This window comes from Bradyrhizobium sp. cf659 (assembly GCF_900113725.1).
Lineage (GTDB): Bacteria > Pseudomonadota > Alphaproteobacteria > Rhizobiales > Xanthobacteraceae > Bradyrhizobium.
This window is the reverse complement of the sequence record NZ_FOQJ01000007.1, coordinates 56,463-287,148: the sequence shown is the minus strand read 5'-3', so window position 1 is coordinate 287,148 and position 230,686 is coordinate 56,463. Positions and strand designations below refer to the sequence as shown.

Below are 230,686 nucleotides of genomic sequence, written 5' to 3'. Positions count from 1 at the left end.
GCGACCGAGAGCGCCGTCAAGACGATGAATCTCTCCGGCTTCAGGATCCTTGCTTTCGCCACCCACGGTCTGGTCCCGGGCGAGCTCAATGGATTGACGCAGCCGGCGCTCGCCTTGTCGTCCCCGACCGTGACGGGCGAGGGCGGAGACGGCCTCCTGACCATGGAGGAGATTCTCGGCCTCAAGCTCGATGCCGACTGGGTCATCCTGTCGGCCTGTAATACCGGCGCAGGTGCCGGTGCTGGGGCCGAAGCGGCATCGGGGCTCGGCCGGGCGTTCTTCTATGCCGGAACACGGGCATTGCTGGTGACGAACTGGTCGGTGCATTCGCAATCGGCGCGGCAGCTGGTGACCGACCTGTTCAAGCGGCAGGCCGACGATCCGAAGCTGTCTCGGAGCGAAGCGCTGCGCGAGGCGATGATGGCTCTCGTCGATGGCCCCGGCTATCTCAATGGCGAAGGCAAGACCGAGTTCGCCTATGCGCATCCGCTGTTCTGGGCGCCGTACACGATCATCGGTGACGGCGGTGTACGTTGATGGCAGGTGAGGGAAGGATTGGACGGGAAATGAAACGGACCATTCTGCTTGGGCTCATTGCGGCTGGCCTGCTGTTTTCGGGAGCGACGAGAGCGGCGACACAATTGATCACGGAAGAGGAGGCCAGGCTTCCGCCTCCGAAGGGGGCGATTGCCGCGGACCGACGCGGCATCATGCGTGGTCCGAAGGTGGAATTCGTCTCGCCCGGCGCTTCCGTCAACTCGCCCTTGCGGCTGGTATTGAAGTTCGAGTCGTACGGTGGGGCGAAGATCGATCCGGAATCGGTCAAGGTGATCTTTCTGCGTACGCCGAATGTCGATCTGACCGCCCGGGTCAAGCCGTTTGTCCAGGCCGACGGCATCAACATGCAGGACGCGGAATTGCCGCCGGGCGAATACTCCGTTCGCGTCGACATCAAGGACAGTGACGGCCGGCCGGGCACGGCGATCTTCACGCTGAAGGTCGCGCCCAAGTGACGTGTCCGTACTGCCAATCCGGGAACGCGGAAGGCGCGCTGGTCTGCGCGTCCTGTGGGCGTGATATTGCCGTTCCCGCCACGCTGATCGCGGAACGGGACGATCTGCGGCGCAAGCGTGACGAGCTGCGCGGCGAGCTGAGGCAGGCCAGAGAAGAAGTCGAGGCCATCATGCGGCGCAGGAAGCCGCGCTGACGATGGAATGTCCGTACTGCGCCGAGACGATCAAGGACGAAGCCATCGCGTGCAAGCACTGTTCGCGCGATCTGCGCGTCGTGCGACCGACGCTTCTCGAGATCGACGACATCGTCGCCGACCTGGACAGGCTCAGGCGGGATCTCGATCGGGTCAACGTCCGCCTCGAGCGGTACAAGAATCCGCTGCGATATTTCGGAACGCATGCGATTCTCTATGTCGTCATTCCAGCACTGTTGCTGACGATCGCGCATGTTCTCGTGACCATCACCTTCAACCTCTCTCCGATCCCGCTTCGGATCGCGTCGATCGTGATCCCGCTGCTGTTCGGGTTCGTGGCCTATCCCCTGCACAGGGTTTCGGCGATGGGAGCGTTCGTGCTGGCGTTCCTGGCTGCGAGCGTCAGCATTCTGTCGATGCTGACGGTCACCGGAATCCACGATCGTGTCCCGATCCTGCCGGCCGTGTGGATTGAATGGCGGGAAGTGTTCGAATACGGAGCGAGCATCCTGCTGGCCTTCGTCTCCGGAAACATCCTGGGCGTCCTGATCTTCCAGGTGCTGCCGCGCGTGCTTGCTCAAGGCGGCAAGCCGAACGCGTTCGCCTTCAGGATGGCGCGCCTGCTTGGACAGCATGTCGGCGAAGAGCAATTGCGCCGCCGGGCTCGTTTGATCCAGGACCTCATGCAGACCGTGGGGCCGCTGGCCGGCATCGCCGCAACGGCCGTCGGCTCCATTTACGCCGGCCTGAAGGGCCTGCTCGGATAGTCGCGAGGATTGTGCCGGCGGTGCGACATGATTGCGGTCGCGGTACGCTTGATCGCGTTGCTTTCCTGATGGTCGCGGTGCTGAAAATGCGCTCATATGGAGCGAACGAGAACCGGAGGAAAACATGCGTCTCATCGCCATCCTGTCAGCTCTGCTTCTGCCGCTTGGCTCAGCGGTCGCCCAGGACTATCCGGCCCGGCCGATCACCATGCTGGTGCCATTCGCCGCCGGCGGACCGACCGACACCATCGCGCGCCTGACCGCGGCGGGCATGTCGAAATCGCTTGGTCAGCAGATCGTCGTCGAGAACGCTCCCGGCGCCGGCGGCACCATCGCCACGACCCGCGCCTCGCGCGCCCAGCCCGACGGATACACGCTGCTGATCCATCACGTCGGCCTGTCGACCGCCGCCACGCTGTACCGCAACCTGAACTACGACACGAAGACCGCCTTTGCGCCGATCGGGCTCGTGACCAATGCGCCGATGACCATCATCGCGCGCCCGGATTTTCCGGCCGGGACGCTGAAGGAATTGGTCGCCTACGCCCAACAGCAGGGCGACAAATTGACCTACGCCAATGCCGGGCTCGGAGCGGCATCGCATCTCTGCGGCATGCTGTTCATGGCCGCGATCCAGAAGCAGCTCACCACGGTGCCCTACAAGGGCAACGGCCCCATCATGAACGATCTTCTCGGCAAACAGATCGATCTCACCTGCGATCAGGCGACGAACACCACCGGCCCGATCACGTCCAAGCAGGTCAAGGCCTATGCGGTCACCACCAGGGAGCGGCTGAAGAGCCTGCCCGATCTGCCGACCGCCGACGAGGCGGGCCTCAAGGATTTCGAGCTCGGCGTCTGGCACGGTATCTATGCCCCCAAGGGCGCACCGCCGGCGATCGTTCAGAAGCTGGCAGCGGCGCTCCAGGCGGCCCTCAAGGATCCCACGCTGATCGCGCGGTTCAATGACATCAACACCGAACCGGTCGCGCAGGACAAGGCGACGCCGGAAGCTCTGGCGGCGGTGCTGACGAGCGAGATCGATCGCTGGGCTCCGATCATCAAGGCGGCCGGCCAGTTTGCAGACTGAGCCGTTACGGCTTGCGAAGGGACGGAGGAGGATGGCCCCGGCCGCGGCAATCGCGATCACCGGGCCTGTCGGAGTTCGCCCCGCGCGGTCAGCGTGCCGTGCCAGGCGTTTTGCGCGCGCCAGGCCGGCGCTCGGTTCGATCCGGGCTGCGCTGCTTCCTGAGCTTTGCGACAAAGTCCTTCAGCGCGTCCGCCAGCGGCACTGACGCGCGATAGGCGAGCCCGACCTCGCGCCTGACCTTGACCTCGATCTCGCGCACGACGACATCTGGATTGCCCTTCGCCACGCCCTCCGGGACGATGGCGATGCCGACGCCGGCGGCGACCAGCGCCATGGCCCAGTCCTCCGATTGCGCGATCGCCGCGGTCTGGCGCCGCTGCGCGGCGCGGCCGAAGAATTCGCTTTGCTCGCAATGGCAGCGGTCGATCATAGCAGCAGCGGCGAGATCGGCGGTCCGGAGCCTGTCCTTCAGCGTCAGCGGATGCGACGGCGGCAAGGCGGCGACATAGCGCTCGCTCCACAGCGCGACGAAATGCTCGTCCGCGCGCAGCATGTTTTTCGAGATGATCCGCGCATCGGCGCGCTCGTCGCTGCCGACGAGGCGCAGCGCGATGTCGCTGCGCGCCGTCAGCGGCTTCAGCAGCGCGATCGTCCTGGGCACGTCGAGCGTGCGCATCAGGCCGAGCGTCAGCGTGGCCCTGGTCGCCGGCTTCCTGAACAGGCTGCGCGCGGCGTCGGTCTCGTCGATGATGCGGCGGGCCAGCGCGTGAAACTGCTCGGCCGAGGCGGTGGGCGCGACGCCCTTCTTGTGCCGGATGAAAAGCGTGGTGCCGAGCTCGGCCTCCAGATTGGTGATCGCGGTGGAGATCGATGGCTGCGATACGAAGCAGGCACGCGCCGCGGCGGTCAGGTTGCGCGCGCGATAGACGGCGGCGAAGTAGCGAAGCTCGCGGATGTCCATAGGATATGCCTAGAGATATGATCAATATTCAATATTTTACCTATGGATCTGGCGATGGCAAGAACGCCCTGGTCACAACGGGCGAGGGCTTCCATGAAAATCCACCATCTCAACACCGGCACGATGTGCCCGATGGGCCGCCGCCTGGTGAACGGCACCGGCGGCCTGTTCCAGCGCGCCCGCATGGTCTGCCACTGCCTGCTGATCGAAACGCGGGACGGGCTTGCCCTGGTCGATACCGGCATCGGGCTTGGCGATATCGCAGCCCCTGACCGGCTCGGACGGCGCTGGCTGCGCCAGACCGCGCCACGGCTCGATCCGTCCGAGACGGCGGTCGAGCAGGTGAAGGCGCTCGGCTATTCGCCCGCTGACGTGCGCCACGTGCTGCTGACCCATCTCGATCGCGATCACGCCGGCGGCGTGCCCGACTTTCCCCATGCCGCGATCCACGTCCATCGCGCCGAATACGACATGGCGGTGCAGCGCAAGCCGGCGCCGCCGGAAGGGCGCTATGTCACCGGGCAGTGGAGCCATGGACCGAGCTGGACGTTCTATGGCGAAGCCGGCGAAGACTGGTTCGGTTTCAGGGGCGTGCGCGCGCTCGGCGACAGGGAAGCGGACATCCTGATGATCCCGCTCGCCGGCCATACGCTCGGCCATTGCGGCATCGCGGTCCGGTCGGGCGACACATGGCTGCTGCATGCCGGCGACAGCTATTTCCATCACGGCCAGCTCGCGGCATCCCCGCGCATGCCGCTGGTGCTCGGCTATTTCCAGCGCCGCGCCGACATGGACCGCAAGCAACGGATCGCCAACCAGGCGCGGCTGCGCGCGCTTAAGCTCGACCACGGCGGCCGCGTGAGGATCGTCAACAGCCATGATCCCGTCGACTACGAGAACTGCCGGTGCGGGACGCATTAGGATGAGCTGCGGCTCAGGGGACGATGCGAGCTATCGGGCTTCAACCACTTCGCCATCCTCCTTCACGAACCGGCCGACGGGATTGTCCAGGAGATCGACGACGGCTTCGGAGGGCCGGCACAGTCGTGTGCCCTTCGGCGTCACCACGATCGGACGGTTGATGAGAATGGGATGCGCCATCATGAAATCGAGCAGCTCGTCGTCCGTCCATTTGGGGTCGGCGAGGCCGAGCTTCTTGTAGGGCGTACCCTTCTCGCGCAGCAATGCGCGGACCGATAGTCCCATCGCCGCGATCAGTTGCTTGAGCGTTTCGCGCGACGGCGGCGTCTTGAGATATTCGATGACGGTAGGCTCGACACCGCTCTGCCGGATCATGGCGAGCGTGTTGCGCGAGGTTCCGCAATCCGGATTGTGATGGATCGTGACGCTCATGATCGGGTCTCCGCAACGGCAACCGGGCTGCGCACCTCGGCGCGCCCGAGCAGCCAGTTCATCAGCAGCATGCCGGCGATCGCCCCGCCGAGCTCCGCGAGAATGAACCCGGGAAGATCGACGGGCCGAATGCCGGAAAAGGTGTTCGTCAGCGACCGCGCAATTGCGACCGCGGGATTTGCAAACGACGTCGATGCGGTGAACCAATATGCGGCCGTGATGTAGAGGCCGACCAGCCAGGGAACGGCCGCGCGCTGAAAGCGGATGCCGGCGAGGATGGTGGCGACCAGTCCGAAAGCGGCCACCGCTTCCGCGAACCACTGCGCTCCGCCGGTCCGCACCTTCATCGACAGGTCGATCAAGGGATGCGCGAACATCAGGTGCGCTGCGATCGTTCCGATGGCGCCGCCGGCGATCTGCGCGATGATATAAAGCGCGGCTTCGTTCGCCGGCAGCTCGCGCTTGCCGGCGAAGACCAGCGTCACCGCCGGATTGAGATGCGCGCCGGAGATCGGACCAAGCACGGTGATCAGGACAACGAGAATGGCCCCGGTCGGCAAGGTGTTGCAGAGAAGCGCAAGAGCGACGTCCTTGGTCAGCGTCTCGGCCATGATGCCGGACCCGACGACGGTGGCGACGAGAATGCCGGTGCCGAGCGCTTCGGCGGTCAGGCGCCGCGAGAGGTCGAAATTGTCCATCAGCCGGCCTTCGGCGTTGACCGTGTTGCGCCCTCGGAGCGGCCGATCTCGCGCAGCTTCGTGCCGAGGGAGAGCTTGTCGATACTCCTGAGCGGAAGGCTCACGAAGGTGTCGATCCGATTCTTGAGGTAGCGGAACGCGGTGACGAACTGCGCCTGCTTCTCCAGATCGGTGCCTTCGGCAGAGGCGGGGTCTTCGATACCCCAGTGCGCGGTCATCGGCTGTCCCGGCCAGATGGGGCAGGCTTCGCCGGCCGCATTGTCACAAACGGTGAAGACGAAATCCATCACCGGCGCATCGGGAGCGGCGAACTCCAGCCAGCTCTTCGAGCGCATCCCGTCGGCGGGATAGTCCATGCTCTCGAGCGTGCGCAGCGCCAGTGGATGCACCGTGCCTTTGGGGGTGCTGCCGGCGGAGAAGGACTGGAAGCGGCCGGCTCCGTCCTTGCGAAGGATCGACTCGGCGAGGATCGAGCGCGCCGAATTGCCGGTGCACAAGAACAGGACATTGTACACCTGGTCAGGCACGGACTTTCCCCTTTCGCTTTGGAGAGCAGCAGGCTTGAAGGCTTTCGACGACCGGCTCGCAAACTTCCGGTCGCCCGCCGCAGCAATCGCGAAGCAGGAAAACCGCAACGTCCCGAAATTCGGCGAGGTTGGCGCGATAGACGATCGAGCGGCTGTGTCGCTCTGACGTCACAAGACGCGCGCGCGTCAGAATCGTCAGATGGGCCGAAAGCGTGTTCGGTGGCACTTCCAATTGGCGCGCGAGGTCGCCGGCCGCAAGGCCGTCGGGCTCGTGTCTGACCAGCGTCCGGAAGGCTTCCAGACGAGTCGATTGGGACAGGGCCGCGAGGGCGAGAACGGCTTCTTCGGTTTCCATATGTCCAGACTTATAGAAATGACATCCGGCCGTCAATCAGGTTTCGGAACGTGCTGCGTTTGCCGTAGTATTTGCCGTAGTATGATGAGAGATCCGTCTCGACGTTGCGAACGGGGAGCCGCGATGCAAACGCAATCGATTATCACGTGTCCGGTCTGCCAGCACGCGTCGGTCGAAACCATGCCGACGGATGCCTGTCAGTTCTTCTACGATTGCAAGGGGTGCGGGACCCGGCTGAAGCCCAAGAACGGCGATTGCTGCGTCTATTGTTCCTACGGATCAGTTCCCTGTCCGCCGGTTCAGCAGAACGGAAAGTGCTGTTGAAGCCGGCCCAAGCCCCAAAGGCATGCTTGTTATTTCGAATATTCTAGAAGTACAGTTGACAGCGAGAGCCGGGCGCGCGCAATATGCTGGCCATGAAGATCGACGACGCAGCAGCACGCCTGGAAGCCCTGGGTAACCGGACACGGCTTCAGATCTATCGGGCCCTGGTCCGGGCCGGACGATCGGGCATGCCGGTCGGCCGCTTGCAGGACAAGCTGAAGATTCCGGCCTCGACGCTGTCGCATCACATCAAGTCTCTGGTCGCGGTCGGGCTCATCAGCCAGGTCCGCGAATCCACGACCCTGGTCTGTCATGCGAACTACGACTTGATGCGCGGCCTGGTCGATTTCCTGGCGGCGGAGTGCTGTGCGGACGAAGCCGGATGCAAGGGTACGCGGACGGCGGCCTGATTTTTTTGCGCAGTTATTCGAAAATTCTAGAAATATGGGATGACAAGATGGGTGACGGGAAGACGGTAGCCATCGTCGGGGCAGGGCCCGTCGGCCTCGCTGCGGCCGCGCATGTGCTGGAGCGCGGCATGTCGCCCGTCGTGCTGGAGGCCGGGCCGGAGGCTGGACATGCGATCCGCCAGTGGCAGCACGTGCAGCTGTTCTCGCCATGGGAATACAATGTCGACAAGGCCGCCGCGCGTCTGCTCGCGCCGACGGGGTGGAATTCGCCGGATCCCCAATCCTATCCGACCGGCGGCGAGCTGCTCGATCGATATCTTACGCCACTTGCGACGCGAACGCCGCTGCGTGAGGCGATCCGCATCTCCAGCCGCGTCTCGGCGATCAGCCGCGTCGGCTTCGACAAGGCCAGGACCAGGGGACGCGAGCAGGCGCCGTTCGAGATCCGCTACCAGAACGGCAGGGGTCCCGAAGTCCTGCGCGCCGACGCCGTGATCGATACGTCAGGCACCTGGTTCTCCCCCAATCCGGCCGGCTGCAACGGCTTGCCGGCGATCGGCGAGCCCGAGAGCGCTGACCGCGTCGCCTACGGCATGCCGGATGTGCGAGGCGCCGCTCGTTCCAGATATGCCGGGAAGACCGTTGCTGTCCTGGGCGCCGGTCATTCTGCCGTGGGCACGCTGATCGATCTCGTGCATCTCGCGGACGAGGTGCCGGGTACGCAACCCGTCTGGCTCTTGCGCGGCGCCGATCCTGCCAAGGCTTTCGGCGGCGGCCGCAACGACAAGCTGGCCGCACGCGGCGAGCTCGGCACCGCCTTCGCTGCGCTCGTTGCCGCCGGGAAGATCAGGATCGAGACCGAATTCGGCGTCACGCACCTTGCCGAGTTCGAAGGCCGGCTCAAGGTGACCGCCGGCTCGTGGGGTGGTGCGCGAAACGTGATCGTGGACGAACTGATCGTGTCGACGGGTTTCCGTCCCGACTTCTCGTTCCTGTCCGAGCTGCGCCTGCGGCTCGATCCTGCCATCGAGGCGCCGGTCGCCCTGGCGCCGCTGATCGATCCCAACGAGCATAGCTGCGGCACGGTGCGTCCGCACGGCGCCCGCGAGCTCGCGCATGATGAGCCGGGTTTCTACCTGGCCGGCATGAAATCGTATGGCAGGGCCCCGACCTTCCTCATGATGACGGGCTATGAGCAGGTCCGCTCGATCGTGGCCGATATCGCCGGCGACAAGCGCGCCGCGGCGAGAGTCGAGCTTGTGCTGCCCGAGACCGGCGTCTGTACGCGCGGCGGCCTCGAGACCGCTGCCGCCGCGTCGGGATGCTGCGGCGGGCCGGCGAAGGAAGAACCATCGGCCTGCTGCGCCGCCGACGAAACGGCCAAGAAGGCCGGTGCCTCAGGTTGTGGTTGTTCATGAGGCAAGTTGTTGCAGGCCATGCTACCGGCTCGCTTGCTGTCGTAATTGGTCTCGGCACCACGCAAACCATTGCGTGGGCGTCGAGCTATTATCTTCCAGCCGTTCTGGCCGCTCCGATCGCGCGGGATCTCGATCTTGCACCGACCTACGTGTTCGCCGCGCTCTCGGGGGCACTCGTCATCTCCGGGCTTCTTGGTCCGCGTGTCGGCCATGCGATCGATGGGTTTGGCGGGCGCAGCCTGCTCGCGATCTCGAACGCCGTCTTTGCAGCAGGCTTGCTGTTGCTGTCCGCTGCCCATGGCGCGGCGTTGCTGATCGCAGGGTGGATGGTGCTCGGGATTGGCATGGGCATGGGTCTTTACGAAGCGGCCTTTGCGACGCTTGCCCGCATCTACGGCACGGGCGCTCGAAAGGCGATCACGGGCATCACCTTGATCGCCGGCTTTGCGAGCACCGTTGGCTGGCCGCTCACGACCTGGCTGGATGCCGAGTACGGCTGGCGTGCGGCCTGCCAGATATGGGCGCTCATCCACGTTTGCCTCGCCTTGCCGCTCAATCTTTCGTTGCCGCGTGCCGCGCCACCCGATCAGGTGTCTCGACCGGAGGCCGGCGCGAGCTCACAGTCCGAGCGCCAGAGCGAGACCTTTGCGATGGGCGTGCTGGCCTACATGTTCGCGGCGGCAAGCTTCGTCAGCTCGGGAGTTTCGGCAATCCTGCCTTCGATGCTGGTGGCGTTCGGCGCGACGCCGGCCCAGGCTTTGCTCGCAGGAACATTGGTCGGTCCTGCCCAGGTCGGCGCGCGTCTGCTCGAAGCGGGGTGGCTCGGCCGGTTTCATCCGCTTCTTTCGGCACGGCTCGCCACCCTCATGAATCCGATCGGTGTTGTCGCGCTGATCGCAGGTGGCTCGTTCTTTGCGCCGGTCTACGCCGTGCTCTACGGTGCGGGCAACGGGATCATTACGATCGCGCGTGGCACGCTGCCGTTGGTGCTGTTTGGACCGGTTGGATTTGGGAAACGTGTCGGCATGATTTCGCTCCCGTCCCGGCTAACGGGTGCCGCCGCGCCGTTGGCACTGGGGCTGATGGTGGAGCACATCGGCCGCGGTGCGCTGTGGATCAGCGCGCTCGCCTCGGTCTCCGCGTTCTCTGCGCTTCTGCTCCTTCGTGCAGGCCCGGCAACATCGGCGCCCCTCCAGGCGGGAGGACAAAATTCGTAAGCTCGGCGGCCGCTCTCTGATTGCGGTGATGTGCATCGGCCAGGTCGGCAATCTGCTGCCGCATGTGACGCTGTCCGCGAACCTGGCGCAGCACCTGATGCCGGCGTGGGGACTCTCCGCGGCCGAAGGCGGCCTGATGGCGAGCGGCTATGCGTTCGGCTACATGCTCGCAGTGCCCGTGCTGACGACGCTGACCGACCGGATCGATGCGCGGCTCGTCCTGCTCTGGGGCTCGATCGTCAGCGGGCGCGCCACCGCGGCGTTCGGCATCTTCGCGCAAGGGTTCTGGTCGGGCACGGCGATCTGGTCTCTTGCCGGACTGGGATTTGCGGGCGCCTACATGCCCGGCCTGAAGGCCCTGACCGACCGGCTTCCCGCAGGCGACACCTCGCGGGCCGTCACGCTGTACACGTCGAGCTTCTCGGTTGGTGTCGGCCTCTCGTTCCTGGTGGCGCAACTGATCGCCGACAGGTGGGGTTGGCGGACTGCTTTCGTTGTGACCGGCTTCGGTCCGGTCGCAATGGTCGGCGCGTGTCTCCTGATCGACGAGCGGCGACCCGTGCCGAAGGCCGGGCGTCTGCTGAACTTCGCACCCGTCTTCGCCAACCGCGAGGCGCTCGGATACATCCTCGGCTATGGTGCGCACTGCTTCGAGCTCTACGGCATCCGCACCTGGCTGGTGGGGTTCTGGACCTTCGTCGTCGCCCATCAAAGCGCGCCTGCGTGGTTGAGCCCCGTCGTGTTGAGCTTCTGCTTCGCGGTGATCTCGATGCCCGCGAGCATCCTTGGCAACGAGGCCGCGCTGAAATTCGGCCGCCATCGGGCGATCACGATCGTGATGATCGCGTCGGCTTGCGTCGCGCTGATCATTGGCCTCAACGCGACGGCCCCGGCATGGGTGCTCGCACTGCTGCTGCTCGTCTATGGCCTGACCGTGCCGGCCGATTCCGGCGCGTTGACCGCGGGCATGTCGGCCGCCGCCATACCCGAACATCGCGGCGCGACGCTCGCCTTGCACTCGACGGTCGGTTTCGGCCTGTCGGCGGTTGGCGCGTGGGGGACCGGCGCTGCGCTCGACGCGGCCGGCGGCCCGCAGAGTGCGACCGGCTGGCTGCTGGCGTTCACCGTCCTCGCCGTCGGCATCGCGCTGGGGCCGCTGGCGCTGCTGTGGGCACGCGTGCGGCAGTCCCCGAGCCGCAGCGCGAGATGACGCTGCGCGCTCCCGGGTGTCTCATCTGCCGGAACCGGCCGTTTGCCTCTGCCGAAGGCGGTGCTTCACCGTCCGCGCAATCGCCGCCGGTGCCTCTTCGGGGATCGCAAAACAGGAACTCGCGTTGATTTCGCACAGGACGTATGTGTCAGCGCCCGCCGCGTCGCGAGGTCCGTAGAGGAAGTCCGCGTCCCAGATCACCGGCAGCGAGGATTCATCGATGCCGAGCGTGGCCATCATCTGCGGCGTCCATTCGTCCTCCATCGATCTTCGCAGCGCCTGGAACGGCGGAGCATCGGGGCCGTGCATGATGCGCGGGCCGGGCTGCGCCTCGGGTGCATCGGGGCCTTCCGGCGGCGGCGGGATCAAGGCCTTGATCCGTTGCCGGCCAAAGCCCGCGACTTTGGCGCCGCTCATGTAGCAGCGGATCATCCCGTCGGGCAGGCGCGGTTGAAACGCCTGATCGATGATGCAGCTGCCCCAGCCGAAATAGGGTTCGCAGCGTGCAATGAAGGCATCGAGCGGCATGTCCTCCGGCAGGCTGCCGCGCGTTGCATGGAGCACGCGAACCATGGCGCCGGCCTCTGCTAGGGCCTCCACTTTCCAGACGCCTTGGCCTCCATTGCCACGATTTTGTTTCAGCACGCGCGGTCCGTCCGTCTGGAGGCGCGACGGAAACTCGGCGCGGAAGCTTGCGGCCGTGTCGTAGCGATGCGTGTCGGCGCCCCAGCCCAAATGGCGCGTTCTGTAGAGGACCTCCTTGACGCCCATCTTCAGGATGACGTCCGGGTGCGCGCTCACCCATGGCCCTCGCGCTGCGACGTCGCGGAGCAGGGGATCGAGATCAGCGCGCGTCTTGCCTTGATGGATCGGGTCGACCCAGACGAGCACGCCGTCGACCGCAAGCAATTGATTGCGGACGGCGTCGGCAAAGGTTTCGTCGTAGATGACCGGCCGGGCTTCGATGCCGACGGCGGCGAGTGCCTCGAAGATGCGGACGAAGCGGCTGTTCTGCGGTGTGGCATCCGCCCGCGCGGCGGCATCGCCGCGTGAGAGGATGGCAACGGTGGATCGGAGAGGAAGGTGTTGTTCGGTGTCCATGCGCAAGCTCCACGAAGTGCGTGCTGCGCAGAGCTTGGACCGAAGTCTCATGGGGGGTCTGCATTGCCCCCACGCGCACGACCTTACGTGAGATCGTCGTCGGCTTTCAAGACGGTTGCGCGGTTCCATGCGAAGGGCGAACGCCTCCCGGGGCCAGCGCGGCGATTTCGCGCGACGCGCAGGTTGACAGCCTGGCGTTCCGGGTTTTCTATTTCCGGCAACGGGGATGTGCGATCTCCCCGTGAGGCGTCATGCCCAAGAATCGCGTCCTGATCTTCACCAAGGGCGCCGCATGTCACCTTACCCCCGAATTCATCCGACAAATCGTTTCGGTTCATCGCTCCAGCGCGGCGCGCCGGAGCTTGTCGGCGCGCATACCGACAAGGGCGTCCCGGCGGACTTGCGCCGGGGGCGCGACCTCTCGGTCTGCGCCATTTAGAAGGGCAGCGTCGCAAAAGCGGACTTCACCTGGGGCGGGACATGACCGGGAGAACGACCATGCGAACACGGACAATCCTTCACACCGTCCTGTTTCTGGCGATCGCAGCCGGCACATCGACCACACGCGCGCTGACTCAAGATGAGTTGATCGCCAGGATCCAGGCGGCTGGCTACACGCAGGTCGGCGAGATCAAGTCGACCGCGGAGGGGACGACTGCTAAGGCGGTCAAGAACGGCAAGCCGGTGCGGCTCCTCGTCGACGGTGCCGGCCAGATCAAGGAGCAGAACTGAACTCCGGAAACCGGATTTCGCTCGAGGGAGCAGATCAATGCGAAGGACAATTTTGCTGCTGATGGGCATCGGTGCATGCTTCATCGCGACCGCTCACGCGCAGGATGTCGACTGGCAGAAGCTCGATGATGCGCTGGGCCGAAAGCCGGCCGTCACCGGCGACGTGCATCGTTATGGTTTTCCACGCACCGACCTCACGGTGACTCTCGACGGCGTCACCATCAAGCCCTCGCTGGCGCTGGGCGGCTGGGTCGCGTTCAAGCCCGCGCATGGCGGGGTCATGGCAATGGGCGATCTGGTGCTGCTCGAATCGGAAATCAACCCGGTCATGCAGAAGATGATCGAGAGCGGGCTGGAGATCACGGCTGTTCACAACCATCTGCTCGGCGCGATCCCGGCGACATTCTACATGCATGTGGCCGGGCACGGTGATCCGCTCAAGATCGCGACCGCCATCAAGACCGCGCTTGCCGAGAGCAAGACGCCTATGTCGGCGCCGGCTCCGGCGGTCCCTCCGCCTGCCGTTGATCTCGACACCGCCAAGCTCGATCAGATCATCGGCGTCAAGGGGCAGGCCAACGGCGGCGTCTATCAGTTCAACGTTCCCCGCCGCGATCCGATTACCGAGCAAGGAGTGCAGTTAAGTCCCGTCGGGCCCATGGGCGTCGCAACCGGTGTCAACTTCCAGCCGACCGGCGGCGGCAAGGCGGCCATCACCGGCGACTTCGTGCTGACCGGCGACGAGGTGAATCCCGTGATCGTGGCGCTCCGGTCCCATGGCATCGCCGTCACGGCGCTTCATAGCCACATGCTGGACGAGCAGCCGCGGCTCTTCTTCATGCACTTCTGGGCGAACGACGACGCGATCAAGCTCGCCAACGGCGTGCGTGCCGCGCTCGACAAGACGGCCAGTACCAGGATCTGATCTGGAACGAAGCCAGACTGGACCGCGCGAGACGGATCAGGATGCATCGCTTGCGCCGTCCTCGTCGGCCTGGAGGATTGTCTCCGATAGCAGCGCAGCGGCTTTCTGCAGTGGGGCTATGAACCGGTCCAGCTCGACGAAACTCACGCGTGCCACGGGAACGGAGACGCCGAGGCACGCGATCAGTTCGCGATCCTGAGACAGGATGGGAACGGCGCAGCCGACGACCCCCCGCACATATTCTTCGTTGGTTTTGGCCCAGCCGCGTTTGCGGGTCTCGTCGAGGACCTTCATCAAGCTTTCGACGTCGACGATGGTTGTCTCGGTATATTTGGTGAGAGCGAGTGCGCGGCACAGCTTCTCGCGCGCTCGTTCCGGCAATCGGCTCATGTAGATCTTGCCGGTCGATGTGCAGTGGAGCGGTGCCGCTTCGCCCGGATTGAATTGAAGCCCCTGCGGTTGCGACACGCGGACGCTGTCGACATAGGCAACGACATTGTCCCGGACGACGCCGATCTCGCATTGCTCGCCGATTTCAGCCGCGACTGCGCGGAGCACGGCGTGCCGGCGCGCGGTCCGGAAAGCCGCGCCGATAACTTTGGCCGACAGCGTGACCAGTTGGTTGCCAACCACGTAGCGCTTCGTGCCCAGGGCTTTCTGGAGAAGCCCGCGCTGCTCCAGATTCCCGATGAGACGATGCGCGGTGGGCAGCGGGAGAGCGAGCGCATTGGCGATTTCCGCGACCGAGACAGCTCTGACTTGACCCGCGACATGGCCAACGATGGCGAATGCCCGGTCGAGTGGTCCGTCGGAATTGGTTTGCTGCATCTGCCCGTCTTCGATTGGCGTTCTATCCAATTATCATTTTTCGGAATAAATACTATTGAAATATGAAAATTACTCTTGGCCACTTCGCTGGATTGCTCATATCGTTGGCGTCGCCGAAAGGTGATCAGGACTTGTGCAGTGCAGCCGCGGCCCTGCCGGGTGCGCTCATCGGGAGAGTGGGATGTCTCGCCATTACGACGTCGATGCCGTGCGGAAGGAGTTTCCGGCTGTCGAGCGCATCACCTATCTCGACTCCGGCTTCCAGACGCCGCTCGCGCGCCCGGTCAAGGCGGCGATCGATCTCTTCCTCAGCGAGGGCTTTGAGACGGCCGGCCCGAAGAGCGTGTGGCTCGACCGCGTCGAGCAGACCCGCGAGAAGCTGGCCCGGTTTCTCGGCGCATCGGCCGATGAGATCGCCTTCACCAAGAATACCTCGGAAAGCATGAACATCGCCGCCAACGCGCTGCCCCTGCGCGCCGGCGACAAGGTCCTGATGATCCACGGCGATCATCCGAACAACGCCTATGCGTTCCTCAATCTGCAGCGCAAGGGCGTGACGGTTGAATTCGTGCCGATGACGGAGGTCGTGAACGCCGAAAGCCTTCGTCCGTACATCGATGCGAGCACGCGGGCGGTCTCGATGTCGCAGGTGACCTTCCACGCCGGCCATCGCTTCGATATCGAAAGCATCGGCGCCCTCTGCCACGAGAAGGGGCTCTATTTCGTCGTCGACGTGATGCAGGCGATCGGCGTCGTGCCGATCGATGCGAAAGCCATGCGCGCGACCTTTATCGGATCGGGCAGCCACAAGGGATTGCTCGTGCCGCAGGGGCTTGGGCTCCTGTATTGGGACAAATCGAGGATCGAGCTCGAGCCCGCCTATCTCGCTGCCGCCAGCCTTGCGGAAGTTCCGGCCGATCTCATCGCCCGGCCCGACACGCTCGAGCTCGCCCCGAGCGCGCGCCGCTTCGAGCTCGGCAACTTCAATCTTCCGGCGATCCATGCGCTCGGTGCCTCCCTCGACATGATCGAAGCGCTGGGCGTGCAGAACATTCAGAACCATTGTCTCGATCTCGGCGATCATCTCATCGCGGGGCTCGACGCGCTGGACGTTCGCCTCGTCGGTCCCCGCGATCGGCAGCACCGCGCGCCGCACATCTACGTCATCGCGCTTCCTGCGGCCGAATGGCTCGGTCATTTCGAGCAGAATGGCATCCGCGTGTCGCCGGAGCGCGATGGCATTCGCGTGTCATTCGGGATGTTCAACATTTTCGCCGATGTCGATCGCCTGATCGAAATCATCAAGCGGCGCGGCGTGAAGCCGTCGTCCAGGGCCGCCTAGGCTGTTCTTCAGAGGGGAGATGCACATGACGAGTTTTGCGCGTGTATTGGGCGTTCTGTCCGGCCTTGCGGCCGTCGGCATCCTCGCTGGACCGTCGATCGCGGCCGACAGTCCCACGCTCGCCAAGATCAAGTCGAGCGGTGCCATCACCATCGGCCACCGCGAGGCCTCCATTCCGTTCTCGTATCTCGGTCCCGATCAAAAGCCGATCGGGTTTTCGCTGGACCTCTGCGCTGCAATTGTCGAGCGCGTCAAGACGGAGCTCAACCTGCCCAATCTCGCCGTCAATTACACGCCGGTGAACTCGTCCAACCGGATCCCGCTCATACAAAGCGGCACCGTCGACATCGAGTGCGGTGGCACGGCAAACGACAGGAAGCGGCAGGAGCAGGTCTCGTTCTCGGTCGCCACTTTCGTCAGCCAGCCGCGCTGGCTGGTCAAGGCGGACAGCGGCGTGAAGGTGGCCGGTGACCTCAAGGGCAAGACGATCGTCGTGACCCAGGGCTCCAATGCCGTCGGCTTCGCGCAGGGCGTGAATGCCAAGGCGCAGCTCGGCTTCAACATCGTCCAGGCGAAAGACCACGCGGAATCCTTCCTGATGCTGAATACCGGCCGCGCGGCCGCCTTCATGGAGGACGATATCCTTCTTGCCGGCCTCAAGGCCGCAGCGCCCAAACTGGATGCGCTGATCTTTCTCCCCGAGGGCTATGCCAAGATCTATTATGGCCTGATGTTCACCAAGGGCGATGCCGGCTTCAAGGCGCTCGTCGACGACGTTCTGTCGAAGCAGATGGCGTCGGGTCAGTTCGAAAAGACCTATGCGAAGTGGTTCACCCGGGCGATTCCGCCCAAGGGCGAAAACCTCGCTTTCCCGCTGACGGACGAACTCAGGGACCGGATCGCTCATCCGAGCGACGCGGTCGATTAATCGGAGCATCATACCGGGGAATTTTGTCCGCACGCTGATCCTCTCTCGCATCCGGAGCCTCGAGGTTCGCCATGTTCGCAGTGCTTCTTGAACAGACGGCGGATGGCCAGCGCTATATCGACTGGCTTCTGTCGGGCCTCGGCTGGACCCTGGCGCTGGCCTTCTTCGGCTGGTGCATTGCCTTTGCGATCGGGATCGTCGTCGGGATCGGCCGCACGGTGCAGAACCGGGCCATTGCTGCGCTTGCGCGCCTGTATGTTGAAATCTTCCGCAACATCCCCGTCCTGGCGCAGATGTTTCTCTGGTACTTCGTCCTGCCGGAGATTCTTCCCGTCACGCTCGGAAACGCCATCAAGCAGATTCCGCCGCCCTGGGGTTCATTCTTGCCGGCGCTGGTGTGCCTCGGCCTCTACACCGCGGCCCGGATCGCCGAACAGGTTCGGGCCGGGATCGAGGCCCTGCCGAGAGGGCAGATCGAGGCGGCGAGCGCACTCGGGCTCACCGGCTATCTGACCTACCGCCATATCATCGTGCCGCAGGCGCTGCGTTTGATCGTGCCGAGCCTGACCAGCGAGGTGATGGGCATCTACAAGAACACCTCGGTCGCACTGACGATCGGGCTGATGGAGCTCACGGCGCAGGCGCGCCAGATCAGCGAGGCGACGTTCCAGACCTTTACGGCTTTCGGCGCCGCGACCTTGATCTATCTCGCGCTGGCGCTGATCGCCTACCAGGCGATGGCGCTGATCGACAGGGCCGTGCGCATCCCCGGCACCGCGCGGGCGGAGGATGCGATCGAACCGAGCCTGGCGGACGACGTCCAGCACACCAGCTCGTTGCCCCCAGGGATGGAGGTCGTGAAATGAGCAGCCTCGATTTCTCGATTGTTCTGCAGGCGTGGCCCTATCTCTGGTCCGGATTGCTGTTTTCGCTCGCACTCACCGCGGTAGCCTTCGTGGTCGGCATGATCCTGGGCACCTGCTTTGCGCTGTTGCAGCACTTCGAAGTGCCCGTGATCGGCAAGGTCGTGCGCGGCTACATCGCCCTGATCCGCTCGATTCCGCTGATCCTCGTCCTGTTCTGGTTCTTCTTCCTGGTGCCGATCGTACTTGGTCATCTCGCCGGCAACGGTCGCCCGATTCCGATCGGCGCCACCTGGACGGCCTTCATCACCTTTGGTCTGTTCGAAGCGGCCTACTATTCCGAGATCATTCGCGTCGGATTGCGCGCCGTGAACCGGGGGCAGTTCGAGGCGTGCCAGGCGCTCGCCTTGTCCACCTTCGAGACCTATCGGAGCGTGATCCTGCCGCAGGTGCTCCACGTGGCGAGCCCGATCATCCTGAGCCAGACCATCATCCTGTTCCAGGACACGTCGCTGGTCTACGTGCTGTCGCTGACCGACCTGCTCGGCGCGGCCTCGAAGCTTGCGCAGCTCAACGGCCGTCTCGTCGAGATGTATCTCGTGGTCGTCGTGGTCTACCTCGCCATCAGTTCGGCGGCATCGCAAGGCGTTGCGTTGCTGCGCAAGCGCTATGCGATCGCCGGAGCACGCCGCTAGGGAATCGCACGAGACACGCTGTTTTGGGAGATGAAGATGGTTCAGGAGATCGCCGTGGATGAGATGAGCCGATGTCAGGCCATCGTCGCCGTGGAGGGCCTCGTGAAGCGGTTCGGACATTTCACGGCCCTGAATGACATCAATCTCAGCGTCACGACCGGCGAGAAGATCGTCCTGTGCGGTCCCTCGGGCTCGGGCAAGTCGACGCTGATCCGTTGCATCAACCATATCGAAAAGCATGATGCCGGCCGCATCGTCGTCGATGGCGTCGAGCTGACGGACCGAATGGCCGATATCAACAGCGTCCGCCGCGAGGTGGGCATGGTGTTCCAGAGCTTCAATCTGTTTCCGCATCTCTCCGTCGTCGAGAACTGCATGCTGGCGCCGATGAAGGTGCGTGGCCTCTCCCGCGCGGAGGCGCATGAGCGTGCGATCGGTGTATTGCGCAAGGTGCGTATCCACGATCAGGCGAACAAATATCCGGGACAGCTCTCCGGTGGCCAGCAGCAGCGCGTGGCCATCGCGCGCGCCCTCTGCATGCAGCCGAAGATCATGCTGTTCGACGAGCCGACCTCCGCGCTCGATCCGGAGATGGTCAAGGAGGTGCTCGACACCATGGTGGAGCTCGCGCGGGACGGCATGACGATGGTCTGCGTCACGCACGAGATGGGCTTTGCCCGCGAAGTCGCCGACCGGGTGGTCTTCATGGACCGCGGGTCCATCGTCGAGGAAGCCGATCCAGAGATCTTCTTCCGCGCGCCGAGGACGGAGCGGGCGAGGGATTTTCTCGGCCAGATCATCCACTAAGGCACTTACGGCCATTTGGATGGAGGTGGTCGATGACGGCCAGCATGGCCGCTACTCCGCGGCGCGGTCGTGAACGAGAGCCGGGGACGCATCCCTGCGCCTCGTCGGCCTGCGCGGAACGGCAAAGCGTGCGTAGAGCGCGGGCAGTACGACGAGCGTGAGCAGCGTTGCCGTGAGGAGGCCACCGATCACCACGGTTGCAAGCGGCTTCTGCACCTCGGCGCCGGTGCCGGTCGCGAGCGCCATCGGCACGAAGCCGAGCGAGGCGACGAGCGCAGTCATCGCGACGGGACGGAAGCGCGTCAAGGCGCCTTCGCCGATGGCGCGCTTCGGCTCCATGCCTTCGGCGATCAGCTTGCGGATCTGCGTCAGCATCACGAGCCCGTTCAGGACGGCGACGCCCGAGAGCGCGATGAAGCCAACGGCCGCGGAGATCGAGAATGGCATGCCGCGCAGCCATAGGGCCGCGATCCCGCCGGTGAGCGCGAGCGGTACGGCACTGAAGACGAGCAATGCATCGCGCACCGAGCCGAGCGCTCCGAACAGCAGCAGGTAGATCAGGGCGAAGACCGCGGGGACCACGAACACCAGCCGCTGCCGGGCGACGGCAAAGTTCTCGAACTGGCCGCCCCAGGCGAGATAGCTGCCGGGCGGTAGTCTCACTTGCTCGGTGACCTTGGTCTGCGCTTCGGCCACCAGCGAGCCGATGTCGCGGCCGCGGACCTCGGCGGTGGCGACGACGCGCCGCTTGCCGTTCTCGCGGCTGATCTGGTTATAGCCGGTGGTCTGCTCGAACGAGGCGATGGTCCGCAGCGGAATCGAGGCGGCCGGGGCGTCGGGGTTCGCGCGGGGGAGGGGGACGGGAAGTTCCTCCAGCGTCGGAATGTCGTTCCGCAAGGGGTCGGCGAGGCGCACCACGATCTTGAAGCGGCGGTCGCCCTCGAAGACGAGGCCGGCATCCGCGCCGCCGATGGCCGTCTGCATCAGGTCCTGCACGGCGGCCAGGCTGAGCCCGCGCCGCGCGATCTCGGTTTTGTCGATCTTGATCTCGAGGAAGGGGAGACCGGAGGTCTCCTCGACCTTCACGCTCTCGGCGCCGTCGATCTTGCGAACCACGTCGGCGATCTGGTCTGCGGTCCGCTGCATCAGGGCAAAATCGTCGCCGAACACCTTGACGGCCAGATCCGCGCGGACGCCCGCAATCAACTCATTGAACCGCATCTCGATCGGCTGCGAGAATCCCACCTTGTTCCCCGGCAGCTTTCCGGCCTCGGCCTCGATCTTCTTGATCAAATCATCCTTCGTCATGGCGGGATCGGGCCATTCGTCCTGCGCCTTGACGATGATATAGGTATCCGACGCGTTCGGCGGCATCGGATCGGCGGCGAGATCGGGCGTGCCGGTGCGCGAGAACACGAAGGCGACCTCGGGAAGCTTGCTGATCTGGCGCTCGATCAGCAGCTGCATGGCCTGCGACTGCGCCAGCGCGGTGCTCGGGACGCGTTTCACTTCCATGACGATGTTCTTCTCGTCCAGCGTCGGCGTGAACTCCTGGCCAAGGCGCGTGAACAATAGCGCGGCGCCGACGGAGAGCAGGACCGCAATGGCAACGATGGGCACGGGTCGCGCGATCGCACCCGAGAGCAGCGGCGCGTACCAGCGCTTCAACGTCCGGACGAGGACGTTCTCGCGCTCGTTGACCAGGCCGCCGACCGAGATGGCCACGGCGGCTGGCACGAAAGTAAGCGAGATGACGAAGGCCACGGCCAACGCGATCATCACCGTCAAGGCCATGGGTTCGAAGGTCTTGCCCTCGACGCCGGCGAAGGCGAGCAACGGCGTGTAAACCAGGATGATGATGATCTGGCCGTAGACCGATGGGCGGATCATCTCCGACGTTGAGACCTTCACGGTGTCGAGGCGCTCGTCCAGCGACAGCACGCGGCCGAGTTCGCGCTGGCGCTCGGCGAGATGACGCAGGCTGTTCTCGGCGATGATGACGGCACCGTCGACGATCAGGCCGAAGTCAAGCGCACCAAGGCTCATCAGGTTGGCGCTGATGCGCCCCTCCAGCATCCCCGTTGCAGTGACGAGCATGGTGATGGGAATGACGCAGGCCGTGACGAGCGCGGCGCGGAAGTTGCCGAGCAGCAGGAACAGCACGGCGATGACGAGCAGCGCGCCTTCGGCGAGATTCTTCGCAACGGTATGGATCGTGGCATCGACAAGCTGTGTCCGGTTGAGGACGGTGCGGGCAAAAATGCCCGGCGGCAGGGTCTTGCCGATGTCCTTGATCTTGGCGTCGGCTGCCGCGGCTACGGTCCGGCTGTTGCCGCCGATCAGCATCAGGGCGGTGCCGAGCACCACCTCGCGGCCGTCGACGCTCGCGCTGCCGGTGCGCAATTCCTTTCCGATCGAAACCTCGGCAAGGTCCCGGATCCGAACGGGAACCCCACCGCGCGTCGTCACGACGATCTGCTCGATGTCATCCAGATTTTCGACGCGGCCGGCGGCTCGCACGACGAGGCCTTCGCCGTTCTGCTCGATGTAGTTCGCCCCGCGGCTGGCATTATTCGCTTCGATGGCATCGACGACCTGCTTGAAGGTGAGGCCGTAGCCGACCAGCCTTGCCGGGTCCGGCTGCACCTGGAATTGCTTGACGAAGCCGCCGATCGCGTCCGCGCCGGCGACGCCGGGAACGGTCTTCATCTGTGGCCGGACGATCCAGTCCTGCACCGTGCGCAGGTAAACGGTGCGCTGGAAATCGTCGGTCAGCCGCTCGCCTTCCGGCGTGAGATAGCTGCCGTCGCTCTGCCATCCCGGACGTCCATCGCGAACCGGCGCGGACGCGCCGGGCTTCTCATACTCGACGGCCCACCAGTAGATTTCGCCGAGGCCTGTCGAGACTGGTCCCATCCGGACATCGACGCCGGGAGGCAGACTCGCCTTGGCTTCGTTCAGACGTTCGGTGACGAGCTGCCGCGCAAAATAGATGTTGGTGCGGTCGGCGAACACCGCCGTGATCTGCGCAAAGCCGTTGCGCGAGAACGAGCGCGTCGCCTCGAGCCCCGGCATGCCGGCGAGCGCCGTTTCGAGCGCGACGGTCACCTGCTTCTCGATCTCGACAGGTGTCAGCGCCGGCGCGGTCGCGTTGATCTGGACCTGGACGTTGGTGACATCGGGCACGGCGTCGATGGGAAGGCGCGTCAGCGACCAGAATCCGGTCGCGGCAAGGACGAGGGTCGCCAGCAGAACCAGCCATCGCCGCCGGACAGAGAATTCGACAATCCGTTCGATCATCGCTCAGTCCTCGTCGCCGGGCTTGGAGAGCTCAGCCTTGAGGGAGAAAGTGTTCGAGCTGGCAACGGTCTCGCCGGCGGAAAGTCCCGAAACAATTTCGATGACGTTGCCGTCGCGCCGCCCCGGCACGACGTTGCGCTTTTCGAAACCGTCCTTGGTGCGGACGAACACCGCCTTTCGGCCATCGACGGTCTGGACGGCGGAGAACGGAACGGCGACGGCCACGTCGCGGCGCTCGACCGCAATGCCGGCAGTCACGAATGAACCCGGTCGCCAGCGGCCGTCGGGATTGGGCAGGGAAGCCACGACGCGAGCAGAGCGCGTTTCCTTGTCGAGCAGGGGACTGACGAACACGATCTTGCCGGCTCCGGTCTCCAAGAGGCCCCTCAGCGCGATGTCGACCGACTGGCCTTCCTTCACCAGCGGCAGGTCGGTCGAGGACACAGCCAGCTCGACCCACACGCGGCTCAAGTCAACGAGGACGAACAGCTCCGTTTCGAGGCTATCGCGGCCCACAGCCGTGCCGGATTCGACCTTGCGTTCGGCGACGCGCCCCGAGATCGGTGCGCGGATGTTCTGGCTGCGCAGCGTCCCATCGGGAGCCTGCGGCAAGCCCGCGATCTCGCTGTCGGTGACTCCAAGCGCCATCAGCTTCTGGCGCGCGATGCCGAAGCGCATTTCGGTCTGGGCCGCCGCATTGCGCGATTTGATGTATTGCTGTTCGGGAACCGCGCGGCCTTCCCACAACGACTTGTCGCGCGCCGTCAGGTCCTGCTGTAGTTCGTTGGACAGCCTTGCCGAGAGGTATTCGCTCTTGGCGTCGGCGACTTCGCGGCTTTCGAGAACGCCGAGAATTTCGTCCTTGACGACGTCGTCTCCGATGTTCTTGCGCAATTCGGCGACCGTGCCGGACAGCTTGACCGAGACATGGGCGACTCGTCCCGCATCGGGCACGATCGTGCCGGGCACCGTCAACCGTCTGGCGATGGGGGCAGGGCCCGCCTCCCGCAGCTCGATCTCGGCAAGCTTGATCCGCTCGTCGTCCATGACGATCACGGCCGGCTTGGTATCGGGCTTCGCGGGCGTGGACTGCGCGAAGGCCTGCGGGGTAACGCCCGTGATGCCGAACAGGGCCGAGAGGATCGCGGCGGCCGCACGATTGGCGGGAAACATCGCAGACTCCGCGCTAGAGGTATCGCGAGATCGCCTTGAACTCGGCGAGGACGTTTTTCGTCGACTTGCCCGAGCCGCCGTTGGCGGCCGTGTCCAGGCAGTGATCGACGTGATCGTGAATCAGGGCTTTCTTGGCCTCGGAAATCGCCTTCTCGACGGCGTGGAGTTGCTGCGCGAGGTCCAGGCATGACCGGCCGTCGTCGAACATGCCGATGACCCGGCGCAGATGACCCTCGGCGCGCTTCAGCCGCTTGACGATGTCCGGGTGACTTTCGTGGATGTGCTGCGTCATGATAATCCTATCCCCTGGGAGGGGATACCTCATAACAACTGCGTCGCCAAGCCCTCGAGCCGGGCAGATTGCCGCAACGCAAGAGGGCCGCGACGCTTTCCTTTCAACCTGACTGCTGAGAGTAGCTCGCTGTGCCGTCAGCAGGCGATGCCTCGCTGTTCGCATCGTGGCTGCACGAGCGAGGCTCCGACATGAAAACACCCGCAGCGGATTGCTCCGCGCGGGTGTTACGAACTTTTCGATCTTGCCATTCTGCCAGTGTTTTGCCCGACGAGTCAAAGGCGACAAAAATGGTCTCGTGGCTGAGGTCGCGCTGCTGCTGATGGGTCGCTAAAATTAGCTAACAGTTTCAATGCCCGCGCTACTGTGCATGGGGTTGTTTTTTCAGTTTTTGTTTTGAGCGTGCCTTAACAGCCTGCTCACCGCCGTCCGCGCGGCGTCTCGGCCTTGGCTGGCGGCTCGGTCTGCGGTGCGCAGGTGGCCGCCGCAAGCGTTGCTTGCGCCTGCGGCATCAGGCCGGGCTCGGCGGCGAGGGCCTTCATCACGATCAGGCCGGTGGCAGCAGGGGAATCGATGATCAGGCGGTCGGCCGCGGTGATCTCCTCGTCCTCGGGCAGCTCGTTGTGCTGCGCTTCCGTCATCAGGTCGAGCTCGATCACCTTCTTGCCCGCGGAGCGGTCGTTGATGGCGTAATAGGCGATCTCGTTGCGGGTGTAGAACGACACCGACGTATAGGCCTGGCTCACCGGCACGGTAAGCTTGATCGGCCCGCCCGTGAGGTCGTAGCGGCAGATCGCCAGCGCAAAGGCCGGGTCCATGAACGGCATCGGCGAGGTGTTGGGATCGGCGAGGGGAAGCTGGGTGACGCCGTTGAGCTTCGTCATCGGTGTCAGCCGCGAATAGGCGTCCTGCGTCGCGATCCGCGGCAGCGCCAGCACGCTGACGAGATGGACGACGAGGCCCAGCACCACACCGGCAACGATGGTGAAGACGAGCCGGATCATGAGCAGCCCACCGTCGAAATGGTCGGCATCGGCGCATCGCGCTGGGTGCGCGTCGCAACGCCGACCGGGGTGTCGTAGAGGCGCAGCATCAGCGCGTAGCGCTCGATGCCGCCGGTCGGCAGCCAGTTGCCGGCGCGCGAGCGCGAGGCGATCCGGATTTCGAAGGTGCCGTCGGACTGCCGCACGATCTCCTGGCTGGTGAAGCCGTAGCGCTGGAGCGAATTGGCGACGAGATGGCCCTTGCGGTCGTACAGCGTCAGCGTCCAGAACCGCGCCGGCGGCGTCACGCCGGAGACGACGACGTCGCAGCGGCCGTCGAGCGCCTTCTTCTTGTCGTCGGCGGTGGCGGTGAAGGCGACGCCGTCACCGGTGCCGATCGGCAGCTCGCCGTTGCGCACGATGGTGGCGCGCGAATAGGGATCGACGTCGGCGGTGCCGGTGCGCGGGCGCGCGGTCCAGGGACCGATGGTCAGCGCGCCGATCTCGGTGCCGCGCGTCGTCGTCATCCAGGTCGCGCCGACGCCCACTACGGTCGCGAGCAGGAGGGCCGTCAATGTGGTCAGGATCAGCCGCACGGGTTTCGATCAGTTCTTGCGCGGGGCGGATGCATTCGCATTCTCTTCCGCATAGTTCTGTGGGAAGGCGAGCGCGCTCGTCGACGAGGCCGGCTTGGCAGGCTTGCCGTCATTGGCGGCCGACTTGTTCGCGGTCTTGGCCGCGTCATCCAGCAGCTTCTCGACGCGCACCAGGATGTCGGCGCCGCGCTTGGTCAGAACGGGCGGCGGACCGGGCTTGGTCTCCAGCACTTTCGGCGCGGCATTGGCCTGCGCGGCCATCGGCTGCGGCGGCAGCTTCTGGCCCATGCCGATGCCGGGAATTTCCCGGACCTCGACGCCCTGATGCGCCGCGACCATGATGTCGTGCCAGGTCTGCGCCGGCAGCGAGCCGCCGGTCATGCGGTTGGTCGGCGAATAGTCGTCATTGCCGTACCAGACCGCGCAGGTGAAATTGCCGGTGTAGCCGACGAACCAGGCATCGCGATACGCATTGGTCGTGCCGGTCTTGCCCGCGGTCGGAATGCCGTCGAGCGCGGCGCGGCGCGCGGTGCCTTCGCTGACGACGTGGCTCATCATGCCGGCCATGTCGGCGGCGATGTTCGGCGGAATGGCCTGCTTCGGCTTCGGGCCGTCGCGGTCCCAGCGCCAGACGAGGTCGCCGGCGCCGGTGCGCACTTCCAGCACCGAATGCGGCGTCACCGACTTGCCCCGGTTGGGGAAGGTCGCGTAGGCGACGGCGTGCTCGAGCACGGTGACTTCGTCCGAGCCGATCGGCAGCGACGGCGTGTCGGGCAGCGGCGCCTTGAGGCCGAAGCGGCGGGCGACCTCGACGATCTTGGCGCGGCCGATCTTGGCCGGGTTCGGCGCCTTCGGTTGCTCCTTCTGGCCGATCGCGATCGACAGCTTCACCGGCACGACGTTGATCGAGCGCGTGATCGCCTGCGTCAGCGTCACCGCGCCGGAATAGGAATGGCCATAGTTCTGCGGACACCAATTGCCGATGCAGACCGGGCCGTCGACCACGATCGAGTTCGGCGTGAAGCCGTTCAGAAGCGCGGTGGTGTAGACGTAGGGCTTGAACGAGGAGCCGGGCTGGCGGTAGGCGTCGGTGGCGCGGTTGAACTGGCTGGCGCCGTAGTCGCGGCCGCCGACCATGGCGCGAATGCCGCCGTCGAGATCGGACACGACGGTCGCGGCCTGCGTCGCGTGATAGTCGCGGCCGAACTGGCGCAGCTGGTTCTCGATCGCGTCTTCCGCGGCCTTCTGCACGTTGGCGTCCATCGCGAGGCGCACCACGAAGACGCGCTCGGTGTACGACTTCGGGAAGGTGTCGACCAGCTTGCGCATCTCGTCGAAGGCGTAGTCGAGATAGTAGTTCGGCGAAGCCTCGTCGCGGCGGTCGACGGCGAAGGCGGGGTTACGGCGGGCGCCGAACACCTGGCCCTCGGTCATGAAGCCGGCATCGACGAGGTTGTCGAGCACGACGTTGGCGCGGGCGCGCGCAGCGGGCAGGTTGATGTGCGGGGCGTATTTGGTCGGCGCCTTGAACAGGCCGGCGAGCATCGCCGCTTCCGCCAGCGTCACGTCGCGCGCGGATTTGTTGAAGTAGAAATGCGCCGCGCCGTCGACGCCGAAGGTGCCGCCGCCCATATAGGCGCGGTCCAGATAGAGCTTGAGGATCTCGTTCTTGGTCAGGCGCCATTCCAGCCAGACCGCGAGGAACGCCTCGTTGACCTTGCGCTCGATGGTGCGCTCGTTGCTCAGGAACAGGTTCTTGGCGAGCTGCTGCGTGATCGAGGAGCCGCCCTGGCGGACGCCGCCGGCTTGAGCGTTGGTGACGAGCGCGCGCGCGGTGCCGGCGATGTCGATGCCGAAATGCTCGTAGAAGCGGCGGTCTTCGGTCGCCAGCGTCGCCTTGATCAGCACGTCAGGAAAATCTTCCAGCGGGATCGAGTCGTTGTGCTTGATGCCGCGGCTGCCGATCGGGTTGCCGTAGCGGTCGAGGAAGCTCACCGCGAGATCGGACTTCTTCAGCCAGTCCTCGTCCGCGGTCTCGCGGAAGGCGGGGATGGCGAGCGTGAGCATGACGACCAGGCCGCCGAGGCCGAGGGTTGCGGCCTCCGACAGCGGCTCGATGAACACCCAGCGCTTCCACCGCCCGACATAGAAGCGGTCCATGAAGGTCGAGTAGCGCTCGTAGAGCTCGCGGATGCCCTTGGCCGAGGAGAACAGCGAGGAGTCGATGCGCGCATCGAGGTCCAGGAAGAAATTCCGGACCCTCTGCTTCCAATGCGGTGGTATGATCTGGCGCACCTAGAACCCTTGAGGCTCGGTTCGAAACCGTTCAAGCACCCGGCCGGGGCGGCATCGAGACGTCTTGAGGGAATGTTGCGGCAAACCCAAGGCGCCCGGTTCGCGTCCGAGGGGACTTGCTGTTCCTTCTAGCCGAGCAGGGCCTATAAACCAATGGTCAGGCTCACGATTTTGAACAACAGGCCTAATTGACCCCGGTTCATTACGGGCCGCTCGGAGGGGTTGCTTGCAGCATCCCAGCCGCACGCCCTAGATGGGGTCAGCCGTAGCTCTTTCGAACCCTTGTTGAGGCGCATGACCGCAGCTCCCAAACGACCTTCAGGCCAGGAAGGATTCTTCTGGAAAACCAAGACGTTGGAAGAGATGTCGGGGGACGAATGGGAGAGCCTGTGCGACGGCTGCGGCCGCTGCTGCCTGAACAAGCTCGAGGACGAGGACACCGGCGACATCTATTTCACCCATGTCGCCTGCAAGCTGCTCGATGCCGGGACCTGCGGCTGCAAGGACTACCCGAATCGTTCCGACAAGGTTCCGGACTGCGTCCGCCTGACCCCGGCCAATGTCCGCACCCTGAACTGGCTGCCGCCGAGCTGCGGCTACAAGCTCGTCGCCGAGGGGCGCGACCTCTATTGGTGGCATCCTCTGGTATCCGGTGATCCCAACACCGTGCATGAAGCCGGCGTCTCCGTGCGCGGCCGGGTCGAGGGCAGCGAGGAGGAGATCCCGGACGCGGATCTCGAGGACCACATCGTGCAATGGCCGGCCCTGCTGCCGAAACGGGCGCGCCTGAAGCGACGTCCGAAGGACTGATCCGCCGTACGGATCACGTGTTCGGGATGACCCGGCGGCGGGATGCACCCATGCGCCGCGGTGCCTGCCTGGGAAGAACTTTGCTGTCTACATTGGCCGCATAGAACGAATCCCTCGCGGCGTTGCGCCGCCCCACGGCTTCCGATCGAGATGAACAAGTTCGACCGGCAGAGCAGTTCTGCCGACATCCAGGCGTTGCCCGACGACATTGCCGAAGAGCTGTCCCGCCTTCCGAGCGAGGTCATCAGCGTCGATGACGCGCCGTCCATCGCGCCGCCGGTGCCGCTGACCTCCGACGAGGTCCGCACCATCGTGATCAGCCTGATGCTGACGATGTTCCTGGCAGCCCTCGACCAGACCATCGTCGCGACCGCACTGCCGACCATCGGGCGCCAGTTCCAGGACGTCTCGAACCTGTCCTGGGTGATCACGGCCTATCTGCTCGCCTCGACCGCGGTCGCGCCGGTGTTCGGCACGCTCAGCGACATCTACGGCCGCCGCGTCATGATCATCATCTCGCTCAGCCTGTTCGTGGCGGGCTCGGTGCTGTGCGCGATCGCGCCGAACATGCCGATGCTGATTCTCGCGCGCGGCCTCCAGGGGCTTGGCGGCGGCGGCATCATGCCTGTGGTGCAGACGGTGATCTCCGACGTCGTGAGCCCGCGCGAGCGCGGCCAGTACCAGGCCTATTTCTCCAGCGTCTGGATGGTCGGCGGCATCCTCGGCCCGGTCATCGGCGGCGTGTTCGCCGAGCATCTGCACTGGTCGATGATCTTCTGGATCAATCTGCCGCTCTCCGCCGCGGCGATCGCGATGCTGCTGCCGAAGATGAAAAAGATTCCGGTGTTCCACCGCAAGCGCAAGGTCGATTGGCTCGGCGGTGTCCTGCTGATGGCCTCCGCCGTCGTCTTCATGCTGGTGCTGACCTGGGGTGGCACGCGCTACGCCTGGCTCTCGCCGACCGTGCTTGCGATGGTGGGCGGCGCTGTCGCGCTCGCGGTCACCTTCGTCTGGCACGCGCGCCGCGCCGATGAGCCGTTCCTGCCGCTGAAGCTGCTGACGGGATCGGTGGCGCCGTTCGCGCTGACGGCTGGCGGTTGCGGGCTCGGCGCGATCACGGGCCTCACCGTGCAGCTCCCGCTTTACTACGAGTCGGTCTATCATCTCAGCGCCAGCGAGGCGGGGCTTGCGCTGATTCCGCTCGCGGCGGTCTCGACCTGCGGCGCGGCGATTGCCGGCCGCACCATGGCGCGAGCCAAGCACTACAAGCGCGTCGCCATTGTCGGGACCTCCTGGGCCGCGATTTGCGCGCTGGGCCTGACGCTCACCACCTTGCCGCTCTGGGGCCTGCTGACGCTGATGGCCGCGTTCGCGCTCGGGCTCGGCACGACCTTCCCGGTCTGCGTGGTCTCGCTGCAGAATTCGGTCGCGCGTCCGCAGGTCGGCACCATCACCGGCGCGATGAACTTCTTCCGCTCGCTGATGTCCTCGTTCACGGTCGCGGCTTTCGCCGCCATCCTGCTGATCGCGCTCGGCACCGACATTCCGCTCGCCGGTGAGCATCACGCGGCAGGCAGCATCCCTGCGATACCCGCCGACGACATGCGGCACGCGTTCCGCTACGTCTTCGGCGCCGCCACCGCGCTGATGACCACCGCCTCGCTCTGCCTGATCATGATGGAGGAGCGGCCGCTGGCAGGCCCGACCGTCGCAACGCAGGTGGAGATGGCCGAGTAGCGGCCTAGCCGCCGCGATCGGGATCATCGTCGGCATTGCCTGCGCCCGTCTTCCGCGCTTTCGCAGCAAGCTGCTGCTTGAGCTGCGCCAGCGCGTCGGCAGACCAATCACGGACATCGGTAACCGCCACCCAGGCATCGACGTAATGCTCGGGTGCGTAGACATGGCCAAAGCCCATCGGTGTGCCGTTCGCGACCGCCATGTCGAGGGCGAGCTGCAGCATCGTGACGATGGGATACCATCGCAGCTCGGGTGATACGTCGGGCCCGCGCGGCGCCTTCATCCAGGCCGGAGCCTGATAGGCGTCGCGGTAGGCAAAGAACGTGATCGCGTCACTGGCATATTGCAGATAGACGACGCGCATCGGACCCCAGGGCGCATCTGTCGGCACCGTCGGTCCGTTCTGGTTCATGAAACGCACGAAGCGGCCGTCGCGAAATTCCGGCAGCCAGGCCGGCGTCCCCGGATTGCGGTTCGCGGTGATCGAGCGCCAGATGCGGCTCTCGAACGGCACCCCGCTCCACAGCGCCCCGGCAATGGGATCGCCGATCGTCTCGAACAGCTCCGCGGATTTTTCCGAGTTCAAGGCGCCGAGGCTGAGCCCATGCAGATACAGCTTCGGCCGTCTGTCTTTCGGCAGCGTCGTCCAGTAGCCGTAGATCTCCGCGAACAGGGCGCGCGCCGCCTCCGCGCCGTATTCGGGCTGAAACATCAATGACAGCGGGCTGTTGAGATAGGAATACTGCATCGCGACGCTGGCGACGTCGCCATGGTGGAGATATTCGACCGTATCCATCGCGGCCGGATCGATCCAGCCGGTGCCGGTCGGCGTGATGACGATCAGGACCTTTCGTTCGAAGCCGTGCTGGCGCTTGAGCTCCTCGAGCGCAAGCCTGGCGCGCGCCTGCGCCGTTTCGCGGCTGGCGAGGCCCAGATAGACGCGCACGGGGTCATGCGCAGGCCCTCCCGTAACGGCGCTGATCTCCGCTGCGGTCGGACCCGAGGCAATGAATCTGCGCCCCGTGCGCCCGAGCTGCGTCCACTTCACCAGCGACGCCGGGCTTCCCGTTCGATCGGAGGCGGCCGGCTGCGGCCGCTCGGGTTCGAACAGAACATCGAGTTCGCGGAAGGAGGAGTCGAGCGCGTTGAATGCCATGCGGACCAGGACATTGCTGGCGATCGACCAGAACAGCAGGCCTGCGACGATCACGCCGATGACATTCGCGACCTTCCGCGGAATGACGCGCCTCGTGCGCGCAGCGAGGAAGCGGGCGACAAGTGCGAACAGTCGCCCCAGCACCAGCAGCACCACGAACGTGATCAGGGCGATCGCGCAGACCTTGAGCGGATGTGCGGTCTCGACCGGGGCCATCTTCATCACGGCGCGGATCGAGTTCTGCCAATCGGCGGTGCGCCACAGAAAGACGATGACAACGAGCAAGCAGACGGCCGCGACAAGCGCATTCGCAATCGATCTCGCGCGCGCCGAAGGCTCGGGCAGCTCGAGATAGTGCCAGAGCCGGCGCCACAGGATGCCGGCGAAGTAGCCGATCGCAAAGCAGCCGCCGGCAAGGACACCTTGCGTGAGGTAGCTCCGCGGGATCAGCGTCGGCGTCAGTGCGGCCGCGAAGAATAGCGCGCCCAGCACGAGGCCGACGCCGGACAGCGAGAGGAGTTGCCGCCGAATGAACCGCGCGAGACCCTTCAAGGCATCCTCCGGCTGACGCTATCCCTTGTTGCTCTCCGCAAAGCTGCTCTTGCGCGGCAGCCGGATCGTGAACTCTGTGAACTCGCCGGGCTTCGTCGCGACGTCGATCGTGCCGCCGTGCTGCTTTACCACGATGTCGTGGCTCATCGACAGCCCGAGGCCGGTGCCTTGGCCGGCCGGCTTGGTGGTGAAGAACGGATTGAACATCTTCTCCCTGACCTCGTCCGCAATGCCGGTGCCGTTGTCGCGGATGCGGATCTCGATGGTGTCGCCGCGGTCGCGCGTCGCCGCGATCACCACCGGCTCGTAACCGGACGCGCCGCCTTCGGCCTTGCGCTTGGTGACGGCGTGGAAGCCGTTCGAGATCAGGTTCAAGAGCACCCGGGTGATCTCCTGCGGAAACACTTCGGCTTGCCCGGCCGCCGGATCGAGCTCGCTCCTGAGCGTCACGTCGAACTGCGGCGCCTCGGCGCGGGCGCCGTGATAGGCGAGGTTGAGGCTCTCCTCGACCAGAGCGTTGATGTCGCTCAGCCGGTGCTCGCCGCCGCCCTCGCGCGAATGCAGCAGCATGTTCTTGACGATGGAATCGGCGCGCCGACCGTGCTGCACGACCTTCCCCAGATTGTCCTTCAGGAGCGCGGTCAGCTCGTCCACCTCGGCACGGACGTCGCCCGCGAACGGAACGGGCGCGAGCACCTCGTTCAGCTCGTCCGTCAGCTCGGCGGAGAGCGAGGCAAAATTGTTGACGAAGTTGAGCGGGTTCTTGATCTCATGCGCGATGCCGGCGGTGAGCTGGCCGAGGGATGCAAGCTTCTCGGTCTGGATCAGCCGGTCCTGCGCTGCGCGCAAATCGTCGAGCGACCTCGCGAGCTCCCGCGTGCGGTCCTGCACCTCGTTGAACAGGCGCGTGTTCTCGATGGCGATCACGGCCTGGTCGGCAAAGGTCTTGAGCAGGTTGATCGCCTTGTCCGGGAAATGACCGGCCTCAGGGCGCGTCACGGCGATGGTGCCGATCGCAGCGCCGTCGCGCAGCATCGGCACCACCAGAATGCTGCGATAGCCTCTGGTCCGCGCCAGCTCCTTCATGGCGTCCGTGAGATCGGCTTCGTTCTGCATGTCGCTGCGGAACGCATATTCCCCGCTTGCCGCCACCCGGCTGTGAATGCCCGATGCCGACAGCGGCGCCGGGAAGGAGCTGAGCAGATCGGCGTTGCCGGCCTCAACGTCGGTGGTGAAGGCAGCCAGATGCAGCATCCCGTCGATGAGGCGGGTGACGGTGGAGGAATGTCCCCCAATGAGCGCCTTGGCACTGTCGGAGATCGCCTGGAACACCGGCGTGACGTCCGCCGGCGAGGCCGCGATCACCTTCAGGATGTCGGCGGTCGCGGTCTGCCGCTCCAGCGCTTCCCTGGTCGCGTTGAACAGGCTGACATTCTTGATCGCGATCACCGCCTGGTCGGCGAAGGTCTGGAGCAACCTGACATGGTGCTCGCCGAACGCGCCGGTCTCCCGGCGCGTGGCGATGATGACGCCGATGGCTTCGCCCTCGCTCATCAGGGGCGCGAACAGCATGCTGCGGTAGCCGCGGGCGCGCGCGATGTCGCGTGCGGCCGGCTCGAGCTCGGTGTCGGGCAGTTGCGCCGCCGCACCATGGGCCACAAGCTGGTAAGGCGGAAACCGTGCGAACGGCACAGGGAACGAGGATTGGAGCACGCGATCGCCGGCCGGGTCGGTCGGCGTGAACGCCGCAAGGTGCGCGGCGCCGTCGACATAGCGCAGCACCGCCGTAGAGAAGCCACCGATCAGCCGGTTGGCATTGGCGGCGATGGCGTCGAACACCGGCTGCACGTCGGACGGCGAGGCGGCCATTACCTTCAGGATGTCGGCGGTGGCGGTCTGGTGCTCCAGCGTTTCCTTCGTCTCGCTGAACAGCCGCGCATTCTCGATTGCGATCACGGCCTGGTCGGCGAAGGTCTGGAGCAGCTGTACGAGATCGGGCGCGAACGCGCCGGGCTCGGCGCGTGTGACACTGATCATGCCGACCGCCGTGCCCCGGTTCATGAGCGGCATGAAGAGCACGCTGCGGAAGCCGCGCAGCCGCGCCAGATTGCGGTTCAGCTCCGGGACGTGCTCGGCCTCGCTGTCGGGAAACTGGATCGTCTCGCCGCCGCGAACGAGGCCAAAGGTCGGAAAATCCTCGATCCGGCGCGGGAACGATGCCTTCAACCCTTCGTCCGCGTCCGGGCTGGTCGGCGTGAACGCCACGAGGTGCAGCTCGTCGCCGATGAACTGAAGCACGGTGGCGGAGAAGCCGCCGAGCAGGCGCTTCGAGCTGGACGCGATCGCAGCGAACACCGGTCGGGCATCCGAGGGAGATGCCGCGATGGTGCGCAAGATCTCGGCACTGGCGTTTTGCCGATCGCGCAGCCGCGTGTTCTCGGCTGCAGCCGACTGCAATTGCCGTTTGAGCTCGTCGATCCCGGCGACATCGTTGGAAGGGGTGGTCATTCGCAATCCGGCTTGGTGTCGCGACGGTGCGCGGCACCAAGCCGGATTATCATATCTTCTGCGGCCGGAGCCAGCGCCCGCGGTCCTGCCGCCGAGACCCGGCCGCCTCACGTGCCCGGCCGCGACACCTCGGTCTCCTTGCTGGTGATGAACTCCAGCAGCACCGGCACGCCTTCCTTCGTCTTCTGGATGCCGCGCCTGATCGCCGGGATGATGTCCTCCGGCTTCAACACCCGCTCGCCATAGCCGCCGAAGGCGCGCGCCATCGCGGCATAGTCGCCGGAAATGTCGGTCGAGCGATATTTCTCGGTCGAGACCGGCATCACCTTCAACTCGATCGCCATCGAGAAATTGTTGAGCAGGATCGACATGATCGGGATGCGCTCGCGCACCGCGGTCTCGAAATCCATGCCGGTGAAACCGATCGCCGCATCGCCCCAGACATTGATGCAGAGCTTGTCGGGCTTTGCCAGCTTGGCACCCATCGCGAGGCCAAGGCCGTAGCCGAGTTGCGTCGTCTTGCCCCAGCCGAGATAGGAGAGGGGTTCCACCGCCTTCCAGAACGGCGAGAGCTGGTCGCGCGGGCTGCCGGCATCATGGGTGATGATGGTGTTGTTGATGTCGACGGTGTGCTGGAGGTCCCACAGCACCCGATAAGGGCTCAGCGGCGCGTCGTTGCTGGTGAGTTTCGGCATCCATTTCGCGAGCCACTCCTTGTGCGAGGCCGCGATCTCGGCGGCCACAGCGGAGGCGTCGCGATCCTTCGTGACGGTCTTGCCGATCTCCTCCAGCAGCGCATCGAGTACGAGGCCGGCATCGCCGACCAGGCCGATCCTGGCCTCGACATCCTTGTTGAGATGGTTGGGATCGAGCGTGGAATGGATGATGGTCTTGCCCTTCGGCATCGCGATACCGAAACTGGTTTCGGTGAAGGAGCAGCCGATGCCAAAGATGACGTCGGCCTCGCTGAGGAACTTCGGCACCGCGCGCGGCACCGCAAGGCCGCCGGAGCCGAGCGACAGCGGGTGTGTCTCCGGAAACGACGACTTGCCTCCCAGGCTGGTGGTGACGGGAATGGCGAGCCGCTCGGCGAGCCGTTTCAGTTGCGGCCACGCCTGCGCATAGTGCACGCCCTGGCCGGCATAGATCACCGGCCGTTTGGCGTTGACGAGCAGGGCGGCTGCTTCCTTCACATGCACGGGATCGGCGCCGTAGCGGGTGCGCAGCACCGGCGTGTAGTTCAGCGGTTCCGGCACCTCCTCGTTCCACATGTCGGAGGGGATTTCGACGATGACGGGCCCGCCGCGGCCGTTCTTGAGTTTCGTGAAGGCACGGCGGAAGATGTTGGCGACTTCCGCGGCGAGGATGATCGGCTCCGAGGACTTCGCGAACGGCTTCATCGCCTCGCTGGAATTGAAGTTCGGCTCGATGTGCGCCAGCCGGCGCTGGTAGCCCATCGGCAGCACCAGCACGGGCACGGATTCGCCAAAGCACTGCGCGACGCCGCCCATCGCGTTCTCCGCGCCCGGCCCATGCTGCATGCAGAACGCGCCGATCGTTCGTCCCGACGTCACGCGCGAGATCGCGTCCGCCATGTGGATGCCGACGCGCTCCTGCCGCACCATGACGGGACGGATCTCGGCCTTCGCCGCATGCTCGATCAGATGGTTGACTGGATAGCCGCAGAGGATCTCGATGCCCTCGCGCCTCATGATTTCCGCAATGGCGGTGCCGAGCTTCATGGCGTCTCTCTCCCTGGCGAGGCCGGTTGCTCCGGCCGATTGGGGGAGAGAGGATCAGGAATTTGGGGAAGGGTAAAGCGCGGGGCTGCGAAGGAGGCGGTAGGTCAGGTATGCAGCGCCGGCGTCCGGCCGCACGGACCCGCCAGCCATTGCGTCGGCGCTTCGGTGCCGCGGTCTCCTACTTGCAGCTTTTGCAGATCGTCAGCTTACGCTTTAACGCTTCATCTTCTTGATCGATCGATTGCTGCGCCGTATCCGGATTGGGCCTGGAGCCCTTTGCTGCGCGCGACGTCATGGGTCGCGTCGCCTGCTCCGGCGTGTCATTGTCGTCGACGGCGCTAAAGCCGTCATAGTCAGCGGCAGGATTCGGCGATTGTGGAGGTCCGCCAGTCGCTGGTGTCGACGACACCCTGTCGGACGCTGCGGGGGAGTTCTTGGCGTTCGCCCGTGGCGGCGATGCCTTGGGCGGAGCAAGCGAAACCGGCGGCGCGACCGAAGTCTGGCCTCTCGCGCTGTCGTCTGACCATGTGCCGACAAACATGAGGCTGAGAGCCAAGAGCGTCACGCTTCTCATCCGCATCCTCTCGGCAGCTCTGGTTCAACGATCGATGGCATGGCCCGCCGAGCCACGACGGCGTGCAGAGTATCAGGACTCGCATGGCCGTCAAAGCGCCGTGCCCCGGATGGTGAGCGGCCTAATCCGGGACGACCGCATCGATTCGCGGGCCCGCGATTGCCCTCCGCGCCATCCGGGCTACGCCCGACAGGCAAAACACACGATCGCCGGGCGACCGCGATCGTCGGCCTCAGATCAGCGTCCCCAAGTGGAAGCCCGCCTGTGCGACCAGCGACTGAATCACGACGTTGTCGCCGGGCCCTCCGTCCAGCACGTCGACGCCGCCGCCGCCGATCAGCACGTCGTCGCCGAGCCCGCCGAGCAGCGTATCGTTGCCCGCGCTGCCGATGAGCACGTCGTCGCCAGCGCCGCCGTCGAAAACGAGGTGCGGCCCGCCGGGGCCGACACCCGACGCCTCGATCACGTCGTCGCCGCCCAGGCCGTTGATGGTGATCGTGTCGCTGAAGTCGAAGTTCTCGATCACGACCTGGCTTGCGAGACCGTCAATCACCAGCGCGCCATTGCTGTTGATCGAAAGCGAGATGACGTCGTCCCCGCCCGTGCCGTTGATCACGATCTTGTCGGCCGCGCCGTCGCCGCCTGCGGCGCCGGGAACGCCGCCCAGATCGATCTTGACCTCCGTCACGTCGGTGCCGCTCATGTCGCCGACATTGATCGTGTCGGCGCCGCCGCGGGCATTGAACGCGATCGTCTCGACGCCGTGCGTGTCCATCGTGATCGAGGCGACGTCCCGCGTCAGCTCGGCACGCCCTCCATTCGCGAAGATGTCGACGGTTTCGGCGATGTTGGCGCCGTTGAACAGCAGCGTGTCGGTGCCGCCCTGGCCCTCGATCGTGTCGTTGTCGTCGCCCGGGTTCCAGACGAAGGTGTCGTTGCCCGCGCCCATCAGCGCGACGTCGTTTCCGTCGCCGCCATTGATCAAGTCGTCGCCCTGACTGCCACGGATGGTGTCGTTGCCAAGTCCGCCGTTGATCGTGAGTTGCAGCACGCCGGCCGCAAGCCCGCTCGCATCGATCACGTCGTCGCCGCCGAGGCCATTGAGTGTCAGTTGGTCGGTTGCGTCCATGGAGGTCAGGTTGGTGGCCGCGTGGAGGCCGAAGACGGTCACGCCGCCGGCATTGCCGGCGACGCCAAACGTGTCGGCACCCTGGGTGGCATCGACCGTGACGGTGTCGAGGGCGCCGTCCGGCGTTCCGGCCGAACCGCCGAGGTCGATGTTCACCCGCGTCACATCCGTCCCGGTCAGGTCGCCCACCACGACATGGTCGGCGCCGCCCAGCGCCTGGACATCGACATGCTCGACCCCGTGCAGGTCCATCGTGATGTTGCCGACGTCGCGCGTGAGCAGGGCGTGATCGCCGTTCGCCGTTATGATGAGGTTCTCGGCGATGTTGGCACCGGCGAACCGCAGCGTGTCGTCACCGGCGCCGCCTTCGATGGTGTCGCTGCCATCGCCCGGATTCCACTGGAACACGTCGCGGCCGGCGCCGAGCTGCACGAGGTCGTCGCCGCGGCCGCCGACGACGGAATCATTGCCATCGCCGCCGATCAGCGTGTCGTTCCCCGCGCTGCCGACGATCGTATCGTTGCCGGCGCCGCCGTCGATCGTCAGATTGATGAGCGCGGCGAGATTGCCGGTGGCGGTGATGACGTCGTCGCCGCCATTGGCATTGACCACGAGATTCTCGGTGGTGCCGATGTCCAGCGAGAACGGCGCGGGGTCGACGCGGTCGAAGCGCACGCGCGTGCCGTTGGCCGTGATGGCAAAGACCTCGCCGCCGTTGCCGCCGTTCACCTCGGCGGTGTCGATGCCTTCGCCGCCCTCCATCAGGTCACTGTCGTCGCCGGGGTTCCAGATCATGCGGTCGTTGCCGGCCTCACCGAACATCTGGTCGTTGCCGTCACCGCCGATCAGCACGTCATTGCCGGAGCCGCCGAACAGCAGATCGTTGCCGCCTTTGCCGAGCAGCGTGTCGTTGCCGGACTGCCCGAACAGCATGTCGCCGCCGGACCCGCCGGTCAGCGTATCGTTGCCGGCGCCGCCGAACAGATTCGCCGCAGGCATCGCGCCGTTGCTCTCGTCGATCGTGATGGTGTCGTTGCCGTCCTGGCCGAAGGCCTGGATCAACTTGGTGTTGGCAACCGTCGCGGGGCCGCCTTTGATCGCGACCGCGCCGCCGTTGACGACGATCGTTCCGGCCGCATTGCGGCCCAACGTGATTGTGTTGTTCTGGCCGTTGCCAAAGGTGGTGAGAATTCCGGCGGTAAAGTTTGCTGTGACAGCCATGTGCGCTTCTCGCTCGCGTCATCGTCGGAACAGACCGTATGGCAGGATCATGACGCGTTTCGCGATGCCACAGGGGGTGAACGGCAAACGACAACGGCTGTAGGCCGAGATGCAAGTTCCTGCTTGGCCGAATCCTCCGGAAGGGCTTCTGTTTGTCTTGAGAACAGCTTGATTTTCCGGAGAGCCGCCGCATTACCGGCTGATCGACCTTCACGGCCGGAAGGACGCGTTCGCCCAGCGTCAAGAACATGGTTCACAAACGGTAACCAGCCCGCCCTGCGCCGGGCCAGGCGCGGTGAACATCGAAGAAGAATTTAACGCTTGCGCCTTAACTTGCGCTCGCCATGAGTGAGCAGGTCGTGCACAGCGAGGTCCAACCGTTTTCGGCGCGTGCAGCGCTCCCCTGGCTGGTGAGCCTCGGCGTCTATGCCGTGCTGCTGATTCTTGGACAGCGGCTGCTCAATGATCCCGACAGCTATTCTCACATCGAGGTCGGGCGCTGGATCATGGCGCATGGCGCCCTGCCGGCGAGCGACCCTTTTTCCTTTTCGATGCACGGCGCGCCCTGGATCACCTTCGAATGGCTCTCGGAGATCGTCTACGCCGCGGTCTACGCGCTGTCCGGCTGGTCAGGCGTCCTCGTCGTCGCCGCGGCGGCGATCGCGCTCGCCTTTGGCCTGCTGACGTTCTTCCTGCTGCGCGAGCTTTCGCCAGCCCTGACGCTGCTCATGGTGATCGCGGCCGTCATCTTGTCGGCGCCGCATATGCTGGCGCGGCCACACGTGCTCGTGCTGCCGGTGATGGTGACTTGGGCGGCCGCCCTGGTGCGCTGCATGGATCGCGGGGGGCCTCCGCCCTACTGGGCCCTGCCGCTGCTGGTCCTGTGGGCCAATCTGCACGGCAGCGTGGTGCTGGCGCTTGGGCTGATCGGCCCGGCGGTGCTCGAGGCGCTGCTGCGTGAGGAGCGAAGCGAATGGTCGCGCGTGCTGTTGCGGTGGCTGCCATTCTCGGCGCTCGCACTCGCAGCGTCCTGCCTGACGCCCTACGGGCCCGAACCGCTGCTGATGCCGCTGACGACGCTCGGCCTCGGCCCCGCGCTCGCCTGGATCGCGGAATGGCGGCCGCAGGATTTCAGCCGCATCGGTGGCTTCGAGTTGCTGCTGCTGGGTGGTATTCTCGCGCTCTCGCGCGGCGTGACGCTGCCGCTCGTGCGGGCCCTGGTGGTGATCGGCTTGCTCCATTTCGCGCTGGCGCAGATACGCAATGCGGATCTGCTGGCCATGCTGGCGCCGCTCTACCTGGCGGCTCCGCTGGGTCGGAAGTTCGGCGGACCGACCGGGGACGATGCGGCCGGCTCGTCGCGCGGCCTGAATCTGGCTGCGTTCGCTATGTTGATCGCGGTGAGCGGGGCGGCCCTCGCGCGTGACATCCGGCCGGCTCCGATCATCACCCCTCAGGCCGCCATCGCTCAAGCCGACCTCGCCAGGACGGGGCCCGTGCTCAACGATTATTCCTTCGGCGGCTATTTGATCTTCGCCGGCATTCCCACCTTTATCGATGGTCGCGGCGAACTGTACGGGGGACCGTTCATCGACCGCTACAACCGCGCCGTAGCGCTGGTCGACCTCGGAGATTTTCTCAAGCTGCTCGATGAATACAAGATCGGCGCGACGCTGCTCGCACCGCGGACGCCGGCGGTCGCGATGCTCGACCGGCTGCCCCAGTGGCAGCGCGTCTACAGCGACGATGTCGCGGTCGTGCACAAGCGGCGAGATACGCCGCAGAGATAAGTCAAACGGTCCCGAAGGCTGCGTATTGGCCTCCGAGCGACACGCCGCTCAGGGCGCCTTCCAGGCGCCGTGCCGGCTTGGTGTCCCAGGGGAGCAGCAGGAAATGGCGCGCGCCGATCTCCCGTAAACCGTCCGCAGCCATCAACTTTCGGGTGGTGCCGGCGCTGAGCAAGACGGCGTCCCGGTCGAACTCACAGCGCGCCACGGCAAGGCGTGTCAGCGGGTTGTACGGATTGTGCTCGATCACGCAGACGAGCCCCCCGGGGCGCGTCACTCGCCGCATCTCGGCGATGAACTGCGCCCATTCGGCCGGCACGATATGGTGCATCACGCAGATGGCCGTGACCAGATCGAAGCTGGCGTCGTCGAAAGGAAAGGTGCGGCCGTCGAACTCGCGGTAGTCGACGCCGCGGTTGTCGGCGCGAGCCTGCGCCAGGCTGGCCGAAGAAACGTCGATACCGCTCAAGCGGCCGACCATGCCGTGCAGCAGGGGATGAAGGCTGCCGACACCGCAGCCGACGTCGAGCATTTCGGGCCGCTCCGCGTCCAGCCGCTGCGCGATCAGATCGCGCAGGAGATCGGCCTTGGCGCGCATGAAGAAATGATGCGGCAAGCCCGAAAAGTCGATCGATGATTGGACCACGTCACGGTAGTTGTCGTGGTAACCGTCAAAGAGTTCGGTCATGTGCGGGGTCACTCGTTGACGGCGTGGATCGCGGGCACCGCGGCTGCCGCCTCGCTGCGATCGAAGCCGGCTCGCGTCTGCACCACGTAGAGCGGGCGGCGTTTCACCTCGGCATGGATGCGGCCGACATAAAGCCCCACGATGCCCGTCATCAGCATGTTGATTCCGCACAGCAGGGACACGACGACGATCGTCGAGGACCAGCCGGTGACGAGATGACTGTCTTTGCTGAGCCACAACAGGATCACCCAGCCGCCGTAGAGGAGTGCGAATCCCGAGACCGTCAATCCGCACCAGATTGCCAGCCGCAAGGGCAGATCCGAAAAGCCAAGCGCGGCGTTCATCGCGAGCCGCACCATCTTGAACAGCGGGTATTTGGTTTCGCCCGCTGCGCGCTCGAGACGATGGAAGGTGACCTCGGTCTGCCGGAAGCCGAGCCAGGCGATCATGCCGCGGACGAAGCGGTCCTGTTCCGGCATCTGCCGAAGTGCGTCGAGCACCTTGCGGTCGATCAGGCGGAAATCGCCGACATCGGCGGGGATGCCGACAGAGGACATCCTGCCGAGAAGCCGGTAGAAGAGATGCGCGGTCGCACGCTTGAATCGGCTTTCGCCGTCACGCGACAGGCGGCGGGCGTGGACGATGTCGTTGCCTTCCTTCCATTTTGCGATCAATTGCTCGATCACTTCGGGAGGATCCTGCAAATCGGCATCCATGACGATGATCGCTTCGCCTTGCGCGGCGTCCATGCCGGCGGTGATGGCGACCTGATGGCCGAAATTGCGCGACAAGCCGATATAGCGAAAGCGCGGGTCGCGCGTGGCGAGCGCCCGCAGCACGATCGAACTGGAATCGCTGCTGCCGTCGTCGACGAAGATCGCTTCCGCGGGCCCGTCGAGCCGCGACAATACCAGGTCGAGCCGGCGCAGCAGGATCGGCAGCACGGCTTCCTCGTTGAACACGGGGATGACGAGGCTGTAGCGGATCGATTTGAAACTGGCCGCCATGCGAGAGGGTCCAACTCGGTTGCAGGGGCGGAAGTCTAATCGCCGGTGGTTAAGGTGGCCTTGCCACAACTGTTAAGGATCTAGGGCTCCGGGGCGATGCGGTGGGGGCGGACGGCCCGAGGGCGGCTGCGGCGGGGAGAGAGAGCGGAATGGTGATGCCTGATTAACCACGCTGCGCAACTGTGGCTTCGGTCTAGGACCTGCGGCGGATCTTGTAGAGAACAAATCGTTCCGAGGTGTCCAGCTCGTCCAGCAGATCCGGCAGCGGGTTGGGTGCGGGCGGTCCAAGCACATAGAGATAATCGAAATCCTGGTACCAGGTGCGGACGAACGGCGGAACGTCCGCCCGTGGCGGGCTTGTCGCAATCGCCGTCAGCAGGCCTGACGGCACCGGCCCTCCGTAGGGAATGGCAAGACGGCGCACGGCCTCGCGTGGCCGCACCGGCTGCTTGCCCGCTTCCGTGAATAAATTGGGCACGAAGGCGTTGGCATAGTGCACGGCCAGCGTCGGCGCATAGAACATTGGATAGGACGTGAGGTCGGCGAAGGGCGGGTCTCCATGGTCGCCCGTGCTGCCAACGAGGACGCGTGAGCCGCGATCGATCTTTTCGAACGACCTGATGATGGCCGCATAGTCGGCGCGGTAAGGCAGCCACACCGCGAGGACGACGGCGAGGTTGATCAGGATGATGCCGCTGATCGCAGCGAGCGCAGCCATTCTCCAGGCACGGCTGGGCAGGGACAGCGAGCAGAAGGCCGGCAGGATCAGAGCCGCGGCGGGAATCACGCGGAGGTCGACAAACGAGGTTCCGAACAGCTTCGAGGGAATGACGAGGTACAGGAGCGCAAAGCCGATCGCGAGCCAGATTCCGTCCGGCTCGAGCTTGAGCACGCCGCGTCTTGCGGCGAAAAGCAACGAGATCATCAGCGCCAGCCCGGTGATTGCCGATAGCGTCAAATTGTAGCCGTTCATGATGCGCAACGGCCAGATCGGCTTGAAGCCGAGGAACCAGCTCGTACCTTCGCTTCCGATCGAGCCTGCAGTCATATGCATGATCCCGAACAGGACGAGCGCCGGTATGGCCAGCGCGCCAAGCCGCGCGGCCGCGACCCGGTACGATATTCCGTGGTGGCGGATGCGCCAGAGCTCGTAAAGGCCCAGCGTCGCGCCGTAGATGCCGAGGGAAAAGAAATGCGCCGCATACAGCACAGCGACGAAGACCGTGTTGACGACGAAGCGCCGTGGCCATGGGCCTTCTGCCAGCATCAGGTAGACGGCGATGCCCCAGAGGGCGAGGCCCAGCCCGAACTCGAAATTCACGAAGCCCCAGCTGAACGGCAGGCAGTAGAGGAAGGCGAGCGCCGCAAAGCCGGCGAGATGGACACGTCCCTTGCGGGCCCATTCGAGCAGAAGCGCGCCCCCTACGATCAACAATTGGCTCAGGAGCAGAAACAGCCGTGTGGCGTTCTCGACGCTCATCAGCCGCGCCATCTGCGGGACCAGCAGGTCCATTCCAAGGTTGGGATAGAATGCCCAGGCCACCTCGTAATGCGGATTGGCGTTGGGAGTGCCGCTCTGGCTCAAAATATACATGCGGGCGAGGTGATTGGGATAATCGACCATCGCGGGAATAGGGGTCAGCAGCACCGGAAGAAACGAGACGGCCGCCAGCATTGCAAGGACGGCGATCGTCACCGATCGGTCCGAGCCAAGACGAGCCCGGATCGTCAAGGTCGGCCTGTCGGAAGATGCCATGTGATCGGGCCGCTGGGGTTCGAGCCTACGCTCTGCAAAGGTACAATTGCACGACACAACGTGCATAGCGCGAACATCGTAAAGATCAAACGTCACGCAGCAGCCGGGCACCGTTGCCGTATGCACAGCGCTAATGAAAAGGAAATTCCGCGATGTTCGTGTCGTTGCATTAACGGAGGCTCAATTCTACCGCGCGCGACGTTACGGCCGTGGCAACCAGGGCCGGCGGTCGGATGCACCACTGCCGCGCTACCGCCCATTGTCCTGCAATGCGCGCCGCAGCCTGCGGATGATGACGCCGCGGGCGCGGTCGTCGGCGGCGGCTGCGACCCTGTCGCTGATGTCGAGCATCAGCTCCGACATCTCGTTGTGCCAGTCGAGGCGGGTCACGGCCTCGGGCGTCAGCCGGCGGCGATGGTCGACGTCGAGCACGCGCGGCTCGGGCGCCTCGAGCTCGTAGATATCGTCGAGCACCGGCTGATAGATCTTCGCGGCCGGAAGGATGCGTTCGCCCAGCCGTTCGGCAAGACCGGCGATCGCATCCGGCTCGCCGTGGGTGAGGAACAGGCCGCGGGTGATCGGGCGGCGCGCCGCGATCCAGCCGGCGATGCCGGCGGCGTCGGCGTGTCCGGAATACTCGTCGATCATCCGGATGCGTGCTGCGACCCTGATCTCCTCACCCTGGATCCGCACGGCCTTGGCGCCGTCCTGGAGGAAGCGGCCGAGCGTGCCGTGCGCCTGGAAGCCGGAGAGGAGCACGGTCGCGCGCTCGTTCCACAGCCAGCGCTTGAGGTGATGGCGGATGCGGCCCGCGTCGCACATTCCGCTGGCGGCGATGATGATGTGAAAGCCGCTCAGGCGCATGATCGCCTTGCTCTCGGCAACCGTCTCGGTGAATTTGAGATGCGGCGAGTTGAGGAGGCGGTCGACGTCGACGCCGGGATCGAGGCTCGCGGCATGCTGGCGGAAGACTTCGGTCGCATGGATCGCGAGCGGGGAATCCAGGAAGATCGGCGCCGCCGGAATTTCGCCGCGCTCCATCAGGTGGACGATGTCGACGATCAGCTCCTGGGTCCGCTCGACCGCGAAGGCGGGGATGAGCAGGGCGCCCTTGGCCGCGGCGGCATCGCGGATCTCGCTTGCGAGATGCTGCCGGCGTTGCTCGGGCGTGGTGGCGGCCCGCACGCGGTCGCCATAGGTGGACTCGCAGATGACGTAGTCGAGATCTACCGGCGCCTGGGGATCGGGCTGGAGCAGTTTTGCTTCCGGCCCGACGTCGCCCGAGAGCAGGATGCGCAACGGGCGTTCCCGGCCGTTCTGGTCGAATTCCAGCTCGATCGAGGCGGAGCCGAGCAGGTGGCCGGCATTCCAGTAGCGCGCGCGAACGCCGGGGATCACGTCGGTCCAGTGCTCGTAGTCGACCGGGCGGAACGATTGCAGCGATGCGGTCGCGTCGGCCTGGGTGTAGATCGGCGCGACCTCCGTCCGCCGGCGCGCCGCGTTGCGCCGGTTGAGCTGCGCGACCTCCGACTCCTGGATGCTGCCGGCGTCCGGCAGCATCCAGGAGCAGAGGTCGATGCTGCCGCGCGTCGCCAGGATCGGTCCGTCAAAACCCTCGCGTATGAGCTTCGGCAGCAATCCGCTGTGGTCGATATGGGCGTGCGTCAGCAGCACCGCCTGGATGTCGGCGGGGCGGAAAGGAAAGGCGCCGTAGTTGAGTGCCTTGAGCGTCTTCTGTCCCTGGAACAGGCCGCAATCGACCAGGAAGCGCCCGGTCGCGGTCTGGAATAGGTAGCTCGAGCCGGTCACGGTGCGGGCGGCGCCGCAGAATCGAACAGTCACGCTCATGTCGTCGTCTCCGGCGGAAGTGTCGGGTTGAGCTCGCGCTTGAGGGCAGCGGCCAGAATTTCGTCGAGCGCGATCGCGTTGGTCGGATGTGGCACGCTGTCGCTCGAGCGAATGGAGCGGATGCCCGCATCGGCGAATGCGGCGATCATCGCGGGTGGAAACAGCGCGTGCGTCACGACTGAATCGACGGCGCTTGCGCCCGCCGCCTTCAACGTCCTTGCCGCGACCATCAGCGTCGTCCCGGAGGAGACGATGTCGTCGACCATCAGCGCCGGCCGGCCCGCGAGCAGGGCGGCATCGGCAAAGTCGATCTCGACGGAGCGATCGCCGCGCCGGATCTTTCGCGCGACCGTGTGCCGCAAGTCCAGCCGCTCCGCGAGATCTCGCACCCAGGGCTCGGATTCGGCGTCGGGGCCGATCACGACGGTTGCGGGATCGATGCCGGCCACGGCAAGCGCGTTCGCAATCGCCGGCATCGCGGACAGGTTCTCGGCCTCGATGCCGGGAAACACGGCGGCGATGTCGGAGGTGCGATGCAGGTGCGCATCCACGGTGATGACGCGGTCCACGATCGTCGCAACGAGGCCGCCCATGGCGCGCTGGCTGATGGCCTCGCCCGCATGAAACGCAATGTCCTGCCGCATGTAGCAGAGATAGGGCGCGACCAGCACCAGCCGCTTTGCGCCGCCGCGTCGCAGCGCCTCTGCGGCGAACAGCAGGGCGATCAGCTTGTCGTTGGGTTGGTCGAGCGCGGCATAGAGGATGGTGGTGTCAGCTGCCGGCGCGACCGTGACGCGCAGCTCGCCATCCGGGAAGCGGTGCAGGGTCATCTCGTCGCAGGCAAGCCCAAGCCGCGCCGCGAGACGCTTCGCCGCCTCGGTGCCGAACGGCAGGGTCTGGAACGCGACCGTGCTCACGACGCTGTCTTGCCCGGGAGCGCGTCGTGACCATCGACGGCGTAACCGTTCTCCGCTGCGGCGGCGGAGGCAACGAGATCATGCTCGGGCTGGTCGAAGGCGTAGACGCGGTAGAGCGGCTCGCCCTGCTCGACGCGGTCGCCGATCTTCTTGAACAGGCGGATGCCGGCACCCTTGTCGAGCGGCGCGCCGGCGGTGCGGGCGAGACGATTGAGGCGCAGGCAGTCGATCGCGGACACCGTGCCGTCATGCGCCGCCTTGACGTCGAAGCTGAGCGATCCCAGTTCGGTGCTGCATGTCGACGGGCCCTGGGCGTCGATGATCTTCTGCATCTGCTTCAGCGCCGCGCCGCTCTCGAGCAGTTCGCGCGCTCGCGCATAGCCGGCGCCGCCGCGCAGCTTCGGATCGTATTCCAAGAGATGGGCGGCGAGCCGCAGCGACTTCTCGCGCAGGTCGCGGGGCGCATCCTTGTCGTTGCCGAGCACCGCCATCACGTCATTGGCCTCGAGCACCGGCCCGATGCCGTTGCCGATCGGCTGGCGACCGTCGGTCGTGATCACTTCGACCGTGCGGCCGAACCGGTCGCCGACGAATTCGAACAGCTTGCGCAGCCGCATCGCCTCGACGGCACCGGTGACCTTCGCGGTCGGCCCGACCGGAATGTCGATCAGCAGATGCGTCGAGCCCGCCGCGATCTTCTTGGACATGATGGAGGCGACCATCTGCTCGCGGGTATCGAGGCTCAGCGGGCGCTCGACCGAGATCAGGACGTCGTCGGCCGGCGACAGGTTCACGTGGCCGCCCCAGATCAGGCAGCCGTTGCAGGCCGAGACGATCGCCTTCATCTCCTCGACGCCGACATTCACCCGCGCCAGAACCTCCATCGTGTCGGCGGTGCCGGCGGGCGAGGTGATGGCGCGCGAGGAGGTCTTGGGGATCGGCAGGCCGTGCGCGGCGACGATCGGCACCACCACCATCGAGGTGCGATTGCCGGGAATGCCGCCGATGCAGTGCTTGTCGACGACGACAGGGTCCGGCCACACCAGCTGCGTGCCGGCCTGGGCCATCGCCCCGGTGAGGGCCAGGAGTTCGTCGCTGGTGATGAAGCTCGCCGAGCCGATCAGGAAGGCGGCGATCTCCATGTCGGAGTAGCGATAATGCGCGAGGTCGTTGATGATCGCGCCGATCTCCGCCTGGCTCAGGGTTCGCCCGCGGATCTTCGCGCGCACCGCTTCAAGGCTCTCCGGCGGCGAGGCGGGCGTCACCGAGACCAGCGTGCCGACCGGTTCGGCGAAACGGCGGAATGCGGGCTCGGAGAGGCCGATCTCGTCCTGGGCCGCCAAGGTGTCGTCGTCCGTGATCAGCAGCGTCGCCAGCAGCACCTTGCCATTGAGACGGAGCTCGACGCGGCTGAAGCCGCGAAAGATCTCCGCGCGCAGCGCCTTCGATCGCCTGGAGATGACGACGACGTTCTCGCGGCCGGTATCGAGGCGGACGCGGCGGATCTTCAGTTGGGAGTGCGGGAGGTCTGGGTGCATGGACGGGCCGGCAGGGAGGAAGCTCGGCCTCCATGCTTAGCCATCGCGATCCTGGTGCTGTTGACCCAGATCATGGTCTGCCCCGCCGGCAGGCTGCGCGCCGTCGCAGGTTACCTCGGGCCGGGATATGCCGCCTACTTCGTGGCCGCGTCGATCGAGTTGAACTTGTTGTTCAGGAGCGCGCTGCCCGTGTTGTTCACGACGGTGACGATCACTAGCGCGATGCCGGCGGCAAGCAGGCAATATTCGATAGCGGTAGCTGCGCTTTCATCGGCAAGAAATGACCTGAGCAATGCCATCGTCAACTCCCGTTCATCCGTCCAACGTAGGCTGGCGCCGTTTTCGGAATGGTAAATTGATTCACTAACTTTTGCAGGGCGCGCGTCAAATTGCAGGCGGGGGCGGACCGCGACCTCAGGCCTTATATGCTGGCATTTATTGAATTAAGGTTTCGTCACCCAATTCGGGTGGATTTGACGGCGTCGTCGCTTTCAGGACTCGATTGCGCGTCCAGGAGCGGCCTTGCCGGGGCGTCTCAGCGCCGCCGCGAGGCGCCCGACCAGATAGCTCATGACGCGCGGCTGTGACTGCGCCGCGCTGTCTGCAAGGCGCTTGTCCTCGCTCGTGTCGTTCACGAGGCCGATGTAGTTCTTTCTGGCGTCCTGCTGCTGCACCGCGTGCAAACCCCGGTTCGATCGACCGCGCGACCTTGTGGTGCGCAACGGGAATCGACGGTTAATTTTGTCTTCCGTAGGATTACCTGGTGCCTCGCGGGCGGGCGCTGAAAGCGATGGCGCCGCTTAACGGATTGTTGAGGCTATGTCTCAGCAGCGCAAATGCCGCAAGGCGACGCCGCGCCAGGCGGGGCTTACTTGCGACCGACGTCCGCGTTCAGCGCCCGCAACATCGCGATGCGGGCGAACATCGTCCAGCCGCCGCCCGTCTCGGCCGCGTGGATCAGGGTCTCGATCGCGGTCTGCCAGTGGCTCGCGTGCTGCGCGTCCTCGGGCAGCTGCATGATGTGATCGGCCGCCTGTTGCAGCGTCCGCAGCTTGCGCCCGTTGCGCAACGAGATCGGATCGTCGAACGGCGCCGACCAGGGCATGTCAGGCAGGCCGACCGGCGAGGGGAGACATCACGGCGCGATCGTCAGGTGCGTGCTGCTAGCCGGCCTTCTTCGCCCGCGCCGGCGCGCGCACCGGCTTGTCGGCCTTCTTTGCAGCGTCCTTGGGGGCCGTTTTCGCCGCAGCCTCCTTGCCGCCCTTGCCTGATATCGGCAGCAGCATCTCGCGCTGGCCTTCGACGCGCTTCTTCGGCTTCTTGCCCTTGACGGCCTCCTTGGCGACCTTCGCGGCTGGAGCTGTGTCCTTCTCGCTCGCGAGGCTCTTCTTCAGCGCGTCCATCAGGTTGATGACGTTGCCGCCCGTCTTCGGCGCCGCCTTGGCCGCGATCGGGGCGCCCGCGCGCTTCTTGTTGATGAGGTCGATCAGCGCGGCCTCGTAATGGTCCTCGAACAGCTCGGGCTCGAACGCGCCGGACTTCTTCTCGACGATGTGCTTTGCAAGGTCGAGCATGTCCTTCGTCAGCTTCACGTCCTGGATGTCGTCGAAATATTCCTTCTCGCTGCGGACCTCGTAGGGGTAGCGCAGCAGCGTGCCCATCAGGCCGCTCTCGAGCGGCTCCAGCGCAATGATGTGCTCGCGATTGGTCAGCACCACGCGGCCGATCGCGACCTTGTCCATGCTGCGGATGGTCTCGCGGATCACCGCAAAGGCGTCGTGGCCGACCTTGCCGTCGGGCACGAGATAATAGGGGCGGATCAGATAGCGGTTGTCGATGTCGGCCTTCGGCACGAACTCGTCGATCTCGATCGTGTGCGTGGAGTCGAGCGCGATGTCGTCGAGCTCGTCCTTGGTGACCTCGATATAGGTGTCGGTGTCGACCTTGTAGCCCTTGACGATGTCCTCGGAGGTCACCTCGTCACCGGTCTCGGCGTCAACCTTGAGGTACTTGATCCGGTGGCCGGTCTTGCGGTTGATCTGGTTGAAGGAGACCTTCTCAGTATCCGAAGTAGCCGGATAGAGCGCGACCGGGCAGGTCACGAGCGACAAACGCAAAAAACCCTTCCAATTGGCGCGGGGGGCCATGGGCTACTCCAAACGCAACGGGGACAGACTTATGAGGATACCATCGGGGAACACCGAATCATACTCGGCTCGGTGTGGAATCTTGCAACTGCGTTAACCGGCCGCCCCGGGTGCGGCTGCTGCCCGAGCCCACCGCAAAAGTCGGAACATCGTATCGGATCGGGCGTTGGCTAAGGACACAGGGCCGTGAGGAGGTTGCGGTCATCGGAGGCGAGACGCAGAGATTGAGGGCATCATGGCAACCACGCGAGACCAGCATCAGATCGTCGAAACTGCAACCGAGGCGCGCCAAGGCGAGCCCGGGCCGTCGGTGGCCGCGCTGCTCGCCATCTCGACCGGGCTCGCGATCCTGATCCTCGCCGTCATCTGGTTCGTATTCTTCCGGACCTGACGGCCGGATCCGGACGTCCCGGACCTTCCGACTCGCCGCGTAACGCGGCACATTGCGCCCGCCATGCCGCCGGCTCGTCCGGTTGCCTGGCGGGCGCAGTCGCGTCGGCGCGCGACAGGGCGTATATGACCAAAAAGTAACGCGGCCGGTTCCCCGCGTTCATATTCAGTTCACGCCGGAATTGCTCATCTGAGGCTGTCATTCATGCGGCCCATCTTTGGAGAGAAGCGTGCGCCTGCTCGTTGTTGAGGACGACCCCGATCTCAATCGCCAGCTCACCAAGGCGCTGACGGACGCCGGCTATGTCGTCGACCGCGCCTTCGACGGGGAGGAGGGGCACTATCTCGGCGACAACGAGCCGTACGATGCCGTCGTGCTCGACATCGGCCTGCCGAAGAAGGACGGCATCTCGGTGCTGGAGGCCTGGCGCCGCAACGGCCGCACCATGCCGGTCCTGATCCTGACCGCGCGCGACCGCTGGAGCGACAAGGTCCAGGGCTTCGATGCCGGCGCCGACGACTACGTCGCAAAGCCGTTCCATCTGGAGGAGGTGCTGGCCCGCATCCGTGCGCTGCTGCGCCGCTCGACCGGTCATGCCCAGAGCGAACTCAGCTGCGGCCCGGTCACGCTCGACACCAGGACCGGCCGGGTCAGCGTGTCCGGCAATCCCGTCAAGATGACCTCGCACGAATATCGGCTTCTGGCCTACCTGATGCACCATTCCGGGCGCGTCGTCTCCCGCACCGAGCTGGTCGAGCATCTCTACGACCAGGACTTCGACCGCGACTCCAACACCATCGAGGTCTTCGTCGGCCGCATCCGCAAGAAGCTCGACGTCGACATCATCCAGACCGTCCGTGGCCTCGGCTATCTCCTGACCCCGCCGCCCGCTCCGGGCGCTTGAGGCCTGCTCGGGCTTGACGGGAGGCCGAACAGGGGGCCTTGGTCCGGTTATGACGTCCGACGCCCTGCCATCCTGTGCCTTCCGGGATCGTTCCGATGGCCGCTAGCTCGCTTGCGAATCGCCTGTTCCTGTCGGCGACGGCGTGGCTCGTGGTGATCCTGGCCATCACCGGCGTGGTGCTGTCGTCGGTCTACAAGAACGCGACCGAGCGCGCCTTCGACCGCCGGCTCAATCTCTATCTCCGCACGCTGATCGCGGAGGTCGCGACCCCGGACGAGCCGCCGGACCGCCAGTTCCAGTCGCTCGGCGAGCCCCTGTTCGAGCTGCCGCTGTCCGGCTGGTATTGGCAGATCACGCGCACCGACACCGAAAAGCCGGAAGTGCGCTCCTCGCGCTCGCTCTGGGACAAGAAGCTGCCGAAGCTGGAGGAGCAGGGCGCCGAACTCACCGCCGCCGGCATCCGGCTCGGCTATGTCGACGGTCCCGAGGGACAGAACCTGCGGATGGTGGAACGGCCGGTCGATCTCGGCGCCGACGGCAAATATCTGGTCAGCGTCGCCGGCGACGACACCGAGATTTTCGACGAGACGCGCAGCTTCGACTACTATCTCGGCGGCACCTTCACCGCGCTCGGCATCGTGCTGCTGTTGACCACGGTGTTCCAGGTGCGCTTCGGCCTCGCGCCGCTCAAGCGCATCTCGGAATCGATCGCCGACATCCGCTCCGGGCGGGCGGAGCGGCTCGAGGGCGAATTCCCGGTCGAGATCGCGCCGCTCGCGCGCGAGACCAACGCGCTGATCGACGCCAATCGCGAGATCGTCGAGCGCGCGCGCACCCATGTCGGCAATCTCGCCCATGCGATCAAGACGCCGCTTTCGGTCATCGTCAACGAGGCCGGTGTACACGCCGCCGATCCGTTCGCGGCCAAGGTGATGGAGCAGGCGGACGTGATGCGCGACCAGGTCGCCCATCACCTGGAGCGGGCGCGCATCGCCGCGCGCGTCTCGGTCGTCGCGACCGTGACGGAGGTGGCGCCCGCCATCGAGGCGTTGCGGCGGACGATGGAGAAGATCCACCGCGACCGCGGCATCATGGTCGAGGCCAAGGCCGATCCGTCGGCAAAATTCCGGGGCGAGCGGCAGGATCTGGAGGAGATGGTCGGCAATCTCGTCGACAATGCCTGCAAATGGGCGGCCTCCCGGGTCTTCATCGAGGTGTTGGTGGAAGCGCCGCACCAGGCAGGCGCGGGTCCGCGCCTGCGGATCATCGTCGATGACGATGGCCGCGGCCTGTCGGAGGCGGAGCGCACCCAGGTCTCCCGGCGTGGCCAGCGGCTCGACGAGTCCAAGCCCGGCTCGGGGCTCGGGCTCTCCATCGTGGTCGACCTTGCCGCGCTCTATGGCGGCAGCCTCTCCCTGGGCGGGGCGCCGATTGGCGGCTTGCGGGCCGAGTTGGTTCTCCCCGGAATATAATCCTTTGTTCCAACAGGATTTTTTGGTTCCGGAACCGCCGACCCGCAAGCAAACGGGAGGATTCGAGGCAACGTCCTCAACGGCTTCTTAAGGCGCAGCCTCCTATGATCGCGCCCGGACGCATCCCATGTCCGCCACTTTACCGTGCATTACCCGGGCGCATGAGCCAGACATCGATCGAGCGGCTGAGGGAATATCTCGCGCAGCTCCCGCCGCAGTCGCAGGCGCTGCTGATGCGGGAGTTCGAGCGCGCGCTCGAGCGCGGCCAGGACACGGCTGTGGCGACCCTCGTGCTCGAGCAGCTGCGCAAGATCGTCCGCAAGACGGAAGCCGACGAAACCCCGCCACCGCGCACGGACGACCTGTCGCGGCTCCTGTTCCAGGTGCTGGAACCGTTCCTCGTCGAGGCGGGCGCGCCGATCCGGGTCGGACAGATCCGCCGCTCATCGCTGCATCCGATCTGGCAATGGCTCGGCCGTGACGGCGCTCCGGACAAGGTGAACGAATTCGAGGCGGCGCTGGCGCGCATGCCGGCTGCCGACAGTGCAGGGCAGGTCGAAGCGCTCGCCCAGAAGCTCCAGGCCGTGGCCGCGGACGCCATCTTCCAGCTGACGGGGTCGGGCGGCGGCGACAAGTCGCGCGCGCTGGCCCGCGTCGGGCCGCCCAACGTGATCGAGGACCTCTATTCGGTCGGGGCGGTGCTCCAGGTCCGGGACGCCATCGCCACCCTGAACGAGAAGCTGCCGCGCTTCCTGCGCGCCTTCGGCGACTCCCAGATCGCCTCGGTGACGTCGGCGCTCAACATCCCCGTCCTCCAGACGCCGCAGATGCTGCCCTTCGCGCTGTCGATCGTCGTGCAGCGCATGACCGCGCCGTGGCAGATCATCCGCCTCGCCATCAAGATTGCCGCATCGGACGACGAGATCCGCGTGGCGGCAACACCCTATGGCGTCGCCGTCACGATCGCGCTGCACGATCTGTCCTGCGTGGCCGCGATCCTGCGCATGGACATCAAGCGCGGCCATTTCGACAACGTCGCCGACAATCTCAAGGCGCTGCATGACGGCGTGCGCGGCCTGCGCACCGAGCTCGACCTGCGCAACGATTCCGCCTGGGGCAAGCAGCTGACCTCGATCCGGGCCGATATCTCCAATGCGCTGCAATCCGAGATCGACAGCGTTCCCGGCCGCGTTCGCCGCATCCTGCGCCAGCGCCCCGAGAAGGACATTCCGCCGGGCGCGCGGATCGACAGCACCGAGGTGGAGGAAACCGCGGCGCTGATCGATTTCGTCGCGACCTGCCGCAACTACGCCAGCGAGCTCGCGATCAACGAGGTGACGCTGCGCACCTATTCCGACCTGCAGCAATATGTCGAGCGCTCGACCGAGCAGCTGGTGCAGTCGCTGCGCGCCGCCGATCACAAGGTCCGCACCTATCGGCAGCAGCAGGTGCAGGCCGCGATTCGCTTCTGCCAGGTGCTGTTCGGCGATGATTACGCGTCGCTGATGAGCCGCGCTGCGGAGAACGCACTCACGGGCGAGCGCAAATCGTCGCGCGCAAGCTGATTCAAGCGCATATTTTTGTGATCACAATTTGTAGTTGACGCTGCCGGTGACGGGCCCTACGGTCCCGGTGCAAGTCTGGGGAATTTCTATTTGTGGGCGCATGAAACCCGTTATCAGCTCCATCGAAATCGACAACCGCGTCATTGTTGCCAAATATCAAAGACTGATGGTCGGCGCGAAGGTGGTGCTGGTCGAGAAGGCAAGCGGTCGGCAACTGGCTGAGACTGTCACCAGGGTTGCATCTCCGGTTCCGGTCGGAGCGTTGCGCATCAGATTGCCTGACGCCATCGAGCCGGGAACATACTTTCTGAAGGCCTTCAACGGTCACGGCGAGCACGCCGCTCGGAGCGTGGACTTCGAGATCGGCTAAGCCGTTGGATTTTCGTCGTTTCGGGGCTGTGGCCGGTCGCGCCGATTGACAATTGTCAATTGCCGCATCGTCCGGCCGTGGTGTAAAGCCACCTGTGGGCGCGGGTAGCGCGCTGCCGGAAGCTTGCCAGATGACGTTATGGTTCGTGTTCGCGCTGATGACGGTCGCGGCGATTTTCGCCGTGCTCTGGCCGCTCGGCCGCAGTGCGCGCGCGCAAAATCAGGGCAGCGAGGTCGCGGTCTACAAGGACCAGTTGACCGAGATCGAGCGTGACCTTGCCTCGGGACTGATCGCTGCGCCTGAAGCCGAGGCCGCGCGTGTCGAGATCAGCCGCAGGCTGCTCGCTGCCGCCGGCAGCGAGTCCGCGTCGGAGCCGACCTCGAGCCTGAAATGGCGCCGCACGGCAGCCGTGCTGGCGCTTGTCGGCCTGCCGCTCGTTGCGATCGGCGTCTACATGCCGCTCGGCTCACCCCGGCTTCAGGACTTTCCGCTGGCGCAGCGGGAGCGCGGGTCCGGTTCCGGCATGGCGCGATCGCTGGAGAACCTCGTCGTGCAGGTCGAGCAACATCTGGAAAAGAATCCGACCGACGGACGCGGCTGGAACGTGCTCGCGCCGGTGCTGGAGCGGCTCGGCCGGTTCGACGATGCGGTGCGGGCCTATCGCAACTCGCTCACCTACAATGGTGAGAGCCCGGAGCGCAGATCCGATCTCGGCGAAGCAATCTCGGCCGCTGCGGGCGGCGTGGTGACCGCCGAGGCCAAGACCGAGTTCGAGCGCGCGCATGCCCTGAACGCGGACGATCCCAAGGCGAACTACTTCCTCGGTCTCGCCGCCGAGCAGGACGGCCGCAAGGACGATGCCGCCACCATCTGGCGCGCGCTGCTGGCCAAGGCCCCGGCGGATGCGCCGTGGCGGCGCCTGGTGCAGTCCTCGCTGGCGCGGGTCGGCGGCGGCGCGATGCCGGCACTGTCGGACGAGACCATTGCAGCTTCCAAGGACATGAGCGAGGGCGATCGCGGCGCGATGGTCCGCGGCATGGTCGAGCGTCTGGCGACGCGCTTGAAGCAGAACGGCGACGATGTCGAGGGCTGGTTGCGCCTGGTGCGCGCTTATCTCGTGATGGGCGATCGCGACAAGGCGGTCGGCGCATCGAGCGATGCCCGTCAAGCGGTCGCGAAGGATGGCGAACGGCTCCGCCAGCTCAACGAAGGCCTCAAAACTCTCGGGCTTGACGGATGACGATGTCAGGACGAGACCAGCGGAAAACGGATACGCCATGACCCGCAAGCAGCGACGCATGACCATCATCGGCGGCTCGCTCGCCGTGCTCGCGCTCGCCGCCGCGCTGGTGCTCAACGCACTGCGCGACTCCATCGTGTTCTTCTCGACCCCGACCATGGTCGCCGAGAAGCACGTCCAGGCCGGCAAGCGGTTTCGCCTCGGCGGCCTGGTGCAGCCGGGCTCGCTCCAGCGTGGCGACAATCTCGCGGTGAGCTTCGAGGTCGCCGACGGCAACGCCAAGCTGCCGGTCGCCTACAAGGGCATTCTGCCCGACCTGTTCCGCGAAGGGCAGGGCGTTGTCGCCGAAGGCGCGCTCGATGCCAACGGCGTGTTCAAGGCCGACACCGTGCTTGCCAAGCACGACGAGACCTACATGCCCAAGGACGTCGCAGACGCCTTGAAGAAGCAGGGACACTGGAAGGACGATTACGGCGGAAAGCCTGCGGCCACGACAGCGCAGGGCAACCCGCAAGGAGCGGTGCGGTGATCGCGGAATCCGGGCATTACGCGCTGGTGCTGGCGCTCGGGCTGGCGCTGATCCAATCCATCGTGCCGCTGATCGGCGCGCGGCTGCGCGACGATGCGCTGATGAACGTGGCGCGCTCCACCGCGCTGGCGCAGTTGCTGTTCGTCGGCGCCTCGTTCGTGGCGCTGGTGATGCTGCATGTGAATTCGGATTTCTCCGTCGCCAACGTCTACGAGAATTCCCACTCCATGAAGCCGCTGCTCTACAAGATCACCGGCGTGTGGGGAAATCATGAAGGCTCGATGCTGCTGTGGGTGTCGATCCTGGCGCTGTTCGGCGGATTGGTCGCGGCATTCGGCAACAACCTTCCGCTGTCGCTGCGCGCGCATGTGCTCGCCGTGCAGGCCTGGATCGCCAGCGCCTTCTATCTCTTCATCCTGGTGACCTCGAACCCGTTCCTGCGTATCGCCAGCCCGCCGATCGAGGGACGGGATCTCAACCCCGTGCTGCAGGACATCGGTCTCGCCGTGCATCCGCCGATGCTCTATCTCGGCTATGTCGGCTTCTCGATCTCGTTCTCCTTTGCCATCGCGGCGCTGATGGAGGGACGGATCGACGCCGCCTGGGCGCGCTGGGTGCGGCCGTGGACGCTGGTTGCCTGGATCTTCTTGACGCTCGGCATCGCGATGGGGTCCTACTGGGCCTATTACGAGCTCGGCTGGGGCGGCTGGTGGTTCTGGGATCCGGTCGAGAACGCCTCGCTGATGCCGTGGCTTGCCGGCACCGCGCTGCTGCATTCGGCGCTGGTGATGGAGAAGCGCAACGCGCTGAAGGTCTGGACCATCCTGTTGTCGATCCTGACCTTCTCGCTGTCGCTGCTCGGCACCTTCCTGGTGCGGTCCGGCGTCATCACCTCCGTGCACGCCTTTGCCACCGATCCGACCCGCGGCGTGTTCATCCTGCTGATCCTCTGCCTGTTCATCGGCGGCAGCCTGTCGCTGTTCGCGGGCCGCGCGACGTCGTTGAAGCAGGGCGGCCTGTTCGCGCCGATCTCGCGCGAGGGCGCACTGGTGCTGAACAATCTGCTGCTGACCGTCGCCTGCGCGGTCGTGCTGTTCGGCACGCTCTATCCGCTGGCGATGGAGATGCTCGCCGACTTCAAGATGTCGGTCGGCGCGCCGTTCTACAACCTCACCTTCGCACCGTTGTTCACCCTGCTGCTGCTCGCCGTACCGTTCGGGCCGATGCTGGCGTGGAAGCGCGGCGATCTGCTCGGCGTCACCCAGCGCCTGCTCGCGGCTGGCGTTGCCGGGCTCGTTGTCATCGCGATCGTCTGGGCCTGGACGCGTGGTGGCAGCGCGCTGGCGCCGCTCGCGATCGGGCTTGGCGTCTTCGTTATTGCCGGCGCCGTCACCGATCTGGTCGAGCGGACGGGCCTGGTTCGTCTGCCGTTCGCAACGGTGCTGCACCGGGCACGCGGCCTGCCACGCTCGGCCTGGGGCGCGGCGTTGGCGCATGCCGGCCTCGGCGTCGCGCTGATAGGGATCGTCTGCGAGACCACCTGGAACAGCGAATATATCGCGACGATGAAGCAGAGCGACGTCGCCCAGGTCGCCGGCTACGACGTGAAGCTCGACGGCCTGTTCCAGCGTCAGGGCCCGAACTACCGCGAGATGATCGCCGAGTTCAACGTCAGCCGCAACGGTGAGACGCTGAGCGTCATGACGCCCTCCAAGCGCAGCTTCACCACCCGCGGCTCCTCCACCACGGAAGCCGCGCTGCTGACCCGCGGTGCGAGCCAGCTCTACATCTCGCTGGGCGATGCCAACGCTGAGGGCGCGATTGCCGTGCGCATCTATCACAAGCCGCTGGTGCTGCTGATCTGGTGGGGTCCGGTGCTGATGGCCTTCGGCGGCGTGCTGTCGCTGTCCGACCGCCGCCTGCGGGTCGGCGCGCCAAAACCGGCGCGGGCCAAGCAGCGCCTGCAGCCGGCGGAGTGATCCGATGCGCCGGATGATGGCCGCGTTCGTCGCGCTTGCGCTGCTGGCTTCGCCCGCGGTGCATGCCGTGCAGCCCGACGAGATCATGTCGGATCCGGCAAAGGAGACGCGCGCGCGCGACTTGTCGCGCGAGCTGCGCTGCATGGTCTGCCAGAACCAGTCGATCGACGATTCCGATGCGCCGCTGGCGCGCGACCTGCGGCTCCTGGTGCGCGAGCGCATCGCGGCCGGCGACAGCAACTCGCAGGTGCTCGACTTCCTGGTCGCGCGCTATGGCGAGTTCGTGCTGCTCAAGCCGCGCTTCGAGCGGCAGACCATGCTGCTGTGGCTGCTCGGGCCGTTGCTGCTGATGGGCGGCGGCCTGGCGCTGTGGCTGCAAATCCGGCGTCGCTCGCGGAGCGGTGCAGACGTACCGGCGCCGCCGCTCACGCCCGATGAAGAGGCGAGACTCGCGGCATTGATGTCGGACGAGGCCAAATCCTCCTAGCTGCTTCAAGTCGTCCCGCCTGCGTAGAGCTACGTAGGGCGCCGGCCGCCGCCCGCGTGTTTCATGCAATGTTGACCTTTGTCTGGAAGCTTGTCCCGAGATTTGATTCCAGACTCTGAGCTCCCCGATGTTCGCGAACAGCAATCTGACGATCCGCTTCCTGGTCGGCGCCGTCGTCGCTGCACTATTGTTCCTGCTGGGCATCGGCGGCGGCACCGGATTCGTCGCGGTGCTCTATCTCAACAACGAGATCACCAGCCTGTCGTCGGACTTTGCTGCGCTGAGCGGGCCCGCGCGCGATCACGCGATGCTGATCTACCAGCAGGCACAGGCCGCATTCTCCTATTTCCTGATCGCCTGCGGGGTGATCGCGGTCGTCGCCTGCGCGATCTGTCTCACGACCTGGTTTGCCGTGCGCAACGGCATCCTCAGTCCCTTGGCGGCGATCGTGCATGCCATGCGCGAGGTCGCCGACCAGAAGTTCGAAACGCCCGTGCCGGGGCTCGGCGGCACCAACGAGATCGGCCTGCTCGCCGGCGCGCTGGAGGTCTTCAAGACCAATGGGCTCGAACGGCGCCGCCTCACCGAGCAGCAATTGCGTGAAGCGCAGCACCAGGCCGAGCGGTCGACATTCCTGGACGCCCGGATCAAGCGCTTCAACGACCTCGTCGCCAGCGTCGTCGACAGCGTGGCCTCGTCGGCCGTGCATCTGAAGAGCAACGCCGAGACGCTGTCGCGGACGGCCAACGACACCAGCACCAAGGCCAATGCGGTGGCGAGCGGAGCGAGCCAGGCCAGCGCCAGCGTCCAGACGGTCGCGGGCTCCGCCGAGGAGATGACGAATTCGATCGGCACGATCAGCCGCCGCGTCACCGATGCGACCCAGCGCGCCGAGGGCGCGGCGGCGCAAGCCGAGAAGAGCCGCGACACCATCCACACGCTGTCGGATGCCGCCGATAAGATCGGCGAGGTCGTGCAGCTCGTGCAGGCGATCGCATCGCAGACCAACCTCCTGGCGCTCAACGCCACCATCGAGGCGGCGCGGGCAGGGGAGGCCGGCAAGGGGTTTGCCGTCGTCGCCTCCGAGGTGAAGAGCCTCGCGCACCAGACCAGCAAGGCGACCGAGGAGATCACCTCCCATGTCGCCAGCATCCAGGGCATCACCGCGGAGACGCGCGAGGCGATCGACGGCATCTCGAAGACGCTGTCGGAGATCTCGTCGATCATGTCCGGCATCGAGGTCGACACCGCCCAGCAGCGCAACGCCACCCAGGACATCTCGCGCAGCGTTCAGGACGCCGCGCGCGGCACGCTCGACGTGTCCAATCACATCGTCCAGATCACCTCCACCTCCGCCGAGACCGGTCGCATGGCGGCCGAGGCCCGGGATTCCGCCGTCGATCTGTCGCAGCAGGCCGAGACCCTGAAGCGTGAAGTCGACGAGTTCATCGTCAGCGTCAGGGCGAGCTAAGGCCGCCAAAAACCTGGTTCGGCGGCCGGTCACCGGAACTTGAATAAGTTCCTGTAAGACCACAGCTTTCGGTCTGCGCTGAACTGCCGCATCAGCATCGCCCCTTCATTACGAAAGTTTAACCCCGCCGCCAGCGCACGGTAAGGCGGGAGTCCCCATCTTCAGGTCCGCAAGGTGCTGGCATCCGGCACCAAATCGATTTCAAGGCCCTGGAGATATCTGCATGACCGAACGTCCCGACCTTTCGAACCTTCCGTCCTACCGGCAGCCGCGCCGGTCGGTCTTCTCCGCGCGCAAGATCGCGCTGATGGCCTCGGTCGTCGCCGGCCTCGGCGCCGCCGTCTACGGCTTCAGCCCGTCGGTGTCGCCGGCCGACCTGTTCTCCACCCCGGCGCATGCGCAGGTCAACAACGAGGTCCGGAAGGTCGAGCGCCCGGTCGGTTTCGCCGACATCGTCGAACGCGTGAAGCCGTCGGTGATCTCGGTGAAGGTCAACATCAAGGAAAAGACCGCGAGCAACGATGACGGCGACGATTCCTCCTCGCCGTTCCAGCCGGGCTCGCCGATGGAGCGCTTCTTCCGTCGCTTCGGCGGTCCGGACGGCATCCCCGGTCTGAAGGGCGGCGGTCGTGGCCGTGTCGTGCAGGGCCAGGGCTCGGGCTTCTTCATCTCGGCCGACGGCTTTGCCGTGACCAACAACCACGTGGTCGACGGCGCCGACAAGGTCGAGGTCACCACCGACGACGGCAAGACCTATACCGCCAAGGTGATCGGCACCGATCAGCGCACCGACCTCGCCCTGATCAAGGTCGAGGGCAGCTCGAACTTCCCGTTCGCGAAGCTCGCCGACGCCAAGCCGCGGATCGGCGACTGGGTGCTCGCGGTCGGCAATCCCTTCGGTCTCGGCGGCACCGTGACCGCCGGCATCGTCTCGGCCAGCGGCCGCGACATCGGCAACGGTCCCTATGACGATTTCATCCAGATCGACGCGCCCGTGAACAAGGGCAATTCCGGCGGTCCCGCCTTCGACACCAACGGCGAGGTGATGGGCGTCAACACCGCGATCTACTCGCCCTCCGGCGGCAGCGTCGGCATCGCGTTCTCGATCCCGGCCAACACCGTGAAGACGGTTGTTGCCCAGCTCAAGGACAAGGGTTCGGTCAGCCGCGGCTGGATCGGCGTGCAGATCCAGCCGGTGACGTCTGATATCGCCGACAGCCTCGGCATGAAGAAGGCCGAAGGCGCGCTGGTGGCGGAGCCGCAGGCGAACGGTCCGGCCGCGAAGGCCGGCATCGAGTCCGGCGACGTGATCACCTCGGTCAACGGCGAATCCGTCAAGGATGCCCGCGAACTCGCCCGCACCATCGGCGCCATGGCGCCCGGCGCGACCGTGAAGCTCAACGTGCTGCACAAGGGCCAGGACAAGGTCGTGAACCTCACCCTCGGCCAGCTGCCGAACACGGTCGAGGCCAAGGCCGACATCGACAATGACAGCGGCAAGGGTGCGAGCAAGGGCACCGACGTGCCCAAGCTCGGCATGACGGTTGCGCCCGCCAATTCCGTGGCCGGCGCCGGCAAGGAAGGCGTCGTGGTCACCGAAGTCGATCCGAAGAGCGCCGCGGCCGAACGCGGCTTCAAGGAAGGCGACGTGATTCTCGAAGTCGGCGGCAAGAGCGTGAGCACCGCCGGCGATGTCCGCGACGCCATCAACACGGCGCGGACCGACAGCAAGAACAGCGTCCTGATGCGCGTGAAGAGCGGCGGCCAGTCGCGCTTCGTCGCGATTCCCCTCGCCAAGGGGTAACCCTCAGGAGGCCTACGCAAAGAAGGGTGTCGCCCGGCATCAGTCGCCCCAGCCGCCGACGCCCTTCGGGGGAGCAGCGTAACGTTCGCTTCCCCAATCTACCTTCCGGTGGAATACGCCCCCCTCCGTCGGAAGGCCTAGGGCGGTGAGGTCCCCCCAGCTTCACCGCCCGCCTTTTTCTCGACCCGAGACTCCCCCACTCGGCTTGCATGCGATTGCCGCTCGCGCCATGTTTAGAGAAGGTTGACCTCCTTGACCGCCGCCGAACGCACGATGCGCCTCCTCATCATTGAAGACGACCGCGAATCCGCCGACTACCTCGTGAAGGCGTTTCGCGAAGTCGGACATATTGCCGACCACGCCGCCGACGGCGAGGAAGGCCTCGCCATGGCCGAGAGCGGCGATTACGACGTGCTGGTGGTCGACCGCATGCTGCCCAAGCGCGACGGCCTGTCGCTGATCGGCGCGCTGCGCGACAAGGGCAACACCGCGCCGGTCCTGATTCTCTCCGCGCTCGGGCAGGTCGACGACCGCATCAAGGGCCTGCGCGCCGGCGGCGACGATTATCTGCCAAAGCCCTATTCCTTCGCCGAGCTCCTGGCGCGGGTCGAGGTTCTGTCGCGCCGCCGCGGCGGCCCGGCCGAGGACACGCTCTATCGTGTCGGCGATCTCGAGCTCGACCGGCTCTCCCATCGCGTCGCTCGCGGCAAGGACGAATTGACGCTTCAGCCGCGCGAATTCCGCCTGCTCGAATACCTCATGAAGCATGCCGGCCAGGTGGTGACGCGCACCATGCTGCTGGAGAACGTCTGGGACTATCATTTCGATCCGCAGACCAACGTGATCGATGTGCACATTTCGCGGCTGCGCTCCAAGATCGACAAGGGTTTCGAGCGGCCTCTGCTGCACACGATCCGCGGCGCTGGATACATGATCCGTGACGGCATTCGGTAAGCTGATCCGCACCACGGCGTTCCGGCTGACGCTGGTCTACCTGTTTCTGTTTGCGATTTTCGCAGCGTCGCTGCTCGCCTATTTCGCCTGGAATACGCGGCGGCTGATCACCGAGGAAATCACGCAGACGGTGAACGCCGAGACCTCGGAGATCAACGAGATCTACGGCCGCCGTGGCCTGCGCGGCCTGGTGCTGGCGATCGAATATCGCGCGCTGCGGCCCGGCGCCAACCTCTACCTCGTGACGACGCCGACGGGGCAGGCGATCGCCGGCAATGTCGGCTCGCTCGCGCCCGGCGTGATGGCGACGCGTGGCTGGTCGGAAACCGCCTACCGGCGCATCGAGGACGCGGATGACCGCGACCATCGTGCGCTGGTGCGCGTCACCGAACTGGAGAACGGTTTCCGGCTTCTGATCGGCCGCGACCTCGCCGAGCGGCGGCGCCTGTTCGGCATCGTCGCCAAGGCCGCGCAATGGTCGATCCTGATCGTGGTCGTGCTCGGGCTCGGCGGCGGCGTCTTCGTCGCGCGCAGGGTGCTGAGGCGGATCGATGCGATGAGCGGCACGGCGCATCGCATCATGACCGGCGATCTCAGCGAGCGCCTGCCGGTGGGGCGCAGCGGCGACGAGCTCGACCGCCTCGCCGAAAACCTCAACGCCATGCTGGAGCGCATCGAGGCGCTGATGGCGGGACTGAAGGAGGTCTCCGACAACATCGCCCACGATCTCAAGACGCCGCTGACGCGCTTGCGCAACCGCGCCGAGGAGGCGTTGGCGAAATCCGGATGCGAAGCCGACTATCGCGCCGCGCTGGAGCGGACCATCGAGGAATCCGACGGGCTGATCCGCACCTTCAACGCGCTGCTGATGATCGCGCGCGCCGAGTCCGGCCAGGCGCGCGGCAACATGGACGATTTCGACGCGGCCGAAGTCGCGGGCGGCATCCACGAGCTCTACGAGCCGCTGGCTGAAGACGACGGCATGACCTTGAAGGTCAAATGCGAGCCGACGCCGGTTCACGCCAACCGCGAATTGATCAGCCAGGCGCTCGCTAATCTGGTCGAGAACGCGATCAAATACGGCAAGCCGGTCGCGCAGACCGGTGGAACCGTGGTCAGCATGGACGCCGGGCTGATCCTCATCGAGGCCAGGCGCGAGGGCGACCAGGTGCTGCTCAGCGTCACCGATCGCGGCCCCGGTATTCCCGAAGCCGATCGCAAGCACGTCGTCGAACGATTCGTGCGGCTGGAGGCCAGCCGCACGCTGCCGGGCTCCGGCCTCGGCCTCAGCCTCGCCTCCGCGGTTGCCACATTGCATGGCGGAGAATTGCGGCTGGGCGATGCCCATCCCGGCCTCGTCGCCACGCTGGTGCTGCCGGCGCGTGTGGGCGCGGGCGACAGGGTTGCTCCTCCAATACCGGATGTGCCACAGAAGGTGGCATGAACCACTCCGCGCCGGGAAACGCGGACAAGCATGGTGAGAGCCTGGCCGCGCGCTTCGTGGAGGCTCCCCATATTGCCGCTTCCACAACCGACGAACGACGTTTCGAAGCCTGGCTGGCCGAGCTCGAGCCGGCACAATCGGCTCGTCTCGAAGCGTTGCTGGTTCATCCCTTCGCCCGGAATATCCTCGCCGGCATCGCGGAATTCTCGCCCTATCTGTTCGATCTGGTGCGCGCCGATCCGCTGCGCCTGATCCGGCTGCTCGAATGCGATCCTGATACTCATCTCGCCGCACTGATCGCGGAGGCGAGAGGCGCGGTGCTCGCGGCACCTGACGAGGCCGAGGTGATGCGGCTGCTTCGCCGCATGAAGGCGGAGGCGGCGCTTCTGACCGCGCTGTGCGACATCGGCGGGGTCTGGCCGGTGATGCGGGTGACGGCGGCGCTGACCGATGTCGCGGTCTCCTCCGTGCAGGCGGCGCTTCAGTACCTGCTGCGGCAGGAAGCCGCACGCGGAAAACTTTTCCCGCCCAATCCCGAGGCACCTGAAGAGGGCTGCGGCCTGATCGTGCTGGCGATGGGCAAGATGGGTGCGGGCGAGCTGAACTATTCCAGCGACATCGACCTCATCGTGTTCTTCGATCCTGACGTCACGACGCTGGCGCCGGATATCGAGCCGCAGCCGTTCTTCGTCCGCGTGACGCAAGGCATGGCGCGCATTCTCCAGCAGCGCACCTATGACGGCTACGTCTTCCGCGTCGATCTGCGGCTGCGCCCCGATCCATCCTCGACGCAGGTGGCGATCTCACGGGACGCCGCGCTGCATTACTACGAGCGGGAAGGACGCACCTGGGAGCGCGCTGCGATGATCAAGGCGCGCGCCTGTGCCGGCGATGCCAGGGCAGGCGAGGCGCTGCTCGCCGAGATCGCCCCCTTCGTCTGGCGCAAGCATCTCGATTTCGCCGCGCTTGCCGACGTCCACGACATGAAGCGGCAGATGCAGACCTATCGCGGCCAGAGTGAGGTCGCGGTCGAAGGCCATAACGTCAAGGTCGGCCGCGGCGGCATCCGCGAGATCGAGTTTTTCGCGCAGACCCAGCAGCTGATCGCCGGCGGCCGCCATCCGGAATTGCGGGTGCGGCCGACGCTCGCCGCGCTCGATGTGCTTGCCGCCAGCAACTGGATCACCCTCGCGGCGCGTGACGAGCTCACCAGGGCATACGAATTCCTGCGCCGGGTCGAGCATCGCCTCCAGATGGTCGCCGACGAGCAGACCCATGCGCTGCCCGACGACAAGGAAGCGGTCGGGCGCTTTGCCCGGTTCTTCGGCTATCCAGATCGCGAGGCGTTTGCGCGCGACCTGCTGCGCCAGCTCGAGATCGTGCAGGGGCACTACGAGAAGCTGTTCGAGGGCGACGATCCGACCGGCACGGCAAAGCTGCCGGCGCTCGACTACAGTGCAGGTCCCGACGATCCGCGCCTGCTCCAGCACCTGACGACGCTCGGCTTCAAGAAGCCTGCCGCCGTGGCGCAGACCGTGCGCGACTGGATCACGGGCGACTATCGCGTATTCCGCAATGAGGCGACACGAAGCGCCTTCATCGAATTCGTGCCGGCCCTGATCGACGGCCTCGCCCACGCCGAGGAGCCGGACCGCGCCGTCGTGGCGTTCGATCATTTCCTTGGGGCGCTCCAGCGTGGCGGCCGGCTGATCACGCTGCTTGGCCAGAACCGCGATCTCGTCGCGCTCGTGGCGCTGGTGCTGGGCGCGGCGCCGCGGCTCGGCGAGATGCTGGCGCGGCAGCCGCAGCTCATGGACGGGCTGATCGATCCGCGCTTCTTCGGCGCGATGCCGGACAGGCGGGAATTGTCGGGGCGGCTCGCCGCCACCGTGCACGATGCCGCCTCATATGAGGAATTCCTGGATCGCCTGCGCCTGTTCGGGCAGGAGAGCCTGTTCCTGATCGGCACGCGCATCCTCTCCGGCACGGTCTCGGCGCAGCAGGCGAGCACGGCCTTTGCCGACGTCGCCGAAGGCGTCGTCCACACCGTGCACGGTCTCGTCGCCGATCGTTTTGCCGCCCAGCACGGCCGGATCAAGGGGCAGGAGACGGCGATCATCGCGATGGGCCGGCTCGGCAGCCGCGAGATGACCGCCTCGTCCGATCTCGACCTGATCCTGCTCTACGATTTCGACAGCGAGAATCCGGACTCGGATGGGCCGAAGTCGCTTCAAGGCGCGCATTATTTCGCCCGCTTCACCCAGCGCCTGATCAGCGCCTTCACGACGCGCACCAATTGCGGCGTGCTCTATGAGATCGACATGCGGCTGCGCCCGTCGGGGGGCGCCGGCCCCGTGGCCTCGAGCCTCGCCTCCTTCGCGGATTACCAGGCCAACGAGGCCTGGACCTGGGAGCACATGGCGCTGACGCGCGCGCGCGTGGTGTCGGCTTCATCTGAATTCGGCGACCGGATCGCGCGCGTCATCCGCGATGTCCTGACCCGCCGCCGCGATCCCGCGATCATCGCCAACGACGTCGCCGACATGCGGCGCGCGATCGGTCAGGAGAAGGGCGAGACCGATTATTGGGATCTCAAATACGCCGCCGGCGGCATGATCGACATCGACTTCATCGCGCAATATCTCCAGCTCGTGCATGCCCATCACAAGCCGGATATCCTCGACGTCAGTACGCTTCAGGTGCTGGACAATGCGGCCAGGCTCGGTGTGCTGCCGCAGTCGGAGGCCGAGATCCTGGGCGCCGCAGCGCGGCTCTATTACGACCTGACGCAGATCCTGCGGCTGTGCGTCAGCGACGGCTTCAAGCCGGAAACCGCCGGCACCGATCTCCAGCGCGTGATGGCGCGCGCCGGCGATGCGCCGGACTTCTCGTCGCTGGAGGCGCGGGTAAAGGAGACGCAGAGCGAGGTGCGGCGCGTGTTCAGGGCGCTGTTGGAAGCGACGTCGCCTGCTTCAGCGAGGTGATGGCCTCGCGCACGTTCGGCTCCAGGCCAGCGCCGCCCGTGTCGAGATGGGCGAAGATCGCGCGCTTCATCCGGGGATCCCAGAATTTCTTGATATGCTCGGCGATTCCCGGCACGGCCTTGTCGTGGCCCTGGCTCTGGAAGAACCTGCCGATCTGGTTGGCCATGTAGATCAGGCGGTCAGGCGACATCGGCAACCTCCGTGGCATGGCAGGCGACGATGCGGCCGCCATGCGTAAACACTTCGAATCCGTCTTGCCGGGCAATGGCGATCAGCGTGATGCCGGCGGCTTCGGCCGTGCGGACCGCGAGCGCGGTCGGCGCGGAGACCGCGACCATCAGCGGCGCGCCGATCGCGGCGGTCTTCTGCACCATCTCGACCGAGACGCGGCTCGTCAGCAGCACCATGCCGCCGCGCGCATCCGTCCGGCTGCGCGCCAGCGCACCTGCGAGCTTGTCCAGCGCGTTGTGGCGGCCGACATCCTCGCGCAGCGCGGCGATGTTGCCGGCAGGGGACCAGAACGCAGCGGCGTGAACGGCGCGGGTTTGCATGTTGATCGATTGGAGCGGTGCGATGGCCTGCATCGCCGTCATGATCTGCCCGGGCGTGAAGGTCTGCCCCTGCGGCACGACGGCCGCAGGCCGCACGGCTTCGGCAATGGACTCGATGCCGCAGATGCCGCAGCCGGTCGGGCCGGCGATATGACGCCGCCGTTCGCTGATGCGCGCGGCTTCGTCCGGCGCAAGCCACATGCGCAGCTCGATGCCGTCGTCGAGGCGGACGATATCGAGCGAGCGGATGTCGTCGACCGATCTGACGATGCCTTCGCTGAGGCTGAAGCCGACGGCGAAGTCTTCGAGGTTCTGCGGCGTCCCCATCATGACGGCATAGGTGCCGCCATTATAGGTCAGCGCCAGCGGCGTCTCCTCCGGGATCAGCCGCGCCCCTTCGGACGCCGCGCCGTCGCGCCAGATCTCGCGGTCGATGGCCTGAACCGGCACGTGCATGCGGTTACTCCGCGGCTTCGGCGGGCGCGATGCGGCGGGAGTGCCGCGCCTGCGCGTCATAGGACTTCTGCCAGTCGGACGGGCCGTTCGACGGCGAAATCTGTACCGCCGTGACCTTGTATTCGGGACAGTTGGTGGCCCAGTCCGAATAGTCGGTGGTGATCACGTTGGCCTGCGTGTCCGGATGGTGGAAGGTGGTGTAGACGACGCCCGGCGCGACGCGATCGGTGATCTCCGCACGCAGCGTGGTCTCGCCGGCGCGGCTCTTCAGCCGCACCCAGTCGCCGTCGCGCACGCCGCGTTGCTCGGCGTCGTGCGGGTGGATCTCCAGCCGGTCCTCGGCATGCCAGACCACGTTCTCGGTGCGCCGGGTCTGCGCGCCGACATTGTACTGGCTGAGGATGCGCCCCGTCGTGAGCAGCAGCGGGAAGCGCGGGCCGGTACGCTCGTCGGTCGCGACATATTCGGTGACGATGAACTTGCCCTTGCCGCGAACGAAGCCGTCGATATGCATCACCGGCGTGCCCTCGGGCGCCTTCTCGTTGCACGGCCACTGCACCGAGCCGAGCTCGTCGAGCTTGGCATAGGAGACGCCGGTGAAGGTCGGCGTCAGCGCCGCGATCTCGTCCATGATCTCGGAGGGGTGGCTGTAGTTCATCTCGAAGCCCATCGCCTTGGCAAGGCCGATGGTGACCTCCCAGTCGGCCATGCCGTTCTTCGGCGTCATCACCTTGCGCACGCGCTGGATGCGGCGTTCGGCGTTGGTGAAGGTGCCGTCCTTCTCGAGGAAGCTCGAGCCGGGCAGGAAGACGTGGGCGTAGTTCGCAGTCTCGTTCAGGAAGAGGTCGTGGACGATCACGCATTCCATCGCCGACAGCGCCGCCACGACGTGCTTGGTGTTGGGATCGGACTGGAGGATGTCCTCGCCCTGCACATAGATGCCCATGAACGTGCCCTCGATCGCGGCATCGAACATGTTGGGGATGCGCAGGCCCGGCTCGGGGTTGAGCTTGACGTTCCAGAGCGCCTCGAACTGGTCGCGCACGGCATCGCCCGAGATGTGGCGGTAGCCGGGCAGCTCATGCGGGAACGAGCCCATGTCGCAGGAGCCCTGCACGTTGTTCTGGCCGCGCAACGGGTTCACGCCGACGCCGGGACGGCCGATATTGCCGGTCGCCATCGCGAGGTTGGCGATCGCGATCACCGTGGTCGAACCCTGGCTGTGTTCGGTGACGCCGAGACCGTAATAGATCGCGCCGTTGCCGCCGGTGGCGTAGATGCGGGCCGCTTCGCGCAGGGCCTTCGGATCGACGCCGGTGAGGATCGCGGTCGCTTCCGGGCTGTTGTTCGGCTGGGCGACGAAGGCGGCCCATTCCTCGAACTCGGTCCAGTCGCAGCGCTCGCGCACGAAGGCTTCGTTGACGAGGCCCTCGGTGACGATGACATGCGCCAGCGCAGTCACGACCGCGACGTTGGTGCCGGGCATCAGCGGCAGATGCAGCGCCTTCACATGCGGCGATTCCACCATCTCGGTGCGGCGCGGATCGATCACGATCAGCTTTGCGCCCTGGCGCAGCCGCTTCTTCAGGCGCGAGGCGAAGACGGGGTGTGCGGAGGCCGGATTGGCGCCGATGATGACGGCGACGTCGGTGTTCTCCACGGAGTCGAAGTCCTGGGTGCCGGCCGAGGTGCCGAAGGTCTGCGACAGGCCATAGCCGGTCGGCGAATGGCAGACGCGGGCGCAGGTGTCGACATTGTTGTTGCCGAAGCCGGCCCGGATCAGCTTCTGCACCAGATAGGTCTCTTCATTGGTGCAGCGGGACGAGGTGATGCCGCCGATGGCGTCGCGGCCGTACTTCTTCTGGATGCCGCGCATCTTCGCCGCAGCGAACGAGAACGCTTCATCCCAGGACACCTCGCGCCAGGGATCCTCGATCCGTTCGCGGATCATCGGCTTGAGGATGCGTTCCTTGTGGTTGGTGTAGCCCCAGGCGAAACGGCCCTTGACGCAGGAATGGCCGCGATTGGCCTTGCCGTCCTTATACGGCACCATGCGAACGACTTCCTCGCCGCGCATCTCGGCCTTGAAGGCGCAGCCGACGCCGCAATAGGCGCAGGTGGTCACGACCGAATGCTCGGGCTGGCCGATTTCGATCACCGACTTCTCCGTCAGTGTCGCGGTCGGGCAGGCCTGCACGCAGGCGCCGCAGGAGACGCATTCGGAGCCGAGGAAGCTTTCGCTCATGCCGGGCGAGACGCGGCTGTCGAAGCCGCGGCCGGAGATGGTCAGCGCGAAGGTGCCTTGCACCTCCTCGCAGGCGCGGACGCAGCGCGAGCAGACGATGCACTTGGAGGGATCGTAGGTGAAGTAAGGGTTGGACTCGTCCTTCGGCATCCAGTTGTCGTTGGTGCAGCCATCCGTCTTGGCGAAGACGTGGTTCTCGCCCTCATAGCCGTAGCGCACGTCGCGCAAGCCGACGGCGCCGGCCATGTCCTGCAACTCGCAATCGCCGTTGGCGCCGCAGGTGAGGCAATCGAGCGGATGGTCGGAGATGTAGAGCTCCATCACGCCCTTGCGCAGCTTCTTCAGCCGGTCGGTCTGGGTGTGGACGACGAGGCCCGGCATGACCGGCGTGGTGCAGGAGGCCGGCGTGCCGGCGCGGCCCTCGATCTCGACGAGGCAGAGGCGGCAGGAGCCGAATGCATCGACCATGTCGGTCGCGCAGAGTTTTGGGATCTGGTGACCGGCTTCCATCGCCGCGCGCATGATCGAGGTGCCCTCGGGCACCGAGATCTCTTTGCCGTCGATGCTCAGCGTCACCATCGTTTCCGATTTGGCGCGCGGCGTGCCGAAGTCGATTTCTTCGATCAGAGACATTGTCGTTCTCCTATTCCGCGGCCTGAAGCGTGGTCGGCGCCGGGACGAAATCCTCCCGGAAGTGCTTCAATGCGCTGAGCACAGGGTAGGGCGTGAAGCCGCCGAGCGCGCAGAGCGAGCCGAATTTCATGGTGTTGCAGAGGTCTTCGACGAACGCGAGGTTTTCGCTGACGCGCTCGCCGTTGATGATCTTCTCGATGGTCTCGACGCCGCGGGTCGAGCCGATGCGGCAGGGCGTGCACTTGCCGCAGGATTCGACGGCGCAGAATTCCATCGCAAAGCGCGCCTGCCTGCGCATGTCGACGCTGTCGTCGAACACGACGATGCCGCCATGGCCGATCAGCCCGTCACGCGCGGCGAAGGCCTCGTAGTCGAACGGCGTGTCGAACAGCGCGCGGGGGAAGTAGGCGCCAAGGGGCCCGCCGACCTGCACCGCGCGGACCGGACGGCCCGTGAGCGTGCCGCCGCCGATGTCGTCGACAAGCTCGCCCAGCGTCACGCCGAACGCGGTCTCATACAGCCCGCCATGGCGGACGTTGCCGGCGAGCTGGATCGGCATCGTGCCGCGCGAGCGGCCCATGCCGAAATCGGCATAGGCCTTGGCGCCTTCGGCGAGGATGAAGGGGATCGCCGCGAACGACAGCACGTTGTTGATCACGGTCGGCTTGCCGAACAGGCCGTGATGGGCCGGCAGCGGCGGCTTGGCGCGCACGATGCCGCGGCGGCCTTCGAGGCTCTCCAGCAGCGACGTTTCCTCGCCGCAGACATAGGCGCCGGCGCCGACGCGGACTTCGAGGTCGAAGCTGCAGGTCGAGCCGCCGATCTTGTCGCCGAGATAGCCGCCGCGCTTCGCAGCCTTGATGGCCGCATTCATCGCCTCGACCGCGTGCGGATATTCGCTGCGGATGTAGATGTAGCCCTTGGACGCGCCGACGGTGATGCCGGCGGTGGTCATGCCCTCGATCACCAGGAAGGGATCGCCTTCCATGATCATGCGGTCGGCGAAGGTACCGCTGTCGCCTTCGTCGGCGTTGCAGACGATGAACTTGCGGTCGGCCTTGGCCTGGGCAACCGTCTTCCATTTGATGCCGGTCGGAAAGCCCGCGCCGCCACGGCCGCGCAGGCCCGATGCGGTGACCTCGGTGAGGATTGCGTCCGAGCCGAGCGACAGCGCGCGCTCCAGGCCCTTGTAGCCGCCATGGGCGCGGTAGTCGTCGAGCGAGCGCGGGTCGATCACGCCGCAGCGGGCGAAGGTGAGGCGGGTCTGGCGCTTCAGCCAGGGAATCTCGTCGGTCGCCCCTAACCGCAGCAGATGCGGCGTGTTGCTGGCGAGCGCGTCGAGCAGGGAGGGCACATCGGTCTCGGTGACCGGGCCGAACGCGATCCGGCCCTGCGGCGTCGCGACCTCGACCAGCGGCTCCAGCCAGTACATGCCGCGCGAGCCGGTCCTGATAATCTCGACGGTGACGCCGCGCTTGGCCGCGGCCTGTTCTAGCGCCAATGCAACTTCATCGGCGCCGACGGCCACCGCACCCGCGTCGCGTGAGACGAAGAGACGCATGCTCATCGCTGCGCCTCCGCAACCAGCGCATCAAGGCGCTTCTCGTCGAGCCGGCCGACGAGGCGGCCGTCGAGCATCGCGGACGGTGCGGTCGCGCACAAGCCGAGGCAGTAGATCGGCTCCAGCGTGACGCGATCATCGGCCGTCGTGTTGCCGAGCGACACGCCGAGCCTGGCCTCGGCACGCGCCGCCAGCGCATCGCCGCCCGCAGCCTGGCAGGCCTCGGCGCGGCAAAGCTTCAGCACATGGCGGCCGGCCGGCTTGTGCCTGAAATCATGGTAGAACGTGAACACGCCATGCACTTCGGCGCGCGACAGATTGAGCGCCTGCGCCACCATGGGAATGGCCGCCTCCGGCACATAGCCGAACGCCTCTTGAAGGGCGTGCAGGATGACCAGCGTCGCGCCCTCCTGCCTTGCATGTTCGGCGATGATCTCGGCGCCGCGCGTCTCGTTCCAAGGCTCGTAACAAGGCTCGTAAACCGCTGTCATTCTTCGTTCTCAAATTGAGCGTTCCTGCATCGCAAACTATTTGGAATCATTCGAAGATCAATAAAGCTGTCTCATGCTGCGATTGCGAATTCGGATCGATTGGCGGATGCGATCGATCGATACGGAAATGCAATTAATCGCATCTCGCCTGCCGGTTTTTCCGTGTTGGCCACGACCTGCCGTGCTAGCTTGCATGCCACGACAGAATTCGAGGGGACGTCCGCTTGATCGACAAGCTTGAACTGCTGCTGGCGCTGGCGAAGGAACGGCATTTCGGACGCGCGGCGGAAGCCTGCGGGGTCACCCAGCCGACGATGTCGACCGGGCTCAAGCAGCTCGAGGAGATTCTCGGCGTGATGCTGGTCCAGCGCGGATCCCGTTTCCAGGGTTTTACCCCCGAAGGCGAGCGGGCGCTGGACTGGGCGCGGCGCATCGTCGGCGATGCCCGCGCGATGCGCCAGGAGATCAACTCGCTGAAGGAGAAGCTCTCGGGCGAGATCCGCATCGCGGCGATCCCGACCGTGCTCGGCATGGTTGCCGCGCTGACGACGCCGTTCCGCGCCAGGCATCCCGAGGTGCGCTTCCGCATCCAGTCCACAACCTCATCGGAGGTGCTGGGGCTGCTCGAAAATCTCGAGGTGGACGCGGGACTGACCTATATCGAGAACGAGCCGATCGGGAAGGTGCGCACCATTCCGCTCTACAACGAGAGCTATCGTCTCCTCACCGCGCCGGATGCGATGTTCGGTGATCGCGAGACGGTGACCTGGACCGAGGTCGGGCAGGTGCCGTTGTGCCTGCTCACGCCCGACATGCAGAACCGCCGCATCATCGACCGCGCGCTGCGCTCGGTCGGCGCGGAGGCGACGCCGACGCTGACCTCGAACTCGCTGCTCGTGCTGTTCACGCATGTGAAGACGGGACGCTGGGCGAGCGTGATGCCGGCCAAGCTCGCCGAGACGCTTGGCCTGTCCGATACCGTGCGTTCGATCCCGATCGTCGACCCCGAGGTCAATTACAGCATCGGCATGGTGATCCCGCAGCGCGATCCGATGACGCCGCTGATCGCGGCGCTGGTCAACGTCGCGCGTGAAGTCGCGCCGACGCTGCAATCGTAGCTTCAAGCCGCGGCCGATATCCCCGACGCCGCCTTGATTGCGTCGCGCGGCAGCGTCACGCGGACGACGGTGCCGACATCGATCCTCGAGCGCAGCCGCATCGAGCCGCCGTGGAGCTGCGCCAGCGAGCGTGCGATGGCGAGGCCCAGCCCCGAGCCGTGATAGGTCTTCGTGAGCTGGCTCTCTACCTGCTCGAACGGGCGCCCGAGCCGCGCCAGGGAGTGCGGCGCGATCCCGATGCCGGTGTCGGCGATCATCAGCACGATCCGGTCGTCGAGCTGCCGGCTGCGCACCACGATGCGGCCGCCGTCGGGCGTGAACTTCACCGCGTTCGAGAGCAGGTTGACGATGATCTGCTTGGTGGCGCGGCGGTCGGCGACGACGGAGATCGATTTCGCGATATCGGCATCGAGCGTCAGGTGCTTGTCCTGCGCGCGGCCGGAGACGACGCGCAGGGATTCCGCGAGCGTCCGCGCGAGGTCGAGCTCTTCCATGTCGAGCTTCATGCGGCCGGCCTCGATCTTGGACATGTCGAGGATGTCGTTGATGACTTCGAGGAGGTAGTGGCCGCTGGTCAGGATGTCCTGGCAGTATTCCTGGTACTTCTCGCTGCCGAGCTCGCCGAACAGGCCCGAGCCCATGATCTCGGAGAAGCCGATGATGGCGTTGAGCGGCGTGCGCAGCTCGTGGCTCATATTGGCGAGGAATTTCGACTTGGTCTGGTTGGCTTCCTCGGCGCGGGTCTTCTCGCGCTGGTACTTTTCCGCGAGATCCGCAAGCTCGTTGGTCTGGCGTTCGAGCGCGGCCTGCGAGCGCTTCAGGTCGATGACGGTGGCGCGCAGGCGCAGATCGTTATCGACGAGCTTCTGCTCGTGCTCCTTGATGCGGGTGATGTCGGTGCCGACCGAGACGTAGCCGCCGTCCTTGGTGCGGCGCTCGCTGATGTGCAGCCAGCTGCCGTCGTCGAGCTGCGCCTCGAAGGTGCGCGCGCCCGGGCCCTGGCTCGCCGTCTCGTTGTGGCGGGTGCGCACCTCCGGCATGCGGCCGACCTCGAGCACCGTTTCGTAGGAGGTGCCGGGAATGACGGCGCTGTCGGGCAGCTTGTGCAGGCGCTGGAAGTGCGAGTTGCAGAGCACGAGGCGGTCGCTCGCGTCCCACAGCACGAAGGCCTCCGGGATGGTCTCGATGGCGTCGCGCAGGCGCAAATCGGCTTCCACCGTCCGCTCGGCGAGGCTCTTCTGCTCGGTGATGTCGACGGCGATTCCGATCAGGTGAACGCTGGAGTCGGTCGCGCCGCTCGTCTTTTCGCAGCGGACGCGGAGCCAGATCCAGTGGCCGTCGACATGCTGCATGCGGAAGGTCTGGTCGATGTGGTCGATCTTCTCGGAGATGAGCTGGTCGGCGATCTCGAACAGGTCGATGTCGTCCGACTTCACCAGCGCGTTGACCTCGCCGAAGGTGAGGAGCTCGTTGCGGCCGTCGAGGCCCAGCATCGAGAACATCGACTGCGACCAGAAGATCCGGCCGCGCGACAGGTCCCAGTCCCAAAGGCCGCAGCGGCCGCGGTTGAGCGCGGTGTCGATGCGGCTGCGCACCGCGTCGTTGATGAGATCGCCCTCGCGGGCGCGGGTCGACTGCCAGTGGAAGGCGAAGCCGAGGATCAGGACGACGAAGCCGGTGGTGGCCGACAACGTGACCGAGAGCGCGGCGTCCGAGCCCCAGATCGGCTCGTTGCGCTCCTGGATCACGGTGACGAAGCCGGGCAGCGACTTGATCTGCCGCGAGGTCGCCATCGCGGCGTTGCCGTTCGGCAGCGTCATGTCGGAGATGTTGCCGTCGCGCGGCGGCGCCGCGAGCAACTGCGCCGTGGTGATGGAATCGAGCAGGCGGTCGTTGCCCGAGGGATCGCTGTCGATCGGAATGCGGGCGAGGATGCGGCGGTCGATGCCGGCCGAGGTGACGATGACGTGGCGGCCCGTGGCCGTGCCCCAGGACGGGATCAGGTCGGGCAGCAGCGCCGGCAGGCTCTCGATGTTCTTCAACCGTTCCTGCCGCGAGGAGGTGAGGCGGTCGATGCGCTCGGCGAGCAGATCGGCGAGTGCCGAGATGTCATGGCGGATCACCAGCCGCTTCTGGCGCGTCTGGTCGACGACCTGCACGAACGCGCCGAGGCAGATCGTGATCAGGAACGCGATGATGAGCGTCGGCACGGCGCGACGCAGCGCCGGCTCCGCGATGAGCAGCCGGTGATAGGCAGGTTTCGCGATCGATTGCGCCAATCCTTTGATCGAATCGGATTGGACGCACGCGTTCGCGGCGTCTGCACGCGACATGCCTTCGGCCCCCTGGAAAACTTGCTTGCAACATGAGTTCGGAAGCAGCCCCACATCGCTTCCGAATCACACCGATTTGAATCCAGTTTTGCCGGGCTGTCGAGAGTCAACGAATCGTTAACGCGAATTTATTCTTATCCAACGCGCAGTTTGCGCGCCGAGAGTCCGCAAACTCACGTGCACAGTGAGTCCGAAACGAGAACGTGTGCCCCCGCGCACATTCCGCGTCACGCGCGCGGCGGCTCGGCGTGGCTGATCACGCGCTTCACGCTCGGGAACGCGCGGCGCAACGCGCGCTCGATCGCGTCGACATGCTCGTGCACCTTGATCACGCTCATCGACGGCGTGGCGCGGCAGTGGAAGTTGACGATCTCGCCGGCATCGGTGTTGCGGACGCGCACATTGTGGATGTCGTGGATCTCGCTGCCGGCGGCATATTCGGTGAGTGCGGCCGCGATGGTCCGCACCCGATCCGGCGCGGCATCGACGCCGAACGGCAGTTCCGGTTCCAAGGGTTCGATATGGACGTCGACCTCGACGTCGGTGCCGAACTCCTCCTGGATGTTCCGCTCCAGCGTGTTGGCGACGTCATGGGCGGCGTCGAGCCGCATCCCGGCGTCGACCTCGAGGTCGATGCTGACGATCAGCTTGGCGCCGAGATCGTGCACCGTGACGTGGTGGACGGCGAGGCTCGAATTGCGCGCGATCACCATGATGCGGTCGCGCACGGTCTCGTTGTCGCGGGCGACGGGGACCGGAGTGAAGGTGAGGTCGGCATCGCCGAACGCCTTGTCGACGGCGGCCTGCACCTTGCGCTTGATCTCCTCGACGCGGTCGATCGGATAGGTCCGCGGCACCTTTGCGATGGTGTCGATGAAGGTGGTCGCGCCGACCATGCGCACGCGCAGCCGCTCGACGCCGATCACGCCGGGCACGCTGCGGATCGCGGCCGTGGCCTTCTCCTGCGCGCCCTCCGGCGCGCGGTCGACCAGCGTCTGCACGGTCGAACCGGCCATGCGCAGGCCGAGAGCGGCGATCATCACCGCGACCGCCGCGGCGGCCGCCGCGTCGCCCCACCAGAAGCCGAGAGCGGCGAGGATCAGGCCCACGATCACGGCGAAGGAGCCCATGACGTCGGAGGCGAAATGCAGCGCGTCGGCGGCGAGCGCCTGGCTGCGCGTTTCCCGCGCGGCGCGGTGCAGGGCACGGGCGCGCCACAGGTTGACGACGATGTCGATCACCAGCACCACGAACGGCACGGCCGAAATGGTCGGCGGCGGGGTTCCCTCGCGCAGCCGGCTGTAGGACTCGACCAGGATGCCGCCGGCGAGCACGTAGAGCAGGGCGGTGACGCCGAGCGCGGAGATGCTCTCCAGCTTGCCGTGGCCGTAATGATGCTCGTCGTCGGCCGGCTTGTCGGACACCCGCACCACCGCCCAGGTGATGATGGTCGCGATCAGGTCGACCGAGGAGTGCAGCGCTTCCGAGATCAGCGCGAGCGAGCCGATGGCCACGCCGACCACGAACTTGGCCGCCGCCATGCCGCCGCTGGCGAAGATCGAGATGGCCGCGACCGAGGTCTTGTTGTGCTGGGAGCTCATGGCGGGGGATTTAGCAGCCCAGCGCGGGACATCAAGCGATGATCCACAGGAGTAGTCGCTAGTGAGTTGCAGGAGCGGTTCTGGCTCCGTCATGCCCGGGCTTGTCCCGGGCATCCCCGTTCTTCGTGCCGGGCGGCAGAGACGTGGATGGCCGGGTCAAGCCCGGCCATGACGGTTGGAGAGTGGGGGGCGTCGTCGCTCTTTTCCCGTCGCGGCACTGCTCACACCGTCACGACGATCTTCCCCAGATGCTTGTTCGCCTCCATGTGCTCGAACGCCTTGTCGATGTCGGCGAACGCAAACACCTTGTCGATCGGCAGTTGCAGCTTGCGCGACTCCACCGCGCCCCAGATGTCCTTGCGGACCTCCTCGAAGATCTCGCGGACCTCCTCGATGGTGCGGGTGCGGAAGGTGACGCCGACATAGTCGATGCGGCGTGCGGCGTGCAGGTCGAAGTTGAAATCGGCATGGGTGCCGCCGAGCCGGCCGACATTGACGATGCGGCCCTTGATCCTGGTAGCGGCGAGGTTCTGGTTGGCGACCTTGCCGGAGACCTGGTCGACGATGAGATCGACGCCTTCGCCGCTGGTCGCCTTCAGCACCTCCTCGACCCATTTGGGATCGGAGGAGTCGACGGCGAGGTCGGCGCCGTACTCCGTCAGCCGGCCGCGCCGATAGGCGTCAGTCGACGAGCCGATCACCAGCCTTGCGCCCTTGAGCTTGGCGATCTGCATCGCCATCAGGCCGACGCCGGAGCTGGCGCCCTGGATCAGCACGCTCTGGCCCGCCTGCACGCCGCCGACGGTGACGACCGCGTTGTGCATGGTCGCGAGCGCGACGGGCAGGGTGGCGGCCTCCTCGAAATTCATGTTCGACGGCGCGCGGAACAGCCGGCCGTGATCGGCCAGCGTGTACTCGGCAAATGCCGCCCCGCCCGAGCCCATGATGCGGTCGCCGATTTTCACGCCCTTGGCATCCGGTCCGAGCTCGGCGACCTCGCCGGCCCATTCCATGCCGAGCACGGTGCCGACCCCGCCGGCGGCACCATGGGCGTGACCCTTGCGCATGCCGGTGTCGGCACGGTTCAAGCCACAGGCACGAACGCGGACGAGCACCTGCGTGCCTTTAGGCTTTGGTTGAGCGACGTCGGAAATTCGAGCGCCTTCAGGGCCGTAGACGTAAGCTTTCATGCGTTACCTCGGGACTCAATTGAGTTTGTAGGTGAAGAGCGATGCAGTTCTTCGCCTCTCCCCGCTTGCGGGGAGAGGCCGACGCGCGGAACGCGCGGCGGGTGAGGGGGAGTCTCCGCGAGTCCAGCTCTCACCGTCCTCGCGGAGACTCCCCCTCACCCCAACCCTCTCCCCGCAAGCGGGGCGAGGGAGCGCACCTTCGGCGTGGCGAGTGCCGTGTTCAAATCAATTCAGCGAATTATTCCGCCGCTTCGCGTTGCGGCTGAACGATCATGCCCTCCAGCCGGCTTCTGATGATGGCCTCCGCCTCGCGCACGATCCGGGAGATGAGCTCGGCGCAGCTCGGGATGTCCTGGATCAGGCCCTGGACCTGGCCGGCCGACCAGATGCCTTCGTCGGAGTTGCCGGTCGCGTAGACCATCTTGCCGCGGGCGCCGGCGACGAGCTCGCGGATGTCCTCGAACTTGGCGCCTTCCTTCTCCATGGCGACGACCTTGGTCGAGACCGCGTTCCTGGCGACGCGCGAGGTGTTGCGCATGGTGCGGAAGATCAGCTCGGTCTCGCGCTCGTCATTGGCGACGATCTTCTCCTTGATGGACTGGTGGATCGGGCTTTCCCTGGTAGCCATGAAGCGGGTGCCCATGTTGATGCCGTCGGCGCCGAGCGCCAGGGCCGCGACGAGGCCGCGCGCGTCGGCGAAGCCGCCCGAGGCGATCATCGGGATCTTGACCTTGTTGGCGGCGGCCGGGATCAGGATCAGGCCGGGGGTGTCGTCCTCGCCGGGGTGCCCGGCGCATTCGAACCCGTCGATCGAGATGGCGTCGACGCCCATGCGCTCGGCCGAGAGCGCGTGGCGGACGCTGGTGCATTTGTGCACGACCTTGACACCGTGCTTCCTGAACTCGTCGACATGCTCCTGCGGCTTGTTGCCGGCGGTCTCGACCACCGTGATGCCGCTCTCGATGATGGCGGCGCGGTATTCGGCGTAGGGCGGCGGCTTGATCGCGGGCAGGATGGTGAGATTGACGCCGAACGGCTTGTCGGTGAGGTCGCGGCAGCGCGCGATCTCCTTGGTGAGATCCTCCGGCGTCGGCTGGGTCAGCGCCGTGATGAAGCCGAGCGCGCCGGCGTTCGCGACGGCCGCGACCAGCTCGGCGCGCCCGACCCATTGCATGCCGCCCTGGACGATCGGGTGCTCGACGCCGACGAGTTTGGTGAACCGTGTCTGCAACATGATGCGTTTCCCCGCCTGCGCGGCAGGCCCTGTTATTTGTTGATGGCGGCAGGATGCCGCCCGGGTCGGCAAAAGTCTATTGCGTCGGCGTGCGGTGAGGGCGGGGCGATCATGCGGGAGGCGGGGGGATTCCGTGGGGCGGATAATCTTGGGGTGGAGCTTGCCGCATCCACCGCCGTCGTCCTGGCGAAAGCCAGGACCCATACTCCGTGACCCATCATTGGGGCAATCTGGTCGTCGTTCTTCGCCAAACCCAATCCCGGGGTAATGGGTCCTGGCTTTCGCCAGGACGACGTTGGAGAGACGGTTTGCCCCGCTGCTTCAACACCGTCATTGCGAGCGTAGCGAAGCAATCCAGAGTCCTTCGGCGGCGGCAGTCTGGATTGCTTCGCTGCGCTCGCAATGACGGAGAATGAGGAGCTTTCGGAGATCATCAGCTCGCATTTCCATTGCAGACACACCTTCGCGCTCTCGCGGCATCTTCCGCCCGAGCTTTGCTTCGTCGCGTCGCCCTTGTCGAGACAAGGGCGCAGGGAAGGCCGGGCGCCGGCTGGCACCCGCAGGTCCGTGCGCTACAAAAGATGCACACGGGGTGGACCACAGGTTTCGCCGGATCGCCCGGCCTTCCCTGCGCGAATGGTTTTAACGGTGTCCTTCGTGCTCTCCCCGGGGAGCGATGCACTATTGCCCCCGTCGGCTCGCGGATGACTGATGCGCGTGCCCGGTTGGGCACCGCACATCACCACGAGACTTGACGCACAGACCCCGGGCGTCAGGACCACACGACTTCGCCGTCCGCGCACGTCCTCGCTGGGACTTCGAGAGCTGGCGTGTGCTCGCACCCGAAGCCATGCGAAGACGCTGTCGGCGCCGTGTCGTTCGCGCGAAGGCAGTTGCTCACGGTTTCCCGCCCTGCAACACTGCTCGCGCCCGACGCCGTCGCGTCCATCGCTGCCCGGCCCGCGGTTCGTGACGATCGCGATCCGCCCCTTGTCTCGGGCCAGGGTGTCCAGTGTGTACGATAAATCCGAATTTCGGTAAAGTGGAATATATTTACGGCCGAGGATTGACAGGCGAGGCGGGAGATTTGTGCGGGGTGTCTTGCCCGACGGGCAAAGTCGGTCCTCCCGCTCCGTCGTCATCCCCCGCCTTGTGCGCAATTGCGCACTGGGGCGGGGTATCCAGTACGCCGCGGCGTCTCTGGATCACCGCGCCGCCTCTGGAATACTGGATTGCCCGCCTGCGCGGGCAATGACAGCGAGGGGATGGCAAGGCCGGAGTGTTTCGCGAGGGTCTCGTAGCCCGGATGGAGCGTAGCGCAATCCGGCCTACGAGGCGTCGGCTACTCCGCCGACAGGCGCACCATCTGGCGGCCGCCGTTCATGTCTTTCAGGCTGTTGACGAAGTTCTCCGGGCGCTGCCAGCGATAGGGGACCTTCAAGCCCATGAACTCGGCGATGTCGCCGATGAAGCCGGTGCAGTTGGTGGTCTCGGCGTTCCAGACCGGCGAGCTCGCCTGCAATTTCTTGATGTAGGCGAACACGCGCTTGGCGTCGGCTTCGTTCAGATAGACGCGATAGCTCGCCGTCAGATATTCCGGATCGAGATCGCCGTAGCTCGCGCCGGTCTCTGACGGCACAAAGGTGAGGTGACCGAGCACGTAAGCAAGGGTGTCGCCGGCGGGCGTCAGGCCCGCGACCTCGACGGCGCGCTCGCTGGTCTTGCCGTACCAGACGAAGGCGTGGCCCCAGCTCGCCGCCGTCCGGGCGCGGAAGTCGACGTAATAGGGGCCCTTCTCCGCACGCGCGACGGGCCGCCGCGACTGCGGCGCCGGTCGCGATGCGGCGTCGGTCGTCGCAAGCGCATTGGCATCGGCCATGCGCTTGTTCGCTTCGTGGGCCGAAGCCGAGGGCGTCGTGCACGCGATCATCGCCGCAAGCGCGAATCCCGCAAGGATGCAGGATCCCGATCGATCAGGTTTGTTCGTCACGCTGTGCCCCTCGACTGTCGGCCGCTTACGCAGATGCTGCGCGTTTGTCGCTACGCGTCAGTAGCGCGCTGCGACCGGGCCGGGCGCCTTGCCGATCGGGGCCTTGCCAATCGGGCTCTTGCCAATCGGCATCTTGCCGATCGGCGCCTGCTCCGCCGGATAGACAGGCACGGGCTGGCGGCGCGGCAAGTCCGCAGCGTTCGCAGCCGTCACCAGAGCAAGCGTCGCACCCAGAACAATTACAATCTTCTTCACAGTCATACCCCCTAGAAGGTTTGGTCCAAACACGGCAGTGCCGTGCCCCCAGACACACCTCACAGAAGGGCGGCCGAATGCGTCCAAGTTGCGGCGCGCGCGGGACATGTTGGCGGCATATGTCGGGCGCGCGCAGATGTGATGTGTGTCTGGATGTTTCGGAGCTGCGGGATTGGCGGTGTGCAGTAGCCCGCATGAGCAAAGCGATATGCGGGAATCGTTTGCGGCGAGCGTGATCCCGGATGTCGCTTTCGCTCATCCGGGATACGGGCAACGATTCCAACAAATTCACCCGATCCGGTTCAGGCTGTTTCTGATCGTCGAGAAGATGCCGCCGATGTCCTTGCGCAAGGCATCGAGGGCGTTGAAATTGTCGAAGATACGGGCGAGGCGGTCTTCGACCTCGCGCTTGCTTTTCGTCAGCGCGTCGACGCGCGAGACGAGGGGCACGCCGCCGTTCGCTTCGATCTCGCCGACGGTCCTGGCGAGCAGGTCGCGGGTGGTGCTGACCTCGGCGATCAGCGCCTCGATGCCGAACACCGGTGCCTTCAGCGGGACGAGGTCGGCCTGCGACTTCGACAGCTCCGTCTTGAAGGCGTTCAGCGTCGCCAGCGTCTCCTGCAAGGCGCCGAGGCGCTGGCGCGACTGGATGACGAAATCGTTCAGCGCGTTCTGGCGGTCGGCGAGGGTCTTGCCGTCGGCGTCGGTCTCGACATCCGCGAGCGAGCGTTCGAGCTGGGTCTGGCGCTGGCCGAGCTCCTCGAAGTCGAGGCGGATCGCCTTGAGGATGTTGAAACTGTCGTCGATGCGCGCCAGGCGCTGCTCGATCTCGATCTTGTTCTTCGACAGCGCCTCGACGCGCGTGCCGAGCGGCGCTTCGCCGCCGGTCTCGAGCTCGTCGATGCTCTTGGCGAGGCGGTCGTGGCTGAGGCCGAGCTCGCTGATCACCGCGTTGATGCCGGCGTCCGTCGACCGCAGCGGCACCAGCTCGGCGTGGGATTTCGCCAGATCTTCCTTGTACTGGTTCAGGGTCGCGAAAATGTCCTGGACCGTGTTCACCCGCGAGAGCAGCGTCGAGACGTCGCGCGCGATGTCCTTGAGCCGGTCGGCGAGGTTGTTCTTGCGGTCGTCGGTCTCGAGGTCGTGGAGCGACCGTTCGAGCTGGTTCTGGCGGTCGCGGATCTCGGTGAAGACGGGCTCGATCGCGCGGCGCTGCTCGGCGACCTTGCCGACCATCTCGCGCAGGCCTTGCTGGCGGCGGCGGATCTCGGCGAGCTGGTCGTGCATGTCGGTGGATTCGTTGCGGCCCTGCTGGAGCCGCGCGCGCTGCTCGGTCTCGCCCAGCTTGTCGTGGAGGGCGGAGACGGCTTCCCTTGGGTCGCTCTCGATCAGGTGCTGGACGGTGGCGTCGAGGTGGTTTTGCAGCGCGTGGGCGGCGACGACGTCCTCGCGGGTCTTCTTCAGGCGGTCGCGCAGCGTGCCCAGACGCCGGTCCTGACGCGAGAGCCGCCAGGCGGTTGCGCCGATCAGCGCCAGCGCCACGGCCGGGAGCGCGCCGGTCGCGATGCGCTGAGGCACGGGAAGGCCCGCAAACAGGGCGGGCAGGTGGGTGAGGTCGTAACCAAACGCCTGCTGGGCGAGAAGCGCGATGGCCGCCAGCAGGACGAACCAGGCAACCAGAAAAAACAGCCACATCGTGACTTCCTCACGCCGGCACACATTATCGCCATAGTTGCTATTGGAGAGCGGAACCGAGATCAAGGGGCGCGCGGGGGAGCGGTATGTATCCGGTGGCGCGATCCACGACTGATTGCATCGGCCGACCGGTGGAGAGCGGCATGAGGTGCCGAGTTTTCCCGAGGGGGCCGCGGCCCTTCGCTGTCATTCCGGGGCGCGACGAAGTCGCGAGCCCGGAATCCATCGGGCGGCAGAGACTGCGGATAAATGGATTCCGGGTTCGGCGCCTTGCGCCGCCCCGGAATGACGACGGGGAGCTACAGCCGAAACTCGTTGGTCAATTCACCAATGCCGTCGATCGCGACGGTGACCGTATTCACCGGCTCCTTCATCACGCCGACGCCGACGGAGGTGCCGACGGCGATGAGGTCGCCGGGGAGCAGGGTCATGTCGTGGGAGATCCTGCTCACCAGCTCCTGCGCGGTGAAGATCATGTCCGAGATCGGATAGTTCTGCCGCTCGGTGCCGTTGAGGATGGTGCGGACCACCAGTTTTGCGGGATCACGGCCGGTCGCGATCACAGGGCCGAACGGGCCGTAATCGTCGATGCCCTTGGCGCGGGCCCATTGCGGGAAGGTGGGATCGCGGGTCAGGATGTCGTTGGCGGTGATGTCGTTGACGCAGGTGTAGCCGAAGATGAAGTGGCCTGCTTCCGCGGGCGAGACGCGGGCGCAGGTCCTGCCGATGACGATGCCGAGCTCGCCCTCATAGGTGGTCTTGCCGTCGTAATATGAGGGACGGCGGATCACCGCGCCGGGTGCCGCGATGCTGGTGGTGGCTTTCAGCAGATAGAGCGGCTCCGGCGGCTCGGGCTGGTTGAGCTTGGCCGCCAGCGCATGAAAGTTGTTCCAGAGCGCGACGATCTTGCTGGGCGCGCAGGGTGCGAGCAGCTCGACCTCCGACAGCGCCAGTGTCCTGCCGGTCGCGGCATGGCGGCCGAACATCTCGCCCTCGTGCACGCTGATGCCGGATGAGGTCAGCGTGCCGAAACCGGTCGCACCATTATTCCGGAAGCGCAGCCATTTCCTGATCTCGCCGGTCATCACGCCACCGCCAGTGCGTGCGGATCGGTGGGCGCGGAGACGCCGTCATAGAGCCCGGCGATGCGGGCGCGCTGGGTCACCATCGCCAGCACCGAGTCCAGTGCGGGCGTCGCGATCCCGGTGAGGCGGCCCATCTCCTGCACCACGGTGACGAGCGGGTCGATCTCCATCGGACGGCCGCGCTCGAGGTCCTGGAGCATCGAGGTCTTGTGCGCGCCGACCTTGCGGGCGCCCTCGATGCGGCGCTCGACGTCGACGCGGAATTTGACGCCGAAGGTCTCGGCGATGGTTTGCGTCTCCATCATGATCGCGCGCGACAGCGCGCGCGTGGCCGGATCGGTGCAGATCACGTCGAGCGTCGCATGGGTCAGCGCGCTGATCGGGTTGAAGCAGACGTTGCCCCACAGCTTGAGCCAGATCTCGTCGCGGATGCGGTCGAGCACCGGCGCCTTCAGGCCGGCCGCGACGAACAGGTCGGCGAGGCGCTGCACGTCGCCCGTGATCGCGCCGGAGGGCTCGCCGAGCGGAAAATTGTTGCCGTAGACGTGGCGGATCACGCCGGGCGCCTCGATCTCGGTGGCGGGATAGACGATGCAGCCGATGGCGCGCTCGGCGCCGATCTCGCGCCACTGCCGCCCGCCGGGGTCGATGCTCTCCAGCGTCGAATTCTCGTAATCGCCGCCGTGCTTGTAGAAGTACCAATAGGGGATGCCGTTGACCGCGGTGACGATGCGGGTGTGCGGGCCCAGGAGCGGCTGCATCTTCTCGATCACGCCGGTGATCGAATGCGCCTTCAGCGTGATGATGATGTAGTCCTGCACGCCGAGCTCGGCGGGATCGTCGGTGCAGCGGGGATGCACGGTGCGCTTCTCCTCGCCCGCGAGCAGCGTCAGGCCGCGCTCGCGCATCGCGGCGAGATGCGCGCCGCGTGCGACCAGGCTGACGTCGGCGCCAGCCCGCGCGAGCTGAACCCCGAGATATCCGCCGATTGCGCCGGCGCCGTAGATGCAGATCTTCATGAAATCCTCGCGGGTGACCGGAATTTCGGGACGAAAGATCCGGTCCGGCTCGGAAGGATCCGAGCCGGGGCCGGTAGTCGCAGGGGAAGGGTCGTGGCGCTTTAAGCTGCTGCTTGCGGCGTGCCGTTGATCGTTTCGTCAACGGCAGCGGCGATGTCGCGCATGCTGATGACGGAGACGAGGCTGTAATCGTCGATGACCGGCAGGTGGCGGATGTGATTGCGGTTCATCAAATGCCGGACGTGCTCGATCGTGTCCGTCGAGGTGCAGGAGATGAGCTGCTGCACCGAGACGAGCTGGGAGACCTTGACGTTGATGCCGTTGGCTCCGTGCTCCGCGATGGCGCGCACCACGTCGCGTTCGGTGAACATGCCGACCGCCGTGTTGCCTTCCGAGCGGACCACGTCCTTGACCACCAGCGCGCTGATGTTGTTGGCGCGCATCAGCTTGGCGGCGATACCCACCGTTTCGTTCATTCGCACCGTGACAACGCGCGGCGTCTTCTTGCGCAGAATGTCTCCGACCAGCATGGCAACCTCCCTGGGTGAATGACAGGAGAAGTGTGGTATACATAATGCCAATCGTCAAGCGCTGGATTTGGGTGATCCGAAAATTCTTGCGGCAGCAATACTGACGTTTGTCGTCGCGCCAAAAGAAGAAAGGGGCGCATCGCTGCGCCCCTTCTTCAGCCTTGCAATGGCGTGTTGTGGCTTACGCCGTCTCGGTCTTGGCGCTGCCCGTTGCGGTGGCCGTGCTCTCGGCTTCCTTGCCGAGGATGAAGGAGCGGCGCAGCGGCTTGATCACGAACAATGCCATCAGCGCGGCTGTCGCGTTCAGCGCCACCGCCACCACGAACACGGCCTTCCAGCCATACGCCGCCGAGATCACGCTGGCGAGCGGGACGAGCAGGGAGGCGGTGCCCTTCGCGGTGTAGAGCATGCCGTTGTTGGTGGTTGCGAACTTCGAGCCGAAGGTGTCGCCGCAGGTTGCGGGGAACAGCGAGTAGATCTCGCCGAACACGCCGAAATACACCGCGGTCGCGAGCACGAAGACGACAGGTACGTGTCCGTAGGCCGACAGCGCGAGCAGCATCACTGCCGCCGTGCCGAAGGCGATGAACATGGTGTGCTCGCGGCCGATCGTGTCGGAGACCCAGCCGAAGAAGGGACGTCCGAAGCCGTCGAAGATGCGGTCGAGCGAGATCGCGAAGGTCAGCGCCGCCATCTGGAAGCCGGCGAGCGTCACCGGCGTGTCGGCGATCTTGAAGTCGTGTGCGATCGGGCCGATCTGAGCCGCGGTCATCAGGCCGCCGGACGCGACCATGACGAAGACGAGATACATCACCCAGAAAATAGGGGTGCGCAGCACTTGCGGCGGGGTGAAGTCGATCTTGGTCTGCGGCAGATTGAGCTGCTTCTTCTTCGGCGGGATCGAGAGCCGCGGCGGCTGGATGAAGAAGGCGAGCACGAAGACGATCAGGCCCTGGCCGATGCCGAAGGTGAAGAACGCGCTCTGATAGCCGCTCGCGGCGATCATGGTTGCGATCGGCACGATGGTGAGCGCGGCGCCCGCGCCGAAGCCGGCGGCCGTCGCGCCGGCGGCAAGGCCGCGGCGGTCGGGAAACCATTTCAGCGCGTTGCCGACGCAGGTGCCGTAGACGGCGCCGGCACCCATGCCGCCGACGATCGCGGCCGCATAGAGCAGGGTGAGCGAGTCGGCGTAGGAGTTGAGCACCCAGGACAGCGCGATCATCACGCCGCCGAACATGATGACGATGCGCGGGCCGTATTTGTCGACGAACCAGGCCTCGACCGGCACCAGCCAGGTCTCGGTGACGACGAAGATGGTGAAAGCGAGCTGAATCGCGGCGCGTCCCCAATGGTGGGCCGCATCGATCGGATCGACGAACAGCGTCCAGCCGTATTGCAGGTTGGCGATCATCGCCATGCAGACGATGCCCATGCCGAGCTGGAGCCAGCGGAAACCGGTGCGAAGAGGCGCGGCCGTGACAGCGCCGTCCGTGCTGGAAATCATCAAGAACCTCCCAACGCGCTTTTCTGGTCGACACCAAATGGCAAGATGACCTGATGTCGCAAATATTGTGGCTTATCGTCGCAAGCGCGGCGCGGAGCTTGGTATACCATATTCCAGAATGCAAGCCCAATCTTGGCTCGCCGTCACAAAATCGGCAGTTCCATTCGGACAACGCGCGAAACCTCACGCAAAACGAAAACGCCCGGCCGTGAGGCCGGGCGTCCTGCCGGAATGGAGTGTGGTGAAGCGCGTCAGGCGGTCGACTTCGCCACCACCACCCTGCGCCAGGGCTTGAGCACCGCGATCGCCAGCAGCGAAGCCAGGATGTTGGCGCCGGCTGCGATGATGAACACGCTGTCCCATGTGCCCGACGACTGCTGCATCAGGTTTGCGACCGGGACGAGCAGCGCGGCCGTGCCCTTTGCGGTGTAGAGCAGGCCCGCATTGGTGGTCGCGAACTTGGCGCCGAACGTGTCGGTGCAGGTCGAGGGGAACAGCGAGTAGATCTCACCCCAGGCGAAGAACACGAAGCCCGAGAGCAGCACGAACCAGATCGGATCGTGGCCCCAGAGATAGAGCAACCAGATGCCAAAACCTTCCATGCCGAAGGCGATGAACATCGTGTTCTCGCGGCCGATCATGTCGGAGATCCAGCCGAAGAACGGGCGCGTCAGGCCGTTGAGCACGCGGTCGATCGTGGCTGCGAACGTCACCGCGGTCATCGTCACCGCCATCAGCGTCACGGGAACGCTGTCGACCTTCCAGTCGACCGCGATGGGCTTCAGGTTGGCCGTCACCATCAGGCCGCCGGCGCCGACGATCACGAACATGAAGTACATCAGCCAGAAGATCGGCTGACGCAGCACCTCGGTCGGCTGGTAGTTGCGACGCGTCTGCACCAGCGCGGCGTTCGCCACCACGACCGGCACCTGGCCGGCCTTCGGCGCGAGCAGGAAGAAGGCGAGGATGCAGATGATGATGCCTTGTCCGAGGCCGAAATAGAGGAAGGTGGTCTGGAAGCCACTGTCCTTGATCATGGACTGGATCGGCGCGACTGTCAGCGCGGAGCCTGCACCGAAGCCGGCCGCCGTGATGCCCGCAGCGAGACCGCGCTTGTCGGGAAACCATTTCAGCGCGTTGCCGACGCAGGTGCCATAGACGCCGCCCGCTCCGATGCCCGCGATGATCATGCCGAGATAGTAGCCGTTGAGCGTGGTGGCCTGTGCGTTGATCGCCCAGCCCATGGCGCAGAGCACGCCGCCGACCAGCACGACGATGCGCGGACCGTATTTGTCCACGAACCAGCCTTCGACCGGCACCAGCCAGGTCTCGAACAGGACGAAGAGAGTAAAGGCCCATTGGATCGACGCGCGATCCCAGCCGAATTTCTTCTGGATGTCGGGGACGAAGAATGTCCAGCCGTACTGATAATTGGCGATCATCACCATCGCCGCTACACCGATTGCCAATTGCGCCCAGCGATACGTGTCGCTAACGCGCGCGGTTGTAGGGGCCGTTGCCTGCACCATGTCCGTCATTAAAACCCTCCCGAACGCGCCGATCATTTTTATGCATGCGCTGGCTGGCATCCTGGTATGCATTATGCCAAGATTCAAGCGAAGGACGGGAGGTGCGGCGAAATATCGCGGGCCTGTTCACATGCGCCATGGCCGCGCGATTGTAAACCCCCAAGCGCTGCCGCGTGCCAGCAGCAATAGCCGCTTAGCCCATTCAAATCATTGATCTGGCGTGGATTTTCCCGTAACGCGCGGAGCCGCAAGCAGGCTGTAGAATGTCCCGCGCGCGGGGGGATTTTCACGCGCGCGCCGTTCGCGCAGGCCGACAGACGGTTGTTCGGTGATCGTGCGATTCCTGGAATTCTTTATTCCAGAAGTCCCGCGCGCGGCGGATTCGCCGTCGGCCACCGGCGCGGATCGCGCCGGTCGCGCGCCTCAGGCCATCGACGTCCGCAGCCGGCTGTAGCCTTCCTGGATCGCGGACCAGAACAGAGCGACCAGACCGAGCACCATGATCGTGCTGACGAGGCCGTTGGAGAAGAACACGCCGAGCGAGCCCTGCGATCCCAGCAGCGATTGGCGGAAGGCTTCCTCCGCCTTGTCGCCGAGCACGATGGCGAGCACCAGCGGTGCGAGCGGGTAATTGCACTTCTTCAGGAGATAGCCGAGCACGCCGAACACCAGCATCAGCATCACGTCGAAGGTGCTGTTGTGCACCGAATAGGCGCCGATCGCGCAGAGCACCAGGATGAGCGGCGCGATGATGCCGAAGGGCACGCGGAGGATCGCGGCGAAGATCGGCACGCAGGTGAGCACGACGATAAGGCCGGCGAGATTGCCGAGATACATCGATGCGATCAGGCCCCAGACGAATTCCTTCTGTTCGACGAACAGCATGGGGCCGGGCTGAAGGCCCCAGATCAACAATCCGCCAAGCAGGACGGCGGCCGTCGGGGAGCCGGGCACCCCGAGCGACAGCATCGGCAGCAGCGCCGAGGTGCCCGCGGCATGTGCGGCCGTCTCCGGCGCGATCACACCCTCGATCTCGCCCTTGCCGAAATTGTTGCCGCGTCGCGCCAGGCGCTTGGCGATGCCGTAGCTCATGAAAGATGCCGGCGTTGCGCCGGCGGGCGTGATGCCCATCCAGCATCCGATCAGGCAGGAGCGCAGCGAGGTCATCCAATAGGCGGGTAGTTCCCGCCAGGTCTGAAGCACGACCCGAAGGTTGATGGACGCGTTGCCGCCGCGGAACGCCAGCCCTTCCTCCATGGTCAGCAGGATCTCGCCGATGCCGAACAGGCCGATCACGGCGATCAGGAAGTCGAATCCGTTGAGCAGCTCCGTGACGCCGAAGGTCAGCCGCAGCTGCCCCGTGATCGAATCCAGTCCGACCGCCGCGAGCGCAAAGCCCATCATCATCGCCGCGATGGTCTTGAACGGCGGCTCCTTGCTCAGGCCGACGAAGCTGCAGAAGGCGAGGAAGTACACCGCGAACTTCTCCGCCGGACCAAATCGCAGCGCGAAGCCCGCGACGAGGGGCGCCACGAGCGTGATCATGATGACGGCGAACAGCGCGCCCACGAAGGAGGAGGTGAAGGCGGCCGTCAGGGCTTCGCCGGGTTTGCCCTGTTGCGCCATCGGATAGCCGTCGAAGGTGGTCGCCACGGACCAGGGCTCGCCGGGTATGTTGAAGAGGATCGAGGTGATGGCGCCGCCGAACAATGCGCCCCAATAGATGCAGGACAGCATGATGATCGCCGACGTCGGCGGCATGCTGAAGGTCAGGGGCAGGAGGATCGCCACGCCGTTGGCGCCGCCGAGCCCCGGGAGCACGCCGATGATGACCCCGAGCGTGATGCCGATGATCATCAGCATGATGTTGTAGGGCTGCAGGGCGACCGCGAAGCCGTGAAACAAATTGGCCAACTCTTCCATATCGATACGTCCTGCAGCAGTAACGAAAATGACGGCGCAGCTCTTACAGGCCGAGCCATTCCTCGAACGGCCCCTTGGGAAGCGGGACCAGGAACCAGCGCTCGAAAACAAGATAGGTGAGGACCGGCATGCCGACCGCCACCGCGATGGTCGTCAGCCAGCGATAGCCGCCGAGCCAGCGCATGAACCAGGCGATGAAGACCATCGAGGCGACGTAGAGGCCGATGAACGGCATCGAGCCGACATAGATCGCGGTGGGCACCACGACGCTCATGACTTGGCGAAGCTGTCCCCATGCTGCGAACAGCCGGCCGTCGTCGTCGCGTCGCGCACTCCAGAGGTTGATGGCGCTTGCGCCGACGATGGCGGCGCCGACATAGAAGGGGAAGAAGCCGGCACGCGGGCCCTCCGCGCCCCAGTTGATGCCGGCCTTCAGGCTGCCGAAGATCACGACCAGGCCGAAGACGCCGATCAACAGCGCCATGCCGATTTCCAGCGTCTTGTGTGTCGGGCCGGATTCGGATCCGGATTGTTCAGTCATGGGACCTCCAGGCGGAATTGCAGTCTTTCGCGGTCGCGGCAGACGGGAGGACGACCAGCGTCCTCAGCCGTCGTCGATGTCGCGGGTCAATTCCCCGATGCGAGGAAGCCGGCTTCCTTCATCAAGCCTTCGTGGCGCTTCTCCTCCGCTTCGACCCACTTGGCGTAGTCGGCTCCAGCCAGGAAGGTCGTGTTGAAGGCGCCGCTCTTCATGAAATCCTGCCATTCCGGCGTGGCGCGGACCTTCTTGAACAACTCGACATAGTATTCGATCTGATCCTTCGTGGCCTTGGGCGACATGAAGATGCCGCGCAGCATGAGATATTCCATCCCAAGGCCCTGCGACTTGCAGGTCGGAATATCCTTCCAGGCCTTGCCATCGGCGATCGGCTCGTCATAGGCCATCGGCTGGGCGTCGAAGACGCAGAGCGGACGGAGCTTGCCGCCGCGCCATTGCGCGACCGCCTCGATCGGATTGTTGACGGTTGAATCGACGTGATTGCCGACGAGTTGAACGGCGACTTCACCGCCGCCCTTGTAGGGGATGTAGGTGAACTTCGCGTCGATCGCCTTCTCGATGCCGACCGTGATGATCTGGTCTTCCTGCTTGGAGCCGGTACCGCCCATCTTGAATGAGCCGCTCGGTGCCTTTTTCGCCGCGTCGACGTAGTCCTTGACGCTGTTGTACGGCTTCTCGGCATTCACCCAGAGCACGAATTCGTCGAGCGCCAGCATCGCGACCGGGGTCAAATCCTTCCAGTTGAACGGAATCCCCGTTGCCAGCGGCGTCGTGAACAGGTTCGAGAGCGTGATGATGATCTTGTGGGGATTGCCCGACGATGTCTTCACATCGAGGAAGCCTTCGCCACCCGCGCCGCCGGCCTTGTTGATGACGACCAGTGGCTGCTTCATCAGATTGTGCTTGGTGACGATGCCCTGGATGGTGCGTGCCATCTGATCGGCGCCGCCGCCGGTGCCCGCGGGGACGATGAACTCGACCGGACGAACCGGCTCCCAGGCAGCACGGCTTGCGGTGCTGCTGGCGCACGACATCGCGATTGCCGCCAAAGCGACAATCAGAACGAATGGCTTCATCTTGTTTCTCTCCCTGTCGAAAACGCGGCCGCTCTTTGTCGGCTCGCCTCAGCCCATCTCGATTCACGCGCCTGGGGTCACCCTTGCGGTCGATCTCCCATGGCCGTCCCGATAGAAACTCTATGAGCAGGGACAACGCGCGGCATCCGCTCCTTTCGGCTAGGGTTCCGCCAAGTTTCGCGGTAACTCGGCTGTTCCCGCCTGCGTGATGTGTCCCCGCCTGACACCTTATGATTGTGCAATCGCTCTTGCTTGCCCAATGGTATGCGAGATGCCAGCGGACAAACAATCGGATCGGCGGGCACGTCGACGGACCAATCGTCGCAGTTGTGGTGGCGAGCGAGGGGAGGACACCAAAAGAAAATGGCCCCGACATGAGGGGCCATTTGATCAAACCTAGCGTCTGCGGAAGCTGCCAGCGCGCGCTTCGGCGGGGGCAGGCAAGGCCTTCTTACAGGCCGAAACGCGGCAGGTCGCCGTTGTGATTCGAGATCTCGGCGCTGGCCATCAGGAAGCGGTCCACCGCGGCCATGAAACGCGCGAACAGGGTGGAGGAGGGGGCGAGAGCGACGGAAGCGGCCTTGGACATCGGAAAATCCTTTCTTGAGACGGTCAGTAGCGCTGTCTCATTTCGAAAGGGAATTTATGTATACCAGATGCCAATGTCCATGCATGCCATTGCATAGCAGTATGCGCTCTCCCGCATTGCAGCATAATAGTCCGTTAAAGGGGCCGGTCCGGGCTTAAAATTGCAAAAAGGGCAGCCGAAACGGGCTATTGGCTCCGAAATGACCTGTCACGGCTGCAACTGGCGCCCCATGGGCATGAATTCCGGCACGGGCACGCCACGGACCGGGCCTTGGCACGGCAAGTCAAAGCCGCTAGTGGTCTGCCCCCTTCCAATCATCTGTCAGAGTGGTTCATGTCGAGCGCCTCGCCCGCCGTCTCGATCGGCATCGATTTTGGGACCAGCAACACGGTCGTAGCGCTTGCGGCGGACGACCGCCGGGTCGAGGCCATCCGCTTCGATCACGGCGGACAGCGCCACAGCGTTTATGTGTCGGCCCTGTGCTTCTGGGAGGACCGGCCGGGAGCCGGCGCCCAGGCCGAAGGCGGCCCGTGGGCGATCGAGCAGTTTCTCGAAGGACGCCACGTCTATCGCTTCCTCCAGTCGTTCAAGACCTTTGCGGCGAGCAGCAGCTTCAACACCACCCAGGTGTTCCGGCAGCGCTTCAAGTTCGAGGACATTTTGGCGGCGTTCCTGCGGACGCTGGCGCGCCATGGCGGTGACAGGTTCGGCTTCGAGACGTCGACGATCACGGTCGGCCGCCCCGTCCGCTTCGCCGGCGGCAATCCCGACGAGACGCTGGCGATGCAGCGCTACCGGGCCGCGTTCGAGCGCCTCGGCGCCGGCCACGCGCGCTATGTCTACGAGCCCGTGGGCGCCGCGTTCTCCTTCGCCCGCCGCTTGGAGCGCGATGCCACCGTCTTGGTCGCGGATTTCGGCGGCGGCACCAGCGACTTCTCCGTGATGCGCTTCTCGCGCGCGGGAGGAGCCTTGCGCGCCGAGCCGCTTGGACACGCCGGCATCGGCATTGCCGGCGACACGTTCGACTACCGCATCGTCGACCACGTCGTCTCGCCGCGGCTGGGAAAAGGCTCGAGCTTCCGCTCGTTCGACAAGGTGCTGCCGGTCCCCAGCGGCCACTACACCAACCTCGCGCGCTGGCATCAGCTCGCGATGATGAAGAGCAACGGCGATCTGCGCGAGCTCCGGGAGCTGGCGCGCACCGCGTTGAAGCCGGAATTGCTCGAGGATTTCATCACCATCGTCGATCTCGACCTCGGCTTTTCGCTGTACCGCGCGGTGTCCGACGCCAAGGTGGCGCTGTCCGCGCAGGATCAGGTGGACTTCCGCTTCAAAGGCGGCGGGGTCGACATCGGCTCGACCATCACACGGAAGAATTTTGAATCCTGGATTGCCGACGATATCGCCAGGTTAGGTGCCACGGTCGACAAGGTGCTGGGCGAGGCCGGCATCACCGCGCGCGAGGTGGAGAAGGTGTTCTTGACCGGCGGGACTTCCTTCGTGCCCGCCGTCCGAAAGCTGTTTGCCGAACGGTTCGGCAACGAGCGGCTGATGTCGGGCGACCAGTTCGAGTCGATCGCCTACGGCCTGGCGCTGATCGGACACAGTCCCGAGCCGGACCGCTGGACCGCGAGCGGCGGGCTTGCGCCGAAGGCGGGCGCGTAACCTCTCGGTCACGCGGCCATCGCCAGCGCTCTCGTGTCGTCTGGATGTTATTGGTTGATCTCGGGTTCGACGAGCCTTGCGAGGTTTCGCAGCGATTCCTGCCAGCCGAGATAGCAGGCTTCCGGCGGGATGACGTCCGGGATGCCGGCCTGCGTGATGTCGACTTCGGTGCCGACCGAAACCTTCTTCAGCGTCACGGTCACCTGAATTTCGCCAGGCAGATTGGGGTCGTCGAATTTGTCGGTGTAGCGCAGGCGTTCGCCCGGGACGAGCTCGAGATATTCGCCGCCGAAGGCGTGGCTGTTGCCCGTCGTGAAATTCCGGAACGACATCTTGAACGTGCCGCCGACCTTGGGCTCCAGATGGTGCACGGTGCAGGTAAAGCCGTTGGGCGGAAGCCATTTCGCCAGTGCGTCAGCCTCGAGGAAGGCGCGATAGACCTTCTCCGGACTGGTCGAAAGAACGCGGTGCAAGCGGACAGTGCTGGGCATGTTGGTCGTCCCTGTGAATTGATGGACCCGACATTAGCGTCTACGGCCCATTCATGTCCCGAGGACGACCGAGACGCTGCCGATCCGACAGGGCGCCTCAGATTTTCTTGCCATCACCTCATCTGTACGACGACCTTCCCCTTGGCCCGACCCTGTTCGAGATAAGCGAGCGCCTCCTTGGCCCGATCGAACGGGAATACCTTGTCGATGACCGGCCGGATGCGCTCTGCCTCGAGGAGCTTGCCGATCTCCGCGAGCTGGTTGCCGTCCGGACGCACGAAGAGGAACGAATAGGACGCGCCGCGCGTCCTGGCGCCGCGGATGATCTTGCGGCTCAGCAATCCGAACAGGAGCTTCATGACAAAGTTCATGCTGCGGGCGCGCGCGAACGCAGCGTCCGGCGGGCCGACGAGCGAGACGACTGAGCTTCCGCGCTTCAGGATCCGCAGCGATTTTTCGATGGCATCGCCTCTGACCGTGCCCAGCACGGCATCGTAGTCCTTCAGCACGTCCTCAAATTGCTGTTTCTTGTAATCGACCACTTCGTCGGCGCCGAGGCTGCGCACCAGGTCGACATTGCCCGTGCTTGTGGTCGTGCCGACCTTCGCGCCGAGATATTTTGCTAACTGGATCGCGAAAGTGCCGATGCCGCCCGATCCTGCCGGGATGAATGCCTTCTGGCCGGGTCTGAGCTGCGCACGCTCCTTGAGCGCCTGCCAGGACGTCAGTCCGACCATCGGGATCGAGGCCGCCTGCACGTAGTCCAGATTGGCGGGCTTGAGCGCAGCAGCGCGCTCGGGCACGCGCGCGAACTCGGCGAGCGCACCGACGCCGCCGAGGTCGAAGATGCTGGCGAAGACGGCGTCGCCCGGTTTGAAGCGGGTCACTTGGCTTCCCACCTCCACCACGACGCCCGCGAGATCGCTGCCTAGCGTGGCCGGCAGCTCGAGCTTGAGGATGGGCTTGAACGTTCCTTTCGGAATCATGGTGTCGATCGGATTGAGGCCAGCCGCGTGGACCTCAACCAGGATTTCGTCGGGCCGGGGCATCGGCCGGGGCGTGTCGGCGAATGTGACCTGATCCGGCCGGCCGTATTTTTTCAGGATGAGTGCTTTCATGTGTCTCTGCGGTTGAGATGCTCGGGGGCCTGGCCGTGATGACGGCAGTCCGCGCTTGCGGCGGCCGCCGCTTGTCAGAAGGCTCGCGCGCGGCTGGCAGCTGCCACCGGACCGGCATCAAGCCGCAGGTCCTTTCGAATTCCGGCATCCACCAGGCCGGCAGGCGCGAACCGGCGGAGCCATCGCAGGCGGCCCGCAAGGCGGCCGGCCGTGTATCGGATCTTCGGGCGCGCCGCGTTGGCGGCTGCCAGGACAGCGTCGGCAACGACGCCTGGCGGCTCGGCCGTCGCCATCACTTCGTTCACCCGCTTGCTCACGCCCGCGCGGACCACGCGATACTCATCGAGCTTGGTGTCGGGTTCGACGAAATTCGCGTCGAATGGCGTCTTCGTATAGGCGGGCTCGATGACCGAAACGCGGATCCCCCACGTGCGAAGCTCGTGGTCGAGCGATTCCGAATAGCCTTCCACGGCGTGCTTGGTGGCGGCATAGAGCGCGCCATACGGCATCGGCAAAAAGCCGAGCACAGAGCCGATGTTGATAATGCGGCCGCGCCCTTGGCGCCGCATGTGAGGCACGACGGCGCGCGTCATTCGGACGAGCCCGAAGAAATTCGTTTCGAAGATCGACCGGGCCTGATCGAGCGAGCTCTCTTCCGCTCCGGCAGGAGCGACACCGAAGCCCGCATTATTCACGAGCAGATCGATGCGACCGTCGCGCCTCATCACCTCGTTGACCGCGGCTTCCACCGAGTCATCGCTGGTCACGTCCAGGGACAGCATCTCGAACGATCGTTTGCCGGCCTCGGCCCCGCGACGGCTGGTGCCGTAAACCTTGTAGCCGGCTTTTGCGAGCCGCTCTGCGGTTGCCTCGCCGATGCCTGACGAGGCGCCGGTCACGAGGGCGATCTTCCCATGGGGCTCAGCCATCTCTTCTCCTGATGATGCCGGGCGGCGGGGGCGATCACATCGCGCACGCGGGCCGGCATAGGTTCGTTCCGGTTCGGTCTTTTTTGATTACGATCGTAATCATTGCTTAAGATGACGATCGTAATTATACTTGTCAAGGCTCCCCGGTTTTCCACGGGCCAAAGGTCTGCAACATGCGCATCTCGAAGGAAAAAGCGGCCGAGAACCGCGATCGCATTCTCAAGGCCGCATCCCGCCTGATGCGGGAACGCGGCATCTCCGGGGTCGGCGTGGATGCGCTGACCGAAGCCGCCGGGATGACCCACGGCAGCCTCTACAGCCAGTTCGGCTCAAAGGAGCGGCTGGTCGAGGAAGCGGTCGCCGACGCGATCGCGTCCAAAGGGCGGGAGCTGCGTGAGGACGCGACTGTCGATGATTATGTTTCCGAGTATCTCTCGGCGGAGCACCGCGACGACCCGGGAAGTGGCTGCCCCTTTGCGGCCTTGTGTTGCGAGATGCGGCAGCAGAGCAAAGGCGCGCGCGAGCGTTTCACGGCCGGGGTGAAGGGCATGGTCGGATGGTTGAGCAGCCGGATGGATAAAGGGACGAAGCTGAAGCGGCGCGATGACCAGGCGCTCGCGACCTTATCCTCCCTGGTCGGGGCGCTCGTGCTCGCCCGGGCCGTGAACGATCCCAAGCTGTCGGACGATATTCTTCGCGCGGCCAGGAACGGGTTGGGCGGCTGACGGGGGCGTTCGGCTATGTCGCCGCGACGTCCTGCGGCGTCATCGTGAACGCCAGTCGGTAGCGGCCGATTGTCGGATTGTCCCGCGCGCCCGCGGCGTCAAGCGCTGAAGGTGAGAGCTGGTTGGCGACAACGCCTTCGACCGCATCGGGATCGTAACCGGACAGCAGCACGATCCAGTCGGCGGCGCCGTCCTTGCCGCGGATCTGCTGTTCGGTCGTGGGCGAGCTCGTCCTGGGCGTGTCGGTCAGGAGGAGGTGGGCCCCTGTCAGTCCCGGTCTATGCGCCAATGCGCCGAGCGTCTCCGAGAGGTGCGCCTGCAACTCCGCCTCCCGTCCGACGGCTGGCGAGAGCCTGACGGTCGCGAGCGAGGTCGCAACGCCGCCGCCGAAGCTCGCCACGATCCGGCACTGGCTGCGGACCATGCCGAGGTGATGCGGCATCATCCTGGTCGACCACGGTGTCGGCGCGTTGAGGCGGTCGAGATATCCGCGCGATGAGAGGACTTCGTACTGCTCCAGTTCGTAGAGCACGAAGAAGCCTTCCGCATCCGTCGTGCTGGTCCAGCGCGAGCCGCGCCGGAAGCCGGCAATGCTCATCCGCTCCGGGAAGTGTTCGTGCGAATGCCAGTCGCCGAATTCCGTGCGCTGCTCGGGGCGGACGTTCCACCACATCGCGACGGCCGCCTTTCCCAACAGTGACATGCTGACCTCGATCCTTTTCAACTCGTTGCTTGCATGCGCGCGGCGGAGAACCAAAGGACGACTGCGATCGTTCTCAACACGTCCGGCATCGCTCTCCACATAGCGTTCGCGCCTGGACCTGGCGCCGTCCGCGTCTCCTGCTTGCAGTCACGTTCGACGCGCTCCGTTCACACTTCGAAATGATCGAGCCGAACTTTAGCTCAACTCGGAGAGTAGCCACCGGCCGACCGCGTACGGCGCCGGCGGCGATCTCGATGTGCATCCATCGTAACCGAGGAGACTTGCGACATGAAGCAGACAACGCTGCGTTACCGGGCCTTGCGCCGGGTCCGCGGCATGCCGGCGGAGATGGCCTCGAGACTGCTTGGAATGCCGGCCATCAGCCGGAAATTGGACAAGGCTTACGAAAAGGCGCGCGCATCTCACAGGCCGTACCTCCCCAAACTCCCGCCGCTTGACACGGAAATCGTCGCCGGGCTGGAAAAGAACGGCGTCTACATCACCTCGCTCGAAGCGCTGGATCTGCCTGGCACGGACGCGCTTTTGACGTCGGCGACCGGAATTGCGGACGCCTATTCCCGCCGCGCCGGAAGGGGCGAGTTTGGTGGCGAATATACGGTGCAGGTCGGCGCCGAAGACATGATGCGCCATCCGCATATCGTCCGCTGGCCTCTCCACGATCGCATCCTCGACATCGTCGAGACCTATCTCGGCCTGCCTGCTGCATGTGACACGCTGAACTTCTTCTATACCGTCGCCGACGGCAGGCAGGTGGCGGCACGCAGATGGCATCGCGACCTCGAGGACCGGCGGATGGTCAAGATGATCGTCTACCTGCACGATGTCGACATCGATACCGGCCCGCTCGAAATCCTGCACCGTCGCTTTCCGGGGAGCGACTCGCTCGACGGTGCCAACTTTCCTGTCCTGACGCAGGAAATGCTGGAGGAGAGGCTCGGCGCGACGCTGCAAAGCGGCGACGTGACGACCTGCATCGGCAAGGCCGGCACGGTGATCTTCACGGATGTCGCCAGCCACTACCATCGTGGGCGCCCGGCGATCGCGCGTGACCGCTGCGCGCTGTTCTACAACTTCTTTTCGCGCACGCCGCTGCGGCCGTTCTTCTGCGAGCGGCACGTGTTCTCACGGCAGCAGCTTTCCGAACTTGCTGCCGGCCAGTCCGCTCGGGCGCGCGACTGCATGCTGTGGCACTCCAACGTGCCTCTGCTTGCCAGGATCGTACCCCCGGCACGGCTCTAGAGATCAACGGTTCATCCGACGGGCGCGGAGCACGCCCCGTGCCGTCCGTGCGCAAGGACGTTGACCGTGTTTGCCGGCATTGGCGGGATCAGTCCCGGTGTCCATGCTTGATCGACTAAAGCCACAATTCTGTTGTCGTTCTCCGATCAATTCGTGGGCTGGATCGGGGGGCTTCCTTGCGCAGGATCTTTTGGGTTTTCGCCGTTTCGCTCTGTTGTCTCGGCTCGCCCCTAGAGGCCGCAGGCATCCAGCTTCTCGACGCCGATCCGGCGCTGTCAGGCGCGATCTGGTATCCGTGCGCGGCGGAGCCGACGCATGTGGCACTGGGCAGTCTTTCGGTCGGTGCCGATTTCGACCTGAAGGGCGCGAAGGATTGTCCCGTCTCGGGGGCAAAGCTCCCGTTCGTCATCTTCTCGCACGGCCGGGGCGGGTGGTTCGGCGCGAACCATGACACCGCGGAGGCGCTGGCCGATGCCGGCTTCGTCGTCGCTTCTATCAATCATCCCGGCGACACGTTCAGCGATTCCTCGCGGCGCGACACCTTGTCGGTTTGGGGATCGCGCCCGGCGGACATCGTTCGTTTGCTCGATTTCGTGCTGAACACCTGGAAGGACAGGGCGGTGATCGATCCCGCCAAGGTCGGCTTCTTCGGCTTCTCGCTCGGAGGGGCTACCGGCTTCGTGCTGATGGGGACCAGGCCGGATTTCGCGAGGGTGGCCAGTTTCTGCAAGGAGACGACGGGCGCTTGCGCACAGCTTCACAATGGCGAGACGCCGCCTGACCCGATACAGGACGCGCGCATCCGCACAGCCGTCATCGTTGATCCCGCGCCGGGCGTCCTGACGCGCGAGAACCTCGCCGCCGTCAAGGTTCCGTTCCAGTTCTGGCGATCGCAGTTCGGCGGGCCCGGCGTCGGTGATGGTTCAGGCACGGAGCGCGTTGCGGAGGGATTGCCGGGCAAGCCCGAGATTCATGTCGTGCCGGCCGGCCACTTTGCCTTCCTCGCGCCTTGCTCGGCCGAGCTTGCGGCGGCGGTGCCGCGCATCTGCACCGACGTGCCGGCGGGATTCGACCGGGTCGCGTTCCACCGCGAGTTCAATACGGCCGTGATGCAGTTTTTTCGCGAGCAGCTCGGGAGCGGAGATCGCTGAGCGCGCAGCTCGGATCGAGGCTCTCCGAGGCGCGGTCGCCTTGGCGGATGGATCACGCCGCTCTGTCCCGCGAAATCGACTCGATGTTGTTGTGTTACGTCGGCGCCCTCAGGCCCGGAGAGCTGAGCCACGCGTCGATCTGGATGGCGGTCTCGTCCTGCCGCACCCTTCGCAGCAGCATCTCACGGCGCCGGCCGGGAGGGAGTGAGCGGGCCTCGTCGCGCAGACGGCCGATCTCATTGACGAGCCGCTGTTTGAGAGTTTGACTCTGTTTGAAGCGACGTCGTTCCATGGCAATGCTCCCCTTGTTCGGATAGGGCGGGAGCGCAACTGGCGTTCTCATCACCGATGAAAGCCACGGGCCGGGCGGTGATGAGGAACCATACCACAAACCCATCGCGTGTATGTCCACAAAGACACACTGTTCGCCCGGAAGTGTCGCGAGCCTCAACCGTTCCGCCGGAGCCGGCGCGCAATTAAATCCGGCCCAAGCCTTGTAACTGACCGTTATGGGGTATAGCCTGTCGCCATTCGTTCAGCCGCTGTGCCTTGTTGAATGCGCCCGCGGGCTCCTTTTTCCAGAGACATCGACGAATTGAATCGATTCTGCGTGAGCGTCACGCGGGCTACGCGCATGCGCGCTTTGGAGAAGAAGAATGCCGACAGGAACAGTGAAGTGGTTTAACGGCCAGAAGGGCTTTGGATTCATTCAGCCCGACGACGGCGGCAACGACGTGTTCGTTCACGTCAGCGCGGTCGAACGGGCCGGTCTTTCGGGTCTCGCCGAGGGCCAAAAGGTCAACTTCGAGGCCAAGACCGACAAGATGCGGGGCAAGGTCAGCGCTGAGAATCTCTCGCTGGCCTAAGCTCTCAAGTGCCGTTTCACGGATGTACTGAAACGGCCATGCGACCCGCTCGATCCCTGGATTGAGCGGGTTTTGTCCGTTGCCAAGCAGGGTGGAAGATGAGCGCCAGGAAGTCGGCAGAACCTTCGCCCGCAGGTATCGCGCGTTCCAACCGCCAACGCCTGGCGGCTGAAGAGGGCGCGCGGGCGATGGCAGATGCCGAACGGCAGTCTGCCGAACTCCGCAAGAACATGGCGCGGCTACGCGAGTTGCGGGAGGCCAAGGAAGCGGCCGACGCAGATATTCGCGCGTCGTTGCCGGCGCCCACGCCGAAGAAGCGCGCGCGGAAATCGCCGCGATAGTCGGGTTCGATAGCGCCGACGATCATTCCAGGAGGGCCGGTCACATGCCAAAGAGTGCGGGTCGTGCCTAGGATCAAGCCGGACAACGGCGGCACAATCACCTTTTTTCTCGCGCTTGGCGCGGGTCGACAGATGTGCCGGCTTGCCACCACGTTCCAGACGCAGAAGCAGGCCTTCAGCTATCTCCAGAAGTACCGGACGGAGTTCGAGCGTATCGCGCGGATACGGCTGGCTTCCGGCGAACTCGAAGACGGGATCGTCGTGCTCTCGATGCTATAGGCCGATGCTATAGGCCAGGCGCGGGCGCCGATCGTGAGGCGCCCCTTCATACCGCTCCCTATTCGGAGCGACCCCTCGGCTTGGCCTCGCGGGGCTTGGCCTCGCGGGCCAACCGCTCCGCCTTCAGCCGCTCACGGTTCTCGTTGAAGGCGTGCTGGTCCTTCGCATAGTCGTTCATCGGCTTGTGCGTGTTGGCAGGCTTGAACGCCTTGTCGGCTTCACGCTTGGCGCGATCAGAGGATTGATGTCTCAACATATCGACCTCGTTTGATCAACGGGCGTGGTCCTGGCAAGTGGCGGACGCGACGCCTCCCGCTCGCAAGCTGAGATGGATCGACTTGTCACCCTCGGAACGAGGAGGCGGACAATTCTGCAGCATTGGGCAGGTATTCTGCGAGGCGCTCGGTCACTCGCGGTGGAGGCGGCTCGCTCGCATTTCCGAGAGCGCGCCGGCGAAAGAATAACGGCCGGCGACCGCATCTGTTCCTCCGGACCCGTCCTTAATTCGGTGTCGGCTGGTTCATTGCGGCAAGCGTGCCGATCACGGGATGCAGTCCCTCCCGCCGCCAACAAAAAGGCCGCCGAAAACCGGCGGCCTTTCGTGTCTCTGATCGAACCGCTTACTCTGCGGCCTGCTTCTGCGGCGGGGCGAGCGCGCCGGACTTGTGGATGTCGGCGACCTGGTGGTCCGAGAAGCCGAGCACGGAGCGCAGGATCTCGTCGGTGTGCTCGCCGAGCAGCGGGGAGCGCTTCACGTCGCTCGGGCTATCCGACAGCTTGATCGGGTTACCGACCGAGATGTACTTGCCGCGGGTGGGGTGGTCGACCTCGACCAAGGTGCCGGTCGCGCGCAGCGACTGGTCCTCGATGATCTCCTTCATCGACAGGATCGGGCCGCAGGGGATGTCGTCCTTGTTGAGGATCTCCATCGCCTCGAACTTCGTCTTGGTCATCGTCCACTGCTCGATGCGGGCGAAGATCTCGTTGAGGCGCGACAGCCGGGCCGGCGGCTTGGCGTAGTCGGGATGGGTCTTCCACCCGGGTTCGCCGATCACGTCGCAGATCTTCTCCCAGACCGGGGCCTGGGTGATGAAATAGAGGTAGGCGTTGGGATCGGTCTCCCAGCCCTTGCACTTGACGATGCGGCCGGGCTGACCGCCGCCGGAATCGTTGCCGGCGCGAGGCACGGCGTCGCCGAACGGTATGCCTTCGCCATACTGGCTGTATTCCTTGAGCGGACCATGGGCGAGGCGCTGCTGGTCGCGCAGCTTGACGCGGGCGAGGTTCAGCACGCCGTCCTGCATAGCGGCGGTGACCTTCTGGCCCTTGCCGGTGACGGTGCGCTGGTAAAGCGCGGTGACGATGCCGAGCGCCAGGTGCAGGCCGGTGCCGCTGTCGCCGATCTGCGCGCCGGTGACGAGCGGCAGGCCGTCGCGGAAGCCGGTGGTCGAGGCGGCGCCGCCGGTGCACTGCGCGACGTTCTCATAGACCTTGCAGTCCTCGTACGGTCCGGGGCCAAAGCCCTTGATCGAGGCGACGATCATCTTCGGGTTGATCGCCTGGATCTTCTCCCAGGGGAAGCCCATGCGGTCGAGCACGCCGGGGCCGAAGTTTTCGACCAGCACGTCGCACTTCTTGATCAGCTCGGTGAGGACTTCCTTGCCCTTGGGGTTCTTGGTGTCGAGCGTGATCGAGCGCTTGTTGTGGTTCAGCATGGTGAAATACAGGCTGTCCACGTTCGGGATGTCCTGCAACTGGCCGCGGGTGATGTCACCCACGCCCGGGCGTTCAACCTTGATCACGTCGGCGCCGAACCAGGCGAGCAGCTGCGTGCAGGTCGGTCCGGACTGGACGTGGGTGAAGTCGAGAATGCGAACGCCCGTGAGCGCTTTGGTCATCGTGTTGCTCCGTATTACTCTGTCTGCCCCTGCACCCGCAGGGCGTAATGGGTTGAAGGGGAGGACTTACTTCTTCTTCTGAAGGACGCTCTGCGGATTGAGGTTGCCGATGCGGCCGCTCTCCGAGCCGGCGGCCGGATCGATCACCGCGTTGATGAGCGTCGGCTTGCCCGAGGCCATCGCCTCGTTGACGGCGCGCTTGAGCTCGTCGGGCGAGGTGGCATTCACGCCGACGCCGCCGAAGGCTTCCATCATCTTGTCGTAGCGCGCGCCCTTGACGAACACCGTCGTCGCCGGATCGGCGTTGACGCTGTTGACGTCGGTGCCGCGATAGATGCCGTCATTGTTGAAGATGACGACGCAGATCGGAAGGTTGTAGCGGCAGATGGTCTCGACCTCCATGCCGGAGAAGCCGAAGGCCGAGTCGCCTTCCACCGCGAGCACGGGATGGCCGGTCTCGAGCGCGGCCGCGATCGCCTGGCCCATGCCGATGCCCATCACGCCCCAGGTGCCGACGTCGAGACGCTTGCGCGGCTTGTACATGTCGATGACGCCGCGGGCGAGGTCGAGCGTGTTGGCGCCTTCGTTGACGAGGATCGCCTCGGGATGGTCCTTGATCACGTTCTTCAGCACGCCGAGCGCGCCGTGATAGTCCATCGGCGACTTGTTGTTCATGAGCTTCGGCGCCATCTTGGCGACGTTCTCTTCGCGCTTGGACGAAATCGCCTTGGTCCACTCGGCGGGCGGGGCGGTCCAGCCCGCAGCCATCGCCTGGTTGAAGGCGGAGACGACCGAGCCGATGTCGCCGACGACGGGCGCGACGATCTCGACGTTGGAGTCCATTTCCCTCGGCTCGATGTCGACCTGGATGAACTTCTTGGGCGCTTCACCCCAGCTCTTGCCCTTGCCGTGCGAGAGCAGCCAGTTCAGCCGCGCGCCGATCAGCATGACGACGTCGGATTCCTTCAGCACCGTCGAGCGAGCCGCGCCGGCGCATTGCGGATGCGTGTCGGGGAGGAGGCCCTTGGCCATGCTCATCGGCAGGAACGGCACGCCGCTCTTCTCGACGAAGCTCTTGATCTCCTCGTCGGCCTGCGCGTAGGCCGCGCCCTTGCCGAGGATGATGAGCGGACGCTTCGCGCTCTTCAGCACGTCGAGTGCGCGCTTCACCGACGCGGGCGAGGGGATCTGCGCGGGCGCAGCGTCGATCACCTTGACCAGCGACTTCTGGCCGGCCTCTGCGTTCATCACCTGGCCGAACAGCTTGGCCGGCAGATCGAGATAGACGCCGCCCGGACGGCCCGAGACCGCGGCGCGGATGGCGCGGGCAAAACCGATGCCGATGTCCTGGGCGTGCAGCACGCGATAGGCCGCCTTGCACAGGGGCTTCGCAATCGCGAGCTGGTCCATTTCCTCGTAGTCGCCCTGCTGGAGGTCGACGATCTCGCGCTCCGAGGAGCCCGAGACCAGGATCATCGGGTAGCAGTTGGTGGTGGCGTGCGCGAGCGCGGTGAGACCGTTGAGGAAGCCGGGCGCGGAGACCGTGAGGCAGACGCCGGGCTTCTTGGTGAGGTAGCCGGCAATGCCCGCGGCGTAGCCGGCGTTCTGCTCGTGGCGGAAGGAGATCACGCGAATGCCGGCGGCCTGCGCCATGCGGCCCAAGTCCGTGATCGGGATGCCCGGCACATTATAGATGGTGTTGATGCCGTTCAGCTTGAGCGCGTCGATGACGAGATGGAAGCCATCCGTCAATTCCTGCTCGGTGCCCGGTGCCTCGGACTTGGTCGCGGTGTTCAGCATGGGCCTTGTCTCCCTGGTCTCAATACTGGGGCGAATGTTTCGCCCTTCTGGTGAACGTTGCTAGGTAAAGAGTTCCTGACCGTGCGCTTCGACGTAAGCGGCAAGGCCAAGGGTGTGGTCGCGGGCGCGCTTCTCGGCGAGCTCGGTGTCGCGCGCTTCCAGTGCTTCGATCATGCCGAGATGCTCGGGCAGCGAGGTCGCGGTGCGGTCCTTGCGTCCGATAGTCAGCTGCCGGTAGCCGCGCACGTGCAGCAGCAGGTCGTTGGTGAGATCGACCAGCACGGGGGATTCCGACAGCGAGATCAGCGCCTGGTGGAAGGCGATGTTGGCGCGTGAATATTCCTCGACGTGATCCTCGGGCAGGCGGTCCTTGCCGAAGTCCTTGAAGAAGTCGCGCAGCGCCGTGATGTCCTTCTTGCGCGCGGTGGTGGTGATGAGGCGGGCCGCCATGCTCTCCAGCGCCGCCCAGGCGCGGATCATGTCGACGATCTCGCTCTTGGTCCGGCGCACCACCATGATGCCGCGGCGCGGAACCGTCTTCACGAAACCGTCCTGCTCGAGCATCGCGATGGCTTCGCGGATCGGCGTGCGGCTGACACCCAGGCGCTCGGACAGTGCACGCTCGTCGAGCATCACCGGCTCGGGCGTCGAATAGATGTCCATCTTGAGGATGGCTTCCTTCAAGGCGTCATACGCCTTGTTCTTGAAGCTGCTCTCCGGGGCAATACGAACGATTGCGATATCTGCCTCGGCCATGTTCGGCAACGCCTTGGTTGGTTTCCGTAGTGACACGACGAATCTCCTCCAGTGGGAGTCGTCTTTTACAGGATTATTAACTGGAAAGTTTTTGGCATACCACATGCCAGAATGTCAAGCTGCCTATTTTTTGCGGCATTCCAGGGGGTGCCGCAGCTTGACAAATTGGCTTCTGGCATACCAAATGCCATCGCCAGCCATTTTTGATCCAAGCCGGCGGAGTAATCTCAGGCTTTATGCCACTCCGTTCCGCCGCATGGAACAGAGCGCGGCGAATGGCAAGCATCACGGGCAGCCGCAACACGCGCGCGCTTTGCAAAGAACGAACTAGGTCAAGGGAGAAGCCACATGTCCAATTCCAAAGATGCCGTCCGCAAGGTGCTCGACCAGGTCAAGGCGGACAATCGCACCAGCCTGACGGCGCCGGAAGGCAAGCTGGTCTGCGACGCCTACGGCATTCCGGTGCCGAAGGAGGGCGTGGCGAAGTCGGCGGGCGAGGCCGGCAAGATGGCGTCCTCGATGGGCTTCCCGGTCGTGATGAAGATCGTCTCGCCGGACATTCTCCACAAGACCGAAGCCGGCGGCGTCATCGTCGGCCTCAAGACGGCCGAGGACGCCGAGAAGGCCTACGAGACCATTCTCGGCAACGCCAGGAAGTACAAGGCCGACGCCAAGATCGAGGGCGTCCAGGTGCAGCAGATGCTGGCCGGCGGCACCGAGGTCATCGTCGGCTCGATCACCGACGGCTCGTTCGGCAAGCTAGTCGCCTTCGGCCTCGGCGGCGTGCTGGTCGAAGTGCTGAAGGACATCACCTTCCGCCTCGCGCCCGCGACCAAGGAAGACGCGCTGTCGATGCTCGACGGCATCCAGGCCCATGAGATTCTGAAGGGCGTGCGCGGCGGCGAGCCGGTCAACCGTACGGCGCTGGCCGACGTCATCGTCAAGGTCTCGCAGCTCGTCACCGATTTCCCTGAAATCGTCGAGCTCGACCTCAATCCGGTGTTCGCGACGGCGAAGAGCGCGATCGCGGCCGACGTCCGCATCGTCGTCGACTTCGCCTACAAGCCCAAGCCGAAGCCGCGCCCGACCGAAGAGATCGTCGCGGCGATGAGCCGCATCATGCAGCCGAAGGCGGTCGCCGTGGTCGGCGCCTCCGCCGAGGACGGCAAGATCGGCAACTCCGTGATGAAGAACCTCATCAACGGCGGCTACAAGGGCGACATCTATCCGATCCATCCCAAGGCCGCCGAGATCCTCGGCTACAAGGCCTACAAGAGCGTCAAGGACGTGCCGGGTGTGATCGACACCGCGGTGTTCGCGATTCCCGCGAAGTTCGTGGCAGCAGCGCTGACCGAATGCGGCGAGAAGAAGATCCCGGGTGCGGTGCTGATTCCGTCGGGCTTTGCGGAGGCCGGCGCGCCGGAGCTCCAGGCCGAGATCGTCGAGGTCGGCAAGAAGTACGACATCCGCCTGATGGGGCCGAACATCTACGGCTTCTACTATACGCCCGCCAATCTCTGCGCGACCTTCTGCACCGCCTATGACGTCAAGGGCCACGCGGCGCTGTCGTCGCAGTCGGGCGGCATCGGCATGGCCATCATCGGCTTCTCGCGCTCGGCCAAGATGGGCGTCTCGGCGATCGTCGGCCTCGGCAACAAGTCCGACATCGACGAGGACGATCTGCTCGCCTTCTTCGAGCAGGACCCCAACACCAACCTGATCGCGCAGCACTGCGAGGACCTCAAGGACGGCCGCGCCTTCGCGGAAGCCGCCAAGCGTGTCTCCAAGAAGAAGCCGGTCGTCGTGCTCAAGGCCGGCCGCACCTCGGCCGGCGCGAAGGCGGCGTCCTCGCACACCGGCGCGCTCGCCGGCAACGACAAGATCTACGAGGACGTCCTGGCGCAGTCCGGCGTGATCCGCGCCCGCAGCTTGCGGCAGCTGCTCGAATTCGCCCGCGGCGTGCCGGTGCTGCCGACGCCGAAGGGCGAGAACGTACTGATCATCACCGGTGCGGGCGGCTCGGGCGTGCTGCTGTCGGACTCCTGCGTCGACAACGGCCTGTCGCTGATGTCGATGCCGCCGGATCTGGACGCGGCCTTCCGCAAGTTCATCCCGCCGTTTGGCGCTGCCGGAAATCCTGTGGATATCACCGGCGGCGAGCCGCCGATCACCTATGTCAACACGGTGAAGCTCGGCCTGTCGGACGAGCGCATCCATTCGCTGATCCTCGGCTACTGGCACACCATCGTCACGCCGCCGATGGTGTTCGCCCGCAACATGGTCGAGGTGAAGAAGGAGATGGAGGCCAAGGGCTTCGTGAAGCCGATCGTGGCCTCGCTCGCCGGCGACGTCGAGGTCGAGGAAGCCGCCGAATATCTCTACCAGAACGGTATCCCGGCCTACGCCTATTCGACCGAGCTGCCGGTCGAGGTGTTGGGCGCCAAGTACAAGTGGGCGCGCGGGGCAGGGCTGCTCTGAGATGACGTTCGCCTCTCCCCGCTTGCGGGGAGAGGCCGAATTCGAGCAAAGCTCGAATTCGGGTGAGGGGGACTCTCCGCGAGTCCACCTCTCACCGTCCTTGTGGAAGCTCCCCCTCACCCCGACCCTCTCCCCGCAAGCGGGGCGAGGGAGAACGGTTAGGTCGCGATGAGCAAGAACGTGATCCGGCGCAAATCGCTCGAGCCCAGGTCGCCTGCGGAGGCCGACCATGACGCGCGCGACGGCGGCGTGCAGTCCGTCGATCGCGCGCTGTCGATCCTCGAGACGCTGGCCGAAGACGACGAAGGCTATCGCCTCAGCGACCTCGCCGTGCGCACCGGCCTGTCGGCCTCCACCGTCCACCGCCTGCTGGCAACGCTGGAAAGCCGCCGCTTCGTTCAGTTCGACCGCGCCGAATCCAAATGGCATGTCGGCGTGCGTAGCTTCACGGTGGGCGCCAGCTTTGCGCGGCGGCGCAATTTCTCCACACAGGCCATTCCCTATTTGCGCAAGCTGCGCGATCTCACCCGCGAGACCGCCAATCTCGCCGTCGTCGACGACGAGTTCATCATCGTGCTGACCCGCATGGAGAGCCGCGAGATCATGCGCTCGCTGACCCAGGTCGGCGGCCGCGTCGCCATGGTGACGTCAGGCGTCGGCAAGGCGGTGCTCGCGACCTATTCGGACGAGGACGTCGGCGCCGTCATCCGCCATCACGGCATGCCCCGCCTGACCGAGAAATCGATCGTGCGGCCGAGCGACCTGTTCAAGGAGCTCGAAAAGATCCGCAAGCAGGGCTTTGCGATCGATGACGAAGAGGCCTGCATGGGCCTGCGCTGTATTGCCGCAGTCGTCTACAGCGACTGCGCCGAGCCGCTGGCGGCGATCTCCGTCTCCGGCATGACCAGCCGTCTGACCGACGACAGGTTGCCGGAAATCGGGCAAATTGTGCGCGATGTCGCCGGTGAGCTGACGGTCGCGCTCGGCGGGGTGATGCCGAACTCCCGCTGAAGGAATACGGGCGCCGTCGCTGGACAGCATCGGCCGTTTTGGCTGATATGCGACCAAACGACACAATGCGGCAGCTGATCAGCAACGTCCGCACGAGCCCGGAGAATGCCCTCATGTTTCGATATCCCGCGCGCCTTGTCGGCGCAGCCGTCGCGCTGACCCTTGCGGCAGCCACGCCTGCCTTCGCCCAGCAGCTCGAGCTCAAGCTGATGGCACCGGCGGCACCGGGCGGGGGCTGGGACCAGACCGCGCGCTCGATGCAGCAGGCGCTGGTCGCCGCCGGCGTCGCGCGCAGCGTGCAGGTCACCAACGTCCCCGGCGCGGGCGGCAGCGTCGGCATCGCGCAGTTCGTCAACGGCGCCAAGGGCGACGGCAACCAGCTGATGGTCAACGGCTTCGTCATGGTCGGCGCGCTCGCCATGAACAAGTCGCCGGTGACGCTCGAGCAGGTGACGCCGATCGCGCGCCTCACCGAGGAAATCCAGGTGATCGTGGTGCCGGCGAATTCGCCCATCAAGACGGCGCAGGATCTGGCCGCCGCGGTGAAGGCCGATATCGCCAAGGTGACCTTCGCCGGCGGTTCGGCCGGCGGCGTCGACCATGTGATGGCGGCATTGTTCGCCGGCGCCGTCGGCGCCGATGCGAAGAAGATCAACTACATCCCGTTCTCCGGCGGCGGCGAGTCTCTGGCGGCGATCCTCGGCGGCAAGGTCACCGCGGGCATTTCGGGGATGAGCGAATATGACGGGCAGATCAAGTCCGGCAAGCTGCGCGCGATCGGCGTGACCTCGGAGAAGCGCATCGCAGGCAGCGACATCCCGACCTTCAAGGAGCAAGGCATCGACCTCGTGATCGCCAATTGGCGTTCGGTGGTCGCGCCTCCCGGCATCACGCCGGAGCAGCGCAAGACCTTGAGCGATGCGGTCGAGAAGATGGTGAAGTCCGACGCCTGGAAGGAGATCCTCAAGCAGAAGGGCTGGGAGGACGCCTATCTCGGCGGCGACGCCTTCGCCGACTTCCTGAAGAAGGAAACCGTGCGCGTCACCGACGTGCTGAAATCGGTCGGCCTGGTCAAGTCATGACCTCAGGCGATCCGGCCCAGCCGCCGCGGCGCGTCGATCGCGCCGGCATCGTCATCGCCGCATTGCTCGCAGGTCTCGCCGCGGTGCTGGTCTGGGACGCGCGCGGGCTGCAGTCCACCGCAATGTACGGGATGGGGCCGGAGGCGATGCCGGTCGTGATCGCCACCGGCCTCGCGCTGCTCGCGATCGGCAATCTCATCGACGCGCTGCGCGGCAATCTGCCGGCGCGCGAGAGCGCCGATCCTGTGCCTGTGGTCTTGATCCTCGTCGGCCTTGCGCTCCTGATCGCCATCATCGGCTTCGGCGGCGGCTTCATCCTGGCGACGTCGGCGCTGTTCGTCACGACGTCGGCGGCCTTCGGACGCCGTGCCGTCCTCGTCGACTCCGTCATCGCCCTCGTGATGTCGACCCTCATCTATCTCGCGTTCGACCGGCTGTTGACGCTGAGCCTTCCCGCCGGCCCCCTGGAGCGACTGTTGTGATGGACACTTTTGCGGCGCTGGCGCACGGCATGGCGGTCGCCGTCCAGCCGATGAACCTGCTGTACGCGCTGATCGGCGTGTTCCTCGGCACGGCTGTGGGCGTGCTGCCCGGCATCGGCCCGGCGCTGACGGTCGCGCTGCTGCTGCCTGTCACCTACAAGCTCGATCCCGGCGGCTCGCTGATCATGTTTGCCGGCATCTATTATGGCGGCATGTATGGCGGGTCGACCACCGCGATCCTGATCAACACGCCCGGCGAGAGCGCCTCGATGGCGACCGCGCTCGAAGGCAACAAGATGGCCAAGGCCGGCCGCGGCGGGCCGGCGCTCGCGACCTCAGCGATCGGCTCCTTCGTCGCCGGTACCATCGCCACCATCGGGCTCGCCTTTCTCGCGCCGTGGCTGGTCGATTTCGCCGTGCGCTTCGGCCCCGAGGATTATTTCGCGCTGATGTGCGTTGCCTTCGTCACGGTGTCGGCGACCTTCGGCGATTCCCCCATCCGCGGCCTCACCAGCCTGTTCATCGGCCTGACGCTCGGCCTCGTCGGCATCGACAAGCTGACCGGTCAGGCGCGGCTCGCGTTCGGCGTCCCCGAGTTGCTCGACGGTGTCGAGGTGACGACGCTTGCGGTCGGTCTGTTCGCAGTCGGCGAGGCGCTCTACGTCGCATCGCGCCGCCACCACGCCGAGGAGAAGCTCGAGCCGGTGCGCGGCTCGCTGTGGATGACGAAGGAAGACTGGAAGCGGTCGTGGAAGCCGTGGCTGCGCGGCACCATGTTCGGCTTCCCGATCGGCGCGCTGCCGGCGGGCGGCGCGGAGATCCCGACCTTCCTGTCCTATTCGACCGAGAAACGGCTGACGAAGTACCCGGAAGAATTCGGCAAGGGTGCGATCGAAGGCGTCGCGGGACCGGAGGCCGCCAACAACGCCTCGGCCGCCGGAACGCTGGTGCCGCTCTTGACGCTGGGATTGCCGACCTCGGCGACGGCCGCGATGATGCTGGCGGGCTTTCAGCAATACGGCCTCAACCCGGGGCCGCTGCTGTTCGCCGAGCGGCCTGACCTCGTGTGGGGCCTGATCGCGAGTCTCTTCATCGCCAATTGCATGCTGCTGGTGCTCAATTTGCCGCTGGTTGGTCTGTGGGTGCGGCTGCTCGCGATCCCGCAGCCATGGCTCTATGCCGGCATCCTCGTCTTCGCGACCATGGGCACCATCGCGGCAAAGCCCTCGGTGGTCGAACTGTCGATGCTGGCCGGCTTCGGCGTGCTCGGCTTCCTGATGCGCCGGTTCGATTTTCCGATCGCGCCCGTGGTCGTCGGCCTGATCCTCGGCCCGATCGCCGAGAGCCAGTTGCGCAGGGCGCTCGCGATCAGCCTCGGCGATCCCATGACGCTGCTCCAGAGCCCGATCTCGGCGACGCTGCTCGGCATCGCGCTGGTTGCGCTGCTGGCCCCATTCGTGCTGAAGGGGATGGGGCGCTTCAAGGCGAACGAGGACTAGCCGTCCCGGCGCGCGCGTCCTTGAATGCTGCGTCCATCCCGTTGAGGAAACGCCATGCCGTCGGAACTTCGCTCGCCCCGTCTCGCCGTCCTGATCGATGCCGACAACGCCTCTGCAAAGATCGCGGATGGCCTGTTCGAGGAGATTGCCAAGATCGGCGAGGCCAGCGTTCGCCGCATCTACGGCGACTTCTCCAATGCGCGATCGAGAGGCTGGGCCGACATCCTGTCGAAGCACGCCATCATCCCGCAGCAGCAATTCGCCTATACGACGGGAAAGAACGCGTCCGACATAACCCTGGTCATCGACGCCATGGATCTGCTTCACAGCGGCCGGTTCGACGGCTTCTGCCTGGTGTCTTCAGACAGCGACTTTACCCGTCTGGCCGCCCGCATCCGGGAGCAGGGCGTCGATGTCTTCGGGTTCGGCGAGCAGAAGACGCCGGAAAGCTTCAGGCAGGCCTGCCGAAGGTTCGTCTACACCGAGAACCTGCTTGCCGCCCCGGCGACCACCCAGGACGCCGCCGCGAGATCGACATCGCTTCAGCCGCCTGATGCCGCGACCCCCATCATCAAGAAGGTCATCACCCAGATGGAGAGCGAGGACGGCTGGGTCGCGCTCGGGGAAGTCGGGCGGCAGCTCGCCAACCTGGCGTCGGATTTCGATCCGAGAACGTTCGGGTTCCGCAAGCTGAGCGACCTCGTCCGAAAGACGAACTCGTTCGAGATCGACGAGTCAAAGGGCCGGTCGATGCGGATTCGGGTCAAGCCCGCTGCCGCAGCACCGCCGAGAAGGCGGAACCCGCGCAGGCCTGCACGGGCGGGGGCGGCGGGCGGCTCGGCGCCTAAGGCGTAAGCAGGGCCTGCCGTTATATTTGCGCTTGCCCGCTATGGCGCGGGGCGTAACCATCGCGGGGCCGTAACGCCACGCGAGGGTCCCGATGACCAGACTTACCCGCTTCGCCGTCGCACCGCTGCATTCGATGACCCGGCGTCTGGCCGATGTCGCCTCCGGGCGCGTCGTCCCGGATCTCGTGGTCACGGGGGCCCGGGTGCTCTCGACCTACTCGGAGCGCATCCACGCGAACCGCGAGGTCTGGATTACGGGCGGCCGTATCGCCGCGGTGAAGCCGGCCGGAACAGCCAAGAAGGCGTGGAGCGGCGTCGCGACCTACGACGCGGCCGGCGGCATCATCGCGCCGGGGCTGGTCGATCCCCACATCCACATCGAATCCTCGATGGTGACGGCCTGCGCCTATGCCGAGGCCGCACTGCTGAACGGCACCACCACGATCTTCTGCGACAGCCACGAGATCGGCAACGTCATGGACGTCGCCGGCGTCGAGGCGATGTTGGAGGACGCGCGCGAGGCGCCGCTCTCGATCTTTTTGACGGTGCCGTCGACCGTGCCGGCCACGTCGGCGGAGCTTGAGACCGCGGGCGGCGACCTCACGCCCGACAAGATCGCCGGCCTGTTCGACCGCTGGCCCGAGGCGGTGGCGCTCGGCGAGAAGATGGATTTCGTGCCTGTGACGATGGGCGACGAGCGCAGCCACGCGATCCTCGCCGCCGCCTTGAAGCGCGGCCGCCCGGTGTCCGGCCACGTCTACGGCCGCGAGTTCGTCGCGGCCTATGCGGCGAGTGGCGTCACCGACACCCACGAGGCGATTGATCGCGACATCGCCGACGATCTGCTCGATGCCGGCGTCTGGGTGTTCCTGCGCGGCGGCCCGCCGACCACGCCCTGGCACTCGCTGCCGCAGGCGATCCGGACGATCACCGAGCTCGGGGCCTCGCACAAGCGCACCGCCGTGTGCACCGACGATCGCGACGCCGACGATCTCCTGCTGTTCGGCCTCGACTGGGTGGTGCGCGAGGCGGTGAAGGCCGGAATGTCGCCGGAGCAGGCCTGGTCGATGGGCTCGCTGCACGGCGCCACGCGCTTCGGCATGGAGGGCGATATCGGCGGGCTCGGCGGCGGCCGCCGCGCCGATCTCGTGCTGATGGACGATCAGCTCAAGCCTCAATGCACCTGGTATGGCGGCGAGCTCGTGGTGGAGGATCGCAAGATCACGCCGCGTCTCGATCAGGCGCTGTCGCAGCGCTATCAATATCCGAAGGCGGCCTATGCGACCGTGAAGCTGCCGGAAAAGATGAAGCTGACGCCGGAGCTGCCGGCCAAGGCCTGCACCGTCAACGCCATCAAGACCGCGCTGCCCGGCATCACGCTGATCCACGAGAAGGTCGCAATCGAGCCGGCCACGGACTGGCCGTCGCTGTTCGCGCGCTACGGCCTGTGCTTCGTCACGGTGGTCGAGCGCCACGGCAAATCGGCCGGCAATGTCGCCTATGGCCTGCTGAAGGATTTTGGCCTGAAGCGCGGCGCGGTCGCCTCCAGCGTCGGGCATGACAGCCACAACATCATCGTTGCCGGAACCAACGAGGGCGACATGCAGGCCGCGATATCCGCGATCAAAGAGCAGCAAGGCGCCGTCTGCGTCGTCGCCGACGGCAAGGTGATGGCGCTGGTGCCGCTGCCGATCGCGGGGCTCTTGTCCGACAAGCGCGTCACGGAGGTGGCCGAAGAGGTCAAGGTGCTGAAGAAGGAATGGGCGGAAGCCGGCTGCACCATCCCCTACATGGGCTTCAATTTGATTCCGCTATCGGTCATTCCGGAAATTCGCATCACCGACAAGGGCCTCGTGCTGGTGCCGCAGATGGAACTGGCGCCGTTGTTCGAGTGAGCGCTTTCACGGATGTCTCGATCTAACTGATTGAGACGCCCACGATTTTTCCACGGCTGCCGCATCGTGGAAAATAAAACCGATCTCGTTGAGATCGGCTTCTGAGCGCCCGATGATCTCGCTCGCTGACGCAATTTGAGCGAGGTCCGATATGGCGAAGATGCGAGCTATCGATGCGGCCGTGCGAATTCTGGAGAAGGAAGGCATCTCGACTGCCTTCGGTGTTCCCGGGGCGGCGATCAATCCGCTTTATTCGGCGCTGAAGAAGCGCGGCTCGATCCGCCACATCCTGGCGCGGCATGTCGAGGGCGCCTCGCACATGGCCGAGGGCTATACGCGGGCGAAGGCCGGCAATATCGGGGTCTGCATCGGCACGTCGGGGCCGGCCGGCACCGACATGATCACCGGGCTCTATTCGGCGATCGCCGATTCCATTCCGATCCTCTGCATCACCGGGCAGGCGCCGCGCGCGCGGCTCTACAAGGAAGACTTTCAGGCCGTCGACATCGAGTCGATCGCAAAGCCAGTGACCAAGTGGGCGGTGACCGTGCGCGAGCCGGCGCTGGTGCCGCGGGTGTTCAGCCAGGCGTTTCACGTCATGCGCTCGGGCCGGCCCGGACCGGTTCTGATCGACATGCCGCTCGACGTGCAGCTCGCCGAGATCGAGTTCGACGACGAGACCTATGAGCCGCTGCCGGTCTACAAGCCGGCCGCGACGCGCAAGCAGGTCGAGAAGGCGCTGGAGATGCTCAATGCGGCCGAGCGGCCGCTGATCGTCGCAGGCGGCGGCGTCATCAACGCGGACGCCTCCGATCTCCTGGTCGAATTCGCCGAGATTGCCAACGTGCCCGTCGTGCCGACGCTGATGGGCTGGGGCGCGATCCCCGATGATCACGTGCTGATGGCCGGCATGGTCGGCCTTCAGACCAGCCACCGCTACGGCAACGCCACGATGCTCGAATCCGATTTCGTGCTCGGTATCGGCAACCGCTGGGCCAACCGTCACACCGGCTCGGTCGAGACCTACACCAAGGGCCGCACCTTCGTGCATGTCGACATCGAGCCGACGCAGATCGGCCGGGTGTTCAATCCTGATCTCGGCATCGTCTCGGACGCCAAGGCCGCGCTCGAGCTTTTCGTCGCCGTTGCCAGGGAGTGGCGCCGGTCAGGCAGGCTCCGCGAGCGCCAGGCGTGGCCCGCGGCCTGCCGCGATCGCAAGCGCTCGATGCTGCGCAAGAGCCATTTCGACAACGTCCCGATCAAGCCGCAGCGCGTCTATGAGGAGATGAACAAGGCCTTTGGCCGTGACACCGCCTATGTCACCGTGATCGGCCTGTCGCAGATCGCGGGTGCGCAGTTCCTCGGCGTCTACAAGCCGCGCAACTGGATCAATGCGGGGCAGGCCGGCCCGCTCGGCTGGACGCTGCCGGCAGCCCTTGGCGTGCGCGCGGCGTGCCCGGATCGCGACATCGTCGCGCTGTCGGGCGACTACGACTTCCAGTTCCTGATCGAGGAGCTCGCGGTCGGCGCGCAGTTCAACCTGCCCTACATCCACGTCGTCGTGAACAATTCCTATCTCGGCCTGATCCGTCAGGCCCAGCGCGGCTTCGACATGGACTACCACGTCCAGCTCTCCTTCGAGAACATCAACGCGCCCGAGCTCGGCGGCTACGGTGTCGACCATGTCGCTGTCGCCGAAGGCCTCGGTTGCAAGGCGATCCGCGTTACCGATCCCAAGGACTCGCAGGCCGCGTTCGCGACCGCGCGCGAGCTGATGGCGAAGCACCGTGTGCCGGTGGTGGTCGAGTTCATTCTCGAGCGCGTCACCAACATCGCGATGGGCACGGAGATCGACAACATCGTCGAGTTCGAAGAGGTGCTGGATCTGCCGCTCGACGAGGTCGGGACCAAGCGGCCGGGCGTGTTGCAGCCGGCGGAATAGGGGGACAGGATCATGCCGAAATTCGCCGCCAACCTCACCATGCTCTTCAACGAGATGCCGTTCCTCGACCGCTTCGCCGCGGCGAAGGCGGCGGGCTTTGCCGGGGTCGAGTATCTGTTTCCCTATGATTTCGACAAGGCGCAGCTGCGCGAGCAGCTCGAGGCCCACGGGTTGACGCAGGTGCTGCATAATCTGCCCGCCGGCAACTGGGCCAAGGGCGAGCGCGGCATCGCGATCCTGCCCGATCGCGTCAGCGAATTCCGCGACGGCGTGTTCCGCGCCATCGACTATGCCAAGGCGCTCGATTGCGAGCAGCTCAACTGTCTCGTCGGCATCGCACCCGATAATGCCGATCCGCGCGAGCTCAACGAGACGCTGGTCGGCAATTTGCGCTTTGCCGCCTCGACGCTGGCGCGGGAGAACATCAAGCTGCTGGTCGAGCCGATCAACACGCTCGACATTCCCGGCTTCCACCTCAACGGCACCGAGCAGGCGGTGCAGCTCATCTCGGAAGTGCGGTCGAACAATTTGTTCATCCAGTACGACATCTACCACATGCAGATCATGGAGGGCGATCTCGCCCGCACCATGCAGGAATATCTCCCCCAGATCGCCCACATCCAGCTTGCCGACAATCCCGGCCGTCACGAACCGGGCACCGGCGAGATCAACTATCCCTTCCTGTTCCGCCATCTCGACGCGATCGGCTATCGCGGCTGGATCGGCTGCGAATACAAGCCGCGCACGACAACGCTTGAAGGCCTGTCCTGGCACGCGGCGCAAACCTTCGAGACCTGAGGAAACGTAGACATGATCGACATCGGCTTCATCGGACTTGGCACCATGGGACGGCCGATGGCCGGCCATCTCCTGGCCGCGGGCCATCGCGTGCTCCTGCATGACGTTGCGCCGGTGTCGCCCGAGCTGATCGCGGCGGGCGGCGTTGCCTGCAAGTCGGGCAAGGAGGTCGCGCAAGAGGCGGATGCCGTCATCATCATGGTGCCGGATACGCCGCATGTGGAGGCCGTGCTGTTCGGCAAGGACGGCGTCGCGAGCGGCATCTCCAAGGGCCAGATCGTCGTCGACATGAGTTCGATCTCGCCGCTGGCGACGAAGGAGTTTGCCAGGAAGATCGAGGCGCTGGGCGCGGAATATCTCGACGCGCCGGTGTCGGGCGGGGAGGTCGGCGCCAAGGCGGCGAGCCTCACCATCATGGTCGGCGGCCCCGAGCGCGCCTTTGGCACCATGAAGCCGGTCTTCGACAGGATGGGCAAGAACGTCACGCATGTCGGCGCCAATGGCGACGGCCAGACCACGAAGGTCGCCAACCAGATCATCGTCGCACTGACGATCGAGGCCGTGAGCGAAGCGCTGCTGTTCGCATCGAAGGCCGGGGCGAACCCCGCGCTGGTGCGCAAGGCGCTGATGGGCGGCTTTGCGTCGTCGCGGATTCTCGAAGTGCATGGCGAGCGCATGGTGAAGCGCAATTTCGATCCCGGCTTCCGCATCGAGCTGCACCAGAAGGATCTCAATCTCGCGCTCGAAGGTGCGCGTGCGCTCGGCCTGTCGCTGCCGAGCACGGCGGTGGCGCAGCAATTGTTCTCATCCTGCACCGCGCATGGCGGCAAGGGCTGGGATCATTCGGCGATGGTGCGCGCGCTGGAACTGATGGCGGGGCACGAGATCGCCGCGGCGTAAGTGTTACGCAGTAACACTCTCCAGATTTGGCGTGGCTTTCGTCGCGCGGGAACCGGAACAATGGTCCGTTGCCGCGGGTTGAGAGTGCATGACAATCACTGGAGACATAAGCACATGAAAACCCGTCTTGCGATTTCGTTGGTTGCTGCGTCACTGCTGGCGTCGAGTGCAGCCTTTGCCCAGTCGACGACCGAGGAAGGCGCCAGGAGCGGCGCACGCGCGGGCGGCGATATCGGTGGTCCGGTCGGAGCGATGGTCGGCGGCACCGTCGGTGCGGCTGTCGGCGCCGGCCTGGAAATCCCGAATGCGATCCTGGGCGGAATCCCGCGCGATGACTCCGTCGTGATCCACGAGCGCGTCGTGGTCGGCGAGCCGCTGCCCCCGACCGTGGTGCTGCGTCCCGTACCGAACTACACCGAATATCGCTATGCGGTCGTGAACGACCGCCGCGTGATCGTCGAGCCGCGGACGCGCCGCGTCGTCAAGATCATCGACTGATCGGCATAGGTGTCGAGTGAAAACGGGCCCTGCGGAGCGTCACTCCGCGGGGCCTTCGCTTGTGACGGATATGCTCGGGCGCAGGCGTGTCATGACCCAATCGGCTGCGGCTGCGAGCGCAAAGCCGGCGCAGGCAGTGGCGGCATCGACCAGAAAATCCTCCAGCCGTGCATGGCGCCCCGGCGCCCAGAACTGCATCAGCTCGAGCAGGCCGATCAGGATGACCGAGACGGCCGCCGCTGCCAGGCGTTGCCTCCGATAGGCGAGACCGAACGCCAGCCCGACCAGGATGAAGGCGAGCGCATGCTCGCCGTCCTGGCCGAGGTCGGAATGGGGACGCAGGCCGGGCGGACCGAGCGTTGCGAAAGTGACGGCAGTGGCGAGCAGCCAGGCAAAGGCACGAACCAAAATGGACATCCGCACCGCTTAGCACGGATTTGGCGGGCCTGCCGCGGGCGGAGGATCAGATCGCCGTGTAGTTAATGACGAAACGTTAAAGTGGCTCGCGCACGCCGAGGCCGTGCATGAAACGCTCCCGGATCTGCACGGGATCGCGCCTTGTGGTGCCGACGCCAGGCTTGTCGTCGATGCGGACCGCGATCAGGCTCGGCTCGGAGGCCGACATGGCCTCCTCGACCAGGCGCTCGAAATCCTCCTCGTCGGCAGCCCAGGCGCTGTTGGCGAGCCCCGAGCCGGTGGCGATGGCGACGATGTCGGCCACACTCGCGGCCGGCGTCGGCTGCGCGCCGGTGATCTGGTAGATGCCGTTGTCCATCACGATCATGATCAGGTTCTTCGGCTTCAACATCGCAATCGTCGAGAGCGCGCCGAGCTGCATCAGCAGCGAGCCGTCGCCTTCGAGCGCGAAGACATGGCGCTCGGGCTGCGCCAGCGCCACGCCGAGCGCGATCGGGAAGGCAAGGCCCATGCTGCCGAGCATGTAGAAATTCTGCGGGCGGTGGCCGGCGGCCCAGAGGTCGAAATTGGTATTGCCGATGCCGCCGATCACGGCCTCCTCGTGCTTGAGCTTGGCGATCAGGCGCGAGGTCACGTCGAAGCGGTTCATCACCTTGGTGTTGCGCGTGTTCATGTTTGAACTCATTTGGCGGCGCTCACTTGTCAAAAACCTTGCCGCCGGTGAGCAGCGGGTTGAGGATCAGCGCCACCGGCGCCTGCGTGGTGACGGCCTGCTTGATCGAGCGGTCGGCGATGAATTCGAGCTCGTCGAGCCGGGTGATGGTGTGGTGCTCCAGCGCCAGCGAATCCAGCACCGGGCGCATGGTGCGGCAGACCAGCGACTGGCCGTAGTTGAACTCGCCGAGCGTGCCGCGCTCGGAGACGAACATGATCAGCGGAATCTGGTAGGGCACCGCGAGCGAGGCGAGCACGTTGGCGAGCGTCGCAAAGCCGGAGGTCTGCATCAGGACCGCGCCGCGCCGTCCGCCCATCCAGGCGCCCGAGACGATGCCGACGGCTTCCTCCTCGCGGGCGGTGGCAAAGGTGGTGAAGAAGGGATCGGCATGCAGGTTCTTGATCAGCGGCGTCAGCACGCGGTCGGGCACGTAAGGGATCAGGCTGATCTCGTTCCGCTTCAGGGTTTGCAGGACGATGCCGTGCCAGCTTTTGTCGCTGGACCCCTGTGTCGCCGCTTCCGCAATCGCCATTGCGTTCTCCCTTCGGCCGCGCATGCTTCTTGGTCTTTGCCATTGTCCTGGCCGTCGCGGCGATCTGCCGAACTTGACGCAGGCAGCGGGATTGTCAACATGTCCGGGCCGGCACCGTGATCTGCGCCAGACGGCCTGCCGTGGCCGGCATCGCCATGTCATACGTGGGCAAAGAAAGTGTGGGAGGAAGCACGTAAGGGGGCGCGCGCCGCGCTGGCCTTGGCTGATCCCTGGAGAGCCGGAAGGGTCCTGATGTCGGTCAACAGCAAGCGTGTCGTCTACTCCAATTATTTGGCCAATCCGATCTATATCGACATCCTGAAGGCGCGGCCCGACGTCCGGCTCGATCGCATCGAGAACGCAAGCCCTGAAGATTTCTATGCGCCCATCCTGAGCGCGGCCCATGTCTACCAGATCGGCGCCGCCCGCGACGAGCTCGCCCCGCATTTCCATGTCGATGCCGCCTTCCTGAAGCGCACGCCGAATTTGCTGCTCGTCTCCAGCAATGGCGCGGGCTTCGACCCTGTCGACGTCGAGGCCTGCACGGATGCGGGCGTCGTGGTCGTCAACCAGTCCGGCGGCAACGCCCATTCGGTCGCCGAGCATGCGCTGGCGATGATGCTGACGCTGTCCAAGCGCATCATCCAGTCCGACCGCCGGTTGCGCCGGGAGCGCAACGTCAATCGCAACGAGCTCGCCGGCAACGAGGTCGAGCACAAGACCGTCGGCATCATCGGTCTCGGCAATGTCGGCCGCCGCATCGCCGCGCTGTGCAAGGGCCTGCTTGGCATGAAAGTGCTGGCCTATGACCCGTATTTGTCGGCCGAGGTGATGGCCGAGCGGGGCGGGGAGAAGGTCGAGCTCGACGAGCTCTTGCGCCGCGCCGATTTCGTCTCGATCTCCTGCCCGCTCAACAAGGGCAGCCGCAACATGATCAGCGTGCGCGAATTCGCGCTGATGCAGCCGCATGCCTATTTCATCACCACCGCGCGCGGCTTCATCCACGACGAGGACGCGCTGCTCCAGGCTCTGCGCGACAAGCGCATTGCGGGGGCCGGTCTCGACGTCTGGTCCAAGGAGCCGCCGCCGCCCGAGCATCCGCTGCTCCAGTTCGACAACGTGCTGGCGAGCCCGCACACCGCAGGTGTGACGGCCGAGGCGCGCCAGAACATGGGCCGCATCGCCGCCGAGCAGGTGCTGGATACGCTCGACGGCAAGCGCCCGCCGCGCATCATCAATCCCGAAGTCTGGCCGCGCTACGCCGAGCGCTTCAAGCAGGCTTTCGGCGTGACGCCGGGGTAGGGGGCGCGCGCTTCGATTGCGCTCCAATCATTGGTTACCGCGATGAAAATACACAGCGGCGCATCTTATCGATTGCGTGAGTGAACGCGTATGACTTGTCCTGTAGATGAAAGTCCATGAGCATATTTTCGATTGCGACATCCGGACTTTCTGCAGCGAGTTTGCGCGTGAGCGTGGCCGCGAGCAATATCGCCAATGTTCGCACGACCGGCCCGTTACCTGCGTCAGGCGGATCGAGCACATCGGCCGGTGCGGGCAGTTCGAGCATTGGTCCGACGTTTCCCGCGGCCTATGTGCCGCTGCGCGTCGATCAGGTCTCCCAATCGAGCGGCTCGACGCCGGGCGGTACGATCGCGACCGTGTCGGCAGTTTCGCCGAGCTTTACCGCGCAATCCGATCCAGGCGCTCCCTTCGCAAACCAGGACGGCCTGGTCGCGGCGCCGAATGTCGATCTCGCCGGCGAATTCGTTGAACTGACGACCGCGAAGTACAGCTTCATTGCCAATGCGAAGGTCATTCAAGCCTACTCCGAGACCACAGAGTCGCTGCTCGATATCAAGACGTAATGGTTGATGTCGGCCCGTGCGCCCCGTGTCGCGCGCGCCTTCCGCGAGGCTCAAGGCAGGGCGGGGCGGCTGACGGATCGGACCGGCGCCTGGATCGGCGGCGGGAACCGTTGCCGGCTTTGATCCCCGTCAAAATCCCCTCCCGCATCCGGCCTAAATTGGATTAGAGTGCTGCCGGGGTAGCAGGAGGTCCCATGTCCACTTATGTCGTCAGGTTCATGAAGGACGTGCTCGGTGAGTACGGCAGGCAGATCGAGGTCTGTCAGGGCACGCTCGAGATCGACGCCGCCGACGAGGACGAGGCCAGGGAACGGGCGAAGGCGCGGTTTTGCAAGGACCAGGCGTTGTGTCACTGGTCGCTGCATGCCGATCGCATCCACGTCAAACCGGCTGACTTTCCCTCGTAAGGCTTACCGGCCGGGTGCCGGCGGCGGCGCGGTTGCGCCCGCGCCGAGCGAGCGTTGCACCATGACTGTGTCGGACCAGCGGCCGTGCCGGTAGGCAACGCCGCAGAGCAGGCCGGCGCGCGCGAAGCCGAACTTCTCGTGCAGCGCCAGCGAGGGTGCATTGTCGGCATCGATATAGCCGATCATCTGGCGGAAGCCGGCCGCTGCACAAACATCGACCAGCTCCTGGAGCAATAGCCGTCCGACCCCGCGACCGAGATGCGCGTGGTGGACGTAGATCGAGTGCTTGGCGGTGTAGCGATAGGCCGGGCGCTTGCGGAACAGCACCGCATAGGCGTAGCCGACCACCTCGCCGCGGTAGGTCGCGACCAGATGGGGCAGGCGGGTCTGCTTCAGGTTCTTGCGCCGGTCGCGCAAATCGTCCGGCTCCGGCGCGCCGGTTCCCTCGACGTCGCGCGGCACCCCGTTGCGGACGTGATGGCGGTAGATCGCGAGCATCGCCTCGACATCGCTCTCGCGTGAGGGGCGGACCAGGACCGGCTCGTCATCCGCGCGGATTGCGGCTGTTTCGGTCATCGGCACCTACTCGGCAACCACGTAAGTATAGAGCCCGATGCGGCCATTCGCATCGACCTCCTTGTAGACGCCCTGGATTTCGACGTCGAAGCCCGGGAACGTGTTGAAGCAGATCTCGAACATCTTGAGATAGTCGACCATGGGCTTGGCCCGTTCCGTCAGCCGCTCGCCGGGCACGATGGTGGCGATGCCGGGCGGATAGACCACGAAGGGCGTGGTGGCGATGCGGCCGGCGATCGCCTCGATCGGCAGATAGTCGACGTCGTTGCGGAACAAATAGCGCGCGGCATCGCGGGGCGACATCGCGATCTCAGGCATGTGCTCGGGCATGAACTGCCGCGCCTGGAGCGCGCTGACATCGGCGGCGCGGAAGAAGCGGTGCATCTCGCCGCAGAGGTCGCGCAGCCGCACGCCGGCATAGCGTGCCTGCCGCCGCTGATGGAATTCCGGGATCGCGTCCGCCAGCAACGCATTGTCGTCGTGCAGCCTCTTGAAGGCGACGAGGCCGGAGATCAGCGTGCCGGCCTTGCTCGCCTCGACGCCGGGAGTGAGCAGGAAGAGCAGCGAGTTGAGGTCGTTCTTCTCGGGCACGATGCGGTTTTCGCGCAGATATTGCGCGACCACAGGCGCGGGGATGCCGTGCTCGGCATAGGCGCCGGTGGTGCGATCGAAGCCGGGCGTGAGCAGCGTCAGCTTGTTCGGATCGGTCATGGCAAAGCCTTCCGCAAGATCGGGAAAGCCGTGCCAGCTGGTATCCGGAGAGAGTTGCCACAAGGCGGGATTGGTGGCGAGCTCGTCGGTGGAGAGCGTCTCCCAGGCGACATTGTGGGCGGCGCCGGGACGGCTGACGTCGGGGATGGCGACGCGATCCGGGACGAAGGGCTCGAAGAACCAGCGGCGGTCCGGGTTCTGCTCCTTCTCCTCGAACTCCCGGCGCATTGCGCGGATCTTCTTGCGCAGCTCGATGCCGAGCCGGATCGTGTCGTCCCACAGCACCTCGCCGGAACGCCCCTTCATCATCTGCGCGCCGACGTCGAGCGAGGCGAACAGCGGGTAGAACGGCGAGGTCGAGGCGTGCTGCATGAAGCTTTCGTTGAAGCGGCGGTGCTCGACCCGCCGCTTCTGGCCGCGGATGTGACGGTCCTTGATGTGGATCTGGGAGGCCTGCGAAAAACTCGCGAGCTGCTTGTGGGTCGACTGCGTCGCGATGATGCCCGGCGCCTCGGGGGGAAGATTGGCGAGGCCCATGGCGAAGCGGCCGGTATAGAGCGGGTGGAACTTCATGAAGCCGGCCCAGGCCTCGTCGAACAGGATGTACTCGCAGAGATGGCCGATGCGCTTCAGGATCATCTCGGCGCTGTGGATCGAGCCGTCATAGGTGCACTGTTCGACCACGGCGACGCGGAACGGCCGTTCCTTGCGCCAGGCGTCGCGATCCCCAACCAGCGGATGGTTGCGGATCGCCTCGCGCAGGGCCTTCTCATCGAGCACGTCCCAGCGCATCGGGCCGATCAGGCCCCAGGCGTTGCGAATGGTCGGGACGTAGACCGGGATGCCGCCATTGATCATCAGCGCGCCGTGATGGGCGGCCTTGTGGTTGTTGCGGTCGAACAGCACGAGATCGCCGTCGGTGACGAGCGCGCCGAGCGCGACCTTGTTCGAGGTCGAGGTGCCGTTGAGCACGAAATAGGTCTTCTCCGCGCCGAAAATTTGCGCGGCCTCCTTCTGCGCCTTCAGCGCCGGGCCCTCATGGGTGAGGAGGTCGCCGAGATCGAGCACGGAATTGTCGAGGTCGTCGCGGAACACGGATTCGCCGAGATGCTCGACGAAGACCCGGCCGATCGGGCTTCGATTGTAGAACACGCCGCCATTGTGGCCCGGACAGGTCCAAAGCTGGTTGCCTTCCTCGGCATAGTCCACCAGCGCGCCGAAGAACGGCGTCTTCAGCGTCTCGGCATATTGCTTGAGCCGGCTGATCAGGTTCTTGGCGATGAAGGTCGGCGTCTCCTCGGACAGGAAGACGTAGCCGTCGATGAAGTCGAGCACCTCGACCGGCAAATCCTCGAAGCGCTTGCGCCGGATCAGGAGGATGATCGGGAAGTCGAGGCCGCGGCGCCGCATCAGATTGATCAGCGCCGAGGTCTTGCCCTCCAGGCCCTTCTTGCCCCAGTCCACCACCATGCAGCCGATCGCGGCGTCGGTCTGCACCGCCATCTCCGCGTCCTCCAGCTTGCGGGCCCGGACCACCTCGAAACCGGAGCGCTGGATCTCCTCGATGATCTGGTTGAAGCGGACGCCTTCGAGGTCGTCGGCGTCGAACACGGGTGCGGCGAACAGGAAGTTGAAGCGCTTGAAATAGTCCATGGCGGGTCCCGAAGCTGCGAGGCTCACAGCTCTCGGCACATTCGATGACAATTGGATGACAGCGGCCGCGGTCCGCGTTTTCGCCTCTCCCCGCGGTCGCTTCAAGCGGCAAGTAAATAGATGGCCCAGAAAGCGATCGCGCCGACGGCGAATGTCGTCGGAGAGAATGCAACTGAATCGGGCTGCTCCGGGTCTTTCGCTTTGCGGTACGTGTAAAGAGCGAGCTGCAGCAGAATCCAGCCATTCCCAATGACCGCCGGACCCATCAACGGCGCTGCAATGCCGTAATAGCTCAGATAGGCAATCACGCCATTGATCTGCGCGGCGATGGCGACTACGGAGAAGCGCGGCTTAAGGCAGGCCAGTATGATCGCCATGACTTCAAACGCGTAGAAATATCGGTCGTGCATTTTCGGCAGCACGAATGGCATCAAGAGCAGAGACACGGCTGCGGCTGCGACCAGATTTTCGAGCTTGCGCAGGTCTTTCGCCCGCGCGGCAACGATTGAGAATACGAGCCCGGCCGCCGCTGAAATGGCCATTCCGGCGGCTACACCGGGTCCATAGAACCGGTTTGGCACGAGCAACCAAATGTTTGCTGCGTTCATTGACAGCCGGGCGTAGGTTTCAGCCTGACTGAAATAGACCGTCAGGATGTCGGAGAGCGGTTGGCCAAGCAGCCAGGCGGGAGCCGCGACGGCGAGATAAACAATCGGAATCGTTGCAAGCCAAAGCCAATGGATCGTTCGCCTCAGCACGAGCGCGAAGATCAAGGGCGAAAGGAATATTGCCTGGGCCTTGACAGAAAATCCGACGGCGAATGAAACGAGACCGGCCCGAGGTCTGTCTCGGGAAATGAAATATACCGATAGCAAAATGAAGAACGTCCAGATCGCGTCGGACTGCCCCCAGACCGCACCGTTGAACAGAACGGTCGGTGCTAGCCAGACGGCCGCAAAGGCAACGGATGGACTGTAGATACGTTCTTTGTCGGACGCGACCAGGCGTGCTGCCATCAGCGCGCAGCCGAATTCGAAGATGAAAGAAATTCCCTTGATCAGGTGCCATGGTTCGAACAGCCCATGGAACGCGGTCGCCGCAACCAAAAGGTAGCTGTAAAACGGGGTGTAATCCGTGAATGTGTGCCCGAGACTGGCAAGACCGCGGCTGTGCGCGAATTCATACCAGGGCAGCAGGAACTCGGTCGTATCGTCGGTCACCTGATCGAGGGCTGCATATCGGCAGGCGAGGCCTGCAATAAAGCTGGCTGTGACGATCGTCCGGGCTAGCCATGCCACAGCCATGTGGATACGTGCCTGTGAGCCATAGGCGCCCAGGAGGAACCACCGATCCATCAGGCATGAGAACGTGGCCGGCGTTTCGTTTGGAGAAAGCTGCGTCTTGGAATGAAGTGCCACAATTCGTGCCCCTGCACGCCGGTGGGAGCCCCTCCGGCAAAACGATCTTAAGTTGCAATGATAAGCGAATAGCTCTGAGCTACCCCAACCTCATTGGGCAAATACAACTTAGGGTAAAGTGAAACTTAACGTGCATTCCGGATCGGGCACCAGCCAGCTTGGTGCCATCTCACGATCCCGCGCCAGCCCAATCGGGACATGACGTGCCCGAAGAGAGTTCGAGCTCCTGATTTCCGGATTCGTCGAGTCGCGCGGGTAAGCTGGCTGATTTGGATGGAGCCGATGCAACCCGACTGCGGCGCGGGATGGCCTTTGCGGCGTTCGCGGGCGAGGGAACCGCTACCGCTTGGCCTCGCTGAACACCACGGTCGGCACGGCGCGGTTGACGACGTCGCGCAGCGCGAAGCTCGATTGCACCCGCGCGACGCGCGGCAGGCGCGACAGTTCGGTACGGTGGATGCGCTCGAAATCCTGGATGTCGCGGGCGAGCACGATCAGGATGTAGTCGTCGGTGCCCGACATCAGGAAGCAGCGCACGACGGAGGGGCATTTCACCACCTCCGCCTCGAACGCCTTCAGCGCCTCGTCGCTCTGGCTCTCCAGCGCAATGCGCACCAGCACCGTCGTGGTGAGGCCGAACTGGGTCAGGTCGAGCGCAGCCTGATAGCCCTGGATGTAGCCGTCGTCCTCCAGCGCCTTCTGGCGTCGCGCCAGCGCCGTGCTCGATAGCCCGACCTTGTTGGCGAGCTCGGTGTGGCTGGCCCGTGCATTGGTCGTGAGTTCCGCGAGGATGGCGAGGTCTTTCCGGTCGAGGGCCAATGTTTTGTTTCCAGCGTGAAAGGATGTTTCCGCGCCGGAAACCGGCGCGGAGAGGGCGAAACTAGCTGATATTTGCACGAAACCAAACTGGACCCGTCGCTACGATGACGAGGTGAATCAAAACGTTGGAAGGATCCCAAGATGCGTGTCGGCGTGCCCAAGGAGATCAAGGTGCAGGAATATCGCGTCGGGCTCACCCCGGGCGCCGTTCGCGAATATGTCGCGGCGGGGCACCAGGTGACGGTCGAGACCGGCGCCGGCAGCGGCATCGGCGCTTCGGACGACGTGTATCGGCGGGCAGGGGCCGCGATTGCCGGGAGCGCCCGCGACGTCTTCGCCAAGTCCGACATGATCGTGAAGGTGAAGGAGCCGCAGAAGAGCGAATGGGCCCAGCTCCGCGAAGGTCAGATCCTGTTCACCTATCTCCATCTTGCGCCGGATCCCGAGCAGGCCAAGGGTTTGCTCGCCTCCGGCTGTACGGCGATCGCCTATGAAACCGTCACCGACGCGGCCGGCCACCTCCCCTTGCTTGCGCCGATGAGCGAAGTCGCCGGCCGTCTCGCCATCGAGGCCGCGGGCGCCGCGCTCAGGCGATCGGCCGGCGGTCGCGGGCTGCTGCTCGGCGGCGTGCCCGGCGTGCAGCCGGCGCGGGTCGTCGTGCTCGGCGGCGGCGTGGTGGGAACGCAGGCGGCGCGCATGGCCGCGGGCCTTGGCGCGGAGGTCACCGTGATCGACCGCTCGATACCCCGGCTGCGCCAACTGGATGATGTCTTTCTCGGACGGGTGCGCACCCGCTTTTCAACCATCGAGGCGGTCGAGGAGGAGGTATTTTCCGCGGACGTCGTGATCGGTGCGGTCCTGGTGCCGGGCGCCAGCGCGCCCAAACTCGTCACGCGCGCGATGCTCAAATCGATGCGGCCGGGCGCGGTGCTGGTCGATGTCGCAATCGACCAGGGCGGCTGTTTCGAGACCTCGCATGCGACCACGCACACGGACCCGACCTACGAGGTCGACGGCATCGTGCACTATTGCGTCGCCAACATGCCGGGCGCGGTGCCGGTGACGTCCAGCCAGGCGCTGAACAACGCGACGCTGCCGTTCGGCCTGATGCTCGCGAACAAGGGCTTTGCGGCGGTGCTGGAAAATCCGCACCTGCGCAACGGCCTCAACGTCCACCGCGGCCGCATCACCAACAAGGCGGTGGCGGAAAGCCTCGGGCTGGAATTCGCGCCGGTGGAAAGCGGGCTGGCGGCGTAAGGCGAGGCCGGTTCACGCGCGGATGTTTTCTTCCCTTCTCCCCTTGTGGGAGAAGGTGGCGCGAAGCGCCGGATGAGGGGTTCTATCCACCCGCACTACCGTTCGTGGGGATAGAACCCCTCACCCGGCCTCGCTTCGCGAAGCCACCCTCTCCCACAAGGGGAGAGGGTGCACCGTCATCGCGGCACGATCAACGTCTCAAGGTCCCAGCGCTTAGGCCTTCGTCAGCCTGTACTGCCCCAGATCCGGGTCATGCGTCATGCGCCAGTAATCCACGAACCGCCACGGCATCGCCGAGAACACGCGGCCGCTCGAGTTGCGATAGTAGGTCGTCATGCCGGGATGGGTCCAGATCATGGCCTCGTGCTCGGCGTCGACCTTGCCGACGTAGTCGGCGAGCACGTCCGGACGGACGTCGATGGCGGCGACGTCGCGCTCGATCATGTCGGCGAGACACGCCGAGATGTAGCGGCTCTGGCACTCCGACTGGAAGATGACGCTGCCGCCATGCGCCGGACCCGAGTTCGGGCCGAGCATGCAGAAGAAGTTGGGGAAATCAGGCACGGTGAGACCGAGGAACGCGGTCGGGTTGTCGTTGCCCCAGGCCTCGCGCAAATTCTTGCCGTTGCGCCCGCTGATGTTGAGGCGCGCCGCCATCTCCGTGACCTTGAAGCCGGTTGCGACCACGATGATATCTGCGGGGCGGTGCTTGCCGTCTGCGGTGACGATGCCGCTCTGGTCGAAACGGTCGATTGCGTCGGTGACGAGCTCGACATTGTCCCGCCTCAAGGTCCTGAACCAGTTGTTGTCGAGCAGGATGCGCTTGCCGTAAGGAGGATAGGTCGGCACGCATTTTTCGATCAAGTCCGGCCGGTCCTTCAGCTCGGTGAGGATGAAGTCGGTCAGCTCCTGCCGGTGCCGGTCGTTGCCCTTGTTGACGGCGCGCTCCGGATGCGGCCAGGCCGGGTCCTTGCGCAGGAACGGCAGGAGGCCGTCGCCGTAGCGCCAGAACATGTTGAAGCGATACCACTGCACATAGAACGGCAGATGCGCGAGCAGCCAGCGCGCGCCCGCGCTGATCGGGTCGGAATAGCCCTTCACCGGCCGCGCCCATTGCGCGCTGCGCTGATAGACGGTGACCGAGGCGACGCGGCCGGCAATCGCCGGCACCAGCTGCATCGACGTCGCGCCGGTGCCGATCACGGCGACATGCTTGCCGTCGAGATCGATATCGCCGGACCATAGCGCCGAATGCAGGATCGTGCCCTTGAAGTCCTCTTCGCCCTTGAAGTGCGCGCGGGAGGGATCGTTAAGCTGGCCGATGGCCGAGACCAGCGCGGTGGACTCGAAGGTCTCTTCGCCGTTCCCGGTCTTCAGCGTCGAGATCCAGCGCTTCTTGCCTTCGTCCCAGCGTGATGAGGTCAGCTCGGTGTTGACGCGCAGATGCTTGCGGATGCCGTATTCATCGGCGACCTTCAGGAGATAGCCGAGCAGCTCCTCGCGCTGGCAGAAGTACCGCGTCCATGCGTTGCGCGAGCCGAACGAATACGAATAGGAGTGGTTCGGCGTATCGACGCCGCAGCCGGGATAGCGGTTGATCCACCAGGTGCCGCCGAGCTCGTCATTCTTCTCGACGATGGTGTAGGGGATGCCGAGATGGCCGAGCGCCACGCCGAGCGCGATGGCGCAGACGCCGGCGCCGACGATCAGAACGTGCTGTTCCGCGAGCTTGTCGTCGGAAGGACGCGTCGTCCACCGCGTCTCGCGCGGCACAAAGCCCATCTCCTCGCGCATCAGGGGTGCATATTCCGGCGCGACATGCTCGCCGAGGCAGGCGCGCATCATCTTCAGGAGCAGCTCTTCGCCGGGGTCGGTAATGACAGGCTTCGGCGTACCATTGGCGAAGAGCCTGACGACCGCGGCGCGGATTTCGTCCTGGATCTCCTGGGGCACGCCGGCTTCGGGATCGGGAATGAGGCGGATGTCGCGCTTGGGCAGGTACGGAGGCTCGAGCCAGCGCGCATCGCCGGTCATGTGCACCAGCACCATCAGGAGGCAGCGGATGTCGCCTTCGGCGATCGCGGAGGCGATATCGAGCGGCTGGTGGGGAGATGCGATGTTCATGGCGTTTCCCGATCTCCGGATGAACTGAACAGGCCGCGCGTCATCAGCTTGCGATAGGCGGAGATGACGTGGTCGGGCACGGCGGTGACGCCGCCTCCCGAATAGGAGTAGCGGCGGCTGAGATAACCTCGCGAGCCCATCAGCATGTGGACGATCGCCTCGAACTCCTCGTCGCTGTAATCCTCGATCGCACCCGCAAGGCGGGCGCGGCGCAGGATGCGGACATAGGCGACCGAGATGTTGTCGAGATGCTTCTGGTAGCCGTGAGGTGCAAAGAACTCGGCCTCGTTGAGGATGCGCAAGAACTCCGGCACCTCGCGGATGAAGTCGAAGAAGGCGGAGAAGCGCTCGATCTCCTGCCGCGCCGCATCCGCCGTGCCGGTGCGGGCGCGGATGAACTCGACCATGTCGAGACCGATCTTGGGCAGCAGCTGGTCGAGCAGCTCCTGGCGGTTCTCGAAATGATTGTAGAAGGTGCCTTGCGCGACGCCGGCCTGCTCGGTGATGCGGGCGACGGAGGCTTCGGCATAACCGTGCTTGCCGACGACCTTTGTCGCTGCGTCAAATATCTTCTGCTTGGTCCAGGCGTTGCGCTCGACGCGGTTGAGCTTCGTCACTTTCGCCGCGGTGTCTGCTTGCGTCATTCAGAGGTCTCCAGCTCGGCGCGCAGCACGCGCTTGAGGATCTTTCCGCTCGGGTTGCGGGGCAGGCTGTCGCGGATGACGAGCTGCTTCGGCACCTTGAAGCTCGCAAGGCGCGCGCGGCAATGTTCGGTGAGGGCAGGGAGTTCGAGAGTCGCGCCTTCCGCCAGCACGACGATGGCGACGGGCCGCTCGCCCCAGCGCGGATCGCGCAGGCCAATCACCGCGACCTCGCGCACCTCTGGTAGCTCGTAGATGACGCGCTCGACCTCGGAGGAGGCGATGTTCTCGCCGCCGGAGATGATCACGTCCTTCTTGCGGTCGGTGAGGTAGAGGAAGCCGTCGTCGTCGAGATAGCCGACGTCGCCGCTGCGGAACCAGTCGCCGAAGAAAGCCGCGGCCGTCTTCTCCGGATCCCTCCAGTAGCCGCGCGTGATCTTCGGTCCGCGCAGGCAGATCTCGCCGTTGACGTTGGGCGGCAGCGTCCTGCCGTCCTCGTCGCGGATCTCGATCCCGACATGGGCGATGGCGCGCCCGGTCGAGCCGATCTTCTCGATTTCGCGGCCGGCCTCCATGAAGGTGTCGCCGCCGACGGTCTCGGTGAGGCCATAGGCGTCGATGTAGCGCGCGTTGCGGAAGTATTCGGAGAAGGCGCGGATGCGCAGCTCCGGCGTCTTCTCGCCGCCGCCGATCGCCCATGTCAGGCTCGACACGTCGTAGCGATCGCGGGTCGGGCAGGTCAGCATCGCGGTGGTCATCACAGGCGCGAACCAGGCGGCGTTGAGCCTGTCCTCCGCGATTGCCGCAAGCGCGGTCTCCGGTTCGAAATTGCGCTCAATGCGGATGAAGCCGCCATGCCAGAGCACGGCGATGCCGGGCAGGTCGAGCGCGCCGACGTGATAGAGCGGACCGACGACGAGAAGGCGCGTCTCGGTGCCAAGACCCAGCGCGATGGTCTGGTCTGCCGACTTCCAGTAGAAATTATCGTAAGACAGCATCACGCCCTTGGGGCGATCGGTCGTGCCCGAGGTGTACATCAGCCGCATCAGGTCGGACGGCGCGCGGACATGCATCGGCGCGGCGGTTGCGCCATCCGCGAGATGCGTGACGCTCTGCTGCGCGGCCTCGTCGAGCGCGACGATCTTCGTGCCGGCTGCGTTCGCAGCCAATTCCTCGTCGACGATCAACAGGCGCGCACCGGCATTGCCGGCGATGTAGCCGACCTCGTCGCGGGAGAGGCGGAAGTTGATCGGCAGGAACACCGCGCCGAGATGGCTGGTGGCGAACACCAGCTCCAGGAACGCCGCGCTGTTCTTCATCAGCACAGCCACGACATCGCCGGCGCCGATGCCTTGTGAGGCGAGCCAGCCCGCCACCTTGCGGATGCGCGTGTCGAAGGCGGCATAGGAGATCTCCTCGCCGCGATATTTCAGCGCAGGCCGGTCCGGCGTGCGCCGGGCATGAAAGGCGATGAAGCTCGACAGGTTGATCATTGTGCGGGTTTGGCCGGTCGCCGGCCTCATTTCCTCCATTTATGAATTCTGACTCATAATTCATGTTTGTTGACGTCACCCCCTGCCTCTGAAATTGTTGGGAACACGGAGACGAGACGATCTCCGACAGGGATTTGGACACGCCGACCCGACAGAGGGAGGGAAAAAATGACGGGAACCCGCGGACCGGGCATCAGCCGCCGTTCAACACTGGCGCTGATGGGCGCCGGTGCGATGAGTGTTGCCGCACCCTGGGTGGCGCGCGCCCAGGCCAAGGCTATCAAGGTCGGCATGCCGACGATTCTGTCGGGCCGCGTGGCGCAGCTCGGCACGTCCTCGCGCAACGCGGTGATGCTCGAGGTCGACAAGGTCAATGCCGCCGGCGGCCTTGCCGGCCGCCCAATCGAGATGGTGATCCGCGACTCCAAGGGCCAGCCGCAGGAGGCCGCGCGCGTCTCGCGAGAACTCGTCAACACCGACGGCTGCGAGCTGCTGATCGATGCCGAAGCCTCGTCCGGCGCCTTCGCGGTGCACGAGGTCGCGCGTGATCTCGGCGTGTTCTGCATCCACACCAATTCGGAAACCTCGGCGCTGACCGCGGACCCCAAGCAGCATATTCCCAATGCCTTCCGCACCGCGCGGCAGGGCGTGCACGACTCCATCGTCGGCGGCAGCTATGCCGCAGCGATCGCCAAGGCCAAGGGCCTGAAGAAATGGGCGACCTGCTCGCCGGACTATGCCTATGGCCGCGACACCACCGGCGAGTTCACGCTGTACCTGAAACGCTTTGCACCTGATGTCGAGATCATCAGCGAGTCCTGGCCAAAGCTGTTCCAGCCCGACTACACCGAAGTGGTGACCAAGATCCTGCAGGCGAAGCCGCAGGCGCTGTACTCCTGCCTGTGGGGCGGCGATCTTACGTCCTACATCGACCAGGCCAACATCTACGCGATGTTCAGCCAGATGGAGGTGTTCGCGGTCAACATGGCCGACTACACCGCGCTCACGGTGGTGAAGAACCTGCCCAAGGGCATCCACTCCGGCAACCGCTACATCAAGACGTTCCCGACGACGCCGGAGAACGCCGCGTGGGGCGATGCCTACAAGGCGAAGTACAACGAATATCCGACCAATTGGTCGTGGGAGAACGCGACCGCGGTCATGCTGATGGCAGAAGCCGCGAAGAAGGCGAACTCCGCTGACGGCAAGAAGATCGCTGAAGCACTGGCGGGTCTTACGATCAAGTGCCCGTTCGGCGCCGACGGCACCGTGACGATGCGCGCCGAGGACCACACACTCGTCGGCTACGCCATCGGCTGGGGCACCACGATCCCGCAGGAGCCCTATGTCCCCGAGGTCAAGGCCGGCGACTGGAAGACCATCTTCGAGCTCGAGGCCGAGTGGAAGAAGAGCAAGGGCTACACCTGATCGCGCGCGCGGCGGAGACGGCCGACCGTCTCCGCCATTTTCGTTTGGTTCTCCGCGCCGTATCAGGCGCGCCGCAATGAAAGTGCTCCCGTGGATCTCGATGCGCTTGCCGGCTGCCTCTCCAGCTCCGCCTGCCTGGTGACGCAAACCACCAGCGGCCTCATCATCGGCATGCTGCTGTTCCTGGTCGCGGTCGGGCTGACCTTGATCTTCGGCGTGCTGAAGGTCGTCAATTTCAGCCACGGCGCCTTCTACATGTTTGGCGCCTATTTTGCGATGACGGCCTATCACCTCACTGAAAGCTTCGCGCTGGCGATGCTGGCGGGCGCGGCCGGCACCGCCATTCTCGGCCTGATCTTCGAGCGCGTCTTCATGAGCCGCGTCTATGGCGCGGACGTCTTGATGCAGCTTCTGGTCTGCTACGCCTTCGTGCTGATTTTCGACGACGTCGTGCGGATCATCTGGGGACCTGAATTCAAGTCGATGGGCATGCCCGCCGCGTTCCAGGTGATGCCGCTGTTCATCGCCGGCGGCGTGGTGCCGCCTTATTACCTGCTGTTGATCGGCATCGCGCTGGTCGCGGCCATCGTGCTCGGCATCGGGCTGTCGCGCAGCCGTATCGGCAAGGTGATCCGCGCCGCCGCGCACAATCCCGGCATGGTCTCCGCGCTCGGCATCAACACCGGTCTGATCTACGGCGGCGTGTTCGCGCTCGGCGGCATGCTGGCGGGGCTTGCCGGCGCGCTTGCGGCGCCGGTGCGCTCGCTGACCCCCGGCATGGGATTTTCGGTGCTGATCGAATCCTTCATCGTCACCGTGATCGGTGGCATGGGCTCGATTTTGGGCGCGCTGATCGGCGCGCTGCTGCTCGGCCTGATCCGCTCGTTCGGCTCGCTCGGCTTTCCCCTGTTCACGGAAGGCCTGATGTACCTGTTCATGGTGATCGTGCTGGTCTCCAAGCCCACCGGCCTGTTCGGCAAGGAGGCGGCATGACCGAGCTAGAGGCCGGGCGCGCCGAGACGCTGGCGCCGGTGCGCAGCGGCGCGGCGCTTCATCGCTATCGCGACGTCCTGATCGCGCTGGTCGCCTTCGCGGTGCTGGCGAGCCTGCCGCTATTGTCGGGCAGCAAGGCGCTGCTCGATTTCGTCATCCGCTGCTCGGCCTATGGCCTGTTCGCGACCTCGCTCAACCTCCTGGTCGGCTACACCGGGCTGACCTCGTTCGGCCATGGCATGTTCTTCGGCCTTGGCGCCTACAGCTTCGGCCTGATCATGCAGAAGATCGGCCTGCCGATTCCGGTCGCCTTCGTCGCGACGCTGGCGATCACGGCGCTCATCGCCGCGGTGATCGGCGCGATCTGCGTGCGGCTGAAGGAGATCTATTTCGCCTTCGTCACGCTGGCGTTCCAGATGCTGATCCACTCGACGATCCTGTCCTGGGCCTCCTTCACCGGCGGTGACCAGGGCCTGCGCGGGGGCATTCCGCGCCCCGCGTTCCTCGGCATCGATCTGTCCAACCACGTCCATCTCTATGTCACGAGCTGCGCGCTTCTCGTCCTCGGCCTGCTCGCGATGCGCCAGATCGCGCAGTCGCCGTTCGGCTACACGCTGCGCATGATCCGCGACAATGCCGCGCGCGCGAGCTTCCTCGGCATCGACGTCTGGCGCGCAAAGCTCACCGTGTTCGTGCTGGCGGCGCTGTTCGCGGCGATGGGCGGCATGGTGATGGCGCTGTTCGTCTCCGGCGCCTATCCGGAATTCGCCTATTGGACCATCTCGGGCGAGGGCATCTTCATCAACATGCTCGGCGGCGTCTCGACCTTCCTCGGGCCGATGGTCGGCACCGTATTGCTGCTGCTGCTCAACGACACCGTGACGCGGTTCACCGAGTACCACGGCATCGTGCTCGGCGTCGTCATCCTGTTCTTCGCGCTGGGCCTGCGCAAAGGCCTGCTCGATTTCGTCGCCGACTGGTTTACGCAGCGGCGCGAGACGGGCGAGGGGCGCTAGCGATGCCAGGTGTATCCATTGGGCGGTCATTCCGGGGCGCACGAAGTGCGAACCCGGAATCTCGAGATTCCGGGTCTGGTCCTGACGGACCATCCCGGAATGACGATGCCAGACAACGGCCCGAAGGGCGCTAGCCATGCTCGAGATCCGCAACCTCGCAAAGTCCTTTGGCGGCGTGAAGGCGACCAACGACGTCACGCTCGACTTCCCTGATGGCTCGCTCACCGCCATAATCGGCCCGAACGGCGCCGGCAAGAGCACCTTCTTCAACCTGATCACCGGCGCCTTGAGGCCGGATTCCGGCGAGGTGCTGCTCGACGGCGTCGATCTCGCCGGGCGTTCGCCGCCGGAGATCGTGCGCCACGGCATCGGCCGTGCCTTCCAGGTCGCCAGCATCTTCAAATCGCTGACCGTGCAGGAGACCATGCGCGCCGCAGTCAGCGCCGACCAGCGCACCTCCGCCGTGCTGCACAAGCGGTTTCCGCTGCCCGAGACGCGCGACCGCGCCGAGTATGTGATGGAATTGCTGGGTCTGTCCGGCAAGCGCAACCGCACCGCCGCGACGCTGTCGCATGGCGATCAGAAGCTGCTCGACATCGCGCTGGCCCTGGTGCTCGAACCAAAGGTGCTGCTGCTGGACGAGCCGACCGCCGGCATGGGCCCGGAGGAGCGCTGGCGCATGATCGACAAGGTGCGCGAGCTCTGGGAGCGCGAGAAGATCACCGTCGTCTTCATCGAGCACGACATGGACATCGTGTTCAAGATCGCGCCGAAGATCGTCGTGCTCTGCTACGGCCGCATCCTCGCCACCGGCACCCCCGACGAGATCCGCAACAACAGCGCCGTGATCGAAGCCTATCTCGGCACCGAGCATGCGGGAGCCGCCGCATGAGCACCGCCATCATCGAAGTCGCCGATCTCGACGTCTATTACGGCACCAGCCAGATCCTGTTCGGCGTCGGCCTGTCCGTGCGGCAGGGTGAGACCATGGCGCTGCTCGGCCGCAACGGCGCCGGCAAGTCCACGACCATGAAGGCGATCATGGGCCTGGCGCCGCCGCGGCGGGGCAAGGTCAGCCTGCGCGGTGCGGTGATATCAGGCCAGAAGCCGCATCGCATCGCGCGCGCCGGGCTCGGCTTCGTGCCGGAGGACCGCCAGATCTTCCCGGAGCACACGGTCGAGGACAATCTCGTCATCGGTCGCAAGAAAGGGCCGGAAGGCCAGGACGAATGGCCGATCAAGCGCATCTATGAAGTCTTCCCGCTGCTGGAGCCGCTGCGCCATCGCATCGCCGGACGCCTGTCGGGCGGCGAGCAGCAGATGCTGGCGATCGCGCGCACGCTGATGGGCAATCCGGCGCTGCTGCTGCTCGACGAGCCGAGCGAAGGGCTGGCGCCGATCATCGTGCAGCGGATCGGCGAGCTGCTGCGGCAGCTCCGAAAGCTCGGCTCGACCGTGCTGATCGCCGAGCAGAACATGCATTTTTGCCTGGGCCTGGCGAGCCACGCCACGGTGATCGACAAGGGCCAGATCGTCTATGCCGCCGGAATCGACGAGCTGAAGGCCAACGAGGCGATCCGGCGGCGTTATCTGGCCCTGTAGCCGGGGCGCCGGTGTCCAAATAGGCCGGAAGAAGAAAACTGTTGTCTCGGGGGCGTCCGACGGAAGGAGTTTCCCCGTCGAGGCGCAAAAACGCCAATCGCTTCCATTGCCGTTTGGGGCCGAAACGACGACATTCCGTTCAGAATTTGATGGATTGGCGCAAGCGATGGAACGCACTGGATTTGAACCCTTCGGCGAGCAGCTGGTGTCCGCGACGGACACCCAGCCGAAGTCGCGCGCCTCGAAGCTCCTGTTGCGGGCCGGCACCACGCTGTTCTGGTCGCTGGTCGCGGGCATCGTGCTTGCGCGCGCGGCCTTCTTCGAGCCGGGCATCTATGACGGCTTCAGCCGCGTCGCCTCGCTGGCCAAGAACCTGATCTTCTGAGCCGGATTATTCCGGGTCGAGGACAGAACTTCCCTCGGCCCTGATATGTCGAAAACTTATTTCCCAATTGGATCGTGCTGCGTATAAATCTTTCTCCTCTGGGAGAGATTTGTGTCGCAGAATCAAGCATCCAGCCCGGCCGATGCCAAGCCGGCTACCGTCGCAAGCCGCATTGCGGCGCTGATTCCAGGCATTCTCCTCTGCATTGCCCTCGCCGGCGTCTCGGCCCTGCTGGAGCGGGCGGAGCTGGGCGTGTTCGAGCATCCCTATGTCGAGGCGCTGGTGATGGCGATCCTGCTCGGCATGGCCGTTCGCAGTTTCTGGAAGCCCGCGCCACGCTGGCAGGCCGGCATCGCCTTCAGCGCAAAACAGCTGCTCGAAGTCGCCGTTATGCTGCTGGGGGCTTCGATCAGCTTCGCGGCCATCGCGGCCTCGGGCATCGCGCTGCTTGCCTCCATCGCCGCGGTCGTCGTGATCGCACTCTGCGTCTCCTTCGGTCTCAGCCGGCTGCTTGGCCTGTCGACGCGTCTGTCGATCCTGATCGCCTGCGGCAACTCGATCTGCGGCAATTCGGCGATTGCGGCCGTCGCGCCGATCATCGGCGCCAACAACGACGAGATCGCATCCTCGATCTCCTTCACCGCGATCCTCGGCGTGATGATGGTGCTGGGCCTTCCGCTGCTGATCCCGCTGCTGCACCTCTCCGCCACGCAATACGGCATCCTCGCCGGCCTGACAGTCTATGCGGTGCCGCAGGTTCTGGCCGCAACGGTGCCGGCCGGCCTCGTTTCGACGCAGATCGGCACGCTGGTGAAATTGATGCGCGTGCTGATGCTCGGACCCGTCGTCGTCGGCCTCTCCCTCGTCGCCTCGCGCTGGCAGACCGACGCCAAGAAGACCAATGTCGGCTTCTTCCGCCTGGTCCCGTGGTTCATCCTCGGCTTCCTCGCGCTGGCGACGCTGCGCTCGCTGGAGATCGTGCCGGGCACGGTGGTCGGACCGGTGACGAAGATCACCAGCTTCCTCACCGTCGTCTCGATGGCCGCACTTGGCCTCGGCGTCGATGTCCGCGTGCTCGCCAATGTTGGGGGCAGGGTGACGGCGGCGGTGACGCTGTCGCTGATGCTGCTGCTCGGCATCAGCATCGCGTTGGTGCATTGGTTTAAGTGAAAAATCACGCCGCGACGGCGGTGCACCCTCTCCCCTTGTGGGAGAGGGTGGCTCGCCGCATAGCGGCGAGACGGGTGAGGGGTTCTATCCGCGAATGAATCTCTTGCAGTGAGCGTGCGGAGAGAACCCCTCATCCGGCGCGCTGCGCGCGCCACCTTCTCCCACAAGGGGAGAAGGGAAGGGGGAGCGCTAGCTGCGCCTAGATCACATCCGCCAGCGAATGCCCGTGCAGCTCGATGTTCAGCCCCTGCATGCCCATGTCGGTGATCTCGCCGCCCATCGCCTTCAGGCTCTCTTCGCGGATCAGCGACATCAGCCCGCGGCGCAGCGCCAGAAATTCCGACGACATCATCATCGATTGCTGGCGCGGCCGCTCCAGCGGGATCGGAATCTCCGCCTTGATCGAGCCGGGGCGCGCGGTCATGCAGTAAACGCGGTCGGAGAGGAAGATGGCCTCGTCGATGTCGTGGGTGACGAACAGCACCGAGATCTTCAGCCGCTGCCACATATTGGTGAGGATCTGCTGCATGATGACACGGGTCTGCGCGTCGAGCGCGCCGAACGGTTCGTCCAGCAGCAGCACCTTCGGCCCCGTCGCGAGCGCGCGGACGATGCCGACGCGCTGCTTCATGCCGCCGGAGAGCTTTTCCGGATAATGCTTCTCGAAGGCCTCCAACCCGGCAAGCCCGAGCAGTGTGCGCGCGGCGCGCTCGCGCTGGGAGCGCGGCATGCCGCGCATCTTCAGGCCGAACTCGACATTCTCCCGCACCGTCTTCCACGGAAACAGCGAATATTGCTGGAACACCATGCCACGCTCGGCGCTGGGGCCGTTGACGCGTTCGCCGTCGACGGTGACGATTCCGGTGGTGGGCTTGAGGAATCCCGCGACCGCGTTGAGCAGCGTGGACTTTCCGCAGCCGGAGGGACCGACGATCGAGACGAACTCGCCGGGCTTCACGTGGATCTGCGTGTCGGTGACGGCCTGGACCGGTCCCTCGATGCTGTCATAGCTGAGGGAAAAATTCCTGACCTCGATATGGCCCTTCGACGGGTTCGCGAGCATCTCGCTCATGTCGACCTCCACGGCATCACCAATTGTCCCGCGCCGCGGATCAACAGGCTCGACCCAAGGCCAAGCACGCCGATCGCGATCATGCCGAGCGCGATGTCCGCATACTGGACCAGCGAATAGGCCTCCCAGGTGAAGTAGCCGATACCGTACTGCCCCGAGATCATCTCGGCGGCGATCAGCGACACCCAGGCGACGCCCATGCCGACGGTGAGGCCGGTGAAGATGTGCGGCAGCGAGGCCGGAAAATACACCTCGCGGAAGATCGAGCGCTCGCGCGCGCCGAGACACTGCGCGGCGCGCACCAGCACCGGATCGACCAGCGACATGCCGTGCAGCGTGTTGACCAGGATCGGAAAGAACGAGCCGAGGAAGGTGATGAAGACGATGCTCTGCTCGTTGGTCGGCCACAGCATGATCGCCATCGGCACCCAGGCGATCGCCGGGATCGGCCGCAGCACCTCCGCGACCGGGAAGATGATTTCGTGCACCAGCTTGAAGCGGCCCATGATCAGGCCGAGCGGCACGCCGACGATGGCCGCAAGCGAGAAGCCGATGAAGATGCGCCGGCAGCTCAAGAGGATGTGCATCAGGAATTTCGGATCGTGGATCGCCTTGGTGAAGCTGGCATAGACCGCCAGCGGCGAGGGCACGTTGGTGAAGCGCACGAAGAACACGACCCGGTAGGTCGTGAGCAGGTGCCAGACCAGCAGGAACGCGATCAGCGAGGCGATGCCGATCGCGGTGGCGCGCAGGCGGCCCTGGTTCAGCCGGTACCAGCGCAGCGCGAGCGTGCCGAAGGAGGGCGGTGTGTTGGGCGGAGCGGCGGGCGCGGGGCTCGCCTCCGCGACTGCTGTTGCCGGCATGCTGTCCTCGGGATGTCTGAGGAGGGCGGGACTGCTCACGTCTTGCCTCCGCTGACCGCCGCCTTCACCGCGTCGTCGAAGCCGAGCACCTTGCCGCTGATCTTGGCGGCATGGGCTTCGGCATCCTTCTTCAGCAGGAACGGCGCGACCTCGTCATTGCCGACCGCGAAGAAGGCCTGGTCGGCGAACAGCTTGATGCCGCGGGTGGTGTCGAAGACATAGGCGACGTTGATCTTCTTGCCCTTGGCCTTGAAGTCGGCATAGGCGCCGAGAGTGCAGGCGGCGGACGCGAACGGCAGGATGCCGGCTTCATCCACCCAGATCTCACCGGCCTTGCGCGGATCGGTGATCGGCTTCTTGCAGAAGCTGTCTTCGCCTGCAATTTCGTAGTTCTTGGTGCTCGCAAGCTGCGCGTCATAGTCGAGCTTCATCTCGGCATAGGCCTTGCGGATGTAACTGTCGTCGACCCACTTCTTCGGATCGAACTCCTTCATGCGGCCGAGATTCTGGAGCACCTTGACGTCGGTCGTGGCGGCATCGATCAGCGCCGGCTTCACCGTGGGATCGGTGGTCATGTTGCCGCTGGGGCCTAGGAAGATGTAGACGACCTCCTTGTTGATGCCGGTCCATTCCTGGATCTTCTCGGCGGCGAGCTTGGGATCGTCGCGCAGCCACTGGTTGGCGGCGATCAGCGCCTTGAAGTAGGCGACGACGACCTCGGGATATTTCTCGGCGAAGTCCGTGCGGACCACGATGCCGTGGAAGGTCGGCAGGTTGGTCTCGACGCCGTCGAAGATCTTTCGCGCGAAGCCGCGGAACGGCAGGAGCTCGGCGAAGGGGACGAAGTCGGCATGCGCGTCGATCTTCTTCTCCTGGAGATTGGTCGAGCCGACCTCCGGGCTCTGGCTGACGAGCTGGAAGAAGTCCGACGCGTAGCCGCGGTCCTGCATCGCCTTCAGCACCATGCCGTGCGCGGCGGAGCCGAACGGCACGCTGACCAGCTTGCCCTTGAGATCGGCGAGATCGTAGTAGGGCGAGTCCTTGTGGACGACGAGGCCGTTGCCGGAGCCGGACAGGCTGTAGGCGGCGACACCGATCAGGCGGCTCTTGCTCTCGGGATTGCTCTCGAAGGTGAAGCCGTTCACGATCAGCGGATAGTCGCCCATCATGCCGATCTGGAGCTTGTTCGCCATCATCGCATTGGTGACGGGCGGGCCGGAGGTGAAATTCTGCCACTCCAGCTCGAACTTGATGTTGGCGTATTTGCCGTCCTTCGGCAGGTACTTCTCGAGGAGATGGAGCTGGCGGATGACGACGCCGGCGGTCACCGTGTTGGTCGTGGTGTCCTGCGTTCCGATGCCCAGCGTGACGGTCTCCGCCGCGGCCGGCTGTGCGAGCATGAGCGCCAGCGACGTCACCGACATCGCGATCGAGAGCGTGGGAAGATGGCGAACCATTCTCATCCTCATTCGGTTGGATGTGCTGTGGTTGCCATGATTGGGTGAGGGCACGGGCAGGGCAAATCCGGAATGACCGCCGCAGTCGATTAGTTGCCGGGAAAAGCTGATTGCATACTCCTTGGGCAGTCCTGCACTATAAAGCCGCTTGCCTGTGCAGCGGCCCTGGCCGCGGGCTCCCTTAATCGGACGCCTGGCCGCGCATCTCTTCCAGCACGTCAGTGCGGCACACCACGATCTGCGAGCGTTTGGTCACAACGATTCCCTTCTCCTGCATGCGCTTGAGGCTGATCGTGACCCATTGCCGGGTGGCACCGACCATGTGGGCGATGTCGGCATGGGTGAAGGCGGCCGCAATCACGGTGCCGTCGGCGTCGGCGACGCCGTAGAGCTCGACGAGATGCAGCAGGAGATGCGCAAGGCGCTGCGTGATGGAGCGCGTTCCCAGCATCTGCGCCAGCGCCGAATAGCATTTGCCCTTGAAGGTGAGGCCTTCGATCAGGCCGATCGCGAGGTTCGGGATCTCAACGGCAAGGGACCGCAGTTCCTTTCCGGGCAGGTGCACCACGCTGCAATTGCTGGATGCGACGCCGGACCATTGATGCACGGTGCCTTCGAACACCTCCGGCCCGCCGACGAAATTACCGACATGCCAATAGGCGAGCGTGATCTCGCGTCCGAGCGGGGATGTGTAGAACACGCGGATGCGGCCGCTCTCGATCAGCCAGATGCCGTCATGCTTGCAGCCCTGGCTGAACAGCGTCTGGCCGCGGTTGAGCACTTTTCGCCGGCCCTGCTTCAGCACCAGCTCCCGCTCGCGCGGTGAGAGCTTGTCCATCAGCGGCGGCGGTCCGCCGATCCATTGCTGGTTCTCGGTGAGCAGCAGCGAGGAGCTTCCGGCTGGCCGGACTGCCGGGGGAACAGCCCCGCGAACCACATTGGCCGCCTGCAACATATCTGCCTCCGGAACGTTCAAGTCGTTCTAAAGAGGAGCAATGTCCGTGCCAGATGGGGAGAGGGCCACTTATACAGCCGTCATCGCCCGCGCAGGCGGGCGATCCAGTATTCCAGAGACGTCAATGGGATACGGAGAGGCCGTGGCGTACTGGATTCCCCGCTTTCGCGGGGAATGACAGCGGAGTTTGTGGCTTGGCTAGCGTGCCTCACCAACACCGTCGTCCTGGACAAGCGAGCAGAGCGAGCGCTGATCCAGGACCCATTACCACAGGCGTGTGTCGTGGCACGCAGCTGTAGCCACAGCCGACTTCTGCAACCAGCTCTTGGGGTAATGGGTCCTGGCTTTCGCCAGGACGACACCGAGGATGTTTCTACCGCCCCGCCAAGCTCAGCAGATACGGATTCGGGTAAATCCCACGGTTGTGTCCATCCGAAAACGAGATGTTCAGGCCGTAGCCGAGATCGCCGATCTCGATGATGGCGATGCCCGGAAACGCTTCAGGGAAGCGGCCGTCGAAGCGGGCGCGGGTGCAGTGGGCGCATTTGCAGGAGAGGCGAAGCTGCTCGGCCGGCAGGCTCAGCGCGTCGTCCTGCGTGGTGCGGACGAGGAGCGAGGCGAGATCGGCGCTGGCTTCGTAGTTGGCTACGGTCGGTGCCACCAAAGTCATGGTCATGACGAACCTCCGAACCCTCTCTACGTCGTTGTGACGCCGCTGCGATAGCAACTAATTGCCAGCGCAAGCGCGCCCGCCTGACCTTCGCTGCCTCCTCTTCGGTCACCGCCCGCGAAATGTGAAACTAATCGACCGGGAATTTCACTTACGAATTGCCGGACTCTCCTCTCTCCGAAACCTTGGGCGCCATCGATGGCCAAGGAGAGACCATGAGCACATTTCAGAAGGAAACGGTTCTGTCGGTCAGGCACTGGACCGACAGCCTGTTCAGCTTCACCGCGACGCGCGATCCGGGCTTCCGTTTCCAGAACGGCCAGTTCGCCATGATCGGGCTGGAGGTCGAAGGCAAGCCGTTGATGCGGGCCTACAGCATGGCCAGCGCCAATCACGAGGAGGCGCTCGAGTTCTTCTCGATCAAGGTGCAGGACGGCCCGCTGACCTCGCGCCTCCAGAAGATCCGGGAAGGCGATATCATCCTGGTCGGCCGCAAGGCTACCGGCACGCTGATCACCGGCAACCTCATTCCCGGCAAGCGACTGCTGCTGCTCTCGACCGGCACGGGGCTGGCGCCCTTCGCCAGCCTGATCAAGGACCCTGATGTCTACGAGAACTACGAGACCATCGTGCTCGCCCATGGCTGCCGTCAGGTCTCCGAGCTCGCCTATGGCGAGCACCTCGTCGAAGGCCTGCGCAACCACGAATTCTTCGGGCCGCTGATCCGCGACAAGCTCGTCTACTACCCGACCGTGACCCGCGAGCCGTTCCGGAACCGCGGCCGCATCACCGATCTGATCGCCTCGAACCAGCTGTTCGACGACATCGGACTGTCCGGCCTCGATATCGAGACCGACCGCATCATGCTGTGCGGCAGCCCGGCGATGCTCGAGGAACTCCACGACATGTTCTCCGCGCGCGGCTTTGTCGAGGGCAATCACAGCCAGCCCGGCCATTTCGTGATCGAAAAGGCTTTTGTCGAGCGCTGACGCGCAAATCGCATCCCGGCGACAACTAATTGCTATCGCCGGAAAGCCCCCTGAACAAATCTGATGCAAAGGCGCCGGACCTGCCGGCGAACCAGGAGCAAGCGATGGCACTAGATCAGATCGTCGACGGACTTTCGGAGGTTTCCTGCGATGTGCTGGTCATCGGCGGCGGCACGGCCGGTCCGATGGCGGCGCTGAAGGCGAAGCTGAAGAACCCGAAGGCCAACGTCGTCCTGCTCGAGAAGGCCAACGTCAAGCGCTCCGGCGCGATCTCGATGGGTATGGACGGGCTCAACAACGCGGTCATCCCCGGCTATGCGACGCCCGAGCAGTACACCAAGGAAATCACCATCGCCAATGACGGCATCGTCGACCAGAAGGCGGTCTATAAATACGCCCAGAACTGCTACAAGATCATCGAAGAGCTCGACAGTTTCGGCATCCGCTTCCTGAAGAACGAGAACGGCGACTACGCCGTCAAGAAGGTGCATCACATCGGCACCTATGTTCTGCCGATGCCGAACGGCGAGACCGTCAAGAAGGCGCTGTACCGTCAGCTCCGCCGCGCCCGCATCCTGATCTCCAACCGTTACATGGCGACGCGGCTGCTCAAATCGTCTGACGGCCGTATTGCCGGTGCGATCAGCGTCAACACCCGCACCGCCGAAATGCTGGTGATCAAGGCCAAGGCCGTGATCCTGTGCATGGGCGCCGCCGGCCGCCTCGGCCTGCCGACCTCCGGCTACATGTTCGGCACCTATGAGAACGCCGCCAATTCCGGCGACGGCTACTCCATGGCCTATCACGCCGGTGCCGCGCTCGCGAACCTCGAATGCTACCAGATAAATCCGCTGATCAAGGACTATAACGGCCCGGCCTGCGCCTATGTCGCCGGTCCCTTCGGCGCCTTCACCGCCAACAACGAGGGGTCGCGCTTCATCGAATGCGACTACTGGTCCGGCCAGATGATGCTGGAGTTCTACAATGAGCTTCTGTCCGGCAAGGGTCCGGTGTTCCTCCAGCTCAAGCATCTTCACCCCGACACCATCTCGGAGATCGAATCCACGCTGCACAAGGTCGAGCGTCCCACGCGCGGCCTGTTCCAGCAGGGACGCGGCGTCGACTACCGCAGCGAATCGATCGAGATGCACATCTCCGAGATCGGCTTCTGCTCCGGACACAGCGCCTCCGGCGTGTTCGTCGATGACAATGCCCGCACCACCGTTCCCGGCCTCTACGCCGCCGGCGACATGGCGAGCGTGCCGCATAATTACATGCTCGGCGCCTTCACCAACGGCTCGGTCGCCGGCATCGACGCGATGGAGTTCGCCGACAGCCACGACTTTGCGGAATTCGACGCCGCCGATGTCGCGCTGGAGCGCGACCGCGTGATGGCGCCGACCAAGCGCGAGGACGGCATTCCGCCGAACCAGGTCGAGTACAAGACCCGCCGTCTCGTCAACGACTATCTCCAGCCGCCGAAAGTCACGCGCAAATACGAGCTCGGCATGCGCCGCCTCGCCGAGGCGCGGGAGGACATGCAGGAGCGCATGATCGCGCGCAACGCGCACGAGCTGCTGCGCGCCCTCGAGGTGCAGTCGATCATGGACTGCGCCGACATGGCGGTGCATGCCTCGCTCTACCGCGAGGAGAGCCGCTGGGGCCTCTATCACTGGCGCACGGATTTCCCGGAGAAGGACAACGAGCACTGGTTCTGCCACACGCTGCTGAGCAAGCGGGATGGCAGGATGACCAGCGAGAAGCGTGCCGTCGAGCCGTACGTCGTGCCGATCGCCGACGACGAGAAGGACCTCTACGACAAGCAGCGCATCCGCGCCTCCGCCTGATCCACCAGAACATAGCAACAGGAGACATCCAATGCCTCTCGCGTCCTATCAGACATCGGTTCCGGTGGTCGTCGACGACGCCAAATGCATTGCGGACAAGGGCTGCACCGTCTGCGTCGACGTCTGCCCGCTCGACGTGCTCCGCATCAGCGAGATGACCAACAAGGCCTACATGGCCTATGACGAGTGCTGGTACTGCATGCCCTGCGAGGCGGATTGCCCGACCGGCGCCGTCACCGTCAACATTCCCTATCTGTTGAGGTGATCATGTCGAGCCCGTTCGAGTCCTACGACGACCTCGAAGACGCCGACGAGCAGCTTCAGGCCGCCGATCCCGCCGAGCGCCGTGTCGCCATCATCGCGCTCGGCCATTCCGGCGATCCTGCTGCCGTTGCGCATCTCGCTAACATGGTCGCCGATCCCGATGCCGGCGTGCGTCAGCAGGTCGCGATGGCGCTCGGCGAGTTCGACGGGCCGGAAGCGGCGAGCGCGCTCGTCAAGCTGCTGGTCGATCCCGAAAGGATCGTGGCATCGGCCGCCGCCGACAGCATGGCCGAGTTCAAGGATCCGGCTTGTGCCGAGATCATCCTGCCGCTGGTCAAGCATGCCCACGCCTTCGTCCGCATGGGCGCGCTGCGCGCGCTGAAGGAGCTTCGCTGCAAGGACACGCTGAAACCGGCGCTGGAAGCGCTGCAGGATGCGGATGCCGCCGTGCGCGTGCAGGCGATCGGCGTGATCGGCTTCCTCAAGCTGGAGGAATCCATCCCCGCGCTGACCGCGCTGATCAACGATCCCGACGCGCATGTGCGCCGCGCCTCAGTCAGCGCGCTGGCGTTCTCGCAGATGAAGCCCGCGGCCGAGACGATCACGCGCGCGCTGAAGGATGCGGACTGGATGGTGCGCGAGATGGCGGCGGAGACGCTGGGCCTCAACGTCAACGGTTCGCTCGCGGCCGACCAACTTGTCGCCTGCCTTGCCGACGAATTCTGGCAGGTGCGGCTGAAGGTGATCCGCAGCCTCGGCAGGATGAAGATCGAGCGTGCAGTGCGCCCGATCGGCAATTGCATCAATCACGACCAGGCCAATTTGCGGAAGGAAGCGGCCGCGGCGCTCGGCGAGATCGCCCATCCCGACGGCGAGGCGTTCCTGGCCGTCATCGCCGACGATGCCGATCCCGATGTGCGCAAGAACGCGCGCTGGGCGCTGCAGCAGATCGCGGCCCGCAAGGCGCGCGCAGGCGCATAGAGGCGCGGGCAGGGGCATAGCGGCCCTTCGCTGCCGGTCTGGACTTCCCCTGCCAGACGTTTATTGGTCTTCGCCAATGGGATCGGCTGCCGTGAACGCGGCCTGTCCTTAGAAACAGCGAGGACGCCGGCCATGACGACATTGACTGTCAAAGACCTTCTCCCCGAGGATGGCACGCGGGGAACGCTCGTCGGCCGCGTCTGGCTGCCGCAGGTCAATGGTCCGGCCGTGGTCGCCGTGCGCAGCGATGGCGTCTTCGACGTCACCGCCAAATTCCCGACCATCAGCGCACTCTGCGAGGAGGACAATCCCGCCAAGGCGCTTGCCGCGACCAGGGGCGAACGCATCGGCGATCTCGACGCCATCGTGGCCAATACGGCCCCCGATGGGCGCGACCCGAAAAAGCCGTGGCTGCTCGCGCCGGTCGATCTCCAGACCCTCAAGGCGGCCGGTGTCACCTTCGCGATCTCGATGCTGGAGCGCGTGATCGAGGAGCGGGCCAAGGGCAATCCGGCCTCGGCCGAAGCGATCCGGAAAGAGGTGACGCGGCTGATCGGTGACGATCTGTCAAAGCTCAAGCCGGGCTCGGACCAGGCGATGCATCTGAAGCAGGTGCTGATCGACCAGAACGCCTGGAGCCAGTATCTCGAGGTCGGCATCGGCCCCGATGCGGAGGTCTTCACCAAAGCACCGACCCTGTCCTCGGTCGGCACCGGCATGGATGCGGGCCTGCATCCGAAGTCGACCTGGAACAATCCCGAGCCGGAGCTCGTGCTGTTCGTTTCGAGCCGCGGCAAGATCGTCGGCGGTTCGCTCGGCAACGACGTCAATTTGCGCGACTTCGAGGGCCGTTCGGCGCTCTTGCTCTCGAAGGCCAAGGACAACAACGCGTCCTGCGCGATCGGCCCGCTGCTGCGCCTGTTCGACGAGAGTTTTTCGCTCGACGACGCGCGCAAGCTCGACATCAGCCTGAACGTGAAGGGGACGGACGGTTTCGTCCTCGACGGCCATTCCTCGATCAGCAAGATCAGCCGCGATCCGACCGACCTCGTCGAACAGACCATCGGCAAGGTCCATCAATACCCCGACGGCTTCGTGCTGTTCCTCGGCACCATGTTCGCGCCGGTCAAGGATCGCGATGCGCCGGGGCAGGGGTTCACCCACAAGCGCGACGACATCGTCACGATCGCCGCGCCCCAGCTCGGCAAGCTCGTCAACCGCATGCGCACCAGCGACGAGTGCGAGCCCTGGACCTTCGGCATCGGCGCGCTGATGAAGAACCTCGCGCAGCGGAAGCTGATCTAGCTCGCTGTTCTTCGCCTCTCCCCGCCTGCGGGGAGAGGCCGGAATTCGCGCGAAGCGCGGATTCCGGGTGAGGGGGACTCTCCACGAGTCGATTTGGTAGACATACGCAAAGCTCTATCCACATCGTCATTGCGAGCGCAGCGAAGCAATCCAGAATCGGCCCGCGGAGGGACTCTGGATTGCTTCGCTGCGCTCGCAATGACGAGGAGGAGAGGTTGCGGGTCCGTCTTTCTCCGTGATCGTGGATAAAGCCCCTCACCCCAACCCTCTCCCCGTAAGAACGGGGCGAGGGAGCGCACCGTCGCTGTCGCAACACCCCGCATCATTTCCTTCATCTCCTCGTTGCATCGCTGGAACAAAATCGCGCTGGGCGTGTCATAGAGCCACCCATCTCGCCAACGTGTGGTTTCCCCCAAATAGTCAAATAATATGACTAGTCGGAACCGATCTTCTGTGAAATAGTCCCTCCCGCCGCCCACAAAGGGCGGTCTGCAGGTGCCATGCTACCAATCGGCACCCGAGATAAACACAAGATCACTCTTGGGAGACACGCCTGATGACCCCTAAAGCCCTCTTTGCGGCCACCGCCACGGCCGCGTTGTTGCTCGCGCTGCCGGCGAGTGCCGCCGAGCTCACCATCGGCTTCTCGCAGATCGGATCGGAATCCGGCTGGCGCGCGGCCGAGACCTCGGTCTCCAAGCAGGAGGCCGCCAAGCGCAAGGTCAATCTCAAGATCGCCGACGCCCAGCAGAAGCAGGAGAACCAGATCAAGGCGATCCGCTCCTTCATCGCGCAGAACGTCGACGCGATCTTCCTCGCGCCCGTCGTCTCGACCGGCTGGGACTCGGTGTTGAAGGAAGCCAAGGAGGCCAAGATCCCGGTCGTGCTGCTCGACCGCGACATCGATCCCTCCGGCAAGGAGCTCTATCTCACTGCCGTCACGTCAGACAGCGTGCACGAAGGCGAGGTTGCCGGCGACTGGCTGGCCAAGACCGTCGGCAACAAGGCCTGCAGCATCGTCGAATTGCAGGGCACGGTCGGCGCCAGCGTCGCCGCCAATCGCAAGAAGGGCTTTGACACCGCCATCGCCAAGCATGCGAACCTGAAGGTGGTGCGCAGCCAGACCGGCGACTTCACCCGCGCCAAGGGCAAGGAGGTGATGGAGAGCTTCATCAAGGCCGAAGGCGGCGGCAAGTCGATCTGCGCGGTCTATGCGCACAACGACGACATGATGGTCGGTGCGATCCAGGCGATGAAGGAAGCCGGCCTCAAGCCCGGCAAGGAGATCCTCACCGTCTCGATCGACGCGGTCCCCGATATCTTCAAGGCCATGGCCGCCGGCGAAGCCAATGCCACGGTCGAGCTGACGCCGAACATGGCGGGCCCCGCACTCGATGCCATCGCGGCCTTCAAGGACAAGGGCACCGTTCCGCCGAAGTGGATCCAGACCGAGTCCAAGCTCTATACCGCAGCCGACGATCCGCAGAAGATCTACGACAGCAAGAAGGGCCTCGGTTATTGAGGCGGGTGCCGCGCCGGGCCGCTCCCCGTGGTCCGGCGCCCCCCTTCGAAACCGCTGCGCGAACGAATAGGCTGGGTGTCCGCGTCATCAGCGGGCACCGGTGGGAGTGACGTTGCTATGGAGAACAGCCCCGATCCTGCTTCGCCCCTTCTGGAGGTGCGCGGGATCAGCAAGAGCTTCGGTGCTGTGCGTGCGTTGCAGGAGGTCGACTTCACGCTTCGCGCCGGCGAGATCCATGCGCTGCTCGGGGAGAACGGCGCCGGCAAGTCGACGCTGATCAAGGTCGTTACCGGCGTATTTCCGCGCGATGCCGGCATCGTCCGGCTCGGCGGCGAGGAGGTCGCGCCGCGCTCGGCCAAGGCCGCGCTTCAGGCCGGCATCGCCACCGTCTACCAGGAGGTCAATCTGCTGCCGAATCTCTCGGTGGCGCAGAACCTGTTTCTCGACCGCCAGCCGATGCGCTTCGGCATCGTGCGCGACGGTGAGATGCGCCGCCGCGCCAAGACGCTGCTCGCCGACTTCGGCCTCGACATCGACGTATCAGCGCCGCTCGGCAGCTATTCCGTCGCCGTGCAGCACGTCACCGCGATTGCGCGCGCCGTCGATCTGTCCGCGCGTGTGCTGATCCTGGACGAGCCGACCGCGAGCCTCGACCGTCACGAGGTCGAGATCCTCTTCGGCATCATGCGCCAGCTCGCGGGGCGCGGCATCGGCATCGTCTTCGTCAGCCACTTCCTCGACCAGGTCTACGAGATCTCCGACCGCATCACCGTGCTGCGCAACGGCCGCCTGGTCGGTGAGCGCGAGACTGCCTCGCTGCCGCGGATCGAATTGATCCGCATGATGCTCGGCCGCGAGCTTGCGGAGACCACCAGTGCGCGGGCGGCGACGCGCGAGCATCAGGCGCGCGAGATCTGCGCGAGCTTCGAGAATTACGGCAAATCCGGCTATGTCGCGCCGTTCAATCTCGAGCTGCGCCATGGCGAGGTCGTCGGCCTCGCCGGCCTGCTCGGCTCGGGCCGCACCGAGACGGCGCGGCTGGTGTTCGGCGCCGAGCGTGCCGATCGCGGGCAGGCGAAGGTGGAAGGCGAGCCCGTGCGGCTGCACTCGCCGCGCGACGGCGTGCGCCACGGCTTTGGCTATTGCCCGGAGGAACGCAAGACCGACGGCATCGTCGCCGAGCTCAGCGTGCGCGAGAACATCGTGCTGGCGCTCCAGGCCAAGCGCGGGCTGCATCGCCCGCTGTCGCGCCGCGAGCAGGACGAGATCGCGCGCCGCTACGTCAAGATGCTGGACATCCGTCCGCCCGATCCGGAACGCCCCGTGGGCCTGCTCTCCGGCGGCAATCAGCAAAAGGTGCTGCTGGCGCGCTGGCTCGCGACCTCGCCGCGGCTGCTGGTGCTGGACGAGCCGACCCGCGGCATCGACGTCGGCGCGCATGCCGAGATCATCCGCCTGATCCGCGAGCTCTGTGACGATGGGCTCTCGCTGCTCGTGATCTCCTCCGAGCTGGACGAGATCGTGACCTATTCGGATCGGGTCGTGGTGCTGCGCGACCGCGCCCATATCGAGGAGCTCGCGGGCGAGGCGATCGATGTCGGCAACATTCTCGCGGCCATCGCGGCCGACGGCACCGCTATCGCGCATGAGGGGCGGGCATGACAGCGCTGCTGCCGCGCCGCGGCCTTGCCCAGATCCTCGCATTGATCGTCATCCTCGCGGTCGACCGCGTGGTGTCGCCGCAATTCTTCGACCTGCGCCTCCAGGACGGCCGTCTCTTCGGCAGCCTGATCGACGTGCTCAACCGCGGCACGCCGGTGGCGCTGCTCTCGCTCGGCATGGTGCTGGTGATCGCGACGCGCGGCATCGACCTCTCGGTCGGCGCAATCATGGCGATCTCGGGCGCAATTGCGGCCAGCCTCGCTGACAGCCACGGGCTTCCGGTCGTGCTGGCGGCTGCGCTTGGCGCCGGCCTCGTCTGCGGCTTGTGGAACGGATTTCTCGTCGCCGTGCTCGGCATGCAGCCGATCGTGGCGACGCTGATCCTGATGGTGGCGGGGCGGGGCATCGCCCAGCTCATCACCGAAGGGCGTATCGTGACGTTTTCCTCGCCCGATCTGGTCTGGCTCGGCAACGGCGCCATCCTCGGCCTGCCGGTGCCGGTCGCGATCGCCTTGGGCATGCTGATCCTCACCGGTGCGGTGGTGCGCGGCTCCGCGCTCGGGCTCCTGATCGAGGCGACCGGCGGCAATGCGCGGGCGAGCGAGCTTGCCGGCGTCGGCACGCGCGCGATGATCCTGTCGGTCTATGTCTGGTGCGGCGTCTGCGCCGCGCTGGCCGGCGTGATCGCCGCGGCCGACATCATGGGCGCGGATGCCAACAATGCCGGCCTCTGGCTCGAGCTCGACGCTATCCTCGCCGTGGTGATCGGCGGCACGTCACTGTTCGGCGGCCGCTTCAGTCTTGTGCTCGCGGTGCTGGGGGCGCTGATCATCCAGACCATGAATACCGGAATCCTGCTGTCGGGCTATCCGCCGGAATTCAACCTGCTGGTCAAGGCAGTGGTTGTGCTCGCTGTTCTGCTGCTGCAATCTCCGAAATTCTCGGGGCTTGCCGGTATTGCCGCGCGGCTGCGGAGGACGAAAGCATGAAAGGCCTGCCGCCCGTCCTGATCACGGCCATCGTGCTCGTCGCGGGCTTCGCGCTCTGCGCCATGCAATTCCCCAACATCGCCTCCACCCGCGTGGTCGGCAATCTGCTCACCGACAATGCCTTCCTCGGCATCGTCGCGACCGGGATGACCTTCGTCATCATCTCCGGCGGCATCGACCTGTCGGTCGGCTCGGTGATCGGCTTCACCACCGTCTTCGTCGCGCTGGCGATCGAGCGCTGGGGCGTGCCGCCGCTGGTCGCCTTCGTCGCCATCCTCGCGCTCTCGGCGGCGTTCGGCGCGGCGATGGGCGCGGTCATCCATGTCTTCGACCTGCCGCCGTTCATCGTGACGCTGGCCGGGATGTTCCTGGCCCGCGGCGCAAGCTTCCTGCTCTCGACGGAATCGGTGCCGATCACCGCGCCGGTCTATTCCACCGTGTCCGACTTTGCGTTGCGGATGCCCGGCGGCGGGCGGCTGACGGCGGTCGCGATCATCATGCTCGTGATCGTGATCGGCGGCGCCTTGCTGCTGCATCTCGCCCGGTTTGGTGCCAATGTCTATGCGCTCGGCGGCAGTCGGACGACCGCGAGCCTGATGGGTGTTGCGGTGGGCAAGATGACGGTGAAGATCTACATGCTGTCGAGCCTGCTCGCGGGAATCGCCGGCATCGTGTTCTCGTTCTACACCAGCGCCGGCTATTCGCTCTCCGCCGTCGGCGTCGAGCTCGACACCATCGCCGCCGTCGTCATCGGCGGCACGCTGCTCACGGGCGGGCAGGGCTCGGTGATCGGCACCTTCCTCGGCGTGCTGATCCAGGGCCTGATCCAGACCTACATCAATTTCGACGGCACGCTGTCGAGCTGGTGGACCAAGATCGCGACCGGTGTATTGCTGTTCGCCTTCATTGCCTTGCAGCAGGGGCTGGTCGCGCTTGCGCGCCGGCCCGTGGCCAAGAGCGCGGGAGCTGCCACATGACCTCGCGCATCGTCGTCATCCCGACGCGCCGGGCCCACTCCAACCACGCGGAAGTGGCCCGCTCGATCGGCGTCGACATCATCGCCGGCCGTTACGCGGAGGGGACGCGCCTGCCGGGCGATGCCGAGATGATCGCGATGTTCGGCGTGTCGCGGCCGGTGCTGCGGGAGAGCGTGAAGACGCTGGTGGCCAAGGGCCTGCTCACCACCAAGGCGCGGGTCGGCACCGTCGTGCGCGAGCGCGCCGCCTGGAACATGTTCGACGCCGACGTGCTGGCCTGGCATCTCGACGCCGGAATCGACAAGCGTTTCCTCAACGACCTCGCCGAGATCCGTCTGGCGGTCGAGCCGCGCGCGGCCGAGCTCGCAGCGAAGCAGCGGTCCGAGGAGGACGTCGTCGAGCTCCGGCGCAGCATGGAGCGCATGCGCCGTGAAGCCTCCGACTCGGTGGGCTTTGCCGATGCCGACCTCGCGCTCCACGTTGCCGTGGCGCGGGCCTCCGGCAATCTGTTCATGCGCTCGATCGGGCATGTCATCGAGGCCGCTCTTCGCGCCTCCTTTCTGCTGAGCGCGCCAGTCGAGCCAGAGGACCGCGACACCGTGCTGCTCTGGCATCAGAAGATCGTCGACGCGATCGAGGCCGGCGATGCCGAGGCGGCATCGGCGGCCATGGTCTATGTCATTCACAACGGCATGCACCGCCACGAGGATACGGTGATCGAGACCGCCCCGGCCGAGGCGCTGCCGTCAGAGGATACTGGAGAATGAGCGTGACCGACCTTCGCATCGCCATCGTCGGCTTCGGCAAGATCGCGCGCGACCAGCATGTCGGCGCGATCGCAGCGGTACCGGGCGCGACGCTCGCGGCCGTTGCCAGCCGCAATGCCTCGCTGCCGGAGCTGCCGCATTTCGCCACCATCGAGGAGCTGCTGGAGAAGGGCCCGGCGATCGACGCGGTCTCGCTCTGCACGCCGCCGCAGGTGCGGCGCGCCCAGGCCGCCACAGCGCTCGCGGCCGGCAAGCACGTCATGCTGGAAAAGCCGCCGGGCACCGGCGTTGCCGAGCTGGACCCGCTGATTGCCATGGCGGTCGATGCCAAGTGCACGCTGTTTGCGACCTGGCATTCGCGCCATGCGCCGGCGGTCGAGCCGGCCCGCGAATGGCTGGCGACACGCCGGATCAAGTCCGTGCACATCAACTGGAAGGAAGACGTTCGCGTCTGGCATCCCGGCCAAGCCTGGATCTGGGAGCCGGGCGGACTCGGCGTGTTCGATCCCGGCATCAATGCGCTGTCGATCCTGACCCGCATCCTGCCGAAGCCGGTGTTCGTCACCGCGGCGGACCTTGCCTTTCCCGCCAACTGCCAGGCGCCGATTGCGGCGAACCTGAACCTGACTGACATCAACGGCCTGCCCATCACCGCCGAATTCGATTTCCGCCAGACCGGGCCGCAGAGCTGGGATATCGTCGTGGAAACCGACCAGGGCCGGATGACCTTGTCCGGCGGCGGGCGTCGGATGGCTGTCGACGGCAAGGCCATTGCCGAGGCGCCCGATCAGGAATATTGCGAGCTGTACCGGCGCTTCGTCGAGCTTGCGGCGACCGACGCAAGCGATGTCGATCTGGCGCCGCTGCGTCTCGTCGCCGACGCCTTCCTGCTCGGCAGGCGTACGATCGTCGAACCTTTTGTGGACTGAACATGGCTGGCTCGAAGATCACAAAAGACGTTTTCGGAAAGCTGCCGGACGGCCGCAATGTCGAGCGCATCGTGCTGCGCGGGGAGGGCGGCTTTGAGGCCCGCATCATCACCCATGGCGCGGTGATCCAGGCGCTGATCGCACCGGACGCCAAAGGCGGCTACGACGATGTCGTGCTCGGCCATGACGCCTTCGCCGGCTATCTCGCCGAACGAAAATTCCTGGGCGCCACCGTCGGCCGCTACGCCAACCGTATCGCCAAGGGACAGTTCTCGCTCGATGGCGAGACGGTGCAGCTCCCCGTCAACAATGGCCCGAATGCGCTGCATGGCGGCCTCGACGGCTTCGACCGCAAGCTCTGGGAGATCGCCGGGATCGACGAGGGCGCCGAGCCCGCGGTGACGCTCACCTATACGAGCCCCCACGGCGAGGAGAATTATCCGGGCCGGCTCGATGTGCGCCTGACCTATCGCGTCACCGGCCCGGCCGAGCTGTCGCTGATGATGGAGGCGCGGACGGACCGGCCGACCATCGTCAATTTGACCAACCACAGCTTCTTCAATCTCGAAGGCGCGACGTCAGGCACGCCTATCCTCGACCACAGGCTGACGGTCGCCGCCGAGCATTTCCTCGCCATCGATCCCACCGCCATTCCGCTGCCGGAGCCGCCGCGCGCGGTGGCCGGCACGCCGTTCGACTTCCGTAACCCGCATACCGTGGGCGAGCGCATCCGCGAAAACGATCAGCAATTGCAGAGCGGCAGGGGCTACGACCACACCTACTGCCTCGGCCGCGAGGGCAAGCTCGCGCTCGCGGCACGGCTGGAAGCCCCGCGTTCGGGACGCATCATGGAGCTGTTCACTGATCAGCCCGGCATCCAGGTCTATTCCGGCAACTATCTCGACGGCACGATCTCGGGCAAGGGCGGCAAGCTGATCCGGCAATCGGACGCCATGTGCCTGGAGCCGCATATCTGGCCCGATGCGCCGAACCGGCCGGATTTTCCGAGCCCGCGTCTCGATCCCGGCGGAATCTACCGGCATCACACCGTCTATCGCTTTGCCGCGAGGGCGCCATGATGGAAGAAGTGCCGACCTCCGTTCTCTCCGCCGATCAATGTCATCTCGGCGAAGGGCCGACTTATGATCCGACCACCGATACGGCCTGGTGGTTCGACATCCGCGAAGGACGCCTGTTCGAGGCGCATCTCGGCAGTGGCGCGATCCGCGTCCACGCGCTCGGCCGGATGGCGAGCGCGCTCGGACGCATCGATGCCGAGCGGCAGTTGATCGTCGCGGAGGATGGCCTCTACATCCGCACTCTAGCCGACGGCGCGATGACGCTGTTCTGTGCGCTCGAAGCCGACAATCCCGCGACGCGCTCCAATGATTGCCGCGTGCACCAGTCCGGCACGTTCTGGATCGGCACCATGGGGCGCAAGGCCGAGCCGAGGGCAGGGGCGATCTACGCGCTCCATCGCGGCAAGATCTCGACGCTGTTTCCCGGCATCAGCATTCCCAACTCGATCTGCTTCTCACCGGATGGCGCGACCGGCTACTTCACCGACACCCCGCGCGCCGTGCTCTATGCCGTCCCGCTCAATCCCGCGACCGGCCTGCCGCGCGGCGAACCGGAGGTGCTGCTCCGCCATACCGGTATCGGCGGCCTCGACGGCTCGGTGTGCGACGCCGACGGGCAGATCTGGAATGCGTGCTGGGGCGCGAGCCGTATCGACGTCTACAGCCCGCAGGGCGAGCGGCTGCGCTCACTCAGCGTGCCGGCCAAGCAGGCGAGTTGCCCGGCCTTCGTCGGCCCCGATCTGTCGCGTCTCCTCGTCACCTCGGCCTGGCAGGACATGGACCCGGCGGCGCGCGCCGCCGATCCGCAAGCCGGCTGCACCTTTCTGTTGGAGGCCTCCGCGCGTGGTCGCGCGGAGCCCGACGTCAAGCTTGCATAGGAGGACCCCCACGCATTCGACCGACGTTCGCGACGACCGAAGAAAACAGTCTGACACATAAGGGAGTGAAGCATGCTGAAACTGAAGACGACGTTCCTCGCGCTGGCGCTGGCCGGCGCTGCGACGATGGCCGCAGGCGTTCCCGCCTCCGCGCAGGACAAGGCGACCGTCGGCATCGCCATGCCGACCAAATCGTCGGCGCGCTGGATCGACGACGGCAACAACATGGTCAAGGTGCTGAAGGAGCGCGGCTACAACACCGACCTGCAATACGCCGAGGACGACATTCCGAACCAGCTCTCGCAGGTCGAGAACATGGTGACCAAGGGTGCGAAGGCGCTGGTGATCGCCGCGATCGACGGCACCACGCTGTCCGACGTGCTCAAGCAGGCCAAGGCCAAGGGCATCACAGTGATCGCCTATGACCGCCTGATCCGCGGCACGCCGAACGTCGACTATTACGCGACCTTCGACAATTTCCAGGTCGGCGTGCTCCAGGCGGAGTCGCTCGTGCAGGGCCTCGGTCTCAAGGACGGCAAGGGTCCCTTCAACATCGAGTTGTTCGGTGGCTCGCCGGACGACAACAACGCCTACTTCTTCTACAACGGCGCGATGAGCGTGCTGAAGCCGTACATCGACAGCGGCAAGCTCGTCGTCGTGTCCGGCCAGATGGGCATGGACAAGGTCGCGACCTTGCGCTGGGACGGCGCTACCGCGCAGGCCCGCATGGACAACCTGCTCAGCGCCTACTACGGCAACAAGAAGGTCAACGCCGTGCTGTCGCCCTATGACGGCCTCTCGATCGGCATCATCTCCTCGCTGAAGGGCGTCGGCTACGGCAGCGCCGACCAGAAGATGCCGATCATCAGCGGCCAGGACGCCGAGGTGCCCTCGATCAAGGCAATGCTGCGCGGCGATCAGTACTCGACCATCTTCAAGGACACCCGCGACCTCGCCAAGGTGACCGCCGACATGGTCGACGCTGCGCTGGCCGGCAAGCAGGTCACGGTCAACGACACCAAGACCTACGAGAACGGCGCCAAGACCGTGCCGTCCTATCTGCTCAAGCCGGTCGTGGTCTACAAGGACAATTGGGAGAAGGTCCTGGTGGACAGCGGCTACTACAAGAAGTCGCAGTTTCAGTAAGACTCCGTCTTCTCCCTCTCCCCGCTTGCGGGGAGAGGGAGCTCTCTATGGGGGACGAAACGTATGTCCACGTACTCGTCATGCCCGGGCTTGACCCGGGCATCCACGTCCTTCCTCGCAAGCGGTGGCACGTGGATGGCCGGGACAAGCCCGGCCATGACGACGTGGAAAAGTCCGGGAGAATGATCCGATGACCGCCATGCTGGAGATGCGCAACGTCAGCAAGAGCTTTGCCGGCGTCCAGGCGTTGCGCGACGTCAACTTCTCGGTTCGCGCCGGGCAGATCCACGCGCTCGTCGGCGAGAACGGCGCCGGCAAGTCCACGCTGATGAAGGTGCTCAGCGGCGTCTATCCGCATGGCAGCTACGAGGGCACCATCATCTTCGAGGGTGAGGAGCGCCGCTTCCGCGACATCAACGATTCCGAGGCGCTCGGTATCATCATCATTCACCAGGAACTCGCGCTGATCCCGCTGATGTCGATCGCGGAAAACATCTTTCTGTCGCATCCGCCGTCGAAGTTCGGCGTGATCGACCGCGACGAGGTCTACCGGCGCACGCGCGAGCTGCTCGCGCAGGTCGGCCTGAAGGAATCGCCGGACACGCTGATCACCGATCTCGGCGTCGGCAAGCAGCAGCTGGTCGAGATCGCGAAGGCGCTGTCCAAGCGGGTGCGGATGCTGATCCTGGACGAGCCGACCGCGAGCCTGAACGAAGCCGACAGCGCCGCGCTGCTCGAACGCCTGATGGTGTTCCGCGAGCAGGGCATCGGCTCGATCCTGATCTCGCACAAGCTCAACGAGGTCGCGAAGGTCGCCGACCACATCACCGTGCTGCGCGACGGCCGCACCGTCGACAGCATCGACTGCCGTGCCGAACCGATCCAGGAAGACCGCATCATTCGCAGCATGGTCAACCGCGATCTCGCCCATCGTTTCCCTGAGCGCAGCGCGAAGATCGGCGAGCCTGTCCTCGCCGTCGAGAACTGGTCGGTCTATCACCCCATCCATCCCGACCGGCAGGTGATCAAGAACGTCGATTTCGGCGTGAAGCGCGGCGAGGTCGTCGGCATTGCCGGGCTGATGGGCGCCGGCCGCACCGAATTCGCCATGAGCCTGTTCGGCTGCTCCTGGGGCACCAATATCAGCGGCCGGATCCGGCTCGAGGGCCGGGAAATCGTGCTGCCGAGCGTTGCGGCCGCGATCGACGCCGGCCTTGCCTATGTCACTGAGGACCGCAAGCAGCTCGGCCTGATCCTCGCCGACGACGTCCGCAAGAACATCACGCTCGCCAGCCTCGACCAAGTCGCGCCGGGGAGGGTGATCGACGACATCGCCGAGCTGAAGGTCGCCAGCGACTATCGCAACCGCATGCGCATCCGCTGCTCCGACGTCTACCAGGAGACCGGCCAGCTCTCCGGCGGCAACCAGCAGAAGGTCGTGCTGTCGAAATGGCTGATGACCGACCCCAAGGTGCTGATCCTGGACGAGCCGACAAGGGGCATCGACGTTGGTGCCAAATACGAGATTTACTGTATCATCAACGAGCTGGCGGAAGCGGGCCGCGGCGTCGTGGTGATCTCCTCGGAGATGCCCGAGCTGCTCGGCATCTGCGACCGCATCTGCGTCATGAACGACGGCGCCTTCGTCGGCGAGTTCAAGGGCGCCGAGGCGACGCAGGAGAAGATCATGCGCGCCATCATGCGCAACCAGAGAAGCAACGGAAACGGCGTGCCTGAGGCCGCGGAGATGGGAGGATTGCAGCCATGACCGACAAGACGGTTTCGCTGCCCGAGGAGCGCCGTCACGGCAGCTTCATCAAGAACAATTTGCGCAATTACGGCATGCTGATGTCGCTGATCGCGATCATGCTGTTCTTCCAGGTCATGACGGGCGGCACGCTGCTCCAGCCGCTCAATTTGACGAACCTGGTGCTCCAGAACAGTTACATCGTCATCATGGCGCTCGGCATGCTGCTGGTGATCGTCACCGGCCATATCGACCTTTCGGTCGGCTCGGTCGCGGGCTTCGTCGGCGCGGTAGCCGCCGTGCTGATGGTGACCTGGAAGGTCGACTACACGCTCGCTTTCATCGCCTGCCTGCTGCTGGGCGCGGCGATCGGCGCGGCGCAGGGCTATTGGGTGGCCTATTTCAAGATCCCGTCCTTCATCGTGACGCTGGCGGGCATGCTCGTGTTCAAGGGCCTTGCGCTTGCGGTGTTGCAGGGCCAGTCGCTCGGGCCGTTCCCGGCGACCTTCCAGAAATTGTCCTCAGGCTTCATCCCGGAGATCCTGCCCGAGGCCGGCACGCTGCATCCGACCTCCATGCTGATCGGCGCCGTGCTCGCGCTCGGCCTCGTCTATGCCAGCGCCAAGAGCCGGTCGCGCGAGCAGGCGCACGGCATCGAGGTCGAGCCTTACGCATTTTTCCTCGGCAAGAGCATTTTGCTCGCCTGTGCCGTGCTCTATTTCACCTATCTGATCGCCTCGCACCGCGGCCTGCCCAACGTGCTGGTGATCATGACCGCGCTGATCGCGCTCTACGGCTTCGTTACCCGTCGCACCGTGATCGGGCGGCAGGTCTATGCGGTCGGAGGCAACGCCAAGGCGGCAAGCCTGTCGGGCATCAAGACCGAGCGGCTGACCTTCTTCACCTTCGTCAACATGGGCGTGCTGGCCGCGCTAGCCGGCCTCGTCTTCGCCGCGCGTCTCAACACCGCAACGCCGAAGGCGGGTCTCGGCTTCGAGCTCGACGTCATCGCGGCCTGCTTCATCGGCGGCGCCTCGGCCTATGGCGGGGTGGGGCGCGTCGGCGGCGCCGTGGTCGGCGCCATGATCATGGGCGTGATGAACAACGGCATGTCCATCCTCGGCATCGGCATCGACTATCAGCAGGTCATCAAGGGCCTGGTGCTGCTGGGGGCCGTGTGCATCGACGTGTATAATCAGCGGCGGTAGTGCATCGGCGGTGCCGTAGGGTGGGTTAGCCCCGCGGCTGCGCGAAGCGCAGTCCGCTGGGCGTAACCCACCACTTCTGTCTCCGCGGAAACTAAAGTGGTGGGTTACGCTTCGCTAACCCACCCTACGATTACTGCGTCGTGAACAGCACCGCCGCGATGGCGACGGAGAGGCTCACCGCCGAGACGGTTGCCACCGTCGACAGCACGCCCATTCGCCTGAGCGCGATGGCGAACGCGATGATGATGGGGGTCGCGGTCATCAGCCCGATTTGTGCATCGCTCATGTCGTCGCTCGCCGCTCCCTGACATCCTGAGGCGGTTCCTACCGCGATCCGGGCGGGCGGACGTTGCGTCGGCGCAAACAAGCCCGCGCCATCCATCAGTTTGTCCGGCGACAAACTCGGCTCGGGGCAGGCGGGCTAAGTCTGTCCGGTGTCCTGATCCGGAAAGCAGATGTCGGCGACCGATTGCGAACAACAGGGAACCGGCTGGGGCATCCTCGAGGATCTCCCCGGCGATCCCATGATCTGGGTGCTGATCTTCAGCGAGCTTGCCGCGTTCGGCTTGTTCCTCGGCGCCTTCATCGTCGCCCGCGCCGTTCATCCCGCGATGTTCGCAGCCGGACAGGCCACGCTCGATGCGCATCTCGCCGGACTCAACACAATTGTCCTGGTGACCAGCGGCTGGGCCGCAGCCCGCGGGACCGCAGCCGCACGGGCACGACGCAAGCGGGCCGCGCGCGGCTGGCTGTTCGGTGCCATGGCCCTTGGCGGCGTCTTCATCGCGATCAAGCTGTTCGAATATGCCGGCGAGATCGCGCAGGGAAACGGTCTGGAGACCAGCCCGTTCTTCACGCTGTACTTCCTTCTCACCGGCTTTCATCTCCTGCATGTCGGCCTCGGCATCGTGATCCTGGCCGTCGTTTCCCGGAGGGCGGAGGTGACCGGCGTCGAGACGGGAGCCGCCTTCTGGCACATGGTCGACCTGCTGTGGATCGTCATGTTTCCGATTCTGTATCTGGTGCGCTGATGCTTCCGGATCGTCTCGACCTCACATGGGTCGTGCTGATCGGCCTCGCGCTCGCGACCGTTCTGGTTCCATCCCTTGTGACGCGTCCGCTGCTCGGCAACGCCCTGCTGCTGACCTTCGCCGCGCTCAAGGGCCGCCGGATCGTGCTCGATTTCCTCGATCTTCGCGCTGCGCCGGCGCTCTGGCGCGGCCTCGTGAGCGCCTGGGTCGTCATCGTCCTGCTGTTTGCCTGGTCCGTGTCGGCCGTCGTCGCCCTGATCTGACGCGCTCATTGCGCCCTGACAAAGAACCGGCCGGGCGAAGCGGCAATAAATCGCAGCATCGCACTTCGACAGGAATCAACCGGAAAGGATTGGCAATGGCTGAACGCCTGACCAAGTCGGCCGCTCGAAACGTCTTCTACGGCGGTTCGGCTTTTTTCTTCGCCATCTTCATAGGGCTGACGGCGCACAGCCATTACTACATGGCCACGACCTCGACCGACGCGACGACGCTGACGTCGTCGGTCGCCCGCGGCAAGCATGTCTGGGAGAAGAACTCCTGCATCAACTGCCACACGCTGCTGGGCGAGGGCGCCTATTTCGCCCCTGAGGTCGGCAATGTCTGGGATCGCTGGGGCGGCAACGAGGATCCGGCCGCCGCGCGCGAGACGCTGAAGGCCTGGATGCAGTCGCAGCCCTCGGGCGCGCCCGGGCGGCGGCAGATGCCGCAGTTCAACCTGACCGACCAGGAGCTCAACGATCTCGCCGACTTCCTGCAATGGGTGAGCACGATCAAGCGCCAGGAATGGCCGCCGAACAAGGCCGGCTAAAGCGCCTGCCTCTTTCAAGTCCTTGCCTCTTTCAAGACAGAGAGAACCCGAGATGAAATACCAAACCCAGAAAGTCGCGATGCTGTATTTCTACGGCGCGCTGACGCTGTTCCTGGCCCAGGTCCTGTTCGGCCTGCTCGCCGGAACCATCTACGTCCTGCCCAACACCCTGTCGACCCTCCTGCCGTTCAACATCGTCAGGATGATCCACACCAACGCCCTGATCGTATGGTCGCTGATCGGCTTCATGGGCGCGACCTACTTCCTGCTCCCGGAGGAGACCGAGACCGAGCTGTACAGCCCACTGCTGGCCAAGATCCAGTTCTGGATGTTCTTCGGCGCGGCGGGCGTCGCCGTGGTCGGCTATCTCTTCCACTATCACGAGGGCCGCGAGTTCCTCGAGCAGCCCTTCATCATCAAGGTCGGCATCGTCGTGGTCTGCCTGATGTTCCTGTTCAACGTGACCATGACGGCGCTCAAGGGCCGCAAGACCACGGTGACCAACATCCTGCTGTTCGGCCTGTGGGGCGTTGCGATCTTCTTCCTGTTCGCCTTCTACAACCCGGCGAATCTCGCCGTCGACAAGATGTACTGGTGGTACGTCGTCCACCTCTGGGTCGAGGGCGTCTGGGAGCTGATCATGGCCTCCGTGCTCGCCTATCTGATGATCAAGCTCAACGGCATCGACCGCGAAGTCGTGGAGAAGTGGCTCTACGTCATCATCGGCCTTGCGCTGTTCTCCGGCATCCTCGGCACCGGCCATCACTTCTACTGGATCGGCGCGCCCGGCTACTGGCAGTGGATCGGCTCGCTGTTCTCCACGCTCGAGGTCGCGCCGTTCTTCACCATGGTGATCTTCACGGTGCAGATGACCTGGAAGGCCGGCCGCAAGCATCCGAACCGTGCTGCGCTGCTGTGGTCGGTCGGCTGCTCGGTGATGGCGTTCCTCGGTGCCGGCGTCTGGGGCTTCCTGCACACGCTGTCCTCGGTGAACTACTACACCCACGGCACCCAGGTCACCGCCGCGCACGGCCATCTCGCCTTCTTCGGCGCCTATGTGATGCTGAACCTGTCGGTGATGGCCTATGCGATCCCGCAGCTCAAGGGACGCGCGCCCTACAACCAGTGGCTCAGCATGACGAGCTTCTGGATCATGTGCACGGCGATGATGACCATGACCTTTGCGCTGACCTTCGCCGGCGTGGTCCAGGTCCATCTTCAGCGCGTGCTCGGCCAGGGCTACATGGACGTGCAGGACCAGCTCGCGATGTTCTACTGGGTCCGTCTCGGCTCCGGCGTGTTCGTGGCGATCTCCGCGCTGATGTTCGTCTGGGCCGTGCTGGTGCCGGGTCGCGAGAAGCAGGCGGCCATGCCTGCCGCGCTGCAGCCGGCTGAGTAAACGCAAATGGCGGCCGCGGTTCGCCGCGGCCCCCTGCTTCCTGGAAAGTCCGGAGAGACATGATGAAACCTGCCCTTCACACGGTGACCTCGGCGCCCGCGCTGCCGGTCTATGTCGCAACCGGCAACGAATGCGCGCTGTTCGAGCACGCCTGGCGTCATCAGCTCCCGGTCCTGCTCAAGGGGCCGACCGGTTGCGGCAAGACGCGCTTCGTCGCGCATATGGCGGCGCGGCTCGGATTGCCGCTCCACACCGTCGCCTGCCACGACGATCTCACCGCCGCCGATCTCACCGGCCGCTACCTCCTGAGGGGCGGCGACACCGTATGGACCGACGGCCCGCTGACGCGCGCGGTGCGCGAGGGCGGCATCTGCTATCTCGACGAGGTGGTGGAAGCCCGCAAGGACGTCACCGTGGTGCTGCATCCGCTCACCGACGATCGCCGCATCCTGCCGCTGGAGCGTACCGGCGAGGAGCTCGCGGCACCGAAGAGCTTCATGCTCGTCGTGTCCTATAATCCCGGCTACCAGACGCTGCTCAAGGCGCTGAAGCCCTCGACGCGGCAGCGCTTCGTCGCCATCGAGTTCGGTTTCCTGCCGCCCGAGCAGGAGATCGCGGTGGTGTCCGCCGAGAGCGGGCTGCCGCCGGATCGCGTGCGGCCGCTGGTCGCGCTCGCTGGCCGGCTGCGCGCACTTAGGGGTCACGATCTGGAGGAGGGCGTCTCGACCCGCCTCGTCGTCTATTGCGCCACCCTGATTGCCGCAGGCGCGTCGATTGCCGATGCCGTCCTGGCCGGCATGATCGAGCCCTTGACCGACGACGCCGACGTCAAGGCCGCGCTGCTCGACGTCGCGCGCGCCGTGATCGGGTGAGGCCGGTCCCATGCTCGACTTCCTCGAACTGGAGGAGACGGTCGGCCGTGCCTGGCACCGGATGGTCGGCGGCACTGCGAGCTATCCGGTTCACGCCGAACAGGCGGTGTCGCTTGCGGAGGTGAGGGGCCGGATCGCGGTGATGTTCCGTGCGCTCGGCGGCGAGGCCGGCGTGCAGATCGCAAGCGCCGGTGCCCGCAAGTCCGGGCATCGGCTCGGCTGGCGGCAACGCATCGGCCTCGGCGACGAGCGTCTCGAGCAACCGGGCCGCGACACCGCGACCATCTTCCTGCCCGATCGCATCGCGATCTTTCCCGACCGTGAACTGAACGCATCTCTCTATCGCTGGCTCGCGGCATGGTTCGCGGTCGCACCGATCGAGACGATCGTGGAGGCCGATCCGCTCAGGCGCGATCTGCTGGTGCTGCGCCGCGCCGCCGAAACGGCGGTCTTTGTGCTCACGCAGTTTCCCGGGCTCGTCGCCGATTACGCGCAGCTTGCCGCGGCCACCGCCGAGGCCCGGCCGCGGCGTCCCTTGCCGCGCATCGAGCAGGAGGTCGAACAGATCGTCCTCGCCCTGCTCGGAGCGGGACCTGCGCCCGCGGGCAAATTGTGGCCGGCGATGATGGGAACGGAGCCGCTGCCGGACAAGGCGCCGCCGGGCTATCGTTCGATCCTGCCGTGCCCGCTCTGGGGCGATTGCTGGACGCGCGAGCTGTCGCCCGCGCATGCAGGCGAGGACGCGTGCGCTGATGGCGCGGAGCCCGCAGCCCAGGACAACCGCAAACGCTTTGCCGTCCGCGAGCGCGAGGACGGCGCCAGTCGCCGCGATCCCTTCGTGCTCAACCGCTTCGAAAAGATCCTTGCGATGGCCGAGATGGTCAATGTCGATCGCCCGGCCGACGACAGCGATGACGAAGACGCGCAGAAGGCGGCCGACGATCTCGAGGAGATCACGCTTAGCCGCCGCAGCGGCAAGCCGGCGAGCCGTTTCAAGTTCGATCTCGACCTGCCGCCGGAAGCCCTCGACGCCTCGCGCTTGAATGCGGATTTGACCTATCCCGAATGGGATTATCGCAGCAGCTCCTATCTGCCCGATCATTGCCGCGTGCTCGCCGGCGCAGCCTCCGAGATCGGCGAGAGCTGGATGCCCGACGAGACCATGCGCCGGCACGTCCGCCAGGTGCGCCGCCGCTTCGAGATCCTGCGGCCGCACCACGAATTGATGCGTGCCCAGGCCGACGGACACGACCTCGATCTCGACGCGCTCGTGCGCGCGCGGTGCGATCTGCGTGCCGGCGGTCATGGTGCGGGTCTTGACCGCGTCCACATGGCGATGCGGCCGCAGGGCCACGATCTTGCCGTCACGCTGCTCGTGGACGTCTCGCTCTCGACGGACGCGTGGGTTGACGGCTATCGGGTGCTCGACGTCGAGAAGGAAGCGTTGCTCGTGCTCGCGCATGGGCTGTCGGCCTGCGGCGACCACCACAGCATCCTGACCTTCACCTCGCGCCGGCGGTCCTGGGTGCGGCTCGAAACGATCAAGGCGTTCGGCGAGCCGATGAGCGGCGCAGTGGAACGCCGCATCGGCGCGCTCAAGCCCGGTTATTACACGCGGATTGGTGCTGCGGTGCGCCACGCCTCGGCCGAGCTTGCGCGCCAGCCGCAGCGCAAGAAGCTGCTGCTCGTCCTCACCGACGGCAAGCCGAACGACGTCGATCACTATGAGGGGCGCTTTGCGGTCGAAGACACCCGCAAATCCGTGCAGGAAGCGCGCCGGCTCGGCATCGCGGTCTTCGGCGTGACGGTCGACGCGACGGCGCAATCCTATTTTCCGACGCTGTTCGGGCGCAGCGGCTATGCCATCGTCGGCAACATCAAGCGATTGCCCGCGGCGCTGCCGGCGATCTACCGGCAGGTGGCGCATTGATGGAGCAAAGCCCGGCGACGCGAGCTCAACCGCATAAGGGGTCGTCATGCCCGGGCTTGTCCCGGGCATCCACGTTCTTGGCGCGGTTGAAGAAAGGTCGTGGATGGCCGGGACAAGCCCGGCCATGACGATGTGGAGGCTTCCATGTTCCACGCTCTCGCAAGAGATGCGGTTGCCTTGCCCGTGACGCCATGCTCAGGTGAGCTATTGCTCACTTGATGGGTATATGATCGAATGGCCGGATGGACCAAAGTCGGCCGGGATATGATCTCGTCATCTTCGATTGCGACGGCGTGCTCGTCGACAGCGAGCTATTGAGTTGCCGGTGCCTGTCCGAGGTGCTGGCCGAGTTCGGCCTCGCGCTCAGCGAAGAGCAGGCGCTCGAGCTGTTTCTCGGGCGCAGCACCAAGGCGATCGAGCAGCATTACCGTGATCTCGGGCAGGTCGTGCCGGACGGCTTTCTGCCGCGCCTGAAGTCGCGCGTGCTGGAGACGTTTGCCGCCTCGCTCGAGCCGATCCCCGGGGTAGGGGCGGTGATCTCCAAACTCACCACGCCGTTCTGCGTGGCCTCGTCCAGCGACATCGACCGCGTCTCGCTCTCGCTCGATGTCACCGGTCTTCGGGCGCGTTTCGGCGCGCGGCTCTACACGGCGCAGATGGTCAGGCACGGCAAGCCGGCGCCGGATCTCTTTCTCCACGCGGCGGCGCAGATGGGCGCGGAGCCCGCGCGCACGCTGGTGATCGAGGACAGCGTCAGCGGTGTGCAGGCGGGCAAGGCGGCCGGCATGACGGTCTGGGGATTTGTCGGCGGCAGCCATTATCGCGCCCGCGACGGCCGCGCTATATTGTCCGCCGCCGGAGCCGATCGGGTCTTCGCGCGCATGAGCGATTTCTGGGAGGCGTGATTTCAGCGATGGCCGCCGAGAACGACAAATCGAGACTCGACGACGCCGCGCGGGCCGGCTGGCTCTATTTCATCGCCGGCCATACCCAGGACGAGATCGCGAAGATGCTCCAGGTCTCGCGCGCCTCGGCGCAGCGGCTGGTCTCGCTCTGCCTTGCCGAGCGTCTCATCACCTTCCGGCTCGAACATCCCATCGCTGCCTGCATGGAATTGGCGGCGCGCCTGAAGCAGCGGTTCGATCTCGTCCATTGCGAGGTGGTGCCGGACGATCCTGCCGCGCCGCAGGCGACCGCCGGCATTGCCGAGCGCTGTGCCGCTCTGCTCGATTCCACGCTGCGCTCGGAGACGCCCGTCATCGTCGCGCTCGGCACGGGGCGGGCGGTGCGCGCCGCGGTCGAGCGCGTCACGCCGATCGACCGGCCCAATCACCAGATCGTCTCGCTGGTCGGCAACATCTCCGCCGACGGTTCGGCAAGCTTCTACGACACCGTCGGCCGGCTCGCCGACCGCACCGGCGCGCGGCACTACCCGATGCCGCTGCCGTTCCTGATGTCGTCGGAGGACGAGCGCAACAAGATGGTGCGCATCGAGCCGATCGCGAAGGTGAAGGCGGTCGCGGCCAAGGCCGATTTGCGCCTCGTCGGCATCGGCCAGATGGACCAGAAGGCGCAGGTCCATGTCGACGGCTTCGTCACCCGTGACGAATTGTTCGAGATGATGCGCCTGGGGGCGATCGGCGAGATCACCGGCTGGGCCTATGACGCCAAGGGCCGCCTGCTCAAGGCCGGCACCAACAAGCGCCTCACCAGCATTCCCCCGGAAGTGCCGGCCAAGACCACGACCATCGGCGCCGCGGTCGGCGCCGCCAAGGTCCCGGCGATCGCGGCGGCGTTGAGCGGGGGCCTGATCAACGGCCTGATCACGGACGAGGCGACCGCAAGGGCCATCCTGGAGCGTTGAGGCGCGGGATTTCGCTGCTCGCGCCGCTGTCATCGTCCGCGCAGGCGGACGATCCAGTACGCCGAGGCTCCTCTTGGGGCAAACCAATAGACGACACGGCGTACTGGATGCCCCGCCTGCCGCCTACGCTAAAGCTTCGGCGCCCCTGGACCTCAACCCCGGCGAAGCCTTGGCGTGGCCGGGTCGCGGGGCATGACACTGCGTGTAAGGCGATAGCTCGGCTCATCTCCCGCATCGCAGCACTCAGAAATTGCCAAAAGGCCCGCGCGCCTGCTTGACAATCCTCCGTCCGTGAGTTGAACATACGCCCAACGCGTGAGCATATGCTCAAAACGCGAGTTTGAGGGAGGTCACCGTGAAATACGTCCTCGGCGCCGTCTGCGGCGCGTCTGTGCTGCTGGCCGTCCCCGCGATGGCCGAAACCACCCTGACGATCGCCACCGTGAACAACGGCGACATGATCCGCATGCAGGGGCTGACCGGTGAATTCACCAAGAAGAATCCAGACATCACCGTCAAATGGGTGACTCTGGAAGAGAACGTGCTGCGCCAGCGCGTCACCACCGACATCGCCACCAAGGGCGGCCAGTTCGACGTGCTCACCATCGGCACCTATGAGGTGCCGATCTGGGCCAAGAAGGGCTGGCTGGTGCCGCTCGCCAATCTCGGTGCCGACTACGACGTCGCCGACCTGCTGCCCAAGATCAAGGACGCGGTCTCCGCCGACGGCAAGCTCTATGCCGCGCCGTTCTACGGCGAGAGCTCGATGGTGATGTACCGCACCGACCTGTTCGAGAAGGCCGGCCTGAAGATGCCGGAAAAGCCGACCTGGGATTTCGTGATCGACGCGGCCAAGAAGCTCACTGACAAGAGCGCCGGCACCTACGGCATCTGCCTGCGTGGCAAGGCCGGCTGGGGTGAGAACATGGCGTTCCTCTCCGCGATGGCCAATTCCTACGGCGCGCGCTGGTTCGACGAGAAGTGGCAGCCGCAGTTCAACACGCCGGAATGGAAGACGACGCTCACGACCTATGTGAACCTGATGAAGGACGCCGGTCCTCCCGGCGCGAGCTCCAACGGGTTCAACGAGAACCTGGCGCTGTTCAACGCCGGCAAATGCGCGATGTGGATCGACGCGACGGTGGCGGCGTCCTTCGTCACCAATCCCAAGGATTCCAAGGTCGCCGACAAGGTCGGCTTTGCGCTGGCGCCCAACACCGGGCTCGGCAAGAACGCCAACTGGCTGTGGGCCTGGAATCTGGCGATCCCCGCCGGCTCGCAGAAAGCGGAAGCGGCCGAAAAGTTCATCGCCTGGGCCACGAGCAAGGACTACACCAAGCTGGTGGCGGCGAAGGAGGGCTGGGCCAACGTGCCGCCGGGCACGCGCACCTCGCTCTACCAAAACCCCGAATATCTGAAGGTCGCGCCCTTCGCCAAATTGACGCTGGCCTCGATCGACGCGGCCGATCCGAACAAGCCGACGGTGAAACCCGTGCCCTATGTCGGCGTGCAATACGCCGCGATCCCCGAATTCCAGGGCATCGGCACCCAGGTGGGCCAGCAGTTCTCGGCTGCGCTCGCGGGCTCGATGACGGTCGATGCCGCGCTCACCGCGGCGCAATCCGTGACCGAGCGCGAGATGAAGCGCGCCGGCTACATCAAGTGAACCCGAGCTCTCCCTCCTGAGCTCAAACTTGCGGCCATCCACCAGCCCAGCCCCGGCGGATGGCCGCCTTCTTCCCCAGAGGAGAAGTCAGGGATGGCAACCCGGCAGACGCAGTTTCTGGCGCGCTCGCTCCTGACCCCGGCCGTCGGGCTGCTCTTCATCTGGATGATCGTCCCGCTCGCGCTGACGATCTATTTCTCGACGCTGCACTACAGCCTGCTCGATCCCGGCTCCGAGGCGTTCGTCGGGCTTGAGAATTTCCGTTACTTCCTCACCGATCCCGCCTTCCTGGCTTCGCTCCAGAACACCCTGGTGCTGGTCGGCTCGGTGCTGGCGCTGACCATTCTGCTCGGCATTCCCCTGGCGCTGCTGATGGACCAGCCCGTGATCGGCCGCAACATCGTGCGGCTGATGGTGATCGCGCCGTTCTTCGTGATGCCCACGGTGAGCGCGCTGGTCTGGAAGAACCTGTTGATGCATCCGGTCTCCGGCCTGTTCGCCTGGCTCGCCAAGCTGTTCGGATTGACGCCGATCGACTGGTTCAACGATGTGCCGCTGTTCGCGGTGATCCTGATCGTCGCCTGGCAGTGGCTGCCGTTCGCGACGCTGATCCTGCTGACCGCGCTGCAATCGCTCGACGAGGAGCAGAAGGAGGCCGCCGAGATGGATGGCGCGAGCGCGGTCTCGGCCTTCATCTACATCACGCTGCCGCACCTGGCGCGTCCCATCACCGTGGTGATCCTGATCGAAACCATCTTCCTGCTCACGGTGTTCGCCGAGATCTTCGTCACCACCGGCGGCGGGCCGGGCCTCCAGACTACCAACATCGCCTTCCTGATCTATTCGCAGGCGCTGATCCAGTTCGACGTCGGCAGCGCCTCCGCGGGTGGCCTCGTTGCGGTGGTGATCGCCAATGTCGTTGCCTTCTTCCTCGTCCGCATCGTCGGCCGCAACCTGGAGGCCTGAATCATGGCGCGGATGGCGACGACGCAGCGGGTGGTGATCTCGACGATCGGGGCGTGGTTCTTCGGCTTCCTGATCTTCTTCCCGATCCTGTGGATGGGGCTGGCGAGCTTCAAGACAGAGCTCGAGGCCTTCGCCATTCCGCCGTCCTTCCTGTTCTTCCACTGGACCACGGAAAACTACGCGACCGTGCAGGAGCGCAGCGACTATCTGCACCACGCCATGAACTCGATCATCATCGCCGGCGGCTCGACCTTGATCGCGCTCTTGATCGCCATTCCCGCGGCCTGGTCGATGGCGTTCTCGCCGACCAAGCGCACCAAGGACATCCTGCTCTGGATGCTCTCGACCAAGATGATGCCGCCGGTCGGCGTGCTGGTGCCGATCTACCTGATCTACAAGAGTTTCGGCCTGCTCGATTCCCGCATCGGCCTCGTCTTCATCCTGTGCCTCGGCAATCTGCCGATCGTGATCTGGATGCTGTTCACCTATTTCAAGGAGATCCCGCGCGACATCCTCGAAGCCGCGCGCATGGACGGCGCCACCATCGGCCGCGAGCTGGTCTACGTGCTGACGCCGATGGCGATCCCGGGCCTGGCCTCGACCATGCTGCTCAACCTGATCCTGGCCTGGAACGAGGCGTTCTGGACGCTCAATCTGTCGACCTCGAGCGCCGCGCCGCTCACCGTGTTCATTGCGTCCTATTCGAGCCCGGAAGGGTTGTTCTGGGCCAAGCTGTCGGCGGCCTCGACGCTGGCGATCGCGCCCATTCTCGTCCTCGGTTGGTTCAGCCAGAAGCAGCTCGTGCGCGGGCTCACCTTCGGCGCGGTGAAGTAGAAGGGCTGCCGGATCATGGGTCAGATCACACTTCAGGACGTGCAGAAGTCCTTCGGCCCCGTGCACATCATCAAGGGCGCCGATCTCGACATTGCCGACGGCTCCTTCGTGGTGTTCGTCGGTCCCTCCGGCTGCGGCAAGACCACGCTGCTGCGGCTGATCGCCGGCCTCGAGGATGTCTCCGGCGGCAAGATCCTGATCGACGGCAAGAACGTCGTCGACACGCCGCCTGCCAAGCGCGGGCTGTCGATGGTGTTCCAGTCCTATGCGCTCTATCCCCATATGAGCGTGCGCGGCAACATCGGCTTCGGCCTGAAGATGGCGGGCCTGCCCAAGGACGAGATCAACCGCAAGGTCGAGGCGGCCGCCGCGACGCTCAATCTCACGCCCTATCTCGATCGCAAGCCGCGCGAGCTTTCCGGCGGCCAGCGCCAGCGCGTCGCGATCGGCCGCGCCATCGTGCGCGAGCCCAAGGCGTTCCTGTTCGACGAGCCGCTCTCCAATCTCGACGCGGCGCTCCGCGTGCAGATGCGCATCGAGGTGACGCGGCTCCAGAAGCAGCTCGGCACCACCGCGATCTACGTCACCCATGACCAGGTCGAGGCCATGACCATGGCCGACAAGATCGTCGTGCTCAACGGCGGCAAGATCGAGCAATACGGCTCGCCGCTGCAGCTTTACGAGAAGCCCGCCAACCTCTTCGTCGCCGGCTTCATCGGCTCGCCCAAGATGAACTTCGTCACCGGCGAGCTCGCCAGGCAGCAGGGCGCGGCCACCATCGGCGTGCGGCCGGAGCATCTCAAGATCGAGCGCGACGGGACCGACGGCTGGCAGGGGACGATCGCGGTCGCCGAGCATCTCGGCAGCGACACGTTCCTTTATGTCGATGCGGGCCCGCTTGGCATGCTGACCGCGCGCTACATCGGCGAATTGAGCCTGCATGCCGGCGATCATGTGTCGCTGGTGCCGGAGCCCGCGCGCATCCACCGCTTCGACGAGAGCGGCAACGCTCTTCGCGGCTGACAAGAAACGGCAAGAGACGGCAAGAGACGGAAAAACCAACATGTACCTGGAAAAATTCAAGCTGAACGGCAAGACCGCGTTCATCACCGGCGGCGGGCAGGGCATTGGGCTCGCCTGCGCCGAGGCGCTGGCCGAGGCCGGCGCCAGGGTCGTGATCGGCGACCGCGACAGCAAGGTCGCCGACAGCGCCAAGGCCGGCCTGAAGGCCAAAGGGTTCGACGTGGAGACCGCGGTCATGGACGTGACCGACACCAAACGCGTCGCCGAGGTCGCCAATGACCTCGTCGCCCGCCACGGCAAGGTTGACATCCTCGTCAACAATGCCGGCATCGCCCGCAGCGAGACGCCGGCGGAGACCGTGACCGACGAGCACTGGCTCAACGTCATCGACGTCAACCTGAACGGCACCTTCTGGTGCTGCCGCGAGTTCGGCAAGCACATGCTGAAGGTTCAAAGCGGCGCCATCGTCAATGTCGGCTCGATGTCCGGTTTCATCGTCAACAAGCCGCAGGAGCAGTGCTTCTACAATGCATCCAAGGCCGGCGTGCACCATCTGACCAAGTCGCTCGCCGCGGAATGGGGCGCGCGCGGCATCCGCGTCAACGCGGTGGCGCCGACCTATATCGAGACGCCGCTCAACGCCTTCGTGAAGAGCAATGCGAAAATGTACGACGCCTGGATCGGCGGAACCCCGATGGCGCGGATGGGGCAGGTCGAGGAGATCGCCTCCGTCGTGCTGTTCCTCAGTTCGGAAGCCGCGAGCCTGATGACCGGCAGCATCGTGCTGGTGGATGGCGGCTACACTTGCTGGTAGGCTTGCGTCAAAACTGACGAGAGCGACCGGGAGCGACAATGCCGCGAGCGTATATCGGCGTCGACGTGGGGACCACCAGCACGCGGGCAGGGGTGTTTGACGAGGCCGGCACGCTGCTGGCGACGGCCCGGCACCCGATCAGGATCTGGCACGAGGCCGGCGATATCGTCGAGCAGTCATCCCAGGACATCTGGGAGGCCTGCGTGACATCCGTGCGGGCGGCGATGGCGGAAGCTGCCATCGCGCCCGACAGCGTCGGCGGCATCGGCTTCGACGCCACCTGTTCCCTCGTGGTGCTCGACCTCCAGGGCGAGCCGCTCACCGTCAGCGCCTCGGGCGAGGCGCAGCGTAACGTCATCGTCTGGATGGACCATCGCGCCACGGCCGAAGCGCGGCTGATCAACGAGACCGAGGATGCGGTGCTGCGCTATGTCGGCGGCTCGATCTCGCCCGAGATGGAGATGCCGAAACTGTTGTGGCTGAAGCGGCATCTGCGCGCGAGCTTCGACGCCGCAGGCCATTTCTTCGATCTGGCAGACTACCTGACCTGGCGCGCAACCGGCGCGCTGCAACGCTCGACCTGCACCGTCACCTGCAAATGGAATTATCTCGCCCATGACGGCGGCGGCTGGAGCGCGCCATTCTTCAAGCGCATCGGGCTGTCCGACTTCGTCAACGAGAAATACGCCCGCATCGGCACCGAGATCGTCGCGCCGGGCACGCGGCTCGGTGCAGGTCTCACCGGCCCGGCCGCGGCCGAGCTCGGCCTGTCGCCGGGCACGCCGGTCGGTGCCTCGCTGATCGACGCCCATGCCGGCGGCATCGGCGCGATCGGTGGCCGCGATGGGGCTGGCGGGACGAGCGATGTCAGCGACCGCCTCGCCTACATCATGGGAACGTCGGCCTGCATCATGGCGACGACCAAGGAGCCATGCTTCGTGCCGGGCGTATGGGGTCCCTATTATTCCGGCATGGTGCCGGACTTCTGGCTCAACGAGGGCGGCCAGTCGGCCGCGGGCGCCGCGATCGACCATCTCCTCAAATCGCATCCTGGCTTTGCCGAGGCGAGTGCAGCTGCGCGGAGCGAGGGCCTCGACCTCATCGAGTTCCTCGAGCGTCGCATCATCGCACGCGCCGGCGATGCCAGCCGCGCCGCGCTGCTCGCCCGTGACGTCCACGTGCTCCCGGAATTCATCGGCAACCGCTCGCCCTATGCCGATCCTGACACACGTGCCGTGATCGCCGGCCTCGATCTCGACACCGACATCGCTTCGATGGAGCGGCTGTTCGTCGCCGGCCTCTGTGGTCTCGCTTATGGGCTTGCCGAGGTGATCGAGGCCTTTGCCGCGCATGGCGTCCGGTCCAGCATCATGATCATGGGCGGCGGCGCCAGCCGCAGCCCGCTGGTGCGTCAGATCATGGCCGACACCACGGGCCTCACCGTCGCGCTGCCGCAGACCAGGGAGCCGGTGCTGCTGGGCGCCGCGATGCTCGGTGCGGTGGCCGGCGGCGCCTATGCCTCGATCGGCGAGACCATGGCCAAGATGTCGGCGCTGGGACGCAAGAGCGAGCCGACCGCGCCCGACATGGCCGCGTTTCATTCCCGCAAGCGCGACGTGTACAAGCTGCTGCGCGAGCTCGATCGCGGCAGCCGTGCCGCGATGCGCGACATCGCCCGAGGTTGAAACGAATGCTGATATCCTGCGGCGATGCGCTGATCGATTTCGTGCCGACGCGAAACGCGGACGGACGCGAGGCGGTAATGCCCGCGGTCGGCGGCTCCTGCCTCAACGTCGCGATCGGCATGGCGCGCTTGGGCGCACCGACCGGCTTCGTCGGCGGCATCTCGACCGACCTGTTCGGCCGCATGATCGCGGAGCACGCAACCGCCTCGCATGTCGAGCTCGGCCTTGCCACTCGCAGCGATCACCAGACCACGCTCGCTTTCGTTCGCATCGTCGCCGGCGAGTCGCATTACGCCTTCTATGATGCCGAAACCGCGACGCGGAACTGGACCTACCGGCGCGGGTCGATTCCCTTCGCGGACGTTGAGGCCCTCCATGTCGGCTCGACCACGCTGGTCAACGATCAAGGCGCGGCCGAAACGAAGGCCCTGATCGCGGACGCGCGGATGTCGTCGACGATCTCCTTTGATCCGAACTGCCGCCCCAACCTCGTCAAGGACAAGCCGGCCTATCTCGCGCGCACGGCCGAGTTCGCGGGGAGCGCCGACCTCATCAAGATGTCGGACGTCGACTTCGCCTACCTCTACGGCGAAGAGCCGTATCAGCAGCGCGCGAGCATGCTGCTCGGGCAGGGCACAAGCCTCGTCGTCATCACCCTCGGCAACAATGGCGCGATTGCGTGGCACGCGAGGGCAGGGCAGATCGAGGTCGCAGCGCCCAAGGTCGAGGTCGCCGACACCATCGGCGCCGGCGACAGCTTTCAGGCGGCGCTGCTGTTCGCCCTGCACAAGCAGGGGCGGCTGGCGCGGCAGCAGCTGAAGGCCATCAGTATCGACGAGCTCGGCCGCGCGCTGTCCTTTGCCGCCAATTGCGCCGGTCTCACCTGCACCCGCCCGGGCGCCGATCCGCCCTGGAGCCATGAGATCGCCTGGCCCTTGTAGCCCGTCACAGCGGCGCGACGACCTTTTCGGCGCATTTGAGGAAGGTGCGGATCAGCGGGCTGTGCGAGTCCCGCCGCCAGCACACCGCGATGTCGATGGAGTCGGTCGCATCGCGCAGCGGCCGGAACACGATGCCGTGCGGGGCGCCGAGCTTGGCGCAGGCCGGCAGGATGGCGAGCCCTTCACCGGCGAGAACCAGGCTCATCGCCGAATGCACCGTCTCCACCCGGCTCGCGATCGGCATCACGATTTGATGCCGCCGCAGCAGGGCCGCGACCATGGAAGAGGCGGGGTCCTGGTCCGGCCGCGGCAGCGCGATCAGTGGGCGGCCCTGCAATTTCGCCATCGGCACGGCACTGAGACGGGCGAGCGGCGAGCGGATCGGCATCGCCAGCATGAACGGTTGCGCGCCGACCCGCGCCACCTGGATCTCAGGGTGATGGATCGCCGGCATGCACAGCGCGACCGTGACGCTGCGGTCGAGCAGCCGCACCTCGCGCGTCGAGGCGCTGAGCTCGGCGAAGTCGAGGTCGACGCCGGGAATCGACCGCCGCAGCTCCGGGATCAGGCGCGGCAGCACCGCATTGGCCAGCACGAACATGTAGCCGACCGACAGCCGGCCGCGCCGCCCCGATGCAACCGCACGCGCAGCTTCAGCGCCGTCGGCCGCAAGCGCCAGCGCCTCGCTGGCGCGCGCCAGCAGCGCCTGGCCCGCCTCGGTCAGGTCCATGCCGCGCGTGCCGCGGCGGAACAGCGGCGCGCCGATCTCGGCTTCTAGCTTGCGGATCTGGACCGAGAGCGGCGGCTGCGCCATGCGCAGCCGTTCGGCGGCCTTGCCGACGCTGCGCGCCTCGGCGACGGCGACGAAATAGCGGAGCCGGCGAAGATCCATTGGCATACCGAAAACGTATGGGTTGACGACCAAAATGGTATTGGACGGCGAGTTAACAAAACTGTCATTCTCGCTGTCAATGGCTGGCCAACGGGGGCCGGCTTCGGAGCGTGATGTGACGATGAACGGCGATCCCTGCCTGCTGTCCGCAACCGAGCTGCGCGGCCTCATCGCCGGCAAGCGGATCTCGCCCGTCGAGATCACCCGGGCCGTGCTCGCGCGCGCCGAGGCGCTCCAGCCCCAGTTGAACTGCTTCATCACGATCTGCGGCGACGAGGCGATGGCGGCGGCGCGCGCCGCCGAGCGCAAGATGATGGCCGGCGAGCCGCTCGGCCTGCTGCATGGCATCCCCGTTACCGTCAAGGATATCGTCAACACCAAGGGCGTGAAGACCACCTTCGGCGCCGTTCCCTACAAGGACAACGTGCCGGCCGAGGACGCGGTGGCGGTGGCGCGGCTGCGCGCGGAAGGCGCGATCCTGATCGGCAAGACCACGACGCCCGAATTTGGCAGCAAGTGCCTGACGGATTCACCGCTGTTCGGCCGCACCCGAAATGCGTGGGACGCCTGCCGGTCTTCGGGCGGCTCCAGCGGCGGCGCGGCGGTCGCCGTTGCCAGCGGCATCGCGCCGCTCGCGATCGCGACCGACGGCGGCGGCTCGACGCGAATTCCCGCCGCCTGCAACGGCGTGGTCGGGCTGAAGCAGAGCAACGGCGTCATTCCGCACAGCCAGGCGCTGGACGTGTTCGGCAACCAGACCTACGTCACGCCGACCACCCGCACCGTCGCCGACACCGCGCTGATGATGCAGGCGATGGCCGGCGAGGATGCCTGCGATCCCTGGTCGATCGGCGTTCCGGTGCCCGATTTCGTCGGCACCGCCGCCCCGCGCGGCGATCTGCGCGGGCAAAGGATCCTGTACTGCCTGACGCCGCCGGGCCGTCCGGTGTCCGCCGAGGTCGCGGCCAGCTTCAGGGCGAGCCTCGACCGGCTGGCCGGGCTCGGCGCCGAGCTCGAGGAGTTCTCCGGCGAGGGTTTCGACATCGAGCCGATCTGGCGCGCCATCAACCACACTGTCTGGCGCACGCGCTTTGCCAAGCTCGCGGCCGAGCACAAGGAGGAGCTGAGCGAGGCCTTCCTCAAGCAGCTCGCGCTCGCCACCGAGGTCAGCGGCGTCGACTACCAGGAGGCGATGTTCGCGCGTACCGCGCTGTTCCGCCGCGTGCAATCGCTGCTTGCGCGCGGGCACTTCCTGGCGATGCCGACCCTCACGCGCACCGCGCTGCCGATCAAGCAGGATTTGTTCGGCACCATCGAGATCGACGGGGCGCATTTCGACAGCGTCCGGCCGAACTGGTTCCCCTGGACCATGCCGTTCAACATGACCGGGCATCCCGCCGTCAGCCTTCCCTCAGGCTTCGGCCGCGATGGCCTGCCGATCGGGCTTCAGCTCGTCGGCCGCTTCCGGCGCGATGCGGAATTGCTGCGCGTGAGCGCGCTGTTCGAGGCCTCCGCCGACCTCCTGTCCCGCCGGCCGGAATGACGACATGCGCATGCAGCAAGCCACTTGCGCGCAAAGGACTTGCGTCCGCCGTCCGGACATGTTGATCGTGCCGCGGATGAGCCCCGAAACCGAGCGCGCATGAGCGTATTTGTCCCAATGCGGCATGGCGCCCGCAACCCCCTCGGTGTCGTCCTGGCGAAAGCCAGGACCCATACCGCGGAATTTATCGGTGACGGGCGGTGTCAGTACCGAACGACCAGTCTTCGCCAAACCGCTCCCTGGGGTTATCGCGACGAGCGCGAAGCGCTCGCTCGGGGGTCCTGGCCTTCGCCGGGACGTCATCGGAGCTCGTGAGCGCATGAGCGTATTTGTCCTCCGACGCCTGTTGACCTTGCTGGCGACGCTGGTCGGCGCATCGCTGATCATTTTCCTGGTGCTGGATGCGCTTCCCGGCAACGCCGCGCAGATGCTGATGGGTGCCGACGCCTCGCCGGACGCGGTCCGCGCGCTCACCGTCAAGCTTGGGCTCGACCAGCCGCTGGCGGTTCGCTATCTGCAATGGATCAAGGGCCTGCTCGTCGGCGATCTCGGCAACAGCTATGTCTACGGCACGCCGGTCGCCAGCCTGATCGCGGAGCGGCTGGTGCTGACCATTCCGCTCGCGATCATGGCCATGTCGATCACGGTGACGCTGGCGCTCTCGGCCGGCATCTACACCGCCGCCAACCACAACAAGCTCGGCGATGTCGGCGTGATGTCGCTGACGCAGGTCGGCATCGCGCTGCCGAATTTCTGGTTCGCGATCCTGCTGGTCCTCTTGTTCTCGGTGCGGCTGCAATGGCTCTCGGCGGGCGGTTTCGCCGGCTGGGAGGACGGCATCTGGCTGGGGGTCAAGTCGCTGCTGCTGCCGGCAATCTCGCTCGCGGTGGTGCAGGCCGCGATCCTCGCCCGCGTCACGCGCTCGGCCGTGCTCGAAGTGCTGCGCGAGGATTTCGTCCGCACCGCGCGCGCAAAGGGCCTCGGCAAGCGCGAGGTGCTGTGGCGCCACGTGCTGCGCAACGCCATGATCCCCGTGATGACGGTGATGGGGCTGCAATTCGCCAATCTGCTCGCCGGCACCATCGTGATCGAGAACGTGTTCTACCTGCCGGGCCTCGGCCGCCTGATCTTCCAGTCGATCGCCAACCGCGACCTGATCGTGGTGCGCAATTGCGTGATGCTGCTCGCGACCATGGTCGTCATCGTCAATTTCGTGGTCGACGTGCTCTATGCCTTCATCGATCCCCGCATCAAGGTGCACGACCTGTGAGCGCGCCCCTGACCAACTCGATGGATGTGCCGGTCGCAACGCGCCCGCTGCCCGCGCGCACGTTCTGGCGCCGGGCGCTGCGCCATCGCAGCTTCGTCCTCGGCGGCGCGCTGAGCCTGCTGGTGCTCGTCTCGGCGCTGCTGTCGCTGGTCTGGACGCCCTGGTCGCCCTACGAGATCGACATCGCCGCGAAGCTCCGGCCGCCGTCGGCGGCGCACTGGCTCGGCACCGATTCCTTCGGCCGTGACATCGTCTCGCTGCTGCTCGCCGGCGCCCGCTCCACCATCATGGTCGGCATCATCGCGGTCAGCATCGGTCTCACCTTCGGCGTTTGTCTGGGCCTGATCGCCTCGGCGCGGCGCGGCTGGACCGAAGAGATCATCATGCGCTTCTCCGACTTCACCTTCGCCTTTCCGGCCGTGCTCTCCGCGATCATGCTCGCCGCGGTCGTGGGGCCGGGCATGGTGACCTCGATCGTCGCGATCGGCATTTTCCAGATCCCGACGCTGACCCGGCTGACGCGCGGCTCGGCCAACGCGATCTGGGCGCGCGAATTCGTGCTGGCCGCGCGCGCCTCGGGGAAGGGCAAGTTCCGCATCACCATCGAGCACGTGCTGCCCAACATCCTGTCGATCCTGATCGTGCAGGCGACGATCCAGTTCGCGCTCGCCATTCTCGCGGAGGCCGCACTGTCCTATCTCGGCCTCGGCACGCAGCCGCCGCAGCCGTCCTGGGGCCGGATGCTGAACGATGCGCAGACCTTGCTGTTCCAGTCGCCGATGCTCGCCGTCTATCCGGGCGCCGCCATCGCGGTCGCCGTGCTCGGCCTCAATTTGCTCGGCGACGGCTTGCGCGATCTGCTCGACCCACGACTGGCGCGGGAGCGATGACGATGGCTGAGCGCTCCACCATGCCGCTGATCGAGGTCGCCAATCTCGGCGTCCGCCTCAACACCAGCCGCGGCCCGGCGCAGGCCGTGCGTGGCGTCAGCTTCGCCCTGAAGCGCGGCGAGACGCTCGGCCTCGTCGGCGAATCCGGCTGCGGCAAGTCGGTCACTGCGATGTCCCTGATGGGCCTGTTGCCGGACAGCGCCGCCGTCACCGGCAGCATCAAGCTCGATGGCAGCGAGCTCGCCGGGCTTGCGGATGCGGATTACTGCCGCCTGCGCGGCAACCGCATCAGCATGATCTTCCAGGAGCCGATGACCGCGCTCAATCCGATGCACACGATCGGCCACCAGGTCGCCGAGCCGCTGCGGCGTCACAAGAATTTCTCGGCGTCGCAGGCGCGGAGAGAGACGATTGCCTTGCTCGATCGCGTCGGGCTGCCCGATCCGGCACGGCGCGTCGATGCCTATCCGCACCAGTTCTCCGGCGGCCAGCGCCAGCGCATCACCATTGCGATGGCGCTCGCCTGCGAGCCGGACCTGTTGATCGCGGACGAGCCGACCACCGCGCTCGACGTCACCATCCAGGGCCAGATCCTCGACCTCATCGCCGATCTCGTCGAGGAGCGCGGCATGTCGATGATCCTGATCTCGCACGATCTCGGCGTCATCGCCGAGAACGTGCAGCGCATGATGGTGATGTATGGCGGCACCGTCGTCGAGAGCGGGCCGACCGACGAGGTGTTCCGCCGCATGGGCCATCCCTACACGCAAGGCCTGTTCCGCGCCCGTCCGAAGCTCGGCGCCCGCAAGGGGACGCGGCTGACAACGATCTCGGGCACCGTGCCGGAGCTTGCGGATCTTCCGGCCGGCTGCACTTTCTCCGAACGATGTCCGCTCGTGATCGATCGGTGCCGCGCCGCGCTGCCGCCGATGGTCGAAGTCGGCCCCGGTCACGTCGTGCGCTGCGTGCGCACCGATGTCTCCATGGCCGAGAACGTCGGAGCGCTGTCCGCATGAGCACCGCGCCTCTTCTCGACGTCAGGGATCTCGAGCAGCGCTACACGCTGCCGCGCGAGAGCCTGTTCCGTCCGCCCGGGCAGGTGCGCGCGCTCAACGGCGTGAGCGTGCGGGTCCAGGCCGGCAAGAGCCTCGGCATCGTCGGCGAGTCCGGCTCGGGCAAGTCCACCTTCGCGCGGGTGGTGATGGCGCTGGAGCGGCCGACATCGGGGCAGGTCGCGCTGCTCGGCCGCGACCTCAACCGCCTCCCGGCCGACGAGCTGCGCCGCGCGCGCCGCGATTTCCAGATGGTGTTCCAGGACCCTTACGGCTCGCTCGATCCGCGCCAGACCATCGCCCGCATCGTCGCCGAACCCCTGACCGTGCTGGACGGCGCTGATCGCACCACGTTCCGGGAACGCGTCGCCGCGGTACTGCGCCAGGTCGGCTTGCGCGATGCCGACATGGACAAATATCCGCACGAATTCTCCGGCGGCCAGCGCCAGCGCATCGCGATCGCCCGCGCGCTGATCACCCAGCCGAAGCTGATCGTCGCCGACGAGCCGGTCTCCGCGCTCGACGTCTCCGTGCAGGCCCAGGTCCTGAACCTGATGCAGGACCTCCAGGAGCAGTTCGGGCTGAGCTATATCCTGATCAGCCATGACCTCGCCGTCGTCGACTATCTCTGCGACGAGGTCGCGGTGATGTATCTCGGCCGGATCGTCGAGCAGGGGCGGCCGGACGATCTGTTCGAGCGCTGCGCCCATCCCTATACGCGGGCGCTGCTGGATGCCGTGCCGCGGGCGCGCGCCGGCGGTGGCCGGCGCCGGCGCGGGGCGCAGGCGATCGCCTCGCAATCGGTGGCCGCCGCGGGGTGTCCTTATGTCGCGCGATGTGCGCTCGCCGACCAGCATTGCCGCGAGGCCCTGCCTGAGCTACGCAAGGTGGGCGGGGCGCATCTCGCCGCCTGCCACAAGGCGGAAGCCGTGATGGCGTTGCCGCAAGCGGCCGCGGAGGGTTAGTCTCGGGCGCAGGATTGGCGTAGACTGGGAATTGAGAAGGCAGGGGAGTTACGCATGTTCAGGAAACTATCCATCGTCGCACTCACTGCCGCGTTTGTCGCGGCGCCGCTGCCGGTGCTGGCACAAAGCAAGAAGGACAGCGTCGTCATGGCGATGACGCTGGAGCCGCCGGGGCTCGATCCGACCAACGCGGCGGCGGCCGCGATCGCCGAGGTCACGCTCTACAACATCTACGAGACGCTCACCAAGATCAACGAGGACGGCACCAGCTCGCCGCTGCTGGCGGAGAGCTGGACCGCGTCACCTGACCTGAAGACCTACACCTTCAAGCTGCGCAAGGGCGTCAAATTCCACAATGGCGAGCCGTTCGATTCCGCGGCGGTGAAGTTCTCGTTCGAGCGCAACGCCGCGGCGACCAGCACCAACAAGGACAAGAGCCTGTTCCAGGCTTTCGAGAAGGTCGAGACGCCCGACGCCGACACCGTCGTGATCACGGTGAAATATTCCGAGCCGAACCTGCCGTTCCTCCTTGGGCAGGCGAGCGGCTCGATCGTCGAGCCGAAGAGCGCGGCGACCAACGTCACGCAGCCGGTCGGGACCGGGCCGTATCAGCTCGGCGCCTGGGCCAAGGGCTCCTCGATGACGCTCAACAAATGGGCGGACTACCGCAACGCCGCGGCGATCAAGCTGTCGAAGGTGACGATCCGCTTCATCTCCGATCCGGCCGCCCAGGCCGCGGCGCTGCTCTCGAATGATGTGGACGCGTTTCCGCGTATCGCGACCCGCGTCGTTGCTCAATTCAAGTCTGATCCGCGCTTCACGGTGCTGATCGGCGGTTCCAGGGCCAAGACCATCGTTGCGATCAACGAGCGGAAGAAGCCGCTCGACGATGTCCGCGTTCGCCGCGCCATCCTCGCTGCGATCGACCGCAAGGCATTGATCGACGGCGCCGTCGAGGGGTTCGGCACGCCGATCGGCAGCTTCTACACGCCGGGATCGCTCGGTTACGTCGACACCACCGGCATCAACCCCTACGATCCCGAGAAGGCCAAGAAGCTTCTGGCTGAGGCAGGCGTCACCACGCCGCTCGAGCTGTCGCTGAAGCTGCCGCCGCCGCCCTATGCGCGGCAGGGCGGCGAGATCGTCGCAGCCCTGCTCGCCAAGGTCGGCATCGTCGCCAAGATCGAGAACGTCGAATGGGCGCAATGGCTGTCGCAGGTGTTCGCGCCCAATGGTCCGCATAATTTCGACCTCACCATCGTCAGCCATGTCGAGCCGTTCGACCTCGTCAAGATCACCGAGCCGGATTACTATCTCGGCTACAACAACGAGGCGTTCAACGCGCTCTACAAGCAGATCGTGTCGACCCCGGATGAAGCCGCCCGCGCAAAACTGCTCGGCGACGCCCAGCGCATGCTGGCGACCGACGCCGTCTCCGCCTACCTGTTCCAGCCGCAATGGCCGACTGTCACCAACAAGAAGCTGAAGGGCGTCTGGAAGGAAGTCCCGCAGTTCGAGAACGATTTCTCGGCCTGGTATTGGGAGTAGGGGAGCGGGGGCACGCGGCCTTAGCGCCTGAATGCAGATCTAACACCGTTACCCCCGCGCAACGGCGAAGCCGTTGTCGCTGGAGGTGGCCGCTTCTTCAGCGGCCCTCGAAGGATGACGGGGTGAGAAGGTCTGTCGCCCCGAAGCGCACAAAACGAAGTAATAGCAGCTGCGCACTCAAAAGTTGCATCGTCACGCATTGACAACAAGCACGCGGCCGTCATCCTGAGGTGCGAGCCGCGCGGTGCGCAGCATCGCGCGGGGAGCCTCGAAGGATGATGTCGTGGGCATCTACGTCTACATGCTGCGCTGCGCGGACGGCTCGTTCTACATCGGGAGCGCTACCGGCGAGGATGTGTCGAGGCGCGTCGACGAGCACAATGCCGGTGTCTATCAGGGATACACCTATTCGAGACGCCCGGTCGTTCTCGCGTGGTCGCAGTATTTCGATCGGATCACCGATGGCATTGCGGCCGAGCGGCAACTGAAAGGATGGAGTCGCGCCAAGAAGGAGGCGCTCATTCGTTCGGATTGGAAATCGGTGAGCCAATTTGCCCGCAGGCGCGCGGGAGCGCCCAGGTGCAAGGAGTGAGCGCGAGTTCGGCCGCATCGCGGCCGTCCATCCTTCGAGGCTCGCCCGGCAGCGCAGTCGCGCTGCCGAACTCGCGCCTCAGGATGACGGGATGAGGAGCGTGCTCAACATCGCGCTCGTTAAGGAACTGGTTACCCGTCACTGGCACCATTTGCATATAGCTCGTCGCCATACGCGGCAGCGCATTCTAAGAACGCTTAAATATTTCGACACGCCCGGTTGGCGGTCTCTTTCAGGAGAGGCCAATGTTTAAGGGCTTTGCGGTGGCAGTTGTGGCGCTGATTAGCACAGCGCAAGTGGATCGATACCTAACCAACGGTCGGTACACCGACGCGGCCATAATCATGCTGCGGCAGATCAGGCACGCGTTTGGGTTTTGAGATACCCTTGGGGACAATTTTTAGGCGCGTTGATGGAAGGCATCTTGTGGACTGATCTCGACGCGGATGAGCAACGCGCCCTTGCGATATTGGGAGCCGGACTTTCTATCGAGCTGTGTGACCCCTTCGCTCTCCTGACTTTAAGGCGGCTCGGTCTGATCGTAGGCACTCATTTGACGGCTGCCGCGCACGAGTTGCGGAGGGGCGTTGTTCTGGACGAACTCAGGCGCGTGATTGCATGATGTAACCAAGCGCACGGCCGCGAACAGGCGGTCGAGAGTCCTCGCCAACGATAAGCGGGATGCAGGATCGCTTAGGTCGTTGGTATCGGTCAGTCATGCCCTGTGTTTGAGCTGGAGATGATCCTGGCACGCCATCGCTCTTCAAAAGTGTCAGGGCCCTCTTTCAGTGCCAACGCTCGTGCATCCAGGAGATTGCCGGGCTTGCCAGCTATGACAATGCCTGTCGCTTCTCCGCGAGCACCGAGTTTGGGGGACCGCTCCAAAGGCCATTCCAGCAATGCTTTCGACAGCATGGCCTTACCCGCGTACCAGCATTTTCGTCCGTCGATGAGACGATAGGACCACCATTGCCCTTGCGGATTTGGCGGCATTGCGGTGCTGCATTGTTGCTTGGCATGCACGCTGGTCGTTTCGAGCGATGCAGCAATGCAAACGGTTAAAGCAAGCGATTGAAGCGGTTTGCTCATGGGCGCGCTCAATTGGCCTGTTGCTGCAATCGACTTACGGCAACGATCAAGGCAGGCCGTTCGAGGACTTCCACCAACTTTTCAAGGATAAGCGCGTTATCCTTGGGGCAGGGCTGAAGGTATTCTTCCAGTATGAGTTGCGCGTCGCTAATCGCTTCCAGGGCTAATTGCTGATCAGTCATCACTGCTTACTCATCAATTAGTTGCGCCAGGAAAGCGAGCGGAGAGAGAAATCAAGTCAGCTTTGAGGAATATCCCCGCTCTTCTTTTCACTTTTTATTTCAAGTTCTCGGCTTCCCACTGTGTGTCTCGGTGTCGTCGGGGCTAATGTTGCGCAAATAGTCCCGCGAGGGCGTGTCGCGAGCGAGGGGCACGGCGACCAACGTCGCGCAGTCGGTCGGGACAGGGCCGTACCAACTTGGCGCCTGGGCCAAGGGCTCCTCGATCACGCTCAACAAACGGGCCGACTACCGCAACGCCGCGGCGATCAAGCTTTCGAAGGTGACGATCCGGTTCAACTCCGATCCGGCCGCCCAAGCTGCGGCGCTGCGTTGTGATCAACGAGCGGTCTGTATCTCAATTCCCACACTTGCGAGCAAAAGAGATCCGTTTGTCGCTTTTCGAACAGACGGAAAAAGCCGGGTCCGTTCCAATTCCCCAACGATTGAAGAACAGTCATCGGTTGGGGGAGACGAAATGGAACGTTCCCTGTTAATTGAGCTGGCGCGCGATAAATATGTCGAGCGTTGCAAGCAACGGGCCTTCGATCATCTGGACCGAGGCGATCTCAAGAACGCGGTCGCCTCGTTTGTCGGCAATATGAACGCGCGTCCCGATTGCGAACTGCCGTCCTACTTGGCAACGCTTGGCGCTTTGCTGCTGACGGCGAACGATGCGTTCGGCTGGAGAACGCTGATTAAAGGATTGAGGTGATGATCCGATAAACGCGGGCGTTGGGAGGTGTGGAGATGGCGCACTACCGAGCTCTCCTTTTGGATCAGCACCACCACGTTATAAGCGTAGCGAAATTGCAGTGTGCCGACGAGCAGGAAGCACGAGAACGTGCTGCGCAACTGGTTGATGTCAACGACGTCGAGCTATGGCAACTCGATCGCCGTATTGCGGTCTTTGAGGCCCCCGCAAGCCGAACCTCGCAGGCGGCGAGAAGCGAAAAGTCGCAGCGCCCCAGGGAAAAATGAAGCAGCTTGTCAGTGCGCGAATTCTTCAGTGCATCGAGACTTTCGCAGCGTACCGATGCGAGCGAACGTCGAAGGGGCGCCGATCTGTAAGGAAGTCCCGCAGTTCGAGAACGATTTCTCGGCCTGGTATTGGGAGTGGGAGAGCGAGAGCACCCTCGTCGTTCGAGGCGCGAAGCGGCCCGTCGCTGTGCCCTCTCCCCTTGTGGGAGAGGGCGGCTCCGCTCGTAGATGCGGACTCGCTTGGGTGAGGGGTCTGTCTCCGCACACGAATCTCGCGCGATGAATTCGCGGAGAGAACCCCTCATCCGGCGCTTCGCGCCACCTTCTCCCACAAGGGGAGAAGGAAGATGAGATTTTGACGATTTCGGAATAATGGCAATATACCCCTGTTTTGCCCGACGGGTCAAACGGCGCGGATGCCCGTTGCTGCGCCCCTCCCTCTTGTGGGACAGGGCAGCGACGCCGGTAGACACGGGCTCACTTGGGTGAGGGGTCCGTCTCCGCCTCGTGGCTTGCCCGCGTAAGCCGTTGATTCCACTATCCCCGGCTACTGTGCATGGGGTTGTTTTCGCGCTTTTTATTTCGCGAGGGTCGTCATGCCCGGGAGGCGCTTACGCCGCCGCCGGCAGATCCGGATCGGCGATCGCTCCCGCAACACGCACGCGCACACGCAGCGCGTTGCCGGGTAGATACGCGATCGGCATGTCCTCGACGTCGACGGTCTTGAGGCTGTCGCGCGCGGCGCCAGCCTGGACGGCGCGGTCGGCTGCGATATCGCGCGCGGCGGCGATCGCATCCTCGCGGCTGAGATCGCGGAACACCTGGTCGGCTTCGCCGCTGACCTGCGCGATCGCAGCGCCCACCGCGTTGGCGCAGTCGCCGTGCGGCACGCGCACGATCTCGGAGATGCCGGGCAGGCGGTCCGGCACCAGGAAGGCGCCGCCGCCGACCGCGAGCAGCGGCACGTCGCCGGCTTCGGTCTTCATGCGGTCGATGTCCTCCTCCAGCTTGCGCCAGGCATCGCGCAGCGCCGCCTCGATCAGGCGCTTCGGCAGCTTGGCGACGCGCGAGCGGTCGCCGATGTCGATCAGGCCGGCCGCAACCGCAATGTCGGTGGCGGTGAGGCGCGATCCGCCGAACACAAGCGCATCCGTCGTCAGGCGGTAGCCGACGCTGAGCGGACCGACGCGAACCGGGTCCTCGTCGACATGGCTGCCGCCGCCGAGCCCGATCGACAGCAGATCGGGCATCCGGAACAGCGTGCGCACGCCGCCGACCTCGACCACGGCATTGGCCTCGCGCGGGAAGCCGTGACGAAGCTGGCCGATGTCGCTCGTGGTACCGCCGACATCGACGACCATGGCATCGTCGAGGCCGGACAGATGCGCGGCGCCGCGCATGGAATTGGTGGCGCCGGAGGCAAAGCTCATCACCGGGAAGGCGGTGGCGATTTCGGCCTGCATCACGGTGCCGTCGTTTTGGGTCAGGAACAGCGGTGCATCGATGCCGCTGTCGGCGATCGCCTTGCGGAAGGCCGCAACCGTGGTGACCGCGAGATCGTGCAGGGAGGCATTGAGGAGCGCGGCATTCTCGCGCTCGAGCAGGCCGATGCGGCCGAGATCGTGCGACAGTGTCACCGCGACATCAGGACAGATGTCCGCGAGAATATCCCGCGCTGTCGTCTCGCAGGAGGGATCGAGCGGGGAGAAGCTCGAGCACACCGCGACCGAGCGCAGACCCTTGTCCCTAATTTTTCGCGCGGCTTCCTTCAGCCCGGCGGTGTCGAGCGGCATGAACGGGCGGCCGTCATAATCGTGACCGCCCTCCAGCATGAAGATTTCGCCGTTGACGAGCGCGGCGAGATCCGCCGGCCAGTCGCAGAACGGCGGCAGCGAGGCGCTCGCGGGCATGCCGATGCGGATCGCGCCGATCTTCTGCACGTGACGGCGCTGCACCACCGCATTGATGAAATGCGTGGTGCCGATCACGACCGCATCGACCTTGATCGCGGCGGCCGGCTCGGCACGCAGCGCCTTGAGCGCGTCGAGAATGCCCGAGGTGACGTCGGCGGTGGTCGGACGCTTGACGGAATGGACGACCTTCTCGTCGACGATCAGCACGGCGTCCGTGTTGGTGCCGCCGACATCGATGCCAATACGCTTCATGGGATCTTAAGCTCCAGCCTCTGCGGGCGCGAAGAGAGAATGGTAGTCGAGGTCGTAGCCGAAGGCGCGGGGGCCGACGAATTCGAGGCCCCGCGGACTCGTCAGCACGGCCGGCGCCGGCAGGGCCACGACGGTGACACGCTGGCCGTAGCGCACGGTCTCGGTGCCGACGCCGTGGCCGTTGACGCTGTCGAGCACGCAGATCAGGTCGGGCGACGTCGCGATCGCTTCCGTGCCGCGCCAGGCCACGATCCATTCGTTCTGGAACGAGAGCACCAGGCGGCTGCCGCGATCCGCATCGCTGCCCTCGATCATGGCCGAGCCGCGCAAAAATCCTTCCGTCGTGCGCCGGGCCACGTCGATGATCTTGCCGGTGAACAGCTTCTTGCCGCCTTCGGTCGAAAGCAGCGCGGCGATCGGATCCTCGTGACGACGATTTGCCTCCTGCACGGCGCGGCCGATGCGGATCGCCTTGGTGGTGGTGAAGTGGATGCCCCAGTCCTTCACCTCGCGCCCCGTGCGCGGCGCCTTGCTGGTGGACGCGATCGAGCCCATCTCGACGCAGATCTTGCGGCTTGCCCGCTCCATCCACTTCCAGCTCGGCACCTTGGTGACGACGGCCTCGATGCCGCGGGGATCGTAGAGGGTGCAGGGATAGGGACGCAGGTCCCCGATCGCGACCGAGGTCATCTGGGCCTCGGGGAAGGCGCGGCCCATGCAGTCGGCGTCGACCACGGGGATACCCAGATGGGCGGCTGCCATCAGCGCCTGCACGCCGTTGCCGCCGCCGATCTCGACCGACATCACGGCGCGGAACTTGATGCTGTTGATCTCCTCCTGCATTCGCACGGCACGCGCGATGTTGCGGCTGTCGGCGAGGCGCTCCTGTCCGACCAGCGGCGCGCCCATGTTGGAGACCACCGCGACCCAGTCTTCGTCGTCGAGGTCGAGCGGCGACATCAATTGCACGCGGTGCCCTTCGGCATAGAGCCGGCGCAGATTGAGCAGGCCGAGATAGGGGCTGCCGCCGCCGCCGGTGCCGAGAATCCAGGCGCCGACCGCAAGCGCCTCGATCTCCTCGAGGCTGATCGTCTTCAATTCCACCTTGCTCACGACACCAGCTCCTCGACGATGCGGGCCGCGGCGGCAATGCCGAGGATCACGGGGCCGGGATAGGCCGTGCGCACACGCGCCTTGTTGGCGCTGGTGTAGCTGATGCAATCCATCACCACGAGATCGGGCTCGAGGTCCGCCATCGTGCGTGCGGCTTCATCGACGACGGCATCGCTCGAGCCGGGACGCAGCGTGATGCCGACGACTTCGACGCCGTCGCGCTGCCATTTCTTGTCGATCAGCGTGGTCTGCTCAGGCAGCGGCGAGAAAACGCCGAGCCGGCCCTTCGGCAGCACGGCCTCGACGAGATTATGCAGGATGGCCGAGGGCAGGATGACGAGGCCGTCGGCCGCGAGATTGGGGAATTTGCCGGTGCACGCCATCAGCGTCACGCCGACGCCCTCGTGCTTGAAGCGGGTGATCTGCTGGCTCGCGCGGCGCTCGACCTCCTTCTTGCTGATGGTGACGCCGTCGCCGTTCGGCAGCAGCGTGAACAGCGTGTCGTATCCGTCCATCGGCGGAATGGCGTCGATCTCGGCGCGGCTCATGCCGTCGAGCGCGCCGCGCAGCTCGATCTCGATGCCGGGCGACAGCACGGCGGCGATTTCCGACGCAACGGTCGGGCGCGGGCTCTGGCCGATCACGACCACTCCGATGCGCTGGTGCTTCAATGGCATGTTCATGTCTAGTCCTTCAAGACGACGAGATCGGCCGGCGTCCAGTCGAGCGTGACACCGTTGCCGGGAACGAACAGGCGGCTCGTGCCTGCATTGGGCTGTTGCACGAGGACGCGATGGCCGCCCTCGAGCGTGATGCGGTAGAGCACGGCGCCGCCGAGGAAGTTGGTGTTCTCGACGATGCCGTGGGCGGAGCTGCCGGCTGCGGGGGCGGCGTCAGCGCGCGGGGTGAGACGAATCTTTTCGGGGCGCAGCGCCACCGAGAGAACGCCGGTGCCTTGCGCCTCGGTGGGCGGCAGCGCCAGGATCAGGCCCTTGCCGACGTCGAGCGCCGAGGCGACGGTGCTCGTCGTCTTGCGTTCGCCGCGAAAGATGTTGGTGTCGCCGATGAAGTCGGCGACGAAGCGCGTCGTGGGCTGGTTGTAGATCTCCGTCGGCGTACCGACCTGCTCGACGCGGCCGCCGTTCATCACGGCGATGCGGTCGGACATCGCCAGCGCCTCTTCCTGGTCGTGGGTGACGAAGACCAGGGTCAGGCCGAGCTTCTTCTGGAGCTGCTTGAGCTCGAATTGCATCTGCTGGCGCAGCTTCTTGTCGAGCGCGCCGAGCGGCTCGTCGCAGAGCAGGACGCGCGGCGCGATCACGATGGCGCGGGCGAGCGCCACGCGCTGCTGCTGGCCGCCGGAGAGCTGGGCGGGGCGGCGGTCCTCGAGGCCGGACAGCTCGACCATGGCGAGCGCCGCCTTCACCTTGGCCGCGATGGTCGCCTTGTCGAGCCCGCGCATGCGCAGGCCGAAAGCGACGTTCTCGGCGACGGTGCGATGGGGAAACAGCGCGTAGTTCTGGAACACCATGCCCATGTCGCGCTTGTGCGCGGGCACATGGGTGATGTCGGCGCCGTCGACGCGGATCGCGCCCGCGCTCGGCGTCTCGAAGCCGGCGATCATGCGCAGCGTCGTGGTCTTGCCGCAGCCGGACGGGCCGAGCAGGGAGAAGAACTCGCCCTGCCTGATGTCCATGGCGACCGCGTCCACCGCGCGCACGCCGCCGTCATAGACCTTGCTGACGCCGGCGATCTCGATCGACGCGCTCATGCGCGGAAGATCCGGTTGACGCGCTGGTCGATCTCGTCCTTGCGCTCGTTGTACCACTTCCAGTCGACCTGGATCAGCTTCGAGACCTTTTCCGGCGTGGTCAGCAGCTTGGCGTCATACTTGGCGTCGAGCTTCACCTTCTTGTTGGCCGGCGAGTACCACACGGTTTCCGCAAGGCGCTTCTGCACCTCGGGGCGCAGCATGTAGTTGACGTAGGCGTTGGCAAGCTCCTTCATCTTGCTGCCGGGGGTGATGGTCAGGACCTGCTCCAGCGACAGCACGCCTTCGCTTGGCGAGACGAAGTCGGTCGGCTGGTTCTGCCCGTCATAGCGGTAGATGCCGGAATCGTGGATGACACAGAGGCCGACTTCGCCCGACAGCAGCATCTTCTCCATCGCGCCGGTGAAATCGACGATCTTGATCGGCTTGAGCTTCTCAAGCGCGGCATAGGCCGCATCGAGGTCGGTCTGGCCCTTGCCGAACAGCGTGCCGCACATCATCAGGAAGGCCTGGCCGAGGCTGTTGACGGGAATGACGTAGCCGCCGCGGACGCCGTTGTATTTCGCGTCCCACAGCTCCTTCCAGGAGGTGATGTTGCCATAGCCCTTGTCGGTGCGCAGGCCGAGCCCGATGGCGCTGGTGAAGATCGAGACGCCGACGATCTTGTCGCTGACGGCGTAGGGATAGACGTCGGCGAGGTTCGGCACGAGCTCGGGATCGATCTTCGGCTCGACCAGGCCCATCTCGGCCGCCGCCCACTGCTCGTTGGAATTGGTGTGCAGCACGTCGTAGATCGGCGCGGAGCGCGAGCTCGCCTGGAGCTTCGGCAGATAAGGGAAAGCGGAATCGGTCTGGAGCTTGCACTTGAATTCGCTCTCGAAGGCGGGGCCGATCTCGGCCTTCATGATCTCGCCCCACTTGCCGCCCCAGCCGGTGATGCGCAGCGTCGGATCGTCGGCGCGCGCGACATAGGGCGCGGCGATCGTGCCGATGCCGAGCGAGGCGCTCGCGGTCAGAAAGCGGCGGCGGCTGAGCCGTGAGGATCCCAGAGCTTTCATCATGTCTCGATTCCTTCGGGTGTAATGAGCGGTTACAATTTGACGTAGGAGCGTAGGCCGACCGTGCGGTCGAGCCCGATGACGACGACAAAGGCGAGGACGATCGAGACCACGGAAGCAGCCCCAATCGTGCCGTCCAGATCGAACTTGAGATAGTTGAACAGCGTGACCGGCAGCGTCTCGTTGCCCGGGCTGACCAGGAACAGCGACACCGGAAACTGGTCGAAGGAGACGATGAAGGCGAAGATCGCGCCCGCCAGCACGCCCGGCTTGATCAGCGGCAGCGTCACCTCGAAGAAGGTGCGCAAGGGACTTGCGCCGAGGTTCTGTGCCGCTTCCTCCAGGCGCGTGTCGAAATTATGCAGCACGGCGAGCGTGGTGCGCACCACGTAAGGCAGCGTCACCAGCGTATGGCCGGCGACGAGGCCCCAGGTCGGACGTCCCACATCGAGCAGCACATAGGTCTGGAACAGCGCAAGGCCCGTCAGGATCGCCGGCAGCATAAGGGGGGAGAGCATCGTCGCCACGATCAGCCGCGTGCCCGGCAGATTGCCGCGCGCGAGCGCAAGCGCTGCGGAGGCGCCGAGGATCGTTGCCGATACGGTGGTGAGGACCGCGACTTCGAGACTGAAGCCGAGCGCATGCATGAAATCGCGCGAGGCGAAGAACTTCTCGAACCAGCGCAAGGACACGCCGACCGGGGGAAACTGGATGAAGGGCGTCGGGTTCAGGGCGAACACGACGACGATCGCGATCGGTGCCAGCAGGAAGATGAGGATGGCGATGTTGACGGCGAGATAGAGATAGCGGCCGTAATGCCTGACGCTTCCCGCCGTCCGCGCGGGAGCCGCCTGCCGGGCCGCCGCGAGCGAGGGGCCGTGCGAAGCGGTGGTGTGCATCGTCGGCCTCACTGCAATTCGCGCTGGCCGGAGACGAGGCCGAGCGCGCGGTTATAGGCGACGACGAGCCCGAGCGAGATCATCAGCAGGACGATGCCGAGCGCGGCGGCGAAGCCGACGTTGAAGTTCGCGGAGATCTGCTGGTAGATCAGGATCGGCAGCGTCATGATCTGGAAGCCGCCGAGCAAGATCGGCGTGACATAGGCGCTGATCGCCAGCGCGAAGACGAGCAGCGAACCGGCGAGAATGCCGGGCAGGCTCAAGGGCAGTGTCACCTCAAGGAAGGCGCGCAAGGGGCTTGCGCCGAGATTTTCCGCGGCCTGCTCCAGCCGCTCGTCGATGCGGCCGATCACGCCGGTCAGCGTCAGAACCATGAAGGGCACGTAGATGTGGACGAGGCCGACCACGATGCCGGTCTCGGTGTACATCAGCTTGAGCGGCTGGCTGATGACGCCGAGCGACATCAGCGTCTGATTGACCACGCCCTTGTCGGAGAGCAGCGTCATCCAGGCGAAGGTGCGCACCACGATGCCGGTCAGCATCGGCGCCAGCACCGCCATCAGCAGCAGCGCGTGCCCGGTGCGGCTCTTGATGCGCGCCATCCAGTGCGCCAGCGGATAGCCGATCGCGAGCGCGACCAGCGTGGTTACGAGCCCGATCCGGATCGTGGTCCAGATCACCTCGAGATAAAAGGGATCGTCGATCATGCGGGCGTAGTGACGCGTGGTGAAGGCGACCTTCGGCGCCACCACCGGATTTCCGGTGAGCACGCTCATCAGCGCCATCAGCCCGATCGGCAGGAAGAAGAACAGGGCAAACAGCAGCGCGCTCGGCAGAATGAAGAGCGCAAGGCCGTTGGGACGCTGGGGCGCGGCGCTGCTCATCGCGTCCCCGTCTGGACGCGCGCTGTATCCTGATCGAGCGGATCGCCGGTCATGCGCCGCAGTTTTGCGGCCATCGCCGCCAGCTCGCGGCGGACATTGGCGCGCTCTGCGGCGGTGGTCGCCTGCACCGAGTAGGACACCGCGATTCCGATCATCTCGCCGGTCTCGCCGCTCTTCAGCGCAAAACCTTGCGAGCCCACGCCTTCGATCGATTCATCGGCGGCCTCGGACACGCCGGTGCGGCGGATCTCGTCCATGCGCGCCATCAACTGCTTGAAGTTCTGCGGCGAGTTGCGCGGCAGCTTCGGATAGGTCGCGGGCACGCGCGCGCGAATATCCTCGTCGGTGAGGCGGGCGAGCATGGCGCGGCCGTTGGAGGTGGCGAGCGCCGGCGTGCGCTGGCCCGGCGGATTGACGACGCGCAGGGGATTCGAGCCCGGCACGATCCTGAGCACGACCTGCTCGTAGCCGTCGAGCACGGCGATGTAGCCGGTGTGCCCGGTGCGGGCGCAGACCTCGCGCAGCTCGCGCTCGGCCATGCTGATGAGATCGTCATGAGCGCGGTGCAGCCGGCCGAGCTCGAAGGTGAGGAGACCCGGCCGGTAGCGGCGGGTGTGCGGGTCCTGCTCGAGCAGGCCGCAGTCGCGCAAGGACCGCAGCAGCCGCGAGGTCGAGCTCTTCGGCTTGCCCGTCAGCGCCATCACGTCCGCGAACGACAGATCCGGCCGCGCGCTGGAAAAGCAGCGCAGGATCTCGATCGCGTTGGTCAGGGCGCTCATGAAGGTCGGTCCAAGGCAGTTCCAAATTCCGGAACCTTGTCCCAAATTCTAAGCCTGACGCGGAAACGGGCAAGCGGAAATTTCCGGCAGGGTGGTGCCCGATTGCGCAGATGCGGCGGAAGGTCGCTCGCCGGATTTCGAAACGGCGCGCCGCGGATTGGCGGCGCGCCGTGTCTTGGGATCAGGCCGCTTCCGCGGCGACGTTGACGATCCAGTCGCGGGCGAGCGTCACGTCGGCTTGCGACAATTGATGGCCCGCCGGCAGGACCTTGTGAGTCACGCCGGCACCTGCCTGCGACAGCAGCGCAGCGAGCCGTGCCGAGTTGCTGGCCGGCACGATCGGATCGGCCTGCCCGGACAGGAGCAGGACCGGCTTGCCGCTGAGCTCCGCCTTGGGCGGATCCGACAGCGGCACCATGGCGCGCAGCAGGATCGCGCCTGCGAGCACGTCCGGCTGCAGCAGCAACAGCGCGGCTGCGATGTTGGCGCCGTTGGAGAAGCCGACAGCAACCGGCGCGGCGATGCCGTAGCGCTGCCGCGCCTCGCTGACGAAGTCGCCGAGCTCGCGTGCACGCCGGCGCACGTCGTCCTCGTCGAACACCCCTTCGGCGAGGCGGCGGAAGAAGCGCGGCATGCCGTGCTCGAGCACGCGGCCGCGCGGCGAGAGCAGGGCCGAGCCGGGCGAGATCATCTTGCCGAGCCCGAGCAGGTCGTTCTCGTCGCCGCCGGTGCCGTGCAGCAGCAGGAGCGGGGCCGAGCCCGCGCTGGTCGCGGGCTCGAAGCGATGGATGAATGCACTCTCGGTCATGACACGCTCTCTTCCAGGCTCGGCAATACGCCTTCGATCTGCTTGCGGTGTTGTTCGAGGAAGCTCGGCAGCTTCAGGTCGCGTCCCAGCGTCGCCACGGGTTCGTCGACAGCGAAGCCGGGGATATCGGTCGCGATCTCGAACAGCACGCCACCGGGTTCGCGGAAGTAGATCGAGCGGAAGTAGTTGCGGTCCCTCTGCTCGGTCGGATGCAGGCCGTGATTGCTCACGAGCTTTTGCGCCATCTTACCCTGCTCGGCATCGTCAGCCGCGCGGAAGGCGATGTGGTGCACCGAGCCGCCGCCCTGATGGCCGCGCAGAAAGCCCTTGGCCTCATAGATGTCGACGACGCTGCCCTCGACATCGCCCGGCGCCTTGAAGCGGATCACCGAGCCTTCGCGTCCCGTCTCCTTGAAGCCGAACACGTCGGTGAGGACGGCTGCCGTCTTCGCCGCGCTGTCGAGCAGCAAGGTCACGCCGTGGAAGCCGCGAATCGCATGCTCGGCCGGCACGTCGCCATTGCTCCAGCCCGGCTCGTTCTCGGCACCGGGAATGCCGACGAGCGCGAGCGCCATGCCATCGGGATCGGTGAACGGCAGCACGGACTCGCCGAAGCGCTTCTCCAGCGCCTCGTAAGGAATGCCCTTCTCGGTGAAGCGCTGCGTCCAGTAGCCGAGCGAGCGCTGCGGCACGCGGAAGGCGGTCTGATGGGTCTCGCCGACGCCGCGGCGCCCGGCCGGCACGCCGGCCCAGGGGAAGAAGGTCAGGATGGTGCCGGGGCGGCCGGTCTCGTCGCCATAATAGAAGTGATAGGTGCCGGGATCGTCGAAATTGACCGTCTTCTTGACGAAGCGCAGGCCGAGATCCCGGGTGTAAAAGCCGAAATTCCTGATGGGGTCGCCGGCGATCGCGGTGACGTGGTGCAGTCCAGACATTGTCGTCCTCCAAATTCGGGGAGCGGTCTTGCTCTGGCCGGAAATATCGTTCCGCTTTGGATTGGAGACAATCCATGCAAATATGACCTCTATGTCTACGATTTGGAAACAATCGCTGGAGCGGGCGCTTGGATAAGGTCGCCAGCCTCCGGGCCTTCGTGAAGGTGGTCGAGAGCGGCAGTTTTGCCGAAGCGGGCCGCCAGCTGCGGCTGTCGCGCTCGGCGATCAGCAAATACATCGCCGATCTCGAGGAGAGCCTCGGCGTCCAGCTTCTGAACCGGACCACTCGCCACGCGAGCCCGACCGAGAACGGCCAGCGCTATTTCGAGCGCGCGGTCGTGATCCTCTCGGAGATCGAGGCGGCCGACCAGGCGGTGGCGCAGCTTCAGTCGGCGCCGCGCGGCTTGTTGCGCGTCAACGCGCCGATGTCGTTCGGCACCATGCGGCTCGGGCCGGTGCTGGCCGACTTCATGACGCGATATCCGGAGCTTCAGCTCCAGATCGTGCTCAGCGACGATCTGCTCGATCCCGTGCAGGATGGGTTTGACGTGACGCTGCGGATCGCCGAGCTGGAATCCTCCAGCCTGATCGCGCGCAAGGTCATGCCGGTGGCGCGCATGATCTGCGCCTCGCCCGATTATCTTGCGCGTCACGGCACGCCGAAGCATCCGCCGGACCTGCGCGAGCACGCTTCGCTGACCTACGGCTTCCTTCTCACCGGCAATCAGTGGAAGCTCACCGGCGCGGACGGCGATCACTGGATCCAGCCGGCCTGGTCGCTCTGCGTCAACAACGCCGAAGTGTTGCGCGACGTCGCGATCAAGGGCAGGGGGCTGGCGCTGCTCCCGGAGTTCATCGCCGCTGATGCCTTGCGGAAGGGCGAGCTGCGAACGGTGCTGGATGATTATTCGGCGCCGCCGCTCGCGCTCTATGCGGTCTATCCGCCGACGCGGCATCTGTCGGTGAAGGTACGGCTGTTCATCGATTTTCTGGTCGAGCGTTTTGGGCGCGAGGAGGGGACAGGCGGCGGGCGCAGACGTGCGGAGGCTGGGTCGTGAAGCCATGAATCTGCCGGGCTACGGTGCGCTAGAGTTCACTGGCCCCAACATCGGCTTCCGCCTGGCAGCGATCTGTTGCGATGAGCCAAGAAGGCGAACTACACGGTGGCCAGTCCAGGGATTTACGCCCTAGAAAATGGTGGGCGGCATGGGTTCTATTCATCCGTCAGCGTTGGTGACAGTAATTCCTCGGAATTGCTTTTCCGCGAACGATTGGAAGAAGTCCGGCGACCAGCAAAGACCATGAGGATTGTGCCTTTGCTGAGAGTCCCCGCGCTGTGGCTGGATACGATTATACCGTAACGGAAACCTGAACTTTCTTCCCGTCGCTTGGGACTCATAATTGCGTCCCGACTTTGCGCCTTAGGACAGAGTGCTTCAGCCGCTGCCGGGGCGTTGCCAAGGGCTCTCTTCCGTGCCACCGCGAAGAGCCGGGGCATGACGAGTAGCTCGCCAGCACTTCTCAACTTGATTTCAACAAGCGCAGGAGGAAGCTATGCGGAAGTCTCTCACCTTTTTCCTTTCTGGCGTGATATTGGCCGTCGCGGCGTCAACAGCCGTAGCCGGTGAGCGGGTGCTCGAGTTCAAGCTGGTTACGAAGCCGATCGACCTCAAGGTCATAGAGGCCGCAAACGTCGAAGGACAGACGGTTGCGTCTGGCAAATTCTTTGGTGTGGCCGTATTCAACGATGGCCGTATCGGAGTGAAAGAGTTCGTCAATACTTCGGACCTGCTCAAAGGGTCGGGCCCCTTCTTCGGCTATAGCACCTACACGTTCGAGGAAGGCTCGATTACGGCGCGCTACACCGGTTCGGCCAAAGACGGCAAATCGACGGGCGAATACACAATCCTGTCGGGCACAGGTGCTTATGCGAATGCCACGGGTACGGGCACAATCGAAAGCGCTCCGAACCCATTCAAAGGAGTCAACCTGCTAAACATAAAGCTCGTCGTTAAAACTCCGGGCTCGTGACAGCTATACACAGATCCCGCATAAAGGAGTTGATCCCTTGTGTCGCGCGTTGGCCCGGCCGGAAGCACATCGCCGGCCGGCAAAGTTCGAAGAGCTCCAATCTGAGCAAATCTAGCTGACCGAACCTTGTTCGGCGGGCTGAAGCAGATCGTCCAGCGCGCGCATCGACGCCTGCTGAAGCTCGGCGAGTTCGCGCGCAGCATTTTGGTGCTCAGGCGATGACATCGCGGGCGCTGCCAGCTCGACGTCGCGGCAGCGATCGAACAGGCGGACGAGCCCGAGCGCGCTCGCCGCACTGCCGAGCTGGTGCGCGGACCGTGCGAGCTGTTTGTGATCGCCGCTCGCGGCAGCCTTGGTGATGTCGTCGATCAATCTTGCGCTGGTCTCGCCCAGCAGATGGTGGAGCTTTTCGATTTGCGTAGGCCCGAGCAGCTCCCGCTGATCGTCGAGGAAGTGCCGGTCGATCAACGCGCCCGCGGCAAGCTGCGGTGCTGCCGGCTCGTCCTGCGGATCGTCCTCGATCGCCTCGCGCAGCGCATTGATCAGGATCGGCTTGCTGACGACCTTGGCGATCCCTGCGCCGGTGAGCCGCTCGCGGGCGCTGCCCGACACGTCGGCCGTCACGGCGATGATGCGCGGCATCCTCGGCAGACCCAGCTTGCCGATCTGCGATGCCGCCTCCACGCCGTCCATGTCGGGCATGTGCAGATCCATCAGGATGACGTCGAACGCCTGATCGCGGGCGAGCTCGATGGCCGACGCTCCGTTCCTGGCGATCGTGGGGCGATGGCCGAGCCGGTTCAGGATCGCTTCGCCGACCTCGCAATTGACCGGATCGTCGTCGACCAGCAGCACGCTGAGCCGCCGCGACGGCGGCAGGACCGTACCTTGCACGATACCGCCCGCGGCGCGGCCAAGCGGCACCTGTAGCGTGAACGTGCTGCCCGCGCCCGGCGTGCTCTCCACCGTCAGCTCGCCGTGCATCAGGCGCGTCAGCCGACGCGCGATCGCAAGTCCGAGGCCGGTGCCGCCGAACCGCCGCGCGATACTGTCATCAGCCTGGACGAAATCCTCGAATATCCGCTCATGCATGTCGGGCGGGATGCCGATCCCGGTATCGCGAATCGTGATGCGCAGCAGGACGTGATCGTCGCTCTGCTCGGCGACCGCCTTCAGGCCGATCCCGCCGCGCGGGGTGAACTTGATGGCATTGCCGATCAAATTGAGCAGGATGCGATTGAGCCTGACAGGATCGCTGTGCACGGAGGTGTTGACCGTCGCATCGCTGGCAAGATCGAACGTCAGTCCCTTGCCGAAGGCCTGCGGGCGCATCAGATCGGCGGCGGCCTCGATGAGCTGGTCGAGACGGAAGTCGCGTGTCTCCAGCGTTTCGGCGCTGGCTTCCAGGCGGGCATATTCCAGGATCGCATCGACCAGCGCGATCAGCGTTTCGCTCGATGCGGCGGCGGTGGCGAGGTGGCGGCGCTGCGCTTCGTCGAGGTTGCCGTCGTCCAGCAGTTGCAGCACGCCCATGACGCCGTTCAGCGGCGTGCGCAGCTCGTGGCTGACGACGGCGAGGAAGCGCGACTTGGTCTCGTTGGCCTGGACGGCAATGCTGCGCGCACGCTCGGCCGCGTCATGCTCGGCGAGGGCGTGGTCGCGCGCCTTCTCGAGCTCGGAGGTTCGCTCGATGACCTTGCGCTCGAGCGTCGCGTAGGATTCGCGCAAATGCGCGGCCATCCGGTTGAACTGGTCGCCGAGCGCCTCCAGCTCGTCGCCGGTCTTGATCGCGAGCCGCAGGCCGAGATCGCCGCTGCCGATCCGGCGCGCGCCCTGCGTCAGGATCTGGATCGGCACGGTCATGCGCCGGCTGAGAAAGAGCGAGACCAGCACCGCGCAGGCGAACAGAACGACGAGGAGAAACGTCGAGCGGCCGATCGACGCGTAGATCGGCGCATAGGCTTCGGTGAGCGGAAGCTCGACGAACACCACCCAGCCGAGCGAGGGCACCGTCGCATAGGTCGACAGCACGCGTTGACCGGACAGATCCTCCTTGACCAGGCCGCCCGACGGTGGCCCGACTCCATCGAGTGCGGCGCGAACGTCGGCATGTCCCGAAAGATCGCTGCGGCGTAGCGCCGGCCACAGATCGGGATGTGCGATCAACAGCCCCATGCGGTCGACCACATAGGCCTTGCCGGTATTGCCGACCCTGATCCCCGCGACGAGGTCCCAGATGAAGCGCAGATTGACCTCGGCGACGATCACATTGGGGCCGCGGCCGACGCCGCGCGCGGCGATCGTCATGAACGGCTCGGTGTCGCCGAAGAAGTACACCGGCCCGTAATAGGTCCGGCTTTCGTTGGCGCCGCGGAAGGCCGACGAAGCGGAGAGGTCGATCTTGCTGCCGATCCTGTCCGCGACGCGGCGCGACACGCGCACCTGCTCGCGGCCTTGCGCGTCGAGCTCGGCGATTTCAGCGATCGCGGGCGAGAGGCGCAGGAGGCGGATCGCGTTCAGGCGCTCGTCCTCGTTCGTCGACAACTCCGGGGGCAGGCGGGAGAGCCATCTGATCTGGCTTTCGATCTGGCCGATGAACTGGCCGATCTGAATGGCCGCCGACGCGGCCTGCTCGCGCTGGGTTGCCGCGAGGAGCTGCTTCTGCTCGCGATAGGAGAACCAGACGTCGAAGCCGGTGTTGATCGCGAGTGCGGCAAAGGCGAGGGCGACGATCGAGTAGAGATATTTGCGGAACAGCCGGCCGGGAGGCGTCCGCAAATGTCCCTGATCGACCGTCTCGTTCACTCGCGGATCTCGTCGGCGCGTGCGAGCAGCGTGAATGGTATGGTCAAGCCGAGCGTGCGGGCAACCGTGCGGTTGATCAGCAACTCGTATTTTCGCGGCGATTGCACCGGCAGATCGCCGGCCTTGGTGCCGCGCAGGATGAGATCGACATAGTCAGCCGAACGGACCTCCAGCGTCGGCCCGTAGCTCATCAGCCCGCCTGCATCCATGAAATAGTGGAAGGGATAGATCGTCGGCACGCGATACTTGGCGGCTGCCGCGACGATCGCCTGCCGGTTGACCACCAGAAAGCTGTCGACGAGGGCGATCATCGCCGCCCTGGGCGCTTCGGAGAAGCGGCTGACGGCTTCGTCGATCTCCGTTGGCGCGCCGACGGGGGCGGGGGCAACGGACACTCCGGATGTCGCAGCTTCTTGCTCGATCGAATCGAGAAAGAAGCGCCCCGCACGAGGCGCGGTCGCCGGGTTGAACAGGATACCGACGCGGGCAATATCCGGCACGGCCTCACGGACGAGCTGAAGCCATTTGCCGCCCATCTCGGCGGTGCTGCTGGTGAAGCCGGTGACGTTGCCGCCGGGGTGCGCAAGGCTTTCGACGAAGCCGTTGCCAACAGGATCGTTGGCGGTCGCGAAGACGATCGGAATGGTCTTGGTGGCTGCAAGGACCGCTGCGGTTTCGATCGTCGACCCCGTCAGGATCACATCCGGCTTGAGCTCCAGCAGCTCCTGAACCGCCGTCTTCAGCTTGTCCGGTGAGCCGAAGCTCGAACGGAGTTCGAGGCGGAAGTTGACGCCTTCGACCCAGCCTCGCTGCCTGAGCCCGACGATGAGACCACCCAGGCGCGAGGTCGGGCTGTCGATCATGCTCCTTCTGGTCAGTTCGTCGTCGAGCGGCAACGCCGTCAGCGAAGCGACGATCCGCATGCGATCAGGTGTTGCGCCGAGCGCGAGCCATCCCGCAGCGGTTGCGCTCGCAAGGCGAATGAACCCGCGGCGATCGACCGCGAACGCGGAAGGCCGTTCGGTCATGAAGTTCTTTGCATGATGCTTGCCCCAAGGCGGATGCTTAGCGCGAACGGCGGGCATCCACAATTGATGAAAAAATGCGCTTGTGAATGTTCATTCGCAGCGTTTGGCAACCCGATACCGTATTCCTACGCCGCTGAGGAGTCGCTGTTTCGAGCCTTGTCTGCACCGTGATGTTTTGTAACGCCTTGTGGCATTGCAACATTTTCCGTCTTGGATGCGACGGCGGTTCGGAGAAGCCGATTTCGTGACTGCCGATTTTTGAAGCGTTCTTTCAAGTTGTTTCGAAGGTTTTCGATGCGCAAAATCTATCTCGTTCCGGCCCTCGTCGGTCTTCTCACCTCCGTTGCTGCGGGTCCGTTGGCGGCCCAGGGCGTCGTTCCAAAGCAGAAGGCCGCGCAGGCTCCGAAGGCTGCTGCGGCTGGGGCTGCTCCGGCAGCCGGCGCTCCGGCGGCGGCCACGACCGAGGCGCCGAGCACCGGCGCGGACGACAAGGTCAAGGCGATCGACGGCTTCCGCTCCGCCAAGTTCGGCATGAGCGAAGCCGACGTGCGCGCGGCGATGATCAAGGACTTCAACGCCAAGCCCGACGTCATCAAGGCGCAGGACAACGCGTCCGAGCTGACGCACAGCATCCTCATGTCGGTTCCCGAGCTGCTGCCGAACGGCGGGACCGCCGAGCTCTCCTACGTGTTCGGCTACAAGTCCAAGTCGCTGATCCAGGTCGGCGCCGTCTGGTCGAAGGGGACCGACGCGGCGATGACGCCGGAGAAGCTGTTCTCCAACGCCAACATTCTGCGCGCCCATTTCATGGGCGAAGGCTTCAAGCCTGATTCCATCGCGGTCAACATGCCGGTTGCCGGCGGCATCGTGATGTTCCGCGGCAGCGACGCCAAGGATCGTTCGGTGATCCTGCTGCTCCAGGGCACGTTCGAGAACAAGGAGAACAACCAGCGTGTGCTGACGCCGACCAGCCTCTTGTTGTTCTACGTGGCCGACGCCAAGAGCCCCGACATCTTCAAGCTTCCGCCCGGCCAGTTCTGATGCCGGACGCTTCCACGACATTCTCCCACCCGGTTGTGGATCGGCGCCAATGCCGATGACGAGGATCTGAAATGCGCGGACCATCTGCGACGCGAAATCATGACGAGCTGACGCTGCGGGGGCTTGCGCGCTTCCGGTCGATGTCGCTGCTCTGCGCGATGCAGATGGTCTTCCTGCCGGTGTTCAGCGTCCGCCTTCAGGCGCAGACGGCGAACGTCATCGTTCCGGATGGCCGCACCGGGACCTCCTTGCAGACCTCCGGCAGCGTGACCAATGTCACGACGTCGACGGTCTCCGGCAACAACGCCTTCAACTCGTTCTTGCAATTCAGTGTCGGGCAGGGCAACACCGTCAATCTGCAGCTGCCGGCCGGCACGCAAAACCTCGTCAACATCGTTCGCGATGCCCCGGTCTACGTCAACGGCACGCTGAACTCCTACATGAACGGCGCGATCGGCGGTAACGTCTACTTCGCCGATCCCAAGGGCTTCGTGGTCGGCCGTTCCGGCACGGTGAATGTCGGCAGCCTCAACGTCTCGACGCCGACGCGCGAATTCACCGACAGCCTGATCGGTGCGGGCGGGGCGATCAACCAGTCGGCGGTCGGCAACCTCATGGCGGGCTCGTTCCCGGTCTCGCCTGACGGCAACATCCGCATCTACGGCCGGGTCAATGCCCAGGATGGCGTGCGCCTGACCGGGCAGAACGTCTATGTCGGCGGCGCCAGCCAGCGCGACATCGCCAATCTCGATCACGCCGCGAAGTTCGCAGCCTCCGTCAACTCCAAGGGGCTGCGCAGCGCCAGCGCGATCACCGTCAGCAACGGCTCGATCCATATCGGCGCGGTCAACAACGCCAGGGTCAACGGGCGCCTGTCCGCGCAGAGCAAGACTGCAACGCCGAGCAACATTACCGTCGACGCGGGCAAGAACATCGAAATTGGCAAGAACGCCAGGCTCAGCGCTGCGAGCAAGACAGGCGACGCCGGCGACATCCGCCTCAAGGCCGCCGAGAACCTGACCGTGGCGGGTGGGGCCAAGTTCGACGCCAGCGCGAAGACCGGCAATGCAGGTCTCGTCGAGTTCAGCGCGAACGGCATCATCGACGTCGGCAATGGTGCCAGCATCAACCTCGCCGCGCCGAACGGCAAGGCGGGCACGCTGCTGATGGACCCGACCGACGTGGTGGTCGGCGATGCGGGCCAGGGCGACACCGGCGTGACGCTGTCGAACACCTCGATCGCAAATGCCATCAGTGGAATCACCGGTGGCTCCAGCGCCACCTACCTGATCCAGGCGAGCAATTCGATCACCCTGGCGGCACACGCTGTGGTCGATACCCGCCATCTCGACGTCAATGGTCATTCGACGGGCAATGCCAACCACATCACCATCGACGCGCCGAACATCGATATCAAGAATGGTGCGCAGATCCTGGCTCAGGCGGTCAATTTCGGCGGAACCACCTATTCCGACGGCAATGTCGCGCTGACGGCAACGGCGAGCGACATCAAGCTGTCCGGCCAGGCCACCGCCGCGACGGCGATCACGGTCGACGGCAAGATCACCGGCGGCATCATCTCGATCACCGCAACCTCGACGGCCGTGTCAAGTTTCCTGAACGGTTCCGTGGCCGGTGATTTCGCGCTTGTCGGCTCGACGCTGGCCGCCTCGCTGCTCGGGCTCAATGGCGGCTATGTCGCGGCAAGCGCCACGGCGACCATCAACATCAACAGCCATGCCGACATCAACGGCCGCGGCGATGTCACCATTTCCGCGCATGCCACGGAGACCGCGTCGGATCCGGCGGTCGCCTCCACCTTGCTTGGCAGCCTGACGCCGGTCGCGGCCGGCGTGGTCGTCGGCAAGATCGACGGCACTGCTACGACCAACGTGGCCTCGGGCGCGACGGTCAACGCCGGCGGCAACCTCGAGATCAAGGCGCTCAACGATGCGACCATCGCCGTCTCTGCCCTCGCGGCATCGACGAGCGCGCAGATCGTCCCGACGGTGGCCTATTCCAAGGGATCGGTGTCGACGACCGCCAACGTCGCGACCGGCGCGCATATTGCGGCGGGCCTGGTGAATACGACCGGCAGCACCCTGAAGGTGCGCGCGATCAACAACAACTCGTTCTCGACCAGCGCAACGTCGGTCGCGGCACCCGGGACGGGGGCGAGCGGCGCCGTCGGCGGGGCGTTCGCCATCAGCGACATCACGACGTCCGTGACCGCGACGCTCGGCGCATCGCTCGGAACCGATACCGCCAACCGGATGAACGGCTCCGTTCTCGTTGAAGCGACGTCCGACACGACGAGCAATTCCACGATGGCCTCGTCCATCGCCGGCCTGCCGGCGCTGATCGCGGCGATCGAACGAGGACTGCGCGCCGTCACCTCGCCGACGTCGATCATCAGGGACCACATGGGATCGCTGGTGCCGCTGAGCTTCGATTTCAAGGTCGCAGCCGCGCTGTCGCTGGCCAACAGCACCCAGAGCGCGACCGCTGCGATCGCGCAGAATCCGAGCGGCGGCGCGCCGAGCATCTATGCCAGCGGCAACGTTGCCGTCGCCAGCAATGTCATTGATCGCGGCGTTCGCAGCAACGCGACGTCCAGCGCGATCACGAAGGACCCGGTGTCCGGCGAGAGCACCGCGATCAGCGCGGCCGTCGCCTGGGGCAATTTCACGCACAATTCGAACGCCTATGTCGGTGGCGGCACGCTGATCAACGCGGCCAACATCGCCGTCGATGCCACCACCGAACTGCCGATCACCAATTCCTGGCTGAAGTGGGATGGTCTGGGCGCGGTGCTGAGCCACCTCAACGGCAATCTCGGCGTCGGCGGCAACATCCTGACCAGCTACGCCAATGCCACCGCGGACGCCGGCGACACGATCGGCATCGCCGGTTCGCTGAACCATTTCGTCGTGAACAATAACACGACGGCGTGGGTGGCCGGCAGCGCGAGCCTGACGGCGACCTGCGCGACCGCGGCCTGCGGCAGTGGCACCGGCTGGTCGGTCGGGATGGACAATGGCGACGTCCATACCTACGACGCCAGCCTCCAGATCGCGGCCACCACGACCACGGCGTCGATCGACGCCGCCGGCAATGTCGGCACGCTCGGCTTCCTGTTCGGCAACACCTCGGGCGGCTCCTCCGTCGGCGGCGCGCTCAATCTCGTCCAGTTCAACACCAATACCATCGCTGGCGTTTCGGACCGTGCGACGCTGCGTGCGGCGGACGACATTGCCGTCAACGCGATCACTTCCGACCAGTTCGTCGCTGTCGCACCGTCGTCCGGCAAGGCTGCCGGCACGCTGGCGCTGAACGGCATCACGTCGCTCGGTTTCCTGAACAACACGACGCACGCGTCGATATCGAGCCAGGCGACCGTCTATGCACCGACCGTCGGCATCCTGGCGCAGCAGGATCTGTCGGTCGTGACGCTGTCCGGCGCGATGAGCTATAACGGGAGCGGCGGTTCGGCGGTCGGCTTGTCGGTCGCCTATCTCGGCGCAAATACCGACACCTCCGCCTATATCGGCGACAACCATTCCGACATCCGGCCCGGCGTGTTCAGCGCCAACGATCCGTTCGCCGGCACCAGCGGCGGAAGCGGGGCGGTCAATGTCGACAATCTGACACTCAGCGCGACCACTTCGGGGCGAATCACCGCGGCTGCCGTGGCGGCAGCCGTCTCCGACCCGGCGTCGTCGAATTTCTCCGACAAGGCAGGCGCTGCCGGCGCCGCCTCGACCGGAGGCACCGCCGGCGTGACGACGGCGGCGGGCAAGATCGGTTCGACCTCGGGATCGAGCACCAGCGGCTTCAGCCTCGATCTCGCCGGCAGCTCGTCGGTGACCGACGTCTCGCTCGGCACCAGCGCCTATATCAGGAACACGACGGTCAACAAGTACACCACGACCGGCGCCGTGCTGACCAACACGATCGTTCAGGCGCTCAACGACACCATGCTCAACAATGGTTCCGGCTCCGCGGCGCTCAATCTGGCCGGAGGGTCCGCCCAGGGGGCTGCGATCGGTGGCGCGATCGCGGCGGCGATGTCGAACAACGCGACACTCGCCTACATCTACGGCACCACCATGAACAACCAGAGTTCGGTGACGGTGCAGGCGCTCAATGGCGGCTCGGAGACCGTCGTCGCCATCGGCGTGGCGGGATCGAAATCCAACGCGGCGTCGCTGTCGGCCTCCGTCGGCATCATCACCGACAGCGCCAACGCCTATATCGAGAGCTCGACGATCACGGGCCAGTCCTCCGGCGTCAACCGCGCGCTCGAGGTCGACGCCTACCAGACGGCGAACATCGCGATCGGTGGCGGCTCGCTCTATATATCGGGTGGCCAGGCCGGCGTCGGCATCGGGCTGACCTATGCTTCGATTGCCGATCCCACGGGCGGAACCGCGACCGACGCGCATATCCGGAGCACCTCGATCTCGAACTACGACACGCTGCTGGTGATGGCCGACAGCGCCAGCGTGATTGCGGCCGGCGCAGCCTCGGGCGGGGCAGGGTCGAACGGGCTTGCCGGCGCGATCGTCGTCAGCGAGATCACGCCGACCACGACGGCCTATATCAGCAGCGGCGCAACGGTGAACATCAACGTTGGACGCGTGACTGTGCTGGCGGACAGCGGCGCGGTGTCGGCGCTGGATACGGCGCTCGGAAACCTCGTCAAGAAGTCGAACAACAATCATCTCGCCTCGGACACCTGCACGGTCGCCGGCGGCACGGGCGGGCAGAACTGCATCGACTTCAGTGCGGCTGCGCTCAACGACGGCACGGGTAACGGCCCGGGGGCCAGCATCGTCTCCGTTGCGGGCCTCATCCAGGCCGGCAAGAACAATGTCGGCGCCTCGATCGTCTACGACACGATCGCAACCACGCATTCGGCCGATATCGCCAACGTCCTGATGACGGCCGGCAGCAACGGCAATGTCAGTGTGAGCGCGGTCGACTCCTCCAAGATCCAGGCGGTCACGATCGGCTTCGGTCTGGCGACCGGACAATTTGCCGGCGTCGGCGGCACCACGATCAGCTCGATCGCCAACACCGTTTCGGCAGCCATCGGCAACAACCAGTCCAGCACGACGCAATCGTCCGTCACGGCCCGCAACATTTCCGTCACCGCGACCGACAATTCCAGCATCACCGGAACCGCCGCCGTCGCGGGCGCCTCGACACAAGGCAGCGCCGCGGGCCTGGCCCTCGTCTACAGCAGCATCGCCAACAACGTCAGCGCCGGCGTCACCGGCTCCAAGCTGACCGCCTCGGGCAACGTCGCGGTCGGTGCGAACTCGAATGCCAGCATCTCGACCGTTGCCGTCGGTATCGCGATGTCCTCGCAGGTTGGACTTGCAGGTTCGGTCGCCACCAATCTGATGGGGACCAACGTCACGGCCAGCATCACCGCCGCCGGCACCAACGGCATCAACGGCGCCGACGTGACCGCCTCCAACAACGTCGGCGTGACCGCCGGCAACAACGACAAGGCGGCGGTGTTTGCCGGCGCCGTGTCGATCAGCAAGGGCGCGGCCGGCGGCGCGGGTTCGCTGGTCACCAACCAGATCACGGAAACCACTGCGGCCTATATCAGCGGCGCGAACACCAAGGTCGACGCGCTGGGGACCAGCAGCACCGATACGCTGTCGGTCAACAACGGCACGCTCGTGCATGCCTTCGATCTCGGCACCGCCCACGCACCGACCGACACCACGCCGGACCTCACCGAGAACCAGGATACCGTGCGCGGCCTTGCCGTCGTTGCGAGCTCGCACCAGGCGGTCGTGACCAACGTTGCCTCGCTCGCCGCGAGCAGCGGCATCTCCATCATGATCAACCCGATCACCAATGTGATGAGCGGGGTGACGAGCGCCTATATCGACAGCGCCGCGATCGACACCCGCCTGACGTCGTCGACACTGAAGCCGCAGATCGAGGTCGCGGCGTCGAGCTTCTCCTATTCCGGCGCGTTCGGCGCCGGCATCGTGGCTCCGACCGGCAACGGCGGCGGCGGCGCCACCATCATCAGCACCACGATGCAGCGCGGTACGTTCGCCTACATCACCAATTCGACTGTCGGCGGCGTGCAGTCGTCGAGCGCGACGGTCGGCGCCGTCACCGTGAAGGCCAATGCCGAGCAGGATGCGTCCTCGATCGCGATCGGGTTCAACACCGGCTCGGTCGGGTTGAACGTGTTCCAGGCGACGACGGAAGCCTATGTCGACGGCGGCGCGCTGACGGCTGCGTCACTGACGGTTAACGCCACCAACAACACCGGCATCTTCTCCGCGAACGGCTCCGGCGCCTATGGCAGCCAGGCCGCGATCGGCGCAGCATTCCTGGTCCAGGTCTCCTCGAACCGGACCGAGGCCTATGTCGGCGACGAGTTCCACTACCAGGGCAACGGCGCGGCGCACACGACCGCGCTCAACCTGAGCGGCGCGCTCGACGTCGAGGCCAACACCAAGAACCGCTTCGAGGCCTATGCGATCGGCGGTGCCCTCTCCACCGGGACGGCGGCGATCGCCGGCATGGCCAACATCGAGATTGCCAACAACACCACCATCGCAGGCGTCTACGACACCACGCTGCAATCGGTGACAGGCGGCGCGGCCGGCGCGGTCACCATCAACGCGACCGAGGACGTCGCGATCAAGGAGATCGCAGGTGCGCTCGCAGTCGGCGCGAGCGGGGCAGGGGTCGGCATCGGCGCCGCCGCCAACGTCATCAGTTTCAAGAGCCAGACCATTGCGGAAAGCCGCAACAGCAATCTGAACTCGTTGGGCGCGATCAATGTCAACGCGCTCAGCACCAAGGAGGTGGTGTCCTACGCGGTCACCGCCGGCATCGGCGGCAGTGTCGGCATCGGTGCGACGGTCGGCGTCATCATCATCGGCACCAACACCGCCGATGCCGACACCCAGGGCCGGCAGACCGGCCAGCTCAATCAGGGCAACAACGGCACCATCGCGTCCGTGAACAACGGCACCAGCAGCACGCAGGGTAGCAACGCCGTCGCGAGCGGTACGGCCGGCAATCCGAACAGCGCCCATGTCAGCTCGACCTACGATGTCAGCAACGTGCTGAGCGGCGGTAACGACGCCGTCGTCGCGCAGATCGCAGGCGGCAACGTCACGGGCACGCAGGTTAATGTCACTGCCACCAGCGCCAATGCGGCCAAGATGTATCTTCTCGGCGCCGGCTTTGCGAAGAATGTCGGCATCGGAGCGGGCATCGGCTACACCAGCGTCAACAGCACCGTGCTCGCCAATTTGAGTGACTACGGACGCAACGGCTCCGGCGTGCTCGTGGCCGCAGATACGCCTTTGGCCGTCTCGGCACCGGTCGTCACCGTTGCGGCGGTCGTCAAGGACGCGACCACCGGACCTTATGCCGGCAAGACCATCGACACCGAGGCGATCGCCGGCGGTGCGGCGCTTTACTTCGGCGCCGATGCGGCTGTCGCGGTCGGCAATGTCAGCAACTCCGTGGCGGCCCTGCTTGGCGGACAGATCACCGGCGCGAGCGGCACCAGCAATGGCGCCGCCGTTATGGCGCAGGATTCGACGACCCAGGTGGTCTTCACCGGCGGCGTCACCGGCGGCGCCGTGGCTGTCGGCGCTTCGGTCGCAACGGCAAGCCGAACGAGCTCGGTCGCTGCGAGGGTTCTGAACGGCTCCACCGTCAACGTCGCGACTCTGGCAGTTGGAGCAAGCGGCGCCGGCACGCTGACGACGACGGCCACGGCACTCGGCGGCGGCATCGTCGCGGGCGTCGGTGCGGATGCGGAGGCCCACGAAAACTCGTCAGTGCTGGCGGAGATCGGCAGCAGTGCCTCGATCACGACGTCCGCGACCGGCGTCGGCACGCTGGTGTCGGCGTCGATCACGCCCAATCTGTCGAGCGAGGCGATCGGCGTTTCGGTCGGCGGCGCTGCCGTCGGCGTCGCCATCGCCAAGTCCACGGTCGGCGCCACGGTGACGGCCGATGTCGGCGACAACGCCAGCTTCTCCGGCGGTGCGCTCGCCGTGACCGCCATGGCGCTGGTTCCGACCAGCGGCACGACGACTTGGGCCAAGGCGCTCGCCGGTGGCGGCGGCTCGCTGATCGGCGCGCAGGGCAGCCTGGCCCAGGCGTCCGAGAACGCCACGGTCAACGCGTACGGCGGAACGGGGATCAGGCTTCCCAATGCCAACGTGACCATCGCGGCTGAAAACGACAGCGCCCAATATGCCGAGGGGACCGGCCTTTCGAGCGGGTTCCTGGCGCTCGGTGCCACCGTCGCGCAGACGTCGTCGAGCGCGCACACCTATGCCTATCTGGGTGCGCCTGCGGACATGGATACCCTGAACCATGGCAACTACACGGGTATCCTCCGCATCACGGCGACCGGCACGGATACCAACGTCTCCAACGCGACGGTCGGCGCGGGCGGCACCTACGCCGGCGCCGCAGCGGTCGCGACAACCAGCTCGACCGCCGTGACCAACGCGCGGTTCGACGGCGGCACCGCGGATGACACGCTCTATTTCGGCGGCCTCAGCGTCAAGGCCACGCACACCACCAATTATGCGGCCAGCGGTGATGCCTATCAGGCGTCCACGGCCGGCGTCTCTGCCGGCAAGGCGCAGAATGATGTCACCTCGACCACCACGGCCGAGATCGGCACGCACCTGATCATCAACACCGATGGCGGCAACATCGTCGTCATCTCCAAAGACAACGTCAACCAGGCCGGCGGCGGTGCACGCTCGGGCTCCGGCGGCTCGTTCTCGGGTGCTGCAGCGCTGAGCGACTCTCATGTGACCCAGTACGTCACCACCAATATCGGCGCCGGAACGATCCTGAGCCTCAACGGCGATCCGCGGACGGCGACCGGGGTGATCGATATCGAGGCCTACAACACGCTGAGCACGACCGACACGGCGAGCCTGGCCACGGCCAGCTTCTTCGCCGGCGGTGGCGCCGAGTCCAATATGACGGCGAACGCCACGCTCGCGGTCAATATCAATGCTCGCGAGCTGTTCAGCGTCGGCAAGATCTTCGTCGGCACGGCAGCGACGATGTCGGCGTCCAACAATGCCAATGCCAGTCTCTACGGCGCGATCGCCGGCGTCGGCGCCAGCACCAACACATGGGTCCATGCCAACCAGGCCGTCAACGTCGGCAGCAGCACGACAATCGAGGCCTGGCGCGACATCAACATCTATGCCGGCATGTCCGGCGATACCATCACCTTCAGCAGCGTGCAGGCGACCGCGACGACGGTGGTCTACAACAACACCGCCATTCCGATCTCCACGTTGTACCGCGGCACGGCCAATGCCGCGAACGACTCAAGCCTCGCGCTTGCCGACAGCTCGCGTGTGCTCGGCGTACGGGACATCTACCTTGGCGCAACGCAAGGGCAGGTCACCGCGTCCGGCAACGGCAGCAATTACAATCCGTATCTGGACATCTTCAGCGCCAAGAACAGCGACAACCACAGCCATACCAGCGGAACGGGCGATGTCGCGCTCAACGGCCTGGTGGTCGCGGGCATCAACAACGACGTGACCATCACGATCGATCTCGGTGCAAGCGCGCCGACGTTGAGCACGACGAGTCCTTACTCGCCGCTCAAGCCCAATCTGTCGTCGCCGCCCACGCTCGAATACGTCGCCGACGTCGATCATTTCAGCCCGGTGAAGAGCTGGAACCACCAGACGATCCAGTACACCATCGTCGGCGGCTTCAATCCCTATGACAACATCGTCAACCAGCTGGCCACGCTGACGGGCCTGACCGCGACGCAGATCCGGACCCAGCTCTCGACGTCGACATCGACACATCCCGCCACGATGGCGCCGTCCGGCGCCGATCCGACGGGCGACGTGCAGCGCCAGATCAACGCCTTAATCCAGCAGGCGCCGTATACCTCCGATGCCCCCGGCAACGCCTTCGCGTTCGGCGACATCCTGGTGTCCGCCGGCAATGTCTCGATCCTGGCGCAGAAGCTGAGCGGAAACAGCCTCTCCGGCCACACGGCGCCATCGGTCACTGCGCAGAGTTCGCCGACGATCAGGGTCGAGAACCGCGGCCTCGACTTCATGGATTTCGCGAACCTCACGGTTACCAATGTGACCGGCGGAAACATCACCTACCGCCAGATCGACCATGTCGACCCCGACTCGCATTCCAACGTGACCTTCACCGCCACGCCGAGCGCGACACCGATCATCGATATCTCGGCGACCTACAACCGCGTCGATCCCAGCACCGGGCTCGGCGTCGACGACAACGGCAACCAGCTGACCCGCAAGCCCGACATTTATTTCGACGGCATCGTCACCAACGAGAACGGCCTGCTCAAGATCACCAGCCAGCTCGGCAGCGTCGTTGCGTCGCAGTCGCTCAATGCCGCGACCATCCAGATGGTGGCGCCCAACGGCTCGTTCATCTTCCTCGGCGGCATCGGCAGCTTCTACAACTCCAACCACGACGTCACCTCGCAATGGGCCGGTGTCGAATACAAGCCGGCCGACAACGACACGCTGACGGCGGTGATGGCGGCGGCGACCTATCTCGGCGCCTATGGCGCCTACGCGTACAGCCCGCATATCGGCGACGGTGGCAATCACCCGTATTTCTATTATTGCTGCGTCGACGGGCATAGCGGCGTCCAGCAGACGGCCGCCAACAGCACGGTCTTCACCGCGCGTATGCTGATGACCTATTACGACGGCCTGTCGCTCTATTCGGCGATCTTCCTGCCGATGGGCAACGGCTCGCCCAACGGAGGCGGCGGCAGCGTGGGCAGCACCGCCACGCTTGCGGCGATGGAAGGCCCGACGGTCCAGCAGATTTCGACCGCGCCGTGGGAGCGCAATACCTATGCCGGCCAGGGCGTTTTCAGCAACACGACCCACGACACCGTTACAACGCACCCCGACGGTTCGACCTCGACCCACACGGACACGTACTACTCGCCGTTCAATTGCGACGGGTGCTCGGCCTACTTCCAGGTCGTCAATATCCAGAACGATGTGATCACGCCGAGGACCGCGAACACGAACGCGAGCACGAACTGGGCCTCGACCACGCCTTCGGGGTACCAGAACCCCACGGATCGGCCCTTCATCCTCGGCCAGGCGATCATCATCTCGGCGGGGGTCATCAACGTCAACGGCCTCATCCAGAGCGGCACGAGCAGCAATTACTCGGTCGACATCGGCGGAGGGGTGCTGTCCGCCATCAACGGCCTCAAGACCAGCAATAACGGCGCGGACTTCGCCCAGGCCCAGGCCAATGCACGGAACGGCAGCTATTACGACATCACGGCGGCTGCGACGACGCAGTTCTCCAGCGATATCAAGATCGGCGTGAAGTACAATGCACTCACCGACCAGATCATGGTGAACGGCGTGGTGCAGGGTTCGGGCGGCTACGTCTACCTGAACGGCAAGATCATCTCGACCTCGACCGACGGCACCTCCCAGGGCACGATCGCGGTCAAGGGTGGTGCGGGCACGATCACGGTCAACAACACGACCGGGCTCCAGCTCGTCACCAACACGATCAATACGGGCGTCAGCGCGCCTAGCGTGATCCAGATCGTCGATCAGCTCCAGCAGCAGACGACGTGGTACGTCTACAATCCGTCCGCGTCGGGCGGCCAGCAGGTGTCGACGTATCGGACCAATAGCGTCAATGCGAGCCAGTTTACCGCCTCGATGCTGACCGGTATGAGCGGAACAGCGGGCATCCAGTACACCGTGAAGCCCAACATGTACTACCAGTGGGTCGACACGGCGACGCTCGATCGTCCGACGACCAGCACGCAGTTCGACTATGGCTGGCACTACACGCCGAACGCGTCCGGAGACAACTGGACCCGCACCATCAGCCTGGTCGAGAACGTGATGCAGGCCACGGGCGGTGGCGGCAACACCGGCCAATTGCAGACCGCGAACTTCCAGGAAGTGGTCACGGCGACCGGCAGCTATCATGGCGGCGGCTACAACACGTCGGCTGGGCTGTGCTGCGGTGCGGACGGCCATTACGACTGGTTCCAGCAGATCTACGATCACCTGACCCTGACGCTGACCAACACGGTCAAGGCGTCGAACCCGATCAATATCCAGTTCAGCGGCGGTGGCGCGAGCACCGTTGCCGTGACCTCGAATTCCGGCATCGTCATCAACGGGCCGATCAACAACCTCTCGGGTGACACGACGGTCATCGCCACCGGCGCCAATTCGGCCATCACATCAGGCGCGAACGCCAACAACCCGATGATCTCGGGCAAGAACGTAACGCTGTCGGCGGATGGCGGCATCGGCACGCGCGGCACGAACGGCATTCCCGTCCAGGTGCAGGTCTATGGCGGCAGCCTGAAGGCCGATACGATCGACCGTGACATCGCGATCGCGGCCACCGGCTCGCTGTCGATCGACCATGTGAAGGTCAACTCGGCGGGCGCCACGCCGCAGGGCAGCGTCTTCCTCTCGGCGACCGGCGACATCAACTCGGCGTCCGCCTACAACGTCGCCAATCCCGTCGTGATAGGCAAGAACATCGAGATCAACTCCACCGCCGGTGCCATCGGCGCGAAGAGCGCCGTCGTCAATGGCGCCTCCACCCTGACCAACATCAATCCGCTGGTGATCCAGGCGACGGGGACGACGCAGGCGAGCGGCGCCGTCGATGGCGGCGTTCTCGACAGCGCCTCGGCGACCGGCACCTACATCATCCAGTCCAAGGGCGATCTGCGCCTCGGCACGATCCAGTCGACGGGCGGGCCGGTCTTCCTGGAGGCGGCGGGTTCGGACAATAATCCGGCCAACATCCTGAACGGCCGGGCTGCGGTTGGTCTGACCCAGGCGCAGAGCCAGCATCTCCAGGACGTCTGGACGAGCCTTGACCTGCTCAGCGGCAACGCCGCCACCAATGCGGTCAACAGCTACCAGTCGATGGTCACGTCGGCCTACAACGACTACTTCCAGCTCAAGAACATCGCGTTCCAGAACGGCAGCACCTACAACCCGACATCGGTCGGCCTGACGGTGCTGCGGGCGCAGGTGGCTGCCAAGCTCGGCATCGATCCCGCCAACGTCTCGACGACGGACATGAAGGTCGAGGCCACGACGCGGTTCCTGCGGGATCAGTTCCTGCTCGGCAAGATCACCACCGACGAGCTCAAGACCTCGCTGACGACACTGCTCGGCGTCGCACCCGCGGATCCGCTGGGGACGGTGTTCGGCAGTTCGCTCTCGACGACCCTGTTCACCAAGCTGTTCGACGGCGTGGCAACGGATCAGCAGTTCCTGCCGACCAACGCCGCGCTCCAGGCCGCCCTGCAACCGGGCCACTTCAACGCGAACTACAGCTACACGCTCGCATCGACCGAGCGGGTCTACAGCATCATCACCGCGGGCTCGCAGTGGACGCAGAGCCAGCTTGCCTACACGGTGTCGTCGTCGGCCGTCGGCGCGGCACCGCCGCCGATCGACGAGAACGTCGTGGCCAATGTCAGCGCCAACCAGATCATGCTCTACGCGCCGCGCGGCTCGGTCGGCAACTCGGCCGCGCCCCAGACCTTCACCTTCACCAGCGTTGATTCCTCGTCGCTGACGCCGGAGCAGAGGGGATTGCTCGCCACCGCTGGTCCCGGCCAGCTCACCGTTGGCGCTGTGACGGACCCGACGACACATGTCACGACCTATACGGTCAGCCTGTCGCAGCAGAACCTCGTCGTCGTCGACAACCCGATCGCGATCTCGGCCAAGGCTCTGACGAACGTCTATCTCGGCAGCAAGAACAGCCTCGCACTCGGCGGCGTCACCGCGAATTACGGCCCGATCGCGGCCGCGCAGGCGAGCGGCATCCAGGTGACCGGCCGTGGCGACGTCAAGCTCGACGCCGTGACCAGCATCTTCGCCAATGTGAGCGGGCCGGTGATATCAGGTGATATCGGCAACCTGACCCTGATTGCCGAGCACGGCAATGTCGGCGCCCCCTCGGGAACCGCCGGAAGCAATCCCGCGACCAACACGAACGCGCTCCAGATTGCGTTCGCCGATCCGAGCAACGACCAGCTCGACCAGGTTTCGTCGGCGCAGGGCATCTATGTGAAGCAGACCACCGGCGATCTCATCCTCGGCAACATCTCGGCCGGCAATGCGATCCAGCTCGCCGCGACCGGCAGCATCTACGCCGAAGCCGACTTCACGGACCGTACGGCGATCCACATTCTGGGCGCCGACCTCGATCTGCGCGCCGGCGGCAACATCGGCTTCAACGGCTCGACCTTCCAGCCGCTGCAGGTGAATATCTCCGGCGCGGTGACCGGCTCGGCGGTCGGCGACCTCAGCATCCTCGCCGTCACCGGCGATCTCGCCGTCGGCACGAGTGGCGCCTATGGGACGCTGACGGCCGGTGGCGCCCTGACGCTGAACGCTGCGCGCGGCGCGCTCGCGATCAATACCAGCATCACCAGTGCTGGCCTGATGCAACTGCTCGCCAACCGCGGCATGACCTTCGCGGCCGGCACCGGCGCGGCGCCGGTGGTCGCGACCAGCAGCGCGGGCGGCGTGACCCTGGTGGCCGCGACGCTGTCGATGGGCGCCTATTCGGCCATCAACGCGGCCGGATTGATCTCGGTGACCACCACGGGCGATGCGACGATCGGCCGGCTGAATTCGTCGCAATCTTACGCGGCGGCCTCGAACGCGCCCTCGATCATTGTCACCGCCGGCGGCGTTGCTTCCCTCGGAGCGATCATCGACAACGGCGACGGCCAGACCAAGTTCGTCGCCTCCGGCTCGGGCGCCGAGGTTTCGCTGAGCGCATCGAACGGCATCGGCAACGCGGCGAGCCGGTTCGCGTTCAGCGCCGTGCGGCTGTCGGCGAGCACGAGCGCCGGCGACATCTACCTGAAGACCCTGATCGACACCGAGGCGAGCCTGCTGTCCGCGGTGAAGGGCAGCGTGGACATCCTCGGGACAGGCGGGCTGACGCTAGACCAGGTGCTGGCAGGCACGGCGACGGGCGCGAGCGGGTCTTTCCGCGCCGTGGCCAACAACGGCAGCATCGTCATCGGCTCCGCCGACAGCAGCGGCTCGCAGACGGTCCATGCCGGCCAGAACGTGACGTTCAAGTCGCTCGCGACCACCGGCAATGGCGGTGACGCCGGCAGCATCAATGTCACCGCCGATAACGGCTTCATCCTGGCCCAGACCATGACCTCAGGCGGCGTGACCACGCTGGGCTCGGTCTCGGCGCACGGTTCGGCGACATTGCTTGCTGCTACGACCATCACCGGCAACACGCTCGCGGCTACGACCGGCTCGGCCCTGCTGACCGCCGCCAGCGGTCCGATCAACTGGAACACGCTTAACGCCGGCACGACGCTGGGCGCGACGGCAAGCCAGGGCAGCATCACGTTCCAGACCGCGCAGAGCGGCGGTACACAGACCATCCACGCCCACGACAACGTGACGTTCAACGCGCTGACGGCCACGGGCATTAATGGCGATGCCGGCAGCATCAATGTCAATGCCGACAACGGCTTCATCCTGGCGCAGACGGTGATGGCCGGTGGCGTGCCGACGCTGGGCTCGGTCTCCGCCAACGGCTCGGCGCGGCTGATCGCGGCGGGCACCAACACCGGGCATAACCTCACGGCCTCGACCGGCAACGCAGTCTTGAGCGGAACGGTCGTTCATTGGGATAATCTCAACGCGGGCGGCACGCTCGATGTCACCGCGACGGCCGGAGGGATCACCGTTGGCACCGCCACCAGCGGCGGCACGCAGACCCTGCATGCCGTGAACGACATCGTCTTCAGCCAGCTCACCACGACGGGTATCCCGGGCGATGCCGGCGACCTCAACGTCAAGTCCGACACGGGCTCGCTCCGCGGCGGATCAATCTCGGCGCACGGCGATACGCATTTCGAGGTGGCCGGCTCGGTCTCGCTCGACCGGATCAGCGGCGACACCGTCAGGATGACCTCGTCGGGTGACCTGACGATCGGTTGGGTCAGCGTCGTGAGGGAGCTCGACCTCGCGGCCGATACGATCAACGTCAGGGGCGAGCAGATCCGTTCGAACCCGGCGATCCCCCTGGTCATGAACATCACCGGCTACAACGGCGGCGTCGCGAAGTCCGCCAACATCTCGATCGACCCGGACAGCATCATCATCAACCAGTTCAGGGTGGTGGATGCCAATTTCTGGACCGACGCGCACGCCGTCGCGATCCTGAACGGCTACGTCCCGGGCCAACTGATGCTCACCACGGCCACCCAGCAGGTGCTTCTCAACAACCGCACGCCGGCGCCGTCCAACTGGCCGACGCTCCAGCTCTACCAGCCGGGCGGCGTGTTCACGATGAGCCAGGTCGGCAACGCCAATGTCAGCAATGCCTATGTGGTGTTCTACACCGGCGACGTCTCGGCCACCGTCACCAACTACGGGCCGACCCACATCTGCTGCAACGACTTCACCGGCGCCAGCATGGCGCGCAACATCTCGGTGGACGGCGAGGGCAATGAGAGCAGCGAGACCTGGCTCGCGAAGAAGGACGGGGGGACGTTCTACCTGCTCGGTCTCTCCGGCCAGGCGCGGCTCGACGCGCTGCTGACGCCGCGGCCGGTCGAGACCATCGGCTCCGGCCCCGCCGTCAACATCGAGGGGCTGAGCGACATGCGCAAGCAGCGCCGTCAGGGGCAGCGGGCGGGGCGCGCGGGCTGGAAGGATGCGGCGATCGAGACGGCGAAGCCGGCGGTCAGCCGTCTCGCAGAGGCATGGTAACGGGATTCGGAATGCGCGTTCTGGGGGCAGCAATTGGGCTCGGGCTTGCAGCGTCCTGCATCGCGTCCGCACGCGCGCAGGTGCCCTCGATCAATCCTGGCGTGATCCAGAACGACGTCGACCGTCAGCGGCGGCAGCTCGAACAGCAGAGCGCGCCGCCGAAGCTGGGCGGGCCGGCGGTGATCGGCGGCGAGCGGGAAAAGTCCCAGCTCCTGAAGCCGGGCGGACCGAAATTCCGCCTGCGCAAGGTCGAGTTCGACTCCTCCAAATTCATCACGCCGGCGGAGCTGGATGAGATCGCCAAGAAGTATGTCGGCAAGAATGTCGACATCGCCGCGCTGTTGCAGCTCGTCGCCGACATCAACGCCATCTACACCGCTCGCGGCATCGTCACGGGTATCGCGACGCTGCCGGATCAGGATGCCAAGGGCGGGGTCGTCCGCATCAAGCTGACCGAGGGGCGGCTTCAGAAGACGACCGTCGAGGGCAACAAGCAGACCCGTACCGACTACATCCTGCAGCGCGTCGCGGAGCCCGAAGGCGAGGTCCTCGACGTTCCCAAGCTCAATCGCGACGTGATCTGGTTCAACCGCACCAACGATGTGCAGATCAAGGCGCTGCTCCAGCCCGGCACGAGCTTCGGCCTGACCGACCTCCAGTTCGCGGTGATCGAACCGCCGGTCGACACCTGGCAGCTGTTCGTCGACAACCAGGGCGTGGAGAACACCGGCCGCTGGGAAGGCGGCACGTTCTACAAGCGCCACGGCCTGTTCGGCGTCGACGACCGCCTGACCTTCTACGGCGTCCGCTCCGACGGCAATCTCAACGGCAACGCCGCCTACAGCATCCCGGTCAATCCCTGGGGCGGCCGCGTCGGCGTCAGCTATACCGAAGGCAAGATCAAGATCATCCAGGGACCGTTCGTCGCGCTTGACGTCACCGGACGCTCCAGCCAGGCCGCCGTCAATTTCAGCCAGCCGGTCTGGGTGACGCAGGACTGGCTGGTGCTGCTCAACGCCGCGGTGACCGAGGGCAAGACGGTGAGCCGCTTCACGACGGTCGCCGTCACCGACGATCATTACGACAAGTCCACGGCCGGCGTCTCGGTGACCAATTCCGGCAACAGCTATTCGATCACGGTCTCGCCGGCGGTGAACTACATCGAATGGCAGGACCACGTGCTCGGCAACAACCGCACGTTCAACACCTATACCGGCTCGTTGATCGCGACCAGCGCGGCGGGACCGGCGAATTTCAGCGCCAACGTGCTTGCGAGCTGGCAGTACACGCAGGAGAAGCTGCTGCCGGGCGACCAGATCTTCTCGATCGGCGGTCCGACCACCGTGCGCGGTTATCCCTCCAACTCGGCGTCCGGCGACAGCGGCTATTATTTCAACGCCGAGCTGCACTACAACTGGTCGCAATGGCTCAAGGGCTTTGACACCTAC

The 230,686-nt window shown here is 65.4% G+C and carries 196 protein-coding genes and 2 pseudogenes (2 of these 198 only partly in view); 109 read left to right on the top strand and 89 right to left on the bottom strand.

Annotated elements, in window-relative coordinates; all coding sequences use genetic code 11:
• The 4 genes from BM118_RS27100 to BM118_RS27080 all read left to right on the top strand — a co-directional run.
• Positions 1 to 537 carry the end of a CHAT domain-containing protein gene (locus BM118_RS27100; protein ID WP_092189037.1) on the top strand. Its footprint begins 2,889 nt before the window's first position, so 537 of the gene's 3,426 nt are visible here — the last part of the coding sequence; its start codon lies beyond the left edge, outside the window; its stop codon occupies positions 535 to 537.
• A gap of 29 nt (positions 538 to 566) precedes the next feature.
• Positions 567 to 1,013: a hypothetical protein gene (locus tag BM118_RS27095; protein WP_092189035.1), complete on the top strand. Its 447-nt coding sequence runs from the start codon at positions 567 to 569 to the stop codon at positions 1,011 to 1,013.
• A gap of 196 nt (positions 1,014 to 1,209) precedes the next feature.
• Positions 1,210 to 1,974, top strand: coding sequence for a zinc ribbon domain-containing protein (locus BM118_RS27085; protein ID WP_092189031.1), 765 nt, complete (start codon positions 1,210 to 1,212; stop codon positions 1,972 to 1,974).
• Between the two features lie 124 nt (positions 1,975 to 2,098).
• Entirely contained in the window at positions 2,099 to 3,064 is a 966-nt protein-coding gene (locus tag BM118_RS27080; RefSeq protein ID WP_092189029.1) for a tripartite tricarboxylate transporter substrate-binding protein, read from the top strand.
• A gap of 88 nt (positions 3,065 to 3,152) precedes the next feature.
• On the opposite strand, the gene BM118_RS27075 is transcribed toward BM118_RS27080, so the two are convergent.
• On the bottom strand, positions 3,153 to 4,025 hold the full coding sequence (locus BM118_RS27075; RefSeq protein WP_092189027.1) for a LysR family transcriptional regulator: 873 nt from the start codon (positions 4,023 to 4,025) through the stop codon (positions 3,153 to 3,155).
• Positions 4,026 to 4,118: 93 nt separating this feature from the next.
• On the opposite strand from BM118_RS27075, the gene BM118_RS27070 reads away from it, so the two are divergent.
• Positions 4,119 to 4,946: an MBL fold metallo-hydrolase gene (locus BM118_RS27070; protein ID WP_177234727.1), complete on the top strand. Its 828-nt coding sequence runs from the start codon at positions 4,119 to 4,121 to the stop codon at positions 4,944 to 4,946.
• Positions 4,947 to 4,976: 30 nt separating this feature from the next.
• On the opposite strand, the gene arsC is transcribed toward BM118_RS27070, so the two are convergent.
• Genes arsC through BM118_RS27050 form a run of 4 tightly spaced genes read right to left on the bottom strand, consistent with a single transcriptional unit; the run spans position 4,977 to position 6,958 of the window.
• Entirely contained in the window at positions 4,977 to 5,378 is a 402-nt protein-coding gene (arsC, locus tag BM118_RS27065) for an arsenate reductase (glutaredoxin) (RefSeq protein WP_092189023.1), read from the bottom strand.
• Complete coding sequence (locus BM118_RS27060; protein WP_092189021.1) at positions 5,375 to 6,076, bottom strand: aquaporin; 702 nt, start codon at positions 6,074 to 6,076, stop codon at positions 5,375 to 5,377. The genes arsC and BM118_RS27060 overlap by 4 nt, the downstream gene beginning before the upstream one ends.
• Positions 6,076 to 6,603 (bottom strand): arsenate reductase ArsC, encoded by a 528-nt coding sequence (locus tag BM118_RS27055; protein WP_092189019.1) that lies wholly within the window; start codon positions 6,601 to 6,603, stop codon positions 6,076 to 6,078. The genes BM118_RS27060 and BM118_RS27055 overlap by 1 nt, the downstream gene beginning before the upstream one ends.
• Positions 6,596 to 6,958, bottom strand: coding sequence for an ArsR/SmtB family transcription factor (locus BM118_RS27050; protein ID WP_092189017.1), 363 nt, complete (start codon positions 6,956 to 6,958; stop codon positions 6,596 to 6,598). The genes BM118_RS27055 and BM118_RS27050 overlap by 8 nt, the downstream gene beginning before the upstream one ends.
• 123 nt (positions 6,959 to 7,081) lie before the next feature.
• Here BM118_RS27050 and BM118_RS42430 point away from each other — a divergent pair, with 123 nt between their 5' ends.
• From BM118_RS42430 to BM118_RS27025, 5 genes are all read left to right on the top strand, one after another.
• The gene (locus BM118_RS42430; RefSeq protein WP_092189015.1) at positions 7,082 to 7,282 is read left to right on the top strand and encodes a GDCCVxC domain-containing (seleno)protein; all 201 of its coding nucleotides are present in this window, start codon (positions 7,082 to 7,084) and stop codon (positions 7,280 to 7,282) included.
• A gap of 92 nt (positions 7,283 to 7,374) precedes the next feature.
• A complete protein-coding gene (locus BM118_RS27040; RefSeq protein WP_092189175.1) occupies positions 7,375 to 7,692 on the top strand; it encodes an ArsR/SmtB family transcription factor in 318 nt (105 codons plus the stop codon).
• A gap of 47 nt (positions 7,693 to 7,739) precedes the next feature.
• The gene (locus BM118_RS27035) at positions 7,740 to 9,110 is read left to right on the top strand and encodes an NAD(P)-binding domain-containing protein (protein ID WP_092189012.1); all 1,371 of its coding nucleotides are present in this window, start codon (positions 7,740 to 7,742) and stop codon (positions 9,108 to 9,110) included.
• Complete coding sequence (locus BM118_RS27030; RefSeq protein WP_092189010.1) at positions 9,107 to 10,327, top strand: MFS transporter; 1,221 nt, start codon at positions 9,107 to 9,109, stop codon at positions 10,325 to 10,327. The genes BM118_RS27035 and BM118_RS27030 overlap by 4 nt, the downstream gene beginning before the upstream one ends.
• Before the next feature lie 28 nt (positions 10,328 to 10,355).
• Entirely contained in the window at positions 10,356 to 11,537 is a 1,182-nt protein-coding gene (locus tag BM118_RS27025; protein ID WP_092189007.1) for an MFS transporter, read from the top strand.
• Between the two features lie 21 nt (positions 11,538 to 11,558).
• Here the strand turns inward: BM118_RS27025 and BM118_RS27020 are convergent, their stop codons facing one another.
• Positions 11,559 to 12,638: a Cj0069 family protein gene (locus BM118_RS27020; RefSeq protein ID WP_143099530.1), complete on the bottom strand. Its 1,080-nt coding sequence runs from the start codon at positions 12,636 to 12,638 to the stop codon at positions 11,559 to 11,561.
• Positions 12,639 to 13,136: 498 nt separating this feature from the next.
• On the opposite strand from BM118_RS27020, the gene BM118_RS27015 reads away from it, so the two are divergent.
• Entirely contained in the window at positions 13,137 to 13,370 is a 234-nt protein-coding gene (locus BM118_RS27015; RefSeq protein WP_177234726.1) for a hypothetical protein, read from the top strand.
• A 37-nt stretch (positions 13,371 to 13,407) separates the two neighbouring features.
• Complete coding sequence (locus tag BM118_RS27010; RefSeq protein WP_177234725.1) at positions 13,408 to 14,295, top strand: DUF1259 domain-containing protein; 888 nt, start codon at positions 13,408 to 13,410, stop codon at positions 14,293 to 14,295.
• Between the two features lie 36 nt (positions 14,296 to 14,331).
• Here the strand turns inward: BM118_RS27010 and BM118_RS27005 are convergent, their stop codons facing one another.
• Entirely contained in the window at positions 14,332 to 15,123 is a 792-nt protein-coding gene (locus tag BM118_RS27005) for an IclR family transcriptional regulator (protein WP_092188999.1), read from the bottom strand.
• 181 nt (positions 15,124 to 15,304) lie between these two features.
• On the opposite strand from BM118_RS27005, the gene BM118_RS27000 reads away from it, so the two are divergent.
• The 5 genes from BM118_RS27000 to BM118_RS26980 all read left to right on the top strand — a co-directional run bounded on the left by BM118_RS27000 (position 15,305) and on the right by BM118_RS26980 (position 19,758).
• The gene (locus BM118_RS27000) at positions 15,305 to 16,465 is read left to right on the top strand and encodes an aminotransferase class V-fold PLP-dependent enzyme (RefSeq protein WP_177234724.1); all 1,161 of its coding nucleotides are present in this window, start codon (positions 15,305 to 15,307) and stop codon (positions 16,463 to 16,465) included.
• Positions 16,466 to 16,484: 19 nt separating this feature from the next.
• Complete coding sequence (locus BM118_RS26995) at positions 16,485 to 17,393, top strand: amino acid ABC transporter substrate-binding protein (RefSeq protein ID WP_092188995.1); 909 nt, start codon at positions 16,485 to 16,487, stop codon at positions 17,391 to 17,393.
• 71 nt (positions 17,394 to 17,464) lie between these two features.
• A complete protein-coding gene (locus BM118_RS26990; protein WP_092188993.1) occupies positions 17,465 to 18,259 on the top strand; it encodes an amino acid ABC transporter permease in 795 nt (264 codons plus the stop codon).
• A complete protein-coding gene (locus BM118_RS26985) occupies positions 18,256 to 18,951 on the top strand; it encodes an amino acid ABC transporter permease (RefSeq protein ID WP_092188991.1) in 696 nt (231 codons plus the stop codon). The genes BM118_RS26990 and BM118_RS26985 overlap by 4 nt, the downstream gene beginning before the upstream one ends.
• Positions 18,952 to 18,981: 30 nt before the next feature.
• Positions 18,982 to 19,758 (top strand): amino acid ABC transporter ATP-binding protein, encoded by a 777-nt coding sequence (locus BM118_RS26980; protein ID WP_092188989.1) that lies wholly within the window; start codon positions 18,982 to 18,984, stop codon positions 19,756 to 19,758.
• A 51-nt stretch (positions 19,759 to 19,809) separates the two neighbouring features.
• Here BM118_RS26980 and BM118_RS26975 read toward each other — a convergent pair whose 3' ends face one another.
• The 6 genes from BM118_RS26975 to BM118_RS26950 all read right to left on the bottom strand — a co-directional run bounded on the left by BM118_RS26975 (position 19,810) and on the right by BM118_RS26950 (position 28,397).
• Positions 19,810 to 23,058 (bottom strand): efflux RND transporter permease subunit, encoded by a 3,249-nt coding sequence (locus tag BM118_RS26975; protein WP_092188987.1) that lies wholly within the window; start codon positions 23,056 to 23,058, stop codon positions 19,810 to 19,812.
• 3 nt (positions 23,059 to 23,061) lie between these two features.
• The gene (locus BM118_RS26970; protein ID WP_092188985.1) at positions 23,062 to 24,231 is read right to left on the bottom strand and encodes an efflux RND transporter periplasmic adaptor subunit; all 1,170 of its coding nucleotides are present in this window, start codon (positions 24,229 to 24,231) and stop codon (positions 23,062 to 23,064) included.
• Between the two features lie 13 nt (positions 24,232 to 24,244).
• Complete coding sequence (locus tag BM118_RS26965; RefSeq protein WP_092188983.1) at positions 24,245 to 24,523, bottom strand: metal-sensing transcriptional repressor; 279 nt, start codon at positions 24,521 to 24,523, stop codon at positions 24,245 to 24,247.
• A 419-nt stretch (positions 24,524 to 24,942) separates the two neighbouring features.
• Complete coding sequence (locus BM118_RS26960; RefSeq protein WP_092188981.1) at positions 24,943 to 25,527, bottom strand: DUF1254 domain-containing protein; 585 nt, start codon at positions 25,525 to 25,527, stop codon at positions 24,943 to 24,945.
• On the bottom strand, positions 25,524 to 26,102 hold the full coding sequence (locus BM118_RS26955; protein WP_027547263.1) for a DUF1214 domain-containing protein: 579 nt from the start codon (positions 26,100 to 26,102) through the stop codon (positions 25,524 to 25,526). Before BM118_RS26955 ends, BM118_RS26960 begins: the two co-directional genes overlap by 4 nt.
• A gap of 9 nt (positions 26,103 to 26,111) precedes the next feature.
• Positions 26,112 to 28,397 (bottom strand): transglycosylase domain-containing protein, encoded by a 2,286-nt coding sequence (locus tag BM118_RS26950; protein WP_092188979.1) that lies wholly within the window; start codon positions 28,395 to 28,397, stop codon positions 26,112 to 26,114.
• Between the two features lie 294 nt (positions 28,398 to 28,691).
• On the opposite strand from BM118_RS26950, the gene BM118_RS26945 reads away from it, so the two are divergent.
• Both BM118_RS26945 and BM118_RS26940 read left to right on the top strand, forming a co-directional pair.
• A complete protein-coding gene (locus tag BM118_RS26945) occupies positions 28,692 to 29,207 on the top strand; it encodes a YcgN family cysteine cluster protein (RefSeq protein ID WP_092188977.1) in 516 nt (171 codons plus the stop codon).
• Positions 29,208 to 29,357: 150 nt separating this feature from the next.
• Positions 29,358 to 30,944: an MDR family MFS transporter gene (locus BM118_RS26940; protein WP_092188975.1), complete on the top strand. Its 1,587-nt coding sequence runs from the start codon at positions 29,358 to 29,360 to the stop codon at positions 30,942 to 30,944.
• A 4-nt stretch (positions 30,945 to 30,948) separates the two neighbouring features.
• On the opposite strand, the gene BM118_RS26935 is transcribed toward BM118_RS26940, so the two are convergent.
• The 5 genes and pseudogenes from BM118_RS26935 to BM118_RS26915 all read right to left on the bottom strand — a co-directional run bounded on the left by BM118_RS26935 (position 30,949) and on the right by BM118_RS26915 (position 39,826).
• Positions 30,949 to 32,652, bottom strand: a complete 1,704-nt coding sequence (locus BM118_RS26935; RefSeq protein ID WP_177234722.1) for an alpha/beta hydrolase — start codon at positions 32,650 to 32,652, stop codon at positions 30,949 to 30,951.
• Positions 32,653 to 32,670: 18 nt separating this feature from the next.
• Positions 32,671 to 35,160: a GAF domain-containing sensor histidine kinase gene (locus BM118_RS26930; protein ID WP_092188973.1), complete on the bottom strand. Its 2,490-nt coding sequence runs from the start codon at positions 35,158 to 35,160 to the stop codon at positions 32,671 to 32,673.
• 107 nt (positions 35,161 to 35,267) lie between these two features.
• Positions 35,268 to 36,926 (bottom strand): annotated as a pseudogene (locus BM118_RS26925) (thiamine pyrophosphate-requiring protein); the annotation flags it as partial.
• A gap of 154 nt (positions 36,927 to 37,080) precedes the next feature.
• A complete protein-coding gene (locus tag BM118_RS26920; RefSeq protein WP_177234721.1) occupies positions 37,081 to 37,476 on the bottom strand; it encodes a hypothetical protein in 396 nt (131 codons plus the stop codon).
• Positions 37,477 to 37,708: 232 nt separating this feature from the next.
• Entirely contained in the window at positions 37,709 to 39,826 is a 2,118-nt protein-coding gene (locus BM118_RS26915; protein ID WP_092188967.1) for a calcium-binding protein, read from the bottom strand.
• Positions 39,827 to 40,170: 344 nt separating this feature from the next.
• Between BM118_RS26915 and BM118_RS26910 the strand changes: the two genes are divergently transcribed.
• Complete coding sequence (locus BM118_RS26910) at positions 40,171 to 41,616, top strand: hypothetical protein (protein ID WP_092188965.1); 1,446 nt, start codon at positions 40,171 to 40,173, stop codon at positions 41,614 to 41,616.
• A 1-nt stretch (position 41,617) separates the two neighbouring features.
• Here the strand turns inward: BM118_RS26910 and BM118_RS26905 are convergent, their stop codons facing one another.
• From BM118_RS26905 to ku, 10 genes are all read right to left on the bottom strand, one after another.
• Positions 41,618 to 42,301: a class I SAM-dependent methyltransferase gene (locus BM118_RS26905; RefSeq protein WP_177234720.1), complete on the bottom strand. Its 684-nt coding sequence runs from the start codon at positions 42,299 to 42,301 to the stop codon at positions 41,618 to 41,620.
• An 8-nt stretch (positions 42,302 to 42,309) separates the two neighbouring features.
• Positions 42,310 to 43,308 carry a glycosyltransferase family 2 protein gene (locus BM118_RS26900; RefSeq protein WP_092188962.1) on the bottom strand — a complete coding sequence of 333 codons (999 nt, stop codon included), beginning with the start codon at positions 43,306 to 43,308 and terminating at the stop codon, positions 42,310 to 42,312.
• Positions 43,309 to 43,501: 193 nt separating this feature from the next.
• Positions 43,502 to 45,064 (bottom strand): hypothetical protein, encoded by a 1,563-nt coding sequence (locus BM118_RS26895; RefSeq protein WP_177234719.1) that lies wholly within the window; start codon positions 45,062 to 45,064, stop codon positions 43,502 to 43,504.
• Positions 45,065 to 45,313: 249 nt separating this feature from the next.
• Positions 45,314 to 46,912 (bottom strand): MBL fold metallo-hydrolase, encoded by a 1,599-nt coding sequence (locus BM118_RS26890; protein ID WP_092188961.1) that lies wholly within the window; start codon positions 46,910 to 46,912, stop codon positions 45,314 to 45,316.
• Positions 46,909 to 47,829, bottom strand: coding sequence for a ribose-phosphate pyrophosphokinase (locus BM118_RS26885; RefSeq protein ID WP_092188960.1), 921 nt, complete (start codon positions 47,827 to 47,829; stop codon positions 46,909 to 46,911). The genes BM118_RS26890 and BM118_RS26885 overlap by 4 nt, the downstream gene beginning before the upstream one ends.
• Positions 47,826 to 49,367 (bottom strand): thymidine phosphorylase family protein, encoded by a 1,542-nt coding sequence (locus tag BM118_RS26880; RefSeq protein ID WP_092188958.1) that lies wholly within the window; start codon positions 49,365 to 49,367, stop codon positions 47,826 to 47,828. The genes BM118_RS26885 and BM118_RS26880 overlap by 4 nt, the downstream gene beginning before the upstream one ends.
• A gap of 134 nt (positions 49,368 to 49,501) precedes the next feature.
• On the bottom strand, positions 49,502 to 49,666 hold the full coding sequence (locus BM118_RS26875; protein WP_092188956.1) for a Flp family type IVb pilin: 165 nt from the start codon (positions 49,664 to 49,666) through the stop codon (positions 49,502 to 49,504).
• A 192-nt stretch (positions 49,667 to 49,858) separates the two neighbouring features.
• Positions 49,859 to 50,041, bottom strand: coding sequence for a hypothetical protein (locus BM118_RS26870; protein WP_092189169.1), 183 nt, complete (start codon positions 50,039 to 50,041; stop codon positions 49,859 to 49,861).
• A gap of 194 nt (positions 50,042 to 50,235) precedes the next feature.
• Positions 50,236 to 50,472: a hypothetical protein gene (locus BM118_RS26865; protein ID WP_092188954.1), complete on the bottom strand. Its 237-nt coding sequence runs from the start codon at positions 50,470 to 50,472 to the stop codon at positions 50,236 to 50,238.
• A 58-nt stretch (positions 50,473 to 50,530) separates the two neighbouring features.
• On the bottom strand, positions 50,531 to 51,514 hold the full coding sequence (ku, locus tag BM118_RS26860; protein WP_092188952.1) for a non-homologous end joining protein Ku: 984 nt from the start codon (positions 51,512 to 51,514) through the stop codon (positions 50,531 to 50,533).
• 235 nt (positions 51,515 to 51,749) lie between these two features.
• Here ku and BM118_RS41750 point away from each other — a divergent pair, with 235 nt between their 5' ends.
• The 14 genes from BM118_RS41750 to BM118_RS26795 all read left to right on the top strand — a co-directional run bounded on the left by BM118_RS41750 (position 51,750) and on the right by BM118_RS26795 (position 69,108).
• The gene (locus BM118_RS41750; RefSeq protein WP_165448146.1) at positions 51,750 to 51,905 is read left to right on the top strand and encodes a hypothetical protein; all 156 of its coding nucleotides are present in this window, start codon (positions 51,750 to 51,752) and stop codon (positions 51,903 to 51,905) included.
• A gap of 229 nt (positions 51,906 to 52,134) precedes the next feature.
• A complete protein-coding gene (locus BM118_RS26855; RefSeq protein ID WP_011085905.1) occupies positions 52,135 to 52,809 on the top strand; it encodes a response regulator transcription factor in 675 nt (224 codons plus the stop codon).
• A gap of 95 nt (positions 52,810 to 52,904) precedes the next feature.
• Positions 52,905 to 54,281, top strand: coding sequence for a sensor histidine kinase (locus tag BM118_RS26850; RefSeq protein WP_092188950.1), 1,377 nt, complete (start codon positions 52,905 to 52,907; stop codon positions 54,279 to 54,281).
• A gap of 161 nt (positions 54,282 to 54,442) precedes the next feature.
• Complete coding sequence (locus tag BM118_RS26845; protein WP_177234718.1) at positions 54,443 to 55,846, top strand: hypothetical protein; 1,404 nt, start codon at positions 54,443 to 54,445, stop codon at positions 55,844 to 55,846.
• Between the two features lie 100 nt (positions 55,847 to 55,946).
• Positions 55,947 to 56,216: a hypothetical protein gene (locus tag BM118_RS26840; RefSeq protein WP_177234717.1), complete on the top strand. Its 270-nt coding sequence runs from the start codon at positions 55,947 to 55,949 to the stop codon at positions 56,214 to 56,216.
• Between the two features lie 130 nt (positions 56,217 to 56,346).
• Entirely contained in the window at positions 56,347 to 57,456 is a 1,110-nt protein-coding gene (gene ccmI, locus BM118_RS26835) for a c-type cytochrome biogenesis protein CcmI (RefSeq protein ID WP_092188946.1), read from the top strand.
• Between the two features lie 37 nt (positions 57,457 to 57,493).
• A complete protein-coding gene (gene ccmE, locus BM118_RS26830) occupies positions 57,494 to 57,985 on the top strand; it encodes a cytochrome c maturation protein CcmE (RefSeq protein ID WP_092188944.1) in 492 nt (163 codons plus the stop codon).
• The gene (locus BM118_RS26825; RefSeq protein ID WP_092188942.1) at positions 57,982 to 59,964 is read left to right on the top strand and encodes a heme lyase CcmF/NrfE family subunit; all 1,983 of its coding nucleotides are present in this window, start codon (positions 57,982 to 57,984) and stop codon (positions 59,962 to 59,964) included. Before ccmE ends, BM118_RS26825 begins: the two co-directional genes overlap by 4 nt.
• Before the next feature lie 4 nt (positions 59,965 to 59,968).
• Positions 59,969 to 60,451 (top strand): cytochrome c-type biogenesis protein, encoded by a 483-nt coding sequence (locus BM118_RS26820; RefSeq protein WP_092188940.1) that lies wholly within the window; start codon positions 59,969 to 59,971, stop codon positions 60,449 to 60,451.
• Positions 60,452 to 60,578: 127 nt separating this feature from the next.
• Complete coding sequence (locus BM118_RS26815) at positions 60,579 to 61,922, top strand: methyl-accepting chemotaxis protein (protein ID WP_092188938.1); 1,344 nt, start codon at positions 60,579 to 60,581, stop codon at positions 61,920 to 61,922.
• Positions 61,923 to 62,145: 223 nt separating this feature from the next.
• Entirely contained in the window at positions 62,146 to 63,726 is a 1,581-nt protein-coding gene (locus tag BM118_RS26810) for a Do family serine endopeptidase (protein WP_092188936.1), read from the top strand.
• A gap of 273 nt (positions 63,727 to 63,999) precedes the next feature.
• On the top strand, positions 64,000 to 64,680 hold the full coding sequence (locus BM118_RS26805; RefSeq protein ID WP_035965648.1) for a response regulator transcription factor: 681 nt from the start codon (positions 64,000 to 64,002) through the stop codon (positions 64,678 to 64,680).
• On the top strand, positions 64,664 to 66,124 hold the full coding sequence (locus BM118_RS26800) for a sensor histidine kinase (protein ID WP_092188934.1): 1,461 nt from the start codon (positions 64,664 to 64,666) through the stop codon (positions 66,122 to 66,124). The genes BM118_RS26805 and BM118_RS26800 overlap by 17 nt, the downstream gene beginning before the upstream one ends.
• Entirely contained in the window at positions 66,121 to 69,108 is a 2,988-nt protein-coding gene (locus tag BM118_RS26795) for a bifunctional [glutamine synthetase] adenylyltransferase/[glutamine synthetase]-adenylyl-L-tyrosine phosphorylase (protein ID WP_092188932.1), read from the top strand. Before BM118_RS26800 ends, BM118_RS26795 begins: the two co-directional genes overlap by 4 nt.
• Here the strand turns inward: BM118_RS26795 and BM118_RS26790 are convergent.
• The 5 genes from BM118_RS26790 to BM118_RS26770 are packed head-to-tail and all read right to left on the bottom strand — an operon-like array spanning position 69,065 to position 75,045.
• Entirely contained in the window at positions 69,065 to 69,298 is a 234-nt protein-coding gene (locus tag BM118_RS26790) for a formate dehydrogenase subunit delta (RefSeq protein WP_177234716.1), read from the bottom strand. The two genes, BM118_RS26795 and BM118_RS26790, sit on opposite strands and share 44 nt — an antisense overlap.
• The gene (gene fdhD / locus BM118_RS26785; protein WP_092189163.1) at positions 69,288 to 70,115 is read right to left on the bottom strand and encodes a formate dehydrogenase accessory sulfurtransferase FdhD; all 828 of its coding nucleotides are present in this window, start codon (positions 70,113 to 70,115) and stop codon (positions 69,288 to 69,290) included. Before fdhD ends, BM118_RS26790 begins: the two co-directional genes overlap by 11 nt.
• A 4-nt stretch (positions 70,116 to 70,119) precedes the next feature.
• Positions 70,120 to 72,993 carry a formate dehydrogenase subunit alpha gene (fdhF, locus tag BM118_RS26780; RefSeq protein ID WP_092188930.1) on the bottom strand — a complete coding sequence of 958 codons (2,874 nt, stop codon included), beginning with the start codon at positions 72,991 to 72,993 and terminating at the stop codon, positions 70,120 to 70,122.
• 10 nt (positions 72,994 to 73,003) lie between these two features.
• Complete coding sequence (locus tag BM118_RS26775) at positions 73,004 to 74,560, bottom strand: formate dehydrogenase beta subunit (RefSeq protein ID WP_092188928.1); 1,557 nt, start codon at positions 74,558 to 74,560, stop codon at positions 73,004 to 73,006.
• Positions 74,557 to 75,045 (bottom strand): formate dehydrogenase subunit gamma, encoded by a 489-nt coding sequence (locus BM118_RS26770; RefSeq protein WP_027547229.1) that lies wholly within the window; start codon positions 75,043 to 75,045, stop codon positions 74,557 to 74,559. Before BM118_RS26770 ends, BM118_RS26775 begins: the two co-directional genes overlap by 4 nt.
• A 224-nt stretch (positions 75,046 to 75,269) precedes the next feature.
• Here BM118_RS26770 and BM118_RS26765 point away from each other — a divergent pair, with 224 nt between their 5' ends.
• The gene (locus tag BM118_RS26765; protein WP_092188926.1) at positions 75,270 to 76,163 is read left to right on the top strand and encodes a LysR family transcriptional regulator; all 894 of its coding nucleotides are present in this window, start codon (positions 75,270 to 75,272) and stop codon (positions 76,161 to 76,163) included.
• Positions 76,164 to 76,165: 2 nt separating this feature from the next.
• On the opposite strand, the gene BM118_RS26760 is transcribed toward BM118_RS26765, so the two are convergent.
• The 16 genes from BM118_RS26760 to BM118_RS41745 form a co-directional block, all read right to left on the bottom strand.
• A complete protein-coding gene (locus BM118_RS26760; protein WP_092188924.1) occupies positions 76,166 to 78,496 on the bottom strand; it encodes a PAS domain-containing sensor histidine kinase in 2,331 nt (776 codons plus the stop codon).
• Between the two features lie 227 nt (positions 78,497 to 78,723).
• A complete protein-coding gene (locus tag BM118_RS26755) occupies positions 78,724 to 80,097 on the bottom strand; it encodes a cation-efflux pump (protein ID WP_092188922.1) in 1,374 nt (457 codons plus the stop codon).
• Positions 80,098 to 80,318: 221 nt separating this feature from the next.
• Complete coding sequence (locus tag BM118_RS26750) at positions 80,319 to 81,287, bottom strand: zinc-binding dehydrogenase (RefSeq protein ID WP_092188920.1); 969 nt, start codon at positions 81,285 to 81,287, stop codon at positions 80,319 to 80,321.
• Positions 81,288 to 81,525: 238 nt separating this feature from the next.
• Complete coding sequence (locus BM118_RS26740; RefSeq protein ID WP_092188916.1) at positions 81,526 to 82,521, bottom strand: NAD(P)H-dependent flavin oxidoreductase; 996 nt, start codon at positions 82,519 to 82,521, stop codon at positions 81,526 to 81,528.
• 1,342 nt (positions 82,522 to 83,863) lie between these two features.
• On the bottom strand, positions 83,864 to 84,511 hold the full coding sequence (locus BM118_RS26730) for a hypothetical protein (RefSeq protein ID WP_092188914.1): 648 nt from the start codon (positions 84,509 to 84,511) through the stop codon (positions 83,864 to 83,866).
• Positions 84,512 to 84,568: 57 nt separating this feature from the next.
• Positions 84,569 to 84,772 carry a hypothetical protein gene (locus BM118_RS26725; protein ID WP_092188913.1) on the bottom strand — a complete coding sequence of 68 codons (204 nt, stop codon included), beginning with the start codon at positions 84,770 to 84,772 and terminating at the stop codon, positions 84,569 to 84,571.
• Between the two features lie 282 nt (positions 84,773 to 85,054).
• Positions 85,055 to 86,461, bottom strand: coding sequence for a hypothetical protein (locus BM118_RS26720; protein WP_177234715.1), 1,407 nt, complete (start codon positions 86,459 to 86,461; stop codon positions 85,055 to 85,057).
• Between the two features lie 299 nt (positions 86,462 to 86,760).
• A complete protein-coding gene (locus BM118_RS26715; protein WP_177234714.1) occupies positions 86,761 to 87,546 on the bottom strand; it encodes a fumarylacetoacetate hydrolase family protein in 786 nt (261 codons plus the stop codon).
• Positions 87,546 to 88,565, bottom strand: coding sequence for a 2-dehydropantoate 2-reductase (locus BM118_RS26710; RefSeq protein WP_092188911.1), 1,020 nt, complete (start codon positions 88,563 to 88,565; stop codon positions 87,546 to 87,548). Before BM118_RS26710 ends, BM118_RS26715 begins: the two co-directional genes overlap by 1 nt.
• 101 nt (positions 88,566 to 88,666) lie before the next feature.
• Positions 88,667 to 89,095, bottom strand: coding sequence for a CBS domain-containing protein (locus BM118_RS26705; protein WP_092188910.1), 429 nt, complete (start codon positions 89,093 to 89,095; stop codon positions 88,667 to 88,669).
• 181 nt (positions 89,096 to 89,276) lie between these two features.
• Positions 89,277 to 90,599, bottom strand: a complete 1,323-nt coding sequence (gene oxlT, locus BM118_RS26700; protein ID WP_092188909.1) for an oxalate/formate MFS antiporter — start codon at positions 90,597 to 90,599, stop codon at positions 89,277 to 89,279.
• 251 nt (positions 90,600 to 90,850) lie between these two features.
• The gene (gene oxlT / locus BM118_RS26695) at positions 90,851 to 92,137 is read right to left on the bottom strand and encodes an oxalate/formate MFS antiporter (RefSeq protein ID WP_092188908.1); all 1,287 of its coding nucleotides are present in this window, start codon (positions 92,135 to 92,137) and stop codon (positions 90,851 to 90,853) included.
• Positions 92,138 to 92,551: 414 nt separating this feature from the next.
• The gene (locus BM118_RS26690; protein ID WP_092188907.1) at positions 92,552 to 94,051 is read right to left on the bottom strand and encodes a tripartite tricarboxylate transporter permease; all 1,500 of its coding nucleotides are present in this window, start codon (positions 94,049 to 94,051) and stop codon (positions 92,552 to 92,554) included.
• A gap of 43 nt (positions 94,052 to 94,094) precedes the next feature.
• On the bottom strand, positions 94,095 to 94,592 hold the full coding sequence (locus tag BM118_RS26685; RefSeq protein ID WP_092188906.1) for a tripartite tricarboxylate transporter TctB family protein: 498 nt from the start codon (positions 94,590 to 94,592) through the stop codon (positions 94,095 to 94,097).
• 86 nt (positions 94,593 to 94,678) lie between these two features.
• The gene (locus BM118_RS26680) at positions 94,679 to 95,686 is read right to left on the bottom strand and encodes a Bug family tripartite tricarboxylate transporter substrate binding protein (RefSeq protein WP_092188905.1); all 1,008 of its coding nucleotides are present in this window, start codon (positions 95,684 to 95,686) and stop codon (positions 94,679 to 94,681) included.
• A 451-nt stretch (positions 95,687 to 96,137) separates the two neighbouring features.
• Entirely contained in the window at positions 96,138 to 96,275 is a 138-nt protein-coding gene (locus BM118_RS41745; protein WP_177234713.1) for a hypothetical protein, read from the bottom strand.
• A 333-nt stretch (positions 96,276 to 96,608) separates the two neighbouring features.
• Here BM118_RS41745 and BM118_RS26670 point away from each other — a divergent pair, with 333 nt between their 5' ends.
• Positions 96,609 to 97,940 (top strand): Hsp70 family protein, encoded by a 1,332-nt coding sequence (locus tag BM118_RS26670; protein WP_092188904.1) that lies wholly within the window; start codon positions 96,609 to 96,611, stop codon positions 97,938 to 97,940.
• Positions 97,941 to 97,987: 47 nt separating this feature from the next.
• Here BM118_RS26670 and BM118_RS26665 read toward each other — a convergent pair whose 3' ends face one another.
• From BM118_RS26665 to BM118_RS26655, 3 genes are all read right to left on the bottom strand, one after another.
• On the bottom strand, positions 97,988 to 98,431 hold the full coding sequence (locus tag BM118_RS26665; RefSeq protein WP_092188903.1) for an SRPBCC family protein: 444 nt from the start codon (positions 98,429 to 98,431) through the stop codon (positions 97,988 to 97,990).
• A 113-nt stretch (positions 98,432 to 98,544) separates the two neighbouring features.
• Positions 98,545 to 99,549, bottom strand: a complete 1,005-nt coding sequence (locus tag BM118_RS26660; RefSeq protein ID WP_092188902.1) for an NADP-dependent oxidoreductase — start codon at positions 99,547 to 99,549, stop codon at positions 98,545 to 98,547.
• Between the two features lie 74 nt (positions 99,550 to 99,623).
• On the bottom strand, positions 99,624 to 100,478 hold the full coding sequence (locus tag BM118_RS26655) for an oxidoreductase (RefSeq protein WP_092188901.1): 855 nt from the start codon (positions 100,476 to 100,478) through the stop codon (positions 99,624 to 99,626).
• A gap of 173 nt (positions 100,479 to 100,651) precedes the next feature.
• Between BM118_RS26655 and BM118_RS26650 the strand changes: the two genes are divergently transcribed.
• Complete coding sequence (locus tag BM118_RS26650) at positions 100,652 to 101,203, top strand: TetR/AcrR family transcriptional regulator (protein ID WP_092188900.1); 552 nt, start codon at positions 100,652 to 100,654, stop codon at positions 101,201 to 101,203.
• A 13-nt stretch (positions 101,204 to 101,216) separates the two neighbouring features.
• Here the strand turns inward: BM118_RS26650 and BM118_RS26645 are convergent, their stop codons facing one another.
• Positions 101,217 to 101,906 carry a hypothetical protein gene (locus tag BM118_RS26645; protein WP_092189159.1) on the bottom strand — a complete coding sequence of 230 codons (690 nt, stop codon included), beginning with the start codon at positions 101,904 to 101,906 and terminating at the stop codon, positions 101,217 to 101,219.
• 288 nt (positions 101,907 to 102,194) lie between these two features.
• On the opposite strand from BM118_RS26645, the gene BM118_RS26640 reads away from it, so the two are divergent.
• Both BM118_RS26640 and BM118_RS26635 read left to right on the top strand, forming a co-directional pair.
• On the top strand, positions 102,195 to 103,166 hold the full coding sequence (locus BM118_RS26640) for a phytanoyl-CoA dioxygenase family protein (protein ID WP_092188899.1): 972 nt from the start codon (positions 102,195 to 102,197) through the stop codon (positions 103,164 to 103,166).
• A 176-nt stretch (positions 103,167 to 103,342) separates the two neighbouring features.
• Positions 103,343 to 104,317, top strand: coding sequence for an alpha/beta hydrolase family protein (locus tag BM118_RS26635; protein ID WP_092188898.1), 975 nt, complete (start codon positions 103,343 to 103,345; stop codon positions 104,315 to 104,317).
• A 94-nt stretch (positions 104,318 to 104,411) separates the two neighbouring features.
• On the opposite strand, the gene BM118_RS26630 is transcribed toward BM118_RS26635, so the two are convergent.
• Positions 104,412 to 104,609, bottom strand: coding sequence for a hypothetical protein (locus BM118_RS26630; RefSeq protein WP_092188897.1), 198 nt, complete (start codon positions 104,607 to 104,609; stop codon positions 104,412 to 104,414).
• Between the two features lie 364 nt (positions 104,610 to 104,973).
• On the opposite strand from BM118_RS26630, the gene BM118_RS26625 reads away from it, so the two are divergent.
• The 3 genes from BM118_RS26625 to BM118_RS26615 all read left to right on the top strand — a co-directional run bounded on the left by BM118_RS26625 (position 104,974) and on the right by BM118_RS26615 (position 105,803).
• Entirely contained in the window at positions 104,974 to 105,183 is a 210-nt protein-coding gene (locus BM118_RS26625; RefSeq protein ID WP_011085938.1) for a cold-shock protein, read from the top strand.
• 98 nt (positions 105,184 to 105,281) lie between these two features.
• Entirely contained in the window at positions 105,282 to 105,524 is a 243-nt protein-coding gene (locus BM118_RS26620; protein ID WP_092188895.1) for a transcriptional regulator, read from the top strand.
• Between the two features lie 54 nt (positions 105,525 to 105,578).
• Positions 105,579 to 105,803: a hypothetical protein gene (locus BM118_RS26615; protein ID WP_092188893.1), complete on the top strand. Its 225-nt coding sequence runs from the start codon at positions 105,579 to 105,581 to the stop codon at positions 105,801 to 105,803.
• A gap of 58 nt (positions 105,804 to 105,861) precedes the next feature.
• Here the strand turns inward: BM118_RS26615 and BM118_RS26610 are convergent, their stop codons facing one another.
• The 4 genes from BM118_RS26610 to BM118_RS26595 all read right to left on the bottom strand — a co-directional run bounded on the left by BM118_RS26610 (position 105,862) and on the right by BM118_RS26595 (position 110,257).
• A complete protein-coding gene (locus BM118_RS26610; RefSeq protein ID WP_092188891.1) occupies positions 105,862 to 106,059 on the bottom strand; it encodes a hypothetical protein in 198 nt (65 codons plus the stop codon).
• Between the two features lie 364 nt (positions 106,060 to 106,423).
• Positions 106,424 to 107,701 carry a formyl-CoA transferase gene (gene frc / locus BM118_RS26605; protein ID WP_092188889.1) on the bottom strand — a complete coding sequence of 426 codons (1,278 nt, stop codon included), beginning with the start codon at positions 107,699 to 107,701 and terminating at the stop codon, positions 106,424 to 106,426.
• Positions 107,702 to 107,767: 66 nt separating this feature from the next.
• Complete coding sequence (oxc, locus tag BM118_RS26600) at positions 107,768 to 109,501, bottom strand: oxalyl-CoA decarboxylase (RefSeq protein WP_092188887.1); 1,734 nt, start codon at positions 109,499 to 109,501, stop codon at positions 107,768 to 107,770.
• Positions 109,502 to 109,561: 60 nt separating this feature from the next.
• Positions 109,562 to 110,257 (bottom strand): GntR family transcriptional regulator, encoded by a 696-nt coding sequence (locus tag BM118_RS26595; protein WP_161537124.1) that lies wholly within the window; start codon positions 110,255 to 110,257, stop codon positions 109,562 to 109,564.
• A gap of 348 nt (positions 110,258 to 110,605) precedes the next feature.
• Between BM118_RS26595 and BM118_RS26590 the strand changes: the two genes are divergently transcribed.
• From BM118_RS26590 to BM118_RS26540, 11 genes are all read left to right on the top strand, one after another.
• A complete protein-coding gene (locus BM118_RS26590; RefSeq protein ID WP_092188885.1) occupies positions 110,606 to 112,735 on the top strand; it encodes an acetate--CoA ligase family protein in 2,130 nt (709 codons plus the stop codon).
• A gap of 168 nt (positions 112,736 to 112,903) precedes the next feature.
• Positions 112,904 to 113,746 carry an IclR family transcriptional regulator gene (locus BM118_RS26585; RefSeq protein ID WP_092188883.1) on the top strand — a complete coding sequence of 281 codons (843 nt, stop codon included), beginning with the start codon at positions 112,904 to 112,906 and terminating at the stop codon, positions 113,744 to 113,746.
• Positions 113,747 to 113,859: 113 nt separating this feature from the next.
• Positions 113,860 to 114,828 carry a Bug family tripartite tricarboxylate transporter substrate binding protein gene (locus BM118_RS26580; protein WP_177234712.1) on the top strand — a complete coding sequence of 323 codons (969 nt, stop codon included), beginning with the start codon at positions 113,860 to 113,862 and terminating at the stop codon, positions 114,826 to 114,828.
• A complete protein-coding gene (locus BM118_RS26575) occupies positions 114,825 to 115,310 on the top strand; it encodes a tripartite tricarboxylate transporter TctB family protein (protein ID WP_092188881.1) in 486 nt (161 codons plus the stop codon). The genes BM118_RS26580 and BM118_RS26575 overlap by 4 nt, the downstream gene beginning before the upstream one ends.
• Positions 115,310 to 116,809, top strand: coding sequence for a tripartite tricarboxylate transporter permease (locus BM118_RS26570; protein WP_092188879.1), 1,500 nt, complete (start codon positions 115,310 to 115,312; stop codon positions 116,807 to 116,809). Before BM118_RS26575 ends, BM118_RS26570 begins: the two co-directional genes overlap by 1 nt.
• 54 nt (positions 116,810 to 116,863) lie before the next feature.
• On the top strand, positions 116,864 to 117,664 hold the full coding sequence (locus tag BM118_RS26565; RefSeq protein ID WP_092188877.1) for an NYN domain-containing protein: 801 nt from the start codon (positions 116,864 to 116,866) through the stop codon (positions 117,662 to 117,664).
• A gap of 85 nt (positions 117,665 to 117,749) precedes the next feature.
• Positions 117,750 to 119,552, top strand: coding sequence for an adenine deaminase C-terminal domain-containing protein (locus BM118_RS26560; RefSeq protein WP_092188875.1), 1,803 nt, complete (start codon positions 117,750 to 117,752; stop codon positions 119,550 to 119,552).
• 151 nt (positions 119,553 to 119,703) lie between these two features.
• On the top strand, positions 119,704 to 121,494 hold the full coding sequence (gene gcl / locus BM118_RS26555; RefSeq protein ID WP_092188873.1) for a glyoxylate carboligase: 1,791 nt from the start codon (positions 119,704 to 119,706) through the stop codon (positions 121,492 to 121,494).
• Between the two features lie 12 nt (positions 121,495 to 121,506).
• Complete coding sequence (gene hyi, locus BM118_RS26550; RefSeq protein WP_027546320.1) at positions 121,507 to 122,292, top strand: hydroxypyruvate isomerase; 786 nt, start codon at positions 121,507 to 121,509, stop codon at positions 122,290 to 122,292.
• Between the two features lie 12 nt (positions 122,293 to 122,304).
• Complete coding sequence (locus BM118_RS26545; protein WP_092188871.1) at positions 122,305 to 123,192, top strand: 2-hydroxy-3-oxopropionate reductase; 888 nt, start codon at positions 122,305 to 122,307, stop codon at positions 123,190 to 123,192.
• 114 nt (positions 123,193 to 123,306) lie between these two features.
• Entirely contained in the window at positions 123,307 to 123,690 is a 384-nt protein-coding gene (locus BM118_RS26540; RefSeq protein WP_177234711.1) for a DUF1236 domain-containing protein, read from the top strand.
• A gap of 39 nt (positions 123,691 to 123,729) precedes the next feature.
• Here the strand turns inward: BM118_RS26540 and BM118_RS26535 are convergent, their stop codons facing one another.
• The 3 genes from BM118_RS26535 to BM118_RS26525 all read right to left on the bottom strand — a co-directional run bounded on the left by BM118_RS26535 (position 123,730) and on the right by BM118_RS26525 (position 125,354).
• On the bottom strand, positions 123,730 to 124,107 hold the full coding sequence (locus tag BM118_RS26535; RefSeq protein WP_177234710.1) for a VanZ family protein: 378 nt from the start codon (positions 124,105 to 124,107) through the stop codon (positions 123,730 to 123,732).
• 76 nt (positions 124,108 to 124,183) lie between these two features.
• Positions 124,184 to 124,792, bottom strand: a complete 609-nt coding sequence (locus BM118_RS26530; protein WP_092188865.1) for a thiamine pyrophosphate-dependent enzyme — start codon at positions 124,790 to 124,792, stop codon at positions 124,184 to 124,186.
• A gap of 10 nt (positions 124,793 to 124,802) precedes the next feature.
• The gene (locus tag BM118_RS26525; protein ID WP_177234709.1) at positions 124,803 to 125,354 is read right to left on the bottom strand and encodes a thiamine pyrophosphate-binding protein; all 552 of its coding nucleotides are present in this window, start codon (positions 125,352 to 125,354) and stop codon (positions 124,803 to 124,805) included.
• A 252-nt stretch (positions 125,355 to 125,606) separates the two neighbouring features.
• Here BM118_RS26525 and BM118_RS26520 point away from each other — a divergent pair, with 252 nt between their 5' ends.
• The 3 genes from BM118_RS26520 (at position 125,607) to BM118_RS41740 (ending at position 127,629) form a co-directional block, all read left to right on the top strand.
• A complete protein-coding gene (locus tag BM118_RS26520; RefSeq protein ID WP_092188861.1) occupies positions 125,607 to 126,656 on the top strand; it encodes a hydroxyacid dehydrogenase in 1,050 nt (349 codons plus the stop codon).
• A gap of 116 nt (positions 126,657 to 126,772) precedes the next feature.
• On the top strand, positions 126,773 to 127,222 hold the full coding sequence (locus BM118_RS26515; protein WP_092188859.1) for a flagellar basal body rod protein FlgC: 450 nt from the start codon (positions 126,773 to 126,775) through the stop codon (positions 127,220 to 127,222).
• Between the two features lie 194 nt (positions 127,223 to 127,416).
• Positions 127,417 to 127,629 carry a hypothetical protein gene (locus BM118_RS41740; RefSeq protein WP_027546312.1) on the top strand — a complete coding sequence of 71 codons (213 nt, stop codon included), beginning with the start codon at positions 127,417 to 127,419 and terminating at the stop codon, positions 127,627 to 127,629.
• 3 nt (positions 127,630 to 127,632) lie between these two features.
• Here the strand turns inward: BM118_RS41740 and BM118_RS26505 are convergent, their stop codons facing one another.
• From BM118_RS26505 to BM118_RS26490, 4 genes are all read right to left on the bottom strand, one after another.
• Complete coding sequence (locus tag BM118_RS26505; RefSeq protein WP_177234708.1) at positions 127,633 to 128,205, bottom strand: GNAT family N-acetyltransferase; 573 nt, start codon at positions 128,203 to 128,205, stop codon at positions 127,633 to 127,635.
• Positions 128,206 to 128,211: 6 nt separating this feature from the next.
• The gene (locus BM118_RS26500) at positions 128,212 to 130,569 is read right to left on the bottom strand and encodes an Orn/Lys/Arg family decarboxylase (RefSeq protein WP_092188855.1); all 2,358 of its coding nucleotides are present in this window, start codon (positions 130,567 to 130,569) and stop codon (positions 128,212 to 128,214) included.
• 101 nt (positions 130,570 to 130,670) lie between these two features.
• Complete coding sequence (locus BM118_RS26495) at positions 130,671 to 131,987, bottom strand: hypothetical protein (RefSeq protein ID WP_143099527.1); 1,317 nt, start codon at positions 131,985 to 131,987, stop codon at positions 130,671 to 130,673.
• Positions 131,988 to 132,326: 339 nt separating this feature from the next.
• Positions 132,327 to 132,806, bottom strand: coding sequence for an Lrp/AsnC family transcriptional regulator (locus BM118_RS26490; RefSeq protein WP_177234707.1), 480 nt, complete (start codon positions 132,804 to 132,806; stop codon positions 132,327 to 132,329).
• Between the two features lie 141 nt (positions 132,807 to 132,947).
• Between BM118_RS26490 and ald the strand changes: the two genes are divergently transcribed.
• A complete protein-coding gene (gene ald, locus BM118_RS26485) occupies positions 132,948 to 134,063 on the top strand; it encodes an alanine dehydrogenase (RefSeq protein ID WP_092188849.1) in 1,116 nt (371 codons plus the stop codon).
• A gap of 213 nt (positions 134,064 to 134,276) precedes the next feature.
• On the opposite strand, the gene BM118_RS26480 is transcribed toward ald, so the two are convergent.
• The 3 genes from BM118_RS26480 to BM118_RS26470 are packed head-to-tail and all read right to left on the bottom strand — an operon-like array spanning position 134,277 to position 138,360.
• Positions 134,277 to 136,187, bottom strand: coding sequence for a flavin-containing monooxygenase (locus BM118_RS26480; protein ID WP_092188847.1), 1,911 nt, complete (start codon positions 136,185 to 136,187; stop codon positions 134,277 to 134,279).
• Positions 136,184 to 136,831 carry a TetR/AcrR family transcriptional regulator gene (locus BM118_RS26475; RefSeq protein ID WP_092188845.1) on the bottom strand — a complete coding sequence of 216 codons (648 nt, stop codon included), beginning with the start codon at positions 136,829 to 136,831 and terminating at the stop codon, positions 136,184 to 136,186. The genes BM118_RS26480 and BM118_RS26475 overlap by 4 nt, the downstream gene beginning before the upstream one ends.
• Positions 136,828 to 138,360, bottom strand: coding sequence for an AMP-binding protein (locus tag BM118_RS26470; protein ID WP_244550257.1), 1,533 nt, complete (start codon positions 138,358 to 138,360; stop codon positions 136,828 to 136,830). Before BM118_RS26470 ends, BM118_RS26475 begins: the two co-directional genes overlap by 4 nt.
• Before the next feature lie 129 nt (positions 138,361 to 138,489).
• On the opposite strand from BM118_RS26470, the gene BM118_RS26465 reads away from it, so the two are divergent.
• The 7 genes from BM118_RS26465 (at position 138,490) to BM118_RS26435 (ending at position 144,915) form a co-directional block, all read left to right on the top strand.
• Positions 138,490 to 139,749, top strand: a complete 1,260-nt coding sequence (locus tag BM118_RS26465) for an ABC transporter substrate-binding protein (protein WP_092188843.1) — start codon at positions 138,490 to 138,492, stop codon at positions 139,747 to 139,749.
• 90 nt (positions 139,750 to 139,839) lie between these two features.
• The gene (locus tag BM118_RS26460; RefSeq protein ID WP_092188841.1) at positions 139,840 to 140,742 is read left to right on the top strand and encodes a branched-chain amino acid ABC transporter permease; all 903 of its coding nucleotides are present in this window, start codon (positions 139,840 to 139,842) and stop codon (positions 140,740 to 140,742) included.
• The gene (locus tag BM118_RS26455; RefSeq protein WP_092188839.1) at positions 140,739 to 141,758 is read left to right on the top strand and encodes a branched-chain amino acid ABC transporter permease; all 1,020 of its coding nucleotides are present in this window, start codon (positions 140,739 to 140,741) and stop codon (positions 141,756 to 141,758) included. Before BM118_RS26460 ends, BM118_RS26455 begins: the two co-directional genes overlap by 4 nt.
• 136 nt (positions 141,759 to 141,894) lie before the next feature.
• Complete coding sequence (locus BM118_RS26450; RefSeq protein ID WP_092188837.1) at positions 141,895 to 142,650, top strand: ABC transporter ATP-binding protein; 756 nt, start codon at positions 141,895 to 141,897, stop codon at positions 142,648 to 142,650.
• A complete protein-coding gene (locus tag BM118_RS26445) occupies positions 142,647 to 143,360 on the top strand; it encodes an ABC transporter ATP-binding protein (protein ID WP_092188835.1) in 714 nt (237 codons plus the stop codon). The genes BM118_RS26450 and BM118_RS26445 overlap by 4 nt, the downstream gene beginning before the upstream one ends.
• Before the next feature lie 166 nt (positions 143,361 to 143,526).
• A complete protein-coding gene (locus tag BM118_RS41735) occupies positions 143,527 to 143,745 on the top strand; it encodes a hypothetical protein (RefSeq protein ID WP_027546306.1) in 219 nt (72 codons plus the stop codon).
• 111 nt (positions 143,746 to 143,856) lie between these two features.
• Positions 143,857 to 144,915, top strand: a complete 1,059-nt coding sequence (locus tag BM118_RS26435) for a YeiH family protein (RefSeq protein ID WP_092188831.1) — start codon at positions 143,857 to 143,859, stop codon at positions 144,913 to 144,915.
• A gap of 199 nt (positions 144,916 to 145,114) precedes the next feature.
• Here the strand turns inward: BM118_RS26435 and BM118_RS26430 are convergent, their stop codons facing one another.
• The 5 genes from BM118_RS26430 to BM118_RS26410 all read right to left on the bottom strand — a co-directional run bounded on the left by BM118_RS26430 (position 145,115) and on the right by BM118_RS26410 (position 149,932).
• Complete coding sequence (locus BM118_RS26430) at positions 145,115 to 145,987, bottom strand: ABC transporter ATP-binding protein (protein WP_177234706.1); 873 nt, start codon at positions 145,985 to 145,987, stop codon at positions 145,115 to 145,117.
• Complete coding sequence (locus tag BM118_RS26425; protein ID WP_092188827.1) at positions 145,984 to 146,889, bottom strand: ABC transporter permease; 906 nt, start codon at positions 146,887 to 146,889, stop codon at positions 145,984 to 145,986. Before BM118_RS26425 ends, BM118_RS26430 begins: the two co-directional genes overlap by 4 nt.
• Positions 146,886 to 148,307 (bottom strand): ABC transporter substrate-binding protein, encoded by a 1,422-nt coding sequence (locus tag BM118_RS26420; RefSeq protein ID WP_177234705.1) that lies wholly within the window; start codon positions 148,305 to 148,307, stop codon positions 146,886 to 146,888. The genes BM118_RS26425 and BM118_RS26420 overlap by 4 nt, the downstream gene beginning before the upstream one ends.
• A 181-nt stretch (positions 148,308 to 148,488) precedes the next feature.
• Positions 148,489 to 149,262, bottom strand: a complete 774-nt coding sequence (locus BM118_RS26415; protein ID WP_092188823.1) for a Crp/Fnr family transcriptional regulator — start codon at positions 149,260 to 149,262, stop codon at positions 148,489 to 148,491.
• Positions 149,263 to 149,635: 373 nt separating this feature from the next.
• Positions 149,636 to 149,932: a gamma-butyrobetaine hydroxylase-like domain-containing protein gene (locus tag BM118_RS26410; RefSeq protein ID WP_177234740.1), complete on the bottom strand. Its 297-nt coding sequence runs from the start codon at positions 149,930 to 149,932 to the stop codon at positions 149,636 to 149,638.
• Between the two features lie 215 nt (positions 149,933 to 150,147).
• Here BM118_RS26410 and BM118_RS26405 point away from each other — a divergent pair, with 215 nt between their 5' ends.
• From BM118_RS26405 to mmsB, 16 genes are all read left to right on the top strand, one after another.
• Positions 150,148 to 150,921: a ferredoxin--NADP reductase gene (locus BM118_RS26405; RefSeq protein WP_092189153.1), complete on the top strand. Its 774-nt coding sequence runs from the start codon at positions 150,148 to 150,150 to the stop codon at positions 150,919 to 150,921.
• 104 nt (positions 150,922 to 151,025) lie between these two features.
• Positions 151,026 to 152,768, top strand: coding sequence for a fumarate reductase/succinate dehydrogenase flavoprotein subunit (locus tag BM118_RS26400; protein WP_092189151.1), 1,743 nt, complete (start codon positions 151,026 to 151,028; stop codon positions 152,766 to 152,768).
• 31 nt (positions 152,769 to 152,799) lie between these two features.
• The gene (locus BM118_RS26395) at positions 152,800 to 153,033 is read left to right on the top strand and encodes a 4Fe-4S dicluster domain-containing protein (RefSeq protein ID WP_011085981.1); all 234 of its coding nucleotides are present in this window, start codon (positions 152,800 to 152,802) and stop codon (positions 153,031 to 153,033) included.
• A 2-nt stretch (positions 153,034 to 153,035) separates the two neighbouring features.
• Positions 153,036 to 154,013 (top strand): HEAT repeat domain-containing protein, encoded by a 978-nt coding sequence (locus tag BM118_RS26390; protein WP_177234704.1) that lies wholly within the window; start codon positions 153,036 to 153,038, stop codon positions 154,011 to 154,013.
• Between the two features lie 132 nt (positions 154,014 to 154,145).
• Positions 154,146 to 155,318, top strand: a complete 1,173-nt coding sequence (locus BM118_RS26385) for a fumarylacetoacetate hydrolase family protein (RefSeq protein ID WP_092188817.1) — start codon at positions 154,146 to 154,148, stop codon at positions 155,316 to 155,318.
• A 556-nt stretch (positions 155,319 to 155,874) separates the two neighbouring features.
• Positions 155,875 to 156,840: a galactofuranose ABC transporter, galactofuranose-binding protein YtfQ gene (gene ytfQ / locus BM118_RS26375; protein ID WP_092188813.1), complete on the top strand. Its 966-nt coding sequence runs from the start codon at positions 155,875 to 155,877 to the stop codon at positions 156,838 to 156,840.
• Between the two features lie 117 nt (positions 156,841 to 156,957).
• Positions 156,958 to 158,502 (top strand): sugar ABC transporter ATP-binding protein, encoded by a 1,545-nt coding sequence (locus tag BM118_RS26370; protein WP_177234703.1) that lies wholly within the window; start codon positions 156,958 to 156,960, stop codon positions 158,500 to 158,502.
• Positions 158,499 to 159,491: an ABC transporter permease gene (locus tag BM118_RS26365; protein ID WP_092188809.1), complete on the top strand. Its 993-nt coding sequence runs from the start codon at positions 158,499 to 158,501 to the stop codon at positions 159,489 to 159,491. The genes BM118_RS26370 and BM118_RS26365 overlap by 4 nt, the downstream gene beginning before the upstream one ends.
• Positions 159,488 to 160,468 carry a galactofuranose ABC transporter, permease protein YjfF gene (gene yjfF / locus BM118_RS26360; protein WP_092188807.1) on the top strand — a complete coding sequence of 327 codons (981 nt, stop codon included), beginning with the start codon at positions 159,488 to 159,490 and terminating at the stop codon, positions 160,466 to 160,468. The genes BM118_RS26365 and yjfF overlap by 4 nt, the downstream gene beginning before the upstream one ends.
• Positions 160,465 to 161,235, top strand: coding sequence for a FadR/GntR family transcriptional regulator (locus BM118_RS26355; RefSeq protein ID WP_092188805.1), 771 nt, complete (start codon positions 160,465 to 160,467; stop codon positions 161,233 to 161,235). The genes yjfF and BM118_RS26355 overlap by 4 nt, the downstream gene beginning before the upstream one ends.
• Before the next feature lie 2 nt (positions 161,236 to 161,237).
• Complete coding sequence (locus tag BM118_RS26350; RefSeq protein WP_092189149.1) at positions 161,238 to 162,164, top strand: Gfo/Idh/MocA family protein; 927 nt, start codon at positions 161,238 to 161,240, stop codon at positions 162,162 to 162,164.
• A 2-nt stretch (positions 162,165 to 162,166) separates the two neighbouring features.
• Positions 162,167 to 163,243 (top strand): aldose epimerase family protein, encoded by a 1,077-nt coding sequence (locus tag BM118_RS26345; RefSeq protein WP_092188803.1) that lies wholly within the window; start codon positions 162,167 to 162,169, stop codon positions 163,241 to 163,243.
• The gene (locus BM118_RS26340; protein WP_177234739.1) at positions 163,243 to 164,121 is read left to right on the top strand and encodes an SMP-30/gluconolactonase/LRE family protein; all 879 of its coding nucleotides are present in this window, start codon (positions 163,243 to 163,245) and stop codon (positions 164,119 to 164,121) included. Before BM118_RS26345 ends, BM118_RS26340 begins: the two co-directional genes overlap by 1 nt.
• 72 nt (positions 164,122 to 164,193) lie before the next feature.
• Positions 164,194 to 165,267: a multiple monosaccharide ABC transporter substrate-binding protein gene (gene chvE, locus BM118_RS26335; protein ID WP_092188799.1), complete on the top strand. Its 1,074-nt coding sequence runs from the start codon at positions 164,194 to 164,196 to the stop codon at positions 165,265 to 165,267.
• A 190-nt stretch (positions 165,268 to 165,457) separates the two neighbouring features.
• A complete protein-coding gene (gene mmsA / locus BM118_RS26330) occupies positions 165,458 to 167,035 on the top strand; it encodes a multiple monosaccharide ABC transporter ATP-binding protein (protein WP_092188797.1) in 1,578 nt (525 codons plus the stop codon).
• On the top strand, positions 167,032 to 168,222 hold the full coding sequence (gene mmsB / locus BM118_RS26325) for a multiple monosaccharide ABC transporter permease (protein WP_092188795.1): 1,191 nt from the start codon (positions 167,032 to 167,034) through the stop codon (positions 168,220 to 168,222). Before mmsA ends, mmsB begins: the two co-directional genes overlap by 4 nt.
• Before the next feature lie 130 nt (positions 168,223 to 168,352).
• Here the strand turns inward: mmsB and BM118_RS41730 are convergent, their stop codons facing one another.
• Complete coding sequence (locus BM118_RS41730; protein WP_091892367.1) at positions 168,353 to 168,508, bottom strand: hypothetical protein; 156 nt, start codon at positions 168,506 to 168,508, stop codon at positions 168,353 to 168,355.
• A gap of 169 nt (positions 168,509 to 168,677) precedes the next feature.
• Between BM118_RS41730 and BM118_RS26315 the strand changes: the two genes are divergently transcribed.
• The 15 genes from BM118_RS26315 (at position 168,678) to BM118_RS26245 (ending at position 184,058) form a co-directional block, all read left to right on the top strand.
• Positions 168,678 to 169,253, top strand: coding sequence for a cytochrome c oxidase subunit 3 family protein (locus tag BM118_RS26315; RefSeq protein ID WP_092188791.1), 576 nt, complete (start codon positions 168,678 to 168,680; stop codon positions 169,251 to 169,253).
• Entirely contained in the window at positions 169,253 to 169,516 is a 264-nt protein-coding gene (locus BM118_RS26310; protein WP_092188789.1) for a cytochrome C oxidase subunit IV family protein, read from the top strand. The genes BM118_RS26315 and BM118_RS26310 overlap by 1 nt, the downstream gene beginning before the upstream one ends.
• A gap of 95 nt (positions 169,517 to 169,611) precedes the next feature.
• A complete protein-coding gene (locus tag BM118_RS26305) occupies positions 169,612 to 170,064 on the top strand; it encodes a c-type cytochrome (RefSeq protein WP_092188787.1) in 453 nt (150 codons plus the stop codon).
• Between the two features lie 52 nt (positions 170,065 to 170,116).
• Positions 170,117 to 171,463 carry a cbb3-type cytochrome c oxidase subunit I gene (locus tag BM118_RS26300; RefSeq protein ID WP_092188785.1) on the top strand — a complete coding sequence of 449 codons (1,347 nt, stop codon included), beginning with the start codon at positions 170,117 to 170,119 and terminating at the stop codon, positions 171,461 to 171,463.
• Between the two features lie 62 nt (positions 171,464 to 171,525).
• Positions 171,526 to 172,335, top strand: a complete 810-nt coding sequence (locus BM118_RS26295) for a CbbQ/NirQ/NorQ/GpvN family protein (protein WP_092189147.1) — start codon at positions 171,526 to 171,528, stop codon at positions 172,333 to 172,335.
• Positions 172,336 to 172,345: 10 nt separating this feature from the next.
• Entirely contained in the window at positions 172,346 to 174,265 is a 1,920-nt protein-coding gene (locus BM118_RS26290) for a nitric oxide reductase activation protein NorD (protein WP_092188782.1), read from the top strand.
• Between the two features lie 242 nt (positions 174,266 to 174,507).
• Complete coding sequence (locus BM118_RS26285) at positions 174,508 to 175,170, top strand: HAD family hydrolase (protein ID WP_092188780.1); 663 nt, start codon at positions 174,508 to 174,510, stop codon at positions 175,168 to 175,170.
• An 8-nt stretch (positions 175,171 to 175,178) separates the two neighbouring features.
• On the top strand, positions 175,179 to 176,129 hold the full coding sequence (locus tag BM118_RS26280) for a sugar-binding transcriptional regulator (RefSeq protein ID WP_092188778.1): 951 nt from the start codon (positions 175,179 to 175,181) through the stop codon (positions 176,127 to 176,129).
• Positions 176,130 to 176,541: 412 nt separating this feature from the next.
• A complete protein-coding gene (locus tag BM118_RS26275) occupies positions 176,542 to 177,795 on the top strand; it encodes an ABC transporter substrate-binding protein (RefSeq protein WP_244550259.1) in 1,254 nt (417 codons plus the stop codon).
• A 93-nt stretch (positions 177,796 to 177,888) separates the two neighbouring features.
• On the top strand, positions 177,889 to 178,761 hold the full coding sequence (locus BM118_RS26270) for a carbohydrate ABC transporter permease (RefSeq protein ID WP_092188776.1): 873 nt from the start codon (positions 177,889 to 177,891) through the stop codon (positions 178,759 to 178,761).
• A gap of 3 nt (positions 178,762 to 178,764) precedes the next feature.
• Positions 178,765 to 179,595 carry a carbohydrate ABC transporter permease gene (locus BM118_RS26265; RefSeq protein WP_092188774.1) on the top strand — a complete coding sequence of 277 codons (831 nt, stop codon included), beginning with the start codon at positions 178,765 to 178,767 and terminating at the stop codon, positions 179,593 to 179,595.
• Positions 179,596 to 179,610: 15 nt separating this feature from the next.
• The gene (locus tag BM118_RS26260) at positions 179,611 to 180,618 is read left to right on the top strand and encodes an ABC transporter ATP-binding protein (protein WP_092188772.1); all 1,008 of its coding nucleotides are present in this window, start codon (positions 179,611 to 179,613) and stop codon (positions 180,616 to 180,618) included.
• Between the two features lie 40 nt (positions 180,619 to 180,658).
• Complete coding sequence (locus BM118_RS26255; RefSeq protein WP_092188770.1) at positions 180,659 to 181,432, top strand: SDR family NAD(P)-dependent oxidoreductase; 774 nt, start codon at positions 180,659 to 180,661, stop codon at positions 181,430 to 181,432.
• 38 nt (positions 181,433 to 181,470) lie between these two features.
• Positions 181,471 to 183,117, top strand: coding sequence for an FGGY-family carbohydrate kinase (locus BM118_RS26250; RefSeq protein ID WP_092188768.1), 1,647 nt, complete (start codon positions 181,471 to 181,473; stop codon positions 183,115 to 183,117).
• Between the two features lie 5 nt (positions 183,118 to 183,122).
• Positions 183,123 to 184,058 carry a carbohydrate kinase family protein gene (locus BM118_RS26245; protein WP_092188766.1) on the top strand — a complete coding sequence of 312 codons (936 nt, stop codon included), beginning with the start codon at positions 183,123 to 183,125 and terminating at the stop codon, positions 184,056 to 184,058.
• Between the two features lie 4 nt (positions 184,059 to 184,062).
• Here the strand turns inward: BM118_RS26245 and BM118_RS26240 are convergent, their stop codons facing one another.
• On the bottom strand, positions 184,063 to 184,950 hold the full coding sequence (locus tag BM118_RS26240) for a LysR family transcriptional regulator (protein WP_092188764.1): 888 nt from the start codon (positions 184,948 to 184,950) through the stop codon (positions 184,063 to 184,065).
• A 121-nt stretch (positions 184,951 to 185,071) separates the two neighbouring features.
• On the opposite strand from BM118_RS26240, the gene BM118_RS26235 reads away from it, so the two are divergent.
• The 7 genes from BM118_RS26235 (at position 185,072) to BM118_RS26205 (ending at position 192,810) form a co-directional block, all read left to right on the top strand.
• Positions 185,072 to 186,493 (top strand): amidase, encoded by a 1,422-nt coding sequence (locus tag BM118_RS26235; RefSeq protein ID WP_177234738.1) that lies wholly within the window; start codon positions 185,072 to 185,074, stop codon positions 186,491 to 186,493.
• Positions 186,494 to 186,812: 319 nt separating this feature from the next.
• Complete coding sequence (locus tag BM118_RS26230; protein ID WP_092188759.1) at positions 186,813 to 187,763, top strand: ABC transporter permease; 951 nt, start codon at positions 186,813 to 186,815, stop codon at positions 187,761 to 187,763.
• Entirely contained in the window at positions 187,760 to 188,653 is an 894-nt protein-coding gene (locus BM118_RS26225) for an ABC transporter permease (RefSeq protein ID WP_092188757.1), read from the top strand. Before BM118_RS26230 ends, BM118_RS26225 begins: the two co-directional genes overlap by 4 nt.
• 2 nt (positions 188,654 to 188,655) lie before the next feature.
• Positions 188,656 to 189,669, top strand: a complete 1,014-nt coding sequence (locus BM118_RS26220) for an ABC transporter ATP-binding protein (protein WP_177234702.1) — start codon at positions 188,656 to 188,658, stop codon at positions 189,667 to 189,669.
• Positions 189,666 to 190,670, top strand: a complete 1,005-nt coding sequence (locus tag BM118_RS26215) for an ABC transporter ATP-binding protein (protein WP_092188753.1) — start codon at positions 189,666 to 189,668, stop codon at positions 190,668 to 190,670. The genes BM118_RS26220 and BM118_RS26215 overlap by 4 nt, the downstream gene beginning before the upstream one ends.
• A gap of 54 nt (positions 190,671 to 190,724) precedes the next feature.
• On the top strand, positions 190,725 to 192,218 hold the full coding sequence (locus BM118_RS26210; protein ID WP_092188750.1) for an ABC transporter substrate-binding protein: 1,494 nt from the start codon (positions 190,725 to 190,727) through the stop codon (positions 192,216 to 192,218).
• A gap of 283 nt (positions 192,219 to 192,501) precedes the next feature.
• Entirely contained in the window at positions 192,502 to 192,810 is a 309-nt protein-coding gene (locus BM118_RS26205; RefSeq protein WP_092189143.1) for a GIY-YIG nuclease family protein, read from the top strand.
• A gap of 711 nt (positions 192,811 to 193,521) precedes the next feature.
• On the opposite strand, the gene BM118_RS26195 is transcribed toward BM118_RS26205, so the two are convergent.
• Both BM118_RS26195 and BM118_RS41725 read right to left on the bottom strand, forming a co-directional pair.
• Complete coding sequence (locus BM118_RS26195; protein WP_092189141.1) at positions 193,522 to 193,899, bottom strand: hypothetical protein; 378 nt, start codon at positions 193,897 to 193,899, stop codon at positions 193,522 to 193,524.
• 8 nt (positions 193,900 to 193,907) lie between these two features.
• Positions 193,908 to 194,081: a hypothetical protein gene (locus BM118_RS41725; protein ID WP_177234701.1), complete on the bottom strand. Its 174-nt coding sequence runs from the start codon at positions 194,079 to 194,081 to the stop codon at positions 193,908 to 193,910.
• A 184-nt stretch (positions 194,082 to 194,265) separates the two neighbouring features.
• On the opposite strand from BM118_RS41725, the pseudogene BM118_RS41720 reads away from it, so the two are divergent.
• A pseudogene (locus BM118_RS41720) lies at positions 194,266 to 194,448 on the top strand (ABC transporter substrate-binding protein); the annotation flags it as partial.
• Positions 194,449 to 194,867: 419 nt separating this feature from the next.
• Positions 194,868 to 195,098, top strand: a complete 231-nt coding sequence (locus BM118_RS26175) for a hypothetical protein (protein ID WP_092188742.1) — start codon at positions 194,868 to 194,870, stop codon at positions 195,096 to 195,098.
• 611 nt (positions 195,099 to 195,709) lie between these two features.
• Here the strand turns inward: BM118_RS26175 and BM118_RS26170 are convergent.
• From BM118_RS26170 to BM118_RS26125, 10 genes are all read right to left on the bottom strand, one after another.
• Entirely contained in the window at positions 195,710 to 197,263 is a 1,554-nt protein-coding gene (locus tag BM118_RS26170; RefSeq protein WP_092188740.1) for a hydantoinase/oxoprolinase N-terminal domain-containing protein, read from the bottom strand.
• A 6-nt stretch (positions 197,264 to 197,269) separates the two neighbouring features.
• Positions 197,270 to 198,376: a DUF917 domain-containing protein gene (locus tag BM118_RS26165; RefSeq protein WP_092188738.1), complete on the bottom strand. Its 1,107-nt coding sequence runs from the start codon at positions 198,374 to 198,376 to the stop codon at positions 197,270 to 197,272.
• Complete coding sequence (locus BM118_RS26160; protein ID WP_092188736.1) at positions 198,373 to 199,059, bottom strand: AroM family protein; 687 nt, start codon at positions 199,057 to 199,059, stop codon at positions 198,373 to 198,375. Before BM118_RS26160 ends, BM118_RS26165 begins: the two co-directional genes overlap by 4 nt.
• 2 nt (positions 199,060 to 199,061) lie before the next feature.
• On the bottom strand, positions 199,062 to 200,147 hold the full coding sequence (locus tag BM118_RS26155) for an ABC transporter ATP-binding protein (protein WP_177234700.1): 1,086 nt from the start codon (positions 200,145 to 200,147) through the stop codon (positions 199,062 to 199,064).
• Positions 200,144 to 201,208 carry an extracellular solute-binding protein gene (locus BM118_RS26150; RefSeq protein ID WP_092188732.1) on the bottom strand — a complete coding sequence of 355 codons (1,065 nt, stop codon included), beginning with the start codon at positions 201,206 to 201,208 and terminating at the stop codon, positions 200,144 to 200,146. Before BM118_RS26150 ends, BM118_RS26155 begins: the two co-directional genes overlap by 4 nt.
• A 29-nt stretch (positions 201,209 to 201,237) precedes the next feature.
• On the bottom strand, positions 201,238 to 202,104 hold the full coding sequence (locus BM118_RS26145; protein WP_177234699.1) for an ABC transporter permease: 867 nt from the start codon (positions 202,102 to 202,104) through the stop codon (positions 201,238 to 201,240).
• 8 nt (positions 202,105 to 202,112) lie between these two features.
• On the bottom strand, positions 202,113 to 202,988 hold the full coding sequence (locus BM118_RS26140) for an ABC transporter permease (protein ID WP_092188728.1): 876 nt from the start codon (positions 202,986 to 202,988) through the stop codon (positions 202,113 to 202,115).
• Positions 202,985 to 203,767: an IclR family transcriptional regulator gene (locus BM118_RS26135; protein ID WP_092188726.1), complete on the bottom strand. Its 783-nt coding sequence runs from the start codon at positions 203,765 to 203,767 to the stop codon at positions 202,985 to 202,987. The genes BM118_RS26140 and BM118_RS26135 overlap by 4 nt, the downstream gene beginning before the upstream one ends.
• A 181-nt stretch (positions 203,768 to 203,948) precedes the next feature.
• Complete coding sequence (locus tag BM118_RS26130) at positions 203,949 to 204,575, bottom strand: alpha/beta hydrolase (RefSeq protein ID WP_092188724.1); 627 nt, start codon at positions 204,573 to 204,575, stop codon at positions 203,949 to 203,951.
• The gene (locus tag BM118_RS26125; protein WP_092188722.1) at positions 204,572 to 205,510 is read right to left on the bottom strand and encodes a ring-cleaving dioxygenase; all 939 of its coding nucleotides are present in this window, start codon (positions 205,508 to 205,510) and stop codon (positions 204,572 to 204,574) included. Before BM118_RS26125 ends, BM118_RS26130 begins: the two co-directional genes overlap by 4 nt.
• Positions 205,511 to 205,638: 128 nt before the next feature.
• On the opposite strand from BM118_RS26125, the gene BM118_RS26120 reads away from it, so the two are divergent.
• Both BM118_RS26120 and BM118_RS26115 read left to right on the top strand, forming a co-directional pair.
• Complete coding sequence (locus BM118_RS26120) at positions 205,639 to 206,568, top strand: LysR family transcriptional regulator (RefSeq protein ID WP_177234698.1); 930 nt, start codon at positions 205,639 to 205,641, stop codon at positions 206,566 to 206,568.
• A 496-nt stretch (positions 206,569 to 207,064) separates the two neighbouring features.
• Entirely contained in the window at positions 207,065 to 207,541 is a 477-nt protein-coding gene (locus BM118_RS26115; protein WP_092188720.1) for a hypothetical protein, read from the top strand.
• Positions 207,542 to 207,652: 111 nt separating this feature from the next.
• On the opposite strand, the gene BM118_RS26110 is transcribed toward BM118_RS26115, so the two are convergent.
• The gene (locus tag BM118_RS26110; protein WP_092188718.1) at positions 207,653 to 210,346 is read right to left on the bottom strand and encodes a hybrid sensor histidine kinase/response regulator; all 2,694 of its coding nucleotides are present in this window, start codon (positions 210,344 to 210,346) and stop codon (positions 207,653 to 207,655) included.
• Positions 210,343 to 211,374, bottom strand: a complete 1,032-nt coding sequence (locus tag BM118_RS26105; protein ID WP_177234697.1) for an ABC transporter substrate-binding protein — start codon at positions 211,372 to 211,374, stop codon at positions 210,343 to 210,345. The genes BM118_RS26110 and BM118_RS26105 overlap by 4 nt, the downstream gene beginning before the upstream one ends.
• 294 nt (positions 211,375 to 211,668) lie before the next feature.
• On the opposite strand from BM118_RS26105, the gene BM118_RS26100 reads away from it, so the two are divergent.
• The 3 genes from BM118_RS26100 to BM118_RS26090 form a co-directional block, all read left to right on the top strand.
• Positions 211,669 to 212,415, top strand: coding sequence for a hypothetical protein (locus BM118_RS26100; RefSeq protein WP_092188714.1), 747 nt, complete (start codon positions 211,669 to 211,671; stop codon positions 212,413 to 212,415).
• 71 nt (positions 212,416 to 212,486) lie between these two features.
• Positions 212,487 to 229,238 carry a leukotoxin LktA family filamentous adhesin gene (locus BM118_RS26095; protein ID WP_092188712.1) on the top strand — a complete coding sequence of 5,584 codons (16,752 nt, stop codon included), beginning with the start codon at positions 212,487 to 212,489 and terminating at the stop codon, positions 229,236 to 229,238.
• Positions 229,239 to 229,249: 11 nt separating this feature from the next.
• Positions 229,250 to 230,686 carry the 5' portion of a ShlB/FhaC/HecB family hemolysin secretion/activation protein gene (locus BM118_RS26090; protein ID WP_092188710.1) on the top strand. It continues 258 nt past the right edge of the window, so 1,437 of the gene's 1,695 nt are visible here — the first part of the coding sequence; it begins with the start codon at positions 229,250 to 229,252; its stop codon lies off the right edge, out of view.

What these genes read in the sequence shown, in the direction of transcription:
- BM118_RS27095 (WP_092189035.1), top strand. Translation starts at nt 567, where the DNA reads ATGAAACGGACCATTCTGCTTGGGCTCATTGCGGCTGGCCTGCTGTTT.
- BM118_RS27085 (WP_092189031.1), top strand. Translation starts at nt 1,210, where the DNA reads ATGGAATGTCCGTACTGCGCCGAGACGATCAAGGACGAAGCCATCGCG.
- BM118_RS27080 (WP_092189029.1), top strand. Translation starts at nt 2,099, where the DNA reads ATGCGTCTCATCGCCATCCTGTCAGCTCTGCTTCTGCCGCTTGGCTCA.
- BM118_RS27075 (WP_092189027.1), bottom strand. Translation starts at nt 4,025, where the DNA reads ATGGACATCCGCGAGCTTCGCTACTTCGCCGCCGTCTATCGCGCGCGC.
- BM118_RS27070 (WP_177234727.1), top strand. Translation starts at nt 4,119, where the DNA reads ATGAAAATCCACCATCTCAACACCGGCACGATGTGCCCGATGGGCCGC.
- arsC (WP_092189023.1), bottom strand. Translation starts at nt 5,378, where the DNA reads ATGAGCGTCACGATCCATCACAATCCGGATTGCGGAACCTCGCGCAAC.
- BM118_RS27060 (WP_092189021.1), bottom strand. Translation starts at nt 6,076, where the DNA reads ATGGACAATTTCGACCTCTCGCGGCGCCTGACCGCCGAAGCGCTCGGC.
- BM118_RS27050 (WP_092189017.1), bottom strand. Translation starts at nt 6,958, where the DNA reads ATGGAAACCGAAGAAGCCGTTCTCGCCCTCGCGGCCCTGTCCCAATCG.
- BM118_RS42430 (WP_092189015.1), top strand. Translation starts at nt 7,082, where the DNA reads ATGCAAACGCAATCGATTATCACGTGTCCGGTCTGCCAGCACGCGTCG.
- BM118_RS27040 (WP_092189175.1), top strand. Translation starts at nt 7,375, where the DNA reads ATGAAGATCGACGACGCAGCAGCACGCCTGGAAGCCCTGGGTAACCGG.
- BM118_RS27035 (WP_092189012.1), top strand. Translation starts at nt 7,740, where the DNA reads ATGGGTGACGGGAAGACGGTAGCCATCGTCGGGGCAGGGCCCGTCGGC.
- BM118_RS27030 (WP_092189010.1), top strand. Translation starts at nt 9,107, where the DNA reads ATGAGGCAAGTTGTTGCAGGCCATGCTACCGGCTCGCTTGCTGTCGTA.
- BM118_RS27025 (WP_092189007.1), top strand. Translation starts at nt 10,356, where the DNA reads ATGTGCATCGGCCAGGTCGGCAATCTGCTGCCGCATGTGACGCTGTCC.
- BM118_RS27020 (WP_143099530.1), bottom strand. Translation starts at nt 12,638, where the DNA reads ATGGACACCGAACAACACCTTCCTCTCCGATCCACCGTTGCCATCCTC.
- BM118_RS27015 (WP_177234726.1), top strand. Translation starts at nt 13,137, where the DNA reads ATGCGAACACGGACAATCCTTCACACCGTCCTGTTTCTGGCGATCGCA.
- BM118_RS27010 (WP_177234725.1), top strand. Translation starts at nt 13,408, where the DNA reads ATGCGAAGGACAATTTTGCTGCTGATGGGCATCGGTGCATGCTTCATC.
- BM118_RS27005 (WP_092188999.1), bottom strand. Translation starts at nt 15,123, where the DNA reads ATGCAGCAAACCAATTCCGACGGACCACTCGACCGGGCATTCGCCATC.
- BM118_RS27000 (WP_177234724.1), top strand. Translation starts at nt 15,305, where the DNA reads ATGTCTCGCCATTACGACGTCGATGCCGTGCGGAAGGAGTTTCCGGCT.
- BM118_RS26995 (WP_092188995.1), top strand. Translation starts at nt 16,485, where the DNA reads ATGCACATGACGAGTTTTGCGCGTGTATTGGGCGTTCTGTCCGGCCTT.
- BM118_RS26990 (WP_092188993.1), top strand. Translation starts at nt 17,465, where the DNA reads ATGTTCGCAGTGCTTCTTGAACAGACGGCGGATGGCCAGCGCTATATC.
- BM118_RS26985 (WP_092188991.1), top strand. Translation starts at nt 18,256, where the DNA reads ATGAGCAGCCTCGATTTCTCGATTGTTCTGCAGGCGTGGCCCTATCTC.
- BM118_RS26980 (WP_092188989.1), top strand. Translation starts at nt 18,982, where the DNA reads ATGAAGATGGTTCAGGAGATCGCCGTGGATGAGATGAGCCGATGTCAG.
- BM118_RS26975 (WP_092188987.1), bottom strand. Translation starts at nt 23,058, where the DNA reads ATGATCGAACGGATTGTCGAATTCTCTGTCCGGCGGCGATGGCTGGTT.
- BM118_RS26970 (WP_092188985.1), bottom strand. Translation starts at nt 24,231, where the DNA reads ATGTTTCCCGCCAATCGTGCGGCCGCCGCGATCCTCTCGGCCCTGTTC.
- BM118_RS26965 (WP_092188983.1), bottom strand. Translation starts at nt 24,523, where the DNA reads ATGACGCAGCACATCCACGAAAGTCACCCGGACATCGTCAAGCGGCTG.
- BM118_RS26960 (WP_092188981.1), bottom strand. Translation starts at nt 25,527, where the DNA reads ATGATCCGGCTCGTCTTCACCATCGTTGCCGGTGTGGTGCTGGGCCTC.
- BM118_RS26945 (WP_092188977.1), top strand. Translation starts at nt 28,692, where the DNA reads ATGACCGCAGCTCCCAAACGACCTTCAGGCCAGGAAGGATTCTTCTGG.
- BM118_RS26940 (WP_092188975.1), top strand. Translation starts at nt 29,358, where the DNA reads ATGAACAAGTTCGACCGGCAGAGCAGTTCTGCCGACATCCAGGCGTTG.
- BM118_RS26930 (WP_092188973.1), bottom strand. Translation starts at nt 35,160, where the DNA reads ATGACCACCCCTTCCAACGATGTCGCCGGGATCGACGAGCTCAAACGG.
- BM118_RS26920 (WP_177234721.1), bottom strand. Translation starts at nt 37,476, where the DNA reads ATGAGAAGCGTGACGCTCTTGGCTCTCAGCCTCATGTTTGTCGGCACA.
- BM118_RS26915 (WP_092188967.1), bottom strand. Translation starts at nt 39,826, where the DNA reads ATGGCTGTCACAGCAAACTTTACCGCCGGAATTCTCACCACCTTTGGC.
- BM118_RS26910 (WP_092188965.1), top strand. Translation starts at nt 40,171, where the DNA reads ATGAGTGAGCAGGTCGTGCACAGCGAGGTCCAACCGTTTTCGGCGCGT.
- BM118_RS26905 (WP_177234720.1), bottom strand. Translation starts at nt 42,301, where the DNA reads ATGACCGAACTCTTTGACGGTTACCACGACAACTACCGTGACGTGGTC.
- BM118_RS26900 (WP_092188962.1), bottom strand. Translation starts at nt 43,308, where the DNA reads ATGGCGGCCAGTTTCAAATCGATCCGCTACAGCCTCGTCATCCCCGTG.
- BM118_RS26895 (WP_177234719.1), bottom strand. Translation starts at nt 45,064, where the DNA reads ATGGCATCTTCCGACAGGCCGACCTTGACGATCCGGGCTCGTCTTGGC.
- BM118_RS26890 (WP_092188961.1), bottom strand. Translation starts at nt 46,912, where the DNA reads ATGAGCGTGACTGTTCGATTCTGCGGCGCCGCCCGCACCGTGACCGGC.
- BM118_RS26880 (WP_092188958.1), bottom strand. Translation starts at nt 49,367, where the DNA reads ATGCACCCAGACCTCCCGCACTCCCAACTGAAGATCCGCCGCGTCCGC.
- BM118_RS26875 (WP_092188956.1), bottom strand. Translation starts at nt 49,666, where the DNA reads ATGGCATTGCTCAGGTCATTTCTTGCCGATGAAAGCGCAGCTACCGCT.
- BM118_RS26865 (WP_092188954.1), bottom strand. Translation starts at nt 50,472, where the DNA reads ATGCCCTGGTCGGCGCCGTTCGACGATCCGATCTCGTTGCGCAACGGG.
- ku (WP_092188952.1), bottom strand. Translation starts at nt 51,514, where the DNA reads ATGGCCCCCCGCGCCAATTGGAAGGGTTTTTTGCGTTTGTCGCTCGTG.
- BM118_RS41750 (WP_165448146.1), top strand. Translation starts at nt 51,750, where the DNA reads ATGGCAACCACGCGAGACCAGCATCAGATCGTCGAAACTGCAACCGAG.
- BM118_RS26850 (WP_092188950.1), top strand. Translation starts at nt 52,905, where the DNA reads ATGGCCGCTAGCTCGCTTGCGAATCGCCTGTTCCTGTCGGCGACGGCG.
- BM118_RS26845 (WP_177234718.1), top strand. Translation starts at nt 54,443, where the DNA reads ATGAGCCAGACATCGATCGAGCGGCTGAGGGAATATCTCGCGCAGCTC.
- BM118_RS26840 (WP_177234717.1), top strand. Translation starts at nt 55,947, where the DNA reads ATGAAACCCGTTATCAGCTCCATCGAAATCGACAACCGCGTCATTGTT.
- ccmI (WP_092188946.1), top strand. Translation starts at nt 56,347, where the DNA reads ATGACGTTATGGTTCGTGTTCGCGCTGATGACGGTCGCGGCGATTTTC.
- ccmE (WP_092188944.1), top strand. Translation starts at nt 57,494, where the DNA reads ATGACCCGCAAGCAGCGACGCATGACCATCATCGGCGGCTCGCTCGCC.
- BM118_RS26820 (WP_092188940.1), top strand. Translation starts at nt 59,969, where the DNA reads ATGCGCCGGATGATGGCCGCGTTCGTCGCGCTTGCGCTGCTGGCTTCG.
- BM118_RS26815 (WP_092188938.1), top strand. Translation starts at nt 60,579, where the DNA reads ATGTTCGCGAACAGCAATCTGACGATCCGCTTCCTGGTCGGCGCCGTC.
- BM118_RS26810 (WP_092188936.1), top strand. Translation starts at nt 62,146, where the DNA reads ATGACCGAACGTCCCGACCTTTCGAACCTTCCGTCCTACCGGCAGCCG.
- BM118_RS26805 (WP_035965648.1), top strand. Translation starts at nt 64,000, where the DNA reads ATGCGCCTCCTCATCATTGAAGACGACCGCGAATCCGCCGACTACCTC.
- BM118_RS26795 (WP_092188932.1), top strand. Translation starts at nt 66,121, where the DNA reads ATGAACCACTCCGCGCCGGGAAACGCGGACAAGCATGGTGAGAGCCTG.
- BM118_RS26790 (WP_177234716.1), bottom strand. Translation starts at nt 69,298, where the DNA reads ATGTCGCCTGACCGCCTGATCTACATGGCCAACCAGATCGGCAGGTTC.
- fdhD (WP_092189163.1), bottom strand. Translation starts at nt 70,115, where the DNA reads ATGCACGTGCCGGTTCAGGCCATCGACCGCGAGATCTGGCGCGACGGC.
- fdhF (WP_092188930.1), bottom strand. Translation starts at nt 72,993, where the DNA reads ATGTCTCTGATCGAAGAAATCGACTTCGGCACGCCGCGCGCCAAATCG.
- BM118_RS26775 (WP_092188928.1), bottom strand. Translation starts at nt 74,560, where the DNA reads ATGAGCATGCGTCTCTTCGTCTCACGCGACGCGGGTGCGGTGGCCGTC.
- BM118_RS26770 (WP_027547229.1), bottom strand. Translation starts at nt 75,045, where the DNA reads ATGACAGCGGTTTACGAGCCTTGTTACGAGCCTTGGAACGAGACGCGC.
- BM118_RS26760 (WP_092188924.1), bottom strand. Translation starts at nt 78,496, where the DNA reads ATGTCGCGTGCAGACGCCGCGAACGCGTGCGTCCAATCCGATTCGATC.
- BM118_RS26755 (WP_092188922.1), bottom strand. Translation starts at nt 80,097, where the DNA reads ATGAGCTCCCAGCACAACAAGACCTCGGTCGCGGCCATCTCGATCTTC.
- BM118_RS26750 (WP_092188920.1), bottom strand. Translation starts at nt 81,287, where the DNA reads ATGAAAGCTTACGTCTACGGCCCTGAAGGCGCTCGAATTTCCGACGTC.
- BM118_RS26740 (WP_092188916.1), bottom strand. Translation starts at nt 82,521, where the DNA reads ATGTTGCAGACACGGTTCACCAAACTCGTCGGCGTCGAGCACCCGATC.
- BM118_RS26725 (WP_092188913.1), bottom strand. Translation starts at nt 84,772, where the DNA reads ATGACTGTGAAGAAGATTGTAATTGTTCTGGGTGCGACGCTTGCTCTG.
- BM118_RS26720 (WP_177234715.1), bottom strand. Translation starts at nt 86,461, where the DNA reads ATGTGGCTGTTTTTTCTGGTTGCCTGGTTCGTCCTGCTGGCGGCCATC.
- BM118_RS26715 (WP_177234714.1), bottom strand. Translation starts at nt 87,546, where the DNA reads ATGACCGGCGAGATCAGGAAATGGCTGCGCTTCCGGAATAATGGTGCG.
- BM118_RS26710 (WP_092188911.1), bottom strand. Translation starts at nt 88,565, where the DNA reads ATGAAGATCTGCATCTACGGCGCCGGCGCAATCGGCGGATATCTCGGG.
- BM118_RS26705 (WP_092188910.1), bottom strand. Translation starts at nt 89,095, where the DNA reads ATGCTGGTCGGAGACATTCTGCGCAAGAAGACGCCGCGCGTTGTCACG.
- oxlT (WP_092188909.1), bottom strand. Translation starts at nt 90,599, where the DNA reads ATGATTTCCAGCACGGACGGCGCTGTCACGGCCGCGCCTCTTCGCACC.
- oxlT (WP_092188908.1), bottom strand. Translation starts at nt 92,137, where the DNA reads ATGACGGACATGGTGCAGGCAACGGCCCCTACAACCGCGCGCGTTAGC.
- BM118_RS26690 (WP_092188907.1), bottom strand. Translation starts at nt 94,051, where the DNA reads ATGGAAGAGTTGGCCAATTTGTTTCACGGCTTCGCGGTCGCCCTGCAG.
- BM118_RS26685 (WP_092188906.1), bottom strand. Translation starts at nt 94,592, where the DNA reads ATGACTGAACAATCCGGATCCGAATCCGGCCCGACACACAAGACGCTG.
- BM118_RS26680 (WP_092188905.1), bottom strand. Translation starts at nt 95,686, where the DNA reads ATGAAGCCATTCGTTCTGATTGTCGCTTTGGCGGCAATCGCGATGTCG.
- BM118_RS41745 (WP_177234713.1), bottom strand. Translation starts at nt 96,275, where the DNA reads ATGTCCAAGGCCGCTTCCGTCGCTCTCGCCCCCTCCTCCACCCTGTTC.
- BM118_RS26670 (WP_092188904.1), top strand. Translation starts at nt 96,609, where the DNA reads ATGTCGAGCGCCTCGCCCGCCGTCTCGATCGGCATCGATTTTGGGACC.
- BM118_RS26665 (WP_092188903.1), bottom strand. Translation starts at nt 98,431, where the DNA reads ATGCCCAGCACTGTCCGCTTGCACCGCGTTCTTTCGACCAGTCCGGAG.
- BM118_RS26660 (WP_092188902.1), bottom strand. Translation starts at nt 99,549, where the DNA reads ATGAAAGCACTCATCCTGAAAAAATACGGCCGGCCGGATCAGGTCACA.
- BM118_RS26655 (WP_092188901.1), bottom strand. Translation starts at nt 100,478, where the DNA reads ATGGCTGAGCCCCATGGGAAGATCGCCCTCGTGACCGGCGCCTCGTCA.
- BM118_RS26650 (WP_092188900.1), top strand. Translation starts at nt 100,652, where the DNA reads ATGCGCATCTCGAAGGAAAAAGCGGCCGAGAACCGCGATCGCATTCTC.
- BM118_RS26645 (WP_092189159.1), bottom strand. Translation starts at nt 101,906, where the DNA reads ATGTCACTGTTGGGAAAGGCGGCCGTCGCGATGTGGTGGAACGTCCGC.
- BM118_RS26640 (WP_092188899.1), top strand. Translation starts at nt 102,195, where the DNA reads ATGAAGCAGACAACGCTGCGTTACCGGGCCTTGCGCCGGGTCCGCGGC.
- BM118_RS26630 (WP_092188897.1), bottom strand. Translation starts at nt 104,609, where the DNA reads ATGGAACGACGTCGCTTCAAACAGAGTCAAACTCTCAAACAGCGGCTC.
- BM118_RS26625 (WP_011085938.1), top strand. Translation starts at nt 104,974, where the DNA reads ATGCCGACAGGAACAGTGAAGTGGTTTAACGGCCAGAAGGGCTTTGGA.
- BM118_RS26620 (WP_092188895.1), top strand. Translation starts at nt 105,282, where the DNA reads ATGAGCGCCAGGAAGTCGGCAGAACCTTCGCCCGCAGGTATCGCGCGT.
- BM118_RS26610 (WP_092188891.1), bottom strand. Translation starts at nt 106,059, where the DNA reads ATGTTGAGACATCAATCCTCTGATCGCGCCAAGCGTGAAGCCGACAAG.
- frc (WP_092188889.1), bottom strand. Translation starts at nt 107,701, where the DNA reads ATGACCAAAGCGCTCACGGGCGTTCGCATTCTCGACTTCACCCACGTC.
- oxc (WP_092188887.1), bottom strand. Translation starts at nt 109,501, where the DNA reads ATGCTGAACACCGCGACCAAGTCCGAGGCACCGGGCACCGAGCAGGAA.
- BM118_RS26595 (WP_161537124.1), bottom strand. Translation starts at nt 110,257, where the DNA reads ATGGCCGAGGCAGATATCGCAATCGTTCGTATTGCCCCGGAGAGCAGC.
- BM118_RS26590 (WP_092188885.1), top strand. Translation starts at nt 110,606, where the DNA reads ATGTCCAATTCCAAAGATGCCGTCCGCAAGGTGCTCGACCAGGTCAAG.
- BM118_RS26585 (WP_092188883.1), top strand. Translation starts at nt 112,904, where the DNA reads ATGAGCAAGAACGTGATCCGGCGCAAATCGCTCGAGCCCAGGTCGCCT.
- BM118_RS26580 (WP_177234712.1), top strand. Translation starts at nt 113,860, where the DNA reads ATGTTTCGATATCCCGCGCGCCTTGTCGGCGCAGCCGTCGCGCTGACC.
- BM118_RS26575 (WP_092188881.1), top strand. Translation starts at nt 114,825, where the DNA reads ATGACCTCAGGCGATCCGGCCCAGCCGCCGCGGCGCGTCGATCGCGCC.
- BM118_RS26570 (WP_092188879.1), top strand. Translation starts at nt 115,310, where the DNA reads ATGGACACTTTTGCGGCGCTGGCGCACGGCATGGCGGTCGCCGTCCAG.
- BM118_RS26565 (WP_092188877.1), top strand. Translation starts at nt 116,864, where the DNA reads ATGCCGTCGGAACTTCGCTCGCCCCGTCTCGCCGTCCTGATCGATGCC.
- BM118_RS26560 (WP_092188875.1), top strand. Translation starts at nt 117,750, where the DNA reads ATGACCAGACTTACCCGCTTCGCCGTCGCACCGCTGCATTCGATGACC.
- gcl (WP_092188873.1), top strand. Translation starts at nt 119,704, where the DNA reads ATGGCGAAGATGCGAGCTATCGATGCGGCCGTGCGAATTCTGGAGAAG.
- hyi (WP_027546320.1), top strand. Translation starts at nt 121,507, where the DNA reads ATGCCGAAATTCGCCGCCAACCTCACCATGCTCTTCAACGAGATGCCG.
- BM118_RS26545 (WP_092188871.1), top strand. Translation starts at nt 122,305, where the DNA reads ATGATCGACATCGGCTTCATCGGACTTGGCACCATGGGACGGCCGATG.
- BM118_RS26540 (WP_177234711.1), top strand. Translation starts at nt 123,307, where the DNA reads ATGAAAACCCGTCTTGCGATTTCGTTGGTTGCTGCGTCACTGCTGGCG.
- BM118_RS26535 (WP_177234710.1), bottom strand. Translation starts at nt 124,107, where the DNA reads ATGTCCATTTTGGTTCGTGCCTTTGCCTGGCTGCTCGCCACTGCCGTC.
- BM118_RS26530 (WP_092188865.1), bottom strand. Translation starts at nt 124,792, where the DNA reads ATGAGTTCAAACATGAACACGCGCAACACCAAGGTGATGAACCGCTTC.
- BM118_RS26525 (WP_177234709.1), bottom strand. Translation starts at nt 125,354, where the DNA reads ATGGCGATTGCGGAAGCGGCGACACAGGGGTCCAGCGACAAAAGCTGG.
- BM118_RS26520 (WP_092188861.1), top strand. Translation starts at nt 125,607, where the DNA reads ATGTCGGTCAACAGCAAGCGTGTCGTCTACTCCAATTATTTGGCCAAT.
- BM118_RS26515 (WP_092188859.1), top strand. Translation starts at nt 126,773, where the DNA reads ATGAGCATATTTTCGATTGCGACATCCGGACTTTCTGCAGCGAGTTTG.
- BM118_RS41740 (WP_027546312.1), top strand. Translation starts at nt 127,417, where the DNA reads ATGTCCACTTATGTCGTCAGGTTCATGAAGGACGTGCTCGGTGAGTAC.
- BM118_RS26505 (WP_177234708.1), bottom strand. Translation starts at nt 128,205, where the DNA reads ATGACCGAAACAGCCGCAATCCGCGCGGATGACGAGCCGGTCCTGGTC.
- BM118_RS26500 (WP_092188855.1), bottom strand. Translation starts at nt 130,569, where the DNA reads ATGGACTATTTCAAGCGCTTCAACTTCCTGTTCGCCGCACCCGTGTTC.
- ald (WP_092188849.1), top strand. Translation starts at nt 132,948, where the DNA reads ATGCGTGTCGGCGTGCCCAAGGAGATCAAGGTGCAGGAATATCGCGTC.
- BM118_RS26480 (WP_092188847.1), bottom strand. Translation starts at nt 136,187, where the DNA reads ATGAACATCGCATCTCCCCACCAGCCGCTCGATATCGCCTCCGCGATC.
- BM118_RS26475 (WP_092188845.1), bottom strand. Translation starts at nt 136,831, where the DNA reads ATGACGCAAGCAGACACCGCGGCGAAAGTGACGAAGCTCAACCGCGTC.
- BM118_RS26470 (WP_244550257.1), bottom strand. Translation starts at nt 138,360, where the DNA reads ATGGAGGAAATGAGGCCGGCGACCGGCCAAACCCGCACAATGATCAAC.
- BM118_RS26465 (WP_092188843.1), top strand. Translation starts at nt 138,490, where the DNA reads ATGACGGGAACCCGCGGACCGGGCATCAGCCGCCGTTCAACACTGGCG.
- BM118_RS26455 (WP_092188839.1), top strand. Translation starts at nt 140,739, where the DNA reads ATGACCGAGCTAGAGGCCGGGCGCGCCGAGACGCTGGCGCCGGTGCGC.
- BM118_RS26450 (WP_092188837.1), top strand. Translation starts at nt 141,895, where the DNA reads ATGCTCGAGATCCGCAACCTCGCAAAGTCCTTTGGCGGCGTGAAGGCG.
- BM118_RS26445 (WP_092188835.1), top strand. Translation starts at nt 142,647, where the DNA reads ATGAGCACCGCCATCATCGAAGTCGCCGATCTCGACGTCTATTACGGC.
- BM118_RS41735 (WP_027546306.1), top strand. Translation starts at nt 143,527, where the DNA reads ATGGAACGCACTGGATTTGAACCCTTCGGCGAGCAGCTGGTGTCCGCG.
- BM118_RS26430 (WP_177234706.1), bottom strand. Translation starts at nt 145,987, where the DNA reads ATGAGCGAGATGCTCGCGAACCCGTCGAAGGGCCATATCGAGGTCAGG.
- BM118_RS26420 (WP_177234705.1), bottom strand. Translation starts at nt 148,307, where the DNA reads ATGGTTCGCCATCTTCCCACGCTCTCGATCGCGATGTCGGTGACGTCG.
- BM118_RS26415 (WP_092188823.1), bottom strand. Translation starts at nt 149,262, where the DNA reads ATGTTGCAGGCGGCCAATGTGGTTCGCGGGGCTGTTCCCCCGGCAGTC.
- BM118_RS26410 (WP_177234740.1), bottom strand. Translation starts at nt 149,932, where the DNA reads ATGACTTTGGTGGCACCGACCGTAGCCAACTACGAAGCCAGCGCCGAT.
- BM118_RS26405 (WP_092189153.1), top strand. Translation starts at nt 150,148, where the DNA reads ATGAGCACATTTCAGAAGGAAACGGTTCTGTCGGTCAGGCACTGGACC.
- BM118_RS26400 (WP_092189151.1), top strand. Translation starts at nt 151,026, where the DNA reads ATGGCACTAGATCAGATCGTCGACGGACTTTCGGAGGTTTCCTGCGAT.
- BM118_RS26395 (WP_011085981.1), top strand. Translation starts at nt 152,800, where the DNA reads ATGCCTCTCGCGTCCTATCAGACATCGGTTCCGGTGGTCGTCGACGAC.
- BM118_RS26390 (WP_177234704.1), top strand. Translation starts at nt 153,036, where the DNA reads ATGTCGAGCCCGTTCGAGTCCTACGACGACCTCGAAGACGCCGACGAG.
- BM118_RS26385 (WP_092188817.1), top strand. Translation starts at nt 154,146, where the DNA reads ATGACGACATTGACTGTCAAAGACCTTCTCCCCGAGGATGGCACGCGG.
- ytfQ (WP_092188813.1), top strand. Translation starts at nt 155,875, where the DNA reads ATGACCCCTAAAGCCCTCTTTGCGGCCACCGCCACGGCCGCGTTGTTG.
- BM118_RS26370 (WP_177234703.1), top strand. Translation starts at nt 156,958, where the DNA reads ATGGAGAACAGCCCCGATCCTGCTTCGCCCCTTCTGGAGGTGCGCGGG.
- BM118_RS26365 (WP_092188809.1), top strand. Translation starts at nt 158,499, where the DNA reads ATGACAGCGCTGCTGCCGCGCCGCGGCCTTGCCCAGATCCTCGCATTG.
- yjfF (WP_092188807.1), top strand. Translation starts at nt 159,488, where the DNA reads ATGAAAGGCCTGCCGCCCGTCCTGATCACGGCCATCGTGCTCGTCGCG.
- BM118_RS26355 (WP_092188805.1), top strand. Translation starts at nt 160,465, where the DNA reads ATGACCTCGCGCATCGTCGTCATCCCGACGCGCCGGGCCCACTCCAAC.
- BM118_RS26345 (WP_092188803.1), top strand. Translation starts at nt 162,167, where the DNA reads ATGGCTGGCTCGAAGATCACAAAAGACGTTTTCGGAAAGCTGCCGGAC.
- BM118_RS26340 (WP_177234739.1), top strand. Translation starts at nt 163,243, where the DNA reads ATGGAAGAAGTGCCGACCTCCGTTCTCTCCGCCGATCAATGTCATCTC.
- chvE (WP_092188799.1), top strand. Translation starts at nt 164,194, where the DNA reads ATGCTGAAACTGAAGACGACGTTCCTCGCGCTGGCGCTGGCCGGCGCT.
- mmsA (WP_092188797.1), top strand. Translation starts at nt 165,458, where the DNA reads ATGACCGCCATGCTGGAGATGCGCAACGTCAGCAAGAGCTTTGCCGGC.
- mmsB (WP_092188795.1), top strand. Translation starts at nt 167,032, where the DNA reads ATGACCGACAAGACGGTTTCGCTGCCCGAGGAGCGCCGTCACGGCAGC.
- BM118_RS41730 (WP_091892367.1), bottom strand. Translation starts at nt 168,508, where the DNA reads ATGAGCGATGCACAAATCGGGCTGATGACCGCGACCCCCATCATCATC.
- BM118_RS26315 (WP_092188791.1), top strand. Translation starts at nt 168,678, where the DNA reads ATGTCGGCGACCGATTGCGAACAACAGGGAACCGGCTGGGGCATCCTC.
- BM118_RS26310 (WP_092188789.1), top strand. Translation starts at nt 169,253, where the DNA reads ATGCTTCCGGATCGTCTCGACCTCACATGGGTCGTGCTGATCGGCCTC.
- BM118_RS26305 (WP_092188787.1), top strand. Translation starts at nt 169,612, where the DNA reads ATGGCTGAACGCCTGACCAAGTCGGCCGCTCGAAACGTCTTCTACGGC.
- BM118_RS26300 (WP_092188785.1), top strand. Translation starts at nt 170,117, where the DNA reads ATGAAATACCAAACCCAGAAAGTCGCGATGCTGTATTTCTACGGCGCG.
- BM118_RS26295 (WP_092189147.1), top strand. Translation starts at nt 171,526, where the DNA reads ATGAAACCTGCCCTTCACACGGTGACCTCGGCGCCCGCGCTGCCGGTC.
- BM118_RS26290 (WP_092188782.1), top strand. Translation starts at nt 172,346, where the DNA reads ATGCTCGACTTCCTCGAACTGGAGGAGACGGTCGGCCGTGCCTGGCAC.
- BM118_RS26285 (WP_092188780.1), top strand. Translation starts at nt 174,508, where the DNA reads ATGGACCAAAGTCGGCCGGGATATGATCTCGTCATCTTCGATTGCGAC.
- BM118_RS26280 (WP_092188778.1), top strand. Translation starts at nt 175,179, where the DNA reads ATGGCCGCCGAGAACGACAAATCGAGACTCGACGACGCCGCGCGGGCC.
- BM118_RS26275 (WP_244550259.1), top strand. Translation starts at nt 176,542, where the DNA reads ATGGCCGAAACCACCCTGACGATCGCCACCGTGAACAACGGCGACATG.
- BM118_RS26270 (WP_092188776.1), top strand. Translation starts at nt 177,889, where the DNA reads ATGGCAACCCGGCAGACGCAGTTTCTGGCGCGCTCGCTCCTGACCCCG.
- BM118_RS26265 (WP_092188774.1), top strand. Translation starts at nt 178,765, where the DNA reads ATGGCGCGGATGGCGACGACGCAGCGGGTGGTGATCTCGACGATCGGG.
- BM118_RS26260 (WP_092188772.1), top strand. Translation starts at nt 179,611, where the DNA reads ATGGGTCAGATCACACTTCAGGACGTGCAGAAGTCCTTCGGCCCCGTG.
- BM118_RS26255 (WP_092188770.1), top strand. Translation starts at nt 180,659, where the DNA reads ATGTACCTGGAAAAATTCAAGCTGAACGGCAAGACCGCGTTCATCACC.
- BM118_RS26250 (WP_092188768.1), top strand. Translation starts at nt 181,471, where the DNA reads ATGCCGCGAGCGTATATCGGCGTCGACGTGGGGACCACCAGCACGCGG.
- BM118_RS26245 (WP_092188766.1), top strand. Translation starts at nt 183,123, where the DNA reads ATGCTGATATCCTGCGGCGATGCGCTGATCGATTTCGTGCCGACGCGA.
- BM118_RS26240 (WP_092188764.1), bottom strand. Translation starts at nt 184,950, where the DNA reads ATGGATCTTCGCCGGCTCCGCTATTTCGTCGCCGTCGCCGAGGCGCGC.
- BM118_RS26235 (WP_177234738.1), top strand. Translation starts at nt 185,072, where the DNA reads ATGAACGGCGATCCCTGCCTGCTGTCCGCAACCGAGCTGCGCGGCCTC.
- BM118_RS26230 (WP_092188759.1), top strand. Translation starts at nt 186,813, where the DNA reads ATGAGCGTATTTGTCCTCCGACGCCTGTTGACCTTGCTGGCGACGCTG.
- BM118_RS26220 (WP_177234702.1), top strand. Translation starts at nt 188,656, where the DNA reads ATGGCTGAGCGCTCCACCATGCCGCTGATCGAGGTCGCCAATCTCGGC.
- BM118_RS26215 (WP_092188753.1), top strand. Translation starts at nt 189,666, where the DNA reads ATGAGCACCGCGCCTCTTCTCGACGTCAGGGATCTCGAGCAGCGCTAC.
- BM118_RS26210 (WP_092188750.1), top strand. Translation starts at nt 190,725, where the DNA reads ATGTTCAGGAAACTATCCATCGTCGCACTCACTGCCGCGTTTGTCGCG.
- BM118_RS26195 (WP_092189141.1), bottom strand. Translation starts at nt 193,899, where the DNA reads ATGAGCAAACCGCTTCAATCGCTTGCTTTAACCGTTTGCATTGCTGCA.
- BM118_RS41725 (WP_177234701.1), bottom strand. Translation starts at nt 194,081, where the DNA reads ATGACTGATCAGCAATTAGCCCTGGAAGCGATTAGCGACGCGCAACTC.
- BM118_RS26175 (WP_092188742.1), top strand. Translation starts at nt 194,868, where the DNA reads ATGGCGCACTACCGAGCTCTCCTTTTGGATCAGCACCACCACGTTATA.
- BM118_RS26170 (WP_092188740.1), bottom strand. Translation starts at nt 197,263, where the DNA reads ATGAAGCGTATTGGCATCGATGTCGGCGGCACCAACACGGACGCCGTG.
- BM118_RS26160 (WP_092188736.1), bottom strand. Translation starts at nt 199,059, where the DNA reads ATGAACATGCCATTGAAGCACCAGCGCATCGGAGTGGTCGTGATCGGC.
- BM118_RS26155 (WP_177234700.1), bottom strand. Translation starts at nt 200,147, where the DNA reads ATGAGCGCGTCGATCGAGATCGCCGGCGTCAGCAAGGTCTATGACGGC.
- BM118_RS26150 (WP_092188732.1), bottom strand. Translation starts at nt 201,208, where the DNA reads ATGATGAAAGCTCTGGGATCCTCACGGCTCAGCCGCCGCCGCTTTCTG.
- BM118_RS26145 (WP_177234699.1), bottom strand. Translation starts at nt 202,104, where the DNA reads ATGCACACCACCGCTTCGCACGGCCCCTCGCTCGCGGCGGCCCGGCAG.
- BM118_RS26140 (WP_092188728.1), bottom strand. Translation starts at nt 202,988, where the DNA reads ATGAGCAGCGCCGCGCCCCAGCGTCCCAACGGCCTTGCGCTCTTCATT.
- BM118_RS26135 (WP_092188726.1), bottom strand. Translation starts at nt 203,767, where the DNA reads ATGAGCGCCCTGACCAACGCGATCGAGATCCTGCGCTGCTTTTCCAGC.
- BM118_RS26130 (WP_092188724.1), bottom strand. Translation starts at nt 204,575, where the DNA reads ATGACCGAGAGTGCATTCATCCATCGCTTCGAGCCCGCGACCAGCGCG.
- BM118_RS26125 (WP_092188722.1), bottom strand. Translation starts at nt 205,510, where the DNA reads ATGTCTGGACTGCACCACGTCACCGCGATCGCCGGCGACCCCATCAGG.
- BM118_RS26115 (WP_092188720.1), top strand. Translation starts at nt 207,065, where the DNA reads ATGCGGAAGTCTCTCACCTTTTTCCTTTCTGGCGTGATATTGGCCGTC.
- BM118_RS26105 (WP_177234697.1), bottom strand. Translation starts at nt 211,374, where the DNA reads ATGACCGAACGGCCTTCCGCGTTCGCGGTCGATCGCCGCGGGTTCATT.
- BM118_RS26100 (WP_092188714.1), top strand. Translation starts at nt 211,669, where the DNA reads ATGCGCAAAATCTATCTCGTTCCGGCCCTCGTCGGTCTTCTCACCTCC.
- BM118_RS26095 (WP_092188712.1), top strand. Translation starts at nt 212,487, where the DNA reads ATGCGCGGACCATCTGCGACGCGAAATCATGACGAGCTGACGCTGCGG.